Source organism: Variovorax sp. GW821-FHT10B04 (assembly GCF_059415645.1).
The window spans coordinates 1-222602 of sequence record NZ_JBWKNQ010000009.1 but is presented as its reverse complement, the minus strand read 5'-3'; the positions used below and the strand labels follow the sequence as shown (position 1 = coordinate 222602).

232 protein-coding genes and 3 tRNA genes (1 of these 235 running past the window's edge) are annotated in these 222602 nt (G+C 65.6%); 158 read left to right on the top strand and 77 right to left on the bottom strand.

Features of this window, described 5'->3' with window-relative positions:
• From AC07PZ_RS22280 to tatC, 36 genes are all read left to right on the top strand, one after another.
• Positions 1-304 carry the end of a type IV pilus secretin PilQ gene (locus AC07PZ_RS22280; protein ID WP_495297322.1) on the top strand. The gene continues 1847 nt to the left of window position 1, outside the view, so only the last 304 of its 2151 coding nucleotides appear in the window; its start codon lies off the left edge, out of view; it ends in the stop codon at positions 302-304.
• A 20-nt stretch (positions 305-324) separates the two neighbouring features.
• Positions 325-900, top strand: a complete 576-nt coding sequence (locus tag AC07PZ_RS22275; RefSeq protein WP_495297321.1) for a shikimate kinase — start codon at positions 325-327, stop codon at positions 898-900.
• 83 nt (positions 901-983) lie between these two features.
• Complete coding sequence (gene aroB / locus AC07PZ_RS22270; protein WP_495297320.1) at positions 984-2120, top strand: 3-dehydroquinate synthase; 1137 nt, start codon at positions 984-986, stop codon at positions 2118-2120.
• A gap of 22 nt (positions 2121-2142) precedes the next feature.
• The gene (locus AC07PZ_RS22265) at positions 2143-3324 is read left to right on the top strand and encodes a deoxyguanosinetriphosphate triphosphohydrolase (RefSeq protein WP_495297319.1); all 1182 of its coding nucleotides are present in this window, start codon (positions 2143-2145) and stop codon (positions 3322-3324) included.
• Positions 3321-3893: a DUF1415 domain-containing protein gene (locus AC07PZ_RS22260; RefSeq protein WP_495297318.1), complete on the top strand. Its 573-nt coding sequence runs from the start codon at positions 3321-3323 to the stop codon at positions 3891-3893. Before AC07PZ_RS22265 ends, AC07PZ_RS22260 begins: the two co-directional genes overlap by 4 nt.
• Complete coding sequence (locus AC07PZ_RS22255) at positions 3890-4771, top strand: class I SAM-dependent methyltransferase (protein ID WP_495297317.1); 882 nt, start codon at positions 3890-3892, stop codon at positions 4769-4771. The genes AC07PZ_RS22260 and AC07PZ_RS22255 overlap by 4 nt, the downstream gene beginning before the upstream one ends.
• 33 nt (positions 4772-4804) lie before the next feature.
• The gene (locus tag AC07PZ_RS22250; protein ID WP_495297316.1) at positions 4805-5500 is read left to right on the top strand and encodes a transposase; all 696 of its coding nucleotides are present in this window, start codon (positions 4805-4807) and stop codon (positions 5498-5500) included.
• 172 nt (positions 5501-5672) lie between these two features.
• Positions 5673-10412, top strand: coding sequence for a glutamate synthase-related protein (locus AC07PZ_RS22245; protein ID WP_495297315.1), 4740 nt, complete (start codon positions 5673-5675; stop codon positions 10410-10412).
• A gap of 36 nt (positions 10413-10448) precedes the next feature.
• The gene (locus tag AC07PZ_RS22240) at positions 10449-11927 is read left to right on the top strand and encodes a glutamate synthase subunit beta (protein WP_495297314.1); all 1479 of its coding nucleotides are present in this window, start codon (positions 10449-10451) and stop codon (positions 11925-11927) included.
• A gap of 94 nt (positions 11928-12021) precedes the next feature.
• Positions 12022-12849, top strand: a complete 828-nt coding sequence (locus AC07PZ_RS22235) for an ABC transporter ATP-binding protein (RefSeq protein WP_495297313.1) — start codon at positions 12022-12024, stop codon at positions 12847-12849.
• Positions 12846-13628 carry a lipid asymmetry maintenance ABC transporter permease subunit MlaE gene (gene mlaE, locus AC07PZ_RS22230; RefSeq protein WP_495297312.1) on the top strand — a complete coding sequence of 261 codons (783 nt, stop codon included), beginning with the start codon at positions 12846-12848 and terminating at the stop codon, positions 13626-13628. The genes AC07PZ_RS22235 and mlaE overlap by 4 nt, the downstream gene beginning before the upstream one ends.
• A 45-nt stretch (positions 13629-13673) precedes the next feature.
• Positions 13674-14162, top strand: a complete 489-nt coding sequence (gene mlaD / locus AC07PZ_RS22225; RefSeq protein ID WP_495297311.1) for an outer membrane lipid asymmetry maintenance protein MlaD — start codon at positions 13674-13676, stop codon at positions 14160-14162.
• Positions 14159-14896 carry an MlaA family lipoprotein gene (locus AC07PZ_RS22220; protein WP_495297310.1) on the top strand — a complete coding sequence of 246 codons (738 nt, stop codon included), beginning with the start codon at positions 14159-14161 and terminating at the stop codon, positions 14894-14896. Before mlaD ends, AC07PZ_RS22220 begins: the two co-directional genes overlap by 4 nt.
• A gap of 133 nt (positions 14897-15029) precedes the next feature.
• The gene (locus AC07PZ_RS22215; protein WP_495297309.1) at positions 15030-15683 is read left to right on the top strand and encodes an MlaC/ttg2D family ABC transporter substrate-binding protein; all 654 of its coding nucleotides are present in this window, start codon (positions 15030-15032) and stop codon (positions 15681-15683) included.
• Positions 15684-15690: 7 nt separating this feature from the next.
• Positions 15691-15963, top strand: a complete 273-nt coding sequence (locus AC07PZ_RS22210) for an STAS domain-containing protein (RefSeq protein WP_495297308.1) — start codon at positions 15691-15693, stop codon at positions 15961-15963.
• 35 nt (positions 15964-15998) lie between these two features.
• Positions 15999-16946: an ABC transporter ATP-binding protein gene (locus AC07PZ_RS22205; RefSeq protein WP_495297307.1), complete on the top strand. Its 948-nt coding sequence runs from the start codon at positions 15999-16001 to the stop codon at positions 16944-16946.
• A 19-nt stretch (positions 16947-16965) separates the two neighbouring features.
• Positions 16966-17733: an ABC transporter permease gene (locus AC07PZ_RS22200; protein ID WP_495297306.1), complete on the top strand. Its 768-nt coding sequence runs from the start codon at positions 16966-16968 to the stop codon at positions 17731-17733.
• Between the two features lie 152 nt (positions 17734-17885).
• Positions 17886-18128, top strand: a complete 243-nt coding sequence (locus AC07PZ_RS22195) for a BolA family protein (RefSeq protein ID WP_495297305.1) — start codon at positions 17886-17888, stop codon at positions 18126-18128.
• Positions 18129-18145: 17 nt separating this feature from the next.
• Positions 18146-19429 carry a UDP-N-acetylglucosamine 1-carboxyvinyltransferase gene (gene murA, locus AC07PZ_RS22190; RefSeq protein ID WP_495297304.1) on the top strand — a complete coding sequence of 428 codons (1284 nt, stop codon included), beginning with the start codon at positions 18146-18148 and terminating at the stop codon, positions 19427-19429.
• The gene (hisG, locus tag AC07PZ_RS22185) at positions 19426-20076 is read left to right on the top strand and encodes an ATP phosphoribosyltransferase (protein ID WP_495297303.1); all 651 of its coding nucleotides are present in this window, start codon (positions 19426-19428) and stop codon (positions 20074-20076) included. Before murA ends, hisG begins: the two co-directional genes overlap by 4 nt.
• A 14-nt stretch (positions 20077-20090) precedes the next feature.
• Positions 20091-21407: a histidinol dehydrogenase gene (gene hisD / locus AC07PZ_RS22180; RefSeq protein ID WP_495297302.1), complete on the top strand. Its 1317-nt coding sequence runs from the start codon at positions 20091-20093 to the stop codon at positions 21405-21407.
• Complete coding sequence (locus AC07PZ_RS22175; protein ID WP_495297301.1) at positions 21404-21763, top strand: hypothetical protein; 360 nt, start codon at positions 21404-21406, stop codon at positions 21761-21763. Before hisD ends, AC07PZ_RS22175 begins: the two co-directional genes overlap by 4 nt.
• Entirely contained in the window at positions 21764-22855 is a 1092-nt protein-coding gene (gene hisC, locus AC07PZ_RS22170) for a histidinol-phosphate transaminase (protein WP_495297300.1), read from the top strand. It begins immediately after the preceding gene.
• Entirely contained in the window at positions 22852-23481 is a 630-nt protein-coding gene (gene hisB / locus AC07PZ_RS22165) for an imidazoleglycerol-phosphate dehydratase HisB (protein WP_495297299.1), read from the top strand. The genes hisC and hisB overlap by 4 nt, the downstream gene beginning before the upstream one ends.
• 14 nt (positions 23482-23495) lie before the next feature.
• The gene (gene hisH, locus AC07PZ_RS22160) at positions 23496-24143 is read left to right on the top strand and encodes an imidazole glycerol phosphate synthase subunit HisH (protein ID WP_495297298.1); all 648 of its coding nucleotides are present in this window, start codon (positions 23496-23498) and stop codon (positions 24141-24143) included.
• Positions 24144-24164: 21 nt separating this feature from the next.
• Entirely contained in the window at positions 24165-24908 is a 744-nt protein-coding gene (gene hisA, locus AC07PZ_RS22155; protein WP_495297297.1) for a 1-(5-phosphoribosyl)-5-[(5-phosphoribosylamino)methylideneamino]imidazole-4-carboxamide isomerase, read from the top strand.
• A gap of 35 nt (positions 24909-24943) precedes the next feature.
• On the top strand, positions 24944-26134 hold the full coding sequence (locus AC07PZ_RS22150; protein WP_495297296.1) for an AAA family ATPase: 1191 nt from the start codon (positions 24944-24946) through the stop codon (positions 26132-26134).
• Positions 26135-26175: 41 nt separating this feature from the next.
• Entirely contained in the window at positions 26176-27015 is an 840-nt protein-coding gene (locus AC07PZ_RS22145; RefSeq protein WP_495297295.1) for a D-hexose-6-phosphate mutarotase, read from the top strand.
• A 21-nt stretch (positions 27016-27036) separates the two neighbouring features.
• Positions 27037-27816: an imidazole glycerol phosphate synthase subunit HisF gene (hisF, locus tag AC07PZ_RS22140; RefSeq protein WP_495297294.1), complete on the top strand. Its 780-nt coding sequence runs from the start codon at positions 27037-27039 to the stop codon at positions 27814-27816.
• Between the two features lie 63 nt (positions 27817-27879).
• Entirely contained in the window at positions 27880-28269 is a 390-nt protein-coding gene (hisI, locus tag AC07PZ_RS22135; RefSeq protein WP_495297293.1) for a phosphoribosyl-AMP cyclohydrolase, read from the top strand.
• Positions 28269-28643 (top strand): phosphoribosyl-ATP diphosphatase, encoded by a 375-nt coding sequence (locus AC07PZ_RS22130; RefSeq protein WP_495297292.1) that lies wholly within the window; start codon positions 28269-28271, stop codon positions 28641-28643. Before hisI ends, AC07PZ_RS22130 begins: the two co-directional genes overlap by 1 nt.
• Positions 28644-28665: 22 nt before the next feature.
• A complete protein-coding gene (locus AC07PZ_RS22125; RefSeq protein WP_495297291.1) occupies positions 28666-29055 on the top strand; it encodes a DUF4870 family protein in 390 nt (129 codons plus the stop codon).
• Positions 29045-29404 carry a histidine triad nucleotide-binding protein gene (locus AC07PZ_RS22120; protein ID WP_495297290.1) on the top strand — a complete coding sequence of 120 codons (360 nt, stop codon included), beginning with the start codon at positions 29045-29047 and terminating at the stop codon, positions 29402-29404. The genes AC07PZ_RS22125 and AC07PZ_RS22120 overlap by 11 nt, the downstream gene beginning before the upstream one ends.
• A gap of 45 nt (positions 29405-29449) precedes the next feature.
• Positions 29450-29689, top strand: a complete 240-nt coding sequence (gene tatA / locus AC07PZ_RS22115) for a Sec-independent protein translocase subunit TatA (protein ID WP_495297289.1) — start codon at positions 29450-29452, stop codon at positions 29687-29689.
• Positions 29690-29698: 9 nt separating this feature from the next.
• Positions 29699-30163, top strand: a complete 465-nt coding sequence (gene tatB / locus AC07PZ_RS22110) for a Sec-independent protein translocase protein TatB (RefSeq protein WP_495297288.1) — start codon at positions 29699-29701, stop codon at positions 30161-30163.
• Between the two features lie 62 nt (positions 30164-30225).
• The gene (tatC, locus tag AC07PZ_RS22105) at positions 30226-31029 is read left to right on the top strand and encodes a twin-arginine translocase subunit TatC (protein ID WP_495297287.1); all 804 of its coding nucleotides are present in this window, start codon (positions 30226-30228) and stop codon (positions 31027-31029) included.
• Between the two features lie 135 nt (positions 31030-31164).
• Here tatC and AC07PZ_RS22100 read toward each other — a convergent pair whose 3' ends face one another.
• Positions 31165-32325, bottom strand: coding sequence for a trypsin-like peptidase domain-containing protein (locus tag AC07PZ_RS22100; protein WP_495297286.1), 1161 nt, complete (start codon positions 32323-32325; stop codon positions 31165-31167).
• Between the two features lie 287 nt (positions 32326-32612).
• Between AC07PZ_RS22100 and AC07PZ_RS22095 the strand changes: the two genes are divergently transcribed.
• From AC07PZ_RS22095 to AC07PZ_RS22050, 10 genes are all read left to right on the top strand, one after another.
• Positions 32613-33953, top strand: a complete 1341-nt coding sequence (locus AC07PZ_RS22095) for an MFS transporter (protein WP_495297285.1) — start codon at positions 32613-32615, stop codon at positions 33951-33953.
• Positions 33950-34723 carry a Nif3-like dinuclear metal center hexameric protein gene (locus tag AC07PZ_RS22090; RefSeq protein WP_495297284.1) on the top strand — a complete coding sequence of 258 codons (774 nt, stop codon included), beginning with the start codon at positions 33950-33952 and terminating at the stop codon, positions 34721-34723. Before AC07PZ_RS22095 ends, AC07PZ_RS22090 begins: the two co-directional genes overlap by 4 nt.
• Positions 34724-34735: 12 nt before the next feature.
• Positions 34736-35764 (top strand): 4-hydroxythreonine-4-phosphate dehydrogenase PdxA, encoded by a 1029-nt coding sequence (gene pdxA / locus AC07PZ_RS22085; protein WP_495297283.1) that lies wholly within the window; start codon positions 34736-34738, stop codon positions 35762-35764.
• A gap of 145 nt (positions 35765-35909) precedes the next feature.
• Positions 35910-36524 carry a ubiquinol-cytochrome c reductase iron-sulfur subunit gene (petA, locus tag AC07PZ_RS22080; RefSeq protein ID WP_495297282.1) on the top strand — a complete coding sequence of 205 codons (615 nt, stop codon included), beginning with the start codon at positions 35910-35912 and terminating at the stop codon, positions 36522-36524.
• 14 nt (positions 36525-36538) lie between these two features.
• On the top strand, positions 36539-37975 hold the full coding sequence (locus tag AC07PZ_RS22075) for a cytochrome b (RefSeq protein ID WP_495297281.1): 1437 nt from the start codon (positions 36539-36541) through the stop codon (positions 37973-37975).
• A gap of 16 nt (positions 37976-37991) precedes the next feature.
• Positions 37992-38747: a cytochrome c1 gene (locus tag AC07PZ_RS22070; RefSeq protein ID WP_495297280.1), complete on the top strand. Its 756-nt coding sequence runs from the start codon at positions 37992-37994 to the stop codon at positions 38745-38747.
• 89 nt (positions 38748-38836) lie between these two features.
• Complete coding sequence (locus AC07PZ_RS22065; RefSeq protein ID WP_187108071.1) at positions 38837-39448, top strand: glutathione S-transferase N-terminal domain-containing protein; 612 nt, start codon at positions 38837-38839, stop codon at positions 39446-39448.
• Positions 39448-39975 (top strand): ClpXP protease specificity-enhancing factor, encoded by a 528-nt coding sequence (locus tag AC07PZ_RS22060; RefSeq protein WP_495297279.1) that lies wholly within the window; start codon positions 39448-39450, stop codon positions 39973-39975. The genes AC07PZ_RS22065 and AC07PZ_RS22060 overlap by 1 nt, the downstream gene beginning before the upstream one ends.
• Positions 39976-40023: 48 nt before the next feature.
• Positions 40024-40099 (top strand) — tRNA-Thr (locus tag AC07PZ_RS22055).
• A gap of 155 nt (positions 40100-40254) precedes the next feature.
• The gene (locus AC07PZ_RS22050; protein WP_495297278.1) at positions 40255-40725 is read left to right on the top strand and encodes a DoxX family protein; all 471 of its coding nucleotides are present in this window, start codon (positions 40255-40257) and stop codon (positions 40723-40725) included.
• Between the two features lie 5 nt (positions 40726-40730).
• Here AC07PZ_RS22050 and AC07PZ_RS22045 read toward each other — a convergent pair whose 3' ends face one another.
• Positions 40731-41447, bottom strand: coding sequence for a Crp/Fnr family transcriptional regulator (locus tag AC07PZ_RS22045; protein ID WP_495297277.1), 717 nt, complete (start codon positions 41445-41447; stop codon positions 40731-40733).
• A gap of 62 nt (positions 41448-41509) precedes the next feature.
• Between AC07PZ_RS22045 and AC07PZ_RS22040 the strand changes: the two genes are divergently transcribed.
• Positions 41510-43177 (top strand): adenylate/guanylate cyclase domain-containing protein, encoded by a 1668-nt coding sequence (locus AC07PZ_RS22040; RefSeq protein WP_495297276.1) that lies wholly within the window; start codon positions 41510-41512, stop codon positions 43175-43177.
• Here AC07PZ_RS22040 and AC07PZ_RS22035 read toward each other — a convergent pair.
• Positions 43155-43460 (bottom strand): hypothetical protein, encoded by a 306-nt coding sequence (locus tag AC07PZ_RS22035; protein ID WP_495297275.1) that lies wholly within the window; start codon positions 43458-43460, stop codon positions 43155-43157. The two genes, AC07PZ_RS22040 and AC07PZ_RS22035, sit on opposite strands and share 23 nt — an antisense overlap.
• A 181-nt stretch (positions 43461-43641) precedes the next feature.
• Between AC07PZ_RS22035 and secA the strand changes: the two genes are divergently transcribed.
• From secA to AC07PZ_RS22015, 4 genes are read left to right on the top strand one after another with little or no spacing between them, the layout of a single operon-like run.
• On the top strand, positions 43642-46419 hold the full coding sequence (gene secA, locus AC07PZ_RS22030) for a preprotein translocase subunit SecA (protein WP_495297274.1): 2778 nt from the start codon (positions 43642-43644) through the stop codon (positions 46417-46419).
• A 24-nt stretch (positions 46420-46443) separates the two neighbouring features.
• The gene (argJ, locus tag AC07PZ_RS22025; protein WP_495297273.1) at positions 46444-47673 is read left to right on the top strand and encodes a bifunctional glutamate N-acetyltransferase/amino-acid acetyltransferase ArgJ; all 1230 of its coding nucleotides are present in this window, start codon (positions 46444-46446) and stop codon (positions 47671-47673) included.
• Complete coding sequence (locus AC07PZ_RS22020) at positions 47673-48560, top strand: ATP-binding protein (protein ID WP_495297272.1); 888 nt, start codon at positions 47673-47675, stop codon at positions 48558-48560. The genes argJ and AC07PZ_RS22020 overlap by 1 nt, the downstream gene beginning before the upstream one ends.
• Positions 48561-48615: 55 nt before the next feature.
• On the top strand, positions 48616-49047 hold the full coding sequence (locus tag AC07PZ_RS22015) for an NUDIX domain-containing protein (RefSeq protein ID WP_495297271.1): 432 nt from the start codon (positions 48616-48618) through the stop codon (positions 49045-49047).
• An 8-nt stretch (positions 49048-49055) separates the two neighbouring features.
• On the opposite strand, the gene AC07PZ_RS22010 is transcribed toward AC07PZ_RS22015, so the two are convergent.
• The 8 genes from AC07PZ_RS22010 to AC07PZ_RS21975 form a co-directional block, all read right to left on the bottom strand.
• Positions 49056-49265 carry a DNA gyrase inhibitor YacG gene (locus AC07PZ_RS22010; RefSeq protein ID WP_495297270.1) on the bottom strand — a complete coding sequence of 70 codons (210 nt, stop codon included), beginning with the start codon at positions 49263-49265 and terminating at the stop codon, positions 49056-49058.
• Positions 49266-49357: 92 nt separating this feature from the next.
• A complete protein-coding gene (zapD, locus tag AC07PZ_RS22005) occupies positions 49358-50113 on the bottom strand; it encodes a cell division protein ZapD (RefSeq protein WP_495297269.1) in 756 nt (251 codons plus the stop codon).
• Between the two features lie 137 nt (positions 50114-50250).
• Positions 50251-50877, bottom strand: a complete 627-nt coding sequence (gene coaE, locus AC07PZ_RS22000; protein ID WP_495297268.1) for a dephospho-CoA kinase — start codon at positions 50875-50877, stop codon at positions 50251-50253.
• Positions 50874-51725 carry a prepilin peptidase gene (locus AC07PZ_RS21995; protein ID WP_495297267.1) on the bottom strand — a complete coding sequence of 284 codons (852 nt, stop codon included), beginning with the start codon at positions 51723-51725 and terminating at the stop codon, positions 50874-50876. The genes coaE and AC07PZ_RS21995 overlap by 4 nt, the downstream gene beginning before the upstream one ends.
• Positions 51725-52945 carry a type II secretion system F family protein gene (locus AC07PZ_RS21990; protein ID WP_495297384.1) on the bottom strand — a complete coding sequence of 407 codons (1221 nt, stop codon included), beginning with the start codon at positions 52943-52945 and terminating at the stop codon, positions 51725-51727. Before AC07PZ_RS21990 ends, AC07PZ_RS21995 begins: the two co-directional genes overlap by 1 nt.
• A gap of 20 nt (positions 52946-52965) precedes the next feature.
• On the bottom strand, positions 52966-54702 hold the full coding sequence (gene pilB / locus AC07PZ_RS21985) for a type IV-A pilus assembly ATPase PilB (RefSeq protein ID WP_495297266.1): 1737 nt from the start codon (positions 54700-54702) through the stop codon (positions 52966-52968).
• 107 nt (positions 54703-54809) lie between these two features.
• Positions 54810-54886, bottom strand: a tRNA-Pro gene (locus AC07PZ_RS21980).
• 38 nt (positions 54887-54924) lie between these two features.
• Complete coding sequence (locus tag AC07PZ_RS21975; protein WP_495297383.1) at positions 54925-55917, bottom strand: polyprenyl synthetase family protein; 993 nt, start codon at positions 55915-55917, stop codon at positions 54925-54927.
• Between the two features lie 185 nt (positions 55918-56102).
• Here AC07PZ_RS21975 and rplU point away from each other — a divergent pair, with 185 nt between their 5' ends.
• The 4 genes from rplU (at position 56103) to proB (ending at position 59066) form a co-directional block, all read left to right on the top strand.
• The gene (rplU, locus tag AC07PZ_RS21970) at positions 56103-56414 is read left to right on the top strand and encodes a 50S ribosomal protein L21 (protein ID WP_495297265.1); all 312 of its coding nucleotides are present in this window, start codon (positions 56103-56105) and stop codon (positions 56412-56414) included.
• Between the two features lie 12 nt (positions 56415-56426).
• Positions 56427-56684, top strand: coding sequence for a 50S ribosomal protein L27 (gene rpmA, locus AC07PZ_RS21965; RefSeq protein ID WP_495297264.1), 258 nt, complete (start codon positions 56427-56429; stop codon positions 56682-56684).
• A 91-nt stretch (positions 56685-56775) separates the two neighbouring features.
• A complete protein-coding gene (gene cgtA / locus AC07PZ_RS21960) occupies positions 56776-57852 on the top strand; it encodes an Obg family GTPase CgtA (protein ID WP_495297263.1) in 1077 nt (358 codons plus the stop codon).
• Positions 57853-57920: 68 nt separating this feature from the next.
• Positions 57921-59066 (top strand): glutamate 5-kinase, encoded by a 1146-nt coding sequence (gene proB / locus AC07PZ_RS21955; protein ID WP_495297262.1) that lies wholly within the window; start codon positions 57921-57923, stop codon positions 59064-59066.
• Positions 59067-59121: 55 nt separating this feature from the next.
• On the opposite strand, the gene AC07PZ_RS21950 is transcribed toward proB, so the two are convergent.
• Positions 59122-59604 carry a CNP1-like family protein gene (locus AC07PZ_RS21950; RefSeq protein ID WP_495297261.1) on the bottom strand — a complete coding sequence of 161 codons (483 nt, stop codon included), beginning with the start codon at positions 59602-59604 and terminating at the stop codon, positions 59122-59124.
• Positions 59605-59608: 4 nt separating this feature from the next.
• Positions 59609-60265, bottom strand: coding sequence for an RNA pyrophosphohydrolase (locus tag AC07PZ_RS21945; RefSeq protein WP_495297382.1), 657 nt, complete (start codon positions 60263-60265; stop codon positions 59609-59611).
• Between the two features lie 117 nt (positions 60266-60382).
• Here AC07PZ_RS21945 and AC07PZ_RS21940 point away from each other — a divergent pair, with 117 nt between their 5' ends.
• Both AC07PZ_RS21940 and AC07PZ_RS21935 read left to right on the top strand, forming a co-directional pair.
• The gene (locus tag AC07PZ_RS21940; protein WP_495297260.1) at positions 60383-62128 is read left to right on the top strand and encodes a proline--tRNA ligase; all 1746 of its coding nucleotides are present in this window, start codon (positions 60383-60385) and stop codon (positions 62126-62128) included.
• On the top strand, positions 62125-62757 hold the full coding sequence (locus AC07PZ_RS21935; RefSeq protein WP_495297259.1) for a lytic transglycosylase domain-containing protein: 633 nt from the start codon (positions 62125-62127) through the stop codon (positions 62755-62757). The genes AC07PZ_RS21940 and AC07PZ_RS21935 overlap by 4 nt, the downstream gene beginning before the upstream one ends.
• A 15-nt stretch (positions 62758-62772) precedes the next feature.
• Here the strand turns inward: AC07PZ_RS21935 and paeA are convergent, their stop codons facing one another.
• From paeA to hemA, 6 genes are all read right to left on the bottom strand, one after another.
• The gene (gene paeA / locus AC07PZ_RS21930; RefSeq protein WP_495297258.1) at positions 62773-64059 is read right to left on the bottom strand and encodes a polyamine export protein PaeA; all 1287 of its coding nucleotides are present in this window, start codon (positions 64057-64059) and stop codon (positions 62773-62775) included.
• 60 nt (positions 64060-64119) lie between these two features.
• Positions 64120-65142: an AAA family ATPase gene (locus AC07PZ_RS21925; RefSeq protein WP_495297257.1), complete on the bottom strand. Its 1023-nt coding sequence runs from the start codon at positions 65140-65142 to the stop codon at positions 64120-64122.
• Positions 65143-65251: 109 nt separating this feature from the next.
• Positions 65252-65578 carry a Grx4 family monothiol glutaredoxin gene (gene grxD / locus AC07PZ_RS21920; RefSeq protein ID WP_495297256.1) on the bottom strand — a complete coding sequence of 109 codons (327 nt, stop codon included), beginning with the start codon at positions 65576-65578 and terminating at the stop codon, positions 65252-65254.
• A gap of 30 nt (positions 65579-65608) precedes the next feature.
• Positions 65609-66490: a peptide chain release factor N(5)-glutamine methyltransferase gene (gene prmC / locus AC07PZ_RS21915; protein WP_495297255.1), complete on the bottom strand. Its 882-nt coding sequence runs from the start codon at positions 66488-66490 to the stop codon at positions 65609-65611.
• Positions 66487-67575, bottom strand: a complete 1089-nt coding sequence (gene prfA / locus AC07PZ_RS21910; RefSeq protein ID WP_495297254.1) for a peptide chain release factor 1 — start codon at positions 67573-67575, stop codon at positions 66487-66489. Before prfA ends, prmC begins: the two co-directional genes overlap by 4 nt.
• Before the next feature lie 103 nt (positions 67576-67678).
• Entirely contained in the window at positions 67679-68950 is a 1272-nt protein-coding gene (gene hemA / locus AC07PZ_RS21905; protein WP_495297253.1) for a glutamyl-tRNA reductase, read from the bottom strand.
• Between the two features lie 116 nt (positions 68951-69066).
• Between hemA and AC07PZ_RS21900 the strand changes: the two genes are divergently transcribed.
• Positions 69067-69342 carry a hypothetical protein gene (locus AC07PZ_RS21900; protein WP_495297252.1) on the top strand — a complete coding sequence of 92 codons (276 nt, stop codon included), beginning with the start codon at positions 69067-69069 and terminating at the stop codon, positions 69340-69342.
• Positions 69343-69354: 12 nt separating this feature from the next.
• Here the strand turns inward: AC07PZ_RS21900 and AC07PZ_RS21895 are convergent, their stop codons facing one another.
• The 6 genes from AC07PZ_RS21895 to ugpB all read right to left on the bottom strand — a co-directional run bounded on the left by AC07PZ_RS21895 (position 69355) and on the right by ugpB (position 76887).
• The gene (locus tag AC07PZ_RS21895) at positions 69355-71853 is read right to left on the bottom strand and encodes a DUF3772 domain-containing protein (RefSeq protein WP_495297251.1); all 2499 of its coding nucleotides are present in this window, start codon (positions 71851-71853) and stop codon (positions 69355-69357) included.
• A gap of 77 nt (positions 71854-71930) precedes the next feature.
• On the bottom strand, positions 71931-72689 hold the full coding sequence (gene ugpQ / locus AC07PZ_RS21890) for a glycerophosphodiester phosphodiesterase (protein WP_495297250.1): 759 nt from the start codon (positions 72687-72689) through the stop codon (positions 71931-71933).
• The gene (locus tag AC07PZ_RS21885; protein ID WP_495297249.1) at positions 72686-73693 is read right to left on the bottom strand and encodes a sn-glycerol-3-phosphate import ATP-binding protein UgpC; all 1008 of its coding nucleotides are present in this window, start codon (positions 73691-73693) and stop codon (positions 72686-72688) included. The genes ugpQ and AC07PZ_RS21885 overlap by 4 nt, the downstream gene beginning before the upstream one ends.
• A gap of 3 nt (positions 73694-73696) precedes the next feature.
• Positions 73697-74548: a sn-glycerol-3-phosphate ABC transporter permease UgpE gene (gene ugpE, locus AC07PZ_RS21880; RefSeq protein ID WP_495297248.1), complete on the bottom strand. Its 852-nt coding sequence runs from the start codon at positions 74546-74548 to the stop codon at positions 73697-73699.
• Between the two features lie 39 nt (positions 74549-74587).
• Positions 74588-75469, bottom strand: coding sequence for a sn-glycerol-3-phosphate ABC transporter permease UgpA (gene ugpA, locus AC07PZ_RS21875; RefSeq protein ID WP_495297247.1), 882 nt, complete (start codon positions 75467-75469; stop codon positions 74588-74590).
• A 107-nt stretch (positions 75470-75576) separates the two neighbouring features.
• Entirely contained in the window at positions 75577-76887 is a 1311-nt protein-coding gene (gene ugpB, locus AC07PZ_RS21870; protein WP_495297246.1) for a sn-glycerol-3-phosphate ABC transporter substrate-binding protein UgpB, read from the bottom strand.
• Between the two features lie 210 nt (positions 76888-77097).
• Between ugpB and serA the strand changes: the two genes are divergently transcribed.
• The 18 genes from serA to AC07PZ_RS21780 all read left to right on the top strand — a co-directional run bounded on the left by serA (position 77098) and on the right by AC07PZ_RS21780 (position 95271).
• Entirely contained in the window at positions 77098-78327 is a 1230-nt protein-coding gene (gene serA / locus AC07PZ_RS21865) for a phosphoglycerate dehydrogenase (protein ID WP_495297245.1), read from the top strand.
• 85 nt (positions 78328-78412) lie between these two features.
• Positions 78413-82291: a DUF3683 domain-containing protein gene (locus AC07PZ_RS21860; RefSeq protein WP_495297244.1), complete on the top strand. Its 3879-nt coding sequence runs from the start codon at positions 78413-78415 to the stop codon at positions 82289-82291.
• The gene (locus tag AC07PZ_RS21855; RefSeq protein WP_495297243.1) at positions 82288-82734 is read left to right on the top strand and encodes an HIT family protein; all 447 of its coding nucleotides are present in this window, start codon (positions 82288-82290) and stop codon (positions 82732-82734) included. The genes AC07PZ_RS21860 and AC07PZ_RS21855 overlap by 4 nt, the downstream gene beginning before the upstream one ends.
• Positions 82734-83147, top strand: a complete 414-nt coding sequence (locus AC07PZ_RS21850) for a gamma-butyrobetaine hydroxylase family protein (protein ID WP_495297242.1) — start codon at positions 82734-82736, stop codon at positions 83145-83147. The genes AC07PZ_RS21855 and AC07PZ_RS21850 overlap by 1 nt, the downstream gene beginning before the upstream one ends.
• 70 nt (positions 83148-83217) lie before the next feature.
• Complete coding sequence (gene ubiE / locus AC07PZ_RS21845; protein WP_495297241.1) at positions 83218-83949, top strand: bifunctional demethylmenaquinone methyltransferase/2-methoxy-6-polyprenyl-1,4-benzoquinol methylase UbiE; 732 nt, start codon at positions 83218-83220, stop codon at positions 83947-83949.
• A 26-nt stretch (positions 83950-83975) separates the two neighbouring features.
• Entirely contained in the window at positions 83976-85013 is a 1038-nt protein-coding gene (locus AC07PZ_RS21840) for a Tim44 domain-containing protein (RefSeq protein ID WP_495297240.1), read from the top strand.
• Between the two features lie 46 nt (positions 85014-85059).
• Entirely contained in the window at positions 85060-85623 is a 564-nt protein-coding gene (locus AC07PZ_RS21835; protein ID WP_495297239.1) for a ubiquinone biosynthesis accessory factor UbiJ, read from the top strand.
• The gene (gene ubiB, locus AC07PZ_RS21830) at positions 85620-87185 is read left to right on the top strand and encodes a ubiquinone biosynthesis regulatory protein kinase UbiB (RefSeq protein ID WP_495297238.1); all 1566 of its coding nucleotides are present in this window, start codon (positions 85620-85622) and stop codon (positions 87183-87185) included. Before AC07PZ_RS21835 ends, ubiB begins: the two co-directional genes overlap by 4 nt.
• 12 nt (positions 87186-87197) lie before the next feature.
• Positions 87198-88646: a high affinity choline transporter 1 gene (locus tag AC07PZ_RS21825; RefSeq protein WP_495297237.1), complete on the top strand. Its 1449-nt coding sequence runs from the start codon at positions 87198-87200 to the stop codon at positions 88644-88646.
• A gap of 96 nt (positions 88647-88742) precedes the next feature.
• Entirely contained in the window at positions 88743-89111 is a 369-nt protein-coding gene (locus AC07PZ_RS21820; RefSeq protein ID WP_495297236.1) for an FmdB family zinc ribbon protein, read from the top strand.
• A gap of 7 nt (positions 89112-89118) precedes the next feature.
• Positions 89119-89739 (top strand): DUF502 domain-containing protein, encoded by a 621-nt coding sequence (locus AC07PZ_RS21815; protein ID WP_495297235.1) that lies wholly within the window; start codon positions 89119-89121, stop codon positions 89737-89739.
• A 33-nt stretch (positions 89740-89772) separates the two neighbouring features.
• A complete protein-coding gene (gene aspS / locus AC07PZ_RS21810; protein WP_495297234.1) occupies positions 89773-91578 on the top strand; it encodes an aspartate--tRNA ligase in 1806 nt (601 codons plus the stop codon).
• 19 nt (positions 91579-91597) lie between these two features.
• Positions 91598-92071 (top strand): dihydroneopterin triphosphate diphosphatase, encoded by a 474-nt coding sequence (gene nudB, locus AC07PZ_RS21805; RefSeq protein WP_495297233.1) that lies wholly within the window; start codon positions 91598-91600, stop codon positions 92069-92071.
• The gene (locus AC07PZ_RS21800; protein WP_495297232.1) at positions 92068-92817 is read left to right on the top strand and encodes an endonuclease/exonuclease/phosphatase family protein; all 750 of its coding nucleotides are present in this window, start codon (positions 92068-92070) and stop codon (positions 92815-92817) included. The genes nudB and AC07PZ_RS21800 overlap by 4 nt, the downstream gene beginning before the upstream one ends.
• 79 nt (positions 92818-92896) lie before the next feature.
• Positions 92897-93628 (top strand): GTP cyclohydrolase I, encoded by a 732-nt coding sequence (folE, locus tag AC07PZ_RS21795; protein WP_495297231.1) that lies wholly within the window; start codon positions 92897-92899, stop codon positions 93626-93628.
• 5 nt (positions 93629-93633) lie between these two features.
• Positions 93634-94056 carry a BLUF domain-containing protein gene (locus AC07PZ_RS21790; protein ID WP_495297230.1) on the top strand — a complete coding sequence of 141 codons (423 nt, stop codon included), beginning with the start codon at positions 93634-93636 and terminating at the stop codon, positions 94054-94056.
• A gap of 66 nt (positions 94057-94122) precedes the next feature.
• Complete coding sequence (locus AC07PZ_RS21785) at positions 94123-94947, top strand: DUF429 domain-containing protein (protein WP_495297229.1); 825 nt, start codon at positions 94123-94125, stop codon at positions 94945-94947.
• Positions 94948-95073: 126 nt separating this feature from the next.
• Positions 95074-95271 carry a CsbD family protein gene (locus tag AC07PZ_RS21780; RefSeq protein ID WP_495297228.1) on the top strand — a complete coding sequence of 66 codons (198 nt, stop codon included), beginning with the start codon at positions 95074-95076 and terminating at the stop codon, positions 95269-95271.
• Positions 95272-95358: 87 nt separating this feature from the next.
• Here the strand turns inward: AC07PZ_RS21780 and AC07PZ_RS21775 are convergent, their stop codons facing one another.
• From AC07PZ_RS21775 to AC07PZ_RS21755, 5 genes are all read right to left on the bottom strand, one after another.
• Positions 95359-95904 carry a ferritin-like domain-containing protein gene (locus AC07PZ_RS21775; protein WP_495297227.1) on the bottom strand — a complete coding sequence of 182 codons (546 nt, stop codon included), beginning with the start codon at positions 95902-95904 and terminating at the stop codon, positions 95359-95361.
• Complete coding sequence (locus tag AC07PZ_RS21770; protein WP_495297226.1) at positions 95901-96362, bottom strand: hypothetical protein; 462 nt, start codon at positions 96360-96362, stop codon at positions 95901-95903. Before AC07PZ_RS21770 ends, AC07PZ_RS21775 begins: the two co-directional genes overlap by 4 nt.
• Positions 96352-96732, bottom strand: a complete 381-nt coding sequence (locus tag AC07PZ_RS21765) for a hypothetical protein (protein ID WP_495297225.1) — start codon at positions 96730-96732, stop codon at positions 96352-96354. The genes AC07PZ_RS21770 and AC07PZ_RS21765 overlap by 11 nt, the downstream gene beginning before the upstream one ends.
• 45 nt (positions 96733-96777) lie before the next feature.
• The gene (locus tag AC07PZ_RS21760; RefSeq protein ID WP_495297224.1) at positions 96778-97149 is read right to left on the bottom strand and encodes a hypothetical protein; all 372 of its coding nucleotides are present in this window, start codon (positions 97147-97149) and stop codon (positions 96778-96780) included.
• Between the two features lie 213 nt (positions 97150-97362).
• Positions 97363-98706: a CHASE3 domain-containing protein gene (locus AC07PZ_RS21755; RefSeq protein ID WP_495297223.1), complete on the bottom strand. Its 1344-nt coding sequence runs from the start codon at positions 98704-98706 to the stop codon at positions 97363-97365.
• A 104-nt stretch (positions 98707-98810) separates the two neighbouring features.
• On the opposite strand from AC07PZ_RS21755, the gene AC07PZ_RS21750 reads away from it, so the two are divergent.
• Positions 98811-99443 (top strand): response regulator, encoded by a 633-nt coding sequence (locus tag AC07PZ_RS21750; protein ID WP_007837167.1) that lies wholly within the window; start codon positions 98811-98813, stop codon positions 99441-99443.
• A gap of 69 nt (positions 99444-99512) precedes the next feature.
• Here the strand turns inward: AC07PZ_RS21750 and AC07PZ_RS21745 are convergent, their stop codons facing one another.
• Complete coding sequence (locus AC07PZ_RS21745) at positions 99513-99917, bottom strand: response regulator (RefSeq protein WP_495297222.1); 405 nt, start codon at positions 99915-99917, stop codon at positions 99513-99515.
• 316 nt (positions 99918-100233) lie between these two features.
• Here AC07PZ_RS21745 and AC07PZ_RS21740 point away from each other — a divergent pair, with 316 nt between their 5' ends.
• Positions 100234-102249 (top strand): AsmA family protein, encoded by a 2016-nt coding sequence (locus tag AC07PZ_RS21740; protein WP_495297221.1) that lies wholly within the window; start codon positions 100234-100236, stop codon positions 102247-102249.
• 33 nt (positions 102250-102282) lie between these two features.
• Here the strand turns inward: AC07PZ_RS21740 and AC07PZ_RS21735 are convergent, their stop codons facing one another.
• The 3 genes from AC07PZ_RS21735 to gpmA form a co-directional block, all read right to left on the bottom strand.
• Positions 102283-103038, bottom strand: coding sequence for a HesA/MoeB/ThiF family protein (locus tag AC07PZ_RS21735; protein WP_495297220.1), 756 nt, complete (start codon positions 103036-103038; stop codon positions 102283-102285).
• 58 nt (positions 103039-103096) lie between these two features.
• Positions 103097-104539: a S41 family peptidase gene (locus tag AC07PZ_RS21730; protein ID WP_495297381.1), complete on the bottom strand. Its 1443-nt coding sequence runs from the start codon at positions 104537-104539 to the stop codon at positions 103097-103099.
• A gap of 111 nt (positions 104540-104650) precedes the next feature.
• Positions 104651-105394: a 2,3-diphosphoglycerate-dependent phosphoglycerate mutase gene (gene gpmA, locus AC07PZ_RS21725; RefSeq protein WP_495297219.1), complete on the bottom strand. Its 744-nt coding sequence runs from the start codon at positions 105392-105394 to the stop codon at positions 104651-104653.
• Between the two features lie 81 nt (positions 105395-105475).
• On the opposite strand from gpmA, the gene AC07PZ_RS21720 reads away from it, so the two are divergent.
• The 4 genes from AC07PZ_RS21720 to AC07PZ_RS21705 all read left to right on the top strand — a co-directional run bounded on the left by AC07PZ_RS21720 (position 105476) and on the right by AC07PZ_RS21705 (position 107902).
• On the top strand, positions 105476-105880 hold the full coding sequence (locus tag AC07PZ_RS21720) for a rhodanese-like domain-containing protein (RefSeq protein ID WP_495297218.1): 405 nt from the start codon (positions 105476-105478) through the stop codon (positions 105878-105880).
• A gap of 172 nt (positions 105881-106052) precedes the next feature.
• The gene (gene grxC, locus AC07PZ_RS21715; RefSeq protein WP_495297217.1) at positions 106053-106313 is read left to right on the top strand and encodes a glutaredoxin 3; all 261 of its coding nucleotides are present in this window, start codon (positions 106053-106055) and stop codon (positions 106311-106313) included.
• Positions 106314-106413: 100 nt separating this feature from the next.
• Positions 106414-106872, top strand: coding sequence for a protein-export chaperone SecB (gene secB, locus AC07PZ_RS21710; RefSeq protein WP_495297216.1), 459 nt, complete (start codon positions 106414-106416; stop codon positions 106870-106872).
• A 22-nt stretch (positions 106873-106894) separates the two neighbouring features.
• A complete protein-coding gene (locus AC07PZ_RS21705) occupies positions 106895-107902 on the top strand; it encodes an NAD(P)H-dependent glycerol-3-phosphate dehydrogenase (protein ID WP_495297215.1) in 1008 nt (335 codons plus the stop codon).
• Between the two features lie 13 nt (positions 107903-107915).
• Here AC07PZ_RS21705 and AC07PZ_RS21700 read toward each other — a convergent pair whose 3' ends face one another.
• The 4 genes from AC07PZ_RS21700 to AC07PZ_RS21685 all read right to left on the bottom strand — a co-directional run bounded on the left by AC07PZ_RS21700 (position 107916) and on the right by AC07PZ_RS21685 (position 110090).
• Positions 107916-108296 carry a 6-pyruvoyl trahydropterin synthase family protein gene (locus tag AC07PZ_RS21700; RefSeq protein WP_495297214.1) on the bottom strand — a complete coding sequence of 127 codons (381 nt, stop codon included), beginning with the start codon at positions 108294-108296 and terminating at the stop codon, positions 107916-107918.
• Positions 108293-108931: a 7-carboxy-7-deazaguanine synthase gene (gene queE / locus AC07PZ_RS21695; RefSeq protein WP_495297213.1), complete on the bottom strand. Its 639-nt coding sequence runs from the start codon at positions 108929-108931 to the stop codon at positions 108293-108295. Before queE ends, AC07PZ_RS21700 begins: the two co-directional genes overlap by 4 nt.
• Before the next feature lie 89 nt (positions 108932-109020).
• On the bottom strand, positions 109021-109833 hold the full coding sequence (locus tag AC07PZ_RS21690; protein ID WP_495297380.1) for a segregation and condensation protein A: 813 nt from the start codon (positions 109831-109833) through the stop codon (positions 109021-109023).
• A 47-nt stretch (positions 109834-109880) separates the two neighbouring features.
• Positions 109881-110090: a DUF3460 family protein gene (locus tag AC07PZ_RS21685; protein ID WP_495297212.1), complete on the bottom strand. Its 210-nt coding sequence runs from the start codon at positions 110088-110090 to the stop codon at positions 109881-109883.
• A gap of 38 nt (positions 110091-110128) precedes the next feature.
• On the opposite strand from AC07PZ_RS21685, the gene AC07PZ_RS21680 reads away from it, so the two are divergent.
• A complete protein-coding gene (locus tag AC07PZ_RS21680) occupies positions 110129-110632 on the top strand; it encodes an outer membrane protein assembly factor BamE (RefSeq protein WP_495297211.1) in 504 nt (167 codons plus the stop codon).
• A gap of 36 nt (positions 110633-110668) precedes the next feature.
• Here the strand turns inward: AC07PZ_RS21680 and AC07PZ_RS21675 are convergent, their stop codons facing one another.
• Both AC07PZ_RS21675 and metG read right to left on the bottom strand, forming a co-directional pair.
• Positions 110669-110896: a hypothetical protein gene (locus AC07PZ_RS21675; RefSeq protein ID WP_495297210.1), complete on the bottom strand. Its 228-nt coding sequence runs from the start codon at positions 110894-110896 to the stop codon at positions 110669-110671.
• A 17-nt stretch (positions 110897-110913) separates the two neighbouring features.
• Positions 110914-113031 (bottom strand): methionine--tRNA ligase, encoded by a 2118-nt coding sequence (gene metG / locus AC07PZ_RS21670; RefSeq protein WP_495297209.1) that lies wholly within the window; start codon positions 113029-113031, stop codon positions 110914-110916.
• 197 nt (positions 113032-113228) lie between these two features.
• Between metG and AC07PZ_RS21665 the strand changes: the two genes are divergently transcribed.
• From AC07PZ_RS21665 to AC07PZ_RS21605, 13 genes are all read left to right on the top strand, one after another.
• Positions 113229-114260, top strand: a complete 1032-nt coding sequence (locus AC07PZ_RS21665) for an isocitrate/isopropylmalate dehydrogenase family protein (protein ID WP_495297208.1) — start codon at positions 113229-113231, stop codon at positions 114258-114260.
• A gap of 30 nt (positions 114261-114290) precedes the next feature.
• The gene (locus AC07PZ_RS21660; RefSeq protein WP_495297207.1) at positions 114291-114962 is read left to right on the top strand and encodes a YceH family protein; all 672 of its coding nucleotides are present in this window, start codon (positions 114291-114293) and stop codon (positions 114960-114962) included.
• Between the two features lie 41 nt (positions 114963-115003).
• Complete coding sequence (locus AC07PZ_RS21655; protein ID WP_495297206.1) at positions 115004-115624, top strand: esterase/lipase family protein; 621 nt, start codon at positions 115004-115006, stop codon at positions 115622-115624.
• Positions 115625-115696: 72 nt separating this feature from the next.
• Entirely contained in the window at positions 115697-116788 is a 1092-nt protein-coding gene (gene apbC / locus AC07PZ_RS21650; RefSeq protein WP_495297205.1) for an iron-sulfur cluster carrier protein ApbC, read from the top strand.
• Positions 116789-116855: 67 nt separating this feature from the next.
• On the top strand, positions 116856-117836 hold the full coding sequence (locus AC07PZ_RS21645) for a LysR family transcriptional regulator (protein WP_495297204.1): 981 nt from the start codon (positions 116856-116858) through the stop codon (positions 117834-117836).
• Positions 117837-118027: 191 nt separating this feature from the next.
• Positions 118028-119713 carry an OFA family MFS transporter gene (locus AC07PZ_RS21640; RefSeq protein ID WP_495297203.1) on the top strand — a complete coding sequence of 562 codons (1686 nt, stop codon included), beginning with the start codon at positions 118028-118030 and terminating at the stop codon, positions 119711-119713.
• 9 nt (positions 119714-119722) lie between these two features.
• Entirely contained in the window at positions 119723-122059 is a 2337-nt protein-coding gene (locus AC07PZ_RS21635) for an FdhF/YdeP family oxidoreductase (protein WP_495297202.1), read from the top strand.
• A complete protein-coding gene (locus tag AC07PZ_RS21630) occupies positions 122056-122352 on the top strand; it encodes a winged helix DNA-binding protein (RefSeq protein WP_495297201.1) in 297 nt (98 codons plus the stop codon). Before AC07PZ_RS21635 ends, AC07PZ_RS21630 begins: the two co-directional genes overlap by 4 nt.
• A 16-nt stretch (positions 122353-122368) precedes the next feature.
• A complete protein-coding gene (gene fdhD / locus AC07PZ_RS21625; protein WP_495297200.1) occupies positions 122369-123292 on the top strand; it encodes a formate dehydrogenase accessory sulfurtransferase FdhD in 924 nt (307 codons plus the stop codon).
• Positions 123293-123426: 134 nt separating this feature from the next.
• Positions 123427-123672, top strand: coding sequence for a type II toxin-antitoxin system Phd/YefM family antitoxin (locus AC07PZ_RS21620; RefSeq protein WP_495297199.1), 246 nt, complete (start codon positions 123427-123429; stop codon positions 123670-123672).
• Positions 123669-123932: a Txe/YoeB family addiction module toxin gene (locus tag AC07PZ_RS21615; protein WP_495297198.1), complete on the top strand. Its 264-nt coding sequence runs from the start codon at positions 123669-123671 to the stop codon at positions 123930-123932. The genes AC07PZ_RS21620 and AC07PZ_RS21615 overlap by 4 nt, the downstream gene beginning before the upstream one ends.
• Before the next feature lie 148 nt (positions 123933-124080).
• Complete coding sequence (locus tag AC07PZ_RS21610) at positions 124081-125091, top strand: aldo/keto reductase (RefSeq protein WP_495297197.1); 1011 nt, start codon at positions 124081-124083, stop codon at positions 125089-125091.
• Between the two features lie 70 nt (positions 125092-125161).
• Positions 125162-127681, top strand: coding sequence for an ABC transporter permease (locus tag AC07PZ_RS21605; RefSeq protein ID WP_495297196.1), 2520 nt, complete (start codon positions 125162-125164; stop codon positions 127679-127681).
• Between the two features lie 16 nt (positions 127682-127697).
• On the opposite strand, the gene AC07PZ_RS21600 is transcribed toward AC07PZ_RS21605, so the two are convergent.
• Positions 127698-128573 carry a LysR family transcriptional regulator gene (locus AC07PZ_RS21600; RefSeq protein WP_495297195.1) on the bottom strand — a complete coding sequence of 292 codons (876 nt, stop codon included), beginning with the start codon at positions 128571-128573 and terminating at the stop codon, positions 127698-127700.
• Between the two features lie 134 nt (positions 128574-128707).
• Here AC07PZ_RS21600 and AC07PZ_RS21595 point away from each other — a divergent pair, with 134 nt between their 5' ends.
• Positions 128708-130264, top strand: a complete 1557-nt coding sequence (locus AC07PZ_RS21595; protein ID WP_495297194.1) for an MFS transporter — start codon at positions 128708-128710, stop codon at positions 130262-130264.
• Between the two features lie 25 nt (positions 130265-130289).
• Positions 130290-130709: a group II truncated hemoglobin gene (locus AC07PZ_RS21590; protein ID WP_495297193.1), complete on the top strand. Its 420-nt coding sequence runs from the start codon at positions 130290-130292 to the stop codon at positions 130707-130709.
• A gap of 25 nt (positions 130710-130734) precedes the next feature.
• Here AC07PZ_RS21590 and AC07PZ_RS21585 read toward each other — a convergent pair whose 3' ends face one another.
• Both AC07PZ_RS21585 and radC read right to left on the bottom strand, forming a co-directional pair.
• Complete coding sequence (locus tag AC07PZ_RS21585; protein WP_495297192.1) at positions 130735-131391, bottom strand: Smr/MutS family protein; 657 nt, start codon at positions 131389-131391, stop codon at positions 130735-130737.
• Positions 131391-132068: a RadC family protein gene (radC, locus tag AC07PZ_RS21580; RefSeq protein WP_495297191.1), complete on the bottom strand. Its 678-nt coding sequence runs from the start codon at positions 132066-132068 to the stop codon at positions 131391-131393. Before radC ends, AC07PZ_RS21585 begins: the two co-directional genes overlap by 1 nt.
• A 67-nt stretch (positions 132069-132135) precedes the next feature.
• On the opposite strand from radC, the gene AC07PZ_RS21575 reads away from it, so the two are divergent.
• From AC07PZ_RS21575 to AC07PZ_RS21540, 8 genes are all read left to right on the top strand, one after another.
• Positions 132136-132588 carry an FKBP-type peptidyl-prolyl cis-trans isomerase gene (locus AC07PZ_RS21575; protein ID WP_495297379.1) on the top strand — a complete coding sequence of 151 codons (453 nt, stop codon included), beginning with the start codon at positions 132136-132138 and terminating at the stop codon, positions 132586-132588.
• A complete protein-coding gene (gene ispH, locus AC07PZ_RS21570; protein WP_495297190.1) occupies positions 132585-133547 on the top strand; it encodes a 4-hydroxy-3-methylbut-2-enyl diphosphate reductase in 963 nt (320 codons plus the stop codon). The genes AC07PZ_RS21575 and ispH overlap by 4 nt, the downstream gene beginning before the upstream one ends.
• Before the next feature lie 5 nt (positions 133548-133552).
• On the top strand, positions 133553-134503 hold the full coding sequence (locus AC07PZ_RS21565) for a threonine/serine dehydratase (RefSeq protein WP_495297378.1): 951 nt from the start codon (positions 133553-133555) through the stop codon (positions 134501-134503).
• A gap of 42 nt (positions 134504-134545) precedes the next feature.
• A complete protein-coding gene (gene serS, locus AC07PZ_RS21560) occupies positions 134546-135889 on the top strand; it encodes a serine--tRNA ligase (protein WP_495297189.1) in 1344 nt (447 codons plus the stop codon).
• Positions 135890-135947: 58 nt separating this feature from the next.
• Positions 135948-136037 (top strand) — tRNA-Ser (locus AC07PZ_RS21555).
• A gap of 176 nt (positions 136038-136213) precedes the next feature.
• Positions 136214-137407: a tyrosine-type recombinase/integrase gene (locus AC07PZ_RS21550; RefSeq protein ID WP_495297188.1), complete on the top strand. Its 1194-nt coding sequence runs from the start codon at positions 136214-136216 to the stop codon at positions 137405-137407.
• Positions 137408-137672: 265 nt separating this feature from the next.
• Positions 137673-137969 carry a hypothetical protein gene (locus AC07PZ_RS21545; RefSeq protein ID WP_495297187.1) on the top strand — a complete coding sequence of 99 codons (297 nt, stop codon included), beginning with the start codon at positions 137673-137675 and terminating at the stop codon, positions 137967-137969.
• Between the two features lie 2 nt (positions 137970-137971).
• Complete coding sequence (locus AC07PZ_RS21540; RefSeq protein WP_495297186.1) at positions 137972-138490, top strand: DUF2335 domain-containing protein; 519 nt, start codon at positions 137972-137974, stop codon at positions 138488-138490.
• Positions 138491-138508: 18 nt separating this feature from the next.
• Here the strand turns inward: AC07PZ_RS21540 and AC07PZ_RS21535 are convergent, their stop codons facing one another.
• The 13 genes from AC07PZ_RS21535 to AC07PZ_RS21475 are packed head-to-tail and all read right to left on the bottom strand — an operon-like array spanning position 138509 to position 145419.
• Positions 138509-138736 (bottom strand): helix-turn-helix transcriptional regulator, encoded by a 228-nt coding sequence (locus tag AC07PZ_RS21535; RefSeq protein WP_495297185.1) that lies wholly within the window; start codon positions 138734-138736, stop codon positions 138509-138511.
• On the bottom strand, positions 138733-139227 hold the full coding sequence (locus tag AC07PZ_RS21530) for a hypothetical protein (protein WP_495297184.1): 495 nt from the start codon (positions 139225-139227) through the stop codon (positions 138733-138735). Before AC07PZ_RS21530 ends, AC07PZ_RS21535 begins: the two co-directional genes overlap by 4 nt.
• Positions 139224-139478 (bottom strand): hypothetical protein, encoded by a 255-nt coding sequence (locus AC07PZ_RS21525; protein WP_495297183.1) that lies wholly within the window; start codon positions 139476-139478, stop codon positions 139224-139226. Before AC07PZ_RS21525 ends, AC07PZ_RS21530 begins: the two co-directional genes overlap by 4 nt.
• 5 nt (positions 139479-139483) lie before the next feature.
• Positions 139484-140161 (bottom strand): hypothetical protein, encoded by a 678-nt coding sequence (locus AC07PZ_RS21520; RefSeq protein ID WP_495297182.1) that lies wholly within the window; start codon positions 140159-140161, stop codon positions 139484-139486.
• Positions 140158-142455 (bottom strand): ParB/RepB/Spo0J family partition protein, encoded by a 2298-nt coding sequence (locus tag AC07PZ_RS21515; protein ID WP_495297181.1) that lies wholly within the window; start codon positions 142453-142455, stop codon positions 140158-140160. Before AC07PZ_RS21515 ends, AC07PZ_RS21520 begins: the two co-directional genes overlap by 4 nt.
• 16 nt (positions 142456-142471) lie before the next feature.
• Positions 142472-142972, bottom strand: coding sequence for a hypothetical protein (locus tag AC07PZ_RS21510; RefSeq protein ID WP_495297180.1), 501 nt, complete (start codon positions 142970-142972; stop codon positions 142472-142474).
• Entirely contained in the window at positions 142969-143394 is a 426-nt protein-coding gene (locus AC07PZ_RS21505) for a hypothetical protein (protein WP_495297179.1), read from the bottom strand. Before AC07PZ_RS21505 ends, AC07PZ_RS21510 begins: the two co-directional genes overlap by 4 nt.
• Positions 143391-144089, bottom strand: a complete 699-nt coding sequence (locus tag AC07PZ_RS21500) for a deoxynucleotide monophosphate kinase family protein (RefSeq protein WP_495297178.1) — start codon at positions 144087-144089, stop codon at positions 143391-143393. The genes AC07PZ_RS21505 and AC07PZ_RS21500 overlap by 4 nt, the downstream gene beginning before the upstream one ends.
• A gap of 5 nt (positions 144090-144094) precedes the next feature.
• Entirely contained in the window at positions 144095-144469 is a 375-nt protein-coding gene (locus AC07PZ_RS21495) for a hypothetical protein (RefSeq protein ID WP_495297177.1), read from the bottom strand.
• A complete protein-coding gene (locus AC07PZ_RS21490) occupies positions 144466-144633 on the bottom strand; it encodes a hypothetical protein (RefSeq protein WP_495297176.1) in 168 nt (55 codons plus the stop codon). Before AC07PZ_RS21490 ends, AC07PZ_RS21495 begins: the two co-directional genes overlap by 4 nt.
• Complete coding sequence (locus AC07PZ_RS21485) at positions 144630-144821, bottom strand: hypothetical protein (RefSeq protein ID WP_495297175.1); 192 nt, start codon at positions 144819-144821, stop codon at positions 144630-144632. Before AC07PZ_RS21485 ends, AC07PZ_RS21490 begins: the two co-directional genes overlap by 4 nt.
• On the bottom strand, positions 144818-145207 hold the full coding sequence (locus AC07PZ_RS21480) for a hypothetical protein (RefSeq protein WP_495297174.1): 390 nt from the start codon (positions 145205-145207) through the stop codon (positions 144818-144820). The genes AC07PZ_RS21485 and AC07PZ_RS21480 overlap by 4 nt, the downstream gene beginning before the upstream one ends.
• Positions 145204-145419 (bottom strand): hypothetical protein, encoded by a 216-nt coding sequence (locus AC07PZ_RS21475; protein WP_495297173.1) that lies wholly within the window; start codon positions 145417-145419, stop codon positions 145204-145206. The genes AC07PZ_RS21480 and AC07PZ_RS21475 overlap by 4 nt, the downstream gene beginning before the upstream one ends.
• Positions 145420-145559: 140 nt before the next feature.
• On the opposite strand from AC07PZ_RS21475, the gene AC07PZ_RS21470 reads away from it, so the two are divergent.
• On the top strand, positions 145560-145967 hold the full coding sequence (locus tag AC07PZ_RS21470) for a hypothetical protein (RefSeq protein ID WP_495297172.1): 408 nt from the start codon (positions 145560-145562) through the stop codon (positions 145965-145967).
• Between the two features lie 116 nt (positions 145968-146083).
• On the opposite strand, the gene AC07PZ_RS21465 is transcribed toward AC07PZ_RS21470, so the two are convergent.
• Entirely contained in the window at positions 146084-146500 is a 417-nt protein-coding gene (locus tag AC07PZ_RS21465) for a hypothetical protein (RefSeq protein ID WP_495297171.1), read from the bottom strand.
• A gap of 583 nt (positions 146501-147083) precedes the next feature.
• Between AC07PZ_RS21465 and AC07PZ_RS21460 the strand changes: the two genes are divergently transcribed.
• The 24 genes from AC07PZ_RS21460 (at position 147084) to AC07PZ_RS21345 (ending at position 171272) form a co-directional block, all read left to right on the top strand.
• Positions 147084-147560 (top strand): phage regulatory CII family protein, encoded by a 477-nt coding sequence (locus AC07PZ_RS21460; protein ID WP_495297170.1) that lies wholly within the window; start codon positions 147084-147086, stop codon positions 147558-147560.
• 3 nt (positions 147561-147563) lie between these two features.
• The gene (locus tag AC07PZ_RS21455) at positions 147564-149969 is read left to right on the top strand and encodes a VapE domain-containing protein (protein WP_495297169.1); all 2406 of its coding nucleotides are present in this window, start codon (positions 147564-147566) and stop codon (positions 149967-149969) included.
• A 363-nt stretch (positions 149970-150332) separates the two neighbouring features.
• Positions 150333-150647 (top strand): hypothetical protein, encoded by a 315-nt coding sequence (locus AC07PZ_RS21450; RefSeq protein WP_495297168.1) that lies wholly within the window; start codon positions 150333-150335, stop codon positions 150645-150647.
• Positions 150637-151428, top strand: coding sequence for a hypothetical protein (locus tag AC07PZ_RS21445; RefSeq protein ID WP_495297167.1), 792 nt, complete (start codon positions 150637-150639; stop codon positions 151426-151428). The genes AC07PZ_RS21450 and AC07PZ_RS21445 overlap by 11 nt, the downstream gene beginning before the upstream one ends.
• A 134-nt stretch (positions 151429-151562) precedes the next feature.
• Positions 151563-152060: a terminase small subunit gene (locus tag AC07PZ_RS21440; RefSeq protein WP_495297166.1), complete on the top strand. Its 498-nt coding sequence runs from the start codon at positions 151563-151565 to the stop codon at positions 152058-152060.
• Positions 152057-154237, top strand: coding sequence for a phage terminase large subunit family protein (locus tag AC07PZ_RS21435; protein ID WP_495297165.1), 2181 nt, complete (start codon positions 152057-152059; stop codon positions 154235-154237). The genes AC07PZ_RS21440 and AC07PZ_RS21435 overlap by 4 nt, the downstream gene beginning before the upstream one ends.
• Complete coding sequence (locus tag AC07PZ_RS21430) at positions 154234-154623, top strand: Mor transcription activator family protein (protein WP_495297163.1); 390 nt, start codon at positions 154234-154236, stop codon at positions 154621-154623. Before AC07PZ_RS21435 ends, AC07PZ_RS21430 begins: the two co-directional genes overlap by 4 nt.
• 27 nt (positions 154624-154650) lie before the next feature.
• Positions 154651-154857, top strand: coding sequence for a DUF6148 family protein (locus AC07PZ_RS21425; RefSeq protein WP_495297162.1), 207 nt, complete (start codon positions 154651-154653; stop codon positions 154855-154857).
• 1 nt (position 154858) lies between these two features.
• Complete coding sequence (locus AC07PZ_RS21420; protein WP_495297161.1) at positions 154859-156430, top strand: phage portal protein; 1572 nt, start codon at positions 154859-154861, stop codon at positions 156428-156430.
• A gap of 72 nt (positions 156431-156502) precedes the next feature.
• The gene (locus AC07PZ_RS21415) at positions 156503-158584 is read left to right on the top strand and encodes a ClpP-like prohead protease/major capsid protein fusion protein (protein ID WP_495297160.1); all 2082 of its coding nucleotides are present in this window, start codon (positions 156503-156505) and stop codon (positions 158582-158584) included.
• A 60-nt stretch (positions 158585-158644) separates the two neighbouring features.
• On the top strand, positions 158645-158968 hold the full coding sequence (locus AC07PZ_RS21410; protein ID WP_495297159.1) for a DUF2190 family protein: 324 nt from the start codon (positions 158645-158647) through the stop codon (positions 158966-158968).
• A 3-nt stretch (positions 158969-158971) separates the two neighbouring features.
• The gene (locus AC07PZ_RS21405) at positions 158972-159289 is read left to right on the top strand and encodes a hypothetical protein (RefSeq protein WP_495297158.1); all 318 of its coding nucleotides are present in this window, start codon (positions 158972-158974) and stop codon (positions 159287-159289) included.
• 3 nt (positions 159290-159292) lie between these two features.
• On the top strand, positions 159293-159739 hold the full coding sequence (locus tag AC07PZ_RS21400) for a hypothetical protein (RefSeq protein WP_495297157.1): 447 nt from the start codon (positions 159293-159295) through the stop codon (positions 159737-159739).
• 10 nt (positions 159740-159749) lie between these two features.
• Complete coding sequence (locus tag AC07PZ_RS21395; RefSeq protein WP_495297156.1) at positions 159750-160400, top strand: phage tail tube protein; 651 nt, start codon at positions 159750-159752, stop codon at positions 160398-160400.
• 2 nt (positions 160401-160402) lie between these two features.
• Positions 160403-160765 carry a hypothetical protein gene (locus AC07PZ_RS21390; RefSeq protein WP_495297155.1) on the top strand — a complete coding sequence of 121 codons (363 nt, stop codon included), beginning with the start codon at positions 160403-160405 and terminating at the stop codon, positions 160763-160765.
• Positions 160766-160842: 77 nt separating this feature from the next.
• A complete protein-coding gene (locus AC07PZ_RS21385; RefSeq protein WP_495297154.1) occupies positions 160843-161097 on the top strand; it encodes a hypothetical protein in 255 nt (84 codons plus the stop codon).
• A 1-nt stretch (position 161098) separates the two neighbouring features.
• Positions 161099-163264 carry a hypothetical protein gene (locus AC07PZ_RS21380; protein ID WP_495297153.1) on the top strand — a complete coding sequence of 722 codons (2166 nt, stop codon included), beginning with the start codon at positions 161099-161101 and terminating at the stop codon, positions 163262-163264.
• Positions 163261-163890, top strand: coding sequence for a hypothetical protein (locus AC07PZ_RS21375; protein ID WP_495297152.1), 630 nt, complete (start codon positions 163261-163263; stop codon positions 163888-163890). The genes AC07PZ_RS21380 and AC07PZ_RS21375 overlap by 4 nt, the downstream gene beginning before the upstream one ends.
• A complete protein-coding gene (locus AC07PZ_RS21370) occupies positions 163887-164498 on the top strand; it encodes a hypothetical protein (RefSeq protein ID WP_495297151.1) in 612 nt (203 codons plus the stop codon). The genes AC07PZ_RS21375 and AC07PZ_RS21370 overlap by 4 nt, the downstream gene beginning before the upstream one ends.
• Positions 164499-164501: 3 nt before the next feature.
• On the top strand, positions 164502-164918 hold the full coding sequence (locus tag AC07PZ_RS21365) for a DUF6950 family protein (protein WP_495297150.1): 417 nt from the start codon (positions 164502-164504) through the stop codon (positions 164916-164918).
• Positions 164906-168694: a phage tail tip fiber protein gene (locus AC07PZ_RS21360; RefSeq protein ID WP_495297149.1), complete on the top strand. Its 3789-nt coding sequence runs from the start codon at positions 164906-164908 to the stop codon at positions 168692-168694. Before AC07PZ_RS21365 ends, AC07PZ_RS21360 begins: the two co-directional genes overlap by 13 nt.
• The gene (locus AC07PZ_RS21355) at positions 168691-169287 is read left to right on the top strand and encodes a hypothetical protein (protein ID WP_495297148.1); all 597 of its coding nucleotides are present in this window, start codon (positions 168691-168693) and stop codon (positions 169285-169287) included. Before AC07PZ_RS21360 ends, AC07PZ_RS21355 begins: the two co-directional genes overlap by 4 nt.
• Positions 169288-169290: 3 nt before the next feature.
• Positions 169291-169611 carry a hypothetical protein gene (locus AC07PZ_RS21350; protein WP_495297147.1) on the top strand — a complete coding sequence of 107 codons (321 nt, stop codon included), beginning with the start codon at positions 169291-169293 and terminating at the stop codon, positions 169609-169611.
• The gene (locus AC07PZ_RS21345) at positions 169608-171272 is read left to right on the top strand and encodes a hypothetical protein (protein ID WP_495297146.1); all 1665 of its coding nucleotides are present in this window, start codon (positions 169608-169610) and stop codon (positions 171270-171272) included. Before AC07PZ_RS21350 ends, AC07PZ_RS21345 begins: the two co-directional genes overlap by 4 nt.
• 182 nt (positions 171273-171454) lie before the next feature.
• On the opposite strand, the gene AC07PZ_RS21340 is transcribed toward AC07PZ_RS21345, so the two are convergent.
• Genes AC07PZ_RS21340 through AC07PZ_RS21330 form a run of 3 tightly spaced genes read right to left on the bottom strand, consistent with a single transcriptional unit; the run spans position 171455 to position 173907 of the window.
• On the bottom strand, positions 171455-172123 hold the full coding sequence (locus tag AC07PZ_RS21340; protein ID WP_495297145.1) for a DUF3226 domain-containing protein: 669 nt from the start codon (positions 172121-172123) through the stop codon (positions 171455-171457).
• Positions 172123-173187 carry an AAA family ATPase gene (locus AC07PZ_RS21335; RefSeq protein ID WP_495297144.1) on the bottom strand — a complete coding sequence of 355 codons (1065 nt, stop codon included), beginning with the start codon at positions 173185-173187 and terminating at the stop codon, positions 172123-172125. Before AC07PZ_RS21335 ends, AC07PZ_RS21340 begins: the two co-directional genes overlap by 1 nt.
• 42 nt (positions 173188-173229) lie before the next feature.
• Positions 173230-173907, bottom strand: coding sequence for a hypothetical protein (locus AC07PZ_RS21330; protein WP_495297143.1), 678 nt, complete (start codon positions 173905-173907; stop codon positions 173230-173232).
• 279 nt (positions 173908-174186) lie between these two features.
• Here AC07PZ_RS21330 and AC07PZ_RS21325 point away from each other — a divergent pair, with 279 nt between their 5' ends.
• The 6 genes from AC07PZ_RS21325 (at position 174187) to AC07PZ_RS21300 (ending at position 177144) form a co-directional block, all read left to right on the top strand.
• Positions 174187-174654 carry a hypothetical protein gene (locus AC07PZ_RS21325; protein WP_495297142.1) on the top strand — a complete coding sequence of 156 codons (468 nt, stop codon included), beginning with the start codon at positions 174187-174189 and terminating at the stop codon, positions 174652-174654.
• Positions 174651-175148, top strand: a complete 498-nt coding sequence (locus AC07PZ_RS21320) for a hypothetical protein (protein ID WP_495297141.1) — start codon at positions 174651-174653, stop codon at positions 175146-175148. The genes AC07PZ_RS21325 and AC07PZ_RS21320 overlap by 4 nt, the downstream gene beginning before the upstream one ends.
• Positions 175145-175609: a D-Ala-D-Ala carboxypeptidase family metallohydrolase gene (locus AC07PZ_RS21315; RefSeq protein WP_495297140.1), complete on the top strand. Its 465-nt coding sequence runs from the start codon at positions 175145-175147 to the stop codon at positions 175607-175609. The genes AC07PZ_RS21320 and AC07PZ_RS21315 overlap by 4 nt, the downstream gene beginning before the upstream one ends.
• Complete coding sequence (locus AC07PZ_RS21310) at positions 175606-175947, top strand: hypothetical protein (RefSeq protein WP_495297139.1); 342 nt, start codon at positions 175606-175608, stop codon at positions 175945-175947. Before AC07PZ_RS21315 ends, AC07PZ_RS21310 begins: the two co-directional genes overlap by 4 nt.
• On the top strand, positions 175944-176204 hold the full coding sequence (locus AC07PZ_RS21305) for a hypothetical protein (protein ID WP_495297138.1): 261 nt from the start codon (positions 175944-175946) through the stop codon (positions 176202-176204). The genes AC07PZ_RS21310 and AC07PZ_RS21305 overlap by 4 nt, the downstream gene beginning before the upstream one ends.
• A 151-nt stretch (positions 176205-176355) precedes the next feature.
• Entirely contained in the window at positions 176356-177144 is a 789-nt protein-coding gene (locus AC07PZ_RS21300; protein ID WP_495297137.1) for a DNA adenine methylase, read from the top strand.
• Between the two features lie 46 nt (positions 177145-177190).
• Here the strand turns inward: AC07PZ_RS21300 and AC07PZ_RS21295 are convergent, their stop codons facing one another.
• Positions 177191-177490 carry a hypothetical protein gene (locus tag AC07PZ_RS21295; RefSeq protein WP_495297136.1) on the bottom strand — a complete coding sequence of 100 codons (300 nt, stop codon included), beginning with the start codon at positions 177488-177490 and terminating at the stop codon, positions 177191-177193.
• A gap of 551 nt (positions 177491-178041) precedes the next feature.
• Positions 178042-178374, bottom strand: a complete 333-nt coding sequence (locus AC07PZ_RS21290; protein ID WP_495297135.1) for a hypothetical protein — start codon at positions 178372-178374, stop codon at positions 178042-178044.
• A gap of 494 nt (positions 178375-178868) precedes the next feature.
• Between AC07PZ_RS21290 and AC07PZ_RS21285 the strand changes: the two genes are divergently transcribed.
• On the top strand, positions 178869-180305 hold the full coding sequence (locus AC07PZ_RS21285; protein ID WP_495297134.1) for a sensor histidine kinase: 1437 nt from the start codon (positions 178869-178871) through the stop codon (positions 180303-180305).
• A 45-nt stretch (positions 180306-180350) separates the two neighbouring features.
• On the opposite strand, the gene AC07PZ_RS21280 is transcribed toward AC07PZ_RS21285, so the two are convergent.
• The 7 genes from AC07PZ_RS21280 to AC07PZ_RS21250 form a co-directional block, all read right to left on the bottom strand.
• On the bottom strand, positions 180351-180953 hold the full coding sequence (locus AC07PZ_RS21280) for a response regulator transcription factor (RefSeq protein ID WP_495297377.1): 603 nt from the start codon (positions 180951-180953) through the stop codon (positions 180351-180353).
• 72 nt (positions 180954-181025) lie between these two features.
• Entirely contained in the window at positions 181026-182348 is a 1323-nt protein-coding gene (locus tag AC07PZ_RS21275) for a tryptophan--tRNA ligase (RefSeq protein ID WP_495297133.1), read from the bottom strand.
• An 8-nt stretch (positions 182349-182356) separates the two neighbouring features.
• Positions 182357-183028: a site-2 protease family protein gene (locus tag AC07PZ_RS21270; protein ID WP_495297132.1), complete on the bottom strand. Its 672-nt coding sequence runs from the start codon at positions 183026-183028 to the stop codon at positions 182357-182359.
• A 38-nt stretch (positions 183029-183066) separates the two neighbouring features.
• Entirely contained in the window at positions 183067-183702 is a 636-nt protein-coding gene (locus AC07PZ_RS21265) for an L-threonylcarbamoyladenylate synthase (RefSeq protein ID WP_495297131.1), read from the bottom strand.
• Positions 183703-183746: 44 nt separating this feature from the next.
• On the bottom strand, positions 183747-184688 hold the full coding sequence (locus AC07PZ_RS21260; protein ID WP_495297130.1) for a DMT family transporter: 942 nt from the start codon (positions 184686-184688) through the stop codon (positions 183747-183749).
• On the bottom strand, positions 184685-185539 hold the full coding sequence (locus tag AC07PZ_RS21255; protein ID WP_495297129.1) for a 3',5'-nucleoside bisphosphate phosphatase: 855 nt from the start codon (positions 185537-185539) through the stop codon (positions 184685-184687). The genes AC07PZ_RS21260 and AC07PZ_RS21255 overlap by 4 nt, the downstream gene beginning before the upstream one ends.
• A 92-nt stretch (positions 185540-185631) precedes the next feature.
• Positions 185632-186690, bottom strand: a complete 1059-nt coding sequence (locus AC07PZ_RS21250; RefSeq protein ID WP_495297128.1) for a transporter — start codon at positions 186688-186690, stop codon at positions 185632-185634.
• 176 nt (positions 186691-186866) lie between these two features.
• Between AC07PZ_RS21250 and ppk2 the strand changes: the two genes are divergently transcribed.
• The 20 genes from ppk2 to AC07PZ_RS21150 all read left to right on the top strand — a co-directional run bounded on the left by ppk2 (position 186867) and on the right by AC07PZ_RS21150 (position 213677).
• Positions 186867-187781, top strand: coding sequence for a polyphosphate kinase 2 (gene ppk2 / locus AC07PZ_RS21245; RefSeq protein ID WP_495297127.1), 915 nt, complete (start codon positions 186867-186869; stop codon positions 187779-187781).
• 95 nt (positions 187782-187876) lie between these two features.
• Positions 187877-188914 (top strand): extracellular catalytic domain type 1 short-chain-length polyhydroxyalkanoate depolymerase, encoded by a 1038-nt coding sequence (locus AC07PZ_RS21240; RefSeq protein WP_495297126.1) that lies wholly within the window; start codon positions 187877-187879, stop codon positions 188912-188914.
• A 12-nt stretch (positions 188915-188926) separates the two neighbouring features.
• Complete coding sequence (locus tag AC07PZ_RS21235) at positions 188927-189853, top strand: LysR family transcriptional regulator (RefSeq protein WP_495297125.1); 927 nt, start codon at positions 188927-188929, stop codon at positions 189851-189853.
• Positions 189854-189961: 108 nt separating this feature from the next.
• Positions 189962-191284, top strand: a complete 1323-nt coding sequence (locus AC07PZ_RS21230; protein ID WP_495297124.1) for an arylsulfatase — start codon at positions 189962-189964, stop codon at positions 191282-191284.
• A gap of 77 nt (positions 191285-191361) precedes the next feature.
• A complete protein-coding gene (locus tag AC07PZ_RS21225; RefSeq protein WP_495297123.1) occupies positions 191362-192354 on the top strand; it encodes a Bug family tripartite tricarboxylate transporter substrate binding protein in 993 nt (330 codons plus the stop codon).
• Between the two features lie 120 nt (positions 192355-192474).
• Positions 192475-193743, top strand: coding sequence for an urea ABC transporter substrate-binding protein (gene urtA, locus AC07PZ_RS21220; protein ID WP_495297122.1), 1269 nt, complete (start codon positions 192475-192477; stop codon positions 193741-193743).
• Between the two features lie 177 nt (positions 193744-193920).
• Complete coding sequence (gene urtB, locus AC07PZ_RS21215; RefSeq protein ID WP_495297376.1) at positions 193921-195453, top strand: urea ABC transporter permease subunit UrtB; 1533 nt, start codon at positions 193921-193923, stop codon at positions 195451-195453.
• Positions 195450-196667: an urea ABC transporter permease subunit UrtC gene (urtC, locus tag AC07PZ_RS21210; protein ID WP_495297121.1), complete on the top strand. Its 1218-nt coding sequence runs from the start codon at positions 195450-195452 to the stop codon at positions 196665-196667. Before urtB ends, urtC begins: the two co-directional genes overlap by 4 nt.
• Entirely contained in the window at positions 196664-197539 is an 876-nt protein-coding gene (gene urtD, locus AC07PZ_RS21205; RefSeq protein ID WP_495297120.1) for an urea ABC transporter ATP-binding protein UrtD, read from the top strand. The genes urtC and urtD overlap by 4 nt, the downstream gene beginning before the upstream one ends.
• Before the next feature lie 573 nt (positions 197540-198112).
• Positions 198113-198805: an urea ABC transporter ATP-binding subunit UrtE gene (urtE, locus tag AC07PZ_RS21200; RefSeq protein WP_495297119.1), complete on the top strand. Its 693-nt coding sequence runs from the start codon at positions 198113-198115 to the stop codon at positions 198803-198805.
• Between the two features lie 103 nt (positions 198806-198908).
• A complete protein-coding gene (locus AC07PZ_RS21195; RefSeq protein WP_495297118.1) occupies positions 198909-200459 on the top strand; it encodes an efflux transporter outer membrane subunit in 1551 nt (516 codons plus the stop codon).
• 5 nt (positions 200460-200464) lie between these two features.
• Complete coding sequence (locus tag AC07PZ_RS21190) at positions 200465-201658, top strand: efflux RND transporter periplasmic adaptor subunit (RefSeq protein ID WP_495297117.1); 1194 nt, start codon at positions 200465-200467, stop codon at positions 201656-201658.
• Complete coding sequence (locus AC07PZ_RS21185) at positions 201655-204843, top strand: efflux RND transporter permease subunit (protein ID WP_495297116.1); 3189 nt, start codon at positions 201655-201657, stop codon at positions 204841-204843. The genes AC07PZ_RS21190 and AC07PZ_RS21185 overlap by 4 nt, the downstream gene beginning before the upstream one ends.
• 47 nt (positions 204844-204890) lie before the next feature.
• Positions 204891-205601 carry a heavy metal response regulator transcription factor gene (locus AC07PZ_RS21180; protein WP_495297115.1) on the top strand — a complete coding sequence of 237 codons (711 nt, stop codon included), beginning with the start codon at positions 204891-204893 and terminating at the stop codon, positions 205599-205601.
• Positions 205598-206995: a heavy metal sensor histidine kinase gene (locus AC07PZ_RS21175; protein ID WP_495297114.1), complete on the top strand. Its 1398-nt coding sequence runs from the start codon at positions 205598-205600 to the stop codon at positions 206993-206995. The genes AC07PZ_RS21180 and AC07PZ_RS21175 overlap by 4 nt, the downstream gene beginning before the upstream one ends.
• A 75-nt stretch (positions 206996-207070) precedes the next feature.
• Positions 207071-208324 carry an MFS transporter gene (locus AC07PZ_RS21170; RefSeq protein WP_495297113.1) on the top strand — a complete coding sequence of 418 codons (1254 nt, stop codon included), beginning with the start codon at positions 207071-207073 and terminating at the stop codon, positions 208322-208324.
• A complete protein-coding gene (locus AC07PZ_RS21165; protein WP_495297112.1) occupies positions 208321-209775 on the top strand; it encodes an MFS transporter in 1455 nt (484 codons plus the stop codon). The genes AC07PZ_RS21170 and AC07PZ_RS21165 overlap by 4 nt, the downstream gene beginning before the upstream one ends.
• Positions 209776-209851: 76 nt before the next feature.
• On the top strand, positions 209852-210475 hold the full coding sequence (locus tag AC07PZ_RS21160; RefSeq protein WP_495297111.1) for a sugar dehydrogenase complex small subunit: 624 nt from the start codon (positions 209852-209854) through the stop codon (positions 210473-210475).
• A 69-nt stretch (positions 210476-210544) separates the two neighbouring features.
• Positions 210545-212197, top strand: coding sequence for a GMC family oxidoreductase (locus AC07PZ_RS21155; RefSeq protein WP_495297110.1), 1653 nt, complete (start codon positions 210545-210547; stop codon positions 212195-212197).
• Between the two features lie 4 nt (positions 212198-212201).
• The gene (locus AC07PZ_RS21150) at positions 212202-213677 is read left to right on the top strand and encodes a c-type cytochrome (protein WP_495297109.1); all 1476 of its coding nucleotides are present in this window, start codon (positions 212202-212204) and stop codon (positions 213675-213677) included.
• Here AC07PZ_RS21150 and AC07PZ_RS21145 read toward each other — a convergent pair.
• From AC07PZ_RS21145 to AC07PZ_RS21110, 8 genes are all read right to left on the bottom strand, one after another.
• Positions 213653-214468, bottom strand: a complete 816-nt coding sequence (locus tag AC07PZ_RS21145; RefSeq protein ID WP_495297108.1) for an alpha/beta fold hydrolase — start codon at positions 214466-214468, stop codon at positions 213653-213655. The two genes, AC07PZ_RS21150 and AC07PZ_RS21145, sit on opposite strands and share 25 nt — an antisense overlap.
• Positions 214465-215445: a M14 family zinc carboxypeptidase gene (locus tag AC07PZ_RS21140; RefSeq protein WP_495297375.1), complete on the bottom strand. Its 981-nt coding sequence runs from the start codon at positions 215443-215445 to the stop codon at positions 214465-214467. Before AC07PZ_RS21140 ends, AC07PZ_RS21145 begins: the two co-directional genes overlap by 4 nt.
• Before the next feature lie 358 nt (positions 215446-215803).
• Entirely contained in the window at positions 215804-216544 is a 741-nt protein-coding gene (locus AC07PZ_RS21135) for a dienelactone hydrolase family protein (protein ID WP_495297107.1), read from the bottom strand.
• 85 nt (positions 216545-216629) lie between these two features.
• Complete coding sequence (locus tag AC07PZ_RS21130; protein ID WP_495297106.1) at positions 216630-218063, bottom strand: MFS transporter; 1434 nt, start codon at positions 218061-218063, stop codon at positions 216630-216632.
• A gap of 93 nt (positions 218064-218156) precedes the next feature.
• A complete protein-coding gene (locus AC07PZ_RS21125; RefSeq protein ID WP_495297105.1) occupies positions 218157-219392 on the bottom strand; it encodes an MFS transporter in 1236 nt (411 codons plus the stop codon).
• A complete protein-coding gene (locus AC07PZ_RS21120) occupies positions 219389-220138 on the bottom strand; it encodes an aspartate/glutamate racemase family protein (RefSeq protein ID WP_495297104.1) in 750 nt (249 codons plus the stop codon). Before AC07PZ_RS21120 ends, AC07PZ_RS21125 begins: the two co-directional genes overlap by 4 nt.
• An 11-nt stretch (positions 220139-220149) precedes the next feature.
• On the bottom strand, positions 220150-221565 hold the full coding sequence (hydA, locus tag AC07PZ_RS21115) for a dihydropyrimidinase (protein WP_495297103.1): 1416 nt from the start codon (positions 221563-221565) through the stop codon (positions 220150-220152).
• A gap of 67 nt (positions 221566-221632) precedes the next feature.
• Positions 221633-222448 (bottom strand): ABC transporter permease, encoded by an 816-nt coding sequence (locus AC07PZ_RS21110; RefSeq protein WP_495297102.1) that lies wholly within the window; start codon positions 222446-222448, stop codon positions 221633-221635.
• Positions 222449-222602: the final 154 nt, after the last annotated feature.

The following is a 222602-nucleotide window of genomic DNA, read 5'->3' as shown; positions in this document are numbered from 1 at the left end:
GGAGGGCAACATCATCCTGTCGCTCGACGTCAACAAGGACACGGTCGGCCAGGCGACCACGGCGGGCTTCGCGATCAACACCAAGCATGTGCAGACCGAGGTGCTGGTCGAGAACGGGGGGACGGTGGTGATCGGTGGTATCTTCGAACTCACCGAAAGCAACGACGAGTCGCGCGTGCCGGTGCTGGGTGAGGTGCCGGTGGTCGGTGCCTTGTTCCGCACACGCAACCGGGTTGCCAATAAAACCGAAATGCTCATTTTTATCACCCCGAAGATGATCACCGACCGCAACGCCGCCCGCTGAGGCGCGGCGTCTCGATTCCCGTGGCGGTCGCACTCGTCGGCTTGCCCGGCGCCGGCAAATCAGCAGTAGGCCGGCGGCTGGGGCAACGTCTCCAGCTCCCTTTCATCGACACCGATCACGTGATCGAGCAGCGCATCGGCTGCACGATCCGCGACTACTTCGAACGCCATGGCGAAGCCGCCTTCCGCGACGTCGAGCAGGCGGTGATCGCCGAGCTCGCATCGACGCGCGATGCGATCGTGGCCACCGGCGGCGGCGCCGTGCTGCGCGAGGCCAACCGGCATTGCCTGACCGGTAATTTCCATGTGCTCTATCTGCGCTCGTCGCCGGAAGACCTGTTCCGGCGCCTGCGGCATGACGTCAAGCGGCCGTTGTTGCAGGTCGCCGATCCGCTCGGACGCCTGCACGAGCTGCACGGCGTGCGCGATCCGCTCTACCGGGAAGTCGCGCATGCGATCGTCGAGACGGGCCGGCCGCCGATCTCGACGCTGGTCAACATGATCCTTTCGCAGCTGGAGCTGGCGGGTGTCGTGCGATTGCCGGCGCAGGCCGACATCCTGGTCGAGCCGGACGAGCCCGCGTCGACGGACGACTGATCCGCCGGCCGATCCATCGGGCGATGCCGCCATCGAAGCGCGGCGCGCAGTTCGTGTCCGGGCGAGCCCCTAAACTCGCAGCCATGCCAGTGCCCGCCTCTTCCACGTCCCAAGGTCTTCAGAATTCCCGGGTTCCGCCGGTCCGCGTCGACATTCCGCTCGGCGACCGGAGCTATCCGATCCTCATCGGCAACGACCTGTTGGGCGATGCGGGCAGCTACGACGCGGTGCCGTCGGCGGCGAGCGCGCTGATCGTGACCAACACCACGGTGGCGCCGCTCTATGCACAGGCGCTGCAACAGGCCATCGCCGGCCGCTATCGCCGAGTGGACGTGCTGGCGCTGCCGGACGGCGAAGTTCACAAGAACTGGGAAACGCTGAACCTCATCTTCGATGCGCTGCTCGGCCACGGCAGCGATCGAAAGACCGTGCTGTTCGCGCTGGGCGGAGGGGTGGTGGGTGACATGACCGGTTTCGCCGCCGCTGCTTACATGCGCGGCGTGCCTTTCGTGCAGGTGCCGACCACGCTGCTGGCGCAGGTCGATTCGTCGGTCGGCGGCAAGACCGCGATCAACCATCCGCTCGGGAAGAACATGATCGGCGCCTTCTACCAGCCGCAGCTGGTGCTGTGCGACCTGGGCACGCTGTCGACGCTGCCGGCGCGCGAGCTCAGCGCGGGGCTGGCCGAGATCATCAAGTACGGGCCGATCCATGACATGGCGTTCCTCGCCTGGATCGAAGAGAACATCGGCGCGCTGGTGGCGCGCGATCCGGCGGCGCTGGCCCACGCGGTCAAGCGCAGTTGCGAGATCAAGGCCTTCGTGGTCGGCCAGGACGAGCGCGAGGCCGGCCTGCGCGCGATTCTCAATTTCGGTCATACCTTCGGCCATGCGATCGAATCCGGCCTCGGTTACGGCGAATGGCTGCATGGCGAGGCGGTCGGCTGCGGCATGGTGATGGCCGCCCACCTGTCGCAGCGGCTCGGTGGCGTCGACGGCGCTTTCGTCGACCGGTTGACGCGGCTGATCGAGCGCGCCGGCTTGCCGATCGTCGGACCGGCGCTGGGGGCCGACCGTTATCTGGAGCTCATGCAGATCGACAAGAAGTCCGAAGGCGGCGAGATCCGCTTCGTGGTGATCGACAAGCCGGGTTCGGCCGCGGTGCGCGGCGCGCCCGATGCGGTGGTTCGCGAGGTACTGGCGCAATGCTGCGCTGCCTGAGTCGCCACGGACGCGCCACCCGATGAGCCTCGCGCCTTACGCCAGCCAGCCTGCGCAGTCGCGCGGCCGTCGCTTTCCGGAGCCGCCGGCGCCGACGCGCGACGCCTTTCAGCGCGACCGCGACCGCATCGTCCATTCGACCGCCTTTCGCCGGCTGGTCTACAAGACGCAGGTCTTCCTCAATCACGAAGGCGACCTGTTCCGTACGCGGCTCACCCATTCGCTCGAGGTGGCGCAGCTCGGCCGGTCGATCGCACGGTCATTGCAGCTCAATGAAGACCTGGTCGAGGCGATCGCACTGGCACACGATCTCGGCCACACGCCTTTCGGCCACGCGGGGCAGGACGCACTGAACGAATGCATGGCGGTGCACGGCGGCTTCGAGCACAACCTGCAAAGCTTGCGCGTGGTCGATGCACTCGAGCATCGCTATCCGCAGTACGACGGCCTGAACCTGAGCTTCGAGACGCGCGAGGGCATCCTGAAGCATTGCTCGCGCGCCAACGCCGAGCGCATCGAGGCGGAGGAGCCCGGCGGCGTCGGCCGGCGCTTTCTGGACCGCACGCAGCCCGGCCTGGAGGCGCAGCTCTGCAATCTGGCCGACGAGATCGCCTACAACGCGCACGACATCGATGACGGCGTGCGCTCCGGGCTGATCGGCATCGATCAACTGGCCGAGGTGGAGCTGTTCGAGCGCTACCGCCGCGAGGCCGTGGCCGAGCATCCGCAGTTGAGCGGCCGGCGGATGCTGTACGAGACGATCCGGCGGATGCTCAGCGCGCAGGTCTACGACGTGATCGATGCGACGCGTGCCGCCATCGACGCCGCCGCGCCGAGCGACGCCGATGCCGTCCGCCAGGCGCCACCGCTGGTGCTGTTCAGCCACGCGATGCGCCAGCAATCGAGCGCGCTCAAGCGCGTGTTGTTCCGCGATCTCTATCGGCATCCGCAAGTGACGCAGACCACGGGACGCGCGCAGGTCGTCGTCCGCGAACTGTTCGCCGCCTACCTCGGCGACATGCGAGAAATGCCGGAGTCCTTTGCGGAGCGCGCCGATACGCCGCGCGCCGTGGCCGACTACATCGCCGGCATGACCGACCGTTACGCCATCCGCGAGCACGAGCGCCTGACCGGTCAGACCTGGGACACGCTGCCCTTCGAAGCTGCACGGCAACAAGACCCGACAGGCGAGGAGGACGCGTGAGCGCGACGACAATCGACGCCGCGCAAGCCGAGGCCGACACGCGGCACTGGCTGGAACGGGCGGTGATCGGGCTCAACCTGTGTCCGTTCGCCAAGGCGGTGCATGTCAAGCGGCAGGTCCACTACGCCGCCTACCTCGACACCGACCCGGCGCAACTGATCGACGCACTGCTGGCCGAAGCCCGTGCGCTCGTCGCGCTCGATGCGTCCGTGCGCGACACCACCCTTCTGATGGCACCGAACACCTTGGCTGATTTTCTGGACTTCAACGATTTCACCGCCCGCGCGGAACGCCGTCTCGCGCGCGCGGGTTTCGATGGCGAGCTGCAACTGGCGAGTTTCCATCCGCAGTTCCAGTTCGGCGGCAGCGAGCCAGACGGCATCGCGAACGCCACCAACCGGGCGCCGTATCCCACGCTGCACCTGCTGCGCGAAGACAGCGTGAGCCGTGCGGTCGACGCCTTTCCGGAGGCCGAGGCGATCTTCGAGCGCAACATCGAGGTGATGGAGACGCTGGGCGCAGCCGGCTGGGCGGCGTTGAACGTCGGGCCGGGAGGCTCTGCACGATGAACAAGGTACTCAAGGCAAGCAAAGCGATGAAGGCCGAAGCGGATGTCCTGCAGGAGCTGCGGCCCGGCCAGTCGATCGAATTGCTCAAGGAACTGCACATCCTCACGCGCGAAGGCCGGTTGAACCAGGATTCGCGCCGCAAGCTCAAGCAGGTCTATCACCTCTTCCAGTTCATCGAGAAGCTGCTGCGGGAACTGCCGGGAGAAGGGAAGGGCGCGACGCTGGCCGACCATGGTGCCGGCAAGTCCTATCTCGGCTTCATCATCTACGACCTGTTCTTCAAGGCGCTCGGCGCGGACGGCGCCGCTGGCCATGTCTACGGCATCGAGACCCGCAGCGAGCTGATCGAGCGCTCCCGCGTGCTGGCCGATCGTCTCGGCTTCGACCGCATGTCCTTCCTGAACCTCACGGTGGCCGAATCGACCCATGCACAGGAGCTGCCTGCGCAGATCGACGTCGTGACGGCGTTGCATGCCTGCGACACCGCGACCGACGACGCCATCGCCTTCGGCCTCGAGAAGAAGGCGAAGTTCATGGTGCTGGTGCCTTGCTGCCAGGCCGAAGTCGCGGCCTGCCTGCGCGAGAGCAAGGCGCTGTCGCTGTCGCGCACGCCGTTGGCCGAGCTGTGGCGGCACCCGCTGCACACGCGCGAGATCGGCAGCCAACTGACCAACGTGCTGCGCTGCCTGTACCTCGAAGCGAGCGGCTATCAGGTCACCGTGACCGAACTCGTCGGCTGGGAGCACAGCATGAAGAACGAACTCATCATCGCGCGCCGAACCGGCCACGCGAAAGCCAGCGCCGCCGAGCGGCTGCGCGCGCTGCTCGACCAGTTCGGGCTGGTGTCGCTGATGGACACGCGCTTCCGCCTGCACTGAGGCGCTCGACTCGCCCCACCCGCGGACATTGCCATGGCTCGACTGCCGCGACTCACGCTGGCCAACGCACCGCACCACGTGATCCAGCGTGGGAACAATCGGCAGGCCGTGTTCTTCGAGCCTGCCGATTACGAACGGATGCTTGCGCTGATGGCCGAGCAGGCGCCGCGTTTCGGTGTCGCGCTGCATGCCTATGTGCTGATGGAGAACCACTTCCACCTGCTGGCGACGCCGTCGACCGACGACGGGCTGCCGAAATTCATGCAGGCGGTCGGGCGCAGCTACGTGCGCTGGTTCAACGACCGGCATGGACGCAGCGGGACGCTGTGGGAAGGCCGCTACCGCGCGACCGTGCTGCAGGCGGAGCGCTACTTGATGACCTGCATGGCCTACATGGACCTGAATCCGGTCCGCGATGGCCTGGTGGCGGAGGCGCGCGACCACGTGTGGTCGAGCCACCGCCACTACGCCGGCCTGAAGAGCGATCGTCTGGTGACGCCGCATCCGCTGTATTGGGCGCTCGGCAATACGCCCTTTGCGCGGGAGGCGGCCTACGCCGACTTGGTGCGAGCCGGCATCGGCCGCCGCGACCAGACGGTGCTGACCGACGCAACGCTGCAGGGCTGGGCGGCCGGCGATGCGGACTTCGTGCAGGCGCTTCAGGCGTCGACGCCGCGACGGCTGACCAAGGCGCGCGCAGGACGTCGTCCAAGTACGCCACAGAGTTGATTCTTTGGTTTGCAGCGAAGCAGGCCGAGAACGATTTTCATCTGTCCCCAAATAAAATTCGAACAAAATAGTTGGGAATTAAATGGAATCTGACCCCTATTAAAATGCTTGGCATTGTTTGTGCAACGCAATATGCTCCGGATCCCTGCGAAAAAATGAAGGAGTGCGCCCCATGACAACGGATGCCGAAATCCAGTACCTCGAACAACACGGGTTGTATTCGTCCGCCAATGAGCACGATGCCTGCGGCCTCGGCTTCGTGGCGCATATCAAGGGCGAGAAGCGTCACGACATCGTGACCCAGGCGCTCAAGATCCTCGAGAACATCGACCATCGCGGGGCGGTGGGTGCCGACAAGCTGATGGGCGACGGCGCCGGCATCCTGATCCAGATTCCCGATGCGCTCTATCGCGAGGAAATGGGCAAGCAGGGCGTGACGCTGCCGCCTTACGGCGAATACGGCGTCGGCATGATCTTCCTGCCGAAGGAGCATGCCTCGCGCATGGCCTGCGAACAGGAAATGGAGCGCGCGATCAAGGCCGAAGGCCAGGTGCTGCTGGGCTGGCGCGACGTGCCGGTCAACCGCGAAATGCCCATGTCGCCGGCCGTCAAGAAGACCGAGCCGATCCTGCGCCAGGTCTTCATCGGCCGCGGCAACGACGTGATCGTGCAGGACGCGCTGGAGCGCAAGCTGTACGTGATCCGCAAGACCGCCAGCGCGAACATCCAGAACCTGGAGCTCAAGCACAGCAAGGAATACTACGTTCCGAGCATGTCGAGCCGCACGGTGGTCTACAAGGGCCTGCTGCTGGCCGATCAGGTCGGGACCTACTATTTCGATCTGCAGGACGAACGCTGCATTTCGGCCATCGGGCTGGTGCATCAGCGCTTCTCGACCAACACCTTCCCGAAGTGGCCGCTGGCCCACCCGTACCGCTATGTCGCCCACAACGGCGAAATCAACACGGTGCGCGGCAACTACAACTGGATGAAGGCACGCGAGGGCGTGATGTCGTCGCCGGTGCTCGCCGCCGACCTCAAGAAGCTGTACCCGATCAGTTTCGCCGGTCAGTCCGACACCGCCACCTTCGACAACTGCCTCGAACTCATGACCATGGCCGGCTACCCGATCAGCCAGGCCGTGATGATGATGATCCCCGAGCCGTGGGAGCAGCACAGCAACATGGACGAGCGGCGCCGCGCGTTCTACGAATACCACGCCGCGATGATGGAGCCGTGGGACGGCCCGGCTTCGATCGTGTTCACCGATGGCCGCCAGATCGGCGCGACGCTCGACCGCAACGGCCTGCGTCCGTCGCGTTACTGCGTGACCGACGACGACCTGGTCATCATGGCGTCGGAGTCCGGCGTGCTGCCCGTGCCCGAGCAGAAGATCGTGCGCAAGTGGCGCCTGCAGCCCGGCAAGATGTTCCTGATCGACCTCGAACAGGGCCGCATGATCGACGACGACGAGCTCAAGGCCAACGTCGTCAACACCAAGCCCTACAAGCAGTGGATCGAGAACCTGCGCATCAAGCTCGACAGCGTCGATGCGCCGGCCGTTGCCGCGCCGGTCAGCGCCGTGTCGCTGCTCGATCGCCAGCAGGCCTTCGGCTACACCCAGGAAGACATCAAGTTCCTGCTGAGCCCGATGGCGCAGGCCGGCGAGGAAGGCATCGGCTCGATGGGCAACGACAGCCCGCTGGCCGTGCTGTCGAGCAAGAACAAGCCGCTCTACAACTACTTCCGCCAGATGTTCGCGCAGGTCACGAACCCGCCGATCGATCCGATCCGCGAAGCGATCGTGATGTCGCTCAACAGCTTCATCGGCCCGAAGCCGAACCTGCTGGACATCAACCAGGTCAACCCGCCGATGCGGCTTGAAGTGAGCCAGCCGATCCTCGACTTCGCCGACATGGCGAAGCTGCGCAACATCGAGCAGCACACGCAGGGCAAGTTCCGCTCGACCACGCTCGACATCACCTACCCGGCCGACTGGGGCCGTGAAGGCGTCGAGGCCAAGCTGGCGTCGCTGTGCGCCGAGGCGGTCGACGCCATCAAGAGCGGCAGCAACATCCTGATCGTCAGCGACCGCGGCGTCGGCCCGACGCAGGTCGCGATCCCGGCGTTGCTCGCATCGAGCGCGATCCACCAGCATCTGGTGCGTGAGGGCCTGCGCACGACGGCCGGCCTGGTGGTCGAAACCGGCAGCGCCCGCGAGGTGCATCACTTCGGCGTGCTGGCCGGCTACGGCGCGGAAGCCGTGCACCCGTACCTCGCCATGGAAACGCTCGCCGCGATGCACGCGGACCTGCCGGGCGACCTGTCGGCCGACAAGGCGATCTACAACTACGTGAAGGCGATCGGCAAGGGCCTGTCGAAGATCATGTCCAAGATGGGCGTGTCGACCTACATGTCCTACTGCGGCGCGCAATTGTTCGAGGCCATCGGCCTGAACAACGACACGATCGGCAAGTACTTCTCCGGCACGGCGAGCCGTGTCGAGGGCATCGGCGTCTTCGAGATCGCCGAGGAAGCGCTGCGCATGCACGCGGCCGCGTTCGGCGACGACCCGGTGCTGGCGAACATGCTGGACGCCGGCGGCGAGTACGCCTGGCGCACGCGCGGCGAAGACCACATGTGGACGCCCGACGCGATCGCCAAGCTGCAGCACAGCACGCGCGCCAACAACTGGAGCACGTACAAGGAATACGCGCAGATCATCAACGACCAGAGCCGTCGCCACATGACGCTGCGCGGCCTGTTCGAGTTCAAGATCGATCCGTCCAAGGCGATCCCGGTCGAGGAGGTCGAATCGGCCGCCGAGATCGTCAAGCGCTTCGCGACCGGCGCGATGTCGCTCGGCTCGATTTCGACCGAGGCGCATTCGACGCTGGCCGTGGCGATGAACCGCATCGGCGGCAAGAGCAACACGGGCGAGGGCGGCGAAGATCCGGCGCGCTATCGCAACGAGCTGAAGGGCATTCCGGTCAAGGTCGGCGACACGCTCAAGAGCGTGATCGGCGACGCCAACGTCGAGGTCGACCTGCCGCTGCAGGCCAACGACTCGCTGCGTTCGAAGATCAAGCAGGTCGCGTCGGGCCGCTTCGGCGTCACGGCGGAATACCTGAGCTCGGCCGACCAGATCCAGATCAAGATGGCGCAGGGTGCGAAGCCCGGCGAAGGCGGGCAGCTGCCGGGCGGCAAGGTCACCGAATACATCGGCAAGCAGCGCTACTCGGTGCCGGGCGTCGGCCTGATCTCGCCGCCGCCGCACCACGACATCTACTCGATCGAGGATCTGGCACAGCTGATCCACGACCTGAAGAACGTCGCGCCGCACGCCAGCATCAGCACCAAGCTGGTCAGCGAAGTGGGTGTGGGCACGGTCGCCACCGGCGTGACCAAGTGCAAGAGCGACCACCTGGTGATCGCGGGCCACGACGGCGGCACGGGCGCTTCGCCCTGGTCGTCGATCAAGCATGCCGGCGGCCCCTGGGAAATCGGCCTGGCCGAAACCCAGCAGACGCTGGTGCTGAACCGTCTGCGCGGCCGCGTGCGCGTGCAGGCCGACGGCCAGATGAAGACCGGCCGCGACGTCGCGATCGGCGCGCTGCTGGGTGCCGACGAGTTCGGTTTCGCGACGGCGCCGCTGATCGTCGAAGGCTGCATCATGATGCGCAAGTGCCACCTGAACACCTGCCCGGTGGGCGTGGCCACGCAGGACCCGGTGCTGCGCAAGAAGTTCTCGGGCAAGCCCGAGCACGTCGTCAACTACTTCTTCTTCATCGCGGAAGAGGTGCGCCAGATCATGGCCCAGCTGGGCATCCGCAACTTCAACGACATGATCGGCCGCGCCGACCTGCTCGACATGAAGAAGGGCATCGCGCACTGGAAGGCCAGCGGCCTCGACTTCAGCCGGCTGTTCGCACTGCCGAACGTGCCGGACGACGTGCCGCGTTTCCATGTCGAGAACCAGGACCATGGTCTGGAGCACAACCTCGACACCAAGTTGATCGAGAAGTCGCGCGCTGCCATCGACAAGGGCGAGAAGGTCCAGTTCATCGAGGTGGTGCGCAACGTGAACCGCACGGTCGGTGCCAAGCTGTCGGGCGCCCTCACGCGGGTGCATCCGGAAGGCCTGCCGGACGATTCGATCCGCATCCAGCTCGAAGGCACCGGCGGCCAGTCGTTCGGCGCCTTCCTGGCGCGCGGCATCACGCTGTACCTGATCGGCGATGCCAACGACTACACCGGCAAGGGCCTGTCGGGCGGACGCATCGTGGTGCGCCCGAGCCTCGACTTCCGTGGCGAAGCGGCACGCAACACCATCGTCGGCAACACGGTGATGTACGGCGCGACCACCGGCGAAGCGTACTTCTGCGGCGTGGCCGGCGAACGCTTTGCCGTGCGCCTGTCGGGTGCCACGGCGGTCGTCGAAGGTACCGGTGACCACGGCTGCGAGTACATGACCGGCGGCACGGTCGCCGTGCTCGGCAAGACGGGCCGCAACTTCGCGGCCGGCATGAGCGGCGGCGTCGCCTTCGTCTACGACGAAGACGGCCAGTTCGCGTCGCGTTGCAACCTGTCGATGGTGTCGCTCGAAAAGGTGCTGACGACCGCCGAGCAGACGGCGTCGATCAAGCGCTCGATCTGGCACAACGGCGTGACGGACGAAGTCCAGCTCAAGAAGCTGCTCGAAGAGCATCACCGCTGGACCGGCAGCAAGCGCGCACGCGAGCTGCTGGACGACTGGACCACGGCCCGTACGAAGTTCGTCAAGGTGTTCCCGAACGAATACAAGCGCGCGCTCGCCGAGATCCACGACCGCAAGATGGAAATCGCCAGCAGTGGCAACAACGCGCAGGCCGGCCTCGAGCCGAAGGCCGTGCGTTCGCCGGCTGCCGTCTGATCGCCCCGACACCAGAATCAAGAACAGGACAGCACGATGGGAAAAGTCACCGGCTTCATGGAGTACGAGCGCATCGAGGAGGGCTACAAGCCGCCACAGGAGCGCCTGAAGCACTACAAGGAATTCGTGGTCGGCCTCACGCCCGAGCAGGCGAAGGTGCAGGGCGCGCGTTGCATGGATTGCGGCACGCCGTTCTGCAACAGCGGCTGCCCGGTCAACAACATCATTCCGGACTTCAACGATCTGGTCTATCGCAACGACTGGCAGAACGCCTTCGCGGTGCTCGACTCGACCAACAACTTTCCGGAATTCACCGGCCGCATCTGCCCCGCGCCCTGCGAGGCGGCGTGCGTGCTCAACGTGAACGACGACGCGATCGGCATCAAATCGATCGAGCACGCGATCGTCGACCGTGCCTGGGACGAAGGCTGGGTCAAGCCGCGTGTCGCGAAGCACAAGACGGGCAAGAAGGTCGCCGTGGTGGGCGCCGGCCCGGCCGGCCTGGCCGCTGCCCAGCAGCTGGCGCGTGCCGGCCATGACGTGACGTTGTTCGAGAAGAACGACCGTGTCGGTGGCCTGCTGCGCTATGGCATTCCCGACTTCAAGATGGAGAAGTCGCACATCGACCGGCGTGTCGAGCAGATGAAGGCCGAGGGCGTGGTGTTCCGCACCGGCGTGATCGTCGGCGCCGCGAAGGATCCGCTGGGCAAGGGCTCCAAGGTGACGAACCTGGCGAAGGAAGTCGTCACGCCCGAGCAGCTCGACAAGGAATTCGACGCGGTGCTGCTGACCGGCGGCGCCGAGCAGTCGCGCGATCTGCCGGTGCCCGGCCGCGATCTCGACGGCATCCATTTCGCGATGGAATTCCTGCCGCAGCAGAACCGTGTCAATGCGGGCGACAAGGTCAAGGGCCAGCTGCGCGCCGACGGCAAGCACGTGATCGTGATCGGCGGCGGCGACACCGGCTCCGACTGCGTCGGCACCAGCAACCGCCATGGCGCGGTCAGCGTCACCCAGTTCGAACTGATGCCGCTTCCGCCGGTCGAGGAAAACCGGCCGATGACCTGGCCCTACTGGCCGTACAAGCTGCGGACCAGCTCGAGCCACGACGAAGGTTGCGAGCGCGAATTCGCGATCTCGACCAAGGAATTCATCGGCGAGAAGGGCAAGGTCACGGGCCTGAAGACCGTTCGCGTCGAATGGAAGGACGGCAAGATGATCGAAGTGCCGGGCAGCGAGCAGGTGCTCAAGGCCGACCTCGTGCTGCTGGCCATGGGCTTCGTGAGCCCGGTCGCGAGCGTTCTCGACGCCTTCGGCATCGACAAGGATGCGCGTGGCAACGCCAAGGCGTCCGTGGACTTCTCCGGCGGCTATGCGACCAGTGTGCCGAAGGTCTTCGCCGCGGGCGACATGCGCCGCGGCCAGTCGCTGGTCGTCTGGGCGATCCGCGAGGGTCGCCAGGGCGCGCGTGCCGTCGATGAGTTCCTGATGGGGTTCAGCGACCTGCCGCGTTAATACGAATGGGGGAGGCCGCTCGGGCGGCGCTCATTTATCATCGGTGGAAACCCGAGCCGGGAGTCTGACAAGGCGCCCGGCTCTTTTTCTTGACATGGACTCCTCCTCTTCCGACACCGCCCTGGTTGAATTCCGCGACGTCCGCTTCGGCTACGGCGCGCGCGCCATCCTGGACGGCGTCTCCTTCAGCGTGCCGCGCGGCAAGGTCACGGCGCTCATGGGCGCTTCCGGCGGCGGCAAGACCACCGTGCTTCGACTGATCGGCGGCCAGGCGCGCGCGCAGCGCGGCGAGGTGCTGATCGATGGGCAGGACGTCGGCAAGATGAATGCACAGGCGCTCTATGCCGCCCGTCGGCGCATGGGCATGTTGTTCCAGTTCGGTGCGCTGTTCACCGACATGAGCGTGTTCGACAACGTTGCCTTTCCTCTGCGTGAACACACCCAGCTGCCCGAGCCGCTGGTTCGCGACATCGTGCTGATGAAGCTCGATGCGGTCGGTTTGCGCGGGGCACGCGATCTGCTGCCCAGCGAAGTGTCTGGCGGCATGGCGCGGCGGGTGGCGCTGGCGCGCGCCATCGCCCTCGATCCGGACCTCGTGATGTACGACGAGCCTTTTGCTGGCCTCGATCCGATCTCGCTCGGAACGGCGGCACGCCTCATCAGGCAGCTCAACGACACCCTCGGCCTCACGAGCATCATCGTGTCGCACGACCTGGAAGAAACCTTCCGCATCGCGGACCACGTGGTCGTGCTGGCCAACGGCGGTGTCGCGGCGCAAGGCCGTCCCGAAGAGGTGCGGAAGAGCGACGATCCGCTGGTCCACCAGTTTGTGAACGCATTGCCCGATGGTCCTGTTCGCTTCCACTATCCGGGTGTGAGCGTCGAGGAAGACTTCGGCCATGTGCAGGGAGGCGGTCGGTGAGCTTCTGGAATCCAGCCGATGTCGGCTTCGCGGTACGCAGCAAGCTGGCCGATCTCGGAAGCGGCGCCCGCCTGTTCTGGCAACTGCTCGTTCCGGGCGCCAGCAGTCTGCGCCGTTTCGGCCTGGTGCGAGACCAGATCCATTTCCTCGGCAATTACTCGCTGGCGATCATTGCGGTCTCCGGGCTGTTCGTCGGGTTCGTGCTGGGGCTGCAGGGGTACTACACGCTTCAGCGCTACGGCGCCTCGGACGCATTGGGCTTGCTGGTCGCGTTGTCGCTGGTGCGGGAACTCGGCCCGGTGGTCGCGGCGCTTCTTTTTGCGGGGCGTGCGGGTACCTCGCTCACGGCCGAGATCGGCCTCATGAAGGCTGGCGAGCAACTCAGCGCCATGGAAATGATGGCGGTGGACCCGGTCCGGCGCATCCTCGCGCCCCGTTTCTGGGCGGGTGTCATCACGATGCCGCTGCTGGCGGCCGTGTTCAGTGCCGTGGGCGTCATCGGTGGTTTCATCGTCGGCGTCTGGATGCTCGGCCTTGATTCCGGTGCCTTCTGGGCGCAGATGCAGGGCGGCGTGGATGTCTGGAAAGACGTCGGCAACGGATTCATCAAGAGCGTGGTGTTCGGGCTGACCGTCACCTTCGTCGCGCTGCTGGAAGGCTATGCGGCGCAGCCGACGCCTGAAGGCGTGTCCCGTGCAACGACACGCACCGTGGTGGTTGCGTCGCTCGCGGTCCTGGGATTGGACTTTCTCCTCACCGCGATGATGTTCAGCATATGACGCGCCGGGTCCTCCCTCGCGCGTGAGAAATTAGGAAAAATGACCATGCAACGTTCCAACAAGGACATCTGGGTCGGCCTGTTCGTCCTCATCGGCGCGGCGGCGCTGCTGTTCCTGGCGCTTCAGTCGGCCAACCTGCTGAACCTGAATTTTCAGAAGACCTACACCGTCACCGCCCGCTTCGACAACATCGGCGGCCTCAAGCCGCAGACGGCGATCAAGAGCGCCGGCGTGGTCGTCGGTCGGGTCGATTCGATCAGCTTCGACGACAAGCGCTATCAAGCGACCGTCGCACTGTCTTTGCAAAGTCGTTACAGTTTTCCCAAGGACAGTTCGCTCAAGATCCTGACCAGTGGCCTGCTCGGCGAGCAGTACCTGGGGATCGAAGCGGGTGCCGATGAGAAGAACCTGCAGGCCGGCGACGTCATCACGTCGACGCAATCGGCCGTGGTGCTCGAGAACCTGATCAGTCAATTCCTCTACAGCAAAGCGGAAAGCGGGCCGTCAGGTTCGGAGAAGGACAATAAGAAATGACCGCGAAAAACACACACATCACCGTTATCAAGACGGCATTGCGCTGGGGCTGCGCCGCGCTGGCGCTGGCGCTCGTGACAGCGTGCGCCACCGGGCCGAATGCCAATCCAGCCGATCCGCTGGAGCCGTTCAATCGGGGCGTCTACCGTTTCAACGACGCGGTAGACACGGCCGTGCTGGTGCCTGTCGCCACGGCGTACAACCGCGTGCTGCCGTCGCCCGTGCGGACCGGCGTGCACAATTTCTTCAGCAACCTGACCGAGGTGTGGAGCTTCGTCAACAGCGTGTTGCAGCTGCGCGCGCAGGACAGCGCCGAAACCTTCATGCGCTTCAACGTGAACACGTTGTTCGGGCTTGGCGGCATTCTGGACGTGGCGACCGAGCTCGGCATTGATCGCCATCCGGAGGACTTCGGCCAGACGCTCGGATACTGGGGCGTGGGCAGCGGTCCCTTCGTGATGCTGCCGTTGCTCGGGCCCTCCACCTTGCGCGACACGGTGGCGTTGCCTGTCGACGTGCAAGGCGGTTTGCTGTCAGAGATCAATGACGTCGGCGTACGCAATTCGCTGTACGTGCTTCGCATCGTCGATGCACGTGCACGCTACCTGAGGGCCACGTCGCTGATCGGGGACGCCGCGCTGGACAAGTATTCGTTCACGCGTGACGCCTACCTGCAGCGACGTGCCGCAGAGGTCAACAACGGCAAGCCGTCGCAGGACGGTGGCGACTATTGAGAGTCGTCTCGCCATGCCGGCCGGGCTCTTGCAATTCGTTGCATGCGGCAGGTGTGCGTGGGAACCGGGGCCTCGGCGCCTTGTCCAACATCGACAAGGTTGCCGACCTGCTTAAATTGAGAGGAATCAAAGAATGAACGCGACCATCCAACGTCGTACGCTGGGCCGTTTTGCCCTGATGGGTGCCATGCTTTTCAGCGCGGCAGTCTTGTTCGTTTCGCCGGCGCGTGCGGCCGACGAGACGCCTGACGAGCTGGTGAAGCGGCTGTCCAGCGACGTGCTGGCCACCATCAAGGCCGACAAGTCGATCAAGGCCGGCGACATCAACAAGATCATGCTGCTCGTCGACAGCAAGATCATGCCGAACGTCAATTTCCAGCGCATGACCGCGTCGGCCGTCGGTCCCGCCTGGCGTCAAGCCACACCGGAACAGCAAAAGCGCCTGCAGGACGAATTCAAGACGCTGCTGGTCCGGACCTACGCCGGCGCGCTTGACCAGGTGAGCGACCAGACTGTCACGATCCTGCCGTTCCGTGGCTCTGCCGACGACAAGGAAGTCCTCGTGCGTACCGAGATTCGTGGCCGTGGCGACCCGGTTCAGCTCGATTACCGTCTTGAAAAGACGCCCGGCGACGCGGGAGGCTGGAAGGTCTACAACCTGAACGTGCTTGGCGTCTGGCTGGTCGATACCTATCGTTCGCAGTTCTCGCAGCAGATCAACAGCAAGGGCATCGACGGCCTGATCGAAGCGCTTGCCACCCGCAACAAGAGCAACACGAAGGGCTGAGGCGCGCATGCTGGTCCTGCCCTCCTCGCTGACACATGACGACGCACCGGCCTGCATGCGCATGCTGCAGCAGGGCTTGGCGGGGCAGAGCGGATCGGCCGCGGTGGTCGACGCCACGGCGCTGACGCGTTTCGATTCGTCCGCGCTCGCCGTGCTGCTCGAATGCCGTCGCGAGGCTGCCGCCCTCGGTCGCGCTTTTGCGGTCAAGGGCCTGTCACCCAGGCTGCGCGAACTGGCCACGCTCTATGGCGTGGCAGGGCTATTGCCCGCCGCGCCCTAGAAAAACCTCAGCCCCCGTAAAATCGCGGGCTTCCCATGCCCGCGATCTCCTTTCAATCGGTCTGCAAGACCTATCCCCCCTCACGTCAGCAACGCGCCCAAGGCAAGCCTGGCTTGCGCGCGGTCGACGACGTGAGCTTCCAGATCGAAGAAGGGGAGTTCTTCGGCCTGCTCGGCCCCAATGGCGCAGGCAAGACCACGCTGATCAGCATGCTGGCCGGACTGTCACGCCCGACCTCCGGCCACGTGAGCGTGCATGGCTTCGACGTGCAGCGCGACTATGCGGAGGCGCGCCGTCACCTGGGCATCGTTCCACAGGAGCTGGTGTTCGACCCGTTCTTCAACGTGCGCGAGGCGCTGCGGATCCAGTCGGGCTACTTCGGCATCAAGAAAAACGACGACTGGATCGACGAGCTGCTGCAGAGCCTCGGCCTGGCCGACAAGGCCGCGTCGAACATGCGTCAGCTCTCCGGCGGCATGAAGCGTCGCGTGCTGGTCGCCCAGGCGCTGGTGCACAAGCCGCAGGTCATCGTGCTGGACGAACCGACCGCCGGCGTCGACGTCGAGCTTCGCCAGACGCTCTGGCAGTTCGTCGCCAAGCTGAACAAGCAGGGCAGCACGGTGCTGCTGACCACCCATTACCTGGAAGAGGCCGAGGCGCTCTGCAACCGCATCGCGATGCTCAAGCAAGGTCGTGTGATCGCGCTCGACCGGACCAGCGAGCTGTTGAAGTCCGCGGCGAGCAACGTGTTGCGCTTCAAGACCGATGCCGATCTGCCCTGGGCGATCGCGCAGCATGCGCGCATCACCGGACGGATCGTCCAGCTGCCGGCGCAGAACGCGTATGAGGTCGAGCAATTGCTCGCTGCGCTGCGCGAGGCGGGCGTGATGGTCGAGGACGTCGAGATGCGCAAGGCCGATCTGGAAGACGTGTTCATCGACCTCATGGCCGGCGAACAGACGCCGCTCGAGGTGGCCCGTTGAACGCGCCGAGGAGATTCCCATGCTGATATCCGCCACCGGCTGGCGCGCGCTGCTCTACAAGGAAACGCTGCGGTTCTGGAAGGTCGGCTTCCAGACGGTCGGCGCGCCGGTGCTGACCGCCGTGCTGTACCTGATGGTGTTCGGCCATGTGCTGGAAGACCATGTGAAGGTCTATGGCACGGTGAGCTACACGGCCTTCCTGATCCCGGGGCTCGTCATGATGAGCATCCTGCAGAACGCGTTCGCCAACAGCTCGTCGTCGATCATCCAGAGCAAGATCATGGGCAGCCTGGTCTTCGTGCTGCTCACGCCGCTGTCGCACTGGGGTTGGTTCTTTGCGTACGTCGGCTCGTCGCTCATCCGCGGGCTGGCGGTCGGCCTGGGCGTGTTCATCGTCACGATGTTCTTCGCGATGCCCGACTTTGCCGCGCCGCTGTGGATCGTCGTGTTTGCGGTGCTGGGGGCTGCGATGCTCGGCACGCTGGGCCTGATCGCAGGTCTCTGGGCCGAAAAATTCGACCAGATGGCCGTGTTCCAGAACTTCCTGATCATGCCGATGACCTTCCTGTCGGGCGTGTTCTATTCCATTAGCTCGTTGCCGCCGTTCTGGCAGGGCGTGAGCCACCTGAATCCCTTTTTCTACATGATCGATGGCTTCCGCTACGGCTTCTTCGGTGTCAGCGACGCCTCGCCCTGGCTCAGCTTCGGCATCGTCGGCAGCGCCTGGCTGGTGGTGAGCGCGATCGCCGTCCATCTGCTGCGCATCGGGTACAAAATTCGGGGGTAGCTCGGCTCGCCCCCAGGCTTCGCGCACTTCGTGTCGCTTCGCCAACCCCCTGCCGGGGGCAACGCCAGCGGCCCGGCGGTGCCGGTTCCGCGGCGTTTCACGACCCAGGTAGTGACTGGGCGCAACACAATAACGTCCCACAGATAACTGCAATGACCGCTGAAGAACTCCAAGCCATCATCGAAGCCGGGTTGCCGTGCCAGCACATCGCACTCGAGGGCGATGGGCGCCATTGGTACGCGACGATCGTCTCGGCGGAGTTCGATGGGCTGCGCGCGATCCAGCGGCATCAGCGGGTCTACAAGACGCTCGGTGCGAAAATGCACACCGACGAGGTGCACGCGCTGTCGATGAAGACGTACACGCCGGCCGAGTGGGCCGCTTCCCCTCGCTAGATTCCGCGGGATTTTTGATGGACAAACTCTTGATTCGCGGCGGGCGCAAGCTCCGCGGCGAAGTACTCATTTCCGGCGCCAAGAACGCCGCACTGCCGGAGCTCTGCGCCGCGCTGCTGACGGCCACGCCCGTAACGCTGCACAACGTGCCGCGCCTGCAGGACGTGGCGACCATGCTCAAGCTGATCCGCAACATGGGCGTGAAGGCCGAGCGTGACGACAACGGCACGGTGCGCATCGACGCCGGCGATCTGCACAACCCCGAGGCGCCCTACGAACTGGTCAAGACCATGCGTGCGTCCGTGCTGGCCCTGGGACCCCTGCTGGCGCGTTTCGGCGTGGCGAAGGTGTCGCTGCCGGGCGGCTGCGCAATCGGCTCGCGGCCGGTCGACCAGCACATCAAGGGGCTGCAGGCCATGGGTGCCGAAATCGTCGTCGAGCACGGCTACATGGTGGCCAGCCTGCCGGCCGGGCGCACCCGACTGAAGGGCGCGCGCATCCTGACCGACATGGTGACGGTGACCGGCACCGAGAACTTCCTGATGGCCGCGGCGCTTGCCGAGGGCGAGACGCTGCTCGAGAACGCCGCGCAGGAGCCCGAGATCGTCGACCTGGCCGAGATGCTGATCCGCATGGGCGCGAAGATCGAAGGCCACGGCACCAGCCACATCCGCATCCAGGGCGTCGAATCGCTGCATGCCTGCGAGCATGCGGTGGTCGCAGACCGGATCGAGGCCGGCACCTTCCTGTGCGCGGTGGCCGCGGCCGGTGGCGAAGCGATGCTGCGCCACGCGCGCATCGACCATCTCGACGCCGTCGCCGACAAGCTGCGCGAGGCGGGCTGCGAGGTCGAGGGCGTCGAGGGCGGCGTTCGAGTGGTTTCCGTCGGCGGCCCCTCGTTGAAGGCCCAGGCCTTCCGGACCACCGAATACCCCGGTTTCCCGACCGACATGCAGGCGCAGTTCATGGCGCTCAATTGCGTGGCGCAGGGCGCTTCGGCCATCACCGAGACGATCTTCGAGAACCGTTTCATGCACGTGGACGAGCTCGTGCGGCTCGGCGCGGTCATCCACATCGACGGCAAGGTCGCGGTGGTCGATGGCGGCCATCGGCTGTCGGGTGCGACCGTGATGGCGACCGATCTGCGCGCGTCCGCCAGCCTGGTCATCGCCGGGCTGGTCGCGGAGGGCGAAACGCTGGTCGACCGCATCTACCACCTGGACCGCGGCTACGACCGCATGGAAGCCAAGCTGCGCGGACTCGGCGCGGACATCGAACGCGTCTCGGGAGCCAACGCATGATCACACTCGCCTTGTCCAAGGGACGCATCTTCGAAGAAACGATGCCGCTGCTGGCGGCCGCCGGCATCGAGGTCACCGAAGACCCGGAGAAATCGCGCAAGCTGATTCTCGCCACCACCAATCCCGACGTGCGTGTGGTGCTGGTGCGCGCATCGGACGTGCCGACCTATGTGCAATACGGCGGTGCCGATCTCGGCGTCACCGGGCTCGACGTGCTGCTGGAGCATGGCAACCAAGGGCTCTACCAGCCGCTGGACCTGCGCATCGCCGCTTGCCGCCTGAGCGTGGCCGTGCGGGCCGACTACGACTACGCCACGGCCGTGCGGCAGGGCTCGCGCCTCAAGGTCGCGACCAAGTACGTCGGCCTGGCGCGCGACTTCTTCGCGACCAAGGGCGTCCACGTCGACCTGATCAAGCTCTACGGCAGCATGGAGCTCGCCCCGCTGACCGGCCTGGCCGATGCCATCGTCGACCTCGTCTCGACCGGCAACACGCTCAAGGCGAACCATCTGGTCGAAGTCGAACGCATCATGGACATCAGCGCCCGCCTGGTCATCAACCAGGCCGCGCTCAAGCTCAAGCGCGAGCCCATTCGCCGCATCGTCGAAGCCTTCGAATCCGCCATCCCTTCCGTGGCCGCCAAGTAGGGCGGCATCCGACCATGACCCTGACCGCCAAACCCGTCCGCCTGTCCACCGCCTCGGCCACCTTCGAGGCCGATTTCAAGGCGCGGCTGCATTGGTCGGCCGAGGCCGATGCGGCGATCGAGCAGCGCGTGGCAGAGATCCTGGCCGACGTGCAGTTGCGCGGCGATGCGGCGGTGCTCGAATACACCGCGCGTTTCGATCGCCTCGACGTCCCGGACATGGCCGCGCTGGAGCTGACGGCGGACGAATTGCGCGCAGCCTTCGAATCGTTGCCCGCCGTGCAGCGCGACGCGCTCGAATCGGCAGCCCGCCGGGTGCGCAGCTACCACGAGGCCCAGAAGAAGGCGAGCGGCGAGAGCTGGAGCTACCGCGACGCCGACGGCACGCTGCTCGGCCAGAAAGTCACGCCATTGGACCGTGTCGGCATCTACGTGCCGGGTGGCAAGGCCGCGTACCCGTCGAGCGTGCTGATGAACGCGATTCCGGCGCATGTCGCGGGCGTCGGCGAGATCATCATGGTCGTGCCGACGCCGGGCGGCGAAAAGAACCCGCTGGTGCTCGCCGCGGCGTATGTCGCCGGCGTCACGCGCGCCTTCACCATCGGTGGTGCGCAGGCCGTGGCCGCGCTGGCCTACGGCACGGCGACGGTGCCGGCGGTCGACAAGATCACCGGTCCGGGCAATGCCTATGTGGCCGCAGCCAAGCGTCGCGTGTTCGGCACCGTCGGCATCGACATGATCGCGGGGCCCAGCGAAATCCTCGTGCTGGCCGACGGAAGCACGCGCCCGGACTGGGTGGCGATGGACCTGTTCAGCCAGGCCGAGCACGACGAGCTCGCGCAGAGCATCCTCCTGTGCCCCGACGCGGACTACATCGACCGCGTGCAGCAGGAGATCGACCGGCTGCTGCCGTCGATGCCGCGGGCCGCCATCATCGCGGCGTCGCTCAACGGCCGCGGTGCGCTCATCCACACGCAGAGCATGGAAGAAGCCTGTGCGATCAGCAACCGCATCGCGCCCGAACATCTCGAAGTCAGCAGCAGCGAGCCGCAGCGCTGGGAGCCGCTGCTGCGCCACGCCGGCGCGATCTTCCTCGGTGCCTACACCAGCGAGAGCCTGGGCGACTACTGTGCCGGCCCGAATCACGTGCTGCCGACCAGTGGCACCGCGCGCTTCTCCAGCCCGCTGGGCGTGTACGACTTCCAGAAGCGTTCCAGCCTGATCGAAGTGAGCGCCAAGGGCGCGCAGGTGCTCGGACCGATCGCGGTCACGCTGGCCGAAGGCGAGGGCCTGCAGGCGCACGCCGAAGCGGCGCGGATGAGGCTCGAATGAATTCCGGGCTTGCCCGCGGGCTGTGCGCGTTGCTGTGCGTTCTGTGCGCCGCCGGCGCGCAGGCCATGAGCATCCGCGAACTTCGCACGCTCGAAGCCAATGAAAAAGAGGGCAAGCTGTTCGCCAACTACTACCTCGTCGGCGTGATGGAAGGCTTGCGCGAGGCCAGCGAGAGCGCCGCGCGCGCCGGCCAGAAGCCGAGTTTCTGCGTCGAGGGCCGCAAGCTCGAGCCCGCGATGGCACGCACGCTCTACCAGACCGAACTCTCACGCAACGCCGACACCTACGAGGCCGACATGCCGGTGCAACTCGTGCTGTCGTCCGCGCTGCAGACCAGCTACCGCTGCACCCACTGAATGACCGATTCGACCCTCACCCCTTCCGCCCTGGGGCGCATCCGCGCCGACGTGCAATCGATGCATGCCTATGCCGTGCAGGATGCCACCGGCATGCGCAAGCTCGATGCCATGGAGAACCCCTACGGCCTGCCGCCTGCGCTGCAGGAGGCGCTCGGCCAGCGTCTGGGCGCGCTTGCGCTGAACCGCTACCCCGGTGATCGCGGCAACGATCTCAAGCATGCGCTGGCCCGTTACGCGCAGTTGCCCGACGGCTTCGAACTGATGCTCGGCAACGGCTCCGACGAGCTGATCTCGCTGCTCACCATGGCCTGCGACCTGCCGGGCGCGACCATCCTGGCGCCGTTGCCTGGTTTCGTGATGTACGCGATGTCCGCGCAGCTGCAAGGGCTGAAGTTCGTCGGCGTGCCGCTTACCGCCGACTTCGAGCTGGACGGCCCAGCCATGCTCGCTGCGATCGCGGCCGAGAAGCCGGCGATCGTCTACCTGGCGTATCCGAACAACCCGACCGCGAACCTCTGGGACGACGCCGTCATCGAGCAGGTCGTCCAGGCGCAGGGCGCGCAGGGCGGCCTGGTGGTGATCGACGAGGCGTACCAGCCCTTCGCGTCGAAGAGCTACATCGATCGCGTGGCGCGTCATGGCCATGTGCTGTTGATGCGCACGCTGAGCAAGTTCGGCTTGGCCGGCGTGCGGCTCGGCTACATGATGGGGCCGGCCGCGTTGATCCAGGAGATCGACAAGGTGCGTCCGCCCTACAACATCAGCGTGCTCAATTGCGAGTGCGCGCTGTTCGCGCTGGAGTACGTCGACGTGTTCGCCGCGCAGGCCGAAGAGATCCGCGCGCAGCGCGAGGTGCTGGCAGCCGGCCTGGCGCGTCTGCCCGGCGTGACGCAGTGGCGCAGCGAAGCCAACATGATCCTGATCCGCGTGCCCGATGCGGCCCGGACGTTCGAGGGCATGAAAGCCCGGGGGGTGTTGATCAAGAACGTTTCTAAAATGCATCCCTTGCTCGCCAATTGCCTGCGCCTGACCGTCGGAGCGGCCGACGACAACGCGCAGATGCTCGCGGCACTCGAACAATCCCTATGAACACCCCTGTGGCCCCTGAAGCCGTCGCTGCGGCCGGCGACCGCGTTGCCGAGGTTTCGCGCAACACCGCCGAGACCCGGATCACCGTCAAGCTCAACCTCGATGGCACCGGCAAGGCAAAGCTGTCGACCGGCATCGGCTTTTTCGACCACATGCTCGACCAGATCGCGCGCCACGGACTGATCGACCTCGACATCGACTGCCAGGGCGACCTGCACATCGACGGCCATCACACGGTCGAAGACGTCGGCATCACTTTCGGCCAGGCGGTGGCGAAGGCCGTCGGCGACAAGAAGGGCATTCGCCGCTACGGCCATGCCTACGTGCCGCTGGACGAGGCGCTGTCGCGCGTGGTGGTCGACTTCTCGGGCCGGCCGGGGCTCGACATGCACGTGCCGTTCACGAGCGGCATGGTCGGTGCGTTCGACACCCAGCTCACCTACGAGTTCTTCCAGGGATTCGTGAACCACGCCCTGGTCACGCTGCACATCGACAACCTGAAGGGCGTCAATGCGCACCACCAGTGCGAGACCGTGTTCAAGGCCTTCGGCCGCACGCTGCGCGCCGCGCTGGAGCGCGATCCGCGCTCCGTCGGCGTGATTCCTTCCACCAAGGGCTCCCTCTGAGCGGAGCATCGTCGATGGCAAATACAGTGGCGGTGGTCGATTACGGCATGGGCAACCTGCGCTCGGTGTCCCAGGCGGTCCAGCATGCGGCCGACCAGGTCGGCGTCGAGGTGTTCGTGACATCCGATCCGGAGGTCGTCCGCAAGGCGACGCGCGTCGTGCTCCCCGGTCAAGGCGCGATGCCCGACTGCATGCGCGAATTGCGCGATTCGGGTTTGCAGGCATCGGTGCTCGAGGCGGCGGCCAGCAAGCCGCTGTTCGGCGTCTGCGTCGGCATGCAGATGCTGCTGTCGCGCAGCGACGAAGGCCCGACCGACGGACTCGGCCTGATTCCCGGCGAAGTGGTCAAGTTCGAGCTGGCCGGGCGCATGCAGCCCGACGGTAGCCGCTTCAAGGTGCCCCAGATGGGCTGGAACCAGGTGCACCAGGCGCAGCCGCATCCGGTCTGGGCGGGCATTCCGGACCAGTCCTATTTCTATTTCGTGCACAGCTTCTACGCGCGGCCGGCGGACGCCCGGCACAGCGTCGGCGAGGCCGACTACGGCGCGCCGTTCACGGCTGCGATTGCACGCGATAATATTTTTGCCACCCAGTTCCACCCTGAGAAGAGTGCGGACCATGGGTTGCAGCTCTACCGCAACTTTCTCCACTGGAACCCCTGACCCGCTCCCGGGTGCTTTGCCATGCTGCTGATTCCCGCCATTGATCTCAAAGACGGCCACTGCGTTCGCCTCAAACAAGGCGACATGGACCAATCCACCATCTTCAGCGAGGACCCCGCCGCGATGGCGCGCAAATGGGTCGAAGCCGGCGCGCGCCGGCTGCACCTGGTCGACCTGAACGGCGCCTTCGCCGGAAAGCCGCAGAACCATGCGGCGATCAAGGCGATCCTGCGCGAGGTCGGTGACGAGATTCCCGTGCAGCTCGGCGGCGGCATTCGCGACCTCGACACCATCGAGCGCTACATCGACGACGGCCTGCGCTACGTGATCATCGGCACGGCCGCGGTCAAGAACCCGGGTTTCCTGAAGGACGCCTGCGTGGCCTTCGGCGGCCACATCATCGTCGGCCTGGACGCCAAGGACGGCAAGGTCGCAACCGACGGCTGGAGCAAGCTCACCGGCCATGAGGTCGCCGACCTGGGCAAGAAGTTCGAGGACTACGGCGTCGAGTCGATCATCTACACGGACATCGGTCGCGACGGCATGCTGTCGGGCATCAACATCGAGGCGACCGTGCGCCTTGCGCAGGCGCTCACCATTCCCGTGATCGCCTCTGGCGGCCTGTCGAACATGGCCGACATCGACCGGCTCTGCGACGTCGAAAGCGAAGGCGTCGAAGGCGTGATCTGCGGCCGCGCGATCTATTCGGGCGACCTCGATTTCGCAGCAGCGCAGGCGCGCGCCGACGAGCTGGCCGGCGTCTGAGCCGCGCGAGCCACGCCCGAGCCTAGCGAGCCGGCGTGCTGTCTGCGCTGGCCATTGCCAACTACCGCTCGCTGCGGCGGCTGAGCGTTCCGCTCGGACGGCTGACCGTCATCACCGGGCCGAACGGCAGCGGCAAGTCGAGCGTCTACCGCGCTCTGCGGCTTCTGGCGGAGATCGCGCAGGGCGGCGTGATCCGCTCCCTGGTGCGCGAAGGCGGGTTGGCGTCGACGCTCTGGGCCGGCCCTGAACAGTTCTCCGCTGCGATGCTGCGTGGAGAAGCACCGGTGCAGGGCGCCTGGAAGCGCAGCGAGCCGGTCAACCTGCGTCTCGGCTTCGCGGGCGATGCGGACGACGACTTCGGCTATGCCATCGACATCGGCCTGCCGCCGCCGATTCCAAGTACGGCGTTCTCCCACGATCCGGAGATCAAGCGCGAAGTGATCTGGAGCGGCCCCCTGTTGCGGCCGGCGGCGCAGCTGGTCGACCGCAAGGGCAATGCGCTGCGCCTGCGCGACGACGCCGGTCGCTGGATGGCCGTCGGCCGGCCGGTGCCGAGTTTCGCCAGCATGCTGACCGAATACGCCGATCCGCGCGGTGCGCCGGAGATGCTCATGCTGCGCGAACGGATGCGGTCCTGGCGCTTCTACGATCATTTCCGCTCCGACGCCGATGCGCCCGCACGCGCGCCGCAGCTCGGCACCTACACGCCGGTGATGGCCAACGACGGTGCCGACGTGGCGGCGGCGCTGCAGACCATCCGCGAGATCGGCGACACCGATGCGCTCGACCGTGCCGTCGACGACGCTTTTCCGGGCGCGCACATCGCGCTGCACGTCGGCGGCGATCGCCGATTCGAGTTGCGCATGCACCAGCATGGTCTGCTGAGACCGTTGACCGCCGCCGAGTTGTCCGACGGCACGCTGCGCTACCTGCTCTGGATCGCCGCGTTGCTGACGCCGCGACCGCCCGAGTTGCTGGTGTTGAACGAGCCCGAGACCAGCCTGCATCCCGATCTGCTGCCGGCACTGGGCCGGTTGATCGTGCAGGCGGCGCGCGCGTCGCAGCTGATCGTGGTGTCTCACGCCGTGCGCCTGATCGCCGCCATCGAACAGGCCTCGGACGACCTGCCGCTGCAACATGTCGTGCTGGAAAAGCGGCTCGGCGAGACCCATGTGGCCAACATCGCGCCACACGACCTGCCGCACTGGCAGTGGCCATTGCGCTGAGCCGGCGTCGGCACGCCATCGCCCGTCCATAGAATCCGAACATGCCTCTTCAATCGATCGTCTTTCGCGGTCAACCCGCCGTTCGCCTGGAATCGCCCGACGGCGCGAGTTGCACCGTGGCGCTGCATGGCGCCCACGTGCTGTCCTGGGTGACGCCTGACGGCGTCGAGCGGCTCTACCTGAGCCCGGATGCAGTGTTCGACGGCCGCACTGCCATCCGCGGTGGGGTGCCCGTCTGCTGGCCGCAGTTCAACCAGCGCGGCCCGCTGGCCAAACACGGCTTCGCTCGCAATCTGCCTTGGCAGGTGGAAGGCTTCGACCCGGGCGCGCCCGCCGACCTCGTGTTCTCGTTGCGGGACGACGCGGCCACGCGCGCCCTCTGGCCACATGCTTTCGAGGCCACGTTGCGCGCATCCGTGGCGGCCGACGGACTGCGGATCGCGTTGACCGTGCGCAACACCGACGCGACGCCGTGGTCTTTCACCGCGGCGCTGCACAGCTATCTGCGGGTCGACGACATCGCGAACGTGCGCCTGGACGGCCTGCAGGGTGCGGCCCGCTGGGACGCCGTGCGGGACGTGAAGCAGGTCGAAGGCGCCGAGCCGTTGCGTTTCGACAGCGAGTTCGACAGCGTCTACGCCGCGGCGCCTGGGGCGTTGCGGCTGGTCCAGCCGTCAGGTGTGCTCGGCATTGCGCAGAGCCCGAGCTGCACCGAAACCGTGGTCTGGAATCCCGGCGCCGCCTTGAGCGCCAAACTCGCCGACATGCCCGACGACGGCTACCGCCACATGCTCTGCGTCGAAGCGGCCGCCATCGATACGCCCGTGACGCTGGATGCCGGTGCCGAATGGCATGGCTGGCAGCAGTTGTCCGTGATCTGAACGTTTTTCCTGGTCATTCCCATGCTTGCCAAACGCATCATTCCCTGTCTCGACGTCACCGGCGGCCGCGTGGTCAAGGGCGTCAATTTCCTTGAGCTGCGCGACGCGGGCGACCCGGTCGAGATCGCCGCGCGCTACAACGCGCAGGGCGCCGACGAGCTCACCTTTCTCGACATCACGGCGACCAGCGACGGGCGCGACCTGATCCTGCCGATCATCGAGGCCGTCGCGTCGCAGGTGTTCATCCCGTTGACGGTCGGTGGCGGCGTGCGCACCGTGGCCGACGTGCGGCGGCTGCTCAACGCTGGCGCCGACAAGACCAGCTTCAACTCGGCCGCCATTGCCAATCCGCAGGTGATCGACGAGGCGTCGCACAAGTACGGCGCCCAGTGCATCGTGGTGGCGATCGACGCCAAACGGCGCAGTGCCGAAGACGCAGCCCAGCGGGGAGCGGGTTGGGACGTGTACAGCCACGGCGGCCGCAAGAACACCGGGCTCGACGCGGTGCAGTGGGCCGCCGAGATGGCGCGTCGTGGCGCCGGCGAGATTCTGCTGACCAGCATGGACCGAGACGGCACGAAGAGCGGCTTCGACATCGCGCTGACACGTGCGGTCAGCGACGCGGTGGGCGTGCCGGTGATCGCTTCGGGCGGTGTGGGCAGCCTGGACCATCTGGCGGATGGCGTGCAGGCCGGCGGCGCCGATGCCGTGCTGGCGGCCAGCATCTTCCACTATGGAGAGTTCACGGTCGGCGAGGCGAAGGCCTGCATGGCGGCGCGCGGCATCCCTGTGCGCCTCTGAGAACCCGCATCTATAAATCCCGTGTGCGCCAGAACTGACTTCTGAATCCCCGACAATGGCGCAATGAACTGGTTGGAAGAAGTGAAATGGGACGCGAACGGCCTCGTGCCGGTGATCGCGCAGGAGCAGGGCAGCAACGACGTGCTCATGTTCGCCTGGATGAACCGCGAGGCTCTCGCCAAGACCGCCGAACTCGGGCGTGCCGTGTATTTCAGCCGCTCGCGCAACAAGCTGTGGTTCAAGGGCGAAGAGTCCGGCCACGTGCAGACCGTGCACGAGATCCGCATCGACTGCGACAACGACGTGGTGCTGCTGAAAGTGACGCAGCTGGGCCACGAGCCAGGCATCGCCTGCCACACCGGCCGCCACAGCTGCTTCTTCAGCAAGTACGAGAACGGCCAGTGGGTCGTGACGGAGCCGGTCTTGAAAGACCCTGAATCGATCTACAAGTGATGGAAACGATGACCACCGACGCGCTGGACCGCCTTGCCGCCGTGATCGAGAGCCGCCTGCCTGCGCACGGCGGTGATCCCGAAAAGAGCTACGTCGCACGCCTGCTGCACAAGGGGCCGGACGCCTTCCTGAAGAAGATCGGCGAGGAAGCGACGGAGGTCGTGATGGCCGCCAAGGACGCCGACCACGGTGGCGATCCGCAAAAAATAGTGAACGAAGTGGCCGATCTGTGGTTCCACTGCATGGTGGCGCTGACGCACTACGGCCTCTCGCCGCGCGCCGTGATCGCCGAACTCGAGCGCCGCGAAGGCACCAGTGGCATCGAGGAAAAGTCGCTGCGCAAGGCGCAGGCGCGCGAAGCCTCCAACGATTGAATTTCCGGAAGGAAGGGACGCCATGAACAACGACATCGTGAACGTCGAGCCCGACGGCTCGCTGCGGACCTGGGGCTGGATCAGCTACATCCTTCATTTGATCGTGGCCATCGGCGCCGTGTTGCCCGGTGCGCAGGCGTCGGTGGCCGTGCTGCTGATCGCGCTGATCATCGACCTCGTGAAGCGCAGCGATGCCGCTGGCACGTGGCAGGCATCGCATTTCAGCTGGCGGATCCGCTCGGTCCTGTGGGCGGGCGTTCTGTATCTGCTGACGTCCTGGCTCTGGCTGCTTCTGTTCGTCCCCGGCTGGATCGCGTGGGCGCTGATCTCGCTGTGGTTTCTCTACCGCATTCTGAAAGGCATGATCCGCATGAACGCCGGTCAATCGATGGAGCCCGCCCGTGTCCTCTGACCCGAACTGCATCTTCTGCAAGATCATCGAAGGCGCTGTTCCGTCGCGCAAGGTCTACGAGGACGACGACGTCTTCGCTTTTCACGACATCGCGCCCTGGGCACCGGTCCATTTCATGGTGGTGCCCAAGCGACACATCGCGTCAATGGCCCAGTTGACCCCGGACGATGCGGGGCTGATGGGCAAGATCATGACGCTGGCACCGAAACTGGCGCTCGAGCAGGGTTGCCGGCCGTATCCGGAGGGCGGTTTCCGCGTGGTGGTCAACACCGGCGCGGAAGGCGGACAGGAAGTCCACCATCTCCACGTTCACGTCATGGGCGGTCCGCGCCCCTGGCTTCGGGGCTGATCTTCAGCGCCGACTAAAATCTGTCTAATTCTTCAGGAGTAATCCATGGGTTCCTTGTCCATCTGGCACTGGCTGATCGTGCTGCTCGTCGTCGTCATGATTTTCGGCACCAAGAAACTGCGCAACATGGGGTCCGATCTCGGCGGCGCCGTGAAGGGCTTCAAGGACGGCATGAAGGACGGCACGTCGTCGGCCGACACGCCTGCCTCGCCGAACGCGCAAGTCACCGGCAATCCGGCCGCTGACAAATCGACGATCGACGTCGAAGCGCGTCAGAAGTCCTAAGCCGGCGACGTGATCGACCTCGGCATCTCGAAGCTGGCGCTGATCGGCGCGGTGGCGCTCATCGTCATCGGGCCGGAAAAGCTGCCACGCGTGGCGCGCACGGTGGGCACGCTGCTCGGCAAGGCGCAGCGCTACGTCAACGACGTCAAGGCGGAGGTCAACAGGTCCATGGACCTGGACGAACTGCGCAAGATGAAGGACACCGTTCAGGATGCGGCTCGCGATGTCGAGCAGAGCATCCATAGCGGTGCCAGCGATTTCGAGAAGCAGTTCTCGGAAAGCGGGCAGACGCTGTCGGCGCTCGCGGACGCCGAGCCCGAGCCGTCATATCCCCAGTACACGCGTCCTCGCAAGAACTGGCGGCTGAAGCAGGGCGCCACACCACAGTGGTACAAGGCCCGCAACGGCGTGCGTACCAAGGCTCTTTCCGGCGCGGCGCGTGTCGCGCGTTTTCGTCCTCACTCAACCAAATAGCCGCACCGCCCGTATCGGCCGCGCGCCTCGTGCGGCCTGACGCATGCCCGCAGCGCCTCCACATGGCCGACTCCCCCGATAAAAGCAAAGAAGACGAACTGGCCGGCACCGAGCAGCCTTTCGTGCAACACCTGATGGAGTTGCGCGACCGGCTGCTCTATTGCGTCTACGGGCTGGTGATCGCCGGGATCCTGCTGTCGATATGGCCCGGTCCCGGCGGGCTGATCGACATGATCGCCGTGCCGATCCGCGCGCACATGCCGCACGACGCCAAGCTGATCGCGGTCGGGGTGTTTTCGCCTTTCTTCGTGCCGCTCAAGGTGCTGGCGATGACGGCCGTGCTGCTGGCGCTGCCCTGGCTCATGTATCAGGCGTGGATGTTCGTGGCGCCGGGGCTGTACAGCCACGAGAAGAAGTTCGCGCTGCCACTCATCTTCTTCGGCAGCCTGCTGGCCTATGCCGGTATCGCCTTCGTTCAATTCTTCGTGCTCGACAAGATGTTCGGGTTCATCCAGCGGTTCACGCCGGCCTCGGTGGCGGCCACGCCCGACATCTCTTCGTATGTCGAGGCCATCCTGTCGCTCTACATCGCCTTCGGCCTGGCCTTCCAGGTGCCGATCGTCGTGATGCTGCTGGTGCGCTTCGAGCTTGTCACCGTCGAGAAGCTGCGCAGCTTCCGTGGCTATTTCGTGGTGCTTGCCTTCGTGGTGGCGGCGGTGTTGACGCCGCCCGACGTCGTGTCGCAGCTGGCGCTTGCCGTTCCGATGTGCCTGCTCTATGAGATCGGCATCATCGGCGCGAAGTATTTCGTGAAGCACAGTGCGGCGCCGAAAGACAGCACGAGCGATTCGACGCCGATGGTCTGAGGGCGCAGACGGCACATCCCTTCCCTGGTTGCTGCGGAGATGCGGGTTGCAGCAGCAGCAGTAGCCGGTACAGGCCCTTGGCCAGGATCATGAAAAGCGCGCCTCCCGGCGCGCTTTTTCGTTTCTCTGTTCCTCTTATTCCGTCTCGGCAGGCGTACGCTGGATCTGTGTCTTGGGCCGTGTTCCGGGCGTGACATTCAGCTCCATCCGATCGCTGCCGCGTTGCAGTGCGAATCGGGAGCCTTCGCCCGGCCGCAGGCCGGCCACGGCCGTCAGGAGCTCCTGGACGTTGTCGACCTTGTCTTCGCCAACCTGTGTGATCACGTCGCCGGGCCGGATGCCGGCCTTTGCCGCCGGGCCGTTCTGCAGCACGCCGGTGATGATCACGCCGGCGCTGGCCTTCACGCCAAAAGTCTCGGCCAGTTCGGGCGACAGGTCGTTCGGCTCGACACCGATCCAGCCGCGCGTGACCTTGCCTTCGGTCACGATGTCGCTGAGCACCTTCTTGGCCATCGACACCGGAATCGCAAAGCCGATGCCCATGCTGCCGCCGGAACGCGAATAGATCGCCGTGTTGATGCCCTCGAGGTTTCCATTGACGTCGATCAGCGCACCGCCCGAGTTGCCAGGGTTGATCGCTGCATCCGTCTGGATGAAGTTTTCGAACATGTTGATTCCGAGCTGGTTGCGTCCCAGTGCCGAGACGATGCCGCTGGTCACGGTCTGGCCGACGCCGAACGGGTTGCCGATCGCAAGCACCTGGTCGCCGACCTGCAGCGCGTCGGAATTGCCGAGCACGATCACCGGCAGTTTGTCCAATTCGATCTTCAGGACCGCGAGGTCGGTGTCGGGATCGGTGCCGATCACCTTGCCACGCGCATGCCGGCTGTCGTTGAGCGTCACCTCGATCTCGTCGGCGCCCTCGACCACGTGGTTGTTGGTCAGGATGTAGCCGTCCGCACTCACGATCACGCCGCTGCCGAGGCCGACCTGGGGCTGGTCCACGCCCTGGTCACCGAAGAAGAAGCGGAACCAGGGGTCGTTGCTGCGCGGGTTGCGGCGTGCCGCCTTGCTCGTGTTGATGCTCACCACGGCGGGTGAGGCTTTCCTGGCGGCCCCGCTCAGGCTGCCGGGCGCCGTCGACGCTGCGCCCGTGCTCGGGGCTTCGACGACCGATACGAGCCCGCCCAGCGATGTGCGCCGATTGAGCCATTCCGGCTTGAGCGTGGAAACCACGAAATAAGCCGCGAGCAGGACGGTCACGGCTTGGGTGAACAGCAGCCAGGTGCGTTTCATGAAGGGTGCGAATGTGGCGAATGAAAGGACGTGCGCGCAGCGCCTGAGCGGTGCGGAGCGTAATTGTCCATCAACGTCGGGGCGCTAACGCATGCTGGCGACGGGGGCAAGAGATCGGTGGCCATGCCATGGAGAGGGGAAACCCTTAAAATTGCCGGCTCTGCATCCGAACGCCCCACAAGGCTCACTTCGGCGCGGCACGCACGACCTGCTGCGAACGCCGCATCCGCATTCGCTGCCGGCCTCGTTCGCGAGCCGCAAATCCTGCTTTCCGTTTCTTTGTTTCCATGACTGCAAAAGCCTTTGCCGACGGCGCCGCGGGCGCGTCCGGCCGTACGCTCGGCCAGCGCGACTACAAGACGCTGGCACTCTCGGCGCTGGGTGGCACGCTCGAGTTCTACGACTTCGTCATCTACGTCTTCTTCGCCACCGTTCTGGGGGCGCTGTTCTTCCCGGCCGACATGCCCGACTGGCTTCGCCAGTTGCAGACCTTCGGCATCTTTGCGGCCGGTTACCTCGCTCGCCCGGTCGGCGGCATCGTGATCGCGCACTTCGGCGACATCCTCGGCCGCAAGCGGATGTTCACGCTGTCGATCTTCCTGATGGCGGCGCCGACGCTGGTCATCGGCTTGCTGCCGACCTATGCCTCGATCGGCGTTGCGGCACCGCTGCTGCTGCTGGCGATGCGCGTACTGCAGGGTGTCGCGATCGGCGGAGAAATGCCCGGGGCCTGGGTCTTCGTTGCAGAGCACGTACCTGCGCGCCGGTATGGCTTCGCGGTCGGCACGCTCACCTCCGGCATCACGGGCGGGATCCTGCTGGGCTCGCTGGTGGCCGTGGCGATCAACGCGCACTACACGCCTGCGGAAGTCAGCGGCTTCGCCTGGCGCATCCCGTTCATCATGGGCGGCGTGTTCGGCCTCATTTCGGTGTATCTGCGCCGTTTCCTGCACGAGACGCCGGTGTTCCAGGAGCTGGCCGAGCGCCGCAACGTGGCCCGCGAGCTCCCGCTGAAGACGATCGTGCGCGATCACCGTGGCGCCAGCCTGTTCGTGGGGCTGCTGACCTGGGTGCTGTCGGCGGCGATCGTGGTGGTCGTGCTCTACACGCCGACCTACCTTCAGAAGGTCCATCACATTCCGGCGACGCTGGCGCTCGAGGCGAACGCCGTGGCGACGTTGATGCTGACGATCGGCTGCGTCATCGTGGGCTGGGCCAGCGACCGGATCGGCACGCGGCCCGTGATGCTGATCGGATGGGGCGGCCTGCTGATCACGTCCTATCTGTTCTATACCGGCCTGCCGGGCACGCCGTCGTCGCTGGTGTGGCACTACGGCCTGGCGGGTTTGTTCGTGGGGTCGATCGCCACGGTGCCGATCGCGGCTGTCCGTTCGTTTCCGGCGCCCGTACGCTTTTCCGGCCTTTCGTTCGCCTACAACATGTCGTACGCGATCTTCGGTGGCCTGACGCCGGTGATCCTGACGGTCTGGCTGCAGCATGACGTGATGGCGCCTGCCCATTACGTCGGCGCCCTGGCTGCACTCGGTTTCGTGCTCGGCCTGCTGCCGATGGCTGCGCGCGGCCATGCGATGCGCGCGGCGCCCGTCGGGTCCAAAATCGCAGGATGAGCATCACCCGCCACGAACTGCTGAACGCCTTCGACCTGCTGCTGTCGCCTGAGCGCTTCAAGGACTACGGCCCGAATGGGCTCCAGGTCGAGGGCCGCACGACGGTTCGCAAGATCGTGTCAGGCGTGACGGCGAGCCGCGCGCTGATCGAAGCGGCGATCGAGGCAGGCGCCGATGCGATCTTCGTGCACCACGGTCTGTTCTGGCGGGGCCAGGATGGTCGCGTGACCGGCTGGATGCGTCAACGCCTCGGATTGCTGCTTGGCCACGACATCAACCTCTTCGCCTATCACCTGCCGCTCGATGCCCATCCCGAGCTGGGCAACAACGCGCAGCTCGGCCTGCAACTGGGCCTGGTGGCGGACGCTGGCGCCGACGGGCGATTCGGCGAGCATCAACTGGGCTTCATGGGCACGCGAGCGGACGGCTGCACCTTTGCAGATGCCGCTGCGCTGGCCGCGCATGCCGGTGCCGTGCTGAAGCGTGTGCCCACCGTTGTCGGCGGCGGCTCGCGTCCGATCCGGCGCATCGCCTGGTGCACCGGTGGTGCCCAGGGGTATTTCGAAGCGGCGATCGCGGCCGGCGCCGATGCCTTCATCACCGGCGAGATTTCCGAGCCGCAGGCGCACTATGCGCGCGAGACCGGCGTGGCCTTTCTGGCCTGCGGACACCACGCAACGGAGCGCTACGGCGCGCCCGCCGTGGCCGCTCATGTGGCCTCCCGGCTCGGGATGGCGCACGAATTCATCGACATCGACAACCCGGCCTAGCCGCACAAGCCGTTGAAACCCATCGCCATCACCGCCGGCGACCCTGCCGGCATTGGTCCGGAAATCATCGTCAAGGCCTTCCGCGATGCGCCCGAGCTGACGCGGGGCTGCTTCGTGGTGGGCGATGTGGGCACGCTGCGGCGCGCCAGCCAGGCGCTGGGCCGGCCGGGCCGACTGGCATTGCCGGTCGTGCAACTGGGCGGCGCGGATGAAGTCTTGCGCGTGCCGTCGCATTGCGTGCCCGTGCTGCAGGCCATCGCGCCCGTGGAGGGCGTCGTGCTGGGCGAGATCAGCGCCGAAGCCGGCCGCGCGGCCGGCGACGCCGTGGTCTGGGCCGCCCGCGCCGCGCTGGCGGGCGAGGTGTCCGCGATCGTCACGGCACCACTGCACAAGGAGTCGTTGTCTGCTGCAGGCTTCCCGTTTCCCGGGCACACCGAACTGTTGCAGGCCGAAGCTGCGGTCCATCTCCATCGCACGATCGCCGAGACGCCGGTGCGCATGATGCTGGCCAACGACGAATTGCGCACCGTGCTCGTCAGCATCCACATGTCGCTGCGCCAGGCGATCCTCGGTGTGACGGAGGAGAACGTGCTCGCGACGATCCGGATCGCCCATCGTGCGCTGCTGGCCGCCCTGGGCCGCGCACCGCGCATCGGCGTGGCCGGGCTCAATCCGCATGCGGGCGAGGGCGGGCTGTTCGGTAGCGAGGAACTGGAAATCATCGCCCCTGCCATCGCATGTGCGCAGGCAGACGGCATCGACGTGCAGGGGCCGTATGCGCCTGACACGGTGTTCATGCGCGCCCGTGCCACGTCGACTAAGTCCGGGGAGTTCGATGTCGTGATCGCGATGTATCACGACCAGGGACTCATTCCGGTGAAGTATCTGGGCGTCGAGAAGGGCGTCAACGTCACGCTCGGGCTGCCGCTGGTGCGCACCAGCCCCGACCATGGGACCGCATTCGACATTGCCGGGCGGGGCGTGGCGGACGCATCCAGTCTCATCGAAGCGATACGCATGGCACGCTCACTGAGCGCTTAAAACGCAGCGTTCCCGGGACCCTGAATGGCCTGCCAAGGCCCGGCCTGCCTGCTTCCGACGTGACTTGGGTCGTTGAATTCGCTTGTATCGCTCCGCTACAATCGCCGGCTGAGACCCCAGCCCCAGCGATAAGAATGAGGACCCCATGAGTGACATCCCCGTCGGAGCACCCCGGATCGACAAAAGCAAGCGGACTTGGCTGATTGCATCCAGTTGCGCAGGCGTGGTGGGAGGCGTGGCGACGGCCGTCCCGTTCGTCAGCACCTTCCAGCCTTCGGAAAAGGCGAAGGCAGCAGGGGCGCCGGTGGAGGTGGACATCGCCTCGCTCAAGGTGGGCGAGAAGATGACCGTCGAGTGGCGTGGAAAGCCGGTCTGGATTCTCAAGCGCTCGCCCGAGCAGATCGCGGAACTGCCCAAGCTCGACGGACAGCTCGCGGACCCCCAATCGAAACGCCATCCGGACGAGTTCACGCCGGCTTATGCGCAGAATGAAAACCGCTCGATCAAGCCCGAAGTGCTCGTGGTCGTCGGCATCTGCACGCATCTCGGCTGCTCGCCCACCGACAGGTTTCAGGCGGGTCCGCAGCCATCTCTGCCCAGCGACTGGGAGGGTGGGTTCCTTTGCCCCTGCCATGGTTCGACTTTCGACCTGGCCGGCCGTGTCTTCAAGAACAAGCCTGCGCCGGACAATCTCCCGGTGCCGCCGCACATGTACCTGTCCGATACGCGCCTGCTGATCGGTGAAGACAAGAAAGCCTGAGGCAAAAGAAGAACATGGCTGAATTCCACGAGATATCCCCGAACGCGCCGACCGGCGAGAAGCTGCTGAACTGGGTCGACAACCGCTTCCCGCTGAGCAAGCTCTGGAACGACCAGTGGGGCAAGTACTACGCGCCGAAGAACTTCAACTTCTGGTACATCTTCGGCTCGCTGGCGATGCTGGTCCTGGTGATCCAGATCGTTACCGGCATTTTCCTGGTGATGCACTACAAGCCGGACGCCGCGCAGGCGTTCGCCTCGGTCGAGTACATCATGCGCGACGTGCCCTGGGGCTGGCTGATCCGCTACATCCACTCGACCGGCGCTTCGGCTTTCTTCATCGTCGTCTACCTGCACATGTTCCGCGGGCTGATGTACGGCAGCTATCGCAAGCCGCGTGAGCTGATCTGGGTGTTCGGCTGCGCCATCTTCCTGTGCCTGATGGCCGAGGCCTTCATGGGCTATTTGCTCCCCTGGGGCCAGATGAGCTACTGGGGCGCCCAGGTGATCGTGAACCTGTTCGCGGCCGTTCCGTTCATCGGCCCCGACCTGGCCCTGCTGATCCGTGGCGACTACGTGGTGAGCGACGCCACGCTCAACCGCTTCTTCAGCTTCCATGTGATCGCCGTGCCACTGGTGCTGCTGGGCCTGGTCGTGGCGCATCTGATCGCACTGCACGAAGTGGGCTCCAACAACCCCGACGGCATCGAGATCAAGGCCAAGCGCGGCCCGGATGGCCATCCGCTCGACGGCATCCCGTCGCATCCGTACTACACGGTGCATGACATCTTCGGCGTGGTCGTGTTCCTCACGATCTTCTCGGCGGTGATCTTCTTTGCACCCGAAGCCGGCGGTTACTTCCTCGAGTACAACAACTTCATCCCTGCCGATTCGCTGAAGACGCCGAACCACATCGCGCCGGTCTGGTATTTCACGCCCTTCTATTCGATGCTGCGTGCGACCACCGACGACATGGTCAACGTCTTCTCGCTGATCATCGCGATCGCGGCCATCCTGAATTTCATCAAGGGCAAGTCCGGTACGGCGCTGAAGGTTGCTGGCGTTGTCGTGGCGGCCATCGTCATCTTCCTGCTCAAGTCCTTCGACGCCAAGTTCTGGGGCGTGGTGGTGATGGGCGGCTCGGTCATCATCCTGTTCTTCCTGCCCTGGCTGGACCACAGCCCCGTCAAGTCGATTCGCTATCGGCCCGACTGGCACAAGGCGGTCTACGGCGTGTTCGTTTTCTTCTTCCTGATCCTCGGCTACCTGGGCATTCAGCCGCCGGGCGTCTGGGGCAACCTCGTGATCGGTTCTTTCGCGCTGGACATCGCGCAGACCATCTCGCAGATCGGAACGCTGCTGTACTTCGGCTTCTTCCTGCTGATGCCGTGGTGGAGCCAACAGGGTCGGTTCAAGCCAGTCCCCGAACGTGTGGTCTTCAAGGCCCACTGAACGGGGAGATACAAGAATGAAGAAACTCCTCCTCACGTTGATCGCCGCGCTGGGCCTGATGGCCGGTGCCCATGCGAATGAAGAAGGTCTGGCCTGGGACAAGGCGCCGAACAAGACCAACGACCTGGCCGCACTGCAGAACGGTGCCAAGCTGTTCGTCAACTATTGCCTGAGCTGCCATTCGGCCGCCTTCATGCGTTTCAACCGGCTGCAGGACATCGGACTGACCGAGCAGCAGATCAAGGACAACCTGCTGTTCACCACCGACAAGGTCGGTGAAACGATGAAGGCCAACATCGATCCCAAGCAGGCCAAGGAATGGTTCGGTGCGAATCCGCCCGATCTGACCTTGGTCGCGCGTTCGCGTGCTGGCCATGGCGGAACGGGTGCGGACTATCTCTACACCTACCTGCGCACCTACTACCGCGATGAAACGAAGGCCACCGGCTGGAACAACCTCGTGTTTCCGAGCGTCGGCATGCCGCATGTGCTGTGGGAACTTCAGGGTGAACGCCGCCCGGTCTATACCAAGGTCGAGCAACATGGCCATGAGGTCGAAGTGTTCAAGGGCTGGGAGCAGATCAAGCCCGGTACCATGACGCCCCTGCAATACGATCAGGCTGTTGGCGATCTCGTCAGCTACCTGCAATGGATGGCCGAACCCGCACAGAACACCCGCGTGCGGATCGGCGTGTGGGTGCTGTTGTTTCTTGCCATGGCGGTGGTCTTCGTATGGCGCCTGAACGCGTCGTACTGGAAAGACGTCAAGTAATTCGTTGCCGATCGGATGCGTCGCATCCGATCCCATGGAGTGGGTTGCCAACGCGACCCACTCTTTTTGATTTTTAGGAGGCTCTCGCCATGATGGTTTTGTATTCAGGTACAACCTGCCCGTTTTCCCACCGTTGCCGCTTCGTCCTGTTCGAGAAGGGCATGGATTTCGAGATCCGCGACGTGGATCTCTATAACAAGCCCGAAGACATCAGCGTGATGAACCCGTACGGTCAGGTGCCGATCCTGGTCGAGCGCGACCTGATCCTGTACGAGTCGAACATCATCAACGAGTACATCGACGAGCGCTTCCCGCATCCGCAACTGATGCCTGGCGACCCGGTCGATCGCGCTCGCGTTCGCCTGTTCCTGCTGAACTTCGAGAAGGAACTGTTCGTTCACGTCTCGACGCTCGAGAACCGCACGGTCAAGGGCAACGACAAGGCGCTCGAAAAGGCGCGCTCGCACATCCGCGACCGCCTGACGCAACTCGCGCCGGTGTTCCTGAAGAACAAGTACATGCTGGGCGATAACTTCTCGATGCTCGACGTGGCGATCGCGCCGCTGCTCTGGCGCCTCGACTACTACGGTATCGACCTCAGCAAGAATGCGGCGCCGCTGCTGAAGTACGCTGAGCGCATCTTCTCGCGCCCGGCATACATCGAGGCGCTGACGCCATCCGAAAAGGTCATGCGCAAGTAATGCTCAACGCGCTCGAATCGTCGTCGACCCGTCCGTATCTCATTCGTGCGCTGTACGAATGGTGCACGGACAACGGGTTCACGCCCTATGTGGCCGTACAGGTCGACGACACCGTCCAGGTGCCGCGCGAGTACGTCAAGAATGGCGAGATCGTGTTGAACATCAGCTTCGACGCGACAAGTTCACTCAAACTGGGCAATGACTTCATCGAGTTCAAGGCCCGTTTTGCCGGCAGCGCGCGAGAGATCAGCGTGCCTGTCGGGCGAGTGATCGCGATCTACGCGCGCGAGAACGGACAGGGCATGGCGTTTCCGGCGCCTGTGCCGGCTTCTGCTCCCGCGTTTGCGACGGATGATGACGCCGTCGAAATATCCGGCCCGTCATCGCGCGGCGATTCCGGCAAGGTCGTTCATCTGGTGGCTGACGAGGAATCGAATGCCGCAAGCCCTGCGCCCGATGCACCCGACGATGAGCCTCCGCGGCCGCCTGCAGGCGGTGCGAGGCCATCGCTCAAGCGCATCAAGTGATCGGGATCGGGCCGCGGCCTTCCGGCCGCAGCTAGAATCCGCACCCACGCCGCTTTAGCTCAGTTGGTAGAGCACCCGCCTTGTAAGCGGAAGGTCGTCAGTTCGATTCCGACAAGCGGCACCATTCTTTTTCCGGCCTCGATCGCGTCATGCGATCGGTCGCCAGGCCTCTCTCTCATCCCTCCCAGTTATCCGGTCGAACATGTGCGTCAGCGCACATCCAGTGCTCGACCGCGTCCCTAAGCTTCAGGTCATTCCAACCCTTTCGAAGGACATGACATGACGACCCTGAACGCCAGCACCACCCCCGCCGCATCGACGCTTGGCGTGATCCGTCCCCACACGGCGGCCCGCCTCGACGATGCCGGCAAGCTGTTGCTGCGCGTGGTCGTCGGCCTGCTCGTGCTGCTGCATGGCATCGACAAGCTGTCCACCGGCCCCGGTTTCGTCGTTGCCATGTTGGCCAAGGCAGGCTTGCCGGGCGGCATCGGCTACCTCGTCTACATCGGCGAAGTGGTCGCGCCGCTGCTGATGATCGCCGGCCTCTGGACGCGTGCGGCTGCTGCAATCGTCGCCTTCAACATGCTCATGGCCTTTGCGCTGGTGCACATGAGCGCGCTGTTCACGCTGGGCAAGCAGGGTGGATGGTCGTTGGAACTGCAGGGGCTGTTCCTGTTCGGCGCATTGACGGTCATGCTGCTTGGCGCAGGCCGCCTCGGCGTGGGCGGCAAGACCGGACGTTTCAACTGACGAACTCAGGTCTCGGCGTGGCCCCTGGCCTGCGAGACCCTGGCGGCCAGACCGGCCACGTCGGTGATCACCAGCGCTTTCGCTTCCTTGGCCAACAGGCCTTCGCGCAGCAGCGCATTGAGCTCGCGGGTGATCTGTTCCCGGTTGGTGCTGATCTGGCCGGCCAGTGCGGCATGCCGCGGCGACGGGTCCAGGCGGGCTCGGTTGTCCTGGGTGCCGGCCTGCTGCGCAAGCCGCAGCAACTCCACGTGCAGCCGATGCTGGACGCCGAGCGTGCTGAGATCGATCACGCGCTCGGACAACTGCCGCACGAGCGACGCCAGTCCGTGCATCACGCGCAGCGCGACACGTGGCTCGTCGCGCAACAAGGCCAGGAAGTCTTCGCGCGCAAGGCAGGCGACCACGCCGGATTCGAGCGCGACCACATCGGCTGACCGCGGCAGGCCGTCAATGGCAGCGATGTCGCCGAAGTGCTCGCCGGTCGCGCAGTCGCGAAAGGTCACCTGCCTGCCGTTGGCGGAATAGGTCGTCACGCGCACGCAGCCTGAGACAAGGAAGTACACCTCGCAGCGGTCCTCGGCACGGGTGGCCAAGGCCTGGTGCGGTGCCATGCTGTGCCACGTGCATTGCTGGGCCAGCAGGTCGAGCCGCTGATCCGGCAGGCCGTCGAGCAGTGCGACGCGGCGAAGCGCCAGGGTGGATCGGTGCGGTGTGTCGGCCATGAGGTCGGAGGTCGGGGCGGGGAGGCGCGCGGATTATGCTCGGGTCCTCTTTGAACCGATTCATGGACCACCGTTCCCGACCGCGCCCGAATCTGCTTTCGTACCGGAATCTGCGCTGGTGGAGCGGCATCGTGCTGATGGCCTATGCGGCGATGCATCTGGGCAACCATGCGCTGGGCCTGGTGTCGTTGACGGCAGCCGAAACCGTGCTGGGCGGCCTGCGTGCCTTCTGGCACAGCCTGCCCGGAACCGTGCTGCTCTATGGCGCCGCTGGCGTGCACGTGGCGCTGGCCGCGCGGGCGGTCTGGGAGCGCCGGACGCTGCGCATGCCGCCCATCGAGGCCGTGCGCCTGCTGCTGGGCTTTTCGCTCCCCCTGCTTCTGGCCAGCCACCTGACGGCCATGCGCTGGGCCTACGAAGTCTTCGAGTTGAACGGCTCCTATGGACGTGTCGTGCGTGGACTCTGGAGCGTAGAGAGCGCCAGTTTTCAACTGGCCATGATGGCCGCTGCTTGGGCACATGGCTGCCTGGGCCTGCATCTCGCGCTCCGGGCGCGCCGCGGCTACCGGCGATCCGCCCCCGTGCTGCTTGCCGCTGCGGTGTTGCTGCCCGTGCTGGCGGCGCTGGGCTTCGTGTCGATGGGCCGCGAACTGCAGTGGACAGGTATCGCCGTCCAGCGCGGGCCGACGCCGTCGCAGGGCGCAGTGCTCGAGGCCGCGGAGCACCGCTTCGAAGGCCTCTACATCGGCGCGTTGCTGACCTTGCTGATCGCCATCGAGTGCCGCCGTCGGCTTTCGCTGCGGGCCGGGGCTGCATGGATCACGCTGCGCTACCCCGGGCGTGAGATCCGCGTGCCACGCGGCTGGAGCGTGCTCGAGGCCAGCCGTGCTCACCGCATCGCGCACATGTCGATGTGCGGCGGGCGGGCGCGGTGTTCGACCTGCCGCGTCCATGTGTCAGGGCCCGCGGCGCATGCCGGCGTACCCGGGCGCGACGAGAGCCGGACACTGGCGCGCGTGCACGCGCCGGGCGACGTGCGGCTGGCGTGCCAGTTGCGGCCGACCGGGGATCTGGCTGTCACGCCGCTGTTCGGTCCCGCCATCTCTGGTCGCAACGCCCGGCCGTCCCGAGGTTTCGGGCGCGAGCGCGACGTGGCGGTGCTGTTCGTCGACTTGCGCCGCTGGTCGGGTCTGGCGGAGCGCCAATGGCCTGCAGACCTCGTCTACGTGCTGGACCGCTACTTCGCGATCGTCGGCGAGGCCGTGACCGAGTGCGGTGGCCTTCCCAATCAATTCATCGGTGACAGTGTGATGGCCATCTTCGGCCTGGAGACCGATCTGTCCACCGCCTGCCGGCAGGCACTGCGCGCTGCCGCGGAAATCGACCGGCGCATGGAGGCGTGGCGAGCCGGCTTCGAGTCGCAGTTCGGCCAGGGGCTCGACTTCGGCATGGGTCTGCATGCGGGCCGCGCCGCGGTGGGTGACGTCGGCTACCTGGACACCACCAGCTTCACCGCGGTGGGCGAGGTCGTGAACACCGCCAGCCGGCTGCAGGACCACTCCAAGCGCGCGGGGGCGCGGCTGGTGGTGTCGGTGTTTGCAGCGGAGCAGGCGGGGCAGGGCGGGGCGCTGGGTCCGATCGAGATGCTGGACGTGCGCGGGCGGTCCGAGCCGCTGGCCGTGCTCTACGTCGCACGGCCGAAGACACTCAGCGCCGCACCTGGACCTTGAGGCGGATGCTGCTCACCTCCCAGCCCCGATTCCGCAGCCGCTGTATCAGCATGGGCGTGAGCTGCCGCAATTTGGCAGCCGCCGCGCTGCCGGTGACCAGAAGACACCAGACGTCGCCTTCCGCCGGACCAGCCTGAACAGCCGGGCGCATGTCGACGGGTATCAACTCCTCCACGGCACGGAGGCGCTCGCCCGCATCGCGCGCGCGCGCCAGCAGACCTGCGAGCGTGGGTGAACCGTCGGCGGCCTGCTGTAGCGTGAAGGGGGTAAAACGTCGATTCATCGAGAACAGGGGAAATGGTCCAAGTGGCTAAAATCAGCGGTTTGCCGGCGCCTGCGCCGTCAGGGCCGCTTGCTTTTCTGGCTTGCTTTTCCGGGTAGTGTGCCCACTTGCTTACACCATATCTTAGGGATTTCGGTCTCCGCCGCCTGTGCTCAGCAGGGTGTGCGTCGATCCTCCACTCATGGCAACCAACTTCCTGACTCAAATTTTCGGCAGTCGCAACGACCGGCTTCTCAAGCAGTATCGCAAGACCGTCGAACGCATCAACGCGCTCGAACCGAGCTTCGAGAAACTCAGCGACGATGCACTGCGCGCCAAGACGCAGGAGTTCAAGGACCGCGTGGCCAAGGGCGAGTCGCTCGACGACATCCTTCCTGAAGCTTTCGCCACGGTGCGCGAAGGCTCCAAGCGCATCATGAAGATGCGTCACTTCGACGTTCAGCTGCTCGGTGGCATGGCGCTGCACAACGGCAAGATTTCCGAAATGCGCACCGGTGAAGGCAAGACGCTCACCGCCACGCTGCCGGTCTACCTGAACGCGCTGTCCGGCAACGGTGTGCACGTGGTCACGGTGAACGACTACCTGGCCAGCCGCGATGCCAAATGGATGGGCCGCCTCTACAACTTCCTGGGCCTGAGTGTCGGCATCAACCTGCCGCAGATGCCGAAGGAAGAGAAGCAGGAAGCCTACGGCAGCGACATCACGTACGGTACGAACAACGAGTACGGCTTCGACTACCTGCGCGACAACATGGTCTACGAAGCGTCCGACCGGGTCCAGCGCAAGCTGAACTTCGCGATCGTCGACGAGGTGGACTCGATCCTGATCGACGAAGCGCGCACGCCGCTGATCATCAGCGGCCAGGCAGAGGACCACACCGACACCTACCTGGCGATCAACAAGGTGGTGCCTCATCTGGTCAAGCAGGAAGGCGAGGCCGATCCGATCTCCGGCCAGGGCATCATCACCCCGGGCGACTTCACGGTCGACGAGAAGACCCACCAGGTGTTCCTGACCGAGGACGGCCATGAAAAGGCCGAGCAGCTGCTGTCGGAGTTCAAGCTGCTGCCTGAAGGCGCGTCGTTGTACGACCCGGCCAACATCACGCTGATGCACCACCTCAATGCCGCGCTGCGTGCCCGGCATCTCTACCACCGCGACCAGCACTATGTGGTGCAGCAGGGCGAAGTGGTCATCGTCGACGAATTCACCGGACGCCTGATGACGGGCCGCCGCTGGAGCGACGGCTTGCACCAGGCGGTCGAAGCCAAGGAAGGCGTGGAGATCCAGGCCGAGAACCAGACGCTCGCATCGATCACCTTCCAGAACTACTTCCGCCTGTACAACAAGCTGGCCGGCATGACCGGTACGGCCGACACCGAGGCCTACGAGTTCCAGGAAATCTACGGCCTCGAGACCGTCATCATTCCGCCGAACCGCGGCAGCAAGCGCGACGACCAGCTCGACCGCGTCTACAAGACGACGCGCGAGAAGTACGAGGCCGCGATCCAGGACATCCGCGAATGCTACGAGCGCGGCCAGCCCGTGCTGGTGGGCACGTCGTCGATCGAGAACTCCGAGATCATCGACGGCCTGCTGACCAAGGCCGACCTGCCGCACCAGGTGCTGAACGCCAAGCAGCATGCCCGTGAAGCCGACATCGTCGCGCAGGCCGGTCGCGCCAAGATGATCACGATCGCGACCAACATGGCCGGTCGCGGCACCGACATTGTGCTCGGCGGCAACATCGAAAAGGTGATCGAGGCCGTCGAGTCGAACGAAGCGCTCGACGAAGCTGCCAAGCAGGCAGAGGTCGCCCGCATCCGCGCCGAATGGACGAAGGACCACGAGGCGGTCAAGGCGCTCGGCGGCCTGCGGATCATCGCGACCGAGCGTCATGAGTCGCGGCGCATCGACAACCAGTTGCGTGGCCGTTCGGGCCGCCAGGGCGACCCGGGTTCGTCGCGTTTCTATCTGAGCCTGGACGATCCGCTGATGCGCATCTTCGCGGGCGACCGCGTCAAGGCCATCATGGACCGGCTCAAGATGCCGGACGGCGAGGCCATCGAAGCCGGCATCGTCACCCGCAGTATCGAGAGCGCGCAGCGCAAGGTCGAGGCGCGCAACTTCGACGTTCGCAAGCAGCTGCTCGAGTACGACGACGTCTCGAACGACCAGCGCAAGGTGATCTACCAGCAGCGCAACGACATCCTCGACGCGGGCGATCTGACGGCGCAGATCGGTGCGCTGCGCGAAGGCTGCTTCACCGATCTGGCCCGCCAGTACGTGCCCTCGGAATCGGTCGAGGAGCAGTGGGATCTTGCCGGTCTCGAAAAATCGCTGGCTGCCGAGTGGGGCCTGGACATGCCGCTCAAGTCGACGGTCGAATCGGCTTCCGCCATTTCCGACGAGGAGATCGTCGAGAAGGTCGTGGCCACGGCCAACGAGGTGTTCGACGCCAAGGTGGCGCTGATCGGCCAGGAAAACTTCACGCAGTTCGAGCGCATGGTGCTGCTGCAGAGCATCGACACGCACTGGCGCGAGCACCTCGCGTCGCTCGACTATCTGCGCCAAGGCATCCACTTGCGCGGCTATGCGCAGAAGCAGCCCAAGCAGGAATACAAGCGCGAAGCGTTCGAGCTGTTCGGCCAGTTGCTCGATTCGGTCAAGAACGAAGTCACGCGCCAGCTGATGACGGTGCGGGTGCAGTCGAGCGAGCAGCTCGAGGCGGCGGCGGAAACCATGGAAGTCCGTGCCGATGCGATTTCCAACATCACCTACACCGCGCCGACCGAGACCGGCGAGGTCGAAGTGCGTGTCGACGAGGACAGCCAACGCCGTGCCGCTGCCGGTGCACTGAGCGCCGAGGCTGCCGCCTTCGCGCGTGTCGGCCGCAATGATCCGTGCCCTTGCGGCAGCGGAAAGAAATTCAAGCAATGCCACGGCAAGCTGAGCTGATCGCAGCTTGCAAAGGAACCATCCATGCCCGTGAATCTGTCTGCTCCTGATCCCGCCGCGCTGTTCGCGGTGCCCGGCGTCCGTATCGGCGTTGCCGAAGCCGGCGTGCGCAAAGCCAACCGCAAGGACTTGACGGTCGTGCTGATCGACGAAGGCGCCGCCGTGGGTGGCGTCTTCACGCAGAACCGCTTCTGCGCCGCGCCGGTGCAGGTCTGCCGTGAACATCTGGCCAAGAACTTCGGCATCCGCGCGATGCTCATCAATACCGGCAACGCAAATGCCGGCACCGGCCAGGACGGCCTGGCGCGCACTCACCAGAGTTGCGTCGCATTGGCCCGCGAGCTGGACATCGCGCCCGAGCAGATCCTGCCGTTCTCGACCGGCGTGATCATGGAGCCGTTGCCTGTCGACCGCATCGAGGCTGGCCTGCCCGCCGCGCTGGCCGACGCCGCGCCCGATCACTGGGCGCGCGCGGCCGAAGGCATCATGACGACCGACACCTTACCGAAGGCGTTCAGCCAGCAGGTGCAGATCGGCGGCGTGACCGTCAGCATCACCGGCATCAGCAAGGGTGCCGGCATGATCCGGCCGAACATGGCCACCATGCTGGGTTTCATGGCGACCGATGCGAAGATCGATCCGTCGCTGGTCCAGCCGCTGGCCAAGCGCCTGGCGGATGCGTCCTTCAACCGCGTGACGATCGACGGCGACACGTCGACCAACGATTCCTTCGTCGTCATCGCCACGCAGAAAGCCGGCCACGCGGTCATCACCTCGCTCGATTCGGATGACGGCCGGGCGCTCGTCGAAGCCATGCAGAACGTCGCTCGCCAACTGGCGCAGGCGATCGTGCGCGACGGCGAAGGGGCCACCAAGTTCATCACGATTCGAGTCGAAGGCGGCGCGGATGCCGCCGAATGCCGGCAGGTCGCCTACGCTGTGGCGCACTCGCCGTTGGTCAAGACCGCGTTCTTCGCGAGCGATCCGAACCTCGGCCGCATCCTGGCGGCGGTCGGCTATGCCGGCATCGCCGATCTGGACCAGACGGGCATCGACTTGTACCTGGACGATGTGCATGTGGCCGTCAAGGGCGGTCGCAATCCAGCCTACCGCGAGGAAGATGGCCAGCGCGTGATGAAGCAGAGCGAGATCACCGTGCGCATCGCACTGGGCCGTGGCAACGCGGTGGACACCGTGTGGACCTGCGACCTGAGTCACGACTACGTGTCGATCAACGCCGACTACCGGTCGTGATGAACGACAAGTTTGAGAAGCTGATCGAGCGCGCCGAGCAACTGATTTCGCGCATCGAGTCGATCCTTCCGCAGCCGTTGCAGGCGCCCGCCGACTGGAATGCGGCGATCGCCTGGCGCTATCGGCGCCGCAGTTCGGGCCACGGCACGCTGGAGCCGGTGCGCCACGTGGCGCAGATGCCGCTGGACTCGCTCAAGGAGATCGACGTCCAGAAGGAGAAGATCGAGCGCAACACGCGGCAGTTCGTCGAGGGCAAGCCTGCGAACAATGTGCTCCTGACCGGTGCACGCGGCACCGGCAAGTCTTCCCTGATCCGGGCCTGCCTCCAGGCCTATGCACCGCAGGGCCTGCGGCTGATCGAGGTCGACAAGGCCGAACTCACCGACCTGCCGGACATCGTCGAGGTGGTTTCCGGCCGGCCCGAGAAATTCATCGTCTTCAGCGACGACCTGAGCTTCGACGAGGGTGAGCCGGGCTACAAGGCGCTCAAGTCGATCCTCGACGGCTCCGTGGCCGCGGCGACGCCCAACGTGTTGATCTACGCGACAAGCAATCGGCGCCACCTGCTGCCCGAGTACATGAAAGACAACCTCAGCTATACGCATACCGACGATGGCGAGGTGCATCCGGGCGAAGTGATCGAGGAAAAGATCTCGTTGTCGGAGCGTTTCGGACTCTGGGTCAGTTTCTATCCGTTCAGCCAGGCCGAATACCTGACGATCGTCGCCCAGTGGCTATCGTCTTTCGGCATCGATGCCAAGGCGATCGAAGCGGCACGGGCCGAGGCGTTGGTCTGGGCGCTGGAGCGGGGCTCGCGCAGCGGTCGCGTGGCGTATCAGTTCGCGCGTGACTACGCCGGGCGACTCGACGCTACGGTGCCAGCATGAACGCAGCCCACCCGACGGAAGATGCGCGGTACCGCAGCCAGAGTGGAGATGCCCGATGAGTGAAGCGCGCAAGCACACCGAGGTTGCGGTGGGAATTCTGATTCGCGAGGACGATGCGTTGCTGCTGTCCACGCGCCCTGAAGGCAAGCCTTACGCAGGCTATTGGGAATTTCCGGGCGGCAAGATCGAGGCCGGCGAGAGCATCGAGCAGGCCTTGAGGCGCGAGCTGGAGGAAGAACTCGGGATCACGATCGCGGGCGCCGAGGTCTGGAAGGTCACGGAGCACGACTACCCGCATGCGCTCGTGCGTCTGCATTGGTGCAAGGTGCGCTCGTGGTCAGGCGCGTTCGAAATGCGGGAAGGCCAGGCGATGTGCTGGCAGCAACTGCCGCTCGATGTCACACCCGTGCTGCCTGGGGCGATGCCGGTGCTGGCATGGCTTGCCGAGGAGCGCGGCCTGTCGGAATACCTCAAGCCAGGGGCCTGAGCGAAGTCTCACTGCATCTTGGGGTCGCCGAAGGGTTCGTCGTCCGGCGGTGTTTCCGCAGGCATGCGGAATTCCTCATTGGCCCAGGCGCCGAGGTCGATGCCCTTGCAGCGCGCGCTGCAGAACGGGCGATAAGGGTTGCGCGCGGCATACACGCTGTCCTGGCCACAGGCCGGGCAGCGGACGATCCGCTCTCCGATGTCATTCACGGGGCTCATGGCTCATCTCCGCGTTTCAGGCGGGGGTCTTCTCGTTGAAATTCTTCCCAGCATCGGCATCGGGTGCTCTTGCTCGGCCGGGGGCGCGGTGCTCACGCGCACAGCGTGAGTTCGAAGGGGGTGTCTTCGGCACTGTGCTGCAGCCGATCATCGGCGCCATGCCGCATGAGTCGCACCGAAACCATCAGGCGGTTGCCGCTGATCTCGGGAATCAGGCCCAGGCTGGGGTCGATGCGCAGCCGTAGCAACTGGAAGCTGCGTCCTTGCGGAAGATTCTGCTGGAACTGCCCTGCGGTGGCCATGACCTTGTACGGCACATCGGAGTCGCGCAGCAGCTTGAGCAGCACGTAAATCGATTCAGCCAGCGGCGCAAGCGTTGCCGACCAGCGTTCGAGATCACGGCGCCGGTCTGCCGGAAGATGGTTCTGCCAGGCATGGTATGCAGGCAGATCGAACTCGCACGTGCCTCCAGGGATGCCTGCGCGACTGCGGATTCCCATCAGCCATTCGTTCTCGGTGAGTGCCTGACCGGATTTGCCCGGGACCGCGTTCAACGCTGCAAACTTGCGCTCCAGCTGCGCCACGATGTTGTCGAGCGCCGTTTCTGATATGGCCGGATTGCCGCGATAGCTGTTGAAGACATTCTTGTGCTTGTCGAGATCACGCATGACGTCCGACTTCAGGTCGGCGCGTGCAGCAACCTCCATGATCTCGAAGATCGTGGTCAGCGCATAGTGATGAGACAGCGCGGATTCTGAGGGAACGAGCTCGCCGAGACGGCGAAACAGGTGTTCGAGCCTCAGATAGGTCCGAATGCGCTCGTTGAATGGGTACTCGTAAAGAATCACGCGGATAGGTTTCCTGTCGCAGCCATCATAGTGTCAGCAATCATCGATCAGGCTTCAAACTATGTCGTAACGCTTGCAACATGAAGCGTAGCTGAATTTTCTCCGGGTTCCGAGCCCGGATCCGGTTCAGCGCAAAACTATTGGACGACCCAGTGTCGCCAGAGGCTGCCTACCTCGCGCTCCAGCTCATCGAGCGTCAGGGATTCGTTGTAGATGACGGCGTCCGCCGCGGCGCGCCGGGTGCGGCGCTGGGCCTGCTGCGCAATCACTGCACGGACGGCCTCGGCCTGCCAGCCGGAGCGTGCAATCACACGTTGCAGCTGAGTCTCTTCCGAGGCATCCACGATCAGCACGCGGTTCACGATCGCGCGCCAGCGTCTGGATTCAACCAGCAGCGGTACGTCGAACACGATCACCGGGCTGGAGGCTGCAGCAGCGGAAGCCTGGCGTTCGCATTCGGCGCCGATCAGAGGATGCAGGATCGACTCCAGCACGCGCTTGGCGTCCGGATCGGCGAAGACGACACCGCGCATGTAGGCGCGGTCCATGCTGCCGTCGGCGGCGATGGCAGCAGCCCCGAAGGACGCCTCAATGGCTGGAATTGCGGCGCCACACGGCAGTGTGATGGCCCGTGCGATGGCGTCGGTATCGACAAGCGCTGCGCCTTTCTGCACGAGCAAGGCGGCTACCGTGCTCTTGCCGCTGCCGATGCCGCCGGTCAGTCCGATCCGAAGTACTTGGCCCACCGGTTCTCCTTTTTTCAAAGCCCCAAAGTACGGAATATCGCTTCGGGTCCGAACAGCATGGCCGTGAATCCCGCCGCCGCAAGAAAAGGGCCGAAGGGAATGTAGCCGCCGTCACGCAGCTTGTTCGTCAGCTTCAGCGCGAGTCCGACCGCCACGCCGATCAACGAGGCCATCAGAATGATCGGCAGAAGTGACTGCCAGCCGAACCAGGCGCCGAAGGCCGCGAAGAGCTTGAAGTCACCGTAACCCATGCCTTCTTTGCCGGTCGCGAGCTTGAAGAGCCAGTAAACCGACCATAGCGACACATAGCCCGAAGCAGCGCCCCAGACGGCACTTTGCAGTGTGACGTGCGTGACGCCGGTCGCTGCCGCGAGCAGGCCAGCCCAGAGCAGGGGCAACGTGATGTTGTCTGGCAGCAGCGTCGTGTCCCAGTCGATCAATGCCAATGTCAGGAGTGCCGCCGAAAAAACGCACCAGGCGAGCGCGCCTGCCTGTCCCGGCATGCGCCAGACACACCATGCGAACAGCGCCGCCGTGACGAGTTCGACCATCGGATAACGCACGCTGATCCGCGCCTTGCAGGATGCGCAGCGGCCGCGCAGAAAGAGGTAGCTCAGTACAGGAATGTTCTCGTGCCAGCGGATGAGGTGCCCGCAATCCGGGCAACGCGAGCGAGGCACCATCAGATTGAAAGGCTTCTCCGCTTCGGAGGGCACGGGCCGCGTGGGATCGGCATCCGCGCAATCGGCGGCCCATTGCTTCTCGAGCATCATGGGCAGCCGGTGGATCACCACGTTCAGGAAGCTGCCGATCAGCAGGCCCAGCAGGCCCGCCAGTGCCGTGGCCCATCCTTGTGAAAACGGCATCAGACGACCTGTCCGAGCTTGAAGATGGGCATATACATCGAGACCACGATGCCTCCGATGATGATGCCGAGGAACACGATGATGATCGGTTCCATCAGGCTGGAGAGTCCGGCGACCATGTCGTCGACCTCCGCCTCGTAGAAGTCGGCCGCCTTGCCGAGCATGTGGTCGATCGAACCCGACTCTTCGCCGATCGCCGCCATTTGAAGCACCATCGAAGGAAACAGGTTGGTGTTGCCCATTGCTGCCGTGAGACTGGTGCCGCTGGAGACTTCTTGCTGCACTTTGGCGGTGGCGTCGGCGTAGACCGAGTTCCCGGAGGCGCCGCCCACCGAGTCGAGCGCCTCGACCATCGGCACACCCGCTGCAAACATCGTTGCCAGTGTGCGAGTCCAGCGTGCCACGCAGGATTTATCGATGAGCGTGCCGAAGATGGGCAGGCGCAGCAACAACCGGTCCATGGTCCGCTGCATTCGGACATTGCGCTTCCATGACCGGAAGAAGAAGTACAGGCCGCCGCCGGTGACGCCCAGGATCAGCCACCAGTAGGCGACAAAGTAGTCGCTGGCTGCCATCACGAAGAGTGTTGGCGCCGGCAGATCGGCGCCGAACGACGAGAACACCTGCTTGAACGCCGGAATGACGAAGATCATGATGATCGCGACGACCACCAAGGCCACGACGACCACCGAGCTGGGGTACATGAGCGCCGACTTGATCTTCGACTTGATGGCTTCGGTTTTCTCCATGTACGTGGCCAGTCGGTCGAGCAGGTCCTCCAGGATGCCTGCTGCCTCGCCAGCTTCGACGAGGTTGCAGTACAGGGCGTCGAAATGCCTGGGAAACTTGCGGAAGGCGGCGGACAGCGAGGTGCCGGTCTCGACGTCGCTCCGAACGCCGTTGAGAAGCCTCGCCACACTCGGATTGGCATTGCCGCGGCCGACGATGTCAAAGGACTGCAGGAGCGGTACACCCGCCTTCATCATCGTGGCGAGCTGCCGCGTGAAGATCGCGATGTCCTTGGGCTTGATCGCGCGGCCGGCGCCCACGCGCCTCTTCTTGATCTTGGACACGAGCACGCCTTGGCGACGCAGCGCAACCTGGACCTGGTTTTCACCGGCGGCGCGCACTTCACCACTCAGCTGCTTGCCGGTGCGATCCCTGCCTTCCCATTCGAAGACGTGTTCCTTGGGTAGCCGACCTGATCCTGCGCTTGCCATGGACTTCTGCATTCCTCGGTCTATTCGTTGGTGACTGCCACGACTTCTTCGAGCGATGTCAGTCCCTGGATGACCTTGCGCAGCCCGGCTTGACGCAGCGAACGCACGCCTTCGGCTTCGGACTGTTGCGCGATCTCGCTTGCACTTCCGTCTCGCAGAATGATCTTCTGGATTTCTTCGCTGATCGGCATGACCTGGTAGATGCCGATGCGCCCTTTATAGCCGCCAGCGCAGGCGCCGCAGCCGACGGGTCGATAGGGCTGCCATGTACCGTCGAGATCGGCTGATTCGAAGCCAGCTTCCAATAACACCTGGCGTGGAACCTCGGCCCGTTCCCGGCAGAGCGCGCACAGCCGTCGTACCAGACGCTGCGCGGTGATCAGGATCACGCTCGATGCGATGTTGAACGGCGCGATGCCCATGTGGCGCATGCGCGTGAGCGTGGTCGGTGCGTCATTGGTGTGCAGCGTCGACAGCACGAGATGCCCTGTCTGTGCGGCCTTGATGGAGATATCGGCCGTCTCGACGTCTCTGATTTCTCCCACCATGATGATGTCGGGATCTTGTCGCAGAAAGGCGCGCAGCGCCGTCGCGAACGTCAGGCCCGCTCGCTCGTTGACATTGACCTGGTTCACCCCGGGGAGGTTGATTTCCGAGGGATCTTCTGCCGTCGCGATGTTCACGCCCGGCTTGTTGAGGAGGTTCAGGCAGGTATAGAGCGAAACCGTCTTCCCGGAGCCCGTCGGGCCGGTGACGAGCACCATGCCGTACGGCCTTGCAATGGCGGCGAGCAGCCGCGCCTTTTCGATCTCGTCGTAACCCAGCGCATCGATGCCGAGGCGAGTGGTTCCGGGGTCGAGGATCCGGATCACGATCTTTTCACCGAACAGCGTGGGCAGGGTGCTGACGCGAAAATCGATGGCCTTGTCCTGGATGATCTTCAGCTTCATCCGGCCGTCCTGCGGGACACGTTTCTCGGCAATGTCGAGCCGGGAAATGACCTTGATGCGCGATGCCAGCTTGTCTTTGATCACCGCCGGTGGACTCGCGACCTCTCGCAGTTCTCCGTCGATGCGAAAGCGCACGCGATAGTGATGCTCGTAAGGCTCGAAATGAATGTCGGATGCGCGCATGCTGACAGCGTCGACCAGCATTTTGCGCAAGAAGCGCACGACAGGGGCGTCCTCGACATCGGAGATGGCTGCGCTCAGTGTGTCGGATACGGCTTCGAATGCGGATTCGTCGAATTCGAACTCGGCACCCACGACGGCGTCGGTGCTGTCGGTCGCATGCCCCGTCGTTGCTTCGACCATGCGGGAAAGCTTGTCGTATTCGGCGATGACCCAATCGACACCCATCTGCGACGCGAACTTGATCTTCTCTGCAGCCTGCTGATCCGATGGGTCGGCGGTCGCGACCAGCAGTCGGTTGTTGCGCTTGCTGAGAACGATGATCCGATAGGCCTGGCAGAGTTTTGGATCGAGGAGACCTTGTGGCAGTTGCCTGACATCGATGGCATCCAGGTCAATCAGCGGGGCACCGAAGGCGCTGGACAGCGTATGTGCAAGATCGGCTGCAGATACGGCGCCAGTCTCCGTGAGCTCCGCGATGAAGCTGGAGCGGTTCTGAAGCGATTTTTGATAGAGATCTTCAGCCGTCTTCAAGGCCAATTGACCTGCCGCGACCAATGCGCGAGCCAGCCCCGGCAAAGCGATGGGCAACGAGCTGGATTTTGCGAGGGATTCGACAGCGGCCATTCGGCGAAGTAAGAGATGTGAAGAAATGCTTCACGATCATCGCCGATCACCAATGGCATGTAAATCTTGGCCAGAGTTGGCGATATTTGATTTACAGCACACAAGACTGGTCGGGGTGAGAGGATTCGAACCTCCGGCCTCTACGTCCCGAACGTAGCGCTCTACCAGGCTAAGCTACACCCCGATGTGTAAGAAGAGCAACGTATGGACCCGTAAAGAGCCTCAAGCACGTCGCTCAAGCAGCTGAGCCGCTAATTGTAGCAAACCTTTTGCGTACGAATTTGATGCAAACGACCGTAATGCATCGATTGCACGTTGCGCTTCCAGGGCGGCTGCCGACCGGGTCGCGTCGAGCGCACCTGTTTCTCGCACGATCTTGATGATCTGCTCGAGCTGGTCGGTGTCGCCTGCCTCGATGGCCGCGCGGATGAGGCTTGCTTGTGCCGTCGTTCCTCGCTGCATCGCAAGAATGAGTGGAAGCGTCGTCTTGCCTTCGCGCAGGTCATCGCCAAGATTCTTGCCGGTTTCGCTTGCGTCACCCGCGTAGTCCAGGACGTCGTCGATGATCTGAAAGGCTGTGCCAAGTGCTTGCCCGTAGGTCGCACAAGCGTCTTCGATATCGGGTGCTGCGCCAGCGAGCACGGCTGCGAGGCGTGTACTCGCCTCGAACAGCTTTGCCGTCTTGGAGCGGATCACACGCACATACGCCGCCTCGTCGAGCGACGCGTCGTGCATGTTCATCAATTGCAAGACTTCGCCTTCGGCAATGATGTTGGTGGCTTCCGCAAGGATCTGCATCACGCGCACGTTGTCGGCGTCCAGCATCATCTGGAAAGCGCGCGAGTAGAGGAAATCTCCAACCAGTACGCTGGCTGGATTTCCAAAAGACTCGTTCGCCGTTGGTCGGCCGCGCCGCAGCGTTGATTCGTCTACGACATCGTCATGGAGCAGCGTGGCGGTATGGATGAACTCGACCACCGCCGCCAGATTGAAGCGTTGCGATCCTTCGTAACCGAGTGCGCCACACATGAGCAAGAGCAGCGCTGGGCGCAGTCGCTTGCCTCCGGCCGAAATGATGTATTTCGATACCTCGCTGACCAATGGAACGCCCGTGTCCAGGCGCAGCGAGATCACGTTGTCGACCTCGCGCATGTCGGCCGCGATCAGCCCGAGGACTGCTGCGGTGGGGGAGTTGTCGGCGTCGGAGCTAGGCAAAACGGAGGCGCTATGCGCTGCGTGAATACGAAAAAAAGGCACGAAGCCTGATCCGCCGATTATAGGTAGCGGCTGCTCGCCCGTTCACCGTCGTGCGTTCGGGCTGGACGGCAAAGCTCGCGTCGTGCTAACATCGAGGGCTCTGCGGAATTCGCCGCGGAGCCATCTTATTCAAAGAGGTTTACATGTACGCGGTCATAAAAACCGGCGGCAAGCAGTATCGCGTTGCTTCCGGCGAAAAAATTAAAGTAGAACAGATTGCTGCGGACGTAGGCCAGGAAATCGTGATCGACCAAGTGCTCGCCGTCGGCGACGGTAGCGCAATCAAGGTCGGCACGCCCCTGGTGTCCGGTGCAACGGTGACAGTCACAGTGCTGTCGCATGGCAAACACGACAAGGTCCACATCTTCAAGATGCGCCGTCGTAAGCACTATCAGAAACGTCAAGGCCATCGCCAGCAGTTCACCGAACTGCAAATTGGCGCGATCGCCGGTTAAGGAGAAGGCACCATGGCACAGAAAAAAGGCGGCGGCTCTACGCGAAACGGGCGCGATTCCAAGCCCAAGATGCTCGGCGTCAAGGCGTTTGGCGGCGAAACGATCAGCGCAGGCTCGATCATCGTTCGCCAGCGCGGTACCCAGTTCCATGCTGGCGTGAACGTCGGTTTGGGCAAGGACCACACGTTGTTCGCCCTGGTCGACGGCCAAGTGTCGTTCGGCTACAAAGGCGCATTGAACAAGCACACGGTCAGCGTGACGCCGGTTTAAACCCGTCACTTCGATCCGTTCGAAGCCCCGCTTGTCGGGGCTTTTTCGTTTTTACCCGCTAGCTCGGGTCCATTTGTAAACTGGGCATCTCATGAAGTTCGTTGACGAAGCGTTCATCGACGTCGCAGCAGGCGATGGCGGCAATGGCTGCGTGTCGTTCCGTCATGAGAAGTACAAGGAATTCGGCGGACCCAACGGTGGCGATGGCGGCCGTGGCGGGCATGTGTTCGCGGTGGCCGATTCCAATCTCAACACGCTGGTCGATTTCCGCTATTCGCGTCGTCATGATGCGAAACGCGGACAGCATGGCATGGGTTCCGACATGTTCGGAGCTGCCGGTGACGACATCACGTTGAAGATGCCCGTCGGAACCATCATTTCCGACGCCGAAACCGGTGAAGTGCTTTACGAATTGCTGGTGGACGGCGAGGTGATCACCATCGCCAAGGGCGGCGATGGCGGCTTTGGCAACATGCGCTTCAAGAGCGCGATCAACCGCGCCCCGCGTCAGAAAACGCCCGGCTGGCCCGGCGAAAAGAAGAACCTCAAGCTCGAACTGAAGGTTCTGGCCGATGTCGGCCTGCTCGGCATGCCGAACGCCGGCAAATCGACTTTCATCAGCGCTGTATCCAATGCGCGGCCGCGTATCGCGGACTATCCCTTCACCACGCTGCACCCGAACCTGGGCGTGGTTCGCGTCGGGCCGGAGCAGAGCTTCGTTGTCGCCGACCTTCCCGGGTTGATCGAAGGTGCGGCCGAAGGTGCGGGTCTTGGCCATCTGTTCCTGCGGCATCTGCAGCGCACGCGCTTGCTGCTGCATGTGGTGGATCTCGCGCCATTCGACGAAGGCGTTGATCCGGTTGCACAGGCGAAGGCGATCGTCGGAGAACTCAAGAAGTACGACGCGGGCCTGTTCGACAAGCCACGCTGGCTGGTGCTGAACAAGCTTGACATGGTCCCGGAAGACGAACGTGCCGCACGCGTCAAGGATTTCGTCAAGCGTCTGCGCTTCAAGGGGCCGGTCTTCGAGATATCCGCGCTCACGCGGGAGGGCTGCGAGCCGCTGGTGCATGCGATCTATAAACACGTGCATGCCCAGCAGGAAGCCGAAAAGCCTCCGGTCGACGTGGATCCACGTTTCGTCGAGACGCCCGGCAAGGCTGACTGACCTTCAATCGCGCGCTGCGGGCCTTCGCAGCCTTGGATGCATTCACCGGGCCAAGTGCCCCATCAGACATGATTTCGACCACCGGTTCCGCTGCGCTGCGTGATGCGCGCCGCATCGTCGTCAAGGTTGGTTCCAGCCTCGTCACCAACGAAGGTCGCGGGCTCGACGAGCAGGCGATCGGTGAATGGTGCCGGCAGTTGGCCATGCTCACGCGCGAAGGACGTGAGCTGGTCATGGTGTCGAGTGGTGCCATTGCCGAAGGGATGAAGCGGCTCGGCTGGCGCACGCGTCCTCAGGAAATCAACGAACTCCAGGCTGCCGCCGCTGTCGGCCAGATGGGGCTGGTGCAGGTCTACGAGACCAAACTCCGCGAGAACGGCGTGGGCAGTGCCCAGGTGCTGCTGACGCATGCGGATCTGGCCGACCGTGAGCGTTACTTGAATGCGCGTTCGACGCTCGTCACGCTGCTCAAGCTCGGCGTCGTGCCGGTGATCAACGAGAACGACACGGTCGTCAACGACGAGATCAAGTTCGGCGACAACGACACACTCGGCGCATTGGTTGCCAACCTGGTCGAGGCAGATGCGCTAGTCATCCTGACAGACCAGAAAGGTCTGTTCACCGCGGATCCGCGCAAGGATCCGGACGCGACCTTCGTTCACGAAGCAGCCGCCGGTGATCCCGCGCTCGAGGCAATGGCCGGCGGTGCGGGTTCGAGCATTGGCCGTGGCGGCATGCTCACCAAAATTCTCGCTGCCAAGCGCGCCGCGGGTTCAGGCGCATCGACCGTGATCGCCTGGGGGCGCGAATCGGATGCGCTGCTGCGCCTGTCGCGAGGCGAGCCGATCGGTACGCTGCTGCTTGCGCAGACGGCCAAGCATCAGGCACGCAAGCGCTGGATGGCGGACCATCTGCAACTGCGAGGTGCGGTCACTGTCGACGCAGGTGCTGCGGCCAAGGTGCGAACAGAGGGAAAGAGTCTGCTGCCGATCGGAATGACCTCGGTTGAAGGTGATTTTTCGCGCGGCGACGTGATCGCCGTGCACGACGAGGAAGGCCGTGAAGTGGCGCGCGGGCTGGCGAACTATTCGAGCTCCGAGGCGCGGATGCTCTGCCGCAAACCGTCGTCCGAATTCGAGCGCCTGCTCGGCTATGTCGCCGAGCCGGAGATGGTTCACCGCGACAACATGGTACTGCTCGCAGGCAGCCGCTGATCCGACGGAGTCTTCTACGCCCTGTCGGTGACTGACTGACGGGCGTGGAGGACTGCTACTCGACTTCTCGAATCGGGTTCCGGAGGTGGCTCATCATCTCGCCCGCCGTCTGGCGCGGTGCTGCGCCCCGGCAGATCCCCTGTGTCGCCAGCGCCAGCGAGTAACCCGACTTCAGTGCTCGCATCGGAATCCAGTCGGACTCCTGGGCCGTCTCCCAACTGCCGTTGGAGAAACGTGCGTAGCTCTTCATTTCCCCGGTGGCGCAGCGAATGCCTTCATAGAGCGCATTGGTCGCGCCACCCGCACGGTTGCTTGCGACGACCACATAGCGCACCACGCCGTCGCCGGTGATGGTGATCGTCGCTGGATCGACGCCGAATTTCAGGCTCAGGTAAGGCGGCATCTCGATGGGCACCAGACGGCTTTCGCTGAAGGCCGGCGGCGGAGGGACGGCGCTTTCCTGCCAGTCCTTGTTCTGGAAGAGTTGGGCGGAAGCGCCGGCCGACACGCACAGGCAGGTCGCCGCCAGAGCGAGCACCCGGCTAGCGCGGCGCAAGAACGGAGTCGGGCGGGAAAGGGGGATCGTTCGCTGAAGTGCCATTGGGATCCGGGTCGAAGCTGGCGCCCGGAGGAAGTTCGAAATTGGATTCCGGTCCGGCGCCCGACGGATGGCGTTCGAATTCTCGAGCACGTACGTTGCTGCGCAGGAAGCGGTTGCGGAAATCCTGCCGAGGCAGGTAGCGAGCAAGCTCGGTCAGCGCCATCTCGTAGACGCCGCGTTTGAATTCGACGACCACATCGAGCGGCACCCAGTAATCGTGCCAGCGCCATGCATCGAACTCCGGATGGTCGGTGGCGCGCAGATTCAGATCCCAGTCATGGCCGACCAGCTGCAGCAGATACCAGATCTGCTTCTGGCCCTTGTAGTGGCCTCGTGCGTCTCGGCGAATGAACCGATCCGGCACCTCGTAGCGCAACCAGTCACGGGTACGGGCGACGATGCGCACATGCTCCGGATGGAGCCCCACTTCCTCGTGCAGTTCCCTGAACATCGCCTGTTCGGGGCTTTCGCCGCGATCAATGCCGCCCTGCGGGAATTGCCAGGAGTGGGTGCGGATGCGTTTGCCCCAAAAAACCTGGTTTCTCTGGTTGAGCAGGATGATGCCGACGTTGGGCCTGAAGCCGTCCCGGTCGAGCATAATCAAACCCCCAATTTTTGAACTGAGTCGATTATGCATGCCGGGTTGCACCCGGCAAGCGACCGGTTCCCCGGCAGTTCGCCAAATCCCTCTGTCATTCCCTTTCGAGCGCGACCGATGAAAGCTTCCCGTTTCTTTGTCTCCACCCTGAAAGAGGCACCGACCGACGCCGAAGTCGCGAGCCACCGGCTCATGACGCGCGCCGGGATGATCAAGAAGCTCGGCACCGGCATCTACACATACATGCCGATGGGCTTGCGCGTGATCCGCAAGGTCGAGGCCATCGTGCGCGAGGAAATGAACCGCGCCGGTGCAGTCGAGCTCACCATGCCGGTCGTTCAGCCGGCCGAGTTCTGGCAGGAAACCGGCCGTTTCGACAAGATGGGCCCCGAGCTGTTGCGCATCAAGGACCGGCATGAGCGCGACTACGTGATCCAGCCGACCAGCGAGGAGGTCGTGACCGACATCGCGCGGCAAGAGATCCGCAGCTACAAGCAGCTGCCGAAGAACTTCTATCAGATCCAGACCAAGTTCCGCGACGAGCGTCGTCCGCGTTTCGGCCTGATGCGCGGGCGCGAGTTCATCATGAAGGACGCGTACAGCTTCGACCGCGACCTCGACGGCGCCAAGGCGAGCTACCAGGCGATGGCGCAGGCCTATCGCCGCATCTTCGATCGCTTCGGCCTGACCTACCGCGCCGTGGCGGCCGACAGCGGTGCCATCGGCGGCGATCTGAGCGAGGAATTCCAGGTGATTGCCGCGACCGGCGAGGACGCGATCGTCTACTGCCCGGAAAGCAACTACGCGGCGAACATGGAGAAGGCGGAAGCGCTCGCGCCCACGGCCGAGCGTCCGGCGGCGTCCAACGCACTCGCCAAGACGCCGACGCCTGGCAAGAGCACCTGTGCCGACGTGGCGGCACTGCTCGGCGTGCCGCTGGCCACGACCGTGAAGTCGCTGGTGCTGGCCACCGACAAACTCGACGCCAAGGGCGAAGTCGTCGGCGCGCAGATCTGGCTGCTGCTGCTGCGCGGCGACCACGAGATGAACGAGATCAAGGTCGGCAAGCTGCCCGGCCTCGACAAGGGCTTCCGCTTCGCATCGATTCCCGAGATCGATGCGCACTTCGGTTGCAAGCCGGGCTACCTGGGGCCGCTGAATCTGAAGCAGCCCGTGCGCATGGTGGCGGACCGCGAAGTCGCCGTGCTGGCCGACTGGATCACCGGTGCCAACGAAGTCGACTTCCATATGACTGGCGTGAACTGGGGCCGCGATCTGCCGGAACCCGAATTCGTCGCCGACATCCGCAACGTCGTGGCTGGCGATCCGTCTCCCGACGGCAAGGGCCTGCTGGCGATCGAGCGCGGTATCGAGGTCGGCCACATCTTCGTGCTCGGTACCAAGTACAGCAAGGCGATGGATGCGACCTTCCTGGACGAGGCCGGCAAGCCGCAATATCTCGAGATGGGCTGTTACGGCATCGGCGTCACGCGCCTGCCTGCCGCGGCCATCGAACAGAACCACGACGAACGCGGGATCATCTGGCCCGACGCGATCGCGCCCTTCACGGTCGCGGTCTGTCCGATCGGCATGGACCGCAGCGCCGAAGTCAAGGTGGCAGCCGAGGCGCTGTACGAGCAACTGATCGCTGCTGGCGCCGACGTGATCCTGGACGACCGTGGCGAGCGTCCCGGTGCGATGTTCGCCGACTGGGAACTGATCGGCGTGCCGCACCGCATCGTGATCTCCGACCGTGGCCTCAAGGAAGGCCAGTTCGAATACCAGCACCGCCGCGACACGGCGCCCACCAAGGTTCCCGCCGCAGCCGCGGCCTCTTTCATCGCGTCCAAACTGGCGGCATGACCGGGCTGTCGCGCCGCCTCTGTCTGGGCGGTGCGGCTGCAGGTGCGCTGACGCTGGCGTTGCCCGCTCGGGCCGGCGCGCAGATCGAGGAGCCGTTGATCGATGCGGTGCGCAGCGCGCTGAGTTCCGCGATCCACAATCGCGCACCGCCGGTGCCGGAGTTCGCCAGCACTGCGCCGCGGATGGCGTACCTGCGCTGGCTCGCCGAGATGAGCCAGCGACTCAGCCGAAAGCTGCCCGACGACCCGACGCGCCGCGAATTTCTGCAGACCGTCTGGTATGAAAGCAAGCGTGCCGGGCTCGATGTCAGCCTGGTGCTGGGCTTGATCCAGGTCGAGAGCAATTTCCGCAAGTTCGCGGTGTCGAGCGCAGGCGCGCGCGGCTTCATGCAGGTCATGCCTTTCTGGACCCGCGTGATCGGTGATGGTGATCCGGCCAAGCTGTTCCACATGCAGACCAACCTGCGATTCGGTTGCGTGATCCTGCGGCACTACCTGGACATGGAGCGCGGCGATCTGTTCATGACACTGGGCCGCTACAACGGCAGCCGCGGCAAGGCGCCGTATCCGAACGCGGTCTTCGCCAATCAGCACCTCTGGGTCTTCGACGACCGCGAGGCCCGCGCCTAGATTCTTCCGGTCGCTCTAGACCCGCGTCACCATCACCTGGTCGATGCGGTGGCTGTCGACGTCCATCACTTCAAAGGTGTAGCCGCTCGAGCTCACCGTGTCGGTCTTCTTGGGCACGCGCCGCAGCATCACCATCAGGAAACCGGCCAGCGTCTCGTACTCGTCGGCGTGCGGCAGTGCGTCGATGTCGAGTGCGCGCAGCACGTCCTGGATCGGCGTGACGCCGTCCATCAGCCATGAGCTGTCGTCGCGTCGCACGATCTGCTGCTCCTCGTCCTGCGGGCCCACCAGGTCGCCCATCACCGTGCTCATCACGTCGTTGAGCGTGATCACGCCCACCACGAGGCTGTATTCGTTCACCACGATCGCGAAGTCTTCCTTCGCTTGCCGGAACTGCTCGAGCACTTCGGTGAGCGACAGGCGGTCGAACACCACCAGCGCCTTGTGCAACGGCACGCCCTGGTCGAGTGCGAGCGGCTGGCTGCTCAGCACGCGCTGGAACATGTCCTTCGCGTCGACGTAGCCGAGCACGTGGTCGATGTCGCCATCGCAGATCGGGTACGCCGAGAAAGGCTCCGCCACGATGCGCGCGCGCAGTACCGATTCAGGGTCGTCCTTCTGGAACCAGACGATCCGGTCGCGCGAGGTCATCACGCTGTTGACCAGCCGCGTGTCGAGCTCGAACACGTTGGCGATGACCTGCTGCTCGCGCACCGCCAGCACGCCGGCGCGCGCCCCGGCCTCGGTCATCGCGAGGATGTCCGCCGAGGTGATGGTCTCCGCACGGTGCGCCGGCAGGCCCAGCAGCTTGAAGAGCAGGTCGGTGCAATGGGTGAAGAGCCAGACCAGTGGCTTCAGCGCGGTGATCAGCACCTGCATAGGCGCGACCATGCGCACGGCGAGCCGCTCCGGGTCGTTCATGCCCAGGCGCTTCGGGAACAGGTCGGCGAAGACCAGGAACACCGCGATGATCGTGACGAACGAGGCCGCGAAGGCCGCGCCCTGTGCCGTCTCGGGGCTGAACCAGAGGCCGAACAGCTGTGCGTAGTACGGGCTGAGCGAGCCTTCGCCGACCACACCGCCCAGGATGGCGACCGCATTGAGCCCGATCTGCACCACGGTGAAGTAGTGGCCGGGCTGTTCCTGGATGCGCAGCACGCGCTCGGCGCGCACGTCGCCTTCGTCGGCCATCTGGCGCAGTCTCAGCCTGCGCGAGGCGGCGAGGCAGATCTCGGCCAGCGAGAAGAAGGCGCTCGTCGCGATCAGGAGGACGATGACGAGCAGGCTTTGGGTCAGGTTCATGAGGTCGATCTGGGAAGACCGACATGGTGCCAGACGCGTGCGGCCCCGGCCTGTTGCACGCTACTGAACGAACCCGATGCGGCTGCGTGCCGCGCTGCCGCGAGGCAGGTCGCCGACCTGGATCTCGTCGCGCCGCGCGAGGCGCGCGTTGCCGAAGCCGGTCATCAAGGCGCGGCGCATCTCGCGCGGCGCCAGGGCCGCGAGGTGGTCGAGCACGTCGTCCTTCGGCTCGGGCGCGAGCAACCGGCCCCAGTCATGGCTCTCGCGGATCGACGCGTACAGCTGGCGTGCAATCTGCCGTGCCGCTTCGAGCGAAGGCGCTTCGACCTCGAACACGTTCATGCGGTTCAGGATCGGCTCGGGAATGCCGCGCTCGTCGTTGGCGGTGGTGATCCAGATCACCTGGCTGGCGTCGATCGGCACGTCGGCGAATTCGTCCACGAACGCGTGGGCGGTGTCGTGTTCCAGCAGGTTGTAGAGCGCACCCAGCGGGTCGTATTGCGCGTCGGCGCCGGCCTTGTCGATCTCGTCGATCACCATCACGGGGTTGGCGTATTCGCCGTCGACCAGCGCCTCGAACACCTTGCCGGGCTTGGCGCCCTTCCATTGCGACGAGGCGCCGGACAGCAGCCAGCCGGCCGTCATGGAGCTCATCGGTACCAGCGACATGCCGGTGCCGAGCAGCTCGGCCAGTTTCTTCGCGAAGTGGGTCTTGCCGATGCCCGGCGGGCCGAGCAGCAGCATCGGCGTGACCTCGAGGCCGTCACGGCTGTCCTGTGCGAGCGCGACGTGGCGGCGCACGTCGTCGAGCACTTCGGTGAAGTTGGGCAACTGGGCGTAGAGCTCGGCCATCTCGGGGATGCCGCTCGGCTTGACCTGGAAGCGGTCGGGGCCGCGTTCGAGCATGCGCTCGTAGGTGCTGCGCAGATGTTCGTGTTCGCGCTCGGGCAGCTTGGCCAGTTTGCGCTCGACATCGTGCCGCTGGTAGACGCTGCGCAGTTGAGCCACCGGCAGCTGGAACGGCGATCTGGCGGAGGTGGCCAGGGCCGAGGGAACGAGATCGCGGGAAGGGCGGAAATCCATGAACACCTCCGGTTTCGAACACGCAAGCACAGCATAAGCCGTGCCCAGTGCCGACGGGGTGTCCGTCTCGACGGGAAGCGCCTGCTGTGGCGCTTCCGCATCAGGCCTGTCAGGCGGCGCTGCCGCCGACGACCTGTTGCAGTTCGCCGGACTCGTACATCTCCATCATGATGTCCGAGCCGCCGACGAACTCGCCCTTGACGTAGAGCTGCGGGATCGTGGGCCAGTTGCTGTATTCCTTGATGCCCTGGCGGATTTCCTGGTCGTCGAGCACGTTGACGGTCTTCAGCGTCTTCGTGTCGACGCCCACCGCCTTGAGGATCTGAATCGCGCGGCCCGAGAAGCCGCACATCGGGAAGCTCGCATTGCCCTTCATGAAGAGCACGATGTCGTTGGTCTTCACGAGGTCGTCGATGCGTTGTTGGGTCTCAGCCATGGGGGATCTCCTGAAAAGTGCTTTGCGGGATTATTTCACCGCAGGTGAATTCTTGCCGGTCGTGCCGGGCCATACACCGCCCGAGCAGCGGGCGATGCCGGCCAGGTCGTGGCGACTCGTGACCTGTGTGAAGCCGTGCACCTGCAGCAGGGCGCGCACCGCTTCGCCCTGGTCGTGGCCGTGCTCCAGCAGCAGCCAGCCGCCCGCGCGCAGATGGGCCGGTGCATCCGCGACGATGCGGCGCAGGTCATCCAGCCCGTCGGCACCTGCGACCAGCGCCGAGGCCGGTTCGTGAGCGAGTGCCGGCAGGTGCGGGTCGCCAACCGCGATGTAGGGCGGATTCGAGACGATCAGGTCGTAACCGGCAGCGGCGCCGTCGAGCCAGTCGGCCTGCGTGAAGCACACCGGCAGGCCGAGCCGCGCGGCGTTGGCTTGCGCCACGGCGAGCGCGCCTGCGCTGGCGTCCACCGCGTCGACCCGCGCATCCGGCCGCGTTTGCTGCAGCGCCAGAGCGATCGCGCCGCTGCCGGTGCCGAGATCGAGCAACGCCGGCGTGGCCAGGTCCGCAGCGCATTCCAGCGTCCATTCGACCAGCGTCTCGGTGTCCGGCCGCGGCACGAGCACGCGCGCGTCGACCTGCAGCGTCAGGCCGTGGAACTCCTTCTCGCCCAGCAGGTAGGCGACCGGCTCCCCGGCCACGCGCCGTGTGAGCAGCGACGCGAAGGCATTCCACGTTGCGGCGGGCAGTGCGTCGGTGTCGTGTGCCAGCAGCCACGCCCGGTCGTGCGCCGGCCGTTGCAGCGCGTGCAGCAGCAGAAGTTGCGCGTCGAGCCGGTCCACGCCCAGCGCGGCGGCGGCGCGAAGCGCCTGGGCGACGGTCGATGGCTGCGCGTCTTCCGGGTGCGCCGTCATGCGGGCAGGCTCGATTCGAGTTCGGCCAGTTGTTCCGCCTCGCGCGCAGCCTGCAGCGCGGCCAGCACGTCGCCGAGGTCGCCTTCCATGATCTGCAGCAGCTTGTAGAGCGTCAGGTTGATGCGGTGGTCGGTGAGCCGGCCCTGCGGGAAGTTGTAGGTGCGGATGCGGTCGCTGCGGTCGCCGCTGCCGACCAGGCCCTTGCGCAGCGCGGCGTCCTTGGCGGCGCGCTCGCTCCGGTCTTTTTCCTGGATGCGCGCCGACAGCACCTGCAGCGCCTTCGCCTTGTTGCGGTGCTGACTGCGGTCGTCCTGGCACTCGGCCACGATGCCGGTCGGGATGTGCGTGATGCGCACCGCCGAGTCGGTCTTGTTGATGTGCTGGCCGCCGGCGCCGCTCGCGCGGTAGGTGTCGATGCGCAGGTCGGCCGGGTTGATCTGCACCGCGACGGCTTCGTCGGGCTCGGCCAGGGCGGCCACCGTGCAGGCGCTGGTATGGATGCGTCCCTGGGTTTCGGTGGCCGGCACTCGCTGCACGCGGTGACCGCCGGATTCGTAGCGCAGCTTGCCGAACACGTCGTCGCCGACGACACGGATCACGACTTCCTTGTACCCACCGAGTTCGCTCTCGCTCTCGCTCACGATCTCGCAACGCCAGCCGGCACGTTCGGCATAGCGCGTGTACATGCGCAGCAGGTCGCCCGCGAACAAGGCCGACTCGTCGCCGCCGGTGCCGGCCCGGATTTCGAGGAAGGCATTGCGTGCATCGTCCGGATCCTTCGGCAGCAGCAGGCGCTGGAGCTCTTCTTCGAGCTGCAGCAATTCGGCTTCGGCGCCGGCGATTTCCTCCTGTGCCATCTCGACCATGTCGGGGTCGTCGAGCATCTCGCGTGCACCGGCAATGTCCGTTTCGCGTTGGCGATAGCGTTCATAGCGGCCTGCGATCTGCGTCACCTCGGCGTGTTCGCGCGAGATGGTGCGGTACTGGGTCATGTCGCTCATGATGTCTTCGCGCGACAGGAGGAAGTCGAGTTCGCCGAGGCGCTGTGCGTAGCGTTCGAGTTGATGGCGGAGGAAGGGTTTCACGGTGATCTCGGAATCGGTGGGCCTTGCGCGCGGGGCGCCGCAAGGTATCGCATGGAATGCAGCAGGGCCGGGAAGGGGCCCTGGATCGGCGGCGCAAGCGCCGCTAACGTTCTTTGCGCAGGAACAGGCGCGAGATCGTCTGCGCCGTCTGCTCGCGCGATTCGGCATCGCCCGCATGCAGTTCGGCGAGTGCGCCGTGCAGCATCTTCTGCGTGAGACCGCGGGACATGGCCTCGAGCACCGCCTCGACCGGCTCGCCCTTGGCCAGCAGCTTGCGCGCCCGCGCCATCTCGGCGGCACGCCAGGTGTCGGCCTGGGCATTGAGCTGCTGGATCAACGGCACGGCGCCGCGCTGGCCGAGCCAGTGCATGAAGCTCTGCACGCCGGCATCGATGATGACTTCGGCCTGCGCCACGGCCGCCTGCCGGTTGGCCTGGCCCTGCTGCACCACCTGCGCGAGGTCGTCGACGGTGTACAGGTACACGTCTTCCAATGCCTTGACTTCGGGTTCGATGTCGCGCGGCACGGCCAGGTCGACCATGAACATCGGGCGGTGCTTGCGCTGCTTGAGCGCGCGCTCGACCGCACCGAGACCGATCAGCGGCAGCGTGCTCGCGGTGCAACTCACGACGATGTCGAACTCGGCCAGGCGTGCGGGCAGCTCAGCCAGCCGCATGGCTTCGGCGCCGAAACGCGACGCCAGCTTTTCGCCGCGTTCCAGCGTGCGGTTGGCGATGGTGATGGACTTCGGCTCCTTGGCCGCAAAGTGCGTGACCGCCAGGTCGATCATTTCGCCGGCACCGACGAAGAGCACGCGCGTCTGCCTCAGGTCCTCGAAGAGCTGGGCTGCCAGCCGGACCGCGGCGGCGGCCATGCTGATCGAATGGGCGCCGATCTCGGTGGCGGTGCGGACTTCCTTCGCCACGGCGAAGGAGCGCTGGAACAATTGGTTGAGCGTGCTGCCGAGCGCCCCGGCCGTTTCGGCGGCGCGAATGGCATCCTTCATCTGGCCCAGGATCTGCGCTTCGCCCAGCACCATGGAGTCGAGACCGCTGGCGACGCGGAATGCGTGGCGAGCCGCTTCGTCGTCGCGCAGCGTGTAGGCATGCGATTGCAGCAGCGCCGGCGCGACGCCGCCGCTCTGGGCCAGCCAGCCGACGGTGTGCTCGAGCGCCATCTGGTCTGCGGCGCAATAGATCTCGGTGCGGTTGCAGGTCGAGATGATCGCTGCCTCGATCTGCGGATGCCGCGAGCCGGCGAACGAACTGCGCAAACTCTGCAGCGTCGGGGCCATCTGGTCGAGCGCGAACGCGAACCGGCCGCGCAGATCGAGCGGCGCGGTCGTGTGGTTCAACCCGAGGGCCCAGACTGACATAGCCTCCGATTATAAAATTTGTAAAGACCGTTCGCCCGGCCTCTGCGGCATAGCCAAGACTATCGCTGCGGTATGCCGCTCCTATCCAGCGTGTTTTCACCCGGCTGCGCCCCTCCATGTCCGTTCTCGCCTTCCTGAATCACGTGCTGAATTTCGTGGCGCCCGCGCTGGTCGTGTCGCTGCTTCTGGCGGCGATGGCGCGTTTCGCATTCCGCCGGCCAGTGCTCGCCGGATTCTGGCGGCAGACAGGGATCAACTTCGCCGCGGGGGTGGTGGTGCTGGTCGCCGGCCTTGGATTTTTCGGCCGGGACGGCGCGATGGCGACCTACGCCGCGCTAGTGCTCGTCTGCGGCACCAGTCAGTGGTTGCTGGCGGGTGGGCTGCGGCGCTGAGCGCGGAGGCGTTCAGCCGTTCGACAGTCCCGGCGTTCCCAGCGCGCCCGAGTTTCCCGCGGTGCTCGCCGTCCCCGGCAGTGGTGGCGTGACTGGTGTCGATGCGGGCTCCGCGGTTGGCGCAGGCGGCGCGGCGTAGGCCATCAGCGGCAACTGCGCGGCCTTCAAGCCATCGAGGATCGTGAACAGCAGGTCGCTGCGCACGCCACCCGCCAGGCGCGGGCTCTGCACGTACGCGATCACCTGGAAGATCAGGAAGCCGCTCTCGATCCCGTCCAGCGTGACCGATGGCGCTGGCGTCGCGAGCACCCCGGCGTGGCCGGCGCAGGCAGCCAGCATCACGTCGCGCGCGCGGTTGGCGTCGGTGGTCAGCGGCATCGGCAGACGGATCAGCACACGGCCTTCGGCGTTGGTCAGCGTCATGTTGCGGACCGTCTTCGTGATGAATTCGGAGTTCGGCACGATCAGCGTCGAGCGGTCGCCCAGCTGTATTTCGGTCGCACGCACATTGATGCGCCGGACATCGCCTTCGGCGGTGCCCAGCACCACCCAGTCGCCCACCTTCACCGGGCGCTCTGCCAGCAGGATCAGCCCCGAGATGAAGTTCTGCACGATCGCCTGCAGCCCGAAGCCGATGCCCACCGACAGCGCGCTCGCGACCCAGGCGATGCGGTTGATGCCGATGCCCAGCGCCGACAGCGCGAAAGCGATCACCAGCACGCCGCCGACGTAGCCCAGCAGCGTGGTCAGCGAGTTCTGCATGCCGGGCTCGAGCGTGGTGTTGGGCAGGTAGCGCCGCTCCAGCCAGCGCTTGAAGATGCGCAACGCGATGAAGCCGCCGGCCGCGACCGCCACGGCGCTGAAGATCGCGCCCGGCACCAGCTCGAATTCGCCGATCTTCAAGCCGTCACCCAGCTTGCCGCCTCGCTGGAACACTTCGCCGGGGCTGCTGCCCAGCGGTTCGGCCAGTGCGATGACCATGTAGAAGAACAGCGCGACGCGGCTCAGCCCCGACAGCACCACCGACGCCTGGTCGAGCGTCTGCGGCGCAAAGCCGAAACTCTTCTGCAGCCGTTCGCCGAAGCTGCTCTTCGAGGACACCAGCGCGGTGAACAGGTCATCGGCAAACTTGAACAGCACGTAGAACGCCGTGACGACGATGCCGCCCCAGGTCAGTTGTCCGGCCAGGAAGCTGGCCAGCGCGACGTAGCCCGCAGCCACCAGCACCCAGATCGCGACCACGGCCACCAGCACGGCGCTCAGCAGCATGCCGACCCAGACCGGCCGCTCCAGCGTGGCGGCGGGCGTGCCTTCCGTGTTGTCGGATTCGGACGCAGAGGCGGCGTCCATCGCCATGGCGCGGCGTGTGTTCGGCAGGCCCAGCCGCAGCACGATCGCGGCGATCAGCGCGGTCAGTCCCAACGCGGTGAGCACGTGCGTGGCGACGATCGCCGCGAAGCTGGCGTCGACCACGGCGTTGATCTGGGCCGGCGTCCAGACCAGGATCGCCACGGCGGCGATCGCCCAGGGATAGGGCACCAGCCGCGCAGCCATCTCGTCGGCGATCGGCGGCAGCCGCCATGACGGGCGCGGAATGGCCAGCAGCGCGCGCCCCAGGCCGACCACGAAGGCGATGAAGATGCTCGACTGCACGGCCGCTTCCGCCACCTTGCGGGTCTGCGCGCCCCAGATGCCCTGTTCGTCGAGCAGGCTGAGCAGTCCGTGCGCGGCCAAACCGACCAGTGCGACGTTGGCGGCGACGATGGCGATCACCAGCAGCGAGCGGCGCAACCGGCCCGGCGGCAGCACCCGTGCCGCGAGCCGGACCAGCCCGCGTTCGGCCAGCCAGTTGCCGAGCAGCGCGACCAGCAGCGCACCGACGACGCTGACGAGCACGGTGTTCCGGTGGGCCGGTTGACGCGCCGTGGCGACGCTCGCGCGCAACTCGTTGCCGAGCGCCTTCAGCCGCGCGATGTCGTCGGGCCAGGCGTCGCCGATGTCGCGCCAGAACTCGCGGCCGAGCGGCGAGGGCGCACGCTCGGTGAGCTGCGCCTCGAACATCTTGCGGCGCTGGTCGACCAGGTCGCCACTGCGCTGTTGCGTGTCGATGGCCAGCAGCTTGGCAAGCCGCACGTCGGCGTCGAGCGCGTTGCGCTCCTTCGTCAGCGTGTTGCGCTGGCGTGTGATGCCCGGGTCTTCGCTCGCGCCCGGCGCCGAGGGCGCATTGCCGAGTTCGCCGAGCCGGGCGTTCAGGTCGGCCAGTTGAGCGCTGCGTGACGTGACGAACTTGTCGGTCTGCGCAGCGATGTCGTTCAGCTGCGGGAGCAGCGCGCGGAGTTCGCCGTTGTTGTCGACGGTCGCAGGAATGCGCGACAACCGCGCGCGCAGTTCGGCGATGTCCGGCTCCGCGGTCGCCTGCTTGGCGTCGTCGGATGCGGTCTGTGCGAACGAGGTGCCGGCGAAGGCCAGCGCCAGCATCAGGACCACGCAGCATCGGGAAAGAAAACTCATCGGCGGATCATAGGAGCGCGCCGGCGTCCACGGTGAAGGACGCGGCGCCGGTGTCCCGCCGGGCTGGCCGGCAAGGTTCAGCGCGCGGGGCCGAAGAGATCGATGCGGTCGGTGATGACGCCGTCGGTGCCCAGCGCGATCAGCCGTTCGGCAGCCCACTCGTCGTTGACGGTGTAGCTCAACGTGCGCAGGCCGGCAGCGTGCACGCGCGCCACCGTTGCGGCATCCCAGAGGGCGTGGTTGCAGACGATCGCCGTGCAGTCGAGCGCGAGCGCGGCATCGAACCAACCGTCCCACAGCGTGTCGAGCAGCAGGCCGCGCGGCAGTTCGGGGGCCGACGCCTTGGCGCCTTCGAGCGATTCGGTCTTGAACGAGGTCAGCAACGGCGGCACTTCGGCGCCGGCCCACAGTCTGGCCGCGTGCTGGGCGACGACACCGCCGGTGACGCGTTCGACACCCGGCGTGGGCTTGATCTCGATGTTCAGGAAATAGCCGTTCTTCAGGCAGAAGCGCGCCAGGTTGTCGAGCGTGGCGAGCGGCTCGCCGGCAAAGGCGCGCGAATGCCAGCCGCCGGCGTCGAGCTGCGACAGCGCCGACCAGGCGTGGTCGCCACCGATGCCGCGGCCGCTGGTCGTGCGTTCGAGCGTGGCGTCGTGCATCAGGAAAGGCACGCCGTCAGCGCTGAGCTTGGCGTCGCACTCGAACATCCGGTAGCCGTGTGCGGCGCCGAGGCGGAAGGCGGCCAGCGTGTTCTCGGGCGCCAGCTTGCCGGCGCCGCGGTGCGCGACCCAGCGCGGGTAGGGCCACGCCCGGCGAACGGTCGCGTCGCTGCTCATGACGAGCGCTTGCCGGAGTTGGCGTCGAACCAGTGCAGCTTGTCCTGCTGCGCCGCGATCTTCACGGTGTCGCCGGCCGAGGGCGGCAGGTCGGCCGCGTCGGTGCGCATGATGATCTGTTCGTCGCCGATGCGCGCATACACGAGGCGCTCGGCACCGAGCAGTTCGACGTGCTCGATCTGTGCCGTCCAGCCGCTCTCGTCCAGCGACAGGTGCTCCGGCCGGATGCCGAGGATCTGGCCGGGCCGCACGCCGGGCGCCTGCTTCAGCAGGTTCATCGGCGGTGAGCCGATGAAGCTCGCGACGAAGGTGGTCGCGGGGCGGTTGTAGACCTCTTCAGGCGAGCCGAACTGGTCCATCACGCCGCCATTCATCACGATGATGCGTTGCGCCAGCGTCATCGCCTCGACCTGGTCGTGGGTCACGAAGAGCGAGGTGATGCCGAGTTCGCGATGCAGCTTCTGGATCTCGATGCGGGTCTGCGCGCGCAGCTTGGCGTCGAGGTTGGACAGCGGTTCGTCGAACAGGAAGACCTGCGGCTGGCGCACGATCGCGCGGCCCATGGCCACGCGCTGGCGCTGGCCGCCCGACAGCTCGCGCGGCTTGCGCTGCAGCAGATGGCCGAGTTCCAGGATCTTCGCGGCCTTGTCGACGCGCGTCTTGATCTCCGGCACCGGCACCTTGGCGATCTTCAGGCCGTAGGCCATGTTGTCGAACACGCTCATGTGCGGGTAGAGCGCGTAGTTCTGGAACACCATCGCGATGTCGCGTTCCGATGGTTCGAGCTGGTTGACCACGCGTCCGCCGATCGAGATCTCGCCAGCCGAGATTTCCTCGAGCCCGGCGACCATGCGAAGCAGCGTCGACTTGCCGCAGCCCGACGGGCCGACGATCACGATGAATTCGCCATCAGCGATCTCGGCGCTGACGCCGTGGATGACCTGGTTGGCCTTGGGGCCGACGCCGTAGCGCTTGATGACGTTGTTGAGCGAAAGAGCTGCCATGACTTATTTCTCGGTATCGACGAGGCCCTTGACGAACCACTTCTGCATGAGGACCACCACCAGCGCGGGTGGCAGCATCGCGAGGATGGCGGTTGCCATCACCACGTTCCATTCGTTCTGGCCGTCGCCGCCGGCGATCATTCGCTTGATGCCGACCACGACGGGGTACATGTCCTCGCTCGTGGTCGCCAGCAGCGGCCAGAGATACTGGTTCCAGCCGTAGATGAACTGGATCACGAACAAGGCCGCAATCGAAGTCTTCGACAACGGCAGCAGCACGTCGAAGAAGAAGCGCATCGGGCTCGCGCCGTCCATGCGCGACGCCTCGGTCAGCTCCTCGGGCACGGTCAGGAAGAACTGGCGGAACAGGAAGGTCGCCGTCGCCGAGGCGATCAGCGGCACCGTCAGGCCCGCATAGGTGTTGAGCATGTTCAGGTCCGACAGCACCTTGTACGTCGGGAGGATGCGCACTTCCACCGGCAGCATCAGCGTCACGAAGATCGCCCAGAAGCAGATCTTCTTGAACGGGAAGCGGAAGTAGACGATCGCGAAGGCCGACAGCAGCGAGATCGCGATCTTGCCGATGGAGATGACCAGCGCCGTCACCAGGCTGACCCACATCATGCCGATCACCGGCGCGTTCGAACCTGCACTGGTCTCGCGGCCGAACAGCGCCGACTTGTAGCTTTCGAGCATGTGGCCGCCGGGCAGCAGCGGCATCGGCGCCTGGACGATTTCCTGCGCCGTGTGCGTCGACGCGACGAAGGCGAGGTAGAGCGGGAAGCCGACGACGAGAACGCCCAGCACCATCACGACGTGGGCCAGGATGCCTTGTGTACCGCGCCGCTCAACCATGGCGAGCCTCCTGCCGGTCGGGTTCGATCTGTGTGTGCATCAGTAGTTGACTTTCTTTTCGACGTAGCGGAACTGCACCACGGTCAGCGCGACCACGATCAGCATCAGGACCACCGACTGGGCGGCCGAGCCACCCAGGTCCATTGCCTTGAAGCCGTCGTAATAGACCTTGTAGACCAGGATCGCGGTGTCCTTGCCGGGGCCGCCCTGGGTGGCTGCATCGACGATCGCGAAGGTGTCGAAGAAGGCATAGACGACGTTGATCACCAGCAGGAAGAAGGTGGTGGGCGACAGCAGCGGAAACTGCACCGTCCAGAACCGGCGCCATGGGCGGGCGCCATCGATGGCCGCGGCCTCGATCAGCGACTTGGGGATCGACTGCAGGCCGGCCAGGAAGAAGAGGAAGTTGTAGGATATCTGTTTCCAGACCGAGGCCATGACGATCAAGGTCATCGCGTGGCCTGAATTGAGCAGGTGGTTCCAGTCGATACCGAACTTGCCGAGCGCATACGACACCACGCCCAGCGACGGCGAGAACATGAAGACCCAGAGCACCGCGGCCACCGAAGGCGCGACGGCATAAGGCAGGATCAACATCGTCTTGTAGAACATGCCGCCGCGCACGATACGGTCGGCGAACACCGCGAGCATCAGCGACAGGCTGATGCCGATGCCGGCCACCAGCACCGAGAACAGCGCGGTGGTCTTGAAGGAGTCGACGTAGCTCGAGTCGCTGAACAACTGCCGGAAGTTGTCGAAGCCGACGAACTCGACCGAGGTGCCGAAGGGGTCCTGCTGCTGCAGCGACTGGAGGATCGCCTGGGCGGCAGGCCAGAAGAAGAACACCAGGATGACCGCCATCTGCGGTGCCAGCAGCAACCATGGCAACCAGCCGGATCGAAAGAAGACGCGTTTTTCCATAAGAGCCCTGGATAAAGAAAACCCGCCGGGCTCTGGAGCGCGGCGGGGCGAGTCTACTGTGACGCGGGGCCGGTTCTACCGGCCACGCTCAGCACATGCGAAGAGCCTCAGCCCTTGTTGGCTTTCTGAAAGCGCTCGAGCTGTTCGTCACCGCGCTTCACGATGGCGTCCAGCGCTTCCTTCGCGGTCTTCTTGCCGTTCCAGACCTGTTCGAGCTCTTCGTCCTCGATCGCGCGAATCTGCACGTAGTTGCCCAGGCGGATGCCGCGGCTCTTGTCGGTCACCTTGCGGATCATCTGCGTCACGGCGACGTCGGTGCCGGGGTTCTGCTTGTAGAAGCCCGAATCCTCGGTCAGCTTGTACGAAGCCATCGTCACCGGCAGGTAGCCGGTGCGCTTGTGGCTGGCGGACTGCACTTCAGGCGTCGAGATGAAGCTGAAGAACTTGGCCACGCCCTTGTACTCGGCAGGCTTCTTGCCCGACATCACCCAGAGGCTGGCGCCACCGATGACCGTGTTCTGCGGCGCGCCCGGAACGTCCGGGTAGTAGGGCAGCGGTGCCAGGCCGTAGGCGAACTTGGCGTTCTTGGCCACGTTGCCGTAGAAGCCCGAGGACGTATTGATCATGGCGCACTCGCCCGACACGAACGAGGCTTCAGGCACGTTGCCGCGACCCTTGTAGACGAACAGGCCCTGCTTGGCCATGTTGGCGAGGTTCTCGATGTGGCGAACGTGCAGCGGCGAATTGACCTTCAGCCGTGCGTCCATGCCTTGCAGGCCGTTGGCCTTGCTCGCGAATTCCACGTTGTGCCAGGCGGAGAAGCTCTCGACCTGCGTCCAGTTCTGCCAGGCGGTGGTGAACGGGCACTTGTGGCCGCTGGCCTTCAGCTTGGCCGCTGCCGCAACCACTTCGGGCCAGGTGGACGGCGCCTTGTCGGTCGGCAGGCCGGCCGCCTTGAACGCGTCCTTGTTGAAATAGAAGATGGTGGTCGAGCTGTTGAACGGGAAGCTCAGCATCTGGCCGTTGGGCGCCGTGTAGTAGCCGGCGACCGCAGGGATGTAGGCGGACGGGTCGAACTTCTCGCCCGCGTCCTTCATGACCTGGCCGACCGGCACGATCGCGCCCTTGCTGGCCTGCATCGTTGCGGTTCCCACCTCGAACACCTGCAGGATGTGCGGCGCGTTGCCGGCACGGAACGCCGCGATCGATGCCGTCATCGATTCGTCATACGTGCCCTTGAAGGTCGGGACGATCTTGTATTCCTTCTGACTTTCGTTGAACTGCTTGGCGAGGTCGTTCACCCATTCGTTGTTGACGGCCGTCATCGAATGCCACCACTGGATCTCGATCTGGGCATGAGCCGATACGGAGAGCGTCGCGGCCAGCGCCGTGGCCAACGCGAGCGTTTTGAATCGCATGAAAGCTCCTGAAAAGGGGAGAAATGTGAAGAAAGAAAGGCGCAAATGGTAGGTCGTGCGTGTGACACATCCGCGTCATGTTTGTCGCATGAGTTTCACAAAGCCTTCAAGCGGGGAAACCCTTTTGGTGCCATGGCGCACCGCCTGCGTGCTGCACTGCACCATGCTAGCATCGCCTCCCTTTTTTCGACCCCCTTGCCGGTGCTTTCCATGAGCAAAACCTCCCTCGACAAAAGCAAGATCAAGTTCCTTCTGCTGGAAGGTGTTCATCCCTCTGCGGTCGAAGTGATCAAGGAAGCCGGCTACAGCCAGATCGAGACCCTGCCCAAGGCGCTGCAGGGCGAAGAATTGAAGGCCAAGCTGGCCGACGTCCATTTCCTGGGCATCCGTTCGCAGAGCAAGCTCACGGCCGACGTGCTGGCGGCGGCGCCGAAGCTGGTGGCCGTCGGCTGCTTCTGCATCGGCACGAACCAGGTCGACCTGAACGCGGCGCGCGAGCGTGGCGTGGCGGTGTTCAACGCGCCTTATTCCAATACGCGCTCGGTGGCCGAACTGGTGCTGGCCGAGGCGATCCTGCTGCTGCGCGGCATCCCGGCCAAGAACGCGCTGGTCCATCGCGGTGGCTGGATGAAGTCGGCCGTGCATTCGCACGAGATCCGCGGCAAGACGCTCGGCATCGTGGGCTACGGCTCGATCGGCACCCAGCTGTCGGTGCTGGCCGAAGGCCTCGGCATGCACGTGGCGTTCTATGACGTGGTGAGCAAGCTGCCGCTGGGCAATGCACGCCAGGTGCCGAAGCTGCATGACCTGCTCGCACAGAGCGACATCGTGAGCCTGCACGTACCCGAGTTGCCGTCCACCAAGTGGATGATCGGCCCGGCCGAGATCGCGGCCATGAAGGAGGGCGGCATCCTCATCAATGCGGCGCGCGGCACGGTGGTGGACATCGACGCGCTCGCCGAGGGCATCAAGAGCCAGAAGCTCTGGGGTGCCGCGATCGACGTGTTCCCGGTCGAGCCCGGCAGCAACAACGAGGAGTTCCAGTCGCCGCTGCGGGGGCTGGACAACGTGATCCTCACGCCGCACATCGGCGGCTCGACGATGGAGGCGCAGGCCAACATCGGCGGCGAAGTGGCCGAAAAGCTGGTGAAGTACAGCGACAACGGCACGACCGTCTCGTCGGTCAACTTCCCCGAAGTGGCGCTGCCGGCGCATCCTGGCAAGCATCGCCTGCTGCACATCCACCAGAACGTGCCCGGCGTGCTGTCGGAGATCAACCGGATCTTCTCCGAGAACCACATCAACATCTCTTCGCAGTACCTGCAGACCAACGAGAAGGTGGGCTACGTGGTAACCGACATCGACGCGGCGTCGTCCGACCTGGCGCTCGAGAAGCTCGCGCAGGTGCCGGGAACCATCCGCAGCCGGGTGCTTTTCTAGGGTGCCAGCGCCGGTCGCGGCGCTGACTTAAAATCGCCGGCCCGGTTCAAGGGCGCGCAGCGTCCTGCCGAGGCTGCTCCCCCCGATGAACGCTCCGATCGCGCTGACTGCGTTGTTGTCGCAGGCCGCAGAGCCCGCCCGACTTCGCGAGATTCCCTACAACTACACCAGCTTCTCCGACCGGGAGATCGTGATTCGCCTGCTCGGCGAACGTGGCTGGGAACTGCTCCAGTCGCTGCGCGACGAGCGCCGCACCGGCCGCTCGGCCCGAATGCTCTATGAGGTGCTGGGCGACATCTGGGTCGTGCAGCGCAACCCGTATCTGGTCGACGACCTGCTCGACAACCCGCGTCGCCGCGGCCAGCTGGTCGACGCGCTCAATCACCGGCTGACCGAGGTCGGCAAGCGCCGCACACCCGACGTCGACGCCCAGCGCGACCTGCTGGTCGGCGAGCTGTCGAGCCTGGTGTCGCAGGCGATCGCAGGTTTCGACCGGATGTTCCGCGACGTGTCCGTGCTGCGCCGCAAGGCGACGCGGGCATTCCGCCGCCTGACGGCGAAGGACAACATCAAGTTCGACGGGCTGTCGCGCGTGTCGCACGTGACCGACGCGACCGATTGGCGGGTGGAGTACCCCTTCGTCGTGCTGTGCCCCGACACCGAGGCCGAGATGGCGCTGCTGGTCAAGGGCTGCATCGAACTCGGCCTGACCATCATCCCGCGCGGCGGCGGCACCGGCTATACCGGCGGCGCGATCCCGCTGACCTGGAACAGCGCCGTCATCAACACCGAGAAGCTCGAGGCGATGACCGAGGTCGAGCTGATGTCGCTGCCGGGCCTGGATGCGCCGGTGCCGACGATCTGGACCGAAGCCGGTGTCGTCACGCAGCGCGTGGCCGATGCGGCCGAGCGCGCCGGCTATGTGTTCGCGGTCGACCCGACCTCGGCCGAGGCATCGTGCGTCGGCGGCAACGTCGCGATGAACGCGGGTGGCAAGAAGGCCGTGCTGTGGGGCACGGCGCTCGACAACCTGGCGTCGTGGCGCATGGTGACGCCGCAGGCCGAATGGCTCGAAGTCACGCGCGTGGGCCACAACCTGGGCAAGATCCACGACGCAGAGAACGCGGTGTTCGATCTGCAGTACTACTCGGCCGATGGCGAGACGGCACTCCGCCGCGAACGGCTCACGATTCCTGGCAGGACCTTCCGCAAGGAAGGCCTCGGCAAGGACGTGACCGACAAGTTCCTCTCTGGCCTGCCGGGCATCCAGAAGGAAGGCTGCGACGGACTGATCACCAGCTGCCGCTGGGTCGTGCACAAGATGCCGGCGCACACGCGCACGGTATGCCTGGAGTTCTTCGGCAATGCCAAGGACGCGGTGCCGAGCATCGTGGAGATCAAGGACTTCATGTTCGCCGAGCAGAAGCGATCGGGCGTCCTGCTGGCTGGTCTCGAACATCTGGACGACCGCTACCTGAAGGCGGTCGGCTATGCGACCAAGTCGAAGAAGCACGGCGGCCTGCCGAAGATGGTGCTGTTCGGCGACATCGCGGGCAACGACGCGGACGACGTGGCACGTGTCACGTCGGAGGTCGTGCGCATCGCCAACTCGCGCAGCGGCGAAGGCTTCATCGCCATCAGCGCCGAAGCGCGCAAGAAGTTCTGGCTCGACCGCAAGCGCACCGCCGCGATCAGCCGCCACACGAACGCCTTCAAGATCAACGAGGACGTGGTGATCCCGCTGCCGCGGATGGCGGAGTACACCGACGGCATCGAGCGCATCAACATCGAGCTGTCGCTGCAGAACAAGCTGGCGCTGACCGATGCGCTCGAGGCCTTCTTCACGCGCGGCAACCTGCCGCTGGGCAAGACCGACGATGCCCACGACATTCCGTCGGCCGAGCTGCTGGAGGACCGCGTGTCGCAAGCGCTGGTGCTGGTGGGCGAGGTGCGCGAGCTGTGGCGCGGCTGGCTGCAGGACATCGACGCGCTGTTCCCGCAATTGCAGGACCATTCGCTGCGCGCGAGCTGGAAGACCCAGTTGCGCGCGCCGTTGCAGCAGATCTTCAGCGGTGCCGAATTCGCGCCGATCCTGGCGGAATGCACGGCCATCCACCAGAAGGTGCTCAAGGGCCGCGTCTGGGTCGCGCTGCACATGCATGCGGGCGACGGCAACGTCCACACCAACATTCCCGTCAACAGCGACAACTACGACATGCTGCAGACCGCGCATGCGGCGGTGGTGCGCATCATGGCGCTGGCCCGATCGCTGGACGGCGTGATCTCCGGCGAGCACGGCATCGGCATCACGAAGATCGAGTTCCTGACCGACGCCGAGCTGCAGCCCTTCACCGACTACAAGCGGCGCGTCGACCCGGAAGGGCGCTTCAACAAGGGCAAGCTGCTGCGCGTCGACCCGGCCTCGGCGCAACCCCTGCACGCCGATTTGACCAACGCCTACACGCCGAGCTTCGGCCTGATGGGCCACGAGTCGCTGATCATGCAGCAGAGCGACATCGGCGCCATCGCCGACTCGGTCAAGGACTGCCTGCGCTGCGGCAAGTGCAAGCCGGTGTGCGCGACCCACGTGCCGCGCGCCAACCTGCTCTACAGCCCGCGCAACAAGATTCTGGCGACCTCGCTCCTGGTCGAGGCCTTCCTGTACGAGGAGCAGACGCGGCGCGGCGTGAGCATCAAGCACTGGGAGGAGTTCGAGGACGTGGCCGACCACTGCACGGTCTGCCACAAGTGCCTGACGCCTTGCCCGGTGAAGATCGACTTCGGCGACGTGTCGATGAACATGCGCAACCTGCTGCGCAAGATGGGGCAGAAGAGCTTCCGCCCCGGCAATGCTGCGGCGATGTTCTTCCTGAACGCGACCAATCCGCAGACCATCAAGATGATGCGCACCGGCATGGTCGACATCGGTTTCAGGGCGCAGCGCCTGGCCAACGACCTGCTGCGCCGCGTCGCGAAGAAGCAGACTTCGGCACCTCCCGCCACGCTGGGGCCGGCGCCGATCAAGGAACAGGTCATCCACTTCATCAACAAGAAGATGCCCGGCGGCCTGCCGAAGAAGACGGCGCGTGCGCTGCTCGACATCGAGGACGCGGACTACGTGCCGATCATCCGCAACCCGAAGGCGACCACGGCCGAGACGGAGGCCGTCTTCTACTTCCCCGGTTGCGGTTCGGAGCGCCTGTTCTCGCAGGTCGGGCTCGCGACCCAGGCCATGCTGTGGCATGCGGGTGTGCAGACCGTGCTGCCGCCAGGCTATCTGTGCTGCGGCTATCCGCAGCGCGGCAGCGGGCAGTTCGACAAGGCCGAGAAGATGATCACCGACAACCGCGTGCTCTTCCACCGCGTCGCCAACACGCTCAACTACCTCGACATCAAGACCGTGGTGGTGAGCTGCGGCACCTGCTACGACCAGCTGCAGGGCTACCAGTTCGACAAGATCTTCCCGGGCTGCCGGATCATCGACATCCACGAGTATTTGCTGGAGAAGGGCATCACGCTCGGCGCCGCCAGCGGCGGTGGCTACCTGTACCACGACCCGTGCCACAGCCCCATGAAGCTGCAGGACCCGATGAAGACCGTGAAGGCGCTGGTCGGCGACGGCGTGCAGAAGAACGACCGTTGCTGCGGCGAGTCCGGCACGCTGGGCGTCACGCGGCCCGACATCTCCACGCAGATCCGCTTCCGCAAGGAAGAGGAACTGCGCAAGGGTGAGGCCTCGCTGCGCGCCGACGGCAAGATCGCGGTCGACGCCAACGTGAAGATCCTGACCAGCTGCCCGAGCTGCCTGCAGGGCCTGAGCCGCTATGGCAACGACCTGAACAACGGTCTTCTCGAAGCCGACTACATCGTGGTCGAGATGGCGAACCAGATCCTCGGCGATCAGTGGCTGCCGGACTATGTCGCCGCGGCCAACAGCGGCGGTATCGAGCGGGTGCTGGTATGAGCGGTCTGCGCCTGGACGGCTGTTCCCTGTGCGGCGACGCTGGTGGACGCCTGGTGTGGGCCGGCGCGAGGTTGCGGGTGATCCATGCCGGCGAGGCGGACTTCCCGGGCTTCTACCGCGTCGTGTGGTCCGATCACGTGGCGGAATTTTCCGGCCTGTCGCCAGCCGACCGTGCGCTGTGCATGGAGGCCGTGGCCGTCGTGGAGCAGGCGCTGCTCACGCATCTCGCGCCGACGAAGATCAACCTGGCGGCGCTGGGCAACATGGTCTCGCATCTGCACTGGCACGTGATCGCGCGCTTCGACTGGGACAGCCGCTTTCCGTCGCCGGTCTGGGCAAGCGCGCAGCGCGACGCGAACGCGGCCCGACTCGCGGAAGTGGCATCGATGCTGCCGGCCGCGGAGTCCGCGATGATCGCGTCGCTCAACGCAAGGAGTTTTTGATGGCAGGTCTGAAGGCGGGCGCACCGACGCCCGAATCGATCACCGTGCACGGCCAGTCGCGGGTGCTGGAGATCGGCTTTTCCGATGGCGCGAATTTCCGTATCCCGTTCGAGCTGATGCGCGTCTATTCGCCATCGGCTGAAGTGCAGGGCCACGGCCCGGGCCAGGAAGTGCTGCAGACCGGCAAGCGCGACGTCGAACTCGCCGACCTGGAGCCGGTCGGCAATTACGCGGTGAAACCGGTGTTCTCGGACGGGCACGAGTCCGGCATCTTCTCGTGGGACCTGCTGTATGAGCTGGGCTCGCAGCAGGATGCGTTGTGGGCTGAGTACGAGCGCCGTCTCGCGGCGGCCGGTGTCGACCGCGACGCGCCGATGTCGGCGAAGGGCGGCCACGCCTGCGGCGGACACTGAGCCCGCAAAGCCCGGCGGCCCAGCGGGGTCGTCGGCTTGATTCAGGCGCTTCCGCCCTAACATCGGGCGCATGAGCACCACCCATTTCGGCTTCGAAAAAGTCGACGAAAGCGACAAGGCCCGCCGCGTGCGCGGCGTTTTCGATTCGGTCGCGACCCGCTACGACCTCATGAACGACCTCATGTCGATGGGGCTGCACCGCGCCTGGAAGGCTTACACCGTGATGGTCGCCAACGTCAGCGAAGGCTCGAAGGTCCTCGACATCGCGGGCGGTACCGGTGACCTCGCACTGGCTTTCGCGAAGAAGGTCGGCACGACCGGTCAGGTGGTGCACACCGACATCAACCAGGCGATGCTGAGCACGGGGCGTGACCGCCTGCTCGATGCCGGCGTCGCACTGCCCACGCTGGTCTGCGATGCAGAAAAGCTGCCTTTTCCCGACAACCATTTCGATGTGGTCACCGTGGCCTTCGGGCTGCGCAACATGACCCACAAGGATGTGGCGCTCAAGGAGATGAACCGCGTGCTCAAGCCGCGGGGCAAGCTGCTGGTGCTCGAGTTCTCGAAGGTCGCCAAGCCGCTGCAGAAGGCCTACGACTGGTATTCATTCAAGGTGCTGCCGCGCCTGGGCAAGGCGGTGGCTGGCGACGACGCGAGCTACCGCTATCTGGCCGAATCGATCCGCATGCATCCTGCGCAGGATGAGCTCAAGACCCTCATGAAAGAGGGCGGTTTTGGGCACGTGGACTATCACAACATGACGGGAGGCGTCGTCGCCCTGCATGTTGGAATCAAGTGTTGAAGCAATCTTGTGAAAGAGGAGACATCATGAAGAAGTTCTGGTCTGTCGTTTTGGTGGGAGCCCTCGCCGTGGCGAGCATCCAGGCCGAAGCGGCGCGGCTGGGCGGTGGCAAGTCATTTGGCAGGCAGTCGTCCAACGTGACGCAGCGCCAATCGACGCCGCCCGCAGCCGCCCCTGGCGCACCCACACAGAATGCGACGAATGCCGCACCGCGTCCGGCCACGCCGGCACCCGCGGCCGCTGCACCGAAACGCCCGTGGGGCGCAATGCTCGGCGGCCTCGCAGCAGGTCTGGGCCTCGCGTGGCTGGCCCATTCGCTCGGACTCGGCGCCGGCTTCGGCAACATCCTGCTGATCGGCCTGCTCGTGTTTGCGGCGCTGATGGTCTGGCGCATGTTCAGCGCACGCTCGCGCGGTGCGAATGCATCGGTGGCTCGTCCCGGCAACTTTGCGTTTGGCACCGCCGGCGCATCGGCCGACGTGCCTGCACCGGCACAGTACAACCCGGCGCAGATGGGCAATGAGGCGGGTCGTCCCTGGGAGCGCAGTGCAACCGCGTTCGATGCGACGCCCGTGCAGACGGAGGCCGCCGCGGGCGGGTCGTCGATGGCCGGCGCCGCAGCGGCAGGCTCGGGCAGCATGATCGGTTCGGCACTCGCCGGATCGCAGTCCTGGGGCATTCCTGTCGGCTTCGACGTCGACGGTTTCCTCGGTGCAGCCAAGCGCAATTTCGTGACGCTGCAGGCCGCCTGGGATCGTGCCGACGTGTCGACCTTGCGTTCCATGATGACCGACGGCATGGTCGGCGAAATTCAGACGCAGCTGGCGGACCGCGCGAGCCACACCGGCGGTGTCGTCAACAAGACCGACGTGGTGATGCTCGATGCCAAGTTGCTGGGCATCGAGGAACTGCCGGACGCCTACATGGCCAGCGTGGAGTTCTCGGGAATGATCCGGGAAGACGCTTCGACCGGCCCGACGCCGTTCCGTGAGGTATGGAACATGACCAAGCCCGTCAGCGGTTCGAGCGGCTGGCTGGTTGCAGGCGTCCAGGCATTGCAGTGAGCAACGAGCGGCCATAAAGGCCGCGCCGAGACCGGATAATGGGGACATGGCTACACCATCGTCCCCATTTTCTTTTCTTGGTGGTCTGTTCGAGAGCATCGGCAGCCGTCTGCAGCCGCCGCCCTGGGCGGTTCACGAGATCCAGCACCGCGTGGTGCTGTTCCTCAATCACGTGCTGCAGCAGGAGCCCGAGGCGCAGCAGCGTCTGCTGCGCCAGAAAGACCGCGTCGTGCAGTTCGAATGGCGCTTCGTGACGATCAAGCTGATCGCCACGCCAGCCGGCCTTCTCGATCTGGCGCCAGAAGCTGCTCAGCCCGAACTCACGCTCACCGTGGCAGAAACCTCGCCTTTGGGGCTGGCGCAGGCCACGTTGCGCGGCGAGAAGCCGTCCGTCCGCATCGTCGGCGACGTTCAGCTCGCGGCCGAGGTGAACTGGCTGGTCGATCATGTGCGCTGGGACGTGGAGGACGACCTTGCGCGCGTGATCGGTGACGTGCCTGCGCACACGGTCGCCAATGGCGCCCGCCGTGTGGCGGCGGCGCTGCGGCAATTCACCGGCCGCAACGCCGGCCGGCAGGCTGCCGGCACGGAGTCTTCGGGCACCGAATGAGCCGTCTCTATCGCGGCATCTTCATCGTCTGGGTCGCGCTCCGGTACGGCCTCGACGAATTGGTCCTCACCAGCTTCCAGAAGCCCTGGCTGCGCGTGGTTGCGCGCATCGTGTCGGTCGGGCGCAATCTCGATGCGCCGCGCGGGCAGCGCCTGCGGGAAGCGCTGGAGCGGCTGGGCCCGATCTTCGTGAAGTTCGGGCAGGTGCTGTCCACGCGGCGCGACTTGCTGCCGACCGACATCGCCGAGGAACTGGTCTGGCTGCAGGACCGTGTGCCGCCGTTCCCGTCTTCGGTGGCCATTGCGACCATCGAGCGTGCATTCCGTCGGCCGCTGGCCGACATTTTTGTGCAGTTCGACGAGACACCGATCGCGAGCGCATCGATCGCGCAGGTGCATTTCGCGACGATCCGGGGCCGGAACGGCGAACTGCGTGAAGCGGCCGTCAAGGTGCTGCGGCCCGGCATGCGCGGCGTCATGGAGAAAGACCTGGCGCTGATGGCGATGATGGCCGGCTGGGTCGAAGGCCTGTCTTCCGACGGCAAGCGGCTGAAGCCGCGCGAGGTGGTCGCGGAGTTCGACAAGTACCTGCACGACGAGCTCGACCTGGTGCGCGAGGCCGCCAACGCCGCTCAGTTGCGGCGCAACATGGAAAAGCTCGAGCTGGTGCTGATCCCCGAGATGTTCTGGGATTTCTGCCATCCTGAAGTGATCGTGATGGAGCGCATGAAGGGCGTGCCGATCGCACAGCTGGAGCGCCTGCGCGCCGCGGGTGTCGACATCCCGAAGCTGGCGCGTGATGGCGTGACGATCTTCTTCACGCAGGTGTTCCGCGACGGTTTCTTCCATGCCGACATGCATCCCGGCAACATCCAGGTCAGCCTGGCGCCGGAAACCTTCGGGCGCTACATCTCGCTGGACTTCGGCATCGTCGGCACGCTGACGGAATCCGACAAGGAATACCTCGCGCAGAACTTCGTGGCTTTCTTCCGCCGCGACTACAAGCGGGTGGCACAGCTCCACCTGGAAAGCGGCTGGGTGCCCGAGGGCACGCGCATCGACGAACTCGAAGCCGCGATCCGCACGGTGTGCGAGCCCTATTTCGATCGGCCGCTCCGGGAGATTTCGCTCGGAATGGTGCTGATGCGGCTGTTCCAGACGTCACGACGTTTTCACGTGGAGATCCAGCCACAGCTGGTGCTGCTGCAGAAGACGCTGTTGAACATCGAGGGGCTTGGCCGGCAGCTCGACCCGGAACTCGATCTCTGGGCCACGGCCAAGCCGTTCCTCGAGAAATGGATGATCGACCAGGTCGGACCGCGCAAGCTGCTCGAGCAGTTGCGCGAGGAATCGCCACGCTATGCCAAGTTGCTGCCCCAGTTCCCGCGTCTGCTGCATGAGTTCCTGGAGCGCCGGCCGCCCGATCATCGGCGCGAGTTGCTCGAGCTGCTTCAGGCGCAAAAGCGCACCAACAGGTTGCTGCAGTCCCTCGTCTACGGTGGCATGGGTTTTGTATTGGGGTTGATCGTCATGCAGGTGCTCATGCGCGTGCGCTTTTTCTGAGGAGAGTCTGTCGTGTTGCTCACCCTGGTCGTTGTTTATCTGCTGATCACGATCGCCATCGGCCTGTATGCGGCCCGGCGCGTCAAGAACACCACTGACTTCGCGATCGCGGGCCGGCACCTGCCGCTTTTCATGATCGTGACGACGACTTTCGCCACCTGGTTCGGCTCCGAAACGGTGCTCGGCATTCCGGCCAAGTTCATCGAAGGCGGACTGAACGGGGTGATCGAAGACCCCTTCGGCGCGGGTACCTGCCTCATCCTGGTGGGGCTTTTCTTCGCGGGCAAGCTCTATCGCATGACGTTGCTGACGATCAGCGACTACTACCGCGAGCGCTACGGCCGCACGGTCGAGGTTGCGTGTTCGCTGATCATCATGCTCAGCTATCTGGGCTGGGTGTCTGCGCAGGTCACTGCGCTGGGGTTGGTGTTCAACCTGCTGTCGGCCGGCGCGATCAGCATTCCGGCGGGCATGGTGATCGGCGTGCTGTCGATCCTGGCCTATACGCTGTTCGGTGGCATGTGGTCGGTGGCGGTCACCGACTTCATCCAGATGATCATCCTGGTGCTTGGCTTGGCGATCATCGCGGTGTTCGCCGGGCAGATGGCGGGCGGGGCCGACAAGGTGGTGGCCTTCGCGGTCAGCAAGGACCTGTTCAAGTTCTGGCCCGAGCCCAACTTCAAGGACATGATCTTCTTCTTCGCCGCCGCGATCACGATGATGCTGGGCTCCATTCCCCAGCAGGACGTATTCCAGCGCGTCATGTCGGCCAACAGCGTGAAGGCGGCAACGCGCGGCCCGGTGATCGGCGGTATTTCCTATATTCTTTTTGCGGCCGTGCCGATGTTCCTCGTGGCCAGTGCGCTGCTCATCATGCCGGAGCAAACCGCCACGCTGCTGAAGGAAGATCCGCAGAAGGTGCTGCCGACACTGGTATTGGAGAAGATGCCGTTCGTGATGCAGGTGCTGTTCTTCGGCGCGTTGTTGTCCGCCATCAAGTCGACGGCTTCGGCGACGTTGCTTGCGCCCAGCGTTACCTTCACCGAAAACATCTGGCGGCAGTTCCGCCCCTCCGGCACGGACCGCCAGAACCTGCTGGCCATGCGCATCACGGTGCTGGTGTTCAGTGCGGCGGTGCTGGCCTATTCGATCCGCATGCAGGGCACACCGATCTACGAGCTGGTCTCCGGCGCCTACCAGGTGCCGCTGGTTGGCGCCTTCGTGCCATTGGTCTGCGGCCTGTACTGGCGGCGCGCGACCACGCAGGGTGCGGTCGCCGCTGTCGTGCTGGGCATCGGCATATGGCTGCTGTTCCTCGCGACGCCCTGGGGCGCGGCTTTTCCGGCGCAACTCGCGGGTGTGATCGCGGCTTTCGTCGGCATGTTCGCCGGGTCGCTGGCGCCGCAATGGGTCGCCAACACGCACACGCCGCACCGGCCATTGGCCGTTGCATCGGACTGAGGCCCGCGCAGCCCGCCGCCTGCAGGGCATGGCCGGCGCTTTATAATCGCGGGCTTTGCGAGCGGCAGCTGCGCCGCGCTTTCCAGTCTCCCCATCATGCCCATCTACGCCTACAAGTGCAGCACCTGCGGCTTTGCCAAAGACCAGCTGCAGAAAATGTCCGATGCACCGCTCACCGTGTGCCCGGCGTGCGGCGCGAGCACCTTCCAGAAGCAGGTCACTGCTGCAGGTTTTCAATTGAAGGGCTCGGGCTGGTACGTCACGGACTTCCGCGATGGCGGCAAGAGCTCCGGCGATTCAGCCGGCGGCGAGAAGAGTTCCAAGACATCCGAAGTCGCTCCAGCGGCTTCGGCCGTCCAGTCGAGCGACAACGGTGCATCCTCCTCCGCGGCGGCCCCTGCACCCGCTTCGGCGCCCGCACCAGCCCCGGCGCCTGCACCCGCCGCAGCGGCCAAGAAAGACTGAGATTCCAATGCTCGCCCTGCGCAAATGGCTGCTGTCGGGTCTGCTGGTCATCGTTCCGTTGGCCATCACGCTGGGCGTGCTCAACTGGATCATCGGCACGCTTGACCAGACGCTTTGGCTGCTGCCGGAAGATTGGCAGAACTGGCTCACCGAACATCGGGTGCGCGGGTTGGGCGTCTTGTTCACGCTGGCGATCTTGTTGGTCGTCGGGGCGATCGCCAGCAATTTCGTCGGCAAGCGTCTGCTCGGATGGGGCGATGCCCTGGTGCGCCGCATCCCCGTCGTGCGCTCGATCTACTCGAGCGTCAAGCAGGTGTCGGACACGTTGTTTTCCGAGAATGGCAACGCCTTCCGCACCGCGGTGCTGATCCAGTGGCCGCGCGAGGGGCTTTGGACCATCGCTTTCGTGACGGGTGCGCCCAGTGGCGAGGTGCAGGGTTATCTCGGCCCTGACGAATACCTCGGCGTGTATGTTCCCACCACGCCGAACCCGACGGGCGGGTACTTCGTGATGCTCAAGCGCAGCGATTGCATAGAACTCAGGATGAGCGTCGACGAGGCGCTCAAATATGTCGTCTCGATGGGCGTGGTGGTCCCTGGCGGCCCCGCAACCCTTCCGACCAAATAAAGAAATGCGCCAAGCTGGCGCTGGAATCGATCTATGGCCATGCGTTCTCACTATTGCGGTCTCGTGACCGAAGCCCTGATGGGCGAAACCGTCACTCTTTGTGGATGGGTCAACCGTCGTCGCGACCACGGCGGCGTGATCTTCGTCGACGTGCGCGACCGCGAAGGTTACGTGCAGGTGGTGTGCGACCCCGATCGGGCATCGACCTTCGCCGTTGCCGAAGGCCTGCGCAACGAGTTCTGCATCCAGGTCAAGGGTCTCGTGCGTGCACGTCCCGAAGGCACGACCAACGAAGGCCTCAAGAGCGGCAAGATCGAAGTCCTGTGCCATGAACTGAAGGTGCTGAATCCTTCGGTCACGCCGCCGTTCCTGCTGGACGACGACAACCTGTCGGAAACCACACGCCTCACGCACCGGGTGCTCGACCTGCGTCGCCCGGCGATGCAGAACAACCTGATGCGCCGCTACAAGGTCACGATGGCCGCGCGCAAGTTCCTCGATGCCAATGGTTTCATCGACATCGAAACGCCGATGCTCGGCAAGTCGACGCCCGAAGGTGCGCGCGACTACCTGGTGCCCAGCCGCGTGCATGACGGCAGCTTCTATGCGTTGCCGCAATCGCCGCAGCTGTTCAAGCAGCTGCTGATGGTGTCGGGCTACGACCGCTACTACCAGATCGTGAAGTGCTTCCGCGACGAGGACTTGCGCGCCGATCGGCAGCCGGAATTCACGCAGATCGACATCGAAACCTCGTTCATGGCGGAAGAAGAGATCCGCGAGATGTTCGAGGGAATGATCCGCAAGGTCTTCCGCGAAGCAGCCGAGATCGAACTGCCCGTGTTCCCGGTCATGACCTATGGCGACGCGATGTTCAAGTACGGCTCGGACAAGCCGGACCTGCGCGTCAAGCTCGAATTTACCGAACTCACCGAGCTCATGAAGCGCGTCGATTTCAAGGTGTTTTCCAATGCCGCGACGATGCCGAACGGCCGTGTGGTGGCACTGCGCGTGCCGGGCGGTGGCGGCGAAGGCGGCATGTCGCGCGGCGAGATCGACGGCTACACCGAGTTCGTGAAGATCTACGGTGCCAAGGGCCTGGCCTACATCAAGGTCAACGACGCCGCAGCCGGCCGCGATGGTCTGCAGAGCCCGATCGTCAAGAACCTCGACGACTCGACGCTGGCCGAGATCATCGCGCGCACGGGTGCACGCAACGGCGACATCCTGTTCTTCGGCGCCGACAAGGAAAAGGTCGTCAACGACGCCATGGGCGCACTCCGCGTGAAGATCGGCCACAGCGCCTTCGGCAAGAAGACGGGGCTGTTCGACAACCGCTGGGCGCCGCTGTGGGTGGTCGACTTCCCGATGTTCGAGTTCGATGAGGAAGGCCAGCGTTGGTCGGCCGTGCACCACCCGTTCACCGCGCCCAAGGATGGTCATGAAGACCTGATGGACACAGCGCCCGAGAAGTGCATCGCCAAGGCTTACGACATGGTGCTCAACGGCATCGAGATGGGCGGCGGTTCGGTTCGTATCCATCGCGAGGAAGTGCAGAGCAAGGTGTTCCGCGCGCTGAAGATCAGCGCGGAGGACGCTCAGCTCAAGTTCGGCTTCCTGCTCGATGCGCTCCAGTACGGCGCGCCGCCGCACGGTGGCATCGCCATCGGCCTGGACCGGCTGGTGATGCTGATGACGGGTGCCGACTCGATCCGCGACGTGATCGCCTTCCCCAAGACCCAGCGCGCGCAGGATCTGCTGACGCAGGCGCCCAGCCAGGTCGACGAGAAGCAGTTGCGCGAGCTGCACATCAAGCTCCGCAATACCCAGCCCGTCGCCTGAGCAGCCCGGCGCGAGGCCTGTGGTGACCGCTGCCCGACCCTGGAAGATTCCGGAGTCGGTGCTGGTCGTGATCCACACGCCGCAGCTCGACGTGCTGCTGATCCGGCGCGCGGATGCCGACGAGTTCTGGCAGTCCGTCACCGGCAGCAAGGATTCATTGGACGAACCGATCGCGCTGACCGCGGCGCGCGAAGTCGAGGAAGAAACCGGGATCGCGTGTGGCGTCGGCAATGCACTCGGTTTGCAGTTGTGCGACTGGCAGCTGCAGAACGTCTACGACATCTATCCGCGCTGGCGTGCACGCTATGCGCCCGGCGTGACACGCAACACCGAGCACCTGTTCAGTCTGTGCGTGCCTGAGCGTGTGACGCCTCGCCTCGCGCCGCTGGAGCACACGGCGTGGCAATGGATGCCTTACCGAGAAGCCGCCGACGCCTGCTTTTCACCCTCCAACGCCGAGGCCGTTCTGCTGCTGCCACAATTTGTGCAATGACCTCGACCTCGAACACCTTCCGGGTGGCGACCTACAACATCCACAAGGGTGTGCAGGGCATCGGGCCGGCGCGGCGGCTGGAGATCCACAACCTCGGCCACGCCGTCGAACAACTCGACGCGGACATCGTGTGCCTCCAGGAAGTGCGCAAGATGAACCGGGACGGCGCGCGCCGCTTCGCGCGTTGGCCCGAGTTGCCGCAGGCCGATTTCCTGGCGCCGGAAGGCTACACCGCCGTTTACGAGACCAACGCCGTGACGCGGCATGGCGAGCACGGCAACGCGCTGCTCACGCGCTGGCCCGTGCTGCGCAAGGGTCATCAGGATATTTCCGATCACCGCTTCGAGCAGCGCGGCCTGCTGCACGTCGTGATCGATGTCGATGGCAGGCCAGTGCATGCGATCGTCGTGCACCTCGGGCTCATCAAGGGCAGTCGGGTGCGGCAGATTGCGCAGCTGCGCGACTTCATCGATCGCGAAGTACCGCCCGACGAGGCGGTGATCGTCGCGGGTGACTTCAATGACTGGGGCGCACGCATGCGCTATGCGATGAATGCGATGGGCATGCGAGATTCGAGCGACCTGCGCGGGCCGCCGACGCTGACCTACCCTTCGCGCCTGCCGCTCGCGCAGCTCGACTTCATCTATGCGCGCCAGCTGCGGCCGGTTGCGTGCAGTGTGCCGCGCGGGCCGATCTGGGCTCGCATGTCGGATCACCTGCCGCTGATGACCGATTTTTCGCTATAAAAATAGTAGCTGACACCCGAGGCAGGCCGTGCGTTGAACGACCTGCGGACTTATTTTCATTCACTGGTACGATTCTCGAATGCTCAGGAAAACAGACGCCGAATCACAACCCGCGGGCGGGGCAGACGACGAGGGTGTGCCCATGTCGGTCAAGATCCGTGAGCGGCTGCGCGCAGCGCGCAAGCGTTTCAATGCCAACGACAACATCGCCGAGTTCATCGAGCCCGGCGACATGGCTGCACTGCTCGACGAGGTCGAGGTCAAGATGAAAGGCGTGCTCGAGAGCCTGGTCATCGACATCGAGAACGACCACAACACCGACAACACCGCGCGTCGCGTGGCCAAGATGTACCTCAACGAGGTGTTCGCCGGCCGTTACGTGCCCGCGCCGAAGCTCACCGAGTTTCCCAATGCGGAGCATCTGAACGAGTTGATGATCGTCGGTCCCATCACGATCCGCAGCGCCTGTTCGCATCACTTCTGCCCGATCATCGGCAAGCTTTGGATCGGCGTGATGCCGAACGAGCACACCAATGTCATCGGCCTGTCCAAATACGCGCGTTTGGCCGAATGGATCATGGGCCGCCCGCAGATCCAGGAAGAGGCCGTTGTCCAGCTGGCCGACCTGATCCAGGAGAAGACGCAGCCCGACGGTCTGGCGCTGGTCGTGGAAGCCGAACACTTCTGCATGGCGTGGCGCGGCGTCAAGGAAATGGACAGCAAGATGATCAATTCCGTGATGCGCGGCGTGTTCCTCAAGGACCCGAGCCTGCGCCGCGAATTCCTTTCCCTTCTTCCGCGCAATCGCTGAACGCCATGCTCGTACGCCTTCTCTATGCCAGCCGTGCCGTCGACAGCAGCCCGTCGTCCATCGAGGCCATCCTGGCCAGATCGCGTGCGCACAACACATCGTGCGGCATCACCGGCATCCTCTGCTATGGCGCCGGTGTTTTTCTGCAGGCGATCGAGGGCGGCCGGATGGCCGTGAGCGACCTGTACGGGCATATCCAGAAGGATGCACGCCACAAGGACGTGGTGCTGCTGCATTACGAAGAAATCGCCGAGCGCCGCTTCGGCGGCTGGACCATGGGGCAAGTCAACCTGACGAAGGTGCATGCGGCCACGCTGCTGCGCTATTCGGAGCGGCCCGAGCTCGATCCCTACGCCGTGTCCGGCAAGGTGTCGCTGGCCTTGCTGGAAGAGCTGATGGCAACCGCTGCCATCGTCGGGCGAGGCTGATCCGCCGTTCGGCTATGCGTTTGTCGTGTCTGGCTGCCTGCGCCGGACACGTGCCGTTTTCCTGCAATGAGCCTTCTTTTCGGCTGCGATTTTTCGAGCGCCCCTTCTCCCCGCAAACCCATCGTCGTTGCCGTGGGCGCACTGCGCGGCAAGCGCGTCACCCTGTCGAAACTGGCGCTGTTCTCGACGCTCGATGCATGGGGCGCGTGGCTGGCGGATGCGCCCGAGTGGACCGCCGGATTCGACTTTCCCTTCGGGTTGCCGCGTGAGCTGGTGGAGACGCTGGGCTGGCCCACCGATTGGCCAGCGCTCATCAAGCACTATGCAGGCTTGAGCCGCGCAGACATCCGTTCGACGTTTGCTGCCTTTTGCGATCGACGGCCGGTCGGCAGCAAGTTCGCTCACCGCGCCACCGACGGGCCTGCGGGCGCGAGTCCGTCGATGAAGTGGGTGAATCCGCCCGTGGCGTTCATGTTGCACGCCGGCGTGCCACGCCTGCTGGCTGCCGGCGCCACGTTGCCGGGTCTGCATGAGACTGCCGGGTCAGGGCGTGTGGCACTCGAGGCCTATCCCGGGCTGCTGGCGCGCGAACTGATCGGTCGACGCAGCTACAAGAGCGATGACTCGGCCCGACAGACCTCCGAACGTTGGGTGGCGCGGGCCGATCTGCTGAATGCGCTCGAGCAGGGCGCGACGCGTCTTGGATTGCGGCTGTCGTTGACGCACGCGCAGCGTGATCGTCTGCTCGCAGATGCGCAGGGCGACCTGATCGACGCCGTACTGTGCCTGGTGCAGGCAGCGTGGTGTGTCGAGCGCAAGGCAAGCCCCGGCCCGGGATTCGGACTGCCTCTTGTGATCGACAGCCTGGAAGGCTGGATTGCGACGGCCTGAGGCCTTGGTGTCCTACAGGCGCTCGGCGCGCTTGCCACGCGTGCCGGCTCGGAATCGTCCCTAGATTGAAATCAGATGAACCGATCGGGTCGGATCATCACTTCACCATCTACAGAGGAACATCTCATGAATAAGGATCAAGTTGCAGGCCGTGTCGACCAGGCAAAGGGCAAGGTCAAGGAAGTGACCGGGCGCGTGACGGGCAGCGAAAAGCTGGAGTCGGAAGGGCTGGTCGACCAGGCATCCGGCAAGGTGCAAAGCACCTATGGCGACGCCAAGGAAAAAGCCAAGGACGCCATCAAGTCGGGTGCAGACAAGCTTTGATTGAGTGATGCAAGCCCACAAAAAAAGCCCGGTTCGACCGGGCTTTTTTGTGGGCGGCACATAGGCCAGGAATAGGCCAGGGATGGATCAATGACCGAGCCAATCCTTCAATTCGTCCGCGTGCTCTTCCTCGTCGGCCAGGATCTCTTCAAGCATGCGGCGCGTGGTCGGATCCTTGTCACCGATCAGGACGATCATCTGGCGATAACTCTCCACGGCGATGCGCTCCGCCACCAGATTGGCCCGCACCATCGCCTGCAGGTCCTTCGAATCGTCGTAGCCCGCATGGCTGCGCGACAGCAGCTGGCTCGGGTTGAAGTCGGGCTCCCCGCCGAGTTGGACGATGCGTTCCGCAATCCGGTCCGCATGCCCCGACTCCTCGTTGGCATGCACGAGGAATTCGTCTGCGATGGCTGGCGACACGACGCCGTCGGCGGTGAAGTAGTGACGCTTGTAGCGCAACACGCAGACAAGCTCGGTGGCCAGTGCATCGTTGAGCAGCTTGACGATATCGTCACGCCACGGGCCGTAGCTCGGAGTGACGGCGCCATCGTCGAGGCTCCGTCCGGCAGCGGCAATGGCACCTTCGTCCAGCGTCAGTCGTTCAGGTGCTGTGTTGATAACGGCATTCATGGTGGATCCTTTCGTGGGGTGGAGTTGTTCTGCATCAGAGTCGTCACCAGATCTGCGATGTCCGAGGTCTTCAGCACGGCAGCCAGGACGGCGGTGATCGACAGCAGGCGCCAAGGCTTGATGAGAACCACCGCGGCGCCGATGCCGGCGGCCGTTCCGAGCACCTTGAACGGTTGCTCCCGCGCATAGCGCTTCAACAGCGGCTTGGCGAGTTGACCAACTGCATTTGCGGGGTGCCTCCGCCACCAGCGCTCTCCCAGCCGACGCGCCACGGATACCCACGCGACATGCTCACCCGATCGCGGTTGATACGCGTAAGCGTCGTCTTGGTCGTCGTCGTAAGCGTAGGGTGGGGGGAGTGTTTCTTCCGGATGATCTCCGTGAAGCTGCCGAAGCAGGGCGCGCCTGGAGATTGCGAGCCGTTGCTGCGGGGTGAGCGCCCGTGAATCAATCGGCATGCTGTCCCTTTCCGAGCTGCATGGCCTGGACGTCCGCATCGAGTTGTGTGCGAAGGTCTTCGAAAGCGCTGAAGGTCGAAGGCCGCGCTGCGAGATATCCCGCAATCAGGGCAATGAGCAATGCAACGCCGGGCACGGCCACGAGAACCCAATGAAAGCTCCCGTGAAGAACGCCCAGCATGATGGCCACGCCCGTGAAGGCGAGTGCCAGCGTGCCGCTGACTGCTGCCAGCACACCGGCAGCCACGCGCGACATCAGCATTCGCGTGGCGGTATTCGTCTCAACCTTGATCAGCGCGGCGTAGTTCGCCAGATGCTGAACAATCAACTCAGGGTGCCCAAGCACCGTCGAAAAAATAGGATGAAGCATGGGTTCCTGAAGCGCTGACCAAGGAGCAAGCCATCAAATCCGGGATCAGTCGTCCCGGCGGCGGCTTGCCAGCACGATGAGCGCCGTGATGGCGGCACCCGCGGCTGCCGCGACCAGCACCGAGCGCACGGGTTGGTCGGAGATGTACTTGCCCGTCACGTCGGCAGCCTGTTCAAGGCGGCGCTGTGCGCGAGCGCTGGTCGTCGACGCGGCTTCGAGGCCACGTTGCACCGCTTGCTGAACGCGAGCTGCGATCTGCTCCACTGCGGGTTCGGTGTCGCGACGCAATTCACGGACCTTTTCGCCAGCTGCGTTGACGGCGTTCTGCGCGTAGGCACGCGTCGTGTCGACAGCATCGCTCGCCGTGCGGCTTGCTTCATCTGCGAGTTGCGAAGGGGTCTTGGCGGTTGTATTCATGAGAACTTCCTTTGCTAAATAAACTGAAGAAGAGGGCCGCAAGATCGTCGAAATACATTGACTGCGAACCCACCAAGCCGCACCTCCACGGCATGGTATTGACTCTAAAGGTCGCCCGATGTTGCCAACTGTCAGCAGCAGCGGCCGGGTATCGTAGGAGAGCGGCCTATCGGTCTTCGACACGATACGGCCAACGGACGCGAGGCCGCAAGCTCATGCAGGCTTGACGACCGGCAGCATCACCGTGAGCTTGCTGCCCTGGCCAGGCGTCGACACCACCGTCAGCTTGCCGCGCGCGGCTTCGACGCGATGGCGCATGCCCGCCAGGCCATGCGTCGATGGTTTCATGCGTCGCGTGTCGAAGCCTTTGCCGTTGTCTTCGACTTCGACGATCACGTGATTCCCGTAGTCCTTCATCACGATCGTCGCTTCGCCCGCTTCTGCGTACTTGCCGATGTTGGTCAAGCTCTCCTGGACCATTCGGTAGATCGTGAGCTGGTTCGACTCGTCGAGCTCCACGGGTTCGAGCGTCATCTGGATGTCGATGCCCGAGCGCTCCGCGAACTCACGCCCCAGTATCTCCAACGACGCCACGAGCCCGAGATTGGACAGGGAGGACGGACGCAGGTCTTCAATGATCCGGCGCTTGAGCGCGATGCCGCTGTTGAGCAGTTCGGTCAGATGCTGAAGCCGCTGGATCGCATCCGGCGAATCGCCCAACCGCGACTTGAGGCGCGCAACATCCAGCTTGGCGGCGGTCAGCAGGGAGCCGAGCTCATCGTGCAGTTCGCGCGCGAGATAGCCGCGCTCCGTCTCGCGCACGTTCTGCAGATGCGTGGCGAGCTCAGCGAGTGTGGCGGTGCGTTCCTTGACCTCGGTCTCGAGTGCATTGCGCTCCCGCTGGAGGACTTCCTGCTGTCGTTCGCCGGCGGAGCGCAGGGCGTGCGTCTGACGCAAATAGAGATAGAACGCCGCGAGTGCCGCGAGCGTGACCACCGCGATGCCGATGCGCCCCAACTCGAGCGACTTCATGATCTGGGTCTGTCCGCCGATCAGTGCCTTGTCGCTGAATGCAACCAGTTCGTTGGTGCAATTGCGTATCGCCTCCATCTCTTCGCGGCCGACGTCGGTGGTGATGACGAACTTCCAGGCATCTTCGTTGTCGCCGCGGCGCAGCCGCACGCTCATTTCCATCTCGGCGAGCTTGCGCGCGACGTGGGTCGACAGTGTGGCCAGTACGGCGTTCTCGGCCGGCCGGCTCGCATAGATGGCACGCAGGGTGTCGAGCTGCCCGCCGACCTGCTTGACCGCTTCGTCGTAAGGCTCCCGATAGCGGGCCTCTCCGGTCAGCAAATAGCCACGCTGACCCGTTTCCGCATCCAGGATGTTCTGGACGAGCATGTTGATCGCGAGACGGGCACGCTGCGCCTCGGCCGCCGCCTCGAGCGAACGATACGACTGGCGATAGCCCGCCTCGTTGATGCCGACGACGGCCAACGCTGCCAGCGTCGCCAGCGTCAGGCTCAGGGCCATCTTCGAAAAAGCTAACCAGCGCATGTAATCTCCACGAGACGCGAACCTCGCAAATTCGGGAATAATTGACGCCGATCAGAGGTCAGCATATTGCGACGTTTTGCGCAACACAACGAAGAAAGTAACAGATGATCAAGATCGGAATTGTGGACGACCACGCCATCGTGCGCTCCGGCTTGCGCCAATTTTTCTCGGAGCATGTCGATCTGCGTGTCGCCGGCGAGGCCGCCAGCGGCCGCGAGGCGATCGAGCTCGTGCGCACGACCGAACTGGACGTATTGGTCATGGACCTGTCGATGCCAGGACAGAGTGGTATCGATGCATTGGCGATGATTCGCGCCAAGGCACCGGATGTAGGCATCTTGATACTGAGCGGCTATCCGGAAGAGCACTATGCGATGAACCTGATTCGCCAAGGCGCCAGCGGCTACCTCAACAAGGAATGCGATCCGATCGAGATCGTCAATGCGATCCGTACGATCTCGCTAGGCCGCCGATACATCACGCCGGCGGTGGCCGAGTTGCTGGCTCGGCAACTCGATCGCAAGGATGATGCAGCGCCGCACGAGCAACTGTCGGAGCGTGAATTTCAAGTGTTCCTCAAGCTTGCCAAGGGTGAAACTGCCGGGGACATCGCCAAGACCTTGTCGCTGTCGGTCAAGACCGTGAGTACGTATCGCACGCGGCTGATGGAAAAGATGAACCTGTCGTCGAACAGCGATCTCACCTATTACGCGCTGAAGAACAAGCTGATCGACTGACGGTCGGACCGCGAGCCAGCGGTTGCGACGGACGAGAGCCCAGCGAGCCCGGCTTGCTGGGTGATCTCGTCAAGTCGCGTTTTGGCCTTTCTGGATGGCCGCAGCCTGCTCGACACAGAAATCGATCAGGGCGTCGATCTCGTTCGACTTGTCAAAGACCGCATCCACGCCGAGCTGCGCGCAGCGCTTTCGAATGTCGGGTGTTGCGTAGTTGCTGAGCACGACCACCTTCTGGTGTGGGCGACGCGTCATGCATTCCTGAAGCACGCCGAGGCCGCTTCCCTGCTTGAGGAAGAGGTCGATGATGGCAAGCTCCCATTCGTCCTGATGTTCGACGAGCCAGCGCCGCGCATCGTCTTCCGCCTCAGCAAAGCCGATGGCCTCGATGCACGTGAGCTCTTCCAGCGTGCCAACGAGATTCTCGCGGATCGTGAGGTTGTCTTCGACGATGTATGTTTTCAATCTGAGGCCCATGTCGAATGACGCGCACCCTCTTGCAGATTGAGTGAGGAGTTGCACGCTAGACAGCGGTTCAAATGATAACCAGCGTCGTCGCAAATCGTGCAGGGCTCGGGGCGCAGAGCTTGTAGGCGCTTTCCGACAAGCGAGGCGCGAGTCGTAGGCAAACCCCCACAGCGGCTGCGGCGCGGTGCCGACCATCGAAGCGGCTCAATCGCGATACCTTTGCCATCCGGAAGGTCGAGGTGGAGGAGGGTTCGCGTCGTGAGTACGCAGATTCATTCGAGACTCAGGCGGTACCGCTTTCAGCCCTCATTGAATGAAGCAAAACATGAACATACTTCTGCAGCGTACATGGGTGACACGGCTTGTCGCCGCGGTGGCGGTATTGCTGCTCGCGCTGGTGCTGCTCGTCTTGTTTTTCCCCTGGGACATGCTTCGTCAGCCGGTCAATCGCTACGTCACCGAAAAGACCGGTCGCAAGTTCGAGATCACCCGACGGCTGGACGTCGACCTGGGATGGCGCACTGCGACCGTCAAGCTCGATGGCGTCGAATTCGCCAATCCCGGTTGGGCACGCGACCCGTATCTGGTGCGGACCGAGCGCGCCGAATTCGACATACGCCTCTGGCCGCTGCTGCGCCGAAGTGTCGTCATTCCAAGGCTGGCGCTGGCGTCGCCCGCAGTGGGGCTTCAGATGGAGTCGGATGGCCGGCGGACCTGGGCGCTCGGCAAGGACACGTCCGACACTGGCACCGTGCCAACGATCGGCCTGCTGCAGATCGATGGCGGATCGCTGGACTTTCTCGCATCGCATCTCGGCGTTGACCTGCATGCCGATTTCACGTTTGACACTGGCCGCGGCGCGATGCCGCTGTCCTATCGCATCAAGGGCACATACCAGCGTCAGCCGCTGGTGGCCGAAGGCCGGACCGGCAACGTGATGCAGTTGACCGCCACCGGCCAGCCGCCGTTTCCGATCGAGATCACGGCCGCCGCAGGGCAGACCAAGCTCAAGGCAGACGGAACCATTGCCAGCCTTGCAGAGCTCGATGGCATCGATGCGAAGGTCGATCTGCGCGGGCAGAGCCTCGGTGATCTCTATCCATTGCTCGGCATCGCATTGCCGCAATCGTCGCCATACGCCATCAGCGGTGAACTGCGCAAGCGCGCGAAACTCTGGGATGTGCAGGGATTGAAGGGCAAGCTGGGTCTGTCCGACATCGGCGGCAACATGCAGTTCGATCAAGGGCAGACGCCGGCGCATCTTGCGGGCGATCTGCGTTCGAGCGTCATGGACATGGACGATCTGGGGCCGCTGATCGGCCTCCCGCCGACAGCCCGCTCCGCGAATGCGGTGGAAGGCGTGGCACCGCCACCGACCGTGACCCAGGTCAAGCGCGCCAAGGGCAACAGCGATCGCGTTCTGCCTTCCGCGACGCTTGATTTCGAGCGTCTCCGGGCGATGAATGCCGACGTGAAATATGCGGCGGCCCGGATCCGCAATGTGCGCGACGTACCGCTCGACAACGGCAGTGTTCAGGTCAAGCTCAACGCCGGCGTATTGACGCTCGACCCCTTGAGCCTGGGTGTGGCGGGCGGGAAGATATCCGGTGCCGTGCGTATCGATGCCTCGCAGAATCCGGCCGACATCCGGATGTCGCTCGATGTCCGCAAGCTGCAATTGAATCGGCTGGTTCCGAAGGTCGAGACGCTGCGTACCAGCTTCAGCAACCTCGATGGCCGCGTCAACCTGTCGGGACGCGGCAATTCCGTGGCCAGTTGGCTCGCCACTTCGTCAGGCGACATCGCTGCGCTCACGGGGCGGGGTCAGTTCAGCAACCTGCTGCTTGAATTCATGGGGCTGGACGGCGGAGAGATCATCAAATTCCTGCTTGGCGGCGACAACAACGTCACTCTGCGTTGTGCGGCCCTGGCATTCGACGTGAACAAGGGAGTGATGACCAGCCGCGACGTGGTGCTGGACACCACCGACACCGTGTTTCATGGAAGCGGGCAGGCGAACTTTGCCGACGAAAGCATGAGTTTCGTGATCCGCCAGGCGCCAAAGGATATGAGCATCCTGTCGTTGCGTACGCCGCTGCTGGTTCGCGGTACTTTTGGCTCGCCATCCGCCGGCGTGGAAAAAGGTCCGCTGATCACGCGTGGCATTGCGGCGCTGGCGCTGGGCGCCATCAACCCGTTGCTGGCACTCGCGGCGACCATCGAGACGGGGCCCGGTGTCGACGCCGACTGCGCCGCGGTGCTATCGAAAGCGAAGCAGCCCGATTCGGCCGCTGCCGCTGCGGGTGCCGACAAAGCCAAATCGGCGAAACAAAAGCCTTAGCGGTTGCACGACACACGGAGATGCGTCGACGGCTCAGGGCGTGCCCTGGCCGCAGACGGTGCAATGCGGGTCGCGCCTCAGGCGCATCGTGTCGAAGGTCGTATGCCGACCATCGAACATGAGCAGCCGGCCGACGAGCGTCGGGTGAATCCCGGCCAGGATCTTGAGCGCCTCCCCGGCTTGCAGCGTACCGATCGTTCCGACGGCGGGCGCGAATGCGCCGAGCACGGCACATCGTGTCTCCTCGAATTCCGCGTCAGGCGGGAAAACGCAGGCGTAGCAGGGTGACGAGGCATCACGGCTGTCATACACGCTGAGCTGTCCATCGAAGCGGATGGCCGCGCCGGCCACCAGGGGCTTGCCATGCGCCACACAGGCCTTGTTGACGGCTTGGCGTGTCGTGAAGCTGTCGCTGCAGTCGATCACCACATCGGCTTGCGGGACCAGTCGAGCGAGCCAGGCCTCATCGGCCCGCACCGCGTGCGTTTCGATCGAGATCGTCGGATTCAGCGCGGCCATGGCGGTCGCCGCCGAGTCGACCTTCGGCGTGCCGACACGCTCCGTGCTGTGTGCGATCTGCCGTTGGAGATTGGTGAGGTCGACGTGGTCATCGTCGACGAGCGTGAGATGGCCGACGCCAGCGGCCGCGAGATACAGCGCGACCGGCGACCCGAGCCCGCCTGCGCCGATGATCAATGCGCGCGAGGCGTCGACGCGCGACTGCCCTTCGATGCCCCATTCCTCCAGGAGGATGTGGCGCGAATAGCGCAGCAACGCATCGTCATTCATGGCTGCGCAACGGACCGGCGGCCGGCATGCCCGCTTTCAGGACATGCGGCCGAACCGGTCAGTTTTCCTTTTTCTCTTCCTTGTTGTCGACGATCACCTGGGTCTTGCTCACCAGGACCGGCGCACCCTTGAGGCGATTGAGCGCCTGCACCAGCGGGAAGTCCTTGTCCGAACCGAATTCAGGCACCTTGCGGTCTGCCGCCGGCTTCTTCGCTTCTTCTTCCAGGCGCTTGCGTGCTTCGTCGCGTGCCTTTTCGCGCTCGGGATCCTTGCTCTCCGGGCCCTGGCCGCTGGCCAGGTGCTTTTCGAGATCGGCCTCGCGCATGCGAAGTGCGGCGAAGGGGCTGCCTTCGGCGCTTTCGTCCACCAGCACGTTCGGAACGATGCCCTTGGCCTGGATCGACGTGCCGCTCGGCGTGTAGTAGCGCGCCGTGGTGATCTTCAGGCCGGTGTCCGGTCCGAGCGGACGAACCGTCTGCACCGAACCCTTGCCGAAGGTCTGGCTGCCCATGATCGTCGCGCGCTTGTGATCCTGCAGCGCGCCGGCGACGATTTCGCTGGCGGATGCCGAGCCTTCGTTCACCAGGACGACCAGGGGCACTGTCTTCAACGCGACCGGCAGGCTGCGCAGCGGATCCGCGCCGGCACGGCGTTGGTAGAACTCCGGTGCGGCCTTGTAGATCGACTTGCTCTCGGCCAACTGGCCGTCGGTGGTGACCACGGTCACGTTTTCGGGCAGGAAGGCTGCCGAAATCGCGACGGCCGCGTCGAGCAGGCCACCCGGGTCGTTGCGCAGGTCGAGCACCAGCCCCTTGAGATTCGGCTCCTGCTTGTAGATCTCATCGATCTTCTTGACGAAGTCATCGACCGTGCGTTCCTGGAACTGCGACAGGCGGATCCATCCATAACCCGGCTCGATCACCTTGCCGCGAACCGACTGCGTCCGGATTTCTTCGCGCGTAATGGTCACGGGGAAGGTGCGGTTCTCGTCCTTGCGGAAGATCGTCAGCAGCACCTTCGTGTTGGCCTCGCCGCGCATGCGCTTCACGGCATCGTTGAGCGACAGGCCGCGAACCGCCGTGTCGTCGATCTTCGTGATCAGGTCGTTCGGCTTGAGGCCGGCGCGGAAAGCGGGTGAGCCCTCGATCGGCGAGACGACCTTGATCAAGCCGTCTTCCTGGGAGATCTCGATGCCGACGCCGACAAAGCGGCCGGTCGTGCCTTCGCGGAATTCCTTGAAGGACTTCTTGTCGAAATACTGCGAGTGCGGATCGAGGCCGGCCACCATGCCGGAGATCGCATCGGAAATGAGCTTCTTCTCATCCACGGGCTCGACATAGTCGCTCTTGACCATGCCGAAAACCGCTGCGAGCTGCTGGAGCTCTTCGAGCGGCAACGGTTCCAATGAGCCACGCGCCACGGTTTGAAGCGAAACGGTGGTCAATACACCGGCAACCGCGCCTGCGGCCACCCAGCCGGTGATTTTCAATTTCTGGCCCATGTCTATATGTCCTTGTCGGCTTGGAAACCAATATACACAGCTTGGAAGCAATTTGCCTGCCGTGGTTCCAGCAGGTTTCAAATTAGCTGAAGCCGTTTGTCGTCTTTGGAATCAGGCCTTGCCTTGCGTCGCCACTGCGGCGGCGGCCTTGGCTGCCGCCTCGGCATCGCCAAGGTAGTAGTGGCGCAGCGGCTTCAGTTCGTCGTCGAGTTCGTAGACCAGCGGAATGCCGTTCGGGATGTTCAGTCCGACGATGTCGCTGTCCGAGATGCCGTCCAGGTACTTGATGAGCGCGCGGATCGAATTGCCATGCGCCGCGACGACGAGTCGGCGGCCGCTGCGGATGGCCGGCGCCATCGATTCGTTCCAGAAGGGCAGAACGCGCGCCACCGTGTCCTTCAGGCATTCGGTCAGCGGCACCTGCTCGGGCGTCAGCTTGGCGTACCGGACGTCGCTGCGTTCGCTGCGCGGGTCGTTCGCTTCCAGCGGCGGCGGCGGCGTGTCGTAGCTGCGGCGCCAGATCAGCACCTGCTCGTCGCCGTATTTCTTCGCGGTTTCCGCCTTGTTCAGGCCTTGCAGGCCGCCGTAGTGGCGTTCGTTCAGGCGCCAGGAATGCACCACGGGCAGCCAGGTGCGATCGAGTTCGTCCAGCGTGTGCCACAGCGTGCGGGTCGCGCGCTTGAGTACGCTGGTGTAGGCCACGTCGAACTCATAGCCTTCGGCCTTGAGCAGCCGTCCGGCCTGCTTGGCCTGCTCGACGCCGGTTTCGGTCAGGTCCACGTCGGTCCAGCCGGTGAAGCGGTTTTCGAGATTCCAAGTCGATTCGCCGTGGCGGATCAATACCAGTTTGTGCATGGGAGGGGCCTTTGGCATGAAGGGGAGCGGACTGCAGAATCCGGCATTCTAAAATCCCATGTTTGCCATTCAAGGAAGAACGTGAAATTCATCGTCGACAACTGGCTGCTGATCCTGATTGCGCTCAGCTCGGGTGGCATGCTCGCCTGGCCGCTGATCCGCGGGGGAACTGGCGGGTCGCTGACGGCGCAGGGCGCCGTGCAGCTCATCAACCGTTCGCGGGCGGTCGTGGTCGATGTGCGGGAGCCGGAGGAGTTTGCGGCCGGCCATGTGACCGGTGCGAAGAACATCCCGTTGAACCAGCTCGAGACCAAGCTGGCGAGCACCGTCAAGAACAAGACCGTGCCGCTGTTGCTGGTCTGTGGCACCGGCAGCCGCGCGCAACGCGCCGTGGCGACCGCCAAGAAACTCGGCTACGAGCAGGCCCAAGCCATCGCCGGCGGGTTGAAATCCTGGAAAGACGCTAATCTGCCGATCGAGACGTAATTCGCCCAGGGCGTCGCGCATCGCGTGACGCTTCCACCGACTTCCTGGCCGGCGAAAACACCAGAGAACCGGCAAGGCGGGATCCGCGGTGTTTCATGAATGGTGCCCGCGGATATCGGGGTGAGGGCGTCGATGTTGTTGAAATTCTGAAAGTCTTCCCAAGGTAGAGCCCATGCAAGCCGTCAAGATGTACACCACCGCCGTCTGCCCCTACTGCACGCGCGCGAAGCAAATCCTCAAGTCGAAGGGCGTCGAGCAGATCGAAGAGATCCGCATCGACAGCGATCCGCAGGCCCGCAGCACGATGATGGAAATCACCCAGCGTCGCACGGTGCCGCAGATCTTCATCGGCGACACCCACGTCGGCGGCTGCGACGACCTGATCGCGCTCGACGGGCGCGGCGGGCTGGTGCCGCTGCTGCAGGCCGCCTGAGTCGTCATACGAACGGGCGATAATCGTCCGTTCATTCCTGTGCAGCCCGCCGTGGGACTTCTCCGGCGGGCATTGTTTTGATCCCCGAAAGTTTTCAGCCATGGCCGACACCCAAGATCCCGTGTTCCAGATTCAGCGCGTCTACCTGAAGGACCTCTCGCTGGAGCAGCCCAATTCGCCCGCCATCCTGCTCGAGCAGGAACAGCCGACCGTCGATATCCAGCTTGGCGTGGACGCCCAGCCCGTCACCGACGGCATCTTCGAGATCACCGTGTCGGCCACCGTGCAGACCAAGATCGGCGACCGCACCGTGTTCCTGGTGGAGGCCAAGCAGGCCGGCATCTTCGAGATCCGCAACCTGCCGGAAGACCAGATGGGCCCGATCCTCGGCATCGCCTGCCCGCAGATCGTGTACCCGTACCTGCGCGGCAACGTGGCCGACGTGATCCAGCGCGGCGGCTTCCCGCCGGTGCACCTGGCGGAAATCAACTTCCAGGCCATGTTCGAACAGCAGCAAGCACAGGCCGCCGGCCAGCCTTCGCCGATCCTCACGCAGTAAGGCCTTCGGGCTCCCGCTGTCGATGAAACTCAGCGTGCTCGGCGCTGGTGCCTGGGGCACGGCGCTGGCCATCAATGCGGCTCACAGGCACGACGTGGTCCTGTGGGCGCGCGATGCGCCTCAGGCGCATGAAATGGCGCGCAGCCGTGGCAATGCGCGCTACCTTCCTGGTTTTCCGCTGCCGCCGGCACTTTCGGTGGTGTCGGGCGACGTCCGCACGGCCGTGGCGCACGCCGATCTCGTCATCGTCGCAACACCCGTTGCAGCGCTTCGCGCGCAGCTCGACGGGCTGCGCGGACTCGCGGTGCCGATCGCATGGCTCTGCAAGGGCATCGAGCCGGTCGCCAGTGAAGCCGGCGGTTTCGGTTTGCTGCCGCATGAAATTCAACGTCTGGTCGCACCGGAACTGAGGTCCGGCGTTCTCAGCGGGCCGAGCTTCGCGCAGGAGGTTGCGCAAGGCCGGCCGACGGCGCTGGTGGCGGCCAGTGTCCATGCGGATGTGCGCGATGCGCTGGTCGATGCGTTTCATGGCCCCGGATTGCGTGTGTACGCCAACGACGATCTGGTTGGCGTCGAGGTCGGCGGTGCGGTCAAGAACGTGCTCGCCATCGCGACCGGCCTCTGCGACGGGCTCTCACTGGGCCTGAATGCGCGTGCGGCGCTCATCACGCGTGGACTGGCCGAGATGACGCGCTTCGGTGTGGCGCTCGGTGCGTCGACCGAAACCTTCATGGGGCTGTCCGGGCTCGGCGACCTCGTGTTGACCGCCACGGGCGATCTGTCGCGCAACCGCAAGGTCGGCCAGTTGCTGGCGCAGGGCCAGACCCAGGAGCAGGCCGTGCGGTCGCTCGGCCACGTCGCCGAAGGCGTGTATTGCGCGCGTGCGGTGGTGCAGCGCGCGCAGCATCTGGGCGTCGACATGCCGATCGCGCAGGGCGTGGTCGCCTTGCTCGATGGCCGCATGCGGCCCGAAGACGCAGTGGCGGAGCTGATGGGGCGCGAGCCGGGTTCGGAGCGCAGCGCGAGCTGACTCCGGCGTCGGCTCAGTCGCCGAGGTCCAGCACGCACGCATCGCCCAGCGGCTCACGCCAGACGCGCACGCGCGCCGGCGGCGGTTGCATGTCGGCCAGCGCATAGGCGATGAACACGCAGAGATTCTCCAGTGTCGGCACGCCCAGGCCCGGCACTTCGTCCAGCAGATGGTGGTCGAGTTGTTCGCGCACCAGGTCCAGCCGCTGCCGCAGCAGGCCGAGGTCGATCACCATGCCTGTGTCCGGATCGCGCGGACCGCGCACCGACACTTCCGCGTGATAGGTGTGGCCGTGGATTCGGCGGCTGCTGGCGGTCTCGATCGCGCGTTCCAGCGTGTGCGCGGCGTCGAAGTAGAAACGCTGGCTGACGGTGAAGGTGGTGCGGTTGTTCATCGGATGCCCGTGAGCTTGTGGGTCTGCAGGCTCAGTCGCCAGCCCGGGTTGCGCATGCAGGTCTCGATGCAGAGCGACGTGTTGGCCCGTTGGTCGGGGCCGTCCATGGGTTGCAGGAAGCGCTGGGTGAAGTCGCTGCTGGCTGCGAGCAATGCCAGGTCCAGCCCGGCCTGCGGCCACACCACCTTCAACTCCTGCCCGCTGCGCTGCACCCACGGGGCACCGGCCTTCGGACTGATGCAGAGCCAGTCGATGCCGGCGGGCGCGGCGATCGTGCCGTTGCTTTCCACCGCGATCCGGAAGTGCCGCGCGTGCAACGCCTCGATGAGCGCATCGTCCAGTTGCAGCAGCGGTTCGCCACCGGTCAGCACGACCATCCGGTGATCGCTGTCGTCGGCCGGCCACTGCGCGGCGATCGTGTCGGCCAGTTGTGCCGCATCGGCAAACTTGCCGCCGAGGGTGCCGTCCGTGCCGACGAAATCGGTGTCGCAGAAGCGGCAGATGGCATCGGCGCGATCGCTTTCGCGCCCGTTCCAGAGGTTGCAGCCTGCGAATCGGCAGAACACCGCCGGCATGCCGGTCTGGGCGCCTTCGCCCTGCAAGGTATAGAAGATTTCCTTGACGCTGTAGCTCATGGTTTGCTCTGTGGGGTCGTGGGGCAGGTGTCTCCCTGCGGGCGTCGGTGGCCAGGCATCGCAGTGGAACGAATGACAGGAATCGGAAGCTAGGAGGAGGCGGAGGACGTGGGGCTGTAGGCCAGCCGGACGTAGATCGGCGCAAACGCTTCGGCCTGCGTGATGTCGATCAGCGTTTCTTTCGCGAGTTCAAGCATCGCGATGAAAGTGACGACCAGCACGGGCACGCCGCGCGTGACGTCGAACAGCTTTTCGAATTCGACGAACTGTCGGCCTTGCAGATGGCGCAGCACGATGCTCATGTGCTCGCGCACGCTGAGCTCCTCGCGCGAGATCTTGTGGTGCTGCACGAGCTTGGCGCGCTTGAGGATGTCCGCCCAGGCGTCGCGCAGGTCGACCACGGTCACTTCCGGAAAGCGCGGCTTGAGCGACTGTTCGATGTAAACCTGCGCCTTCAGGAAATCGCGGCCGTACTGCGGCATGGCGCTCAATGCCGCAGCCTGCAGCTTGGTGTGCTCGTATTCGAGCAGGCGCCGCACGAGTTCGGCGCGCGGGTCTTCGGCCTCTTCGCCGTCGGCCGTCTTCTTGGGCGGCAGCAGCATGCGCGACTTGATCTCGATCAGCATCGCGGCCATCAACAGGTACTCGGCCGCAAGCTCCAGATTCGTCCGCCGAACATGGTCGACATACGCCAGGTACTGGCGCGTCAGGCCCGCCATCGGGATGTCGAGGATGTTGAAGTTCTGCTTGCGGATCAGGTAGAGCAGCAGGTCCAGCGGTCCCTCGAAGGCTTCGAGGAAGACCTGGAGCGCCTCGGGCGGGATGTACAGGTCGTTCGGCAGCGCGAACAGCGGCTCGCCATAAAGCTTGGCGAGCGCGACCTGATCGATCACTTCCGGCATCGCACCCACCGCGGCGCCGTGATCGTCGCCTTCGGCGGGGCGGACGCTCACTTCGTCGCTTGGGTCTGGTAGACGTAGGGTTGCTGTGCGACCTTCGCCTCGCCGTACTCGGCTTGCAGGCTGCGGTCGAGCTGCTTGTCCCACAGCAGGGCGCGGCCGGCGCGTTGTTCTGCCTCCAGCGACGGCTTCTTCTTCTTGAGATCCTCGATGAAATCGGTGGCGTCGGAGGTGTAGTGGGGGCGATTGAAGATGGACATAGACTGAGCCTTTGGCGCGGATTTTACCGGGGGACGGCATGGCACGCGGAAACGGATGGAAGCGGGCGGCATTTGCGGGGCTGCTGGCTGCGCTGGCGATCCTCGCCGGCTGCGACAAGCAGGCGATCAGCGAACTGGAAGAGGGCGTGTCGACCGAGGCCGACGTTCGCGCGCGTTTCGGCCAACCCGAGAACATCTGGGACGCGCCGGGTGGGCGCGTCTTCGAATACAACCGCCAGCCGCAGGGCCAGAAGAACTACATGATCACCATCGGGCCGGACGGCAAGATGGCCGCGTTGCGCCAGGTGCTGACGCCGCAGAACTTCGCGAAAGTCCAGCCCGGCATGCCGATGGAGGCGTTGCGCAAGCTGCTGGGCAAGCCCGCGAAGGTCACGCCTTATGCGTTGCGCCATGAGACCGAATGGGAATGGCGCTGGATCGAACCGCCCAATGCGCCGATGGTCTTCACCGCCGTGCTGAACGACGACCAGCGCGTGGTGCGCAGCGGCTCGGCGCCCGACCGCGGCACCGAAGCACCCTGAGCCCTTCGCCCTTCGATGCGGCAGGGCGCGACCCGATCAGGGCGCGCTGTCGCCCGGCAGCACGGCGCCGATCGCCCGGCCACCGAGGCGCGCGGTGCCGATGGCGGCGTCCGCAGCGAGCCCGACCGCCGACGCGCCCACGCTCACGGCCGTGCCTGCGACGCTGACCACCGCGCTCCCCACGCTCACGACCGCGCAGCCGCTGGCCGACAACAGGACGCCGGCGGCCAGCAGCCCGAAAACGAGACGATGGGAAGCGTTCATGGCGGTCGGCTCCTGAATCAGTGGATGCGCATGCCCGGCGTGGCGCCCGGCCACGGCTCGAGCACGTGGATGCCCGGATGGGCTTTCTCGTCCGCATGGCTGGCTGCAAGGACCATGCCTTCGCTCACGCCGAACTTCATCTTGCGCGGCGCGAGGTTCGCGACCAGCACCGTCAGCTTGCCGACCAGCTGTTCCGGCTTGTAGGCCGAAGCGATCCCGCTGAACACGTTGCGCGTCTTTCCTTCGCCGGCGTCGAGCGTCAGCCGCAGTAGCTTGGTCGAGCCTTCGACCGGCTCGCAGTTCACGATCTTCGCGATCCGCAGGTCGATCTTCGTGAAGTCGTCGATCGTGATGACGGGCGCGATCGCCTCGCCGCCCGGCAGTTCGGCGGGCGTCTCGGCAGGCACTGCCGCCGGCGCGGGCGCATCGAACAGCGCGTCCAGCAGCTTCGGGTCGACGCGCTGCATCAGGTGCTTGTAGTCGCCGATCGCATGGCCGGCGGGCAGCGCCTGCGTGGCATCGGTCCATTGCAGCGGCGAGATCTTCAGGAAGGCCTCGACGTTGGCTGCCAGCGCCGGCAGCACCGGCTTCAGGTAGATCGTGAGCAGGCGGAAGGCCTCGATGCACACGGTGCAGACGTCGTGCAGCCGCGCCTCCATGCCTTCCTTCTTCGCCAGCTCCCAGGGCTTGTTGGCGTCGACGTATTCGTTCACGCGGTCGGCCAGCGCCATCGTGTCGCGCAGCGCGCGCGCCGTGTCGCGGCCGTCGTACAGCGCGCGGATGCTGCCGCCCTCGCCGCGCAGCAGGCCCAGCAGGGCGGCACCGTCTTCCGACACCGTGCCCAGCTGGCCGCCGAAGCGCTTGCCGATGAAGCCGGCGGCGCGGCTCGCGATGTTGATGTACTTGCCGACCAGGTCGCTGTTGACGCGCGCGACGAAGTCCTCGGGGTTGAAGTCGATGTCCTCGTTGCGGCCGCTGAGCTTGGCGGCGAGGTAGTAGCGCAGGTGTTCCGGGTTCAGGCCGATCGACAGGTATTTCAGCGGGTCGATGCCGGTGCCGCGGCTCTTGCTCATCTTCTCGCCGCTGACCGTGAGATGGCCGTGCACGTAGATCGCGTTCGGCGTCTTGCGGCCGCTGAAATGCAGCATCGCGGGCCAGAACAGCGTGTGGAAGGTGATGATGTCCTTGCCGATGAAGTGCACCTGCTCCAGCTCGGGATCGGCCATGTACTCGGTGTACGAGATGCCGTCGCCGCCGAGTTCGATGCAGCGCTTGTCCAGCAGGTTCTTCAGCGACGCGAGGTAGCCGACCGGCGCGTCCAGCCACACGTAGAAGTACTTGCCCGGCGCGTCGGGGATCTCGATGCCGAAGTAGGGCGCATCGCGGCTGATGTCCCAGTCGCCGAGGCCGGTGCGGGCTCTTTTCCCTTCTTCGCCCTTGTCTTCCTCGTCCTTGTAGAGCCACTCGCGGATCTTGTTCTGGACTTCGAGCTGCACGTGGCCGGCGGCTGCGGTCCATTCCTTCAGGAAGGCCTCGCAGCGCGGGTCCGACAGCTTGAAGAAGAAGTGGTCGGAGCTGCGCAGTTCGGGCTTGGCGCCGGACAGGGCCGAATACGGGTTGATCAGTTCGGTCGGGGCGTACACCGCGCCGCAGACCTCGCAGTTGTCGCCGTACTGGTCCTTGGCGTGGCAGTTCGGGCACTCGCCCTTGATGAAGCGGTCGGCCAGGAACATGCCCTTCTGCGGGTCGTAGAACTGCTCGACGCTCTTCGTCGAGATCAGTCCGGCCTTGTCGCGCAGGTCGCGGTAGATGTCCTGGGCGAGCTGGTGGTTTTCCGGTGAATCGGTCGAACTCCAGTTGTCGAAGGCGATGTGGAAGCCGTCCAGGTATTCGGCGCGGCCGGCCGCGATGCCGGCGACGAAGGCCTGCGGCGTCACGCCCGCCTTGTCGGCCGCGATCGTGATCGCGGCGCCGTGCGCGTCGTCGGCGCAGACGAAATCGACCTGTGCGCCGTTCATTCGCTGAAACCGCACCCAGATGTCGGCCTGGATGTATTCCATGATGTGGCCGATATGGAACTTGCCGTTGGCATACGGCAGGGCGGTGGTGACGAAGAGCTTGCGCGTGGCGGACATCGAGAGGGCGCTTTCGGGAAGTGACGGGTCGGCGGTGGGCCGGGACGGCGCCACACCGAGGAGCGGGCATTTTATGGGCGCCGCTTGGCCCCGTCCGCTCGGCGGGCAAGCGCCACAACGGCGGCGCCATCGGCGTATTCTTCGGGCCGCACGCGGCGCGCGCCGCAGACCCACCGACCCGACGAGAGAACATCGCCATGACCACTTCCATCCCCGCCACCCTGATTCCCGGCGACGGCATCGGCCCCGAGATCGTCGACGCCACGCTGGCCGCACTCGACGCACTGCGGGCGCCCTTCGAATGGGACCGGCAGATCGCCGGCCTCGGCGGCGTGAAGGCCGCCGGCGATCCGCTGCCGGCCGCCACGCTCGACAGCATCCGCCGCACCCGGCTCGCGCTCAAGGGCCCGCTCGAGACGCCGTCGGGCGGCGGCTACCGCTCGTCGAACGTGCGGCTGCGCGAGGAGTTCCAGCTCTACGCCAACCTGCGCCCGGCGCGCACCGTCATCCCCGGCGGGCGCTTCGACAAGATCGACCTGATGGTGGTGCGGGAGAACCTCGAGGGCCTCTACATCGGGCACGAGCACTACGTGCGCATCGACGACGATCCGCACGCGGTCGGCATGGCGACCGGCATCAACACCCGGCAGGGCTGCCGCCGCATCCTCGAATACGCGTTCGAGACCGCGATCGCCACCGGCCGCCGCAAGGTGACGCTGGTGCACAAGGCCAACATCATGAAGGTGCTGACCGGGCTGTTCCTCGAGACCGGCCTGAAGCTCTACGAAGAGAAATACAAGGGCAAGTTCGAGCTCGACACCATCATCGTCGACGCCTGTGCGATGAAGCTGGTGCTCAACCCGTGGCAGTTCGACATGCTGGTCACGACCAACCTGTTCGGCGACATCCTGTCGGACCTGGTGGCCGGCCTGGTGGGGGGGCTCGGCATGGCGCCCGGCGCCAACATCGGCGCGGACGCGGCGATCTTCGAGGCCGTGCACGGCTCCGCGCCGGACATCGCCGGCAAGGGCATCGCCAACCCGATCGCCATCATGCTGGCGGCGGCGCTGATGCTCGACCACTGCAGGCGCACCGACCTCGGCAACCGCCTGCGCCAGGCGATCGACGACACGCTCAACATCGACAAGGTGCGCACCGGCGACCTGGGCGGCACGGCGAACACGGCGGCCTTCACCAAGGCGCTGGTCAGCCGCATCACGAACGGCTGAGCCGACTGCGCTCGATCGAAAACCCACGACATGGCTTCTTCCCTTCCCGCACTCTCCCTCCTCGAAACCCGCGTGCTCGGCGTGCTGATCGAAAAGCAGCGCACCGTGCCCGACAGCTATCCGCTCACGCTCAACGCGCTGGTGTCCGGCTGCAACCAGAAGACCAGCCGCCATCCGGTGCTCGACGTCACCGACGCGCAGGCGCAAGCGGCGCTCGACAGCCTCAAGGGCTACAGCCTCGTGATGGAAAGCAGCGGCGGGCGCACCTTCCGCTACGAGCAGAACACCGCGCGCGTGCTGCAGCTGCCCTCGCAGTCGGTCATCCTGCTGGCGGTGCTGATGCTGCGCGGACCGCAGACCGCCGGCGAGCTGCGCATCGCCTGCGACCGGATGCACAACTTCGCCGACATCTCGTCGGTCGAAGGCTTCCTCAACGAACTCGCCGAGCGCCCCGCCGGTGCGCTGGTCGCCAAGCTGCAGCGCCTGCCCGGCGCGCGCGAAGGCCGCTGGGCGCACCTGCTCAGCGGCGCACCTGCCGAGGAGCTCGCCGGTGCCGACGGCGCACCCGCGCCGGCCGCCGACATCTCGCTGGGCGAGATCGCCGCGCTCAAGGCCAACGTCGCGCGGCTCGAGACCGAGGTCGGCACGCTGAAGGCGCTGCTGGCGCGCGTCTGCGGCGAGCTCGGCATCGCGACGGCCTGAGCCGCTGCGCAGACGCCACCACGACCCCGCAGCGCGGCCGCATGCAGTTGCTCTTCGTCCACGGCATGGGCCGCACGCCGCTGTCCGGCTGGCCGATGCTGCGGCATCTGCGCAGTGCCGGGCTGCAGACCGGCACCTTCGGCTACATGACGAGCCTGGAAGATGCCGCGGCCATCGGCCGGCGGCTTGCCGGGCGCCTGGCGGCGATGGGCGAGCAGGGCGACTACGCCGTGGTCGGGCATTCGCTCGGCGGCGTGCTGCTGCGTGTGGCCATCGCGGCGCTGGCGGCGGATGCACGGATGCCGCGCCATCTCTTCCTGCTGGGTTCGCCGGTCGGCGCCACGCGGCTGGCCCGCCGGCTGCAGGGTCACCCCGTCTATCGCGTGCTGACGCGCGACTGCGGCCAGATGCTCGCGTCGGCGCAGCGCATGGCGTCGATCGGCCCGGCCCGCGTGCCGGTGACCAGCGTGGTCGGCATGCGCGGGTTGTCCGGCCGGCGCAGCCCTTTCGGCGGCGAGCCGAACGACGGCGTGGTGGCGCTGTCGGAAGTCGAGGCCGACTGGATCGATGACCAGGTCCGGCTGCCGCTCGTCCACACGCTGCTGCCAGCGAATGCGCGCGTGGCCGGCGTCATCCTCGACAGGCTGGGTCCGCGCGGCTGAGCCTGGCAATGCTGCGGCCCCGCAGGGGGTTTGGATGGCGCACTAGACTACGCGCCACTCTGGAGTTGAACCATGTCAGTCACGCAAGAAGCGCTTCTGGAAGCGCTCAAGGCCGTTCAGGACCCGAACACGGGCAAGGATTTCGTCAACAGCAAGGCGTTGAAGAACCTGCGGATCACCGGAGGCGACGTCTCGTTCGGCGTCGAACTCGGCTATCCGGCAAAAAGCCAGCATGCGGCGCTGCGCGATGCCTTCGCCGCCGCCGCGCGGACCGTCGCCGGCGTCGGCAGCGTCTCCGTCGACATCACGACCAAGGTCGCCAGCCACGCCGTGCAGCGTGGCGTGCAATTGCTGCCGGGCGTGAAGAACATCGTCGCCGTCGCGTCCGGCAAGGGCGGCGTCGGCAAGAGCACCACCGCGGCCAACCTGGCGCTGGCGCTGGCCGCCGAAGGCGCGACCGTCGGCCTGCTCGACGCCGACATCTACGGGCCGAGCCAGCCGATGATGTTCGGCATCGAAGGCCGCCCGGCGAGCGAGGACGGCAAGACCATGCAGCCGATGGAAAACCACGGCGTGCAGGTGATGTCGATCGGTTTCCTGGTCGATGCCGACCAGGCCATGATCTGGCGCGGCCCGATGGCCACGCAGGCACTGGAGCAGCTGCTGCGCCAGACCAACTGGAAGGACCTCGACTACCTGATCGTCGACATGCCGCCCGGCACCGGCGACATCCAGCTCACGCTGAGCCAGCGCGTGCCGCTCACCGGCGCCGTGATCGTCACCACGCCGCAGGACATCGCGCTGCTCGATGCCAAGAAGGGCATCAAGATGTTCGAGAAGGTCGGCGTGCCGATCCTCGGCATCGTCGAGAACATGGCGGTGCACGTGTGCTCGAACTGCGGCCACGTCGAGCACATCTTCGGCGCCGACGGCGGCCGGAAGATGGCGCAGCAATATCAGATGGACTACCTCGGCGCGCTGCCGCTCGACATCAACATCCGCATGCAGGCCGACAGCGGCAAGCCAACCGTGGTGGCGGACCCCGAGGGCGAAGTGGCCGCGATCTACAGGACGGTGGCGCGTGCGGTCGCGGTGAGCATCGCCGAGAAGGCCAAGGACTTCTCGGCGAAATTCCCGACCATCACGGTCAGCAAGAACACCTGAGGATGGCGGCCGCCTTGCGCATCGCCGGCCGTTGCGGCCGCAGTCCCGTCGCGCCGGAGCGGCGGGGTTGAACGTCCTCACGTCGATGCGCTACCTGGTGGCGCTGAACGAGCATCGGCACTTCGGCCGCGCGGCGCTGGCGTGCCACATCACGCAGCCCGCACTGTCGAACGCGCTGCGCGCGCTCGAGGGCGAGTTCGGCGTGCTGATCGTGAAGCGCGGGCGCACCTTCGCCGGGCTGACCAGCGAGGGCGAGGCCGTGCTCGCGACCGCGCAGCGCATGCTGCGCGAGCAGGAACTGCTGCGCGAACGCCTCGACAGCGAGTCGGCGCAGCCGACCGGGCGCCTGCGTCTCGCCGCCGTGCCGACCGCGATGCCGATCCTGTCGCGCTTCTCCATCGCGCTGCAGATGCGGCATCCGGGCATCGCCCCGACCGTGATCTCGCTGAGCTCGCTGGAGATCGAGACCGCGCTCGACAGCATGTCGCTCGACCTGGCGCTCGGCTACACCGACCGCACCCGCGTGCGCAACGTGAGCCTTGCCGTCTGGCCGCAGTGCACCGAGCACTACTACCTGGTGCAGCGCACCTCCGCGCCGGGCGTCGATACCGGCTGGCGCCTCGGGCCGCCGGTGCGCTGGGCCGAAGCCGCCGGCCTGCCGCTGTGCCTGATGACACCGGACATGCACAACCGGGCCATCATCGATCAGGCTTTCGAGGCGGCTGGCCAGATCGTCGTGCCGGCCATGGAAACCAACTCGATCCACACGCTGGCACGCAGCGTGGGGGCCGGCGCGCTGGCCAGCGTGTTGCCGGGTGCGGCGCTGGAGCTGCTGCGGCACGACGCGTCCTTCGAGGCGCGGCCGCTGGTCGAGCCGCTGCTGCAGACGCCGCTGGGCTTCATGACGCACGCGAGCGACCGCATCTCGCGCGCGCTGCAGGCGGCGGTCGCGCTGATGCAGAGCGACGAATGGCTGGCTCAATTGGCGCTGCCGACCGATCTCGCACCGCCTGCCGCATCCGTCCCCGCCGACCCCGGCGAGGCCTGAAGGCCGCCTGCCGTCGCCTGGCTGCGTCCGACGGCGCCGGGCAGTGCCGCATTCGGCGCCCGCTTTTCATTTCTTTTGCGAATCGCCCCATGTGCGAATGCAATTGGCCGGCCATTCGCGCCCGGCCTAGACTCCGGCCGCCTTGCGCAGCGCAATGCCTTGATTCGGATCAACGACATACGAGGAGACATATGGCCGGTCCCGCTTCCACCGCACTTCCCGATGCGCCCGTTGGCGCCGGTTCCTCTCCCGGATGGCTCGAGAAGGAACGGATCATTGCCGGCGCCGGCTTCAACCGCTGGCTGGTGCCGCCGGCCGCGCTGGCGATCCACCTGTGCATCGGCATGGCCTATGGCTTCTCGGTGTTCTGGCTGCCGCTGTCGAAGATGCTGGCCACGGCCGGCACCGGTGCCCAGGCCTGCGCCAAGGACATGAGCTTCTTCGCCGAGCTGTTCGCCACCGGCTGCGACTGGCGCATCGCCACGCTGGGCTGGATGTACACGCTCTTCTTCGTGTTCCTGGGTTGCTCCGCAGCGATCTGGGGCGGCTGGCTGGAACGCGTCGGCCCGCGCAAGGCCGGTGTGGTCAGCGCGCTGTGCTGGTGCGGCGGCATGCTGCTGTCGGCGCTCGGCATCTACCTGCACCAGTTCTGGCTGATGATCCTCGGCTCCGGCGTGATCGGTGGCATCGGCCTCGGCCTGGGCTACATCTCGCCGGTGTCGACGCTGATCAAGTGGTTCCCCGACCGCCGCGGCATGGCGACCGGCATGGCCATCATGGGCTTCGGCGGCGGCGCGATGATCGGCTCGCCGCTGGCAGTCGAGCTGATGAAGGCCTTCGCCACACCGACCAGTGCCGGCGTGCTGCAGACCTTCGTGGTGATGGCCATCGTCTACTTCGTCTTCATGATGGCCGGCGCGCTCGGCTACCGCGTGCCCGCGACGGGCTGGAAGCCGGCCGGCTGGACACCACCGCCGCCCAGCGCCAACGCGATGATCACGCAGCGCCACGTTCACGTGAAGAAGGTCTGGGGCATTCCGCAGTTCTGGCTGCTGTGGCTGGTGCTGTGCATGAACGTGAGCGCGGGCATCGGCGTGATCGGCATGTCCTCGCCGATGCTGCAGGAAGTCTTCGGCGGCGCGCTGATCGGTGTCACGCAGAAGTTCGGCGAACTCGACAAGACCCAGCTGGGCGCGATCGCGGCCGTCGCGGGCGGCTTCACCGCGCTGCTGAGCCTGTTCAACATCGGTGGCCGCTTCTTCTGGGCCAGCCTGTCCGACAAGCTCGGCCGCAAGATGACCTACTTCGTCTTCTTCGTGCTCGGCGGCCTGCTGTACGCCAGCATCCCGTCGTCGGCCGGTGCGGGCAGCAAGCTGATGTTCGTGGGCGCCTTCTGCATCATCCTGTCGATGTACGGCGGCGGCTTCGCGACCATTCCGGCCTACCTGGCCGACCTGTTCGGCACGCAGATGGTCGGCGCCATCCACGGCCGGCTGCTCACGGCCTGGGCCACGGCCGGCATCCTCGGGCCGGTGGTCGTCAACTACATGCGCGAATACCAGCTCGGCCTGGGCATCCCGCGCGAACAGGTCTACAACCAGACCATGTACATCCTGGTGGGCATGCTGGTGATCGGCTTCATCGCCAATCTGCTGGTGCGGCCGCTGGCCGACAGGCATTTCATGAGCGACGCCGAACTGGCCATCGAGAAGAAGCTGGCACACGAGAAGGCCGCCGCTTCCGAGGTCGGCAGCGGCTCGAACCGCGCCGACACGGTGAGCCCGGTGACGGTGGTGCTGGCCTGGGCGGCGGTCGGCATTCCGCTCGCATGGGGCGTCTACAAGACGCTGGTGAGCGCCGCCAAGTTCTTCAACTGATCGGACCCGATGCAAGAAGAGAAGATCGCGTTCTACAAGGGCCCGGCCGGTGGCTGGGGCGCGTTGCGCAGCGTGACGCAGGCGCTGCTGCGGCAGGACATTCCGGTCAAGGGCGCCAAGACGCTGCTGTCGGCCAACCAGGCCGACGGCTTCGACTGCCCGGGCTGCGCCTGGCCCGACCGCAACCATGCGTCGACCTTCGAGTTCTGCGAGAACGGCGCCAAGGCCGTCGCGGCCGAGGCGACCGCGCGCCGCGCCGGCCCCGAGCTGTTTGCCGCGCACACGGTGGCCGAGCTGGCGCAGAAGAGCGACTTCTGGCTCGAGGACCAGGGCCGGCTCACGCATCCGATGGTCTATGACGCAGCCAGCGACAGGTACGTGCCGATCGACTGGGACGATGCCTTCGCGCTGGTCGCCGCCCACCTTAACGCGCTGCCCGACCCGAACCAGGCGATCTTCTACACCTCGGGCCGCGCGAGCAACGAGGCGGCCTTTCTCTACCAGCTGTTCGTGCGCGAGTACGGCACCAACAACTTCCCCGACTGCTCGAACATGTGCCACGAGCCGAGCGGCAGCGGCATGCGGCCGCAGATCGGCGTCGGCAAGGGCACGGTCACGCTGCACGACTTCGAGCTGGCGGACGCGATCTTCATCTTCGGCCAGAACCCCGGCACCAACCATCCGCGCATGCTGGGCGAGCTGCGTGCGGCGCACAAGCGCGGCGCGAAGATCGTGAGCTTCAACCCGCTGCGCGAGCGTGGCCTGGAACGCTTCGCCGATCCGCAGGACAAGCTGGAGATGGCCACGCTGAGCTCCACCGAGATCAGCACGCACTACTACCAGCTGCGTGTGGGCGGCGACTTCGCGGCGGTCAAGGGAATGATGAAGCACCTGCTCGAACGCGAGGACGCGGGCGAGCGGCTGATCGACTTCAACTTCATCGCCGAGCACACCAGCGGCTTCGAGGCGATGGCCGACGACCTGCGGCGAGAGTCGTGGGCCGTGCTGGTGGAGGAGTCGGGCCTGAGCGAGGCGCAGATCCGCGCGGCCGGCGACGTGTACTGCGCCGCCGAGCGCACCATCCTCTGCTGGGGCATGGGCATCACGCAGCATCGCGATTCGGTCGCGACCATCCAGATGCTGGTCAACCTGCTCATGATGCGCGGCAACATCGGACGCCCGGGCGCCGGCCCGTGCCCGGTGCGCGGCCACAGCAACGTGCAGGGCGACCGCACCATGGGCATCTGGGAGAAGCCCCCGGCGGCGCTGCTCGACCGGCTGGGCCAGGTGTTCGGCTTCGAGCCGCCGCGTGCCCACGGCTGGGACACGGTCGAATCGATCCAGGCGATGCTCGACGGCAAGGGCCGCGTCTTCTTCGCGCTGGGCGGCAACTTCGCCGCCGCCACGCCCGACACCTACGAGACCTGGAAGGCGCTGCGCCAATGCGCGCTGACCGTGCACGTCACCACCAAGCTCAACCGCAGCCACGTGGTGCATGGCCGCGAGGCGCTGATCCTGCCGTGCCTGGGCCGCACCGAGATCGACGTGCAGGCCGGCGGCCCGCAGGGCGTGACGGTCGAGGACTCGATGAGCATGGTGCACATCTCGTCGGGCATCAACCCGCCGGCATCGCCGTATTTGCTGTCGGAGCCGGCCATCGTCGCGCGGCTCGCGGCAGCCACCATCGGCCACCGCAGCAGCACGCCGTGGCTCTGGCTGATCGAGGACTACAGCCGCATCCGCGACAAGATCGAAGCGGTGTTCGACGACTTCCAGAACTTCAACCTGCGCGTCGCCACGCCGGGCGGCTTCCGCCTGCGCAACACGGCGAGCGAACGAGTCTGGGCGACCGCGTCGAAGAAGGCCGGCTTCTACGTCCACGCGGTGCCGGTCGACACGCCCTCGCACAAGGCGCGCGCGCGCTTCGCGGGCAAGGGCGACACGATCGTCTTCACGCTGATCACCACGCGCTCGCACGACCAGTACAACACGACGATCTACGGCCACGACGACCGCTATCGCGGTGTGTTCGGCCAGCGTCGCGTGGTGTTCATCAACCGGGCCGACATCAAGGCGCTCGGCATGAAGGACGGCGACTGGGTCGACCTGCAGACCGTCTGGGACGACGGCCAGCAGCGCCGTGCCGACCGCTTCAAGCTGGTGGCGTACGACATCCCGCGCGGCAATCTCGCGGCCTATTACCCGGAGACCAATCCGCTGGTGCCGCTGTCGTCGGTGGCGTTGAATGCGGGCACGCCGGCCTCCAAGTCGATCCCGGTGGTGCTGACGCCGAGCCCGGCAGCCGCCGCATCGACCGCGGCCGCACCGGCAACCCTCTCGGCATGACGCCGGACGCCGATCTCGACGCGTTCTCCGTCGCGATCCTCCTCGCACTGGCCGAGGCATCGCCCGAAGGCGGCATGTCGCTGCCGCGCCTGGGCAAGCGGCTCGGGCAGGGCGCCAGCGTGGTCATGCGGCAGCTCACGCGCATGGGCGACGCGGCCATCGGCGGCGTTCGAGGCCCGGGCTGGGTGCGCGTGGTGCAGCTGGACGAGCGCTGGGTCGCGCACATCACCGAGGCCGGGCGTGCTGTGGTCGCGGACTTGCCACCCGCGCCGGAAGACGCGCGCACCGGCTGAGCCGACAATGCGGACCATGCCGCAAGCCACCCGCGAAGACGCCGGTCCACCGACACTGCCGCCGCTGGCGCGCCATGACGTGCACGTGTTCGGTGAGCGCGGCCTCGGCCCTGAAGGCGTGGTGCGCGGCGACACGCTGGCCGCCGAAGTGCCGGTCGCGCTGGTGTTCAACGGCGTCTCGCATGCCGTGATGATGGCGACGCCGCAGGATCTCGATGACTTCGCACTGGGCTTCGCGCTCAGCGAGGGCATTCTCGACAGCGCGGCCGATTGCCGTGGCATCGATGTGCAGGCGATCGATGCGATCGATGCCGGCCTGCCCGACGGCATGCCCGGCATCGAGGTGCAGCTGGAGATTTCCACGCGCAGCTTCGAGCGGCTCAAGGACCGGCGACGCAGCCTGGCCGGGCGCACCGGCTGCGGCGTCTGCGGCGTCGAGAGCTTCGCCGGGCTCGACCTGTCGCCGCAGCGCGTGCCGCCGCGCGACTGGATCGAGCGCGTCGACCTGCCGACCGTGCTGCGCGCCTTTGCCGCCATGCCGGCGCGCCAGGTGCTCAATGCCGAGGCCGGCGCCATCCACGCCGCGGCCTGGGCCACGGTCGAAGGCGACATCACCGACCTGATGGAAGACGTCGGCCGCCACAACGCGCTCGACAAACTGCTCGGCCGGCTGGCGCGTGCCGGGCGGCTCGGCGAACCCGGCTTCGTGCTGATGTCCAGCCGAGGCAGCCATGAGCTGGTGCGCAAGTGCGCGCGACTCGGCATCGCCGCGATGGCGACGATTTCGGCACCGACCGCGATGGGCGTGCGCATGGCCGAACTCAGCGGCGTGCGCTTCTGGGGGCTGTGCCGCGCGCCGCGCGGGGTGCTGTATGCGGACGGGCTGATGCTGCCGGGTGAGGGTGCGCTCACGGTATCGGCCAACGCCTCGATGCCCTGATCATGCAGATCGCCTGTCGGACCTGCGTGTCCGGTGACGGCTCCAGATGACGCAGAGTGCATGGAAAGCGAGATCTTGTCGCGTTGACAGACGGTACGTATTTTCGTACGCTTCCCGCTCTTGAGGAGAGTTCAATGACCCAGCCGATCACCGCAAGTGAAGCGCGCGCCAGTCTCTACCGCTTGATCGATCAGGCAAGCGAATCGCACCAGCCCATCCTGATCTCGGGAAAGCGCAGCAGCGCGGTTCTCGTGTCCGCAGATGACTGGCAGGCCATCCAGGAAACCCTGTATCTCCTGTCGGTCCCCGGCATGCGCGAGTCCATCAAGGAGGGCAGGACCGAGCCGTTGGACAAGAGCGCCAAGGACCTCGACTGGTGACGTGGGACGTCGTCTATGCGAAGCACGCCGTCAAGGATGCCGGCAAGCTCGCGGCCGCCGGCCTGAAGGCCAAGGCCCAGGTGCTCCTCGGCGTTCTGGCGATCGATCCCTTTCAGACCCCCCCGCCTTACGAAAAGCTCGTCGGCGATCTCGACGGAACCTATTCCCGGCGAATCAACATCCAGCATCGGCTCGTCTACGAAGTCTTCAAGAAGGAGCGCATCGTGCGCGTTCTTCGCATGTGGAGCCACTACGAGTGAGCTGACCGCGAGCGGAGAGGTGCCACCTTCGTCGCCGATCCGCAGGCAGCCCACACCCCCTGCAGGCTTCGCCCGCGATGTCTAAACTGGCCCCCGATCCGCCAATCCGCCGACGAATTCGTCGATCAGCCAACGCAAGGACAGCCGCATGAGCATTCCAACCACCCGTCTCGGCCGCACCGGCCTCACCGTGTCGCGACTCGCGCTCGGCACCATGACCTTCGGCCTGCAGACCGAGGAATCCGTCTCGCACGCGATCCTCGACAAGGCGACCGAGGCCGGCATCAACTTCCTCGACGTGGCCGACGTCTACCCGCTCGGCGGCGGACTGGCGACGGCCGGCCGCACCGAGGAGATCGTCGGCCGCTGGCTGCGCGCCAAGGGCGCGAGCCGGCGCGGCGACTTCATCGTCGCGACCAAGGCCGTCGGCAAGATGGGGCCGAACCCCTGGGACCAGGGCGCGTCGCGCAAGCATCTGCTGGACGCGATCGACGCGTCGCTCAAGCGCCTGCAGGTCGACCACGTCGATCTGTATCAGCTGCACAGCGACGACCGCGAGACGCCGCTGGACGAGAGCATCGAAGCGCTCGACACCATCGTGAAATCCGGCCGCGCGCGCTACGTCGGCGTGTCGAACTTCCTGGCCTACCGGCTGGCGCGCGCACTGGGGCGCTCGGAGCTGTTGCGCCTCACGCGCTTCGTGTCGGTGCAGCCGCGCTACAGCCTGCTGTTCCGCGAGATCGAGCGCGAGCTGCTGCCGCTGGCGGCGGAAGAAGGCCTGGGCGTGATCCCGTACAACCCGCTCGCGGGCGGGCTGCTGACCGGCAAGTACGCCGCGGGTTCGAAGCCGCAGGAGAACACCCGCTTCACGCTCGGCACCGCCGGGTCGATGTACCAGGACCGCTACTGGAACGAGCGCAGCTTCGCCGCCGTCGGCCAGCTGCATGCGCTGGCCGAGCAGGCCGGCGTGCCGCTGGCCACGCTCGCCGTCGCCTGGGTCATGGCGAATCCGCAGATCACCGCGCCGCTGCTCGGCGCGAGCCGGCCGGAGCAGCTCGACGCCACGCTGGCGGCCGCCAGCTACACGCTGGATGCCGACCTCAAGCAGAAGCTCGACGCGCTGACCGCCGAGTTCCGCAAGGGCGACGCGCCGCGCTGAGCGCGCCTGCAGCGAGCGCCCGAATCCCCCGCGCGGCCGAAGCCGAATTCGCTTCGGCTATCGTGGCCGGATGAACGCTTCCTTCCTCCGCCTGGGCTGGCGCACGCTCTGGCGCGATCTGCGCGCCGGCGAATTGCGACTCTTGATCGTGGCCGTGCTGCTCGCGGTGGCCGCGCTCACCGCCGTCGGCTTCTTCGCCGACCGGCTCAAGGGCGGATTGCAGCGCGATGCGCGGCAACTGCTTGGCGGCGATGCCGTCATCCGCAGCGACAACCCGACGCCCGAGGCCTTCATTGCGCAGGCCCGCACGCTGGGGCTCGACGCCACGGTCAACTACGGCTTCCCCACGATGGCGCGCGCGCCCGACGACAAGGGCGGCGCGACCAAGCTGGTGTCGCTGAAGGCGGTCGCCGTGGGGTATCCGCTGCGCGGCAGCCTGGAGACCGCGACCGCCGCCGATGCGCCCGGCCAGTCCACGCGCGACATCCCGGCGCCGGGCGACGTCTGGGTCGACGGTTCGCTGCTCGACGCGCTCGACCTGAAGGTCGGCGACCCGCTGCTGCTGGGCGATGCCAGCCTGCGCATCGCGCGCGTGATCGTGATCGAGCCCGACCGCGGCGGCGGCTTCATGAGCTTTTCGCCGCGCGTGATGCTCAACCAGGCCGACGTGGCGCGCACGGCGCTCGTGCAACCCGCGAGTCGCGTCAGCTACCGCTTCGCCGTCGCGGGCGAGGACCGCGCGGTCAAGGCCTTCACCGACTGGGCCGACGCGTTGCTGAAGAAGGGCGACATGCGCGGCGCGCAGCTCGAATCCTTCGAGAGCGGCCGGCCCGAGATGCGCCAGACGCTGGAGCGCGCCGAGAAATTCCTGAACCTGGTCGCGCTGCTCGCCGCGCTGCTGAGTGCTGTCGCCGTGGCGCTGGCCGCGCGCGGTTTCGCGGCCAGCCACCTCGACGACTGCGCCATGCTGCGCGTGCTCGGCCAGAGCCAGCGCACCATCGCCGGCGCCTACGCCTTCGAGTTCGCCGTGATCGGACTGGTCGCGAGCGGGCTCGGCGTGGCGATCGGATTCGCGGTGCACTACGCCTTCGTGCTGCTGCTGGCCGGGCTGGTCGAAACGGCGCTGCCGGCGCCGACGCTCTGGCCCGTCGCGTTCGGCCTGGGCATGGGCCTCACGCTGCTCTTCACCTTCGGCCTGCCGCCGGTGCTGCAACTGGCGCGCGTGCCGCCGCTGCGCGTGATCCGGCGCGACGTCGGCGGTCTCAAGCCCGCGTCGCTCGCCGTGCTGGGCATCGGCGCGCTCGGCTTCATCGCATTGCTGATGGCCGCCAGCAGCGACCTGAAGCTCGGGCTGATCGCGGTGGGCGGCTTCGCGGTCGCGGTGGCCGTGTTCGCGCTGCTGAGCTGGATCGCCGTCAAGGTGCTGCGGCGCAGCGTCAACGAGAGCACGGCGCCGCGCTGGATGGTGCTTGCGACGCGGCAGATCTCGGCACGGCCGGCCTATGCCGTGGTGCAGGTCAGCGCGCTGGCGGTCGGACTGCTGGCGCTGGTGCTGCTGGTGCTGCTGCGCACCGACCTGGTGTCGAGCTGGCGCCGCGCCACGCCGCCCGATGCGCCGAACCGCTTCGTCATCAACGTGATGCCGGACCAGAGTGACGCCTTCCAGAAGTCGCTGCGCGACGCGGGTGTCGGCAAGTTCGACTGGTATCCGATGATCCGGGGTCGCCTGATCGCGGTCAACGACAAGGCCGTGACGCCCGACGACTATGCCGACGACCGTGCCAAGCGCCTGGTCGATCGGGAGTTCAACCTGAGCAACAGCACCGAGGCACCCGCGCACAACGCCATCACGGCCGGTGCCTGGACGCCCGGCGCCGCGGGCGAGGTCAGCGTGGAGGACGGCCTGGCCGAGACGCTGGGGCTGAAGCTCGGCGACCGCCTGCGCTTCGACATCGGCGGCATCACGAGCGACGCGCGCATCACGTCGCTGCGCAAGGTCGACTGGGGTTCGCTGCACGCCAACTTCTTCGTCATGTACACGGTCGCCAACCTGGCCGATGTCCCGGTGACGTACATGGGCGCCTTCCGCGCGCCGGACACCAGGGGCTTCGACAACGCGCTGGTGCGCGCCTACCCGAACGTGACCAACGTCGACATGAGCGCGACCATCGGCCAGGTGCAGCGCATCCTCGACCAGGTGATCCGCGCGGTCGAGTTCCTGTTCGGCTTCACGCTCGCGGCGGGGCTCGTCGTGCTGTTCGCCGCGGTCACGGCCACGCGCGAGGAGCGGGCGCGCGAATTCGCGGTGATGCGCGCGGTCGGCGCGCGGGCCAGCCTGCTGCGGCAGGTTCAGCGTGCGGAACTGGTCGGCGTCGGGCTGCTGGCCGGCTTCCTGGCGAGCATCGCGGCATCGGCCATCGGCTGGGGCCTGGCGCGCTACGTGTTCGACTTCGCCTGGACCGCGTCGCCGCTGGTGCCGCTGGCGGGCGCTGTGGCCGGCGCGGTGCTGGCGCTGGCGGCCGGCTGGTGGGGGCTGCGCGACGTGTTGCGCCGGCCGGTCGTCGACACGCTGCGCCGCGCGGCGGAGTAGTCGGTCGCCGCCGCCGTCACTGGAAGAGATGCGCCGCCGCGTGATCCACGAAGGCGCGCACCTTGGGCGAGAGGTGGCGGCTGGACGGCCACAGCGCCGAGAACTGGCCCAGGTGCGTGACATGCGCATCGAGCACGCGCAGCAGGTCGCCGCGTGCCAGCGCGTCGCGCGCCAGGAAGTCCGGCATGTAGGCCACGCCCATGCCGGCGACCGTCGCGCCCAGCATGGCTTCCATGTTGTTGCAGGCGAGCGTGGTCGGCAACTGCGCGGGCAGCCCGGGCACGGTCCATTCCTCCAGCCGGCCGCTGTCGACGAACTGGTAGCGCAGGCAGGCATGGTGCGCGAGTTCGGCGGGCGTTTGCGGCGTGCCATGCCGTGCCAGGTAGGCCGGTGACGCGGCGAGCAGAAAGCGGAACGGGCCGAGCCGGCGCGCCACGAGGCGGGAGTCGCCGAGGTCGCCGCTGCGGATGACGACGTCGAACCCTTCCTCGATCACGTCCACCAGCCGGTCGTTGAAGTCGAGATCCAGCGCGATCTCCGGATAGCGCGCCTGGAAGGCCGGCAGCACCGGCAGCAGGAAGCGGTACCCGATGGTCGGCAGGCTGATCCGAAGCCGCCCTCGTGGCGCGGCGATGCTGGCCTGCATCATGGCCCGTGCGTCGTCGAGCTCTTCCAGGATGTGGCGGCAACGCACATGGAACATCGCGCCTTCCTCCGTCAGCCGGACCTGGCGTGTCGTCCGATGGAAGAGGCGCAAACCCAGTTGCTGCTCCAGCCGCGCGACGTTCTTGCCCACGGCAGATGCCGAAATGCCGAGCGCGCGGCCGGCACTCGCGAAGTTCAACAGGTCCGCCGCACGGACGAAGGATTCGAGGCCGCTGAAGCTGTCCATGGTCGTGTGTCGTGTTTGCGGGGTGATTGCCAACCTGAGGTTGGCAGTGTGATGACTTGAACAGGGATTGTGTGCAGATTGGAGCGCTTCTATCTTCGACTCATCTTTTTCGCCTGTTGTTTCCAAGGTTCTCCATGTCTTCCGCACCCTCGCTCCCTTCCGACGCCTCCCGCCAGTGGCTGCTCGTCGCCGTCTGCCTGGCGGCGATGGCCATGCCCATCAGCTTCACCGGGCCGGCGGTCGCGCTGCCGGTCATCCAGGCCGCGCTGGGCGGTACGCCGGTCCAGCTCAACTGGTTGACGAATGCCTTCATGCTGAGTTTCGGCGGCACGCTCATGGCCACCGGCGCACTGGCCGATGCCTATGGCCGGCGCCGGCTGTTCCTCGGCGGACTGCTGCTGGTCATCGCGAGCGGGCTGGCACTGGCGTGCGTGCAGGGCATCGTGGCGTTCGATCTGCTGCGTGCCGTCCAGGGGCTGGGTTGCGCCGCTGCCTTTGCGGGCGGCACCGCCGGGCTGGCGCAGGTGGTGCAGGGCCCGGCGCGCACGCGGGCTTTCAGCTTCATCGGCACGTCCTTCGGTGCCGGCCTGGCATTGGGGCCGCTGCTGAGCGGCTGGCTGAGTGATGCGGTGGGCTGGCGCGCCGTCGTGATGACGCCCGGCCTCATCAGCGCGGTGGCGTTCGGCATCGGGGCGCGCTGGATGGCCGAATCGCGAGCGCCGACGCCGGGCCGGCTGGACTGGTCCGGCATGCTGGTCTTCACCGTTGCGCTGAGTTTGCTGACGATGGGCGTGCTGCAGGCGCCCGACAGCGGCTGGGCCCACCCGGCGGTGCTGGGTGCGCTGGCCGCCGCGGCTTTGGCCGGATGCATCTTCGTCGCCATCGAGCGCCGCGTGGCGCGGCGGGGTGGCGCGCCGATGCTGGACCTCTCGCTGTTCCGCTACCCGCGTTTCGTCGGCGTGCAGCTGCTGGCGGCCGCGCCGGCCTACGGCTTCGTCGTGCTGCTGGTGCTGCTGCCCATCCGCTTCATCGGGCTGGAGGGGCGCGACGCGCTCGAGGCCGGGCGCTTCATGCTGCTGTTGTCGGCGCCGGTCCTCGTCATGCCGAGCGTCGCGGCGGCCTTGGCGCGGCGCTTTTCCGCAGGACGGATTTCCGCTGCCGGACTGCTCGTGTGCGCCGCCGGGCTCGCCTGGCTGAGCACCTGCGCTCCTGGCAGCGGGCTGGCGCGCATGGCGGGGCCGCTGCTGGCGATCGGCATCGGCATCGGGCTGCCCTGGGGTCTGATGGACGGCCTCGCCGTCAGCGTCGTGCCGCGGGAGCGCGCCGGGATGGCGTCCGGCATCTTCAACACGGTCCGTGTCGCGGGCGAGGGCATTGCGCTGGCGCTGGTCGGCGCCGGGCTGACGGCGCTCGTCGCCAGCCAGCTCGCGCAGTTGCCGGGCGCGGCTGCCGTCACCGCCGTTGCCGCGCAGCGCGTGACGACGGGAGACATGTCCCAGGTGCTGGCCTTGCTGCCCGGTGTGGAACGCGGGGCCGTGCTGCAAGCCTACGGCCACGCCTTTGCCACGCTGCTGGAAGTGCTGGCCGGCGTGACCGCGGCGACCGCATTCGTCATCCTCGCCTTCCTGCGTGACGCAGCACCGGAACAGGCACCGGAAAGGGCGGAGGTTTCGGCCGTCGAATGTGCGTGAGCCGGCCTCGCGAGACAATGGCGGCATGCAAATCCAGGAAAAACCGGCAGCTGCCACGCCCTTCGAATGGATCGGTGGCGAACCGAAGGTGCAGGCATTGGTCGACCGCTTCTACGACCTGATGGACCTCGAGCCCGCCTATGCGCAGTTGCGCGCGGTGCATGGCAGCACGCTGGACAACGCGCGCCAGCGCCTGTTCTGGTTTCTGTGCGGCTGGCTTGGTGGGCCGCAGCACTACACCGACCGTTTCGGCCATCCGATGCTGCGGGCACGCCATCTGCCGCAGAGCATCGGCGGCCACAGCATCGGCATCCGCGAGCGCGACGAATGGCTGGCGTGCATGGACCAGGCGATGGGCGAGACCGGTGTGCCCGAGGACCTGCGTGCGCGGCTGCGCGACTCGTTCTTCAAGACCGCAGACTGGATGCGCAACCGCGGCGGTTGAGCGCCGGCCCGTTGCGGTTTCGACCTCAGCGCCCGACCGGCGCCAGCAACACCAGCAAGGCGCCGGCGCCGCCTTCGGCCGGCTTGGCCTGCACGAAGGCCAGCACCTCGTTCTTCTGGATCAGCCAGCGCTGCGTCTTGGTCTTCAGCACCGGCTGCTTGCCCGGCGAGCCCAGGCCCTTGCCGTGGACCACGCGCACACAGCGCATGCCCTGCTTGTGCGCCGTTCGGATGAAGCTGCCGAGCAGTTCGCGTGCTTCGTCGCTGCGCAGTCCGTGCAGGTCGAGCTGGCGCTGAATCGACCATTCGCCCGCCCGCAGCTTGCGCGTCACGTCGGTGCCGATGCCGGGGCGGCGGAAACTCATGGCGTCGTCCACGTCGAGCAGCGTGCTCACGTCGAACTCGTCGGACAGCGACTCGCGCAGCACGCGCTGCTCATCGAGCTGGAACTGCACCGGAATCGGGGCGGGCGGCTCGGGCGCCAGCGTGACGGGGGCCTGCCGGCGCAGCGGCTGCGTGGCACCGATCGCACGGCTGAACAGGTCTTTCTCGGCGTTGCGGCGGCGTTCGGCGGCCGCGCGCGCCGCCGCCTCGGCGGCTTCGCGCTCGCGCGTTTCGGCCAGCGTGCGCTGCACCTGCTTCAGGTCGGCCAATGTCTTGAGTGCGGTCGGCTTGCTTGCCATCAGATCAATCCTCGCTGTGCCATCGACAGCGTCTGTCCTGCGCCGACGATCACGTGGTCGAGCACGCGCACGTCGACCAGCGCCAGCGCGGCTTTCAATGTGTGCGTGAGCGCCTCGTCGGCACGCGACGGCTCCACGCCGCCGCTCGGATGATTGTGCGCCAGCACCACGGCGGTCGCGTGGTGGTGCAGCGCGCGAACCACCACTTCACGCGGGTACACGCTGGTCTGTGTCAGCGTGCCGCGAAAGAGTTCCTCCAGCACGATGAGCCGGTGCTGCGCGTCCAGGAACAGCACCGCGAATACCTCGTACGGCCGCGCGCCCAGGTGCAACTGCAGGTAATGCCCGACCGCTTCGGGCGAATCGAAGACGGTCCGCTCCTTCAGCCGCTCGGCCATCGCGCGGCGCGCGAGTTCGAGCACGGCGATCAATTGGGCCCGCTTGGCCGTGCCACCGAGACCCTTGATGCGCTTCAGGTCCTCCGCACCGGCACGCAGCAGGCCGGCGAGGCCGCCGAAGTGGCCGAGCACCTCGTCGGCGAGCATCAGGACGTTCTTGCCGGGCAGTCCGGTGCGCAGCAGCAGGGCGAGCAGTTCGGCGTCGCCCAATGCCGCAGCGCCGCGCGAGATGAGTTTTTCGCGCGGGCGCGTTTCGGCCGGCATGTCCTTGAAAGCCATTGCAACGGCGGGCTGTGGCCCTGCTCCCTAAAATAGCCCCCAGTTTATCGGGACACCCATCTTGTCTTTGCCTTCGACCGCCGCCGTCGTTTCCGCCGGCTCCTTCCTCACGCTGCACTACCGGCTTGCCGGTCCTGCGGGCGACATCATCAATACCTTCGCCGAGAAGCCGGCCACGCTGTCGCTCGGAACCGGCGAGCTCTCTCCCGCGGTCGAGCAGCGGCTGATCGGCATGGAAGAGGGCACACGCACCGTCTTCGAGCTGCCGGCCGGCGAGGCCTTCGGCGAGCGCAATCCCGAGATGCAGCAATGGGTGGCGCGCAAGCTGCTCGCGCAGATGGGCGACCCGGACGAGCGCTACGCGGTCGGCGACGTGGTGCAGTTCCCCACGCCGGACGGCATGGGCAGCTACGCGGGCGCCGTGATCGCCTCGAACGAGACGGCGGTGCAGTTCGACTTCAACCACCCGCTCGCGGGCCAGCCGGTGACCTTCGAGGTCCAGCTGATCGGGGTGCTGTGAGCATTCAGGAGGTCATCCTCGCCGAGCCGCGCGGCTTCTGCGCGGGTGTCGACCGCGCGATCGAGATCGTCGAGCGCGCGATCGCCAAGTTCGGCGCACCGATCTACGTGCGCCACGAGATCGTCCACAACACCTACGTCGTGAACGAACTGAAGGCGAAGGGCGCGATCTTCATCGAGGAACTGTCCGATGTGCCGCCCGGCGCCACGCTGGTGTTCAGCGCGCACGGCGTGAGCAAGGCCGTGCAGGCCGAGGCGCGTGCGCGCGGCTTCGACGTGTTCGACGCGACCTGCCCGCTCGTGACCAAGGTGCACGTCGAGGTCGCCAAGCTCGCCAAGGAAGGCTACGAGTTCATCATGATCGGCCACAAGGGCCATCCAGAGGTCGAAGGCACGATGGGCCAGCTGTCGAGCGGCATCCACCTGGTCGAGGACGTGGCCGACGTGGCGCATGTGCAGCCGGGGCAGACCGACAAGCTGGCCGTCGTCACGCAGACCACCCTGTCGGTCGACGATGCGGCCGAGATCTCGGCCGCGGTGCGCGCGCGCTTCCCCAAGGTGCGGGAACCGAAGCAGCAGGACATCTGCTATGCGACGCAGAACCGGCAGGACGCGGTGAAGATCATGAGCCCGCAGGTCGACATCCTGATCGTCGTCGGCAGCCCGACCAGCTCCAACAGCAACCGGCTGCGCGAACTCGCGCAGCGCCTGGGCACCGAAAGCTACATGGTCGATTCGGCCGACGAACTCAAGCCCGAATGGTTCGAAGGCAAGTCGCGCGTCGGCCTGACCGCTGGCGCATCGGCGCCGGAGATCCTGGTGCGCGAGGTGATCGATCGGGTGAAGGCGCTGGGTGCCGTGTCCGTCCGCAAGATGGACGGCATCGAGGAAACCATCAAGTTCCCGCTGCCGAAGGGACTGAAGCTCGACGACGCACCGTTGCCGGGGCACATCTCGTGAGCGCGGTGGATTGGCGTGCCGAAGCCGAACGTGCCGCGCTGCGTTTCGACGGCCTCCCGACGCGCTTCGTGCGGGAAACGCCGCTCTGGAAGCTCGCGCCTTCGGCGTTCGGCCTCGGTCTCGCGCCGGGCGTCGGCATCTGGCTCAAGCTCGAGCAACTGCAGGTCGGCGGCAGCTTCAAGGCGCGCGGCATGATGAACCGGCTGCTGGCCAACGAGATTCCGGCCAGCGGCGTCGTCGTGGCGTCGGGTGGCAATGCCGGCATTGCCACTGCGGCGGCGGCACGCGCGCTCGGCGTTCGCTGCGAGGTGTTCCTGCCCGGCGTGTCACCCGAGGCCAAGCGCGCCAAGCTGCGCGCACTCGGCGCCGAAGTGACGGTCGTCGGCGAGGTCTATGCCGATGCGCTCGCCGCCTGCATGACGCGCCAGCGCGACACCGGCGCACTGCTCACGCACGCCTACGACCAGCCCGAGGTCGTGGCCGGCGCCGGCACGCTGGGCCGCGAGATCGAATGGCAAGGCGGGCTACCCGACTCGGTGCTGGTCAGCGTCGGCGGCGGCGGATTGATCGGCGGGCTGGCGGGCTGGTTCGGCGATCGCAGCCGCGTGGTTGCACTGGAGCCGGAGCGTGCGCCCACGCTGTTCCGCGCCCGCGAGGCCGGCGCGCCGGTCGACGTGGACGTCGGTGGCGTGGCGGCGGATTCGCTCGGCGCACGGCGCATCGGCGCGCTGGCCTGGGACATCACGCAGCGGCACGTGCGCGACGCACTGCTGCTGCCGGACGACGCGATCCGCGCGGCGCAGCTGTGGCTCTGGAAGGAGATGAAGCTCGCGGTGGAAGCCGCGGCGGCCTTGCCGCTCGCCGCGCTCCAGACGGGCGCCTGGCGGCCGCGCGAGGGTGAGCAGGTCTGCCTGATCATCTGCGGCGCCAACCTCGATCCGGCCGGACTTTCATGAAGGTGCGGTGGGCGCTGCGGAGCGCCCACCTAAAATCCGGGGATGCTAGACATCACCCTTCTCCGCAAAGACCTGGCGTCGGCCGTTGCCGGTCTCGAAAAGCGCAAGAAAAACCAGCCTTATCTCGACGTGCACGCCTTCTCGGCGCTGGAGGCTGAGCGCAAGACGCTGCAGACCCGCACCGAGGAACTGCAGGCGCGCCGCAACACGCTCAACAAGCAGATCGGCCCGCTCAAGGCCAAGGGCGAATCGGCTGCGAGTGAAGTGCAGGCGCTGATGGCCGAGGTCAATGCGCTGAAGGCGGAGCAGGAATCGCAGTCCGCGCGCCTCGAGGCGATCCAGCCCGAACTGCAGGCCCTGCTGCTCGCCGTGCCCAACCTGCCGCATGCGAGCGTGCCGGTCGGCGAGGACGAGCATGGCAACGTCGAGATGCGCCGCTGGGCGCCGCAAGGCGGTGCGGGTGCATCCGCCACGCCGCTGGCTTTTGCGCCGAAGGACCACGTCGACCTGGGCGCGCCGCTGGGGCTGGATTTCGAGATGGGCGCCAAGCTGTCCGGCTCGCGTTTCTCGGTGATGAAGGGCCCGATCGCCCGGCTGCACCGCGCGCTCGCGCAGTTCATGGTCGACACGCAGACCGAGCGCCATGGCTATACCGAGTGCTACGTGCCTTACATCGTGAATGCCGCGTCGCTCAGCGCTACCGGGCAACTGCCGAAGTTCGAAGGCGATCTGTTCGCTGCCAAGAAGGGCGGCCAGGACGGCGAGCCGGCACCCGATCATTCCGCGCTGTACCTGATCCCGACCAGCGAAGTGCCGCTGACCAATTTCGTGCGTGACGAGGTGGTCGCGGAGTCGCAGTTGCCGATCAAGCTCACGGCGCACACGCCGTGCTTCCGTTCGGAAGCGGGCAGCGCCGGGCGCGACACGCGCGGCATGATCCGCCAGCATCAATTCGACAAGGTCGAGATGGTGCAGATCACCCATCCCGAGAAGAGCTACGAAGCGCTCGAGGCCATGACCGGTCATGCGGAAGCCGTTCTGCAGGCACTGGAGCTGCCCTACCGCGTGGTACTGCTGTGCACCGGCGACATGGGATTCGGATCGAGCAAGACCTACGACCTGGAAGTCTGGCTCCCGGCGCAGGACACCTACCGGGAGATCAGCTCGGTCTCGAACTGCGAGGCCTTCCAGGCGCGGCGGCTGCAGGCGCGCTTCAAGAATGCACAAGGCAAGAACGAACTCGTGCATACGCTGAACGGCTCCGGCCTGGCGGTCGGCCGCGCCCTGGTCGCCGTGCTGGAGAACCACCAGAACGCGGACAGCTCGATTCGCGTGCCGGTTGCGCTGCGTCCGTACCTGGGCGGTCTCGATGCTCTGCGCGCCTGAGATTTTTGTGTCCGGGCCGAAAATTCGATGCTAGAATCTGAGGCTCGACAGAAACACCGGAGAGGTGGCAGAGTGGTCGAATGTACCTGACTCGAAATCAGGCGTACTAGCGATAGTACCGAGGGTTCGAATCCCTCCCTCTCCTCCAAGATACCCCAAGCATTGGGGTATTTTTTTGCCTGTTTCCCACCGAAACCAACGCAAAATCAAGGCCTTAGCCGTTTCTAAGGCCCGCAATTCCCGGCGATTCCCCACTTTCACAGACCGTTCACCACGGCTGATCGGTAGGCAGGAATGTAGGCACGAGACGGCATCGAAATCACGATGCCTACAAACACACTTACCGACCATCAATGCAGATCAGCCAAGCCTGGTCCGGCGGCGCGCAAGCTGTTCGATGGCCATGGGCTGCACCTGTTCATCTCGCCGACCGGCTCGAAGACCTGGCGTGTGGCCTACCGCGTCGACGGCAAGCAGCAGACGAAGTCGCTCGGGCCCTACCCGCTGCTGAGCCTGGCCGACGCTCGAGCTGAAACCGACAAGATCCGCAAGGGCCTGCTGACTGGCGTTTCGCCCAAGAAGAAGCACAAGGCGAAGACCACTTTTTGGGAAGACTGCGAGGCCTACTGGGGCGGCCGCAAGGACGTCGCCGAAGGATACAGGGCCAACGCGCTGCGGGCGCTCGAGCTGCACCTGAAGCCCGCGCTGGGGGCCAAGGCCACGGCTGACATCGATCGCTCCATGCTGCTGGCCGAGCTCAATCGCATGAACGCGGCCGACCTGCTGTCATACGTCCGAAAAGTCCGCATGTGGGTGTCGCAGGTCTTCGACTGGGCGGTCGAGCAGGAGCTGGCCACGATCAACCCTGCGGCGCTCATTGACCCAAAGAAAGCCTTCGCTCACCGCAAGGTCGTCCCGCATGCGTCGCTCGAACTCAACCAGGTGCACGAGTTCGTCCGCCGGCTCTCTTTCGAGAAGGACCTGAACTCGGTGCTGGCCTGCCGCCTAATCGCCTACACCTGGGTGCGCACAAACGAGCTGCGCATGATGACGTTCGACGAGATCGACGGCGACGTCTGGCTGATCGGCGGCGACCGCATGAAGCGCGAAAAGGATCACGTGGTGCCGCTGTCGCGCCAGGCGATCGCGATCATTGACACGATGCGGGCGCGCCGGCGGCCGGGTAGCGACTACGTCTTTCCGTCAGATCATCGGCCCGATCGCCCGATCAGCGAAAACACGGTCCTCGCACTGATTTCCAGGCTGGGCTACAAGGGGGAAATGACAGGTCACGGATGGCGGTCGATCGCGTCGACCTGGGCCAATGAGGAGGGATACGGCAAGGATGCGATCGAGCGGCAGCTCGCGCACTCACCTGAGGACAAGGTGCGGGCGGCCTACAACCGCGCGGAATACATGCGAGAGCGCCGGCCCATGCTCCAGGCATGGGCCGACTGGCTCGACACGTCGCGGCACGATCGGATTGAAGGTGAAGGATCAGATCGAGCAACAAACTAGTCGCTGTGCGGCTTGTGCGCTATGGTAGTAAAGGGTTATTAACAGAATGTTAGCGCTTGCTTTCGTTAAATAACCCGTAAACACCAGACTACATCAGATGTTTCGCAAACGTTGAAAGTCTGAGTTTTGTAGTCATTTGACGAGTTCACCGTTTGTCGAATGTCATGCACAATCAAAGCGTTGCTAACACTTGTACATAGCAGCAGGCGAACTTGACATGTTCGAAGTTGACCCGCTCTTTTTGATGAGCTCCAAGGAAAAATGAATGAAACACGAAGATAAATCTAGCCTCACGGCAGGAGGCATCGGGTGTTCGGTAACTGGCAAGACTCTGGTAGGAGGTGCGGCGCGAGCTCATCGCATCAAATTTCCTGTCGGGTTTAACTGGATGGTGCCATTTTGTGTGGGTGCGGGGACTGTGCTTGATCTCGGCGGCACTTCGGTTGAGCACGTCAAGCTAGGCTCTCTGATGGATGACTATCTCACTGTTGGCCGGGATTTCCGTGTGGTTGGCGATGATCTTCGCCATGTCATTCATCTTGAAGAGCGCAAGCGCGCCTGACTGTGAGCGATTCAGAGGAAGCGCCGGCGGAGCCGCAGGCGCAAGTTCCTAAGGTCTCGGCGGAGGTAGTTGAAGCATTCGACCCTCTTATCGAGAAGTTAGACCTCACCCCACAGAAAGCTGCAGCGGTCCGAAAGATCGTGACCACTGCGGTCATGTTCCAAGGGCCTGTTCCGCCTCCAGATTTGCTCAGGCAATATGAGGACATCCTTCCAGGCAGTGCCGACCGCTTGTTCAGACTAACTGAGCGTCAGTCTGAGCATCGAATCAAGATGGAGGGCTTACTGGTCGGGGGAAGAAGCAGCCTAGCGCTTCGCGGCCAGATCATGGCTTTTGTACTCAGCCTGTTCTTCGGTGGTATCGCGGCGTACCTTGGCTACCATGGGCATGATGCAGTTGCGGCTGCGATCGTCGTTACCACGGTCATCGGTCTCGCGGTAGTCTTTGTGTTGGGCCAGAAGCCCGGGAGAACGCAAGTAGACGCTTCGAAGGTTGCTCCTACAGAAGATTCAGACGACTAAGCGAAACGGCCTTTGATATCAGGCTACAACCACGCCGATGCCGGCGGCGTGGAGGGTGGATAGTCGCCACCCCATCGTCTTCTGCGAGATCTGTACGTCTGGCTTCGGCAGCTTGCCGGCCTTCATCCAACGGCGCACCGTCTCGCTCTCGACTTGCATCAGGCGGCAGAAGTCCTGCCGGTAGATCACGCGATCGGCTGCCGGCGTACTGTCCGCCGCGATTGGTTCAGACGTATGCACCGTCATGCGGTCGCTCCCGTAGGGTTGGATTGAATGATGACGCGACCGCCGGCGGAGCGCGTCTGTTGAATGGCGAGATCGCGCGCACGCACAAGTTCGCCATAGCTGAGATTGGCCAACTGGTGACCGTGCAGATCGACCAACAAGTCGAGCAGGTCGACCTCTTGGTAGTACATCGGCGTCGACCGCCATTCGCCGGTTGCGCGCGCTCGAGCGCCGATGCCCTGCAGCGCTAGGTCGATCTCGCGGAGGTGTCCCGCGAGCCCGCGCACTACGCCTTGGCTTTCGATCGCGTCGCCAATGTTCACGGCCGTCACGACGGTCGCCCAGTCGAACTCGGTGGCCACACCGCGCTTCATCGAAGTGATGGCCGCGCTGAGCGGATCAAGGACCTGTCGCTGTTCGAGAGGCGTGAGCTTCGTCACGCGATCGACGGCCATTGCCAAGATATTGCGGCCGATCGGACGAGGCCTCCGAGGCTTGTGTCCACGGCTCATGGCGCTCTCCCTTTAACCTGAGCAATGACCGCCCTGGCACGCGTGACGTCGGCGGTGCGAACGGTGATCGTGATCGTCTCTTCAGACGAGTTGAAGATGAAAAACGGCTCAAGTGCCTGCAGCAGATCGGCAGCAGCAGAACGCAGACGCTCTTGTGCCGCCGCTTTGGTGAAGCTCTCGCAAGGCGAAGTTTCGCCGGTGCGAATTCCTGGGCAGTCGCCGCAAATGGCAGTGCAGGTGCACGGTTTCATAGTCTTCAATCCGTCGTCGCAGGATCTGCACGCTTCAGCCACCCGCTTCGCGTGTCACCCAGGCGGTCGTCGAACTGCTGCTCAGTCTCTGGCCACAGGTGGAAGTCGTTCACAAGCCGGAGATAAAGCCGGTGCCAGAAGTGACGAATCACGGGGTCCGGATGCTTGTAGCCAACGATCTCCGCGGCATGCATGAAGTGCATCTGGTAGTGATGCGGAAGCATGTCAACCTGGCGAAGGTAGTCATGCACGTGCACTTGCATGCGATCGCTCCAGGGGTCCTGGTCATCCTCTCCCTCGAGCGATGGCCCGGTGAACGACCCGCCATTTCTTTCGATCGGGTCGGTGATCGCACGGCCATCCATGGCCGACAGCAGCACACAGCGCCTGTACCAGCGCAGCAGCATCTTTGCGCCGCCACCGTACTTTGGCTGTCCATCCGGTCCACGTATGGCGGAAAGCAGCACGCTCTGTTGCATCATGCTGATGCCGTGGACCCACTCCTGGGTGACAGGGCCGGGGCCATGCCGGTGGCCCCCCGGTGCATCTGCGAGGGCAGCGTCAATCTCCGCCATCATTTCGTCGTCGGCGCCGCTGTCGGCGCCGGGGTAGGTGTCCCGATACCACTGCAGACCGTTACGGGCGCCTTCCAGCACCAGAAGGAGTCTCTCGGTCGTGCTCATGCCAGCACCACCAGTTCGCTCGGCTCGAACATTTCGTAGAAGGGCTCGGCACCCATCTGGCCGGGGAAGTCGACACGCCATCCGTCCGATCGCAGCTCTGCCGCCTTCCCTTCGCGCCACTGTAGGTCCAGACGTTTGGACGGTGCGTCGCTCGGAAAAATTACCCGGACCTTGCTGCCCACCAGTGGCGTGGCCACGTAGCGCTCAAGATCCGAGATAGGCACCTGCAGGACCTCGTGGGAGCGGCTGCCGTATCGCAGGGTCGCGCCCGATCCATACGCGATCGGCCCGATCGTCAGAATCCGGCCGACCTTGCCGACCATCTTGTGCGGCCTCTTTCCGCCAGCAGCCTTCGTGCCGGCCTTCACGCGCGCCAGGTGGCCGACCTCAAGCGCGGCCGCTGCCGGTGCTTCCTCAGCGGCCGCTTTGAGCACAGGCGCCGCAAGGTCCTCTTGCCCCCCCTCTGGTTCAGCGGCGAGGGCCTGCAGCGCGGCAGCGATGCCTTGTGCTGCCTTCTCCTTCGTCGTCTTGCGCGCCGGCGCCGCAGGCCGACTCGATTTTTTTGCCCCTTTCGCACTTCCCTCCTGCGGCGCAGCCAGTTCGTTCGCGGCGGGAGCTTTCGGCTCGCGTTCGGCGCGGATCTCGGTCTGCACCTTGGCTTTGATATCAGCCAGGGAGACGTCCAGCAACGTCGCCAGCTCCTCGATCACCGGAGCGGAAGGGTCGAAGTCGCGTTCTTCGCTTTGATGGTCAAAGACAGGGGATGCATCGCCCTCGAGCAGCGTGCGCAATACAACGACGCCGACATCGATGTCGTCCAATGCTCGGACTGTCGAGGCCACGAGCTCGTCATCGTATGAAGAAACGCCCAGGACATGTCCGACCACATCACCATCACAACGGTTATCGCAGGCGGCGATTTCAAGCAGCAGGCGGCGCAGGAGGTTGGCACTGAATGAACGGATCTCGCCCGCGTCGACACGCGGGCGGATCACTGCGATCGCTGCAGCCCGCCAGCGCTCCTCGTAGTCGCGTTCCAGCTTGCGCTTCTCTTGAAGGCTCGCCTGCTTCAGCTCCTGCTCGTGGCGCTTGGCCGCGTTCTTATCCAACGTCTTGTTGACGGCCTTGGAGCGCGCCTTCATCGCGACCTCGTCGCTGACCACCTCGATCGTGGTGCCGTCGTGAGGACTCACGAGCAGCTTGATTTTGCCCTTTAACTCGCGCTCCGACAGCGCCTCGCGGATCTCGTCGGTCATTCGGGACACGCCACCGGCGATGTAGTTGGGGTAGGGCATGCACTCCTTCGCCTCCTTGCCCTCAAGCACCTCCATCCCCTTGGCCTTGGCGTCTACCACCAGGCGGTCGGTATGTGCCGTCTCTTTCGCGTGATAGCAAGGCGCATCAATGCACAGATCCGGGCCGTCGACGTCGGAGAACAGATCCGGGTTCGCGCCGGTTCGCTTCGGGCAGTCCGGGCAGCTGCCGGCCGCCGGTAGCAGGCTGGCGTCGACGATGTCGAAGCGTGCTGCCGACAGCTTGAGCATGACGTTCAGTTCCACCCAGCTCTTCAGGGCGCGGTAGCTCAGCCGCGGCGAACCCTGGTGATCCTTCTCGGTCGCCTGCGCCAAAGCCTTTAGCTGTTGCTTCTCATCTGGGATGCGCGCGATCAGCAGCGCTTTGCTCCCGTCGATCTCGCCTGACCGCAACGCCTCGCGGGCGTTGGGGGTCAGGTCCAGCAGCTTCATCCGGCCGTAGACGTAGCTGCGGCTCTTGCCGATGCGTTCCCCCACGACGTCCTTCGTGATGCCCGTGGTGTCGCACAAGCGCTGGTAGCCCTCGGCCTCCTCGAGCTCGCTCAGGTCGTCCCGCTGCAGGTTCTCGATGATCTGGATCTCGAGGACCTCGTTGTCCGTCAGCGTGCGGATCATGGCGGGTATGGTCGTCTTGCCCGCCGCCTGGCTGGCCCGGAAACGCCGCTCGCCTGAAACGATCTCGTGCGTGGGCATGCGGCCACCGTCGCGCGGCAGTCGTTCGAATTCGTCAGCGAGCCTGCTGGTCGGCAGCGGCCGCACCAGCACCGGCTGATGCACGCCAGTCGCCCGGATGCTTTCCGTCAGCTCGGCCAGCTTCGTTTGGTTGAACGTCGTCCGCGGGTTCGTGCGGCTGGCGACCACGTACTGCAGCTCGAGCATCGCGAACTGTTCGGACGGCGCAGCCTGGTCGGTCGGCGCCACTGGCGAAACGGGGTCTGCAAGTGCGACGCCGTCGTCGGCGCCGAATACTTTGAGGGACATAGGGTGCTCCAGGCGGTCAAGCCGCGTTGTGGAAGGGAGGGGTGTCGATCGCGGGTGCGTGCTCGCGCAGCTGCTCGAGCTGGCTGAGAAAGTCGGCGCGGGTGATGAGGCTGGCTACGTGGGCGCGCCACATGCCCAGCGCGGCCTCTGACTCCTGCAGCCGCTTGTGCCGGGCAGCGACTTCGCCGAAGGTCGCCATCGTTTTGGCTGCGGCATCGGGCTCTGGAGTGACCAGAGGAACGAAGCGGCGCGTATTTGTCTCTGGTGGGAGGAAGTCCGCGTGACCGGTGGATTGAATGATGTTCATCGGCCGTGTGGCAGGTGCTTCGGCGCTCGTCGGCGTCGATTCGGCTCGACTGGCCCGCGCAGCGTTCTCCTGGTGCTTAAGCTGGGCGGGCGAGATCTGCCGATTTCCCATCCGACTCGGCAACTGCAGGGCGTCGTAAGCACCAGGCCGTAGCGATTGCGCGCGCAGTTCGTCGCCGGTGTAGGTGCCCTGGGGCACGTACCGGCTCATGACAGGCCCTCAAGCGCCAAGTGGGCGGAGCGCATGGCGTTGGCGTCGTCCAGCGCGTTGTGTGGCCTGACGGAAATTGCGTCCAGGTCGCGACGGATCTCGAACGTGATCGGCGGTGTATCGATCCGTTGACCAGGGGCCGTGATGAGCAACTTGCAGAAGTAGGCGATGTCGTCTGGCCAGTCGGCGATGATGTGGACTGCGTCGTACTGCCCAAGCCATGCCGCCAGCGACTGCTGTACACATGCGTAGCTGACAGGTGGGTACGGGTCCAGCGCCGGGATCACGTTTTCCTGAACCCAAGGCACAGGATCGACACAGTGCAGCTGGTGATAGAAGGCCCACAGGTTCTCGTCGACAAGCGCGACCGAGATCAGCGCGCCGCCAAACCCGTTGAATTCGGTGTCGAGCCAGAGCCTCATGCCGGCACCGTCACTTTCAGGCCGTCGATGCCCGCCTGGCGCGCGAAGGCCTCGCTCAGCACCAGCTGCTGCAGGTGAGCGATGCTGTGGAGGTTGTTGAGCACCAGGTCCGGCTCAAACTCAGTGCCGTCCGTTGCGCTGCTGTGCGCACCCTCGGGCGTGCTGCTGCGGTGCAGGCCGGGCCGGGATACCTGCCAGATCTGCCCGCCAGCAACGCGCACCGTGTCGACCTCGTTCGAATACCGGCAGTCAGTAACGACAATGCGCGTATGCCCTGAGCGCATCAGGTCGACCATGTGCTGCAGCGTTTTGCGCGACCAGTAGTGCGGATGCTCGGCTCGACGGAACTCGGTCCCCCACCACTGCATGATCTGGCGCGGCGATCGCGGCTGATCGAGCCAAGCGTCCCATTCCGGCGTGCCAGTCCGCGGCACGTCGGCGCGCAGCGCGGCCATGACTGAGGCGACGAGGATGAAGGGTGCCCGCCGCAGCGAAAACGCGGTGATCGGGTGATGCTTCGTCGCCGGGTTGGTGAGGAAGCTCATGTCGACGTCGAAGGCTGTGCAGATCTCGTCGCGAAGCGAGTCGGCAAACGCGATCTTTGCGAAGCCGCAATGCGTGACCAGCAGGTCCGCGACTGTGTCCTTGCCTGCGCCGGCGAATCCGGTGAGGCCAACAATGTGTTTCTTGCTCATGGTGGTCAGGTAGAGGGGTGAACGGCCACCGACTCGATGTGCGGGAAGTAAGTCCGCATGTCGCGCAACGTGGTGGTCAGGGTGATGCGCGCGCCCTTTTTCAAGGTCGCGGCGATTTGCTCGGCCTGCTTGCGAGCGGCCTCGGGGAAAATCTGCTCGGCGTGGATCGTTCGTTCCAGGCCGTTTAGCGGGCGGACGTCCATGCACAGGACGGGCAGCGGCTGGGTGCCATGCACGGTCAGCTTGGTGCGGACCTCGGCGGCGCAGACCATCACGCCGTCGACTACCAAAACATCCTCGGAACGCAGCGCCGCTGGCAGTGCTGCGTCGCCGAACATGTCGGGTTCGTCGACCAGTGCAGACGTCTGCACTGTGCTCATGGCGCGATCGCCCGAAGGTCGGCCAGCGCGAAGGCAAGGGCGGCCATCGTGACGCCGACGGCACTCAGGCCAGCCGTCCAGGCGAGTTTTCGCAGGACGCGCAGGAAATCATTGAGCGCGGCCGCGGCCCAGTCTGGCGAGTCCGGCGCGTGTTGACGCTTCACGGCTCGCTCCTGGCCAGCTTGGCGGTCGCCACCGCTTGCGCCTGAGCGTCCTGAACGTCGGCAGCGACGGCCTCCGCGCCGTCATCGATGACCGGCGCACGGGCGATGCATACGCCGACCGCGGCGGCGAGCAGCCAGATGGCGATGCGATCGCGCAACCACCCGGCAAGGCGCCGAAGGCGCCTCATCGCGAGAGCCTCCCGATGATGTCGTGGACCCAGTTCCGTCCCCGCGGCTTCGCCTGCTGGATCGGAAAGCGCACGATGGGATCGCCATCGCAGAACCTGCGGAAGTGGGGACCCGGGGCTTCCTGTATCTCCACCATCAGAAGGTCGACGTGAACGCGATCCGTGCTTCGTCCATAAGGCCGACGCATGCTGATGGGATCGCCAGCGTGTGCGCGCTGGCTCAGCAAAGGCTTGGCCTGGACCATTTCCACCTCAAGGTGCGCGATCTGGCCTTTCGCTTCGTATATAGCAACCATGGCTTCGGCAAAGCGGGATTTGCCCGAGCCCTGCGGGCCGACAAGCCACCACACGTCTGTGCGGCCTTGTTTCGCTGGCGCGGCGCTCACGACAGCATCCTTCGCGTCATCTCAACTTGGTCGATCGCGTGATCGATGGAGTCGCGCAACTGGCCGCCGTAGCCGGCGAGGACCGCGGCCTGGGAAGCCGTCTGCAGGTCGATCAAGGATGCTGCGAGCGCGTGGGCTACCGCGGCTTTATGACTTCGCTGCGCGTGGCAAATCTCCGCCGGGGCGGAAAGAGTGGGGGAAAGCGTGGACAAGTGGGCCTCCGACGTGTTGGGAGGCCGAATAATAGCGCCGCGCTAATCTAAGTGTCAATAGCGCCGCGCTATGCGAAAAAACACTGTCTATGCGTTGTGCGTGTGGAGGCGGAAAATCTTCCTCTTCTCTGGAGAGACGAATGCCCGCACCCATGCCTCTGATCTGCGCCGTGTTCCTTTTGACGGTGGGCGGCTTAATATCTGGGTGCGCCGTCCCCACGCGTGCGTCGAATCCCGAGCTGTTCCCTGTGATTGCTCGGGGTCAGGTGCCTTCCGGCCGAACTAAGCAAGTGGTCGATTGCCTCAGCGACTCATTCATGCAGGCGAGTTCATGGAACACGTCTCTATCTTCGAAGCAGCAGCGGCGCGAGGATGGGATGCGTGTCGAGGTCTACGCGAGCAACGTCAGCCTAGCTGTAAGCGCCGATGTCTATGACGACGGGCGGGTGGAGTTGCGTCGCGGAAATGACCTTTTCCGAATGCACGCAAAGGAGCCTGTGATGTTTCGGGAGTGTGTGATCAACGCCGGTGGTCAGCTGCTCATGTGATCACATAGAACGGCGAGAGACGAAGCAAAGGACCTGAGCGCCGCCTTCAACGCGCTCGTTTGACCTCGTCCTTGAGAGCTTTTTGAAGTGTGTTAATTTGTAAACTTCAGCGGGGACTATGCGCGACGCTTTGTGGCCGGCGTAGAGATTGGGCGCTCCTGAGGCGGCTCCCCCGCGGGTAAAGCCGAAAGTATTACAGCTTCGGCCGCACGTTTCACCTCACTGCTGAGCGCGGCGTATTGTTCTGGAGTGACATTCGGGAAAGGCCACGGAGCAGTCTGAGTTTTCAGTAGCTCAGGGTCGGTGTCCATCCAGCCAAGAGGCTTGCCCAGTTTTTCCTCGAGCATCCTGGCCTGAGGGGAGCCCATGGTCTTGGGCTTGTTGGTCTTGCTGCCTGAGGACGCGTTCGCGATTTGGCTGAGCGTCGCATCTGTCGATGTGCGCTCCAGCTTGGCGTTGATGGCGGCAAAAGTGCCGTATTCCGCCTTCAATTCAGCCAGACGCAGGCGCCTGACTTCCTCAACAACTTTCATTGAAGTATTGGATAGCGCGCAGCTAATTGCGTGTGATAGCGCGGCGCCATTGACATTGAATAGCGCAGCGCTAACAATGTCGTATGCGCTTGTCTCAACTCCATCCGTCGCTCTCTCGCGACGATCGCGCCGCTCTGGCCAAACGGGCGGCAACCACCGAGGGCTACCTATGGCAGCTTGCGAACCAATGGCGCGGTAAGAAGCCGTCATTGGCGCTGCTGCAGAGACTCGCCGCCGCCGATGCACGGCTCTCGATCTCCGAGATGGTGGAAGAGTTCTCGAGCGCACCTTCGGCTCAAGCGGGCCAGCCATCGGTAGGAGAGGGCGCCCGTGCATAACACACGCGTGAGATCCGTCCCCCCGCTGATCCATCCTGCACCGTGAGCCCTGCCTTGCCATTTCACCCCTGCCGCTGCCCACACCGGCGCGCGCGTTTGCCATCCCCGTTCTCCTCCATCGTTGCGCGCGGGCAGGTGCGCAGCGTTGTGTGCGCCGAGGCGACAGGGGGCTTTTCTTGTTGTCATGCCGCCAGTGTCTTCATCGCTGGCGTGCCGCGCTACAGCGCAATTTCGATCGAGACGCTATGAACCTCGTTGACGCGACTCGGCGCATGGTGCGGAAATACCCAGGTGGGGTAGACGCACTCGCGCCGCGTTTGAACAAATCGCCCAGCACGTTCGAGAAAGAACTGCGCGACGCCCCTGGCTACAAGCTCGGCGCCGATGACGCACACGAGGCGCAGAAAATGTGCCACGAGCTGGGCATGGAAGATCCATTCCTCTTCCTCGAGGCCTGGGCCAACGGCTTCGACTGCGGCGTCATTCACCTGCCGCCAAGCCTCGCGAAGAACGGCGACGACTGCATGAACGCGCTGGCCGCGACATCGCAGGAGACAGCCGACCTGATCAATGAGGTTTGCGCGTCCCTCGCGGACAAAAAGGTTACCGACACCGAACTCAAGCGGATCGACGCTGCGATCGGCGAACTGTTCGCGAGCGCTCGGGCACTTCGACGCGCGATGGCCGCACTCAATGCAGCCGGCAGGCCTCAGGCCGACTGATCGATGTCCGATGCGCCAGAGATACCGTCGGTCGCACCGCCGATGTGGGACAGCATCCCTGCGTCCCTCGCCGGGCTGCAGCAATGGGTGTTGTGGAAGTTCGAGCCGAAGGCTGGTCAGTCCAAGCCGGGGAAGATTCCGTACTACGTCGCCGGCGGCCGCCGCACTGGCGGCCAGGGTGAAGATCGCGACCGGCAGCGACTTGCCACGCTGGCCGTAGTTCGGCGCGCGTACGAAAAGGGTGAGTGGCACGGCATCGGCTTTGCCTTCCTGCCAGGCGATGGACTGATCGGCATCGACCTCGATGGCCAGCTAGAGCCGGACGGCAGCTGGTCGGAGCGCTGCCGCAACATCGTTGGTGCCTGCGACAGCTTCACCGAGATCTCGCCAAGCGGCAAGGGCGTGCACATCATCGTGCGCGGTGAGACGACCACGAATAAGTCCAACGACATCGGCGTCGAGGTGTTCTGTGGCAAGCAGTTCTTCACGATCACGGCCAATCGCTTTCCTGAGACCGCGGCCGACGTTCAGCAGATCGACGAGGTGACCCTTCGACGGCTGCACAAGACCATCGACGATGCGAAGGAAGCGGCCAAGATGGCAAAGGCTCCTCCGCCGAAGCCGGCGCGAGCTGTCGCTTCCGCGGCCGAGCCGTTGGGTGCACAGGTCGACGACTTTGCGCGGGTCAAGTCCGCAGCGATGGCGAACTTCCAGGCCTGGGTGCCGGCGCTGTTCCCCTCTGCTATTCCCAGGGGTCGGGGGTATCGCGTCACGTCGAAGTCGCTCGGCCGTGATCTGCAGGAGGATCTCTCGATAGCCGAGGAAGGCATCGTCGACTTCGGCGTCGCCGACATGGGCGATCCGAAGAATGGTGCGCGCTCGCCGATCGATTTGGTGATGGAACACCAGCCAGGAATGACGAAGCCGGCGGACGCGCTCAAGTGGCTCGCCAAGCTGGTCGGGATAGAGCTGTCGAAGCCGAAGCGTCCGCCAAAACGCGACGTTCCGGCTGCCGCAGGCGGCGGGGGGGACGGGGGCAACGCGCCACCGCCGTCCGATGCCGGCCTTTCGCCTGGTGACTGGGAGGATGCCGAGGAAGCGCGCTCGATCGTCATGGATAAGCTCGTGCTCGGCCGCCGCGGCAAGCCCGAGGACTGCCGCGAGAACGTCCTCTATTGCATGCTGCACGACCCGGTGTTGAAGGGCCTGCTGCGCAAGAACGATTTCACGCAGCTGCTCGAGCGCACGAAGGATGCGCCATGGGGCCGCCCCGCTGGCGATTGGGACGACGAAGACGACCTGATGCTGGGCGAGTATCTGCTGCGCAAGTATGGCCTCGGCATCAAGGGGAAAAGCACCCTGCGCGACGGCGTGCTGATGGCGGCGCGCCTCTGCAAATACAACCCGATCCACGACTGGATCAAGGCTGAGAAATGGGACGGCGTCGATCGCATCGACCATTGGCTGGTCGACGTGTTCGAGGTCGAAGACCGGCCGTACACCCGCCTGATCGGTCGGTGCTTCATGATGGGCTTGGTCAAGCGTGCAATGCAGCCAGGCTGCAAATTCGACTACATGCTGATCCTCAAGGGTGAGCAGGGTCTTGCGAAGTCCAGCGCGTTCAAAACACTGGCATTTCCCTACTTCACCGACAACGCTATCCGCGTCGGGGAGAAGGACTCTCAAATGGCGATGCAGCTGGCCTGGATCGTCGAGTCGGCCGAGCTGGAGTCGCTGAACAAGTCCGAGACCACGCTGATCAAGCAGTTCCTGTCAGCGCAGGAGGACTGGTACAGGCCGCCCTACGGCTCGCAGATGATCAAGCAGCCGCGGCACTCGGTCAACGTCGGCACGACCAATGCCGACACGTTCCTCAAGGACGCGACGGGTGACCGCCGCTTCTGGCCACTCGAGGTCAAGGTGGTCAACCTCGATGTGCTCGAGCACCAGCGTTCACAGCTGCTGGCCGAAGCGCTGCACTTGATCGAGAAGGGGGAGCAGTACTGGCCGACCCGGCAGCAGGAAAAGGAACTTATCTTCCCCGAGCAGGAGCCCTTCAAGCGGGCCGACCCGTGGGAGGACATCCTGCACGAATACGTCAACGCCGATCGCGAGCGGACGCCGATGTCCGAAATGGTCGCACGCGAGATCCGCGACTTCTTCTCGAGCAGCGAGCTGTACGACAAAGCGCTGGGCATCAAGGCCGACCGCATCGACGGCAATGGCCAGATGGACACCCGCATCAGCAACTGCATGCGGCAGCTCGGCTTCACGCGCCACCGCCAGACAACCAAGGGGCGATTGCGCGGCTACATGCGCAATCCACGCCCCGAAGAACCCGTCCAGGCGCCCGCGCAGCCTGATGACGGCCAGCAATACGGGAGGGATGACGATGACCTGCCGTTCTGAACTCAAGACGCGCCTGGCTGGATGCCATGCGGTTCGGCCTCGCCCCGTGCACGCGTCTGCGCGCACGGTCCTGACGCCACCGCCGTCCAACCTCGTCCACCCTACGGCCACCGGGGGGTGGACGGCGCAAGTTGTTGATTTCATTCGTAATTCGTCAATCCGTCCACCCGTCCACCCTTCGCCCCCTTTGCGCTCTCACGTATGCGTGTGCGCAGACAGGCGGGCGCGCGTCTGCGCGCGCGCTCGCGGGCGCAGCCTACCTACACATGGTGGTCGGGGTGGACGGATGGACGGAATCAACAGCCATGCGGGTTTGCGACGTCCATCCCTCGTCCAGCCCGCCGATTCGAAAGGACCGATCCGATGACGACGCCGACAAAGCCCGCGGTTGACATGCGCGAGCGCATGCCCGAGACGGCCCAGTGGATCGCCGCGAAGCGCCTCGAATGGGGCAAGCAGCACGTCAACGATTGCGTGCGCCGCGGCACGGTGGAGCGACAGCCGGGCAACTTCTATGCGATAGAGCGTGGGCACGTCATCGGCACGCCCTTCCCCGAAGACACGGGCGTCCACGAGCTGCAGCGCTACGCCGTGCTGTGCGGCCTTTCGTTTGCCGTATTCATGCGACAGCCGGAAGCAGTGCAGACGTCTGCACCAGGGGGCAGCCATGCAAATTGATGTCCGGCACAACTTCCCGGCAGTGCAGGCTGCCCTGCGCGAGAACGCCAAGCAGGCCACCTATGCCACAGCCGTTGCGCTCACCCGCACTGCGCAGGATGTCCGCACGGCAGAGCGGCAGGGCATGCAGTCAGCCTTCGACCGGCCGACTCCATTCACGTTGAACTCGGTGTTCGTCAAGCCAGCGAAGCGCGATGACCTCACGGCGCGCGTGTGGCTTAAGGACTACTACGGGCCAAACTTCCTCATGCCCCAGATCACGGGCGGCGATCGGCCATTGAAGCGCTTCGAGCAGCTGCTCGTCCAGCGCGGCATCATGCGCGCGAACGAGCGGGCGGTGCCGGGCGCTGGTGCGCAGCTGGACAACTACGGGAACATAGGTCGTGGCCAGATCATCAAGATCCTAAGCCAGCTCAAGACATTCAACGTGGCAGGCTTCGATGCCAACGCCACGAGCAGCAAGCGCAGCAAAGCGAAGCGGGCACGGGAGGCCTACTTCGTCAGCAACAGCAAGGGCACGCGCGGCCATGGCAAGGGCTCATGGAAACGCGCACTGAAGGTTCAGACGCTGCCTCGCGGCGTGTGGGTGCGCCGCAGCTTTGGCGCACTTGGCACTGCCGTCAAGCCGGTGCTGCTGTTCGTATCTCACGCGACCTATCGAAAGCGCTTCGAGTTCGACGACATCGCCAACAAGACGATCGTCCGCGTGTTCGCTAGCCACTTCGACCGTGAGTTTGCCAAGGCCATGGCCACTGCCCGGCCGGTCGGGGGGGCATCTTGATTTTTGCCCCGACCCGCTCCCTTTTGGTGCGACCCCACCCCCCCCATTTTGGGTCCTCCCAGGGGAGGCGTCTCAGGGGTAATTCGGACCCCGCCCTTTCTCTAGTTCTGCCGTTTTGCAGAGGGTAAGTAAGCATGCGGATCAAAGGACAAGAACAGATAGCGGCGCTCTTCGGCGTGTCGCCGAAGACCATCACCGAATGGCAGGTGCTCGGGTTCCCTGTCGCCGTGCAGGGCGGGCCCGGCGTCGCAAGCGAGTACGACGTGCCGCCATGCATCACCTGGCTCGTGGAGCGCGAGGTGCGCAAGGTGCGATCGGAATCACCGAAGGATCGGCTCTCGCGTCTGCAGGGCGACAAGCTCGAGCAGGAAATGCTCGTCGAGCGCGGCATGCTGATTCCGGCCGACCAGGTGGAACCGCTGTGGCAGGGCGCCGTGCTCGCGGCGCGTGAGTTCCTAATCGGCGAGCCGCCGCGGCTTGCGTCGCTCGCGATCGGTCTGGACAAGCCCGCGCTCGAGCAGCTGCTGCAGACGGTCTTCGAAGAGTTCCTCGGCAAGCTGTCTGGCTGGCGGTCCGAGGGCATCGACGACCCAGACGACCACCCCGCAGCTGACGAGGATGACTTCGCATGAGGTACGGCAGCGGTCCCACCAGTCATGACGGATGGGCGGAGCGCGCGCTGCACGGCATGTTCGCGCGCGTGTGGCGCCGGCTGAAGCCGCCGCCGCGCATCGACGGAGCGCAGTGGTCTGCGACCTACCGCGTGTTGAGCAACGAAGAATCAGCCATCAAGGGCCGTTTCAGCTGGGCGGTTTCTCCAGCGCTTCGCGAGATAGCGGAAATGGCCACCCGGCCGAACGTCCGGAAGATCGTCGTTCAAAAGAGCGCCCAGGTCGGCTACACCGCCGGCATCGTCTGCAACATCATCGGCTACCACATCCACTACCGACCCAGCGTGATCGTGGCCGCCTTCCCGCGGACGCAGGCCGCGAAGGACTTCGCGACCGAGAAGCTCGATCCGATGATCATGAGCACGCCGGTGCTGAGCCGGCGCATCCAGATCAAAAGCCGCGCACAGGGCAACAGCACACTTCGCAAACGCTTCCTCGGCGGCTTGATCAAGCTGGTCGGAACGAACAGCCCGAGCGACGTGAAGTCAACCAGCGCCAGGCTGGTCGTCGTCGAGGAGCCGGATGATGCGGCGTCCGACGTGCGTGGCCAAGGCAATTCGATCAAGCTGCTCGAGGAGCGCGCGAAGACGTACCCGGACCACCTGATTCTGATCGGCGGCACGCCTACTGCGAAAGATGCCAGTGCGGTCGAAGACGAAATGCGCAAGACCGACAAGCGCTACTTCCACGTGCCGTGTCACGGCTGCGGCGAGGCGCACGTGATGGCGTGGGAGAACGTCACGATCCCCGAAGACCTCGGCGATGACGTCACGGTGCATGAGGTGTACGGCCGACATCGGCACGACCGTGCCTACTACGCGTGTCCGCATTGCGGCGAGATCTGGACCGACGAAGCGCGAATTACCAACCTGCGGCGCGCAGAACGCGAGGGCGGCGGGTGGGTCCCTACGCTGACAAGCGAGATACCGGGCTACTACCTGAACGAGCTGCTCAGCACTTTCGACGGCTCACGTGTCCCGGTGCTCGCTCGCAAATATCTCGAGGCGAAGGCGAACCTCGACCGCGGCGACGCCGGCGACATGATCGCGTTCTGGAACAGCACCCTGGGCCGTACGTGGGAATACCGCGGCGAGCTGCCCGAAGAAGAGACGCTGCGCCGGCGCGCAATGCAGTACCTTGAATGGTCCTGCCCGGTCGGTGGCCTGGTCCCGCTGATGACGGTCGACGTGCAGCACGACCGCCTGGCCGTCACGGTGTGGGTGGTCGGGCGCGGCGAAGAGATGTGGCTCGCCTATTGGGGCGAGCTCTACGGCAAAACCGTCGTCGCCCACGCGGGTGCGTGGCTCGAGCTGGAGAAGCTGCTGACGCATCGCGTGCGGCACGCGACCGGTGCCGGCTTGTCAATCGCCGCGGTGGCGATCGACAGCGGCGACGGGCAGACCAGCGAAGCGGTGTATGCCTTCGTCCGGCGGCACGATCGCAGCAGCCGACATGTGTATGCCGTCAAGGGTGCACCAGACGCGGTGGGCAAGGTTGAAATCTGGCGACCACCGAAGGCCATCGAACCTAACAAGCGCTCGACCAAGGCATCGCGCGCTGGCGTGCAAACCAGCCAGGTCGGGACCGCGAAGGCGAAGGACCTGATCCTGGGCTGGTCCGAGCAGGCCGGCCGGGTGCGCCTCGAAGGCGATGGTCCCGCGCGCATGCATTGGTATGAGGGCGTGCGTGACGACTTCTATGAGCAACTGCTCAGTGAAATCAAGATTCCCGGCCGCACGAACAAGCTCGTGCGTGAGTGGAAGCCACGCACCGATCGGCGTAACGAGGCCCTGGACTGCACCGTCTACGCGATCTGGTTGATCCGAACCATGCGGCTTCACCTTCGCAAGCCGTCCCAATGGGACGCGGCTGAACTGCAGATACGGCAAGCCCCGCTCCTCGAGGAGGGTAGCGATGGCGTGTTCGCACCGTCTGCAGAGAACGTCGCTCCGCTCGATTCCGCCTTGGTCGACGAGCTAGAGCCGCCGGCCACGCTCCCCGTATCCCCGGTGCCCGGCCCCCCGACGCCGTCGCCAGAACCTACGCCTGCAGCTGCACCGCCAGCACCGCGCCACCGATCCGGTCGGCGGCCCTCAACAAACCCATTTGCCTCAGACGACTGGAGTGATCGACTGTGATCAAGACCCACAAGACCATGACGCCTGGTCAGGCCGAAGACGCCGCGGTGCAACTCGAAAACGAACTCACCGCGATCGTGCGTTCCGAGATCGGAATGCATGACGCGATGGCCAGCATGTTCGCGCAGGCCCTTGTGCGCGGTATGCGCCGTGCGCTCGGTGGACAGGACATCTACATCCCGGCGCCCGACCGATCGGAGCGCGATGCGGCCATTCGCAGGCAATTCGATGGCAGCAATCTGGCCGAGGTAATGCAGGCGCACGCCGTGAGCAGGAGCACTGTGTATCGCGTATCAGGCCGGCGAGATCCGCATGCCGTGCGCATCGGAGTGTCGTCGCCAAAAAATCCCATTTCTCCCCTGTCTATGGGACGCGACGATGCGTAGCGTGACGCCATGACTATCGCAACAGACATGGTGACCGCCTACCTTGCCGCAGAGCGCGACGTGCTCGCTGGCAAGACGGTGAACTTCAACGGGCGCTCGTTCACAAGCGAGAACCTCAAGGACATCCGCGAAGGGCGTCTCGAGTGGGAACGCAAGGTGTCGGCAGAAACGCGACGAGGCGCGCGGATAGGCGGCCTGTCGTTTTCACGCGCACGCTTCGACGGAGGCGAATGACATGAACATCATCGACCGCATCGTTGCCCAGTTCGATCCAATGCGGGGCTTGGCTCGTGCGCAGCACCGTCGCGCGTTGGCCTACTACGAAGGCGCCAAGCCGACCAAGCAGCGGCAGCGGCGTAACGACAACAGCAGCCCCAACACCCTGGCCGGCTCCGGAGCGGCTCAGCTGCGCGCGCATGCGCGCTACCTCGAGCGCAACCATGACCTGTCGCGTGGTGCGTTGCGGGTGCTGGTCAACAACGTGGTGGGGGCTACGGGCATCGGCATCGAGCCGCAGCCGCGAAAGAAGGACGGGACCATTCACGCTGACTATGCGGCGTCGCTGCGCAACGCGTACAAACAATGGCAGAAGGCGCCCGAAGTGACTGGCCGTTATCGCTGGCCGCTCGCGCAGCGACTCATGGCCTACACCTGGCTGCGCGACGGTGAGGTGTTCGCCCAGCAGCTGGTCGGGCCCGTTCCCTTCCTGACGCATGGCTCGGCAGTCCCGTACTCGCTGGAGATCTTCGAACCTGACTTTGTGCCGCTGGACTTCGACGACATCAGCAAGGGCATTCGGCAGGGCATTCAATCTAATGCGTGGGGTAAGGCCACTGCCTATTGGGTCTACAAGGGCGACCCACGCGATGCAATGACGCTGCCTAACGCGTCAGGTTTGAAATTCATTCCAGCCGATCTGGTGCTCCATGTCGCAACCCTGGATCGCCTCCATCAGCAGCGAGGCGTGTCCGAGTTTGCCAGCGTGATAACTCGGCTCGAAGATCTTAAGGATTACGAGGAAAGCGAGCGCATCGCGGCGAAAGTCGCCGCTTCGTTGACCGCCTACGTGAAGCGGCAGGCCCCTGATGGCGACGGGTATGACGCCGACGCTGCGGAGACTGATGCCGAGGGGAATCCATTGCCGCGCGACCTGCGCATGTCGCCGGGCATGATCATCGACTCGCTGGCGGTCGGCGAAGACATCGGGATGATTGACAGCAACCGCCCGAACCCGAACCTGATCACATGGCGGGCCGGCCAGCTCAAGGCATTCGCAGCCGGCATCGGTGCGAGCCACTCAAGTGTCAGTCGTGATTACGACGGGACCTACAGCGCGCAGCGACAGGAGCTGGTCGAGCAGTGGGTGCACTATGCGGTGCTGGCCGATGAATTCGTCGGCATGTGCGTCCAGCCGAACTGGGAGATGTTCGTGAAGATCGCGCATCTGAGCGGCGTAGTGCGCATGCCCGTCGACGTCGATCCTGAGAGTGCCGATGACGCGTTGTTTGTCGGCCAGAGCATGCCCTGGATCGACCCGGTGAAAGAGGCGGACGCCTGGACCAAGCTCGTGCAGGCCGGCTTTGCCAGCGAGGTCGAGGTCATTCGCAAACGTGGAGCGAACCCGCGCGATGTGGTCGAGCAGATCGACTCCTTCCGCAAGGATGTGAAGGCACGCGGCCTGAAGCTGTCAAGCGACGCTGCAAACACTGGGGGTTCAGCCCCAGCCGCTGCTGCAACACCCGGCGACGGGCCGAGCGGTGACAAAACTGGCGGGCAGGACGACGACGCGGCGCCCGTAGATAAATAGTCCCATTTCTTCCCTAGAAATGGGACTGGGGTTTTTTGACACTGAGGGCTCTCAATCGAGGGCCCTCAGCACATGTCCAACACCTCCTCCGCCTGGTACACCATCCGCCGTCGCACGGCAATGGCAGCTGCTGTGGTGGGCGCTCTCGCCGCTGCCGAGATCTACATCTATGGCGACATCGGCGAGAGCTGGTACGAGGAAACAACCTCTGCCGCCACCTTCGTGCGCGAACTGCAGGCGCTCGATGTCGATGCACTGACCATCCGCATCAACAGCATGGGCGGTTCGGTGCCGGACGGCTTCGCAATCTACAACGCCATCCGCCGTCACAAGGCGACCGTGACCATCGAAGTCGATGGTGTTGCGTTCTCCGTTGCCAGCCTGATCGCCATGGCGGGCGACAAGGTGCACATGGCCAGCAACGCGATGTTGATGGTCCATGCCCCGTGGTTGTACGCGTCGGGCAACAGCGCCCAGTTGCGCGAGCTGGCCGACCAACTCGACGCCTGGGCCTCTGCCATGTCGACCAGCTACGCGTCGCGCACGGGTGATCAGCCCGCGATGCTGGCCCTGCTGACCGATGGCAAGGACCACTTCTACACCGCCGATGAAGCCCTCGCGATGAAGTTCATCGACGGCATCACAGACGCGTTGCCCATCGAGGCCAGCGCCGCCCGCGCGCTGCCCCTCAACCGTTATCGCTCGCTGCCTGCATCGCTGCAGACCGCGAGCACTCCCGCGGCAGCCGCCGCAATTTCTCCCGAAGAGGATCTCATGAAACTCCGCAACCCCCTGCTGCTGACCGCTGTAGGCGCTGCCGCTGCTGGTGCAGGCGGTGGCGGACCCGCCACGCCTCCCGGCAACCCCGCTACACCCGTCAACTCCGCCGCCGTCCTCGCCGCCGACAAGGCTCGCCGTGAAGGCATCCGTGCGAGCTTCACGGCGTTCGCCGCGCGTCCTGGCGTGGCCGACCTGCAGCGCGCCTGTGAAGATGATCACGAGGTCGATGTGGTCGCGGCCGGGACGCGCCTGCTGGCCCATCTTGCAAAAGACGTGACGCCGGTGGCTGGTGCGCATGTCGTCACGTTGGATGACGAGAGCGACAAGCAGCGTCGCGGCGCCACTCAAGCGCTGCTCGCGCGTGCTGGCTACGAGAAGATCGAAGGCGCAAACCCGTTCCGTGGCTACACGCTCGCAGAGCTGGCTCGCTCGTCCCTTGCTCGTGCTGGCTTCCGCAGCGAAGGCATGGACAAGATGGCCTTCATCGGCGCTGCGTTCACCCACAGCACCAGCGACTTCCCCGGCCTGCTGGCGAACGTGGCGAGCAAGTCGCTACTCAAGGGCTACATGGAGGCCGACGAGACCTTCCAGACGTGGACCCGTGCCGGCTCGCTGTCCGACTTCAAGACCGGCAACCGCGTCGACCTCAACGCCTTCCCGAGCCTGCGCAAGGTTGCCGAAGGTGCCGAGTACAAGTATGCGACCCTCGGCGAACGGGGTGAGAAGGTCGTGCTGGCGACGTATGGCGAGCTGTTCAGCATCACGCGCCAAGCCATCATCAACGATGACCTGGACGCCTTCACGCGCGTGCCTCGCTTGATGGGTCGTGCGGCCATCCGCACCATCGGCGATCTGGTGTACGCGATCCTCACCGCCAACCCGGTGATGAGCGATGGGACTGCGTTGTTCCACGCGAGTCACGGCAACCTGTTGGCGGCCGCGGCCATCTCGACCGCATCGGTCGACTCGATGCAGGCGGCCATGGCTGTCCAGAAGCAGGGCGCCGCGGTTCTGAACCTCCCGCAGAAGTACCTGATCGTTCCTCGCGCGCTCAAGGGCACTGCCAACGTTGTGCGGGCAAGCGAGTTTGAAGTGGGTGGAAACAAGAACAACACCACTCCGAACTCGGTGCGTGACACGTTCGAAGTGATTTCGGACGCTCGCCTTGACTCCGCCTCGACCACGGCCTGGTACGGCGCCGCCGACCAGAACTCAGCCGACACGATCGAAGTGAACTACCTCGATGGAAACAGCCAGCCGTACCTCGAGCAGAAAAACGGATGGAACGTCGACGGCACCGAGTTCAAGGTGCGCATCGACGCTGGCGTATCGCCGCTCGACTTCCGCGGCCTCGCCAAGAACCCTGGCGTTTGATGACCCACCGGCGCGTTTGAGCGCGCCGGCACCTTACCTGTCACACCTCAAGGAACCTTCATGAAAAACTTCGTTCAGGCCGGCGACGTGCTGGACTACACGCCAGGCGCTGCTGTCGCAAGCGGCGCGGCAGTCGTGTTCGGCGTGCGCCTCGGCATCGTCGTCACGGACATCGCAGCGAATGCGACCGGCGCCCTTCGCGTCAAGGGCGTCGTTGAACTCGCGAAACTCGCGGGCGACAACGTTGCCCAGGGCGCGCTGCTGTATTGGGACGCGGGCAACAACCGTCTGACCACCACCGCTGCAGGCAACACGCTCGCGGGCTACGCGGCGAAGGCTGCAGGCAACGGCGTTACTACCGTCTGGCTTTCCCTGAACGCCTGACCCATGCTCGCCCGCTTTGCCGCCCTCGAGGATCGCGCCAATCGCGCAGTCAATGCGCGCCTGTCAAATCGGCAGGTGAGCGCCGGCGAGCTGGTCTTCGAAGCCATCTTCGAAGACGCCGGCTCGCTTCCTCTGGACGGCATGGTGCAGTCGACGGAGCCGCAGCTGACAGCTGTTCCCTCGTCGATCGCATTGCAGCTGGCGCCCGACGCCGTTCTCACGTTGACGCATCCTGTCAGCGGCGCAGCGCGCCTGTTGCGCGTGGCCAGATCGGAACCTGACGGCTCCGGCTTCCACACGCTGTATCTCCGCAAGGTCTGAGCGGTGGAACACGTTCAGCAACAGATCCTCGACGCCCTGCTGGCGGCGTTATTGGCAGCAGGTACATCGGCCGGGCAGAACGTCTTCCTCGACCTCGAAGACCCCTTGCGTTCCGACCAGCTGCCGGCACTGACGATCATGGAAGCACCTGCCGGCGAGAAGATCGACACGGCCACCGTGAGTGGTCGTGATACCCGCATCTACAGCGTCCTCGTGACCTGCATCGTTGAGGGCGGGTCTGACTTCGCGCGCCGGGCCCGTGCGCTCGGTCTCGAGGTCGAGAAAGCGTTGACGGCACGCAGCCTGGCTGTGCCGCTGCCGGGGCGGGCGCAGATCGCGGGCGCTCGCATCACCCTCGACGGTGACGGCGAGAGCGCGCTCGCGCAGCGCGAGCAGCTTTGGCAGATCACCTATTTCACCCGGCGCGGCGTCCCTGACGTCGCCCTCTAAAGGAGCTCCCATGTCCGTTCAAATTTGGTCCGATGTCGACGTCGATGTACAGACCGCCACGGGTGTCGCCAAGGCGATCACCGCGATCACCAAGGCAAACCCTGCCGTTGCGAACTCCGACGATCACGGCTTCACGGCTGGCCAGGTCGTCCTGCTGCGCATCAAGGGCTTCGGCGCCCTCGACTACGCTGTCGCGCGCGTCGGTCCCGTGACGGACGACACCTTCACGCTCCTCGGTGTCGACACGACCGACTTCGCCGGCGCATTCATCAGCGGCAACGCCAGCCTGGTGACCTTCGGCGTCAGTGCCGACACGATCACTGACGTCACGCCCAGCGGCGGCGAGCGGGCGGCCGTGAAGATCGGCACCATCCACAAGAAGCCCGACTACAACATCTTCGGCAAGGCCGAGCCCTTGTCGTACGCGCTGGGTTCGCTGTGGGACATCTCGGACCCTGCGCTGATCGCACTCAAGGCTGCCTCGAGCGCCAAGCGCGTCGTCGCGATCCGCTTCGGCTTCCCGGACGGTGCGCAGATCCTGTTCGCTGCACAACCCAGTGCCACCATGGCGCCGGGTGGGTCTGCAGGCGCGGCAGTGACAACGCCCGTCAGTCTCAGCGTTCGCGGCCTCTTGCAGCCCTACGTCGGCGCCGAAGGCTGAGCATGAAGCGCAGCGATCTGAAGATCCCGGCTCTGCCTCAACAGGATGAACCCAGCGAGCCGCTGGGTGGCACCGTGACCATCCGAGGCATGTTGCTCACCGAGCGCATGCAGAACGATGCAATCAACACGGCGGCGAAGGTCCCGCTCGAGGGCGAGACAGAGCAGCAAGCCCGCGCCCGCGCTGGATCGCAGGTCATGCCACGCGTGCTGCACCAGTGTGTCGTCGATGACGACGGGGCGCCTCTCATGTCGGAAGTCGAATGGAACGTGTTCGGCTCGAGCAACTCGACCGAGGCGTTCCGGCTTTTCAATATCGCCATGCGGCTGTCCGGCCAGGACCTCGGAGCCGTCGCAAAAAACTGACCACCCAGCCCGCGCGCCGTTTTGCCTTTGTTCTTGCGCGGGACCTGGGGCGCACCGTCGAAGAACTGGGCGAGAGCATGTCGGCATTGGAGTTCGAAGAGTGGCAGGTCATCTACGCAAAAGAACAGCTGAGCCCGCTAACGCATCGTGTTCGGCATGCCCAGCTTCTTGCCGCCATCTATCAGGGGGCGAGCACCCGCAAGGATGGGCAGCAGTGGTCTTCCGATCAGTTTCTTCTGCCGAACCCATGGCTGCCTCCTGTCGAGCCGCTGAAGGTCAGCCTGATCGAGCAGGTCCGCGTGATGAACAGTCGCATGCGGCGTAAGGACTGACGTGGTCACCAGAGCCGAGATCATCCTTGCCGCGACGGACCGCACTCAAGCGGCCTTCGCGAGCGCAAGCCGCGCCCTCGACGGGCTGAAGACCAATGCCATGTCGGCAAAGGCCACGCTGGGCACGATCGGCGGGGCCATCGCCGGCGGCGTGGCGCTGCTCGGTGCGAAGGGCGCGATCGACACGCTCGACCAACTCGACGACTTTCAGGAGAAGTCCGGCATCGCGGTCGAGCGGCTGAGTGAGCTGCGCTTTGCCGGGGAGGCCGTGGGCACCCCGTTCGAGACCTTGGCCGGTGGCGTGGGCCGCTTGAGCAAGCTGATGGTTGAAGCCGCCGGCGGGAACAAGGAAGCCACGGCGACCTTCAAGGGCCTTGGCATTGAGGTCAAGAATGCTGACGGCACGTTGCGCACCAACGACGAGGTGCTCGGCGATCTGGCCGATCGGTTCGCCAGTTATACCGACGGTGCCGAGAAGTCGGCGCTGGCGCAGAAGTTCTTTGGCAAGTCCGGCGCCGAAATGATCCCGTTCCTGAACCAGGGACGTGATGGCATCGAGAAGCTCCGTCTCGAGGCGCAGGCGCTCGGTGCGATTTACAGCGGCGATCTCGCGAAGGATGCCGCCGACTTCAACGACAACCTCGTCAAGCTGCGGCTGTCGTCGGAAGCCGCAGCGATCGCGATGGGTGGCCCGCTGATCAAGTCGCTCGTGAGCATCACGAATCAGATGCTCGAGGCGCGCAAAGAGGGCGGCATGCTCAATGCCATCCTCGTGACGATCGGCGGCGGGGTGGCGCGCACGCTCGGCGTGGACGAGATCGGCAAGGCTCAGTCGAAGGCGAAGAACGCAACCGCCGAGATGTCGCGGCTGCAGAACCTGATCAACGGCGTCGACACCCAGCTGCAGCGCGATCCGACCGACGAAATGGCGCAGCGCCGTATGAACACGCTGCGCGGGCAGCTGGCTCAGCAGCAGCAGCTCGCGGCCGCGGCCAGTGAGCAGCTGAAGCGCTTGGCCGACGAAGCCGACCCGATGGGTAGCGCGCAGCGCCGCGTCGAAGATCGCGGATGGACGCCAGTGATCGAGGACAAACGGGGCAAGGCTCCCGTCCTTGACTCCAGCGGCGGCGGCGCCGCAAAAGATCCACAAGCCGAAGCCAAGAAGTACATCGAGAGCCTCGACAAGCAGCTGGAGAAGGTCAAGGAACTGAGCCAGGTCGAGATCGCGCTGGCGGAAATCAAGCGCCTGCGTGCCGACGGCAAAGAGGTCACCGAAGCGCAGAAGCAATCGATCCTGCGCACGGCGGCTGAGATCGATATCCGCAAGGAACGCACCGAAACCGAAAAGGCCGCGGCCAAGCAGCAGGAAGAGTCGCAGAAGCGCCTGATCGCGCTGCAGGACGACGCGGCCAAGGTCTTCGAATCGACACGCACGCCCGCCGAGCAGTACGGCGCATCGCTCGCCCATCTGAACATGCTGCGCACGGAGGGCGTGATCTCGATCGAGACCTATTCTCGCGCCGCAGCGAAGGAAGCGGACAGCTACACCGAGGCACAAAAGCGCATCGATGCGCTGAACAAGAACGCCGACGACTTCGCGAAGCGGGGCGCCGAGAACATTCAGGACATCCTCGGCCAGAACCTGGCCAGCGCACTCGACGGCAACTTCGAGAACATTGGCCGTAGCTTCGGCACGCTGCTCAAGCGCATGGCTGCGGAGGCCATCGCTGCGGATCTATCGCGCTCCATGTTCGGCTCGCTCGTGCAAGGTGGCTCGGGTTCGGGTTGGGTCGGCTCGGCTCTCAAGGCGGTCGGCGGCTTTCTCGGCCTCGGGTCGTCGACGCCCGCCGGTGCGGGTGACTACAACTACCTCGCGTTGCTCGACGGCGCACGGGCCGAAGGCGGTCCAACCATGGCGGGCGGCACCTACTTGGTCGGTGAGAACGGCCCCGAGCTTTTCCGGTCCGACCTTGCCGGCTCCATCGTGCCGAACCACGAACTCGGCGGCTCGAACACCTCGATGTTCCTGAACTACGCGCCTGTCTTCCAGGTGGACTCCCGCTCGGACCGCGGCTCGATCATCGCCGACCTCCAGCGCCTGGTGTCTCAAGGCAACAAAGAAGTCATCGAGTACCTCAAGCGACTCAAGGCGATCCCCCAAACATGACGATCATCACCATCCCTGAAGAGCTGTCGATCCTGCGCACCGATTGGGGCGTGCGCGACTTCGGCATGACCTTCGCCGGGTCGGACACTGGCGCCACACAGACCGTCGCCCGCGCGCCGATGCGCCGCACTTGCTCGCTGATCGGCAATGAGAAAGATGAGGAGGGCGGCGCCGCAGCGTGGACGGTGCTCGTGCATGCCCTGCGCGGCCGCATCAACCAGCTGGCGGTCTACAACACGGTGCAGCCCGAGCCGCGCGGATCAGTCCGCGGTGCCTGGACCTCTGGGGGTGCTGCGGCCGGCGCCGCGTCCATGACCATAAACGCCGGCGTCGACCAGGCCAGTCGCACGCTGTGGGCAGGCGATCTGTTCGGTGTCGGCCAGGCCGGTGCTGGGCCCGCGCACCAGCTGCTGCACGTGCAGGCAGACGCGGTGGTCAACGAAGCCGGCGCGATGGTTGTGACCTTTGAGCCGGTGCTTCGCGTTGCCGTCGCGGCCGGTGCGCCGCTGGCCTGGTACCGGCCGACCTGCCTGATGCGTCGCACCACCGACGAAATGAGCTGGGCCATGCATCCCGGCGAGCTGATCGGCGGCTTTGCCATCGACCTGATGGAGAGCTGGGAATGATCCTCACCAACAGTGGTTTCCAGACGACGGCCGGCGCCGCGTCGTATGGCGCGCTCGGCCTTGTCGAGCTGCAGCTGCGATCGGGCACCGCGCGCTACACCGATTGGCCCGTCAGCGTCGATGTGTTCGGCCAGACCTGGCTTGGCGTCGGCAACCTTGGCAACGTCGGCCAGCTGCACGAGAGCGAAGACGGCGCGGAGGAAAAGCTGACCCTCACGTTGTCGCCGGTGGACCTTGGCACGCGCGCCCTCGCGCTGGGCGACCCTACCGACTATCAGGACCGGCCCGTACGGATCTGGGTCGGCATGGTCGACACCAACACCTTCCAGCTGAGCGGCCTGCCGGTCCTTCGGTTCAGCGGCGTCATGGACCAGCTCAAGATCGATCGCGACGGCAACAACGCCTCGATCTCGCTGGATTGCCGCACGGCCAGCTACGACGTCCGCAGCAACCCGGCAGCGCTGCGAATGAATCACGTGCAGCACCAGTCGCGCCACCCTGGCGAACGCGGCTTCGAGTACCTGACCAGCCTCATCGGCAACCCTGCGGTGTGGTTGTCGAAGGCGCTGCAGGCCCGCCTCAACGAAATCGCGCGGAAGAAGGGGTAGGGCATGGCTGCAGATCTCGATGCCTTCATCGCGGCGCGGCGCGCTGTGCCCTTCGTGTACTTCGAACAGGACTGCGCGCACATTGCGGCCGATTGGGTGCTCGCCAAGACCGGCGCCGATCCGTTGGCAGATTTGCGTGCGGCCGGTGGCGTGCTTGCGTCGCGCAACCTGCTGACTGCGCTGCGCCTGGTGAATGCGGGCGGCGGCTGGATCGCCATGGCCACGGCGCGGCTGGGCCCGTCCGTGCATCCGATGCTCGCCCAGCGTGGCGACGTCGTGCTGATGCGCAGCGGCCGCCCTGTGGGCCGTGTGCGTGGCTACACGTTCGGTGTCTGCACAGGCTCGCACATCGTCGCCCCTGATAACGCCGGCTTGACATTCCAGCCGCTGAATATGGGAGTTGCTGCATGGCGCGTTTGATTCGACGCCTGCTGACATTGCTTGCGCTATGCGCGGTGTGTACCGCTGCGTCAGCCGAACCGATCACAGGGATCGTTCTCTTCACGATCGGAACCACCGCGGTCACTGTGGGGACGGCGCTGTATATCGCCACCGTCGCCTATGGCATTTATGGGTCGATTCAGACGAAGAAGAAGGCGCGGGCAGTTGCTCAGCGCGCCGCCGAGGCCGAGGCCGCGAACCTGAAGGACCGCACGGCGACGCTGGTCGCCTCCGACTCGCCCTGGCCGGTCGTCTACGGCTCGCCGGCGCCGGTCGGTGGCTCCATCGTCGCGGTGCTCACCAGCGGCGCGGATGAACGCTACAAACACGTCGTCATGGTCCTTGCTTCGCACGAGTGCGACGGCGTTGAGGCCATCTACATGGGCGGCGACTGGGTCGGCAACCTCGATGCGTACGGGTATGCGGATGGTGAAGAGTTCCGCCTCGAGGACGGCGTGCCCGGCGAGGTCATGGTGGCCTTCGACCTGCAGCCGTTTTCGCAGGAGGGCGAGAACGGCCCGATCATCTCGGACTACGGCATCCAGGCGCTACAGGTCTTCATTGGCAACGACCTCAGTATCGTTTCCATCGTCGACGAGAACGGCATCCCCTACGGCGATGACGTCCGCTATGAGCGAGGCGTGGCTGGTGCGCATTGGCTGATCGGCCCGATCGGCGCCAAGGGTAACGTCCGGTTCATCACCAACGGCCCCGGGCCAGCGCTCAATGTTCAGGTGCACCTTTCGCCGGGCGGGGTCGACACGGCGGACGCATTTCTGCGTGCGGCGCGGCCTGACCTCTGGACGGTGGACCACAAGCTGTCTGGCTACACGTACCTGGTGCTCACCTTCAATCTTTTGCTCGAGCGCTTCCAGGGCGGCATTCCCGAAGTGACCGTCAAGTTGCGGGGCAAGAAGGTCTATGACTACCGCACAGGCGTCACCGCATACAGCCGCAACCCGGCGCTTTGCCTGGCTGACTTCCTGCGTTCCGATGCCGGCTATGGCGCAGGCGTCGAGCAGCTCGAGCTCGACGCGCTGATCGGTGCGGCGAACGCCTGCGACGTGGTCGTCTACGACCAGGCCACGGTCGATGCAGACGCGGCGACCTATGGCGGATCTCGTGCCCGCTACACATGCGACGGCATGTTCAGGTCCGACCAGGATCGAGACACTACGCGGCAGCAGCTCGAGGACGCGATGGTGGGCTTCTCGCTCGAGTCGGGCGGTGTGTGGCGCATCCAGGCCGGCGCCTGGAGCACGCCGGTGCTTTCGCTCACTGACGACGACATGGTCATGCCGATCGCCGTCGTGCAGACCTGCAACGTCGGCACGGCACGCTACAACGGCGCCAAGGGGTCGTATGTCAACGCCGTACGCAACGGCGTCTCTGAGGACTTCACGCCCTACGTCAATGCCGTGTTCCGAGAGCAGGACGTCAAGGACAAGTTTCTGGACGTGACGCTGAGCTTCACCGGCAGCCACATCCGCACCCAGCAGACCGGCCGTGTGCTGGTCGAGCAGAGCCGCGGTGGCTTCGTGGTGCAGATCTTCCCGAAGATGCATGCGTGGAACCTGCAGCCCGGCGATCGAGTGGTGCTGAGCAGCGTGATGTTCGGCTTCACCAACAAGCCATTCCGCGTGCAGGACTGGACGTATCAGGTGGGCACGCCAGTCGCGTTGCAGTGCGTCGAGGACGAGGAGGCCTATTACGACCAGGTCGACGAAGTCCGCGCCGACGCATCGCCGAACACCAGCCTGCCGAGCCCCTTCCTCAAGCCTGGTCAGCCGCTCGACCTGGTCGTGCTGAGTGGCGAGAGCCAGATGGTCCAGCAGGACGGCGTGATGGTCGTCCGCGTGAAAGTCCAATGGGCTCAGTCGCTTGACCCTGCCGTGCTGCAGAGCGGCGTCGTGCGCGTGCAGTGGCGCCTCGCTGCCGAGGGCTCGACCTGGCAGACACTGGACCTTCCCGGCTACTCGACCGAGACGTATCTGCTTGGTCTCACCGTCAACGCGGTGTATGCCTTCCAGGTGCAGTTTCAAACCGCGTATGCGGTGAGCGCATGGTCGCGTGCATCGCACGTCGTGCACGGGCTCGAGGGGCCGCCGGACAGCGTGCTGGGCCTCGATCTGAGCGTCGAGCTCACCGGCATCTTTGCGTACTGGGATGAGCCCGAGGGCATCGACTTGCTCGGCTGGAGCGCAACGCAGATTCGCCGCGGCCCGACATGGGAGCTGGCCGAGGATGTCGTGTTGTTCGATGGCCGCGCGACGAGTGCGAACCTCGGGTGGTTCCCGGCCGGCACCAGTGCGGTGTGGGCAGCGCATCACAACGCCATCGGCGATTTCGCCGAGCCGGTCTACGACACGATCGACATCGAGCCGCCGGATCAGCCTATCCCTCATGCGGTGGTCAACAACCGCAACCAGGTGTCGATCACCTGGCTGGACTGCCGCACCACGCAACCCATCGGCTATTACGAGATTCGCCTCGGCGATACCTGGGACACGGCTGCCGAAATCGGCCGCACCCTGGGCCTGTCCTTCGAAGCTGTGCAGCCCAACTTCGGCCAGCATCGCTACTGGGTTACGGCCATCGATGTGGCGGGCAACCGTGGTGCGCAGGGCTATGCGGTCGCACTGACGCTGCAGAGCTACGACAGCGTCATTGGAAGCCTGCGCGGCAAGGTCACCACCGCGATCGACGACATCGCCGCCATGCAGCTGGCCGGCGACCTGATCGCATTCGACCAGCTCGGCAAGGCCAAGGCGGGAATCTACGAAAAGATCGAGGTCGTTGTCACCGACACGACCGCCCTCGCGTCTAAGTACGAAGCACTGTCCGCCGAGGTCGGCGACAACCAAGCGCTTGTCACCAGCCAGATCACGACACTTGCGACCGAGCAATCCGCGCAGGCGACGCAACTCGAGCTGGTCGCCGCGCTCACGGGCGACAACCTGGCCGCGATCGCCGACGAGACGACAGCCCGCACGACCGCGGATCTGGCGCTGGCTTCGGACATCACGACCATCCAGTCGAGCGTCGGCGGGCTGACCGGCACCGTCGAGCTGCAGGGCAGCACGCTGGCCAGCCTCGATGGCAACGTCGCGGCGCAGTACATGATCCGCACCGAGGCCACGGGCTGGGGCGGTCGGCGCGCGATGGCGGGCCTGTCGGTCGGCGTGTCGAGCAGCGGCGGCGGTGCGGACACGCAGAGCGAGGTCGCGGTGTTCGCCGATCGCTTTGTCGTGCTGCCGGACGCGTCGACGACGACGGCCGATGCGCCCTTTCGCGTTGAAGGCGGCATCGTCTTTATCAACATGGCGCGCATCAAGGACGCCGACATCGGCACTCTCAAGCTGGCCGGCTATGCCGTCACCGTGCCGGTGTCCGCCAAGTCGACCAGCTCCGTTGCTATTGCTGGTGGGTCGAGCAGCTGGACCACCATCCAGACCGCCTCGATTGCGACGTCGGGGCTTGGTCCCGTAATGGTCCTGTGCAATGCGACGATCACGCCTGGCACGCTGCCGGAAGGCTCCGGCGAAGACGGCAGCGTTCGCCCAGTGCCGATGGGCGTGCGCGTCGTGCGCGGCAGCACGGTTGTCTGGGACGGCGTGAGCGCGCCGGTAATGGACTCTGATTCACCTGGTGCCGGCTCATGGACGTACTCGCTCCAGGCCTGCCATCTTGAGTCGCCTCTTTCGCCTGGCAGTGCGAGTGCGCGCGTGATCATGCTGCTGGAGACCAAGCGATGAGCTGGACCGTCTACGACCTGATCAGCGGGCGAATCGAGCGCACGCTGACGCATTGCCCGCCCGAGATGCTTGCGCTGCAATACGACGCCGCAACGCATGGTTGCGTCGAGGGCGCGTTTGACGATGCGGCGCAACGCATCGTCGACGGCGCGCCCATCCCACTGCCGCCGCGGCCGTCGCCCGTGCATGGCTGGGACTGGTCTGCGCTGGCCTGGGTCGACAAGCGCACGCTCGACCAGGTGCGGGCCGACAAGCTGGCCGAAATCAACGCAGCGTTCCGCGTTGCATCGTCCGAGCTGATCGCCGGCTATCCGGCAGAGGAGCGACAGACCTGGGCCGCGCAGGAGGCTGATGCGCTGGCCTGGGCTGCCGACAACGACGTGCCCACGCCGTATCTCGATGGCATCGCCGCCGCGCGCGGGATCGACCCGGCGTTGATGCGCGCGAAAACGCTCGAAGCGGTCGACATCTTCCGCGTGTCCTCGCAATGGCTGGTCGGCACTCGGCAAGCCCTGCGCGATGCCATCAGCGACCCCACCGCCACGCGCGCGCAGATCGAAGCGATCGCCTGGCCATCCGAATCACAGGAGTAAGCGATGCCCAACATCATCGGTTTGGTTAAGGATCTCGAGGACCCCGGCACCGGGGCCGCCACGCGGTGGCATGCCGTGTCGGCGTACACCGTCATGCTGCGCACCAATACCAGCGCGGTCATCTTCGCGAGCTGGGTTTCGCGCGAGGCATTTGCCGCCGGCAAGCGCCCCGTGGCGCAGGTCACCGTGCAGCTGCAGGGGCGGCCGACCGGCCACAGCGATGACTTCGAACATTGGTTCTGCACTGCTGTCCTTGCGGCGGAGAAACCGAATCACCTGACCGGCGCGGAGCCGGCCTACGCCGCCGAGGAGCCTGCGGCATGAATGAAGGCACGTGGTATCGGACCGGCACGGTCTCGCTGGTCAATGGCTCGGACCTGGTCGACGGCTACGGCACGGAGTTCATCGACAACGTCTTTGTCGGCGGCATTTTCTTTTCCCCCACCGGACTGCATGAGGTGACGCGAATCATCAGCGACACGCAGTTGCAACTTGTCGCCTCATATGGTGGGCCGACAGCCGAGGGCGCTGAGTTTGCGGTGGCACCAACCCAGGGTGCGGTCGTCGCCGCGACGAAGCAATTGCAGGCTTTCTTGTCCTCACTCGGCCCGCTGAAGCAGGCGTGGGAGGCGGGTGACCTGAACGCGAGAGGGTTGGTGCTCAAAGGCGTCAAGAATACAGAAGCGGACTTGCCAGCAAGTGGAAATGTGCAGGGTGACGGCTGGCTGGTCGATGGCACCTTGTTCGTCTGGACCGGCCTGGTCTGGAGCGATCAGGGTGAGATGGTCACGACGCCGGGACTCGTTGCAATCCGCGACCAGACGCAGGCCGCAGCGGACATCGCGGTTCCCGCCGCGGCGGTCGCGGTCGCGGCGAAGGACTTGGCCGTCGAGATTGCAGGTACGGGCATTGAACTCTTCGACACGTTTGCTGGCCGTCCTGACGGATCGCCCGTCGCGGCGAAAACAGGGCAACCCTACCTGCTCGACGGAACGCATGGTTCTCTGCCGCGCATCATCGACGGCAAACTCTCAACTCTGACGCCCAACGGTCGGGCTGCGACCTATGCCCAGATCCTGCTCAAAGGATCCGTGCAGCGCATCGGTGCCATTGTGGAGTTCGGCGACTACTCGACAACCGACGGCGTCTGCACCTTGATCGCGTGGGCTGAGCGCATGGACAGCGATACGGCGACGCTGCCTGTGGATTCTCCGGCTCACGTCGTCTTCGGGAATGCACTGTGGACGTACAGCTATTTCGAATCGGGCATCAAGTCCGATTTGCAGTCTGTGGCGTGGCCGGCCGCGCTGGACACACACAAGCCATACATCGTGGAACTTGGGATTCACCGCGCTTCCAACAGCGCGTTCCTGATGATCTCGGATCTGCAGGGCAACGAGGTGCTATCTGCGAAGTTCACGCATCCGAAAATCGGTCAGATTGAGGCGCGGTATGCGTCGATCGAGAGCTATCGAAGCACCGCGACCGGCTCGCTCGCTGCATACACGGCTTGGTGGGCAAGCTCGTCGCAGGAGTACTGGCTGATGACGCTGATGCGCCTGCAGGCTGTCCCGCGCAAGCCGGCGGCGCGCCCGTACACCGCCGCTGCGGCCGCGTACCCCGTTCCGATCGGTTCCAGCGTCGCGATCGACGAAGCGAATGTGTATCTCGACTTCGATGCCACCTCGGACAAGGCGTTGGTCCGGTTCCGGGGCTTCTGGACCTTTTCGGCAGCCGTGACCGTCTACTTGACGGTGCGCATCATCAGTTCGACCTTCGGGAGCCAGCAGGTGGTCAATGGTTCGGAGACGGCGACGAGGCCGACCGATGGTGCGCGTGAAGTGGAATTTTTAGTAACTGGTCTCACTGCAGCCCGGCGCTATAGATTTTTTTTCGGGCACGTTGCCACAGTCGCAGGGGCGGCTGTATTGTCTGCCGACGCGAGCAAGAGTCGCAGCTTGTCGATGTCCGCACAATCTGTATAGGAATAATCGTGTTTTTTGTCTTTTATCTTGAATCAGATGCGGCGGCTTTGTACGATGCTTTGGAGTTAAAAGATTGCATTGAATGGGCTTCTTCAAATTCCAGTTTGCATGCGTGGATTATCAGGGAGGGCTTCGGTGGGCCAATAGTACATCGATGCAATGTTTGAATTCGATTCAGCAATTTATAAAACTGTAAGTTTTATGAACTCTCGAATCTTGTCCAGCGCTGGGCTCTTGGGGTCGAAAGCGCCGTTGGTATATCCACGTCCTGCACCCCGCGCGACGTCATTAGGTAGTCCTGCTAGATATGTCTGCGCTATTCGCTTATGCACAGATCCGGAAAGCGATTGCCCTGATCGCTTTGCTTCATCGATAGATTTATCAATAAATGCTCTCGCATTTACAGCGATGGGGTGATTTTCTACTGTTTGTAGGCATAGCTTTTCTAGATCCCCCTCACTCACAGAGTCCGGCATCGCAAAAATTCCAAAGGTAATGCCCTGGTCGTTCGTGCAATGACCCCCGAGAACGAGATCGGGTTGGTTTGATTTTGCAAGGGCCTTGGAAACCTCTTGAGTGATTTTCTTCGGGTCAGCATCTGCGTCACAGATAATTGCTATTTTTTTATTAATTCCTTTCGTGAAACTCGATGCCTTCATGAAACCTTCGATATGAGGAACGAAATTAGACTTTCCTTTCACCTGCACGATGCCGACTTTTGTCGGATCTGCTGATATCTCGTCGAGCAGGCTGCTTAGAAAATAGACATCGTCGATCCCTTCAACGATTAAGATGCATTCCCGAGATTGATATTTGTTTTCGTCGGCATAATATTTCGTCTCGAAGTTCATTATCTAATTTCCCAGTTTGCATCCAAAGAGTTCTTCAGTTCCGCGCCGTCGTAAATAATTGCGAGATTTGTATTTCCTTGAGCCTCAAGTCGAATGTATTCAAGGTCGGCCAAGCTTGGAATCCCTTCCAGTGCTCGCTCAAGGCATTCTTTGGAATGAGTGACCGCAAACACTTGGTTGTTATACTTCTCGGAAATCTGCGCAATAGTCCTCCATACCCGCGCCAACACAGAGTGGTGAATGGTTGAATCAAATTCATCCAATAGCAGAACTCCGCCGTTGTTCAATATTGCAGCCATAGTGAAGGTGAGCAATAGTTGAACCCCATCGCCGAGCATGGCAAAGGGCCGGAGAGACCCATCTTCGAGCTGAGCGTACATAACGGGGCCTAGTTCATGGAGTATCTGGATGCCGGCGAGATCAGGTCGAACGACTCTCATGGCCGCAACCAGCTCGCTCGCCCGATTTGATTTGAGAATCTCCGTATATTTCTGAGCGTCTTCCTCTGGCGGGGCTTTTACTGATGAAGTTACAAAATTCCCATTTGGGATTGCAGAACTTCCGACCTTGTAGAAGCTCGTGGCTATGCCGTCTCCAGAAGGCGTGAGGAACACGCCATCCTCGAGCACTCCGTTTAGTCGTGTTTTGAGATCCAATCCCGTTGAGTCCACTGCTTTCTGGATGGGTGCATCTGGCAAAAATTGAGAGCTTGGCACCGCGACGACAACTCCGTCCGGCGGGTGTCCATACTGGAGGAAGGCTTCAATCTCACCAACGGTGGTCTGCATCGAAATTTTCGCAGGAACCGCAGTGTTGAGGTTGGTGAAATATTGATCCAGAGTTTTTAAATTTCGGATCCCGAATCGCCGTGCGAAAAATGGTCTGGCCAGAGCATGGGGGCCGCGTCTGTCAAGTACTAAAAATATCGCTTCTAATAGCGAGGACTTGCCCGAACCGTTCAGTCCGCCAATTATGTTAATCCGCCTAAACTTTTCGACAGACAAATTGCCGAGTCCTCGAAAGTTCTCAAAAGATATAGACTTTATTAGATAATTTGTAGACATTGCATCGTTTTCTCTGTGTCGTGGTGTCAAAACAGCGGAATGTTATAGATGTGGCTCTTTGGGTAGGATGTTGAGATATATTGAAGCTCGCGGATCATAGGCGGTCCCTATTCCAAATCCATCGGGTTCATCTGTCTCTACAGTCACTGCCATTTTTATTATGGCTGAATTGATTAGTGCCTTAATGGCTTGACTCGCAAACGGGCGATTTAACTGTATTGCATTGACGCCCGTATTTTTTGCGCCGTATGTGACAGTATGGGTTCTTGTGACAATCGGAGTTGCGCCGGCTGCGATAAAAATTTCCAAAATTTTATTGGCGTACGACACGGGTTCTTCTTCATGACCGACGTTAACATGGACAACGCACGAGCTATCAATGCCTGCTAAGTCTAGAAGAATACGATTCCTTGCTTCTTCGCTGATGTTTCGTGGGCCCATTTTTTCCGTTATCGCCATCCGCGCTTGATGCTCAATTTCTAAAGCGGCCTCTAATATTTTGTTCTTCTTTAACAGCGCCTGGGCTTCCTCTGCGCTCAATCGCTCTTTCTCTCTGCTGCTCCAATAAGTGCCTATGGAGCCTAGGACTAAAAGCAGATTTCCAGTGATTGCGATAATTAGCGGCGTTACCCATAGTACTGAACTAAGCGAAAATATAGCGCCTGCAATCAGAGCAAGGTTCGAAACCGTCGATAGGGTTTTTGCTGTGTTCGGGCTCAAGCTCATCTTGGTGGACCTTTACGAGTGACAACCCAGCGTGCCGCAGTTTTAGACCTGAGACAACCCGCATTTGGGGGATGCGCCGCAAGACTCACTTCGAACTGCTTGGCGGCGTGACGACTTAGTGCGAGCCGACCGTTCCCGAGGGGTGTTCAATCAGTCCCACTTTTCCCTAGAAATGGGACGGTGCTTTGCCGAGACTGCCCAGTCAAAGGAAGCCGCCATGCATATCACTCTCGCAGCCGCGCCGCGTTGCGCACCCTCTATGCCGTCCCTACCATGACGGCGCAGATTCCGGCCTGGAGTGGCGCCAAGGCGCTCGCCGGCAGGCACATTACCACCCTGCCGCGTTACTGGATCACCAGACTCTACGTTGCACTTGCAACTCTCTCGTCGACCTGGACGATCTGGCGTGAACCTGAGGCGCTTACCCATCGGCTGATCGACCAAAGCGGCCACCCTGGCTGGTGGCTCGTTACTGCACTGGCCATCGCCGCAACCGTCGCGATCTGCGATGTCGTGATCAACGACCTGTTGCCCAACTCGCTGAGCCTGCGATGCACGAAGCGGTGGCGGCACTTCATCTATATCGGCCTGGCCATGGGCCTCGTGTGCATGTCGTTCGTCTTTATCGCCGGCGACGGCGGTTGGTGGCGGCCGCTGGTGCTGCCCTTTCTCGTCGACGCGGCCATGGCTGCTCTCGTCGCTTTCCTCGACCTCTTCCAACGCCACAAGGACCGGCAATGATGCGCGTGCTTCGTAATCGCTTTACCACCAAGCCCAGCGAGCAGCTGACGGCACCCCACCTGCGCCGGTTGATCTGGTCGCTGCTGGCCATCGTCTGGCTACCCTGGCTCTGCGTGCCGGCTCTCGCAGCAGTCGGACCTGTTTCATCGACGTTCGAGGATGCGCTGAACATTCCGCCGGTGCTGATGGTCCTGGCTATCGTTGTCTCGAGCCTGTCAGGCGCGACCGCGCTTCTGATGCGCATCGACCGCGAGCTCTCGGCCGCGCCCGATACGCCACTGCCGCGGCCATGGATCATGTGTGGCAGTCACATGGCCGGCGCCTGGCTCGCTGGCACGTTGGCCTTCATCATCAGCCGACAAGCGGGCTTCGACGTGTGGCCGACATTGGGCACCGTCCTCACCGGTAGCTTCGCGTCCGCGAAGTTCCTCGAGATGGGAATTGAGAAATTCCTGCCAGGTGGCGGCCGTACTTCGGCGGGAGGTGCAACGTGAATCTCACCCCGCATTTCACGCTCGAGGAGTTCGTCTCCAGCGAGACGGCCGCTCGCCGCGGCATCGACAACTCGCTGCCGACAAGCCTTCGAGTCACGGCCGTGCAGACGTGTGAACTGATGGAGCGCGTCCGCTCGACGCTCACCCGCTTGGCTGGACGTGATATCCCGATCGTCGTCACAAGCGGCTATCGATCGCCGGCGCTCAATGCCGCGATCGGTAGCGCATCGGGCAGCGATCACCCGCGAGCGATGGCGGTCGACTTCAAGGCGCCGACGTTCGGCTCACCGTTCGAGATCGCGAGCGCGCTCGCCCCGCTGGTCAGTGAGCTTGGCATCGGCCAGCTGATCCACGAGTTCGGGTCGTGGGTGCATGTGAGCACCAGGCGGCCCGAGCGTGACGTCAATCGCATCATCACGATCAGCGGCCGTGGCACCGAGGTCGGGGTCCGGCCTGTATGACGCCGCTCTCGTACGTCGTGGCGGCCAGCGTCCTCGCCAATGCGCTGCTCGGCGGGCTATGGCTTCAGGCGCGCGACAGCGTCACCGCGACCACCGTCGAGCGTGACCAGGCACGCGGCATGGCCAGCGTCTGCAGCGACGCCACCGAGGATCTGCGCATCCTTGCTGACAAGCGTGCCCTCGAGGGAAAGAAGCTGCAGGCCGCCGCCAGGTCGACGAGCGCCGGACGTGCTGTAAGGGCTGACGAGATCCTTTCTACGCCGCCGGCCGTCGCTGGCGACGACTACGCGAGCGCACGCGCGCGCATCGACCGCTGGTTGAAGGGTAGGGCGCCATGAGGCCGGCGATCGCGCTGACGGCGGTCTTGCTGGTCGGGTGCGCCGCATCGAGCGGAATTCAGAAGGTGCCGCTGCCCGTTGCATGCGACGTCGACGAGCCGGTACGCCCGGCGATGCCCACCGCCGCGTTGCGGCCGGGCGTCGACGTCGACGCGTTCGTCGCGGCTTCGCAGGCGGAAATTGAGCGCCGGGAAGGATATGAGGTGGAGCTGCTGGCCGCGCTGCGCAGCTGCACCGCGCCGATCGCGTCACCCTAAAAAGAACAAGGCGACCCGCCGCGGTGTTGGAGCACCTCGGCGAGCCGCCAGACCCCACAGAACGCGCCTGTGAGCCCCAGCCAAGGCCCTGCCCACCTGTACAGGCCGGGCCAGTGTAAACGACCGTTACAGGTCAACTGGAACCCTCACCATGGCAACGCCCATCATCCCGTGGCTCGGCGGAAAGCGCCGACTGGCCGACATCATCCTGCCGCGCTTCCCGGCGCACACCTGCTACGTCGAGGTCTTCGCCGGCGGCGCCGCACTGTATTTCCTCCGCCCGCCGGCAGAAGTCGAGGTCATCAATGACATCAACGGCGAGCTGATCAATCTCTATCGGGTCGTGCAGAACCACCTCGAGGAGTTCGTCCGACAGTTCAAGTGGGCGCTCTCAAGCCGTGAAGTCTTCAAGTGGCTGAAGGACACCCGGCCTGAGACGCTCACTGACATCCAGCGTGCCGCAAGGTTCTTCTACCTGCAGCACCATGCGTTTGGTGGCAAAGTGCATGGTCAGACCTGGGGTACTGCCACGACGGCCCCGCCAGTCAATCTTCTGCGCATCGAAGAGCAGCTGAGCGCGGCGCACCTTCGGCTGGCCAGCACGCACATTGAGCGCGTCGCCTGGCGCGAGTGCATCGAGCGTTACGACCGACCGCACACGCTGTTCTACCTAGATCCGCCCTACTGGGAGACCGAAGGGTACGGGGTGCCCTTTCCGTGGAGCGAGTACGAGGATTTGGCCAGAGTCATGAAGACGCTGAAGGGGAGGGCGATTTTGAGCATCAATGATCACCCTGACATCCGCCGGTGTTTCGCTGACTTCCACGCCGAGTCTCTTGACATCACGTACCAGGTAGCGGGCGGACACAAGGGAGCCGATCGCAAGGAATTGCTGATCTTCAGCTGGGACGTGGTCTCGCAGCCAGCTGGCTTGTTCTAGGCTGAGCTGACACAAAGAAAAGGGCGCCGAAGCGCCCTTGCCTGAACTACTGCATCGCTTCGTCCGGAAACTCCGGCAACTGCTTGAGCTTCTTGTCGAACGATGTGTCAGCAACCGTTTTCAGACGCGGCCCCAGGTAGAGCGTGCTCGGTTCGACAGCAACTTCGACGGCCCGTCCGTCGTCGGACTGGGTGAAGAAGTGGACGCCAGCGCGAAGCATCGCGACGGCTTCGTTCGCCGACGCTCGCCAGACCATGCGGCCGCGCTCCATCTTTCCAACTTCGGCGACGTTTCCGTCGTGCATTTTGATGTGTGTGATTTCTGTGAACATTTTTTGAGTCAACATTTTTGTATCCGGTAACAGACAAAAAAATCCGGCAACCCAAACGAATATGCGAAGATCAACACGTGTTACGGCGGTTCGCTTCGGTGATCCGTCACCCCCCTGCCGAAAGGACGGGGGCCAAAGAGCCGGACCCTGGACAGGTCCGGCTTTTTGCGTTGCGTACTGCGAGAGTTCACAACGGGGTGGAGTCACTATATCTAGGGCCCACTGACGCCGCAAGACACTATATGTAGCGTTTTTGGTCAGTCGTTTTGTTGCCTAATCTTGTGCTATCGGTCGCTCGGCCGCGTGGTTGCTAGTGCTTACGCCCTTGCCCTAGGTTTTACGCGCCTTGTGGCGGGATTCGAGCTTGAAACCCGCATGGATTCAGCATTCTTGCTCTGAATTGTGCTCAAGGGGTCTTGACCGCTTAGTGCGTATCGATCGCTGACTTTCGATTGAAAAAATGTTTCGAAGCGCCCACCGGGCGTGTGTTTTTCGTGGAAAGGGTCGTCGGTTTCGGTATCCGATCCTCCGCACTTACACGCGGATTCTTCAGTCAGCCAAACTGTTCAGACCCTCCGAACGTATGGCGAGGTCATGGTCTGCCCGATCTTCTTCGCTCGGTGCAACTCCTCGAGCTGTTCTAGGCGGCGCGCCGATGCCCGCGCCGCCGCCGGCGACGACTGCACGTCGGGCCGCTTGTCAAGATGTGCCGGCACGCAGACCCAGCTTTGTCGATATTCATAGCAATGGATGTTCTTGACGCTCTTGCTGGTCTTGTCGACCGGCACGAGCTCCGTCCCTTGAATGAGGACGCCTTTGGGACGGATCTCGATCCATGCCTGGTCGAGCAGCGGCAGCAGGTACGTTTCTCCGTCACTCGCGACCAGGCGGGCACACATCGTCCGAGCCTTGGGGTTTGGATGCCAGCGTCGGGGGTAGTAGCCCAGTTCGCCCAAAACACGGGCGGCCCGAGCATCGTCGGGATGCAGTTTCTCGCCATAGCGGCGCAGAGGATAGACAGCGTAAAGCACTGTACAAGCATACAGTTCTAGTCGGTTCTCGAGGATTCCACCACTGCTGTCGTTACAATATTTAGGCATGCGGTGTCGCCAACGCGCGTAGGCATTTACGTAGGCATTGCGCCCGCGATGCTTTTGAAACCCGCATGGGTGTTAGAGGTGGGCCTCCCTCCCTCTCCTCCAAGTTAAAACGGGCCGCAAGGCCCGTTTTGCTTTTGTACCGGGCGAATCGGTACCCGGTGAGGTCGACATGAAGTCGGCCGGCTCGCACCGACGATCTCGTGCCTGAGGCCGAGCGCTTCTAGAATCGACGCCGTCCGCATTCGCGGATGAGACGTTCGATCGGCAAAACGACGAGGCAAAAGGCGATTTCCATGAAAAGCGATTCGTCTTTGGCGGGCCTCGGGAATTCCTCCTTCTCCACCCTCGCGCCCATATCGGCGTCCGCCGACGAGGCCGAACCGTGGGTCAGGGGCGAACTGATCCGCAGCCTCATGCGCTCGTCGCAGCGGTCCTATCTGCTCTCCCTCGCGCTGATGCCCGCGATGATCGCGTTGTGCTGGAGCGCGGTGGATCAGTGGGAGCTGCTGCTGTGGGCCGTCCTGGGTGCGGGTGCGACGGCCTGCCGCGTCTGGGGCGAGCAGCTCTATGCGCGCGACTATGCCGACAAGGATTCGGTTTCGCTGCAGGCCTTCGTGGCCCGGTATCGCTGGCTCTGGAGTGCGAGTGGACTGGTCTGGGGGCTGTCCGTGCTGCTCTTCTTCGAGCGCGTGCCGCTGCTCAACCAGTTCGTGTGCTGGCTGATCGTTGCCGGTGTGGCGACCTTTCCCGTCAACAGCCTGGCGCTTCATCCGCCGCTGCTGCGCGCCTATGTGAACGTGCTGTTCGGCACCATGATCGCGTCCATCCTCATCCGGCTCGCGCTGGTTCAGTTCCATGCGCTTCAGTTCCACTACGGCTTTCTGTTGCTTCCGTTGCTGCATTGGGCGCTGCTGCTGCGCGCGTCACGGCAGAACCACGAAACGGCCCGCAACGGCTTCGAGCTGCTGTTCCACAACCACATCCTGATCAAGTCGTTGACGCAGCAGCGGCAGGCCGCCGTATCGGCCGTGGCGATGAAGAACCGCTTCCTGGCAAGTGCCGCCCACGACATGCGCCAGCCCGTGCTGGCACTGTCGCTCTACGCGGATTGGCTGCGCAACGAGCCCGATCTGGTACAGGACATCGCACCGAAGATCGTGCGTGCGACCCATGCGGTCAATGCGCTGTTCGACTCGCTGTTCGATCTCGCGCGCATCGATTCAGGCCAGGTGCAACTGCACATCGAACCGGTCGACGTCAGCCAGCTGCTCCACGACCTCGAGCTGCAATATCGACCGGTGGCCGAAGCCAAGGGGCTGAGCTTTCGCGTTCACGTGGCACGCGGCACCGTGCTGACCGATCCGATCCGCGTGCGTCGCATGATCGGCAATCTGCTGGCCAATGCGATCAAGTACACGGTGCACGGCGGCGTACTGCTGAGCTCTCGCCAGGCGCGCGACGGGCTCCGCATCGAGGTGTGGGACACCGGCATCGGCGTCGCGCGGGAGCATCTGCGCGACATCTTCCTCGAGTTCTACAAGGTGGCCGACCATGCCGGTACGTCAGACGGCTTCGGGCTGGGGCTGGCCATCGTGTCGCGGTTGTCGCATGCGCTGGGGCACCCGGTCAGCGTGCGTTCGCGTTTGGGCCGTGGGAGCGTCTTTCGGGTCGCACTCTACGATGCGGACGAAGTGCAGGCACAGGGCCGCATTTCAGGCGCGGTCGGTTGAACGGCGCCGCGGCCGGGCCGGCGGGTTCGGCCAGTAGAGGGTGCCTCAGGTGCCCGACAGCAGCCCGTAGTGGCGCGCATGATGCAGCGCCTGCGTCCGGCTCTTGACGCCGAGCCGGCGGAACAGCCGCCACAGGTGAACCTTGACCGTGTGCTCGCTGATCTCGAGCTGGAGTGCGATGTCGCGGTTGCTCAAGCCCATGTCCAGCATCGCGATGAGCTGGGTCTGGCGCTTGGAGAGCTTGTTGTTGGCCGCGTTGAGCTGCTGGTCGTCGGTATCGGTCTCTGCAAGCAGCAGGCCGCGCAGCGCGGCCGTGAGTTCTGCGGCACTGGCCGACTTCTCGATGTAGGTGTCTGCACCGGCCTCGATGCAGGCTTCTTCCATGTCGCTGGCGGGCGATGCCGAATAGACCGCGATCGGTACGTCGGGGTAGGTCTGCTTCACCTGAACGACGCCGGAACAGCCGGTGGTGTCGGGCAGCTTCAGGTCGAGGCAGAACAGCGCCGGGGCGCCATGCTGCGTCACGGCGGCGGCCAGCTTGTCGAGCCGCTCCAGCTCGACGATGTTTTCCGACGGACGCAGCCGCCTCAACACCATCACGATCGCGTCCCGCATGAGAGGGTGGTCGTCGATGACGTAGATGCTCATCGCTTGTCTGGCCGCGGTGGTGCGCTCTTCGGTGCTGCGATTGGGCATGGATTGGCCTCTATGTAGTCAAGATCATTCGGCGGCGTCTGCCAGCGTCTGGAGTGCGTCCAGCACTGCACGGACCTGGGTTGCGTCCATCGGTTCCAGCAGCTCGCCGAGCTCGGCAAGCGCCGTCTCGCGCTGCTTCTGCAGTGCGCCGATAGCCCGGCCTGCCTCTTGCGGAGCCGCAAACCCTCGGCTCTGCAAAAGCACCTCGCCGCGTGCATCGAGCAACTTGAAATAGAACTGCCCGTCGCGTTCGCGGTATTGCTTGAACGATGGCTTGGCAACCTTTGCGGCCTTGCGTGTATCCCCAACTGCCTGGGCCGCAAGATTACGCAGACCGACCGCGTGACGCAAGTCGGTCATGAACGGACGCGACAGTGCGCGCGCTTTCTCGGCGCCGGCCAGCAGTGTCTTCTCGATCTGTGCCGGGTCTGCGAGCAAGGCTTCGTAGTGCGCGCGCATGGGCGCGATCTCGCGGTCGATACGCTCGAACACGGCCTGCTTGGCGTCGCCCCAGCCGATGCCGTCCGCAAAGGCCTGGCGCAGCGACGCGGTCTCGGTTGCATCCGCGAAGGCTTCGTAGATCTGGAACAGCGCGGAGCCTTCGGTGTCCTTCGGCTCGCCCGGTGCGCGCGAGTCGGTCACGATGCCGCCGATCAGCTTCTGCAACTGTGCGCGCGGCACGAACAGCGGAATCGTGTTGTCGTAGCTCTTGCTCATCTTGCGGCCATCGAGGCCTGGGAGCGTGGCCACGGCCTCGTCGATCTCGGCTTCGGGCAGCACGAAATGCTCGCCGTAGAGATGATTGAAGCGCTGCGCCATGTCGCGCGCCATCTCGATGTGCTGGATCTGGTCTCGCCCGACCGGCACCTTGTGCGCGTTGAACATCAGGATGTCGGCGCCCATCAGCACGGGGTACATGAAGAGGCCGGCCGTGACGTCGGCATCCGCATCCTCGCCCTTGGCGATGTTCTTGTCGACCGACGCCTTGTAGGCGTGAGCGCGATTCAGGATGCCCTTGCCGGTGACGCAGGTCAGGAACCAGGTGAGTTCGGGAATCTCGGGGATGTCGGACTGGCGGTAGAAGGTCACGCGCTCCGGGTCGAGTCCGCAGGCCAGCCAGGCGGCCGCGATCTCGAGCGTCGAGCGCTGGATGCGCGCCGGGTCGCTGATCTTGATGAGCGAGTGGTAGTCGGCCAGGAAATAGAAGCTCTGGACATCGCTGCGCCGGCTGAAGCGGACGGAGGGCCGCACCAGGCCGACGTAGTTGCCCATGTGCGGCGTGCCGCTGGTGGTGATCCCGGTCAGGAAGCGGGTCGGGGCGGTGGAGGGGGAAGTGGACAGGGACATGGGAAGACTCAGCGCAACAGGGCGGTGAATGGAATGAGCAGCAGCCTGATCGCGCTGTAGCCGACGCTCATCAACGGCTGCAGCCAGAAGCGGCTGACGATGCCGGCGAGCACCAGACCCATCACGATGAAGAAGCCATAGGGTTCGATGCGGGCCAGGACCATCTGGGCGCGGCCTCGCGGCAGCAGCCCGGCGAGCACCCGTCCGCCATCGAGCGGTGGCAGCGGAAACAGGTTGAAGGCCCACATCACGAGATTGACGAGCACGCCGCCGCGGGCCATCTGGATGAAGAAGGGTTCGTCCACGCCCGTGGCGACCAGTGCCACGAGCAGCAGCGCCCAGCCGACCGCCATGATGAAGTTGGACGCCGGCCCGGCCAGCGCCACCCAGATCATGTGGCGCTTGGGATTGCGCAGATGGCCGAAATTGACTGGCACCGGTTTGGCGTAGCCGAACAGGAACGCGCCCGAGGTCGCGAAATAAAGCATCAACGGCATCAGGATCGTGCCGATCGGGTCGATGTGCCGTACGGGATTGAGCGTCACCCGCCCCATCATGTAAGCCGTGTTGTCGCCGAAGTACCGGGCCGCGTAGCCATGCGCCGCTTCATGCACGGTGATCGCGAAGATCACCGGCAAGGCATAGATGAGTACGGTTTGAACGAGGTTGGAAAAGTCCACCGCCCGATTGTGTCAGACGGTTTGCGCAATCCCGCGCGCTAGAGGCCCAGGACGGCCAGCGGGCCGCGTCCCTCGCGGATCACCACCGGGTCGAGCCCATCGGCCAGGGGCGTGAGGTCGACCACGGTGGTCGGTTCCGATGCGCAGGCGCCGGCGTCGATCACGGCGCCGATCAGCTTCTCGAAGCGTTCGCGGATCTCCTGGGCGTCGTTCATCGGCTCGCTCTCGCCGGGCGCGATCAGCGTGGTGGCGAGCAACGGTGCACCGTGCAGCGCCAATAGCGCGCCGAGCACCGGGTGCTCCGGCACGCGCAGGCCGATGGTCTTGCGCTGCGGATGGCTCACGCGCCGCGGGACCTCCTTGGTCGCCTCGAGGATGAAGGTGTACGGGCCTGGCGTGGCCGCCTTCAGAAGCCGGTACTGCTTGTTGTCGACGCGTGCGTAGTTGGCCAGTTCGCTCAGGTCGCGGCAGAGCAGCGTCAGGTGATGCTTGTCGTCGACCTGGCGGATGCGCCGCATCTTGTCGACCGCGTCCTTGTCGTCGAGATGGCAGACCAGCGCATAGCTGGAATCCGTCGGCACGGCGATCACGTCGCCGCGCTCGAGCAGGGACACGGCCTGCTTGAGCAGCCGCTGCTGGGGGTTGTCGGGGTGGACTTCGAAGAACTGGGCCATGTCAGGAAAGGTTGGGGCGCCGGGCTCAGATGCAAGCCTGCCGTTCAGGACTCGGCCGGCTCGATCGGGATGCGGCGCTCGCGCACCGTCAGCCATGCGCCGGCCGCGCCGCAGGCACCGATCATGCCGATGCCGATCAGCGAGGTCAGGTCGGGCACATGCGAGAAGGCCACCCAGCCGCACAGCATCGCGAACGCGATCTGCACGTAGCTGTAGGGCGTGAGCGTGGAGGCCGGCGCCCGCTGGTAGGCCAGGATGAGCAGGAAGTGGCCGATGGTCCCGAGAAAGCCCATCAGGCACAGCAAGGCCCACCATTGCCACGACGGCAGCGCCTGCCAGGCGAAGGGCAGGGCGACGGACGCGATCAGCGTGCCGACCCAGCCCGTGTAGAAGTGCATGGCCAGCGGGTTCTCGGTCTGCGCCAGCTTGCTGGTCAGCACCTGGAACCAGGCGTTGCTCAGCACCAGCCCGATCGGCAGCAGCACCGCCCAGCTGAAGCTGCCGCCACCGGGCCGCAGGATGACCAGCGTGCCGATGAAGCCGCCGGCCACCAGTGCCCAGCGCAACGGCGACACGTATTCCTTGAGCACCGTGGCGGCCAGCAGCGTGATCACGAGCGGCGCAATCAGCACGATCGACGTGAACTCGGCCAGCGGCATGTAGCGCAGGCTGAAGAAGGCCAGGATGCTCGTCAACAGCAGCAATGCACCCCGCAGAACGTGGTACTTCGGGTGCGCCGTGCGCAGCAGCGCGGTGCCGTGCATCGGCAGCAGGAAGGCGGTCGTCACGACGGCCTGGAAGGCGTAGCGGAACCAGACGCCCATGAGCACCGGTACCGTGCTGACGGATATCTTGGTCGACGTGTCGAGTGTGGCGAAGCACGCCAGCGCCACCAGCATGAGCCCGATGCCTGCCAGCAGACGCTCCGAAGCAAGGTCACGCCGGCTGTCCGCGGCGCCGGGCCTGGCATCGGCGGACGCGCTCACTGGATGCGGTCTTCGAGCAGTTCCCAGACCGGCGTCAGCTTGCCTGGCAGCCAGGGCAGCTTGCCCAGGTCCATGTGGCTTTCATCGGGGCTGTGGAAATCGCTGCCGCGCGAGGCGGCAAAGCCGAATTCGAGTGCCTTGTCCGCATATTCGACGTACTCGGCCGGCGTATGGCTGCCGGTCACGACCTCGATCGCGCGGCCGCCGTGCGCCTCGAATTCGCTGAACAGCGCATATTCCTCGTTGGCCGTGAACTTGTAGCGTCCCGGATGGGCAACGACCGCGATGCCGCCCGCTTCGATGATCCAGCGGACCGCGTCCTTGAGCGCCGCCCAGCGGTGCGGCACATAGCCCGGCTTGCCCTCGGTCAGGTACTTGCGGAACACCTCGGGCGTGTCCTTGCAGACACCGCTTTCGACCAGGAAACGCGCGAAGTGCGTGCGCGAGATCAGCTCGGGGTTGCCGACGAACTTCAGCGCGCCTTCGTACGCACCCTCGATCCCGACCTTGGCCAGGCCGGCGGACATCTCCTGCGCCCTCAGGCCGCGGCCGCCGCGCGTTGCGATCAGCCCCTGGCGCATGCCTTCGTCGTCGGGGTCGAAGCCCAGGCCCACGATATGCACGGTCTCGTTGGCGAAGGTCACGGAAATCTCCGCGCCGGTCAGGTACTTCATGCCGTTGGCACGCGCCGCAGCACGTGCGCGGTGCTGGCCGCCGATCTCGTCGTGGTCCGTCAGCGCCCAGAGTTCGACGCCGTTGGCGGCGGCCCGTTCGGCCAGCGCCTCGGGCGTGAGCGTGCCGTCGGAAACCACGGAGTGGCAGTGCAGGTCGGCGTTCAAGATGGAAGACACGGCCAAATTTTAGGCCTTGCGGCCCGAGGCTGCAGTCACCTGGGCATCTGGCCCGGGCCGGACGCGGGCGCCATCGGTGCCGGGCGAGCGCCTTATCGGTCCTTTTTCCGACCGAACGCGGCCCAGCCGGCGATCGCCGTGAACCCCAGCACCAGCGACACCACGATCCAGAAGCCGTGGTGGTCTTCGGCCAGCGGGATGCCGCCCACGTTCATGCCGAACAGGCCGGCGAGGATGTTGATCGGCAGCGCGAGCACCGTGACGACCGTCAGCACGAACAGGCTGCGGTTGTTGTCTTCGTTGACGGTGGCCGCAATTTCCTCCTGCAGCAGCTTGATGCGTTCCTGCAGCCCCTGCATGTCGCGCAGCACCACCGAGAACTCCTCGGTCGAGTCGCGCAGCTCCTGCACGTCGCCGGGCGCCATCCACGACGGCGGATGCTGCAGCAGACGGAACAGCGCGGCCGGTTCCGGCGCCAGCAGCCGCTGCAGCCGCACCAGCAGGCGCCGCAGCACGCCGAGCCGCGCGCGCTTGTGGTCGAGCCGGCCGGCGAGCAATTCATCCTCGATCGTGTCGATCCGCGTGGTCACGCCGCGGACGATGCTGACCAGCCCGTCGGCCTGGGTGCGCATCAGCTGTTCGAGCAGGGCAACGGTGGAGCGCGGCGATTCGCCACGGCGCACGGCGGTGCGCAGGTCGTCGACGGAACGCAGCGGTTGCGCACGCGCGGTGACCACGAGCCGCGGTCCGACGCTGATCCACAGCGTGGCGATGTCGGACGGCTCGAAGCCGAAGTCGAAGTGCACGTCGTTCACGACCGCGATCAGATGTTCGTCGTCGCGTTCGATGCGGGTGGAATGCGAACCGTCCTTCAGCGCGTCGAAGAAGGCGTCGGGCAGGCCGGCATGGCGCACCAGCCAGCGTTCGGCCTGCGCATGGCTCAGGTTGAAGTGCAGCCACAGGAAGACGTCGGGCGCCAGCGTGTCGCGGTCCAGCAGCCAGTTGACGGCGGTGGCGGAATCGAGGGCCGATGCGCAGCCGTCCTGGTGCGGATCGAACACATAGCCGCAGATCAGCCCGGACTCGTCGCCGCCGTAGGAGGGTTGAAGGCTTGCGGCGCCGGCCGATGCCGATGACGGGTGCGTGTTCATCGCGCGTGGGTGAGCGTGGAAAGGCCTGGGGGAATGGATCTGGCTGGAACCGCCCATGGTCGCCGCGCGGCATGACAAACCCGTGACAAAAGTGGCTCGGCGTCATCCGGTTGTCATGTGGCGGTCACGCACGCGGGCGAGCATCGTGCCCACCCCGACTTTCCGAGCGCCGAGCCATGCTGCAGAACACCACCCCCGATCACGACGATCTCATGCGGCGCATTGCGCGCGATCTGGTCGACAGCTACGACGAGGAACTGGAGCTGGAGATCGAAGACCGCAACGTCGACGAGGACGGCGCCCCCGCCGGCATCGACAAGGCCGCCCGCGCCGCCTATTTCCGCGAACTGTTCCGCCTGCAGGGAGAGCTGGTCAAGCTGCAGGACTGGGTGCAGCACAGCAAGCAGAAGGTCGTGATCCTGTTCGAAGGCCGAGATGCGGCGGGCAAGGGCGGCGTGATCAAGCGCATCACCCAGCGCCTGAACCCGCGCGTGGCCCGCGTCGCCGCACTGCCGGCACCGAACGATCGCGAGCGCACGCAGTGGTACTTCCAGCGCTACGTCGCGCACCTGCCCGCCGCTGGCGAGATGGTGCTGTTCGACCGCAGCTGGTACAACCGCGCGGGCGTCGAGAAGGTGATGGGCTTCTGCACCGACGAGGAGTACGAGGAATTCTTCCGCACCGTGCCCGAGTTCGAAAAGATGCTGGTGCGCTCGGGCATCACGCTCATCAAGTACTGGTTCTCGATCACCGACGACGAGCAGCACATGCGCTTCCTCGGCCGCATCCACGACCCGCTCAAGCAGTGGAAGCTGAGCCCGATGGACCTCGAAAGCCGTCGCCGCTGGGAGGAATACACCAAGGCCAAGGAGACGATGCTGGAGCGCACCCACATTCCCGAGGCGCCCTGGTGGATCGTGCAGGCGGTCGACAAGAAGAAGGCGCGCCTCAATTGCATCGCGCACCTGCTGGGCCAGTTGCCCTACCACGAGGTCGAACACCCGCCGGTGGCGCTGCCCGCGCGCGTGCGCAACCCCGACTACCTGCGCCAGCCGGTGCCGGGCGACATGATCGTCCCCGAGATCTACTGAGCGAGCCCGCAAGGGGGCTCCATCACGCCTGGCAGCAAGTAGTCGCCACCGACGGATGGAAGCTGCTAAGGTGCATCGGCAACCAGTTGCCCACCATGCCCCGAAGCTCCGCTGCCTCCATGTTCACGCGTGCCTATGCGCGCAACATGCGTGCGCTGACCAAGGCCGCGTTCGGCGGCGGCCAGCGCCTGGCGACGCGGATCACGCAGGCCGCGGTGGCGCGCGACAAGCCGCCGCCCGGCGCGGGCGACTGGCTCACCGGCGTGGCGGTCGGCCCGGCCGGTGCGCGCCGCTACCACCTGTACCGTCCACCCGGGCTGCAACTCGCGGCGGGACAGCGGTTGCCGCTGATCGTGATGCTGCACGGCTGCGGCCAGACCGGACGCGATTTCGCCGCCAGCACCCGCATGAACCGCATCGCGGCACGCGAGGGTTTCTTCGTGCTCTATCCGGAGCAGGACCTGCTCGCCAATTCGCACGGCTGCTGGAACTGGTTCGAGACGCGTTCGGGCAAGGCGCGCGCCGAAGCGGCGACGCTGATGGCGGCCGTCGATCAGGTCTGCCTGCTGTATCCGCTGGACCGCGAGCGGGTGGCGGTGGCGGGCCTGTCGGCCGGAGCCGGCATGGCGGCATTGATGGCCACGCACTTCGCATCGCGCTTTCGCGCCGTCGCGATGCATTCGGGGGTCGCGCCCGGTGCCGCGCAGTCGACGGCAACCGCGCTGGCCGCGATGCGTGGGCGGCGCACGCCGTCGATCTCGGCGACCGCGGTCGGCAAGGCGCTGAGCGCGGCGGCGACGGGCGCCACGCTGCCGCCGCTGCTCGTGCTGCATGGCGAGACCGATGCCGTCGTCACCCCCGGCAATGCGCGCGCAACCGCGGCCGTCTGGGCCACGGCCATGGGTGCGCGGCCAGGCGAGGAACGGCGCCTTCAGCGCGGCAAGCGCTACCCGGCACGCGTGATCGACTACCGAAGGTCCGACGGCCGGCTGGCGGTGACGCTCTGCGAAATCGAAGGCCTCGGCCATGCCTGGAGCGGAGGCACGGCCAGCCAGGCCTGGAGCGACGCGGCGGGCCCGGATGCATCGCGCATGGTCTGGGCCTTCGTCATGAGAAGTTTCGACGCATCGTGATAACTTCATGGAATGAGCTTCTCGCCGAACGACATCGCCTATTTCCTTGAGGTTGCACGGCACGCCCACGTGGGCCGTGCCGCCCAGGCGGCTGGCGTCACGCAGCCGGCCGTCTCCAAGGCGATTCGCCGGCTGGAGGACGCGGTGGGCGTTCCGCTGTTCGAGCGTGGCGCCCATGGCGCGCGGCTCACGAGCGACGGCCAGCTCTTCCTCGAGAGCGCCCGGCGGTTCGACGCGCAGCATGCGGAAATGGTGCGCTCCGCCGCCGAGCTCCGGGCGCAGCACGCCGGCCTGCTGCGGGTCGGTGTGACGAATTCGGCGGGCGACAGTCCGGTCGTGCAGGTGCTGTCGGACATGGTGCGGCGCCGGCCCGGACTGCGCCTGGCGATGGTCATCGGCCGGTCGGACGCGCTCAACGAGGCCGTCGACAAGGGCGAGCTCGACGTGGCCGTGGTGCCCTCGTACCCCGGCATCTCCTTCAGTTGCAGCCAGATCGAGCTCAGCGAAGACATCGTGCGGGTGGCCGCGCGCGCCGAACATCCGCTGGCGCGCCGCACGACGCTCGCGCTCGAGGAGGTGGCGGACTTCGGCTGGGTGATGCCGAGCCGACAAGGTGCGGCCCGGCGCCTTGCGACGCAGATCTTCGAACGCGCCGGCGCTGCGGCGCCTCGCGTCACGCTCGAAGCCGACTACACGTCCGAAGCCGTCATGGGCCTGCTGGCCGGCACCGACCTGCTGGGCCTGGTTCCCGCATCGGTGCTGCGTGGATGGCTGGGCCGCGTGAACGCGTTGCCGCTGCCGCTGCTCGAACTGCGGCGCACGCTGGTGCTGCTGACACGCCCGCAGGCCAACTGGTCGCCCTTGATGACCGCGTTTCGCGATCTGTTGCTGTCGCACCGTTCGCCGCCGCCATCGCCGTCATCCCGGTTGCGGGGATGACGGTTCTTTCATTCCAATTGGTTATTGAATACTGCCTCGATCGGAATTGAGTTTGGCATCTATCTGGCTAGATTGACGTGATCCAACGTTCATCAAGGCCAGACATCCATGAATCCACCCAACATCGTGCTCATCGTGGCCGACAACCTCGGCTGGGGCGAGCTGGGCTGCTACGGCGGTGGCGCGCTGCGCGGCGCGCCGACCCCGCGCATCGACGCGCTGGCCGCCCAGGGCCTGCTGCTGCAGAACTTCAACGTCGAGAGCGACTGCGTGCCGACCCGTTCCGCGCTCATGACCGGACGCCATCCGATCCGCACCGGCTGCCTGCAGTCGGTGCCGCCCGGCCTGCCGCAAGGGCTGACGCGCTGGGAGGTCACGCTGGCCGAGCTGCTCTCGGCGCAGGGCTATGCGACCGCGCACTTCGGCAAATGGCATCTCGGGGACGTCGAGGGGCGTTACCCGTCCGACCGCGGTTTCGACGAGTGGTACGGCATCCCACGCACCACCGACGAAAGCCAGTTCACCTCGACCATCGGCTTCGATCCGAGCGTGGCTGACATCCCGCACATCATGCGAGGCCGGCGTGGCGAGCCGTCGGAAACCGTCAAGGTGTACGACCTGGAGAGCCGCCGCCAGATCGATGAAGACCTGGTGGCGATGTCGACCGCCTTCATCCAGCGCAACCATGCCGCGGCGAAGCCCTTCTTCCTGTACCTGCCGCTGGTGCACCTGCACTTTCCGACCCTGCCGCACCGCGACTTCGCGGGCCGTACTGGCGCCGGCGACTTCGCCGACTCGATGGTCGAGATGGACCACCGCGTCGGCCAGGTCGTCGACGAGATCGGCCGGCTCGGCCTCGCCTACGACACGCTGTTCATCTTCTGCAGCGACAACGGACCGGAATTCCGCGCACCGTACCGCGGCACGGCGGGCCCCTGGCGCGGCACCTACCACACGGCGATGGAAGGCAGCCTGCGCGTGCCCTTCATCGCGCGCTGGCCGGGACGGATCGCGCCCGGACGCGTGAGCAACGAACTGGTGCACGTGACCGATTTGTTCACCACGCTGGCGAGCGTCGCCGGCGCGCCGTTGCCCCAAGACCGGCCGATCGACGGCATCGACCAGCGGCCCTTCCTGTTCGGCGACCAGGAGAAGTCGGCGCGCGAGGGCTTTCTTTTCTACATCAAGAACGACCTGCGGGCCGTGAAGTGGCGCGACTGGAAGCTGCACTTCTACTGGGAGCCCGAGGTCAACGAAGGCAAGGGCAAGCTGGAGTCGCCCTACCTGTTCAACCTGACGCGCGACCCGAAGGAAGAGACCGATGTGCTGGTGTTCAACACCTGGGTGCTCGGCCCGGTGCTGCGCATGGTGCAGGCCTTCAACAAGAGCTGCCAGCTGTCGCCCAACACGCCGCCGGGCAAGCCCGACTGAGCGAGCCCGCCACCGTTCGACGCCACGGCGCACGCCATCGCCGCGGCCACCCTTCATCCCGTTTTTCTGGAGTTCCCATGCCCTTCATTCCCTCGTCCCGCCGCCGCCTTGCGCTGTCGGCTGTCGCACTCGCCGCGGCCTGTCTGCTGCTGCCGATGGCAAGCCAGGCTGCCGGCGATCCGGCCGCGTGGCCGAACGCCAAGCCGATCACCTGGCTGGTCGGCTTTCCGCCCGGCGGCACGGTGGACGTGCTCACGCGCATCGCGGCGCGCAAGCTGGCCGAGAAGACCGGCCAGCCGGTCGTCGTCGACAACCGGCCCGGCGCATCGGGCACGCTGGCGCTGCAGGCCGCAGCCAAGGCGGCACCGGACGGCTACACGCTGATCACCGTGCCCGGACCGATCCTGCATGCCGCGCAGCCGCCCGAGCTCGGCAAGGATCTGGTGGCCGTCGCGACGCTCGCGCAAGGCCCGATGGTGCTGGTCAGCGGCCTCGCGAATCCGCCAGCGAACGTGGCGGAGCTGGTCAAGGCGATGCACAAGGACCCGAAGGCGTGGAGCTACGCCAGCTCGGGCACCGGCACCTCGCAGCATCTCGCGGGGGAGCTGTTCAACGTGACGGCCGGCACCGCGATGACGCACATCCCGTACAAGGGCGGCGGCCAGGCCGTGATCGACGTGGTCGGCGGCCAGGTGCCGCTGGCCGTGCTGGGCGTGACGCCCGTCCTGTCGCACATCAAGTCCGGCAAGCTCAAGGCCTATGCCGTGACGACGACCTACCGCATCGAAAGCCTGCCCGACGTGCCGACGATGCAGGAGGCAGGGCTCAAGGGCTACGACGCCTCGCAGTGGTACGTGGTCGGCGCGCCCAAGGGGCTGTCGGCGGATCATGCGGCGCGGCTGAACGGATGGCTCAACGAGATCGGTGCATCGGCCGACATGAAGCCTGCGCTCGTCGCCAGCGGTTCGGTCGCGGGCAAGGGCAGCGCGAAGGACGCGCAGGACTTCGTCGAAGCCGACACCCGCAAGTGGAAGGACCTGGCGAAGAAGTCGAAGCTCGACCTCGAATGACGCGCGGCGGCCCCATACGCCACCCGGCGTATTGGTCGGCCGCGTTGTAGTCCGGACACTCTCTCCATCGTCGGCAAACAGGCCGGCGAGCGGTTCTTAAACACCCAGGAGAAGAGTCACATGCAACGTCGTACCACCCTCAAGGCGCTGACCGCCAGCGTCGCGCTCGCCACGCTGGGCGCAGCGCCCGCCTTCGCCGCCGACACCATCAAGGTCGGTGTGCTCCATTCGCTGTCGGGCACGATGGCCATCTCCGAAACCGTGTTGAAGGACACGGTCCTGATGGCCATCGAGGACATCAACAAGAAGGGCGGCGTGATGGGCAAGAAGCTCGAGCCCGTGATCGTCGACCCGGCCTCCAACTGGCCCCTGTTCGCCGAGAAGACCAAGCAGCTGCTGGGTCAGGACAAGGTCTCGGTGATCTTCGGCTGCTGGACCTCGGTGTCGCGCAAGTCGGTGCTGCCGGTCGTGGAAGAAATGAACGGCCTGCTGTTCTATCCCGTCCAGTACGAAGGCGAAGAACTGTCGAAGAACGTGTTCTACACGGGCGCAGCGCCCAACCAGCAAGCCATCCCGGCCGTCGACTACCTGATGAGCAAGGAAGGCGGCGCCGCCAAGCGCTGGGTCCTGCTGGGCACCGACTATGTGTACCCGCGTACCACCAACAAGATCCTGCGCGCCTACCTGAAGAGCAAGGGCGTGAAGGACACCGACATCGACGAGAAGTACACCCCGTTCGGCCACAGCGACTACCAGACCATCGTTGCCGACATCAAGAAGTTCTCGGCCGGTGGCAAGACCGCCGTGGTGTCGACCATCAACGGCGACTCCAACGTGCCCTTCTACAAGGAACTGGGCAACGCCGGCCTGAAGGCCAAGGACGTGCCGGTCGTCGCCTTCTCGGTGGGTGAAGAAGAACTGCGCGGCGTGGACACCAAGCCGCTGGTGGGCCACCTGGCCGCATGGAACTACTTCATGTCGATCAAGAACCCGACCAACACCGCCTTCATCAAGCAGTGGAGCGAATACGCCAAGGCCAACAAGATCCCCGGCCACATGGACAAGCCCCTGACCAACGACCCGATGGAAGCGACCTGGATCGGCATCCACATGTGGAAGCAGGCCGTCGAGAAGGCCAAGTCGACCGACACCGACAAGGTGATCGCCGCCATGGCCGGCCAGACCTTCAACGCACCGTCGGGCATCGTCTCGAAGATGGACGAGAAGAACCATCACCTGCACAAGTCGGTGTTCATCGGCGAAATCAAGGCCGACGGCCAGTTCAACGTGGTCTGGAAGACGCCGGGCCCGGTCAAGGCGAAGCCGTGGAGCCCGTACATCGAAGGCAACGACAAGAAGCCTGATTACCCAGCCGGCAAGTCGATGTAATTGGGCTCACCCCCAGGATGCGGCGCACTTCGTGTCGCCTCCTCCAACCCCCTACCGGGGGCAACACCAGCGGCCCGGCAAAGCCGGTTCCGCGGTGTTCACGTATCGAGAGACGCCGTGCATAAATCAACCCGCTTTCTTCTTCCTTGCGCGGCGGCGCTCGCGCTTTTCGCGACCTTGTCCGCCCATGCGCTGACCACCGACGAGGCCAAGGCCATCGCGTCGGGCGACACCGAGGCCCGCATCGCGGCACTCGACAAGGCGGTGCTCACCGCAGACGACAAGACCGCGGCGTTCATCCAGGCGATGGCCGATGACGCGGTCAAGTTCACCGAAGACAAGGTCTTCGTCATGAAGGACGACAAGGGCTACGACCCGGTCACCGGCGCCGAGATGCCCGTGCCCGAGACGGCCGAAGACGTCGTCAACAACAACCTGATGCGCGGCGCGTTCGACGCCGCGCAGGCCGTGCTGAAGCTCACCAGCAAGGACGACAAGGTGCGCGCCGAGGCGGCCCAGGGCCTGCTGAAGGAGCCCAACGAATCGCGCCTGCCTGCCGTCGAGAAGGCGCTCGCCGCCGAGACCAATCCGGCCATCAAGGCACAGCTGACGCTGGTGCGCGCGGCCTCGATGCTCAACAGCAGCGATCCGGCCAAGCGAGCCGCCGCCGCCACCGCGCTCGGCGAGGCGAAGAGCCCCGACACCAAGCTGCTGCTGAACCAGCGCCTGGCGGACGAGACCGACGCGAGCGTCAAGGCCGCCATCAAGGCCTCGATCGTCGGCATCGACGGTGCGCTGGTCTGGGGCGACCGCATCAACGCGGTGTTCAGCGGCATCAGCCTGGGCTCGGTGCTGCTGCTGGCCGCGCTCGGCCTGGCGATCACCTACGGCCTGATGGGCGTGATCAACATGGCGCACGGCGAGCTGATGATGATCGGCGCCTACGCGACCTACGTCATGCAGACGCTGTTCCAGAAGTACCTGCCCGAGGCCGCCTTCGGGTGGTACCTGGTCGCTGCCATTCCCGTGTCCTTCATCGCGTCCGCCGTGGTCGGCGCGATCCTGGAACGCGGTGTGATCCGGTTCCTCTACGGCCGTCCGCTCGAGACGCTGCTCGCCACCTGGGGCATCAGCCTGATGCTGCAGCAGCTGGTGCGCACGCTGTTCGGCGCGCAGAACGTGGGCGTCGAGAACCCCGGCTGGATGAGCGGCGGCTTCACGATGCTGAGCAACGTCACGCTGCCGTGGAACCGCATCGGCATCATCGTCTTCGCCGTGCTGGTGCTGCTGGCGATGGGCTGGCTGATCGGCCGCACGCGCCTCGGCCTGTTCGTGCGCGGCGTCACGCAGAACCGGCCGATCGCATCCTGCATGGGCGTGAACACGGCACGCATCGACACCTACGCCTTCGCACTCGGCTCGGGCATCGCCGGCCTGGCCGGCTGTGCGCTGAGCCAGATCGGCAACGTCGGCCCCGACCTCGGCCAGAGCTACATCGTCGACTCGTTCATGGTGGTGGTGATGGGCGGCGTCGGTCAGCTCGCCGGCACGGTGTACGCGGCCATGGGCCTGGGCATCCTGAACAAGTTCATCGAAGGCTGGGCCGGCGCGGTGCTCGCGAAGATCGCGGTGCTGGTCTTCATCATCATCTTTATCCAGAAGCGCCCGCAAGGCATCTTTGCGATGAAAGGCCGGAGCGCAGAAGCATGAGCAAAGTCACGTTACCTTCCAAGGCGCCGCTGCTGAGCGGCAAGGGCTGGACCACCTTCTTCGTCGCGCTGATCGTGGTGTGCGCGCTGGCACCGGCGCTCAACCTGCTGGTGCCGCGCGAGAGCATGTTCTACATGAGCGACTACGCGGTGGCGCTGGTCGGCAAGATCATGTGCTACGCCATCTGTGCGCTGGCAATGGACCTGATCTGGGGCTACACCGGCATCCTGTCGCTCGGCCACGGCATGTTCTTCGCGCTCGGCGGCTACATGATGGGCATGTACCTCATGCGCCAGATCGGCCGCGACGGCAACTACAAGAGCGACCTGCCCGACTTCATGGTGTTCCTGGACTGGAAGGAGCTGCCCTGGCACTGGACCTTCAGCGGCAGCTTCGTGATGACGCTGGTCATGATCGTCGCGGTGCCCGGCATCATCGCCTTTGTGTTCGGCTTCTTCGCCTTCCGCTCGCGCATCAAGGGCGTGTACTTCTCGATCATCACGCAGGCCATGACCTTCGCCGCGATGCTGCTGTTCTTCCGCAACGAGACCGGCTTCGGCGGCAACAACGGCTTCACCGACTTCAAGCGCATCCTGAACATACCGATCGCCACGCAGGAGATGCGCATGACGCTGTTCGCGCTCACCGGCCTCACGCTGCTGGGCTTTTTCCTGTTCAGCAAGTGGCTGATCGGCAGCAAGTTCGGCCGTGTGCTGCAGGCCATCCGCGACGCGGAGTCGCGCGTGATGTTCTCGGGCTACAACCCGCTGCCGTACAAGCTCACGATCTGGGTCATCTCCGCGATCATGTGCGGCGTGGCGGGCGCGCTCTACGTGCCGCAGGTCGGCATCATCAATCCGGGCGAGATGAGCGCGGCCAACTCGATCGAGATCGCGGTCTGGGCCGCGGTCGGGGGTCGGGCCACGCTGATCGGACCGATCATCGGTGCCTTCATCGTGAACGGCGCGAAGAGCTGGCTCACCGTGGCCTATCCCGAGTACTGGTTGTACTTCCTGGGCGCGCTGTTCATCGGCGTCACCCTGTTCCTGCCGAACGGCGTGGTGGGCCTGGTGCGCAAGTGGCGCGCCAAGGACAAGCCGGCCGCCAGCGATGGCCGGCTCGAGGCGCAGCGCGCGCTCGCCGCGTCCGAGGGCATGGAGCCCGCATCGCTCGCACCGCTGGTCGTGGCCAAGGCCGAAGGAGTCCGCGCATGACGCCCGATCTGATGGAAGCCGGCGCCGAGCGCTCGGCCAAGGCCCACGGCATCCCGCTCACCGGCAACACCGAGTCGGGTGGCCGCAACGCCAGTTCCGGCCGGCCCTACGTGGCGGGCGACGTCGACGTGACGCACGGCCGCATCCTGTACCTGGAAGACGTGAGCGTGAGCTTCGATGGCTTCAAGGCCATCAACAAGCTGAGCCTGGACATCGCGCCCGGCGAGCTGCGCTGCATCATCGGCCCGAACGGTGCGGGCAAGACCACGATGATGGACATCATCACCGGCAAGACGCGGCCCAACGAGGGCACGGTGTTCTTCGGCAGCACGATCGACCTGCTGCGCCACAAGGAAGCCGAAATCGCGCAGCTGGGCATCGGCCGCAAGTTCCAGAAGCCGACGGTGTTCGAGCAGCTCACGGTGTTCGAGAACCTCGAGCTCGCGCTGAAGACCAACAAGGGCGTGAAGCACTCGATGCTGTTCAAGCTCGATTCGACGCAGAGCGACCGGCTGGCCGAGATCCTCGAGACCATCCACCTGGCCGACAGCGTGTCGCGCATGGCGGGCAACCTGAGCCATGGCCAGAAGCAATGGCTCGAGATCGGCATGCTGCTGATGCAGGACCCGAAGCTGCTGCTGCTCGACGAACCCGTGGCCGGCATGACCGATGAGGAAACGGCGCGCACGGCGGAGCTGTTCCTCACGCTCAAGGGCAAGCATTCGCTGATGGTGGTGGAGCACGACATGAGCTTCATCCGCACGATCTCGGAGATCGTCACCGTGCTGTGCGACGGCTCGGTGCTGGCGCAGGGCACGCTGGATGAAGTGCAGGCGGATGAGCGGGTGATCGAGGTGTACCTTGGGCGGTGAGCCTCCGCTTGTGGCTGTGCGTGAGGCGGTTCGCGGGGCCTTGCGTGGGGCGTCGACGGGCGGTATGCCTTCGGGCGGCAGACGTCTCCGGTCCTTCGGACTTCGCTGCTGCTCCTCGCGTCAGGCGGGGTCCGCGCAAACTCGCTTCGCTCAAACATGCGCGGCCCTGATCCGCCTGCCGCTGCGGTGCTCGCCGGAGCCTCAACAGCCGCCCGAAGGCATACCGCCCGCCGACGTGGACGCGATCGTTGTGCATCTGTTTCGAGGAGGCGCCGCGCTCGCGTCACCACAGAGCCCGGCAGGTGATGCGGGCCAGTCCAGCCCTCTGCGTCGCCGAGGAGCGCAGCGCCATCGGCTGCGCGCGCAGCGCGCTTCAACAACTGACTCGTCGCAGCTGTTTGAGCGCAGTGAACGAAGTGAACGCAGCGAGTTCTGCGACGCAGCCGATGGCGCGAGCACCGCAGGGAAGCCGCGAAGCGGCCGGCGCAGTGGGCTGGACTGGCCCGCATCGCCTGCCGGGCGGCGTTCCCAGAAAAACCGATGCGCACTCAACAAATGATGGAGGAGATCCACATGCTCACAGTCAAGAACATTCACCAGTACTACGGCGGCTCCCACATCCTGCGCGACGTGAGCTTCACCGCCACGCTGGGCAAGGTCACGGTGCTGCTCGGCCGCAATGGCGTTGGCAAGACCACGCTGCTGAAGTCGCTGATGGGCCTGGTGCCGATCAAGAGCGGCAGCATCGAATTCGACGGCCAGGCGATCCAGAAGAAGACGCCTTACGAGCGCGCGCGTTCTGGCATGGGCTTCGTGCCGCAAGGCCGCGAGATCTTCGCGCGGCTCACGGTGGAGGAGAACCTGCGCATGGGCCTGGCCTACAAGAGCGGCAGCACGCCGGTGCCGGCCGAGCTGTACGAGCTGTTCCCGGTGCTCAAGCAGATGTTGCATCGCCGTGGCGGCGACCTGTCCGGCGGCCAGCAGCAGCAGTTGGCGATCGCACGGGCACTGGCGCCCAAGCCCAAGCTGCTGATCCTCGACGAGCCGACCGAAGGCATCCAGCCGTCGATCATCAAGGACATCGGCCGCGTGATCCGCATGCTGGCCGACCGCGGCGACATGGCCATCGTGCTGTGCGAGCAGTACTACGACTTCGCACAGGAACTGGCCGACGACTACCTGGTGATGGAGCGCGGCGAAGTCATCGCGCGCGGCCTGGGCAAGGACATGGAAGCCAACGGCGTGCGCCAACTGGTGGCGATCTGACAAGTGCCGTGGCGGTTGTGGCCGCTCGGCGGCGCGAAACTGACAGAACTGTCATGAAGTCGACAGCGTGAGGTCGGGGGAGGGTGCCTAGAGTGCCCTCACCATGGACCTCTTCGATGCACGCGCGCGGCCGCACTCTTCGCTCTCTCCGCAGTCGCCGCCTTCGCCGTACCTCTCCGGCAGGCCGGCCCTGCTTGCAGTCGCCGCCGTGGCGGCCATGCTGCTCGCCGGTTGCGCCGTCGGCCCCGACTACGTGCGTCCGCGCGTCGACGTGCCCACGGCCTACAAGGAAGACCAGGGCTGGAAACCCGCCGACCCGCAGGTCATCGACGCCGCGCATCCCTGGTGGGGCCTGTACGGCGACCTGACGCTCAGTGCGCTGGTGGCGCAGGCGAACCAGGCCAACCAGAACATCCGGCAGGCCGAGGCGGTCTACCGCGAAGCGCGCGCGCTCGGCGACGCGGCCCGTGCCGGCTTCGCGCCGACCGTCGGCCTCAACGCCGGCGCGACACGCGCCAAGACCGACACCAGCGGCACGGTCCGGCTCGGCGACGCCTACAGCCTCGGTCTTTCCGCGAGCTGGGAGCCGGACGTCTGGGGCGCGGTGCGACGCGCCGTCGAGGCCGGCGACGCCAGCGTGCAGGCGAGCGCGGCCGACCTGGCGGGCGCACGGCTGAGCATCCAGTCGACGCTGGTGCAGGACTACCTGCAGGTGCGCGTCATCGATCTGCAGCGCAAGCTCTACGCCGCCACGATCGACGCCTACGGCAAGTCGCTGGCGCTCACGCGGCACCAGTACGCGGCCGGCATCGTGCTGCGCTCCGACGTGGCTCTGGCCGAAAGCCAGCTCGCGACGGCGCAGGCACAGGCGGTCGACCTCGATCAGCAGCGCAGCCTGCTGGAACACGCGATCGCCGTGCTGACCGGGCAGCATCCTTCGAATTTCACGCTGGCCCCGGTCGACACGGCCGATGCCGGGCAGCTGTCGGTACCGGTGATCCCGCCGGGCCTGCCCTCCACCCTGCTGGAGCGCCGCCCCGACATCGCTGCGGCCGAGCGCCGCATGGGCGCCGCCAACGCGCAGATCGGCGTGGCGCAGGCCGCCTTCTATCCGCAGCTCGTGCTGAGTGCGAGCGGCGGGTTCAACGCCGCGTCGCTGGGCGCGCTGTTCGACACGCCGAGCCGCGTGTTCTCGCTGGGTTCTGCGCTGGCGCAGACCGTGTTCGACGGTGGCCTGCGCCGCGCGCACAGCGACCAGGCCATCGCCACCTACGACGCGGCCGTGGCGCTCTACAAGCAGACCGTGCTCGCCGGCTTCCAGCAGGTCGAGGACGACCTGGCCACGCTGCGCGTGCTCGAACACGAATCGGCGCTGCAGGCCAAGGCGGTCGAGTCCGCCCAGCTCTCCGAGCGGCTCGCCACCAGCCAGTACCGCGCCGGCACCACGAGCTACGTCAACGTCGTCACGGCGCAGGCGCTGTCCCTCACGGCCCAGCGCAGCGCCGCGCAACTGCTCGGCCGCCGGCTGGTCGCCAGCGTGGCGCTCATCGCGGCCACCGGTGGCGGCTGGCGCACCGCCGACAGCGATCCCAGCCTCGCGGCTGCCACATCTCCGCAGGCCGTGGCCGGCCTGCCAGCCCGTTCCGGAAATTGACGCCCATGACCACCCACCCTCTTCCTTTCCAACGCCGTTCGATCGGGGTCGCGGCTGCCGCGCTGCTCGTCGTGGCTGGCGCCGCCGCCTGGTCGGTGAACCACCGCGCCTACGCGGCCAAGCCGGAGGCCGCCGCCAAGGCGCCGCCCGTCCAGGTGACGACCGTCCGCGTCAAGCGGCAGGACGTCCAGGTCTACCGCGCCGGCATCGGCACCGCGACCTCGATGGCCACCGTCACCGTCAAGGCGCGCATCGACGGCCAGCTCGACAAGGTCGGCTTCGTCGAAGGGCAGGACGTGAAGGCCGGCCAGCTGATCGCGCAGCTCGACCCGCGCACGCTGCAGGCGCAGCTCGCACAGGCCCAGGCCACGCGCGCCAAGGACCAGGCGCAGCTCGCCAATGCGCGCGCCGACCTGCAGCGCTACACCACGCTGATCGGGCAGGACGCCGCCACCCAGCAGCAGGTCGACACGCAGAAGGCACTGGTCGCCCAGCTCGATGCCGCCGTGCAGACCGACAACGCCGCGGTGCAGTACGCGCAGGTGCAGCTGAGCTTCACCCGCATCGTGTCGCCGATCAACGGCCGCGCCGGCGCGCGGCTGGTCGACCCCGGCAACATCGTGCATGCGACCGACACCGGCGGCCTGGTCGTCATCAACCAGGTCGACCCGATCGCGGTGCAGTTCACGCTGCCCGAAGAAGTGGTGCAGGACATCCGCCGCGCCCAGCAGCAGAGCGACCAGCCGCTGGGCGTGGTGGCCTACGACCGCAGCGGCACCGAGCTGCTCGGCAACGGCAAGCTGATCCTGCTGAACAACCAGATCGACACCACCACCGGCAGCGTCCAGCTCAAGGGCAGCTTCGCCAACCCGACGCATGCGCTGTGGCCGGGCCAGTTCGTCAACGTGCGGCTGCAGCTGGGGCTGCGGCATGACGCGTTGACGGTGCCCGCCGCCGCGGTGCAGCGCGGCCAGGAGAGCACCTACGTGTGGACCGTCGCGGACGACGGCACCGCGGCCAGCACGCCGGTGCACGTGGTGCAGATCGCCGACGGAACGGCGGTGATCGACAAGGGCCTGGCCGACGGCCAGCGCGTGGTGCTCGACGGCCAGTACAAGCTGCGCGCCGGCTCCACCGTCGTCGAGCCGGCCAAGAACGGTGCGGCAGCGGCCAAGCCGGCCGGCGGGAGCAGCAATTGAGCATTTCCGCCGCCTTCATCAAGCGCCCGATCGGCACCACGCTGCTGGCGATCGCGCTGCTGCTTATCGGCGCGGCGGTGTTCCCGCTGCTGCCGGTCGCGCCATTGCCGCAGGTCGACTTTCCGACCATCCAGGTGTCGTCGACCCTGCCGGGTGCGAGTCCGGAGACCATGGCCTCGAACGTGGCGCAGCCGCTGGAGCGCCAGTTCTCGCTGATCGCCGGCCTGTCGCAGATGACCTCGACCAGCGGGCTCGGTTCGACGCAGATCACGCTGCAGTTCGACCTCGACCGCAGCATCGACGCCGCGGCGCTCGACGTGCAGGCCGCCATCAACGCGTCCACCGGCCAGCTGCCGGCCAACCTGCCGAACCCGCCGACCTTCCGCAAGGTGAACCCGGCCGACTCGCCGATCCTGATCCTCGCGGTTCAGTCGAAGACGCTGCCGCTGACCGAAGTCAACGACTACGCCGACAACATCCTCGCGCAGCAGATCTCGCAGATCTCCGGCGTGGGCCTGGTCAACATCGGCGGCGTGCAGAAGCCCGCCGTGCGCATCCAGCTCGACCCGGCCAAGCTGGCCGCGCTCGGCCTGAGCCTGGAAGACGTGCGCACCGTGCTGACCACGGCCACGGTCAACCAGCCGAAGGGCACGATCGACGGTCCGAACCAGAGCTTCACGGTCTACACGAACGACCAGTTGCTGAAGTCGGGCCCGTGGAACGACGTGGTGCTGGCCTACCGCAACGGCGCGCCGATCCGCGTGCGCGACCTGGGCGTGGCGGTCGACGGACCCGAGAACGCGAAGATCGCCGGCTGGGCCTACGCGGGTGCCGCGGCGCCCGAAGGCAGCACGGTGCAGAACGGCCGTTCGATCGTGCTGGCCATCACCAAGCAGCCGGGCGCCAACGTGATCGAGACGGTCGACCGCATCAACGCCGCACTGCCGCGCCTCAAGGCGTCGATTCCGCCGACCGTCGAGGTCAACCCGATCATCGACCGCACGCAGACCATCCGTGCGTCGGTGACGGACGTGGAGTTCACGCTGCTGCTGACGATCGTGCTGGTGGTGGCGGTGATCTTCGTGTTCCTGCGCAACGTGCCGGCCACGCTGATCCCGAGCGTTACCGTGCCGCTCGCACTGCTGGGCACCGTCGGCGTGATGTACCTGCTCGGCTACAGCCTGGACAACCTGTCGCTGATGGCGCTGACCATCGCGGTCGGCTTCGTGGTGGACGATGCCATCGTGATGCTGGAGAACATCTACCGCTACGTCGAGGAGGGCATGTCGCCGATGGAGGCGGCCTACAAGGGCGCCGGCGAGATCGGCTTCACGATCATCTCGATCTCGGTGTCGCTGGTGGCGGTGTTCATTCCGCTGCTGCTGATGGGCGGCATCGTGGGCCGGCTGTTCCGCGAGTTCGCGGTCACGGTCACGCTGACCATCGCGGTGTCGGTGGTGATCTCGCTCACGCTCACGCCGATGCTGTGCTCGCGCTTCCTGAAGAACGAGCACGCGCGCAAGCATGGCCGGCTCTACCTGCTGTTCGAGCGCGGATTCGATGCGATGCTGGGCGGCTACAAGCGCGGGCTGGACACGGTGTTCAAGCACCAGTTCCTCACGCTGTGCGCCTTCATCCTCACGGTCGCGGCCACCGGCTTCCTGTTCGTGATCATCCCGAAGGGCTTCTTCCCGCAGCAGGACACCGGCTTCATCTCGGGCTTTGCCGAATCGGCCCAGGACGCGTCGTTCGCGTCCATGAACGCCCGCATGATCGCGCTGGCCGACGTGGTGCGGCGCGACCCGGACGTGACCGGCTTCGGCATGAACGGCAGTTCGTCCACCTACAACACCGGCAACTTCTTCATCAGCCTGAAGCCGAAGGAAGAAGGACGCACGGCCACGGCCGACGAGATCATCACGCGGCTGCGGCCACAGCTGGCCAAGGTGCAGGGCGTGAACCTGTTCCTGCAGGCCGGACAGGACATCCGCGTGGGTGGCCGGTCGTCGCGCACGCAGTACCAGTACACGGTGACCGACGCGAACCTGGACGAGCTCAACACCTGGGCGCCCAAGCTGCTGCAGCGCTTCCGCCAACTGCCCGAGCTGACCGACCTGGCGTCCGACCAGCAGAACGCCGCCGCGTCGGCCGTGCTGACGATCGACCGCGACCGGGCGTCCAGCTTCGGCATCAGTCCCTCGGCGATCGACGCCACGCTGTACGACGCGATCGGCCAGCGCCAGGTGGCGCAGTACTTCACGCAGCTCAACAGCTACCACGTGGTGCTGGAAGTGACGCCCGAGCTGCAGCAGGACCCGGCGCTCTTCAGCAAGCTCTTCCTGACTTCGCCGCTGACGGCACAGCAGGTGCCGCTGTCGACCTTCGTGAAGGTCGACACCAGCAAGACGGCCTACCTCGCGATCAACCACCAGGGCCAGTTTCCGGCGGTGACGATCTCGTTCAACCTCGCGCCAGGCCATGCGCTCGGCGAGGCGGTCGACGCCATCAACAAGGCGCAGGCCGACATGGGCCTGCCGCAGTCGCTCTCGGGTGCGTTCCAGGGCACGGCGCAGGCCTTCCGCGACTCGCTGTCGTCGCAGCCCTACCTGATCGCCGCGGCGCTGGTCGCCGTGTACATCGTGCTCGGCCTGCTGTATGAGAGCTACATCCATCCGCTGACGATCCTGTCGACGCTGCCGTCGGCCGGCGTGGGTGCGCTGCTGATCCTGATGGCGGGCGGCTACGACCTGAGCGTGATCGCGCTGATCGGCATCATCCTGCTGATCGGCATCGTGAAGAAGAACGGGATCATGATGATCGACTTCGCGCTCAAGGCCGAGCGGGAGCAGGGCATGGCGCCGCAGGAGGCGATCTACCAGGCCTGCCTGCTGCGCTTCCGCCCGATCATGATGACGACCATGTGCGCGCTGCTGTCCGGCCTGCCGCTGATGCTCGGCCATGGCTCGGGCTCGGAACTGCGCCGGCCGCTGGGTTACGCGATGGTCGGCGGTCTGATACTGTCGCAGGCACTCACGCTGTTCACGACGCCCGTCGTCTACCTGTATCTCGACCGTGCCCACTATTGGTATCAAAGCCGCAAGGAGGCGCGGGCCGCCCGCAAGGCCGCCCGGGCCGGCGTACCGCCGGGTGCGCCGCCCGGCGCGCCGCTCGAATCGCACGGATGAGCGCTGAAAGCGCGGTGCACGGCCCGCAGACGGAGACAAGACCAGCCATGAAGATCCTGATCGTCGAAGACGAAATCAAGACTGCCGACTACCTGCACAAGGGGCTGACGGAGCAGGGGTGCGCGGTCGACATGGCGCACGACGGCCTGGACGGCCAGCACCTGGCGATGCAGCACGATTACGACGTGATCGTGCTCGACGCGATGCTGCCCGGCCTGGACGGCTTCTCTGTGCTGCGCTCGCTGCGCACCGTCAAGCAGACGCCGGTGATCATGCTCACCGCCCGCGACCGGGTGGAAGACCGCATCAAGGGCCTGCACGACGGTGCCGACGACTACCTGATCAAGCCGTTCTCCTTTCTCGAACTGCTGGCGCGCCTGCACGCGCTGAACCGGCGCGGCCGCACGCAGGAGCCGATGCAGCTGCGCATCGCCGACCTGCAGGTCGACCTGCTGGGGCGCAAGGCTTTCCGTGGGAGTGGTGGCGGTGGCACGCGCATCGACCTCACGGCCAAGGAGTTCGCGCTGCTCGCGGTGCTGGCGCGGCGCCAGGGCGAGATCCTGTCGAAGACCGCGATCGCCGAGCTGGTGTGGGACATGAACTTCGACAGCAACACCAACGTGGTCGAGGTCGCGATCAAGCGGCTGCGCGACAAGATCGACGTGCCCTTCGCCGCGTCGTCGCCCAAGCTGCTGCACACGATCCGCGGCATGGGCTACGTGATGGAAGTGCGCAACGAGGAAGGCTCGCCGCCGTGAGGCGTTCGATCACGGCGCGGCTAGTGCTGATGTTCGCGGGCACCGCACTGGCGGCCTTCCTGCTGATCGGCGCCGCACTGCAGAGCGTGCTCTCGCGCGAGCTGGAGCGCCACCAGTACGAGGAGCTCAACACCACGCTCGCGAGCCTTCGCTACTGGATCCAGGCGATCGGCACGCCCGAGCGCTGGGCGCGTGTCCGGGCACGGATGGACGCGCTCACGCCCGAGGACGGCAGCGTGCGCTTCTGGGTGCTCAGCGACGACCCGCGCTTCCAGTACGGCAAGGGTCTGGCGGAGATCGACGGCCTCACGCGCGAGGCCGACGGACGCGGCAGCGACATCCTGCTGCCCGGGCAGGAGCGGCCGTACCGCACGCTGTCGGCCCACATTCCGCCGCTCGACGACCGGCCCACCGTGCGGCTCATCGTCGGGCGCAACTCCGAGCCGTACACGCGCACGCGCGAAACCTTCCTGACGGCGCTGCTCGCGCTCGGGCTGGGCGCCGTGCTGGTGGTGGCGATGGCGGGCTACTGGATCGCGCGGGTCGGGCTGCGGCCGCTGGAGCGGCTGTCCGACGAGGCGCAGGCGCTGCGGCCCAAGACGCTGTCGCAGCGGCTGCAGACGACCGCGCTGCCGGTCGAGCTGTCGGCGCTGACCGAGGCCTTCAACGGCGCGCTGGCCCGGCTGGAGCAGGCCTATGCGCAGCTCGAGGCCTTCAACGCCGACGTGGCGCACGAGCTGCGCACGCCGCTGGCCAACCTGATCGGCGGCACGCAGGTCGCACTGTCGCGGCAGCGCAGCGCGCCCGAGCTGCAGGACGTGCTGGCCTCCAATCTCGAGGACCTGGAGCGGCTGCGCTCCATCGTCAACGACATGCTGTTCCTCGCGCGTGCCGATCGCGGCGAGCTGGCCACCGGACGCGTGCGCACGCCGATCGCCGAGGAGGTGCGCAAGACCATCGAGTTCTTCGAGTTCGTGCTGGATGACACCGGCGTGCAGGTCCGCATCGAAGGCGACATGGCGATGCAGGCGCGGCTCGAGACCGCGCTGTTCCGGCGCGCGATGTCCAACCTGCTGCAGAACGCGATCGAGCATTCGGAGGCCGGCGCGGTGCTGACGGTTTCGCTGCGGGAGGAAGGCGCGGCGACCTGGATCCGGGTGTCGAACCCCGGCGACCCGATCGCCCCGACGCACCTGCCGCTGCTGTTCGACCGCTTCTACCGCGTCGACGCGGCGCGTCGCGGCCAGGGCGAGCACCACGGCCACGGGCTGGGCCTGGCGATCGTCAAGGCGGTCGCCGCGATGCACGGCGGGCAGGTGAGCGTCGTCAGCGCGGACGGCGTCAACACCTTCGGCTTCAGCGTGCCCTCGGACACCGAAGTGCCGGAAGACTGAGTGGACTGCATCCTCGCGTCGGTCGTGTTACGGTCGGAGGCTCAGGGTAACTACCAATCCGTCAGCCTTCCACCGATGAATCCCGTCAGCGCCTCCCCGCCTTCCGACGAGGCGTCCACGCCTTCCTCCCCCGATGCCGCACGCGACCGGACCCTGATGCGGGCGGTGCTCGCACTCGGCGTCGGCGGCTTCGCGATCGGCACCGGCGAGTTCGTGATCATGGGGCTGCTGCCCGAGGTCGCGCGCGACATCGGCGTGACCATTCCGCAGGCCGGCCACGTGATCAGCGCCTATGCGCTGGGCGTCGTGATCGGCGCGCCGGTGCTCGCCGTGCTGGCCGCGGGCTGGCACCGTCGGGCCTTGCTGATCGCGCTGATCGCCGTGTTCGCACTGGGCAACTTCGCGACCGCACTGGCGCCGGGCTACCTGTCGCTGAACCTGCTGCGCTTTGCGACCGGCCTGCCGCACGGCACCTATTTCGGCGTCGCCGCGCTGGTGGCCGCCACGCTGGCGCCACCGGGCCAACGGGCCCGCGCGGTCGGGCTCGTGATGCTGGGCCTGACCGGCGCCACGCTGGTCGGCGTGCCGATCGCGGCCTGGCTCGGCCAGCTGTTCGGCTGGCGCGCGGCCTTCGTGTTCGTCGGCGTGATCGCGGCCATTGCCATCGAGCTGCTGCGCCGGAACATCCCCGACATCCCGGCGGCGAGCGGCGCGAGCCCGATGCGCGAACTCGGCGCGCTCAAGCGCAAGCAGGTCTGGCTCACGCTGGGCATCGGCGCGATCGGCTTCGGCGGCATGTTCTCGGTGTTCAGCTACATCAAGCCGACGCTGACCGAGGTGGCCGGGCTGTCGATCGGCGCGGTGCCGCTGGTGCTCGCGCTGTTCGGGGTCGGCATGGTGATGGGCAACGTGGTCGGCTCGCGGCTGGCCGACAAGTCGCTCATGCGCACCATCGGCGCCTTGCTGGTCTGGGCCACGCTGGTGCTCACCACCTTCTCCTTCGCGGCGCACTACGCGGCCACCGCGGCGATCAACGTGTTCCTGATCGGCACCATCGTCGCCATCGGCCCGGCGCTGCAGATCCGGCTGATGGACGTGGCCGGCGACGCGCAGACGCTGGCCGCCGCGCTCAATCACTCGGCCTTCAACATGGCGAACGCGCTCGGCGCCTGGCTCGGCGGCGTGGCGATCAGCGCCGGCCTGGGCTGGACCTCGACCGGCTGGGTCGGCGCCTTGCTGGCGGTGGCCGGCTTCGGCGTCTTCTGGTGGTCGCTGCGCTCGGACCGCCGCTCGGCGAACGGGGCCAAGGCGGAGCGGGCCGCATCGTGAGCGCGACGGAGAACGCCAGGAACGCCAGTGCGGCGCTGCCGCTGCTGGTCGCCGCGGCCTTCTTCATGGAAAACCTCGACGGCACGGTGATCGTCACCGCGCTGCCGCAGATGGCGCAGTCCTTCGGTGTGCGGCCGGTGGACATGAGCATCGGCGTGTCGGCCTATGTGCTGACGCTGGCCGTGCTGATCCCGGCCAGCGGCTGGGTGGCCGACCGCTTCGGCGCGCGGCGCGTGTTTGCCGCGGCCATCGTGCTGTTCACGCTGGCGTCGGCACTGTGCGGCTTCAGCACCGGCCTGGCCAGCTTCACCGCGGCACGCGTGCTGCAGGGCGCGGCCGGCGCGATGATGGTGCCGGTCGGCCGGCTCGTGGTGCTGCGCAACACGTCCAAGGCCGGACTGATGCGCGCCATCGCGACCATCACCTGGCCCGGGCTGGTGGCGCCGATCCTGGGGCCGCCGGTCGGCGGCTTCATCACTACGCACTGGTCGTGGCACTGGATCTTCTTTCTCAACCTGCCGCTGGGCCTGATCGGGCTGATCGCGGCGCTGCGGCTGATCCCGGCGGGCGGATCGCCCGGCGCGGCAGCGCGGCGGCCTTTCGACGGCAGCGGCTTCGTGCTGACCGGTGGCGCCTGCCTCGCGTTGATGGCCGGCGTCGAACTGCTGAGCCACGGCGGGCACGGCATGGCCGCCGTGCTCTGCATGCTGGCCGCGCTGGGCCTGGGCTGGCTGGCGGTGCGGCATGCGCGCGGCCATCCGCATCCGCTGGTCGACCTGTGGGCGCTGCGCGTGCCGAGCTTCGCCGTCACGGTGTACGGCGGTTCGCTGTTCCGCCTGTCGATCGGTGCCGTGCCCTTCCTGCTGCCGCTGCTGTTCCAGCTCGGCTTCGGGCTCGATGCGTTCCACGCGGGCCTGCTGGTGCTCGCGGTGTTCGCGGGCAATCTCGCGATGAAGCCGATGACCGGCGCCGTGCTGCGGCGCTTCAACTTCCGCACCGTGCTGCTGGTCAACGGGCTGGTCAATGCGGCGGCGATCTTCTCGTTCGCTTTCCTGTCGCCGGACACGCCCGTGGCCGTGATGGCGGCGGTGCTGTTCGTCAGCGGACTGGCGCGGTCGATGCAATTCACCGCGCTCGCCACGCTGGCTTTCGCCGACATGCCGCAGGACCGCATGAGCGGCGCCAACACGCTGTTCAACACCTCGCAGCAGATGGCGATCGGCATGGGCATCGCGCTCGGCGCGGTGGCGTTGCGCATGGGTGCGCTGCTGCTGGGTGACGACGCGGCTGCAATGGGGTCCGGTGCGGCGTCGCTGCCGCTCGGCGAGTTCCGCATCGCCTTTGCGGTGATCGGTGTGATCGCATTGCTGGCCGTGGTCGACGCGCGCAAGCTGCGCCGCGATGCGGGCGACGAAGTTCGGCTCGCGCAGGCCAAGGCCAAGCCCGGCTGAGTTCCCGCGCCTGCATGTCGTTGTCGGCCAGGGGGCCGGCAGCGTGTTTTCAGACAACCTTTTCGAGGAGAAATCCATGTCCCCCGATTTCCCGTCCGACGTGAACGCACCGGCCGGCATCCGCCGGCGCGATGCCGTGCTCGCCGCCGCGGCCGTGGTCGCGCAATCCGCGTTGCTCGGTTGGCCGACCTCCGGTGGTGCGCAAGCCGCCGCCAGCACGGCCGGTGCGTCCGCCGTGCCTGCCGACAGCGCGGCGGTCGCCCGCTTCCTGGCGTTCTCCAAGGCCATCACGGGCCACGACGACATCGATCCGCTCACGTCCTCGCGCATCCGCGAAGCGATGCGCCAGGGCGATGCCGCGCTGGCAGGCCAGATCGACGCACTGGGCGCGCTGCTGCAGCCGGGCATGACGCCAGACGCTCTGCTGGACGCGGCTGCTTCTTCCGGCCTTCGTGGGACAGCGCTGTCCGTGGTTGCTGCCTGGTACACGGGCACCGTCGTGGCCGGCGGCAAGACGACCGTCGTCGCCTACGAACAGGCACTGATGTACCGCCCGGTGGCCGACGGCCTGACTGCGCCGACGTACTGCAACGAAGGGCCGCTGTGGTGGACCGCGCCACCGCCCGAAGCCGGCGTGCCGCCGCCGCAGCAGGCGGCGCATGCATCGCCCACGCCGCCACCGGTGATGCGCTCGCAGTAGCGCACGACCGACGAGGCGACTCCGCACGTCCCGGCCACGGAACCCACAGAACAACAGAAAGAATTCCCGATGAAGAAAGCAGTATTCGATTCGAACGGCGACGCCCAGGCGGACGTCGTGGTGGTCGGCTCCGGCGTGGTCGGCGCGATGATCGCCGACCAGCTCGCCGGCCAGGGCCATGCGGTGCTGATGCTCGAGGCCGGCCCGCGCATCCAGCGCGCCCAGGCGGTGGAGAACTGGCGCAACATGCCTTTCGCCAACCGCGCGGGCTCCGACTTCCAGGGCCTGTTTCCGCAATCGCCGCTCGCCCCCGCACCGCTGTACTGGCCGCCGAACGACTACGTCGGCCTCTCCGGTCCGGACGGCAAGGGCTTCCAGCAAGGCTACCTGCGCGTGGTCGGCGGCACCACCTGGCATTGGGCGGCGTCGAGCTGGCGCCACCTGCCGGTCGACCTGCGCATGAAGTCGACCTACGGCGTGGGCCGCGACTGGCCGATCAGCTACGACGAGCTGGAGCCGTATTACTGCCGCGCCGAGGAGGAGATGGGCGTGGCCGGCCCGAACGATCCGGCGCAGCAGTCGCCGTCGGAACGCAGCAAGCCGTACCCGATGGACATGGTGCCCTGGAGCCACGGCGACAAGCGCTTCGCCGAGGTGGTGAACGCCCACGGCTACCGCTCGGTGCCGATCCCGCAGGGCCGCAGCACGCGCCCCTGGAACGGCCGGCCGACCTGCTGCGGCAACAACAACTGCCAGCCGATCTGCCCGATCGGCGCGATGTACAACGGCATCCACCACGTGCAGACCGCCGAGGACAAGGGCACCACGCTGCTGCCCGAGGCCGTGGCCTACCGCATCGACACCGACGCCAACAACCGCATCACCGCGGTCCACTGGTACGACAAGGACAGGAAGTCGCACAAGGCCACCGGCCGCCAGTTCGTGATCGCCTGCAACAGCCTGGAAACGCCGCGTCTGCTGCTGCTGGCGGCCAACGAGCGCAACCCGCACGGCATTGCCAACAGTTCCGACCAGGTGGGCCGCAACATGATGGACCACTCGGGGTTCCACTGCACCTTCCTGGCCAACGAGCCGCTGTGGATCGGCCGCGGCCCGGCGCAGAGCAGCTGCCTGGTCGGCCCGCGCGACGGCGCCTTCCGCAGCGAGTATTCGTCGAACAAGATGATCCTCAACAACATCACGCGGGTCGCGCCGGCCACCCAGCAGGCGCTCAAGCTGGGGCTGGTCGGCAAGGCGCTCGACGAGGAGATCCGCCGGCGCGCGATCTTCGGCGTCGACCTGTCGATCAGCCTGGAGCCGCTGCCCGACCCGAACAACCGCCTCACGCTGAGCGCGACCCGCAAGGACCCGCTCGGCCTGGCCTGCCCCGAGGTCCACTACGACGTGGGCGACTACGTGCGCAAGGGCGCCGCGGCCGCGCACAAGCAGCTCGAGCACATCGGCAGCCTGTTCGGCGCGACCGAGTTCAACATCACCACCGCGCTCAACGCCAACAACCACATCATGGGCGGCACCATCATGGGCGCCGACCCGAAGGACTCGGTGGTCGACGGCGACTGCCGCACCCACGACCACGACAACCTGTGGCTGCCCGGCGGCGGCCCGATCCCGTCGGCCAGCGTGGTCAACAGCACGCTGACCATGGCCGCGCTCGGCCTGAAGGCGGCCGATGCGATCGGCCGCGCACTGGCGAAGGGTTGACGGCATGACGAACTCGCTGACTTCCTCGATGCAACGTGCCGCCGCGGCGCTGGGGCTCGCGCTTGCGCTGGCCGGTGCCTGCCTGCTCGCGCCGGGTGCCGCCGTCGCACAGCCCGCACCGGCGCCGCAGGCGACCGATGCCGCACCGCAGGCACTCGTCGACAAGGGCCGCCAGCTCGCCATTGCGGCGGACTGCATGGCCTGCCACACGGCGCCGAAAGGCGGCAAGCCCTTCGCCGGCGGCTACGCGATCGACTCGCCGCTGGGCACCATCTACGCCACCAACATCACGCCGTCGAAGGCCGGCGGCATCGGCGACTACACCGAGGCCGAGTTCGCCCGCGCGCTGCGCCAGGGCGTGCGGCGCGACGGCAGCCACCTGTACCCCGCGATGCCCTACACGTCGTACACGCAGCTCAGCGACGCCGACACGGGCGCGCTCTATGCGTACTTCATGCATGGCGTGGCGCCGGTCGATGGCGCGGGCACGCAGACCGCGCTGCCGTTTCCCTTCAACATGCGCTTCTCGATGGCCGTGTGGAACCTGATGTTCCTCGACGACAAGCGCTTCGAACCCGACGCATCGAAGAGCGCCGAATGGAACCGCGGCGCCTACCTGGCCGGCGCGCTCGGCCATTGCAGCGCCTGCCACACGCCGCGCAACGCGCTGATGGCCGAGCGCGACAGCCAGGCTTTCGCAGGCGGCATGGTCGGCCCCTGGTACGCGCCCAACATCACGTCCGACCCGGTCAGCGGCATCGGCGCATGGAGCGAAGCCGAACTGGTTCAGTACCTTCGCACCGGCCGTGTCGAAGGCAAGGGCCAGGCCGCGGGTGGCATGGCGGAGGCGGTGACCAACAGCCTGCAGTACCTGCCGGCTGCCGACCTGAAGGCGCTCGCCGTGTACCTGAAGGCCACACCGCCGATCCGCGACGCGCAGGACCGTGGCGACAAGCCCGCCCACGCCTGGGGCGCGGCCTCCAGCGTGGAGGCCACGCTGCGTGGCGCTGCGCCCTTCAACAGCACGCAGCGCATCCGCAGCGGCGAAGCGCTGTTCAGCGGCTACTGCGCAAGCTGCCACCAGGCCAGCGGCGCGGGCAGCCGCAACCAGGCCTATCCCTCGCTGTTCCACAACACGGCCACCGGTTCGCCGAACCCCGCGAACCTGGTCGCCGCCATCCTCTTCGGCGTGGACCGCGAGGTCGACGGCCAGCACGTGCTGATGCCGCACTTCAATGCCATGTCCTTCGTCGATCCGCTGAGCGACGAAGAGATCGCGTCGGTGTCGAACTACGTGCTGGGCCGCTACGGCAACCCGGCCGCGCATGTGAGCGCGAACGACGTGAAGGTCGCCCGTGCGGGCGGTGCGAAGCCGCTGCTCGCGGTCGTTCAGCCGTACATCCTGCCGGCGATGCTGGCGGGGTTGCTGCTGCTGGCGGTGCTCGTCGTCTGGGTTCAGCGGCGGCGCACCGCCCACTGAGCGGCCTGCGTAGCGAGCCATGCGCCATCGTCCAGCGGCAGGTCGTGGCCGGCGGTCGGATGCACATGGATCTCCACGCCCCAATGCCGCGCCAGCCGCTGCGAGCAGCTTGAATCCACCAGCCCGTCGCGTGCGCTCGTGAGCACCAGCATCGGCACTGCTGGCGCCTGCTGCGGCGCCCGGTAGCGGGCCGCGGCCAGCAGTTGCCGCAGCGCGTTCGCCGCCGACACCGGATGGGCCCGGCGCAGGGCGGTCCAGGCGTCGATGACCGCGTCGTCGCCCACATGGTGCCGGCTGGTCAGGCGCAGCACGGTGCGCTCGCGATGGCGGTCCGGCTGCGGCCACAGCGCGAGCCCGAGCAGCGCGGCGTAGTTGGCCGGTCGCAGCCGATGGAACCACGGGCTGAACGGACGCAGGCTGGTGTTGACCAGTACGCAGCCAGCGAGTTCGTTCGGGTGCCGCGCCGCCCATTCGACCGCGACCATCGCGCCCATCGACATCGCCAGCAGATGCACCGGGCCGTCGATCGACATGGCGCGCAGCTGGGCGCGGCAATGTTCCACGGTCGCCTCGATGCGTGTCGGGCTGGGTGCGCCGTGCAGCTTGCCGTTGCCCGGCAGGTCGATCGCCACGACCGTGTCTCGTGGAAGCCGCGCGCGCAGCAATTCAGGAAAATCACCCCAGTGACCCGTCTCGCGCGTGAGGCCACGCAAGAGCACCCAGGTCGTGGCGGTGGTCGTGCGCATCGTGGGCAACGCGCCCGACGTGTTCGTCGTGTCCAACGTGCTCACCGCGCGCGGCCTTCGCGGCTGTTCGGGCCTTCGTACCAGCGCGTCATCGCCTGCACGCGGTGCCGTTCGCGCTCGGCGCCGGTCGGCACCCAGCGCGCATGGCTGCCGGTCGCCCGCATGATGAAGTCGAGCCAGCCCAGATGCGTGCGCAGCACGCGCTGGTGCCGGTGCGTGATCATCGGATTGAAGATGCCGTGCCGCGAGAACAGTTGCCGCGGGTTCTTCTTGATCCACAGCCACGAGCCCATCTCCAGCGTCAGCGGCAGGAACACGCCGCCGTCGCGCCGGCTGCGCGCGCTCAGGTAGAGGTGGTCCCACAGGTCGCCGTGCGTCAGGTACTGCCGGCTCTGCGGCTCCAGCACGTAGCGGTGGTGCAGCAGCGTCTGGTCGTGGATCTCGCAGAGCGCATGGATCTCGGGCAGGTGCTCGATCGGCCGCGCCGTGTGCGCATAGGGGAACCAGATGCGGTCGGTCAGGCCGAAGCCCGAATGGCAGTCGACCGCGATGCTGAAGCGGCGGCCCAGCAACTGCTCCTCCACGATTGCGCAGAGTGCCGCACTCTCGGCTTCCATGGGTGCGCCTTCGACGCCGCGGTACCAGGGCAGCGTGGCGCTGACGCGCTGGCCGCCGATCAGGTAGGGCACACGGTCGAGCGCGTCGACCGGCGCATTGCGCATGAGGTCGACGCTGCGCGGGTTGGCACGCGTGCCGAGCCAGACGCCGCCGGGGTTGACCAGCGGCACGAACAGCAACCGGATCGATTCCAGCTGACGGTGCAGCGCCTGGTCCCAGGGCAGGCGCATCACCAGGCTGCGCAGGTAGGCGATGGTCACCTCGGCGCCGATGCGCTCCAGCCCATGCACGCCGCCGAAGAAGCCGACCGCGGGCACGTCGGGCCGGTCGCTGCCCAGCAGGTAGGCGTTGACCGGAAAGCGCCGGCCGCCGGCCTCGACCTCGCACAGTCGGCGTTCGGCCATCCACGGGCCGGCGAGCCGGACGAGGGTTTGCAGTTCGAGCAGCTCAGGCAACTCCGGTGGTCCGGGCGGTTCGGGCAGGTCCGTGGATGAGGTCACGCGGTGCGTTCGGTCGGCGGCGGTGGATCGACCGGCCAGCGTAGCAATGGCGCGTGTCATGGGGATGTCATGCCGGCGGAATACGGTGCCGGCATGGTCCCCGTACTTCATCCTTCGACAGGCCACCGCGTGCGTGGCATCGGCTGCGCCTTGCTGTGGGGCGCGTTCGAGCTGGTCGCACTGGCGCGCTCGCGCTGGTCCGCGCGGCTGCATGCGGTCCGCACCCGACATTCGCGATGAAGTGCCGAGCGCTTCCTGCTGCTCAGCCTCGCAGCGTTCGATCGAACAAGGCCTGCATCGCTTCCCAGCCGCGATCGGCCGCAACAGGGTCGTAGACGGGGAAGTCCGGCACCATCCAGCCGTGGAAGGCGCCGGGGTACATCTCGGCGCGGTAGGGCACCGCCGCCTGGGTCAACGCATCTTCGAGACGCGCCGCCATCGACGGTGGGTAGCTGTCGTCCTTGTCGGCGCTCGCGATGTACACCTGTGCGGCCAGGCCGGGCACGAGCCGGTGCGGGCTGGTCGGTGCATCGGTCGCGAGGTTGCCGCCGTGGAAGCTCGCGACGGCCGCGAAGCGCTCGGGATGGGTCGCCGCCGCGGCGATGGCCAGGCCGCCACCCATGCAGAAGCCCACGGCGCCGATCCGGGTGCCCGCGACGTCCTTGCGCGTGTCGAGATAAGCCAGGAAGGCACCCGTGTCCTCGGCCGCCTTGTCGGTGCCGGTGCTCGCCATGAGCGGGCCGAGGATGGCCATCACGTCGCCCTTGAAGACCTCCTTCGGCACCAGCGGACCGTACGGTCCGTGGCGATAGAAGAGGTCGGGCAGCAGCACGACGTGGCCGGCGTCTGCGAGCCGCTCGGCCATCTGCAGCATCGCCGGGCGGATGCCGCCGGCGTCGCCGTAGAAGATCACCGCAGGCCAGGGCCCATCGCCGTTCGGCGACACGACATGGGCAGAGCAGTCGCCGTCACGGGTTCGGATCGTTGTTTGTTCGGTAGGCATGGAGTTCCTCTTTGGCCGGCGGCCATCTCATGGCCATCTCGCGGCGGTCGATGACAGGCGAGAGGCTCGCGGCATTATGGAAGCGTCATGGCTTGCCGCGTGGCTCGGCGCCGAGCGGCGGTGCGATGTCCTCCAGCGAGCGGCGCTCCGCATTCACCGCAAAGCGCAGCGCGAGCAGGCCGGCGCCGATGACCAGCACCGCACCGATCGCATAGCCCACCGCGACCGCGCCGCGGCTGCCGGTCTCGATCAATGCACCGAACAGCCAGGGTGCGACGAAGCCGCCTGCACCCGTGCCCACCGCGTAGAACAGCGAGATCGCCAGCGCGCGCATCTCGACCGGGAACACCTCGCTGACCGTGAGGTACGCCGAGCTGGCCGCCGCCGACGCGAGAAAGAACACCGCCGACCAGGCCAGCGCCTGGCTGCGCGCGTCGAGCCAGCCGGCCATGAAGGCCACGCCCGTCATCGCCAGGCCGATGCCCGACAGCACATAGGTCGCGCCGATCATCCGGCGCCGGCCGATGCGGTCGAACAGCGGGCCGAGCAGCAACGGCCCGAGCACGTTGCCCAGCGCGAAGGGAAAGATGTAGAGCGCCACGCGGCCTTCCGGCACGCCGTGGAAGCGCGTCAGCACCAGCGCGTAGGTGAAGAAGATCGCGTTGTAGAAGAAGGCCTGCGACAGCATCAGCGCCAGCGCCACCATGCTGCGCTGGCGGTACTGCCCGAACAGCACCTGCGCCACCCGCCGCAGCGTCGGCCCGGTGCCCGGCGTGTACGCAACCGAACCCACCGCGTCGGGCAGCGTGCCGTGCTGGCGGCGCACCTTGGCCTCGATGTCCTGCACGATGCCTTCGGCCTCGTCGGCGCGGCCATGTGCGATGAGCCAGCGCGGGCTTTCGGGCACGTCGCGCCGCACCAGCAGGATCGCAACGGCCAGCGCGGCCCCGAGCCCGAAGGCCGCGCGCCAGCCCCACACGGGGCCGAGCACGCGGGGGTCGAGCAGCACCAGGCTCAGCCCCGCGCCGAGTGCGGCGCCGAGCCAGAAGCTGCCGTTGATCGCGAGGTTCACGCGGCCGCGCACGCGCGCCGGTATCAGCTCGTCGATCGCCGAGTTGATCGCCGCATATTCGCCGCCGATGCCCACGCCCGTGAGAAAGCGGCACGCCGCGAAGAAGGCGAAACCGGGCGAGAACGCGGTCGCGAGCGAGGCCACCGTGTACACCGCGAGCGTGATCAGGAAGAGCTTCTTGCGCCCGAGCCGGTCGGCCAGCCGGCCGAAGAACAGCGCGCCGACCACCGCACCGCCGATGTAGAGCGAGCCGGCCGCGCCGATCTGCGAGGCGCTCAGCGCCAGCGTGTCCGCTCGCTCGAGCACGCCGCCCAGCGAGCCGACCAGCGTGACCTCAAGTCCGTCGAGCACCCAGGCGATGCCCAGCGCGATCACCACGCGCCAATGCCAGCGCGACCAGGGCAGCCGGTCGAGGCGGGCGGGGATGTCGGTGTGCAGCACGGTCATCGTTGCCGCACTGTAGGCAGGCACCGGCCGGCAACGCTGTCGGCCGATCGCCCGAATGGCGACGCGAAACTGGAGCGCCGTGCAGCCCGGCCGTCAGCGACGCCGCAGCAGCAGGCTCATGCCCATGACGCCGGTCGTCGCGAGCAGCACGGCGAAGGCCGTGCTGGTGTCCGCGGCGCCGTCCATCGCGGCGAAGGCCAGCGGCGCCGCGGCGATGCCCGAGTAGCCGAACAGCAGCGCGGCACCGGTGACGGCACCAGCGCGTTCGGGCCCGGCGATGCGCGAGATCTCGGCCACCATCACGCCGTTCCAGCCGCTGGCGCTGATGCCGATCAGCGCGAACAGCAGGGCCAGCGCCACCGGTGGCGGCGTGGCCGGCCACAGGAACAGCACCAGCCCGGCCGCGCCCATCAGCAAGCCGAGGCCGCCGAGCAGCCGTGCGGTCGACACGCCCGGCCGCTGCGCCACGCGGCCCCACAGCAGGCGCCCGACCAGGCCGGCGGCCTGCATCAGCGCAACCCAGCCCGCCGCCACGGGCACCGGCAGTTGCCAGTGCTGCACCGCGTGGCTCATCACGAAGAAATTGAGGCAGACCTGCGTCGACATGTAGACCAGCATGGTCAGCGTGAGCAGGCGCAGCGCGGGCGAGGCCGCCAGTTCCGCGAGTCCGCTGCCACCCTGGGCGCCGCCGGCGGGCGCCGTGCTCGTTTGCGCGGCAGGCCCGGCAGGCTCGGCAGATGCGTTGGGTGAACGGCCCGCGTCGCGTGGGGCGCCGTCGCTGCGCACCAGCCGCAGGCACCAGGCGCACACGGCGAGCGCGAGCACCGCCACCAGCGAAAAGGGCCAGGCCGCATGCCGCACCAGCAACATCGGCAGCAACAGCGACCCGGTGACGGCGCCGATCTGGTTGCCGGTCTGCCGTACCGAGAAGATCCAGGGCCTGCGCGCCAGCGGCGTGACGCGCGAAAGCACCGACGCACTGGCCGGTGTCTCGAGCCCGAAGGCGAAGCCCAGCAGGAAGACGGCCGGTGCAAAGGACCAGCGTGCCGGGCCGACGCCCAGTGCTTCCACCGCGAGGCACAGCATCGCGAACATCACTGCAGCCATGCAGAGACCGGCGAGCTGCAGGTCGCCGACACGGCGCACCCACCAGCCGGCCGTGACCGACGACAGCGCGCCGATGCCGAACATCACGCTGCCCAGGACGCCGAGCGACTGCACATCGACACCCAGCTGCGGCGCGAGCACCGACAGCGCGAAGGTGCCCATGGCGACCATCGCCTGCACGGCCATCATGGCCGGCAGCGTGCGCGCGACTGCGCCGCTCAAGGACGCGCCTGGTGGTCGAGCAGCCGCGCGATCGCGTCCGGCAGGCCGCGGTTCGGCTTGAGCGGCGGCGGCGCGAAGCTGCCCGCGGTCGCCTTGCCCGGCTGGAGTGCGCACAGCGTTTCGGCATGGCGCACGGCGCTCGACACGCCGTCGACCACCGGCACCGGCAGCCGGCCGTGCAGCGCACGCGCCAGCCCCGCGAGCGGTGCACCGGCCAGCACGATGACCTCGGCACCGTCTTCCTTCACAGCGCGTTCGCACAAGGCACGCAGCGCCTCTTCATGTTCGCCCTGCACGTTGCCGATGGCGAGCGGCTTGTCGAGCGCGCGGATGCTGGCGAGCCGGCCGACCAGCCCGTTCGCTTCGACGACCTCGCGGTACCAGGCCTGGATGCGCTGCGAGATGGCGACGATCGAGAAGCGATGGCCCAGCAGGCAGGCCGTCGCGAGCGCCGACTCGGTGAGTCCGAGCACCGGCACCGGCAGTGCCTCGCGGATGCCCGCCAGCCCCGGATCGCCGAAGGCCGCGACGATCACCGCATCGTGACCCGCATGGTGCTCGGCCGCGAGCTGCGCGGTCGCGTAGGCGCCGATCAGCGCCTCGAAGCGGGTCTCGATGTAGGCCACGCCGAAGGCGGCGGTCTGCATCGTGATCTCGGTGCCGGGCGACGCGCTGCGCCGGGCCTCGGCCTCGATCAGTGCGGTGACGCTTTCGGAGATGTTGGGGTTGATGACGAGCAGGCGCATGGCGGCCGAGCTTAGCGCCGTCGCGGCATCAGGGTCGGCAGGCCGCAGGCCAGCAGCTCGCCGCGTCCCTTGTGCGCGTGGAAGCTGCCGTCCCACACCACCTCGCCGCGGCTCAGCGTGACGCCGGGCCAGGCCTGCAGCGTCATGCCTTCGTAGGGCGTGTAGTCGACCTCGTGGTGCAACTGCTCGTTCTTCAGCACGAACTCGCGCTCGTCCCAGATCACCAGGTCGGCATCGGCGCCCACGGCGATCGCGCCCTTGCGCGGATGCAGGCCGTAGGCCTTGGCCGGCCCGGTGGCGGTGAGTTCGACGAAGCGGTTGGCCGTCATGCGGCCGGCCAGCACGCCTTCGGACCAGAGCAGCGCCATGCGCGTCTCGATGCCCGGAATGCCGTTCGGAATGTGGCGGAACGCGACCTCTTCACCGTCCGGCTTCTTGCCCTCGGGTGCGTCGTACTTGAAGGGCGCATGGTCGGACGAGAACACGGTGAACAGTCCGTCGTTGAGCCCGTCCCAGATCACCTGCTGGTTGGCCTTGTCGCGCGGCGGCGGGCTGCAGACGCACTTGGCGCCCTTGTAGCTGTCGTCGATGCCGAGGTCTTCCGCGGTCAGGAAGAGGTACTGCGGGCAGGTCTCGGCGAACACGTTCAGGCCGTGCGCGCGCGCCCAGCGGATCTGCTCGACCGCCTCGCGGCCCGACACGTGGACGATCAGGATCGGCACGTCGACCAGCTCGGCCAGCGCGATCGCGCGGTGCGTGGCCTCGCGCTCCACCAGCATCGGGCGCGCATGCGCATGGAAGCGCGGCGCGGTGCGGCCGGCGGCTTCGAGGCGCTTCGTCAGCCACTCGATGCAGTCGGCGTTCTCGGCATGCAGCATGGCCATGGCGCCATGCTCGCGCGCGACCGCGAGCACATCGAGGATCTGGCCGTCGTCGAGCTTCATGTCGTCGTAGGTCATGTAGATCTTGAACGACGTGAAGCCCTCGCGGATCAGCGCCGGCAGTTCTTCCTGCAGCACGGTGGGCGTCGGGTCGCTCACGATCAGGTGGAAGGCGTAGTCGACGTGCGCCTTGCCGGCGGCGCGCGCGCGGTAGTCCTCGACGGCGGCGCGCAGCGACTGGCCCTTCTGCTGCGCGGCAAAGGGGATCACCGTGGTGGTGCCGCCGCAGGCCGCGGAGCGCGTGCCGGTGTCGAAGTCATCGGCGTTGCGTGTCGGCGGCGGCATCGGCTGGTCGAGATGGCAATGCGCATCGACGCCGCCGGGGGTGACGGCGCGGCCGGCGGCGTCGATCTCGCGCCGGCCGGCGGCCAGGCCGAGGCCGAGCTGGACGATGCGGCCGTCGACGATGCCGATGTCGCAATGCATCTCGTCGGCGGCGGTGATGGCCCGCGCATTGCGGATGACGAGGTCGAAGGAAGGATTCATGAAAGGAACAGGTTGAAGGGTGACGGGGCGTGCGGCGGATTCGTCCGCGCACGCATCGGAGTGGTTCTCAACGGATGCGCTTGCTGATGCCGGCCAGGCGTTCCATCAGCACCATGAGCAGCAGCGTGACCAGCACCATCAGGCTGGACACCGCGGCGATGCTCACGTCGAGCCGGCCCTCGAGGTCCTGCCACATGCGGATCGGCAGCATGTCGGTGGACGCATCGCGCAGGAACAGCGACACGGGCACGTTGTCGAAAGACGACATGAAGCTGATGAAGGCGCCCGCGGCGACGCCGGGCGCGATCAGCGGCAACGTGACGCGGCGGAAGGTGTAGACGCGGTTCGCGCCCAGGCTGGCGGAGCTTTCGAGCAGCGCGGGCGGCAGCTGCGACAGCGCGGCGACCGTGGTGCGGATCACATAGGGCACGCCGACCACGGTGTGGCCGATGACCAGCGTCCATAGCGACAGCTCGACGCCGATGCGCGAGAAGTAGATCAGCGAGGCCAGGCCGAAGGCCAGCGCGGGCAGGATCAGCGGCGACATGAAGAAGGAGTCGAGCACGCGCGCCATCGTCTTCTCGGAGCGCGCGATGGCCATGGCGGCGCCGACGCCGAGCACCACGGCAAGCAGCGTCGACGCGCTCGCCACCTTCAGGCTGTTGAGTGCGGCGTATTGCAACTGGAATGCATCGGGCAGCGACGCGTACCAGCGGAACGAGTAGCCCGGTGGCGGGAACTTGAGCGAGAAGCCGTTGGTGAAGGACAGCACGATCACGATGACCGTGGGCGCGAGCAGCAGCAGGGTGGCGATCGCCGCGATGCTGCCGAGCACGGTGGTCAGGGCGATGCGCGAGGCTTCGTGTTTGCGTCCGGCGCTCATGTGTGTTCTCCGTGCCTGTCTCGGCACTGCCTGTGTTCGGGGAGGGGCCGGGAGCGGGGGCAGGAGCGTGTACGTTGGCGCGTGCGCAGGCCACCGGGTACTCCCCTCCGCGAATGTCCCCCGCCTTCGGCTCCTCCTTGATTTCGCTGCGGGG

Coding starts and splice junctions, on each gene's coding strand:
- aroB (WP_495297320.1), top strand. CDS start 984: ATGCCAGTGCCCGCCTCTTCCACGTCCCAAGGTCTTCAGAATTCCCGG.
- AC07PZ_RS22265 (WP_495297319.1), top strand. CDS start 2,143: ATGAGCCTCGCGCCTTACGCCAGCCAGCCTGCGCAGTCGCGCGGCCGT.
- AC07PZ_RS22255 (WP_495297317.1), top strand. CDS start 3,890: ATGAACAAGGTACTCAAGGCAAGCAAAGCGATGAAGGCCGAAGCGGAT.
- AC07PZ_RS22250 (WP_495297316.1), top strand. CDS start 4,805: ATGGCTCGACTGCCGCGACTCACGCTGGCCAACGCACCGCACCACGTG.
- AC07PZ_RS22245 (WP_495297315.1), top strand. CDS start 5,673: ATGACAACGGATGCCGAAATCCAGTACCTCGAACAACACGGGTTGTAT.
- AC07PZ_RS22240 (WP_495297314.1), top strand. CDS start 10,449: ATGGGAAAAGTCACCGGCTTCATGGAGTACGAGCGCATCGAGGAGGGC.
- AC07PZ_RS22235 (WP_495297313.1), top strand. CDS start 12,022: ATGGACTCCTCCTCTTCCGACACCGCCCTGGTTGAATTCCGCGACGTC.
- mlaD (WP_495297311.1), top strand. CDS start 13,674: ATGCAACGTTCCAACAAGGACATCTGGGTCGGCCTGTTCGTCCTCATC.
- AC07PZ_RS22220 (WP_495297310.1), top strand. CDS start 14,159: ATGACCGCGAAAAACACACACATCACCGTTATCAAGACGGCATTGCGC.
- AC07PZ_RS22215 (WP_495297309.1), top strand. CDS start 15,030: ATGAACGCGACCATCCAACGTCGTACGCTGGGCCGTTTTGCCCTGATG.
- AC07PZ_RS22210 (WP_495297308.1), top strand. CDS start 15,691: ATGCTGGTCCTGCCCTCCTCGCTGACACATGACGACGCACCGGCCTGC.
- AC07PZ_RS22205 (WP_495297307.1), top strand. CDS start 15,999: ATGCCCGCGATCTCCTTTCAATCGGTCTGCAAGACCTATCCCCCCTCA.
- AC07PZ_RS22200 (WP_495297306.1), top strand. CDS start 16,966: ATGCTGATATCCGCCACCGGCTGGCGCGCGCTGCTCTACAAGGAAACG.
- AC07PZ_RS22195 (WP_495297305.1), top strand. CDS start 17,886: ATGACCGCTGAAGAACTCCAAGCCATCATCGAAGCCGGGTTGCCGTGC.
- murA (WP_495297304.1), top strand. CDS start 18,146: ATGGACAAACTCTTGATTCGCGGCGGGCGCAAGCTCCGCGGCGAAGTA.
- hisG (WP_495297303.1), top strand. CDS start 19,426: ATGATCACACTCGCCTTGTCCAAGGGACGCATCTTCGAAGAAACGATG.
- hisD (WP_495297302.1), top strand. CDS start 20,091: ATGACCCTGACCGCCAAACCCGTCCGCCTGTCCACCGCCTCGGCCACC.
- AC07PZ_RS22175 (WP_495297301.1), top strand. CDS start 21,404: ATGAATTCCGGGCTTGCCCGCGGGCTGTGCGCGTTGCTGTGCGTTCTG.
- hisC (WP_495297300.1), top strand. CDS start 21,764: ATGACCGATTCGACCCTCACCCCTTCCGCCCTGGGGCGCATCCGCGCC.
- hisB (WP_495297299.1), top strand. CDS start 22,852: ATGAACACCCCTGTGGCCCCTGAAGCCGTCGCTGCGGCCGGCGACCGC.
- hisH (WP_495297298.1), top strand. CDS start 23,496: ATGGCAAATACAGTGGCGGTGGTCGATTACGGCATGGGCAACCTGCGC.
- hisA (WP_495297297.1), top strand. CDS start 24,165: ATGCTGCTGATTCCCGCCATTGATCTCAAAGACGGCCACTGCGTTCGC.
- AC07PZ_RS22145 (WP_495297295.1), top strand. CDS start 26,176: ATGCCTCTTCAATCGATCGTCTTTCGCGGTCAACCCGCCGTTCGCCTG.
- hisF (WP_495297294.1), top strand. CDS start 27,037: ATGCTTGCCAAACGCATCATTCCCTGTCTCGACGTCACCGGCGGCCGC.
- hisI (WP_495297293.1), top strand. CDS start 27,880: ATGAACTGGTTGGAAGAAGTGAAATGGGACGCGAACGGCCTCGTGCCG.
- AC07PZ_RS22130 (WP_495297292.1), top strand. CDS start 28,269: ATGGAAACGATGACCACCGACGCGCTGGACCGCCTTGCCGCCGTGATC.
- AC07PZ_RS22125 (WP_495297291.1), top strand. CDS start 28,666: ATGAACAACGACATCGTGAACGTCGAGCCCGACGGCTCGCTGCGGACC.
- tatA (WP_495297289.1), top strand. CDS start 29,450: ATGGGTTCCTTGTCCATCTGGCACTGGCTGATCGTGCTGCTCGTCGTC.
- tatC (WP_495297287.1), top strand. CDS start 30,226: ATGGCCGACTCCCCCGATAAAAGCAAAGAAGACGAACTGGCCGGCACC.
- AC07PZ_RS22100 (WP_495297286.1), bottom strand. CDS start 32,325: ATGAAACGCACCTGGCTGCTGTTCACCCAAGCCGTGACCGTCCTGCTC.
- AC07PZ_RS22095 (WP_495297285.1), top strand. CDS start 32,613: ATGACTGCAAAAGCCTTTGCCGACGGCGCCGCGGGCGCGTCCGGCCGT.
- AC07PZ_RS22090 (WP_495297284.1), top strand. CDS start 33,950: ATGAGCATCACCCGCCACGAACTGCTGAACGCCTTCGACCTGCTGCTG.
- petA (WP_495297282.1), top strand. CDS start 35,910: ATGAGTGACATCCCCGTCGGAGCACCCCGGATCGACAAAAGCAAGCGG.
- AC07PZ_RS22075 (WP_495297281.1), top strand. CDS start 36,539: ATGGCTGAATTCCACGAGATATCCCCGAACGCGCCGACCGGCGAGAAG.
- AC07PZ_RS22070 (WP_495297280.1), top strand. CDS start 37,992: ATGAAGAAACTCCTCCTCACGTTGATCGCCGCGCTGGGCCTGATGGCC.
- AC07PZ_RS22065 (WP_187108071.1), top strand. CDS start 38,837: ATGATGGTTTTGTATTCAGGTACAACCTGCCCGTTTTCCCACCGTTGC.
- AC07PZ_RS22060 (WP_495297279.1), top strand. CDS start 39,448: ATGCTCAACGCGCTCGAATCGTCGTCGACCCGTCCGTATCTCATTCGT.
- AC07PZ_RS22050 (WP_495297278.1), top strand. CDS start 40,255: ATGACGACCCTGAACGCCAGCACCACCCCCGCCGCATCGACGCTTGGC.
- AC07PZ_RS22045 (WP_495297277.1), bottom strand. CDS start 41,447: ATGGCCGACACACCGCACCGATCCACCCTGGCGCTTCGCCGCGTCGCA.
- AC07PZ_RS22040 (WP_495297276.1), top strand. CDS start 41,510: ATGGACCACCGTTCCCGACCGCGCCCGAATCTGCTTTCGTACCGGAAT.
- AC07PZ_RS22035 (WP_495297275.1), bottom strand. CDS start 43,460: ATGAATCGACGTTTTACCCCCTTCACGCTACAGCAGGCCGCCGACGGT.
- secA (WP_495297274.1), top strand. CDS start 43,642: ATGGCAACCAACTTCCTGACTCAAATTTTCGGCAGTCGCAACGACCGG.
- argJ (WP_495297273.1), top strand. CDS start 46,444: ATGCCCGTGAATCTGTCTGCTCCTGATCCCGCCGCGCTGTTCGCGGTG.
- AC07PZ_RS22020 (WP_495297272.1), top strand. CDS start 47,673: ATGAACGACAAGTTTGAGAAGCTGATCGAGCGCGCCGAGCAACTGATT.
- AC07PZ_RS22015 (WP_495297271.1), top strand. CDS start 48,616: ATGAGTGAAGCGCGCAAGCACACCGAGGTTGCGGTGGGAATTCTGATT.
- AC07PZ_RS22010 (WP_495297270.1), bottom strand. CDS start 49,265: ATGAGCCCCGTGAATGACATCGGAGAGCGGATCGTCCGCTGCCCGGCC.
- AC07PZ_RS21995 (WP_495297267.1), bottom strand. CDS start 51,725: ATGCCGTTTTCACAAGGATGGGCCACGGCACTGGCGGGCCTGCTGGGC.
- AC07PZ_RS21990 (WP_495297384.1), bottom strand. CDS start 52,945: ATGGCAAGCGCAGGATCAGGTCGGCTACCCAAGGAACACGTCTTCGAA.
- pilB (WP_495297266.1), bottom strand. CDS start 54,702: ATGGCCGCTGTCGAATCCCTCGCAAAATCCAGCTCGTTGCCCATCGCT.
- rplU (WP_495297265.1), top strand. CDS start 56,103: ATGTACGCGGTCATAAAAACCGGCGGCAAGCAGTATCGCGTTGCTTCC.
- rpmA (WP_495297264.1), top strand. CDS start 56,427: ATGGCACAGAAAAAAGGCGGCGGCTCTACGCGAAACGGGCGCGATTCC.
- cgtA (WP_495297263.1), top strand. CDS start 56,776: ATGAAGTTCGTTGACGAAGCGTTCATCGACGTCGCAGCAGGCGATGGC.
- proB (WP_495297262.1), top strand. CDS start 57,921: ATGATTTCGACCACCGGTTCCGCTGCGCTGCGTGATGCGCGCCGCATC.
- AC07PZ_RS21945 (WP_495297382.1), bottom strand. CDS start 60,265: ATGCTCGACCGGGACGGCTTCAGGCCCAACGTCGGCATCATCCTGCTC.
- AC07PZ_RS21940 (WP_495297260.1), top strand. CDS start 60,383: ATGAAAGCTTCCCGTTTCTTTGTCTCCACCCTGAAAGAGGCACCGACC.
- AC07PZ_RS21935 (WP_495297259.1), top strand. CDS start 62,125: ATGACCGGGCTGTCGCGCCGCCTCTGTCTGGGCGGTGCGGCTGCAGGT.
- paeA (WP_495297258.1), bottom strand. CDS start 64,059: ATGAACCTGACCCAAAGCCTGCTCGTCATCGTCCTCCTGATCGCGACG.
- AC07PZ_RS21925 (WP_495297257.1), bottom strand. CDS start 65,142: ATGGATTTCCGCCCTTCCCGCGATCTCGTTCCCTCGGCCCTGGCCACC.
- grxD (WP_495297256.1), bottom strand. CDS start 65,578: ATGGCTGAGACCCAACAACGCATCGACGACCTCGTGAAGACCAACGAC.
- prmC (WP_495297255.1), bottom strand. CDS start 66,490: ATGACGGCGCACCCGGAAGACGCGCAGCCATCGACCGTCGCCCAGGCG.
- hemA (WP_495297253.1), bottom strand. CDS start 68,950: ATGTCAGTCTGGGCCCTCGGGTTGAACCACACGACCGCGCCGCTCGAT.
- AC07PZ_RS21900 (WP_495297252.1), top strand. CDS start 69,067: ATGTCCGTTCTCGCCTTCCTGAATCACGTGCTGAATTTCGTGGCGCCC.
- AC07PZ_RS21895 (WP_495297251.1), bottom strand. CDS start 71,853: ATGAGTTTTCTTTCCCGATGCTGCGTGGTCCTGATGCTGGCGCTGGCC.
- ugpQ (WP_495297250.1), bottom strand. CDS start 72,689: ATGAGCAGCGACGCGACCGTTCGCCGGGCGTGGCCCTACCCGCGCTGG.
- AC07PZ_RS21885 (WP_495297249.1), bottom strand. CDS start 73,693: ATGGCAGCTCTTTCGCTCAACAACGTCATCAAGCGCTACGGCGTCGGC.
- ugpE (WP_495297248.1), bottom strand. CDS start 74,548: ATGGTTGAGCGGCGCGGTACACAAGGCATCCTGGCCCACGTCGTGATG.
- ugpA (WP_495297247.1), bottom strand. CDS start 75,469: ATGGAAAAACGCGTCTTCTTTCGATCCGGCTGGTTGCCATGGTTGCTG.
- ugpB (WP_495297246.1), bottom strand. CDS start 76,887: ATGCGATTCAAAACGCTCGCGTTGGCCACGGCGCTGGCCGCGACGCTC.
- serA (WP_495297245.1), top strand. CDS start 77,098: ATGAGCAAAACCTCCCTCGACAAAAGCAAGATCAAGTTCCTTCTGCTG.
- AC07PZ_RS21860 (WP_495297244.1), top strand. CDS start 78,413: ATGAACGCTCCGATCGCGCTGACTGCGTTGTTGTCGCAGGCCGCAGAG.
- AC07PZ_RS21855 (WP_495297243.1), top strand. CDS start 82,288: ATGAGCGGTCTGCGCCTGGACGGCTGTTCCCTGTGCGGCGACGCTGGT.
- AC07PZ_RS21850 (WP_495297242.1), top strand. CDS start 82,734: ATGGCAGGTCTGAAGGCGGGCGCACCGACGCCCGAATCGATCACCGTG.
- ubiE (WP_495297241.1), top strand. CDS start 83,218: ATGAGCACCACCCATTTCGGCTTCGAAAAAGTCGACGAAAGCGACAAG.
- AC07PZ_RS21840 (WP_495297240.1), top strand. CDS start 83,976: ATGAAGAAGTTCTGGTCTGTCGTTTTGGTGGGAGCCCTCGCCGTGGCG.
- AC07PZ_RS21835 (WP_495297239.1), top strand. CDS start 85,060: ATGGCTACACCATCGTCCCCATTTTCTTTTCTTGGTGGTCTGTTCGAG.
- ubiB (WP_495297238.1), top strand. CDS start 85,620: ATGAGCCGTCTCTATCGCGGCATCTTCATCGTCTGGGTCGCGCTCCGG.
- AC07PZ_RS21820 (WP_495297236.1), top strand. CDS start 88,743: ATGCCCATCTACGCCTACAAGTGCAGCACCTGCGGCTTTGCCAAAGAC.
- AC07PZ_RS21815 (WP_495297235.1), top strand. CDS start 89,119: ATGCTCGCCCTGCGCAAATGGCTGCTGTCGGGTCTGCTGGTCATCGTT.
- aspS (WP_495297234.1), top strand. CDS start 89,773: ATGGCCATGCGTTCTCACTATTGCGGTCTCGTGACCGAAGCCCTGATG.
- AC07PZ_RS21800 (WP_495297232.1), top strand. CDS start 92,068: ATGACCTCGACCTCGAACACCTTCCGGGTGGCGACCTACAACATCCAC.
- folE (WP_495297231.1), top strand. CDS start 92,897: ATGCTCAGGAAAACAGACGCCGAATCACAACCCGCGGGCGGGGCAGAC.
- AC07PZ_RS21790 (WP_495297230.1), top strand. CDS start 93,634: ATGCTCGTACGCCTTCTCTATGCCAGCCGTGCCGTCGACAGCAGCCCG.
- AC07PZ_RS21785 (WP_495297229.1), top strand. CDS start 94,123: ATGAGCCTTCTTTTCGGCTGCGATTTTTCGAGCGCCCCTTCTCCCCGC.
- AC07PZ_RS21780 (WP_495297228.1), top strand. CDS start 95,074: ATGAATAAGGATCAAGTTGCAGGCCGTGTCGACCAGGCAAAGGGCAAG.
- AC07PZ_RS21775 (WP_495297227.1), bottom strand. CDS start 95,904: ATGAATGCCGTTATCAACACAGCACCTGAACGACTGACGCTGGACGAA.
- AC07PZ_RS21770 (WP_495297226.1), bottom strand. CDS start 96,362: ATGCCGATTGATTCACGGGCGCTCACCCCGCAGCAACGGCTCGCAATC.
- AC07PZ_RS21765 (WP_495297225.1), bottom strand. CDS start 96,732: ATGCTTCATCCTATTTTTTCGACGGTGCTTGGGCACCCTGAGTTGATT.
- AC07PZ_RS21760 (WP_495297224.1), bottom strand. CDS start 97,149: ATGAATACAACCGCCAAGACCCCTTCGCAACTCGCAGATGAAGCAAGC.
- AC07PZ_RS21755 (WP_495297223.1), bottom strand. CDS start 98,706: ATGCGCTGGTTAGCTTTTTCGAAGATGGCCCTGAGCCTGACGCTGGCG.
- AC07PZ_RS21750 (WP_007837167.1), top strand. CDS start 98,811: ATGATCAAGATCGGAATTGTGGACGACCACGCCATCGTGCGCTCCGGC.
- AC07PZ_RS21745 (WP_495297222.1), bottom strand. CDS start 99,917: ATGGGCCTCAGATTGAAAACATACATCGTCGAAGACAACCTCACGATC.
- AC07PZ_RS21740 (WP_495297221.1), top strand. CDS start 100,234: ATGAACATACTTCTGCAGCGTACATGGGTGACACGGCTTGTCGCCGCG.
- AC07PZ_RS21735 (WP_495297220.1), bottom strand. CDS start 103,038: ATGAATGACGATGCGTTGCTGCGCTATTCGCGCCACATCCTCCTGGAG.
- AC07PZ_RS21730 (WP_495297381.1), bottom strand. CDS start 104,539: ATGGGCCAGAAATTGAAAATCACCGGCTGGGTGGCCGCAGGCGCGGTT.
- gpmA (WP_495297219.1), bottom strand. CDS start 105,394: ATGCACAAACTGGTATTGATCCGCCACGGCGAATCGACTTGGAATCTC.
- grxC (WP_495297217.1), top strand. CDS start 106,053: ATGCAAGCCGTCAAGATGTACACCACCGCCGTCTGCCCCTACTGCACG.
- secB (WP_495297216.1), top strand. CDS start 106,414: ATGGCCGACACCCAAGATCCCGTGTTCCAGATTCAGCGCGTCTACCTG.
- AC07PZ_RS21705 (WP_495297215.1), top strand. CDS start 106,895: ATGAAACTCAGCGTGCTCGGCGCTGGTGCCTGGGGCACGGCGCTGGCC.
- AC07PZ_RS21700 (WP_495297214.1), bottom strand. CDS start 108,296: ATGAACAACCGCACCACCTTCACCGTCAGCCAGCGTTTCTACTTCGAC.
- queE (WP_495297213.1), bottom strand. CDS start 108,931: ATGAGCTACAGCGTCAAGGAAATCTTCTATACCTTGCAGGGCGAAGGC.
- AC07PZ_RS21690 (WP_495297380.1), bottom strand. CDS start 109,833: ATGCCGGAAGTGATCGATCAGGTCGCGCTCGCCAAGCTTTATGGCGAG.
- AC07PZ_RS21685 (WP_495297212.1), bottom strand. CDS start 110,090: ATGTCCATCTTCAATCGCCCCCACTACACCTCCGACGCCACCGATTTC.
- AC07PZ_RS21680 (WP_495297211.1), top strand. CDS start 110,129: ATGGCACGCGGAAACGGATGGAAGCGGGCGGCATTTGCGGGGCTGCTG.
- AC07PZ_RS21675 (WP_495297210.1), bottom strand. CDS start 110,896: ATGAACGCTTCCCATCGTCTCGTTTTCGGGCTGCTGGCCGCCGGCGTC.
- metG (WP_495297209.1), bottom strand. CDS start 113,031: ATGTCCGCCACGCGCAAGCTCTTCGTCACCACCGCCCTGCCGTATGCC.
- AC07PZ_RS21665 (WP_495297208.1), top strand. CDS start 113,229: ATGACCACTTCCATCCCCGCCACCCTGATTCCCGGCGACGGCATCGGC.
- AC07PZ_RS21660 (WP_495297207.1), top strand. CDS start 114,291: ATGGCTTCTTCCCTTCCCGCACTCTCCCTCCTCGAAACCCGCGTGCTC.
- AC07PZ_RS21655 (WP_495297206.1), top strand. CDS start 115,004: ATGCAGTTGCTCTTCGTCCACGGCATGGGCCGCACGCCGCTGTCCGGC.
- apbC (WP_495297205.1), top strand. CDS start 115,697: ATGTCAGTCACGCAAGAAGCGCTTCTGGAAGCGCTCAAGGCCGTTCAG.
- AC07PZ_RS21640 (WP_495297203.1), top strand. CDS start 118,028: ATGGCCGGTCCCGCTTCCACCGCACTTCCCGATGCGCCCGTTGGCGCC.
- AC07PZ_RS21635 (WP_495297202.1), top strand. CDS start 119,723: ATGCAAGAAGAGAAGATCGCGTTCTACAAGGGCCCGGCCGGTGGCTGG.
- AC07PZ_RS21630 (WP_495297201.1), top strand. CDS start 122,056: ATGACGCCGGACGCCGATCTCGACGCGTTCTCCGTCGCGATCCTCCTC.
- fdhD (WP_495297200.1), top strand. CDS start 122,369: ATGCCGCAAGCCACCCGCGAAGACGCCGGTCCACCGACACTGCCGCCG.
- AC07PZ_RS21620 (WP_495297199.1), top strand. CDS start 123,427: ATGACCCAGCCGATCACCGCAAGTGAAGCGCGCGCCAGTCTCTACCGC.
- AC07PZ_RS21610 (WP_495297197.1), top strand. CDS start 124,081: ATGAGCATTCCAACCACCCGTCTCGGCCGCACCGGCCTCACCGTGTCG.
- AC07PZ_RS21605 (WP_495297196.1), top strand. CDS start 125,162: ATGAACGCTTCCTTCCTCCGCCTGGGCTGGCGCACGCTCTGGCGCGAT.
- AC07PZ_RS21600 (WP_495297195.1), bottom strand. CDS start 128,573: ATGGACAGCTTCAGCGGCCTCGAATCCTTCGTCCGTGCGGCGGACCTG.
- AC07PZ_RS21595 (WP_495297194.1), top strand. CDS start 128,708: ATGTCTTCCGCACCCTCGCTCCCTTCCGACGCCTCCCGCCAGTGGCTG.
- AC07PZ_RS21590 (WP_495297193.1), top strand. CDS start 130,290: ATGCAAATCCAGGAAAAACCGGCAGCTGCCACGCCCTTCGAATGGATC.
- AC07PZ_RS21585 (WP_495297192.1), bottom strand. CDS start 131,391: ATGGCAAGCAAGCCGACCGCACTCAAGACATTGGCCGACCTGAAGCAG.
- radC (WP_495297191.1), bottom strand. CDS start 132,068: ATGGCTTTCAAGGACATGCCGGCCGAAACGCGCCCGCGCGAAAAACTC.
- serS (WP_495297189.1), top strand. CDS start 134,546: ATGCTAGACATCACCCTTCTCCGCAAAGACCTGGCGTCGGCCGTTGCC.
- AC07PZ_RS21550 (WP_495297188.1), top strand. CDS start 136,214: ATGCCTACAAACACACTTACCGACCATCAATGCAGATCAGCCAAGCCT.
- AC07PZ_RS21545 (WP_495297187.1), top strand. CDS start 137,673: ATGAAACACGAAGATAAATCTAGCCTCACGGCAGGAGGCATCGGGTGT.
- AC07PZ_RS21535 (WP_495297185.1), bottom strand. CDS start 138,736: ATGACGGTGCATACGTCTGAACCAATCGCGGCGGACAGTACGCCGGCA.
- AC07PZ_RS21530 (WP_495297184.1), bottom strand. CDS start 139,227: ATGAGCCGTGGACACAAGCCTCGGAGGCCTCGTCCGATCGGCCGCAAT.
- AC07PZ_RS21525 (WP_495297183.1), bottom strand. CDS start 139,478: ATGAAACCGTGCACCTGCACTGCCATTTGCGGCGACTGCCCAGGAATT.
- AC07PZ_RS21520 (WP_495297182.1), bottom strand. CDS start 140,161: ATGAGCACGACCGAGAGACTCCTTCTGGTGCTGGAAGGCGCCCGTAAC.
- AC07PZ_RS21515 (WP_495297181.1), bottom strand. CDS start 142,455: ATGTCCCTCAAAGTATTCGGCGCCGACGACGGCGTCGCACTTGCAGAC.
- AC07PZ_RS21510 (WP_495297180.1), bottom strand. CDS start 142,972: ATGAGCCGGTACGTGCCCCAGGGCACCTACACCGGCGACGAACTGCGC.
- AC07PZ_RS21505 (WP_495297179.1), bottom strand. CDS start 143,394: ATGAGGCTCTGGCTCGACACCGAATTCAACGGGTTTGGCGGCGCGCTG.
- AC07PZ_RS21500 (WP_495297178.1), bottom strand. CDS start 144,089: ATGAGCAAGAAACACATTGTTGGCCTCACCGGATTCGCCGGCGCAGGC.
- AC07PZ_RS21495 (WP_495297177.1), bottom strand. CDS start 144,469: ATGAGCACAGTGCAGACGTCTGCACTGGTCGACGAACCCGACATGTTC.
- AC07PZ_RS21485 (WP_495297175.1), bottom strand. CDS start 144,821: ATGAGGCGCCTTCGGCGCCTTGCCGGGTGGTTGCGCGATCGCATCGCC.
- AC07PZ_RS21470 (WP_495297172.1), top strand. CDS start 145,560: ATGCCCGCACCCATGCCTCTGATCTGCGCCGTGTTCCTTTTGACGGTG.
- AC07PZ_RS21465 (WP_495297171.1), bottom strand. CDS start 146,500: ATGAAAGTTGTTGAGGAAGTCAGGCGCCTGCGTCTGGCTGAATTGAAG.
- AC07PZ_RS21460 (WP_495297170.1), top strand. CDS start 147,084: ATGAACCTCGTTGACGCGACTCGGCGCATGGTGCGGAAATACCCAGGT.
- AC07PZ_RS21455 (WP_495297169.1), top strand. CDS start 147,564: ATGTCCGATGCGCCAGAGATACCGTCGGTCGCACCGCCGATGTGGGAC.
- AC07PZ_RS21450 (WP_495297168.1), top strand. CDS start 150,333: ATGACGACGCCGACAAAGCCCGCGGTTGACATGCGCGAGCGCATGCCC.
- AC07PZ_RS21445 (WP_495297167.1), top strand. CDS start 150,637: ATGCAAATTGATGTCCGGCACAACTTCCCGGCAGTGCAGGCTGCCCTG.
- AC07PZ_RS21440 (WP_495297166.1), top strand. CDS start 151,563: ATGCGGATCAAAGGACAAGAACAGATAGCGGCGCTCTTCGGCGTGTCG.
- AC07PZ_RS21435 (WP_495297165.1), top strand. CDS start 152,057: ATGAGGTACGGCAGCGGTCCCACCAGTCATGACGGATGGGCGGAGCGC.
- AC07PZ_RS21425 (WP_495297162.1), top strand. CDS start 154,651: ATGGTGACCGCCTACCTTGCCGCAGAGCGCGACGTGCTCGCTGGCAAG.
- AC07PZ_RS21420 (WP_495297161.1), top strand. CDS start 154,859: ATGAACATCATCGACCGCATCGTTGCCCAGTTCGATCCAATGCGGGGC.
- AC07PZ_RS21415 (WP_495297160.1), top strand. CDS start 156,503: ATGTCCAACACCTCCTCCGCCTGGTACACCATCCGCCGTCGCACGGCA.
- AC07PZ_RS21410 (WP_495297159.1), top strand. CDS start 158,645: ATGAAAAACTTCGTTCAGGCCGGCGACGTGCTGGACTACACGCCAGGC.
- AC07PZ_RS21405 (WP_495297158.1), top strand. CDS start 158,972: ATGCTCGCCCGCTTTGCCGCCCTCGAGGATCGCGCCAATCGCGCAGTC.
- AC07PZ_RS21395 (WP_495297156.1), top strand. CDS start 159,750: ATGTCCGTTCAAATTTGGTCCGATGTCGACGTCGATGTACAGACCGCC.
- AC07PZ_RS21390 (WP_495297155.1), top strand. CDS start 160,403: ATGAAGCGCAGCGATCTGAAGATCCCGGCTCTGCCTCAACAGGATGAA.
- AC07PZ_RS21385 (WP_495297154.1), top strand. CDS start 160,843: ATGTCGGCATTGGAGTTCGAAGAGTGGCAGGTCATCTACGCAAAAGAA.
- AC07PZ_RS21375 (WP_495297152.1), top strand. CDS start 163,261: ATGACGATCATCACCATCCCTGAAGAGCTGTCGATCCTGCGCACCGAT.
- AC07PZ_RS21370 (WP_495297151.1), top strand. CDS start 163,887: ATGATCCTCACCAACAGTGGTTTCCAGACGACGGCCGGCGCCGCGTCG.
- AC07PZ_RS21365 (WP_495297150.1), top strand. CDS start 164,502: ATGGCTGCAGATCTCGATGCCTTCATCGCGGCGCGGCGCGCTGTGCCC.
- AC07PZ_RS21360 (WP_495297149.1), top strand. CDS start 164,906: ATGGCGCGTTTGATTCGACGCCTGCTGACATTGCTTGCGCTATGCGCG.
- AC07PZ_RS21355 (WP_495297148.1), top strand. CDS start 168,691: ATGAGCTGGACCGTCTACGACCTGATCAGCGGGCGAATCGAGCGCACG.
- AC07PZ_RS21350 (WP_495297147.1), top strand. CDS start 169,291: ATGCCCAACATCATCGGTTTGGTTAAGGATCTCGAGGACCCCGGCACC.
- AC07PZ_RS21345 (WP_495297146.1), top strand. CDS start 169,608: ATGAATGAAGGCACGTGGTATCGGACCGGCACGGTCTCGCTGGTCAAT.
- AC07PZ_RS21340 (WP_495297145.1), bottom strand. CDS start 172,123: ATGAACTTCGAGACGAAATATTATGCCGACGAAAACAAATATCAATCT.
- AC07PZ_RS21335 (WP_495297144.1), bottom strand. CDS start 173,187: ATGTCTACAAATTATCTAATAAAGTCTATATCTTTTGAGAACTTTCGA.
- AC07PZ_RS21325 (WP_495297142.1), top strand. CDS start 174,187: ATGACGGCGCAGATTCCGGCCTGGAGTGGCGCCAAGGCGCTCGCCGGC.
- AC07PZ_RS21320 (WP_495297141.1), top strand. CDS start 174,651: ATGATGCGCGTGCTTCGTAATCGCTTTACCACCAAGCCCAGCGAGCAG.
- AC07PZ_RS21310 (WP_495297139.1), top strand. CDS start 175,606: ATGACGCCGCTCTCGTACGTCGTGGCGGCCAGCGTCCTCGCCAATGCG.
- AC07PZ_RS21305 (WP_495297138.1), top strand. CDS start 175,944: ATGAGGCCGGCGATCGCGCTGACGGCGGTCTTGCTGGTCGGGTGCGCC.
- AC07PZ_RS21300 (WP_495297137.1), top strand. CDS start 176,356: ATGGCAACGCCCATCATCCCGTGGCTCGGCGGAAAGCGCCGACTGGCC.
- AC07PZ_RS21295 (WP_495297136.1), bottom strand. CDS start 177,490: ATGTTGACTCAAAAAATGTTCACAGAAATCACACACATCAAAATGCAC.
- AC07PZ_RS21290 (WP_495297135.1), bottom strand. CDS start 178,374: ATGTGTGCCCGCCTGGTCGCGAGTGACGGAGAAACGTACCTGCTGCCG.
- AC07PZ_RS21285 (WP_495297134.1), top strand. CDS start 178,869: ATGAAAAGCGATTCGTCTTTGGCGGGCCTCGGGAATTCCTCCTTCTCC.
- AC07PZ_RS21280 (WP_495297377.1), bottom strand. CDS start 180,953: ATGAGCATCTACGTCATCGACGACCACCCTCTCATGCGGGACGCGATC.
- AC07PZ_RS21275 (WP_495297133.1), bottom strand. CDS start 182,348: ATGTCCCTGTCCACTTCCCCCTCCACCGCCCCGACCCGCTTCCTGACC.
- AC07PZ_RS21265 (WP_495297131.1), bottom strand. CDS start 183,702: ATGGCCCAGTTCTTCGAAGTCCACCCCGACAACCCCCAGCAGCGGCTG.
- AC07PZ_RS21250 (WP_495297128.1), bottom strand. CDS start 186,690: ATGAACACGCACCCGTCATCGGCATCGGCCGGCGCCGCAAGCCTTCAA.
- ppk2 (WP_495297127.1), top strand. CDS start 186,867: ATGCTGCAGAACACCACCCCCGATCACGACGATCTCATGCGGCGCATT.
- AC07PZ_RS21240 (WP_495297126.1), top strand. CDS start 187,877: ATGCCCCGAAGCTCCGCTGCCTCCATGTTCACGCGTGCCTATGCGCGC.
- AC07PZ_RS21235 (WP_495297125.1), top strand. CDS start 188,927: ATGAGCTTCTCGCCGAACGACATCGCCTATTTCCTTGAGGTTGCACGG.
- AC07PZ_RS21230 (WP_495297124.1), top strand. CDS start 189,962: ATGAATCCACCCAACATCGTGCTCATCGTGGCCGACAACCTCGGCTGG.
- AC07PZ_RS21225 (WP_495297123.1), top strand. CDS start 191,362: ATGCCCTTCATTCCCTCGTCCCGCCGCCGCCTTGCGCTGTCGGCTGTC.
- urtA (WP_495297122.1), top strand. CDS start 192,475: ATGCAACGTCGTACCACCCTCAAGGCGCTGACCGCCAGCGTCGCGCTC.
- urtC (WP_495297121.1), top strand. CDS start 195,450: ATGAGCAAAGTCACGTTACCTTCCAAGGCGCCGCTGCTGAGCGGCAAG.
- urtD (WP_495297120.1), top strand. CDS start 196,664: ATGACGCCCGATCTGATGGAAGCCGGCGCCGAGCGCTCGGCCAAGGCC.
- urtE (WP_495297119.1), top strand. CDS start 198,113: ATGCTCACAGTCAAGAACATTCACCAGTACTACGGCGGCTCCCACATC.
- AC07PZ_RS21195 (WP_495297118.1), top strand. CDS start 198,909: ATGGACCTCTTCGATGCACGCGCGCGGCCGCACTCTTCGCTCTCTCCG.
- AC07PZ_RS21190 (WP_495297117.1), top strand. CDS start 200,465: ATGACCACCCACCCTCTTCCTTTCCAACGCCGTTCGATCGGGGTCGCG.
- AC07PZ_RS21180 (WP_495297115.1), top strand. CDS start 204,891: ATGAAGATCCTGATCGTCGAAGACGAAATCAAGACTGCCGACTACCTG.
- AC07PZ_RS21170 (WP_495297113.1), top strand. CDS start 207,071: ATGAATCCCGTCAGCGCCTCCCCGCCTTCCGACGAGGCGTCCACGCCT.
- AC07PZ_RS21160 (WP_495297111.1), top strand. CDS start 209,852: ATGTCCCCCGATTTCCCGTCCGACGTGAACGCACCGGCCGGCATCCGC.
- AC07PZ_RS21155 (WP_495297110.1), top strand. CDS start 210,545: ATGAAGAAAGCAGTATTCGATTCGAACGGCGACGCCCAGGCGGACGTC.
- AC07PZ_RS21150 (WP_495297109.1), top strand. CDS start 212,202: ATGACGAACTCGCTGACTTCCTCGATGCAACGTGCCGCCGCGGCGCTG.
- AC07PZ_RS21140 (WP_495297375.1), bottom strand. CDS start 215,445: ATGGCCGAACGCCGACTGTGCGAGGTCGAGGCCGGCGGCCGGCGCTTT.
- AC07PZ_RS21135 (WP_495297107.1), bottom strand. CDS start 216,544: ATGCCTACCGAACAAACAACGATCCGAACCCGTGACGGCGACTGCTCT.
- AC07PZ_RS21130 (WP_495297106.1), bottom strand. CDS start 218,063: ATGACCGTGCTGCACACCGACATCCCCGCCCGCCTCGACCGGCTGCCC.
- AC07PZ_RS21120 (WP_495297104.1), bottom strand. CDS start 220,138: ATGCGCCTGCTCGTCATCAACCCCAACATCTCCGAAAGCGTCACCGCA.
- hydA (WP_495297103.1), bottom strand. CDS start 221,565: ATGAATCCTTCCTTCGACCTCGTCATCCGCAATGCGCGGGCCATCACC.
- AC07PZ_RS21110 (WP_495297102.1), bottom strand. CDS start 222,448: ATGAGCGCCGGACGCAAACACGAAGCCTCGCGCATCGCCCTGACCACC.